The organism is Leifsonia sp. 22587 (genome assembly GCF_052044215.1).
Lineage (GTDB): Bacteria > Actinomycetota > Actinomycetes > Actinomycetales > Microbacteriaceae > Leifsonia > Leifsonia shinshuensis_C.
In genome coordinates, this window is record NZ_JBQENB010000001.1 from 1,161,039 (window position 1) to 1,386,870 (window position 225,832).

Annotated in this window: 216 protein-coding genes, 5 tRNA genes and 1 other RNA gene (2 of these 222 only partly in view); 145 read left to right on the forward strand and 77 right to left on the reverse strand. The window is 70.7% G+C overall.

Annotated features, from left to right (window positions below; genetic code table 11):
- From ftsZ to dnaE, 8 genes are all read left to right on the forward strand, one after another.
- Positions 1 to 157: the 3' portion of a cell division protein FtsZ gene (gene ftsZ, locus ACTJI1_RS05600; RefSeq protein ID WP_310129849.1), read on the forward strand. Its footprint begins 1,022 nt before the window's first position; 157 of the gene's 1,179 nt are visible here — the last part of the coding sequence; its start codon lies beyond the left edge, outside the window; its stop codon occupies positions 155 to 157.
- Entirely contained in the window at positions 123 to 824 is a 702-nt protein-coding gene (locus ACTJI1_RS05605; RefSeq protein WP_440741854.1) for a YggS family pyridoxal phosphate-dependent enzyme, read from the forward strand. Before ftsZ ends, ACTJI1_RS05605 begins: the two co-directional genes overlap by 35 nt.
- 64 nt (positions 825 to 888) lie before the next feature.
- Complete coding sequence (locus tag ACTJI1_RS05610; RefSeq protein WP_310129846.1) at positions 889 to 1,416, forward strand: cell division protein SepF; 528 nt, start codon at positions 889 to 891, stop codon at positions 1,414 to 1,416.
- A 74-nt stretch (positions 1,417 to 1,490) separates the two neighbouring features.
- Positions 1,491 to 1,787: a YggT family protein gene (locus ACTJI1_RS05615; protein ID WP_310129844.1), complete on the forward strand. Its 297-nt coding sequence runs from the start codon at positions 1,491 to 1,493 to the stop codon at positions 1,785 to 1,787.
- A gap of 146 nt (positions 1,788 to 1,933) precedes the next feature.
- Positions 1,934 to 2,749, forward strand: coding sequence for a DivIVA domain-containing protein (locus ACTJI1_RS05620; RefSeq protein ID WP_310129842.1), 816 nt, complete (start codon positions 1,934 to 1,936; stop codon positions 2,747 to 2,749).
- Positions 2,750 to 2,780: 31 nt separating this feature from the next.
- Positions 2,781 to 3,389 (forward strand): signal peptidase II, encoded by a 609-nt coding sequence (gene lspA, locus ACTJI1_RS05625; protein ID WP_440741855.1) that lies wholly within the window; start codon positions 2,781 to 2,783, stop codon positions 3,387 to 3,389.
- Positions 3,389 to 4,309 (forward strand): RluA family pseudouridine synthase, encoded by a 921-nt coding sequence (locus ACTJI1_RS05630; protein ID WP_440741856.1) that lies wholly within the window; start codon positions 3,389 to 3,391, stop codon positions 4,307 to 4,309. The genes lspA and ACTJI1_RS05630 overlap by 1 nt, the downstream gene beginning before the upstream one ends.
- Before the next feature lie 24 nt (positions 4,310 to 4,333).
- The gene (gene dnaE, locus ACTJI1_RS05635; RefSeq protein ID WP_310129838.1) at positions 4,334 to 7,849 is read left to right on the forward strand and encodes a DNA polymerase III subunit alpha; all 3,516 of its coding nucleotides are present in this window, start codon (positions 4,334 to 4,336) and stop codon (positions 7,847 to 7,849) included.
- A gap of 66 nt (positions 7,850 to 7,915) precedes the next feature.
- On the opposite strand, the gene ACTJI1_RS05640 is transcribed toward dnaE, so the two are convergent.
- Complete coding sequence (locus ACTJI1_RS05640; RefSeq protein WP_310129834.1) at positions 7,916 to 8,446, reverse strand: flavin reductase family protein; 531 nt, start codon at positions 8,444 to 8,446, stop codon at positions 7,916 to 7,918.
- A 60-nt stretch (positions 8,447 to 8,506) separates the two neighbouring features.
- Between ACTJI1_RS05640 and hisD the strand changes: the two genes are divergently transcribed.
- From hisD to ACTJI1_RS05655, 3 genes are read left to right on the forward strand one after another with little or no spacing between them, the layout of a single operon-like run.
- Positions 8,507 to 9,817: a histidinol dehydrogenase gene (gene hisD / locus ACTJI1_RS05645; protein ID WP_440741857.1), complete on the forward strand. Its 1,311-nt coding sequence runs from the start codon at positions 8,507 to 8,509 to the stop codon at positions 9,815 to 9,817.
- 16 nt (positions 9,818 to 9,833) lie between these two features.
- Complete coding sequence (gene nrdR, locus ACTJI1_RS05650; RefSeq protein WP_310129832.1) at positions 9,834 to 10,304, forward strand: transcriptional regulator NrdR; 471 nt, start codon at positions 9,834 to 9,836, stop codon at positions 10,302 to 10,304.
- Positions 10,305 to 10,331: 27 nt separating this feature from the next.
- Positions 10,332 to 11,375: a quinone-dependent dihydroorotate dehydrogenase gene (locus ACTJI1_RS05655; protein WP_440741858.1), complete on the forward strand. Its 1,044-nt coding sequence runs from the start codon at positions 10,332 to 10,334 to the stop codon at positions 11,373 to 11,375.
- Here the strand turns inward: ACTJI1_RS05655 and ACTJI1_RS05660 are convergent.
- Both ACTJI1_RS05660 and ACTJI1_RS05665 read right to left on the reverse strand, forming a co-directional pair.
- Entirely contained in the window at positions 11,343 to 12,320 is a 978-nt protein-coding gene (locus ACTJI1_RS05660; RefSeq protein ID WP_440741859.1) for an RNase H family protein, read from the reverse strand. The genes ACTJI1_RS05655 and ACTJI1_RS05660 overlap by 33 nt on opposite strands.
- 1 nt (position 12,321) lies before the next feature.
- Complete coding sequence (locus tag ACTJI1_RS05665) at positions 12,322 to 12,915, reverse strand: DUF3043 domain-containing protein (protein WP_310129826.1); 594 nt, start codon at positions 12,913 to 12,915, stop codon at positions 12,322 to 12,324.
- A gap of 41 nt (positions 12,916 to 12,956) precedes the next feature.
- Here ACTJI1_RS05665 and ACTJI1_RS05670 point away from each other — a divergent pair, with 41 nt between their 5' ends.
- From ACTJI1_RS05670 to ACTJI1_RS05690, 5 genes are all read left to right on the forward strand, one after another.
- Positions 12,957 to 14,423, forward strand: coding sequence for a dipeptidase (locus ACTJI1_RS05670; RefSeq protein WP_440741860.1), 1,467 nt, complete (start codon positions 12,957 to 12,959; stop codon positions 14,421 to 14,423).
- 77 nt (positions 14,424 to 14,500) lie between these two features.
- Entirely contained in the window at positions 14,501 to 14,857 is a 357-nt protein-coding gene (erpA, locus tag ACTJI1_RS05675; protein ID WP_064109297.1) for an iron-sulfur cluster insertion protein ErpA, read from the forward strand.
- Positions 14,858 to 15,026: 169 nt separating this feature from the next.
- A complete protein-coding gene (gene ctaC / locus ACTJI1_RS05680) occupies positions 15,027 to 15,926 on the forward strand; it encodes an aa3-type cytochrome oxidase subunit II (RefSeq protein WP_310129821.1) in 900 nt (299 codons plus the stop codon).
- 9 nt (positions 15,927 to 15,935) lie between these two features.
- Positions 15,936 to 17,684, forward strand: coding sequence for an aa3-type cytochrome oxidase subunit I (gene ctaD, locus ACTJI1_RS05685; RefSeq protein ID WP_310129820.1), 1,749 nt, complete (start codon positions 15,936 to 15,938; stop codon positions 17,682 to 17,684).
- 2 nt (positions 17,685 to 17,686) lie between these two features.
- Complete coding sequence (locus tag ACTJI1_RS05690; protein ID WP_310129818.1) at positions 17,687 to 18,109, forward strand: cytochrome c oxidase subunit 4; 423 nt, start codon at positions 17,687 to 17,689, stop codon at positions 18,107 to 18,109.
- Between the two features lie 332 nt (positions 18,110 to 18,441).
- On the opposite strand, the gene ACTJI1_RS05695 is transcribed toward ACTJI1_RS05690, so the two are convergent.
- The 5 genes from ACTJI1_RS05695 to ctaE all read right to left on the reverse strand — a co-directional run bounded on the left by ACTJI1_RS05695 (position 18,442) and on the right by ctaE (position 23,601).
- Positions 18,442 to 19,257, reverse strand: a complete 816-nt coding sequence (locus tag ACTJI1_RS05695) for a putative RNA methyltransferase (RefSeq protein WP_440741861.1) — start codon at positions 19,255 to 19,257, stop codon at positions 18,442 to 18,444.
- Between the two features lie 113 nt (positions 19,258 to 19,370).
- Complete coding sequence (gene qcrB / locus ACTJI1_RS05700) at positions 19,371 to 20,987, reverse strand: cytochrome bc1 complex cytochrome b subunit (RefSeq protein ID WP_310129816.1); 1,617 nt, start codon at positions 20,985 to 20,987, stop codon at positions 19,371 to 19,373.
- Positions 20,984 to 22,051: a cytochrome bc1 complex Rieske iron-sulfur subunit gene (qcrA, locus tag ACTJI1_RS05705; RefSeq protein ID WP_310129814.1), complete on the reverse strand. Its 1,068-nt coding sequence runs from the start codon at positions 22,049 to 22,051 to the stop codon at positions 20,984 to 20,986. The genes qcrB and qcrA overlap by 4 nt, the downstream gene beginning before the upstream one ends.
- A gap of 42 nt (positions 22,052 to 22,093) precedes the next feature.
- Positions 22,094 to 22,933 carry a cytochrome bc1 complex diheme cytochrome c subunit gene (gene qcrC, locus ACTJI1_RS05710; RefSeq protein ID WP_310129812.1) on the reverse strand — a complete coding sequence of 280 codons (840 nt, stop codon included), beginning with the start codon at positions 22,931 to 22,933 and terminating at the stop codon, positions 22,094 to 22,096.
- A 23-nt stretch (positions 22,934 to 22,956) separates the two neighbouring features.
- On the reverse strand, positions 22,957 to 23,601 hold the full coding sequence (gene ctaE, locus ACTJI1_RS05715; protein ID WP_310129810.1) for an aa3-type cytochrome oxidase subunit III: 645 nt from the start codon (positions 23,599 to 23,601) through the stop codon (positions 22,957 to 22,959).
- Positions 23,602 to 23,733: 132 nt separating this feature from the next.
- On the opposite strand from ctaE, the gene trpD reads away from it, so the two are divergent.
- Genes trpD through dhaM form a run of 4 tightly spaced genes read left to right on the forward strand, consistent with a single transcriptional unit; the run spans position 23,734 to position 27,204 of the window.
- A complete protein-coding gene (gene trpD, locus ACTJI1_RS05720) occupies positions 23,734 to 24,783 on the forward strand; it encodes an anthranilate phosphoribosyltransferase (RefSeq protein WP_440741862.1) in 1,050 nt (349 codons plus the stop codon).
- 23 nt (positions 24,784 to 24,806) lie between these two features.
- On the forward strand, positions 24,807 to 25,805 hold the full coding sequence (gene dhaK / locus ACTJI1_RS05725) for a dihydroxyacetone kinase subunit DhaK (RefSeq protein WP_310129807.1): 999 nt from the start codon (positions 24,807 to 24,809) through the stop codon (positions 25,803 to 25,805).
- Between the two features lie 53 nt (positions 25,806 to 25,858).
- A complete protein-coding gene (gene dhaL / locus ACTJI1_RS05730) occupies positions 25,859 to 26,491 on the forward strand; it encodes a dihydroxyacetone kinase subunit DhaL (protein WP_310129805.1) in 633 nt (210 codons plus the stop codon).
- On the forward strand, positions 26,488 to 27,204 hold the full coding sequence (gene dhaM / locus ACTJI1_RS05735) for a dihydroxyacetone kinase phosphoryl donor subunit DhaM (protein ID WP_440741863.1): 717 nt from the start codon (positions 26,488 to 26,490) through the stop codon (positions 27,202 to 27,204). The genes dhaL and dhaM overlap by 4 nt, the downstream gene beginning before the upstream one ends.
- 32 nt (positions 27,205 to 27,236) lie before the next feature.
- On the opposite strand, the gene ACTJI1_RS05740 is transcribed toward dhaM, so the two are convergent.
- Together ACTJI1_RS05740 and ACTJI1_RS05745 are read right to left on the reverse strand one after the other, a co-directional pair.
- On the reverse strand, positions 27,237 to 27,740 hold the full coding sequence (locus tag ACTJI1_RS05740; RefSeq protein WP_310129801.1) for a GNAT family N-acetyltransferase: 504 nt from the start codon (positions 27,738 to 27,740) through the stop codon (positions 27,237 to 27,239).
- A 2-nt stretch (positions 27,741 to 27,742) separates the two neighbouring features.
- On the reverse strand, positions 27,743 to 29,041 hold the full coding sequence (locus ACTJI1_RS05745; RefSeq protein WP_440741864.1) for an aminotransferase class I/II-fold pyridoxal phosphate-dependent enzyme: 1,299 nt from the start codon (positions 29,039 to 29,041) through the stop codon (positions 27,743 to 27,745).
- A gap of 63 nt (positions 29,042 to 29,104) precedes the next feature.
- Between ACTJI1_RS05745 and ACTJI1_RS05750 the strand changes: the two genes are divergently transcribed.
- On the forward strand, positions 29,105 to 29,749 hold the full coding sequence (locus ACTJI1_RS05750; RefSeq protein ID WP_440741865.1) for a DUF1345 domain-containing protein: 645 nt from the start codon (positions 29,105 to 29,107) through the stop codon (positions 29,747 to 29,749).
- A 3-nt stretch (positions 29,750 to 29,752) separates the two neighbouring features.
- On the opposite strand, the gene ACTJI1_RS05755 is transcribed toward ACTJI1_RS05750, so the two are convergent.
- Entirely contained in the window at positions 29,753 to 30,235 is a 483-nt protein-coding gene (locus ACTJI1_RS05755; protein WP_440741866.1) for a dihydrofolate reductase, read from the reverse strand.
- Positions 30,232 to 31,038, reverse strand: a complete 807-nt coding sequence (locus tag ACTJI1_RS05760; RefSeq protein WP_440741867.1) for a thymidylate synthase — start codon at positions 31,036 to 31,038, stop codon at positions 30,232 to 30,234. Before ACTJI1_RS05760 ends, ACTJI1_RS05755 begins: the two co-directional genes overlap by 4 nt.
- A 59-nt stretch (positions 31,039 to 31,097) precedes the next feature.
- On the opposite strand from ACTJI1_RS05760, the gene ACTJI1_RS05765 reads away from it, so the two are divergent.
- The 5 genes from ACTJI1_RS05765 to rnpB all read left to right on the forward strand — a co-directional run bounded on the left by ACTJI1_RS05765 (position 31,098) and on the right by rnpB (position 35,472).
- Complete coding sequence (locus tag ACTJI1_RS05765) at positions 31,098 to 33,254, forward strand: purine-cytosine permease family protein (protein WP_440741868.1); 2,157 nt, start codon at positions 31,098 to 31,100, stop codon at positions 33,252 to 33,254.
- Between the two features lie 94 nt (positions 33,255 to 33,348).
- A complete protein-coding gene (locus ACTJI1_RS05770) occupies positions 33,349 to 34,167 on the forward strand; it encodes a Nif3-like dinuclear metal center hexameric protein (RefSeq protein ID WP_440741869.1) in 819 nt (272 codons plus the stop codon).
- Entirely contained in the window at positions 34,164 to 34,304 is a 141-nt protein-coding gene (locus ACTJI1_RS05775; protein ID WP_440741870.1) for a hypothetical protein, read from the forward strand. Before ACTJI1_RS05770 ends, ACTJI1_RS05775 begins: the two co-directional genes overlap by 4 nt.
- Positions 34,301 to 35,035, forward strand: coding sequence for a zinc ribbon domain-containing protein (locus tag ACTJI1_RS05780; RefSeq protein WP_440741871.1), 735 nt, complete (start codon positions 34,301 to 34,303; stop codon positions 35,033 to 35,035). Before ACTJI1_RS05775 ends, ACTJI1_RS05780 begins: the two co-directional genes overlap by 4 nt.
- 67 nt (positions 35,036 to 35,102) lie before the next feature.
- An RNA gene (gene rnpB / locus ACTJI1_RS05785) (RNase P RNA component class A) lies at positions 35,103 to 35,472 on the forward strand.
- 4 nt (positions 35,473 to 35,476) lie between these two features.
- Here rnpB and ACTJI1_RS05790 read toward each other — a convergent pair.
- The 4 genes from ACTJI1_RS05790 to map are packed head-to-tail and all read right to left on the reverse strand — an operon-like array spanning position 35,477 to position 40,471.
- On the reverse strand, positions 35,477 to 36,196 hold the full coding sequence (locus ACTJI1_RS05790; protein WP_440741872.1) for a response regulator: 720 nt from the start codon (positions 36,194 to 36,196) through the stop codon (positions 35,477 to 35,479).
- Positions 36,193 to 38,736, reverse strand: a complete 2,544-nt coding sequence (locus ACTJI1_RS05795) for an ATP-binding protein (RefSeq protein ID WP_440741873.1) — start codon at positions 38,734 to 38,736, stop codon at positions 36,193 to 36,195. Before ACTJI1_RS05795 ends, ACTJI1_RS05790 begins: the two co-directional genes overlap by 4 nt.
- 5 nt (positions 38,737 to 38,741) lie before the next feature.
- Positions 38,742 to 39,575: a polyphosphate--glucose phosphotransferase gene (ppgK, locus tag ACTJI1_RS05800; RefSeq protein WP_440741874.1), complete on the reverse strand. Its 834-nt coding sequence runs from the start codon at positions 39,573 to 39,575 to the stop codon at positions 38,742 to 38,744.
- A 29-nt stretch (positions 39,576 to 39,604) separates the two neighbouring features.
- Entirely contained in the window at positions 39,605 to 40,471 is an 867-nt protein-coding gene (map, locus tag ACTJI1_RS05805; protein ID WP_310129781.1) for a type I methionyl aminopeptidase, read from the reverse strand.
- A gap of 12 nt (positions 40,472 to 40,483) precedes the next feature.
- On the opposite strand from map, the gene ACTJI1_RS05810 reads away from it, so the two are divergent.
- A complete protein-coding gene (locus ACTJI1_RS05810) occupies positions 40,484 to 40,693 on the forward strand; it encodes an SPOR domain-containing protein (protein WP_285116406.1) in 210 nt (69 codons plus the stop codon).
- Here ACTJI1_RS05810 and panB read toward each other — a convergent pair.
- From panB to ACTJI1_RS05825, 3 genes are read right to left on the reverse strand one after another with little or no spacing between them, the layout of a single operon-like run.
- Positions 40,690 to 41,541 carry a 3-methyl-2-oxobutanoate hydroxymethyltransferase gene (panB, locus tag ACTJI1_RS05815; RefSeq protein WP_440741875.1) on the reverse strand — a complete coding sequence of 284 codons (852 nt, stop codon included), beginning with the start codon at positions 41,539 to 41,541 and terminating at the stop codon, positions 40,690 to 40,692. The genes ACTJI1_RS05810 and panB overlap by 4 nt on opposite strands.
- 46 nt (positions 41,542 to 41,587) lie before the next feature.
- Positions 41,588 to 41,974, reverse strand: a complete 387-nt coding sequence (locus ACTJI1_RS05820) for a type II toxin-antitoxin system VapC family toxin (protein ID WP_440741876.1) — start codon at positions 41,972 to 41,974, stop codon at positions 41,588 to 41,590.
- The gene (locus ACTJI1_RS05825; RefSeq protein ID WP_440741877.1) at positions 41,971 to 42,231 is read right to left on the reverse strand and encodes a hypothetical protein; all 261 of its coding nucleotides are present in this window, start codon (positions 42,229 to 42,231) and stop codon (positions 41,971 to 41,973) included. The genes ACTJI1_RS05820 and ACTJI1_RS05825 overlap by 4 nt, the downstream gene beginning before the upstream one ends.
- A gap of 102 nt (positions 42,232 to 42,333) precedes the next feature.
- On the opposite strand from ACTJI1_RS05825, the gene glnA (ACTJI1_RS05830) reads away from it, so the two are divergent.
- Positions 42,334 to 43,671: a type I glutamate--ammonia ligase gene (gene glnA / locus ACTJI1_RS05830; RefSeq protein WP_440741878.1), complete on the forward strand. Its 1,338-nt coding sequence runs from the start codon at positions 42,334 to 42,336 to the stop codon at positions 43,669 to 43,671.
- Between the two features lie 10 nt (positions 43,672 to 43,681).
- Entirely contained in the window at positions 43,682 to 46,708 is a 3,027-nt protein-coding gene (locus ACTJI1_RS05835; protein ID WP_440741879.1) for a bifunctional [glutamine synthetase] adenylyltransferase/[glutamine synthetase]-adenylyl-L-tyrosine phosphorylase, read from the forward strand.
- A gap of 77 nt (positions 46,709 to 46,785) precedes the next feature.
- Here ACTJI1_RS05835 and ACTJI1_RS05840 read toward each other — a convergent pair whose 3' ends face one another.
- Positions 46,786 to 48,021, reverse strand: a complete 1,236-nt coding sequence (locus tag ACTJI1_RS05840) for an RNA polymerase sigma factor (protein ID WP_440741880.1) — start codon at positions 48,019 to 48,021, stop codon at positions 46,786 to 46,788.
- Between the two features lie 37 nt (positions 48,022 to 48,058).
- Positions 48,059 to 48,487, reverse strand: coding sequence for a YciI family protein (locus ACTJI1_RS05845; RefSeq protein WP_440741881.1), 429 nt, complete (start codon positions 48,485 to 48,487; stop codon positions 48,059 to 48,061).
- 149 nt (positions 48,488 to 48,636) lie between these two features.
- Here ACTJI1_RS05845 and ACTJI1_RS05850 point away from each other — a divergent pair, with 149 nt between their 5' ends.
- Together ACTJI1_RS05850 and ACTJI1_RS05855 are read left to right on the forward strand one after the other, a co-directional pair.
- Positions 48,637 to 48,918 (forward strand): type II toxin-antitoxin system RelE/ParE family toxin, encoded by a 282-nt coding sequence (locus tag ACTJI1_RS05850; RefSeq protein WP_440741882.1) that lies wholly within the window; start codon positions 48,637 to 48,639, stop codon positions 48,916 to 48,918.
- Positions 48,919 to 48,923: 5 nt separating this feature from the next.
- The gene (locus tag ACTJI1_RS05855) at positions 48,924 to 49,238 is read left to right on the forward strand and encodes a HigA family addiction module antitoxin (protein ID WP_440741883.1); all 315 of its coding nucleotides are present in this window, start codon (positions 48,924 to 48,926) and stop codon (positions 49,236 to 49,238) included.
- 235 nt (positions 49,239 to 49,473) lie between these two features.
- Here ACTJI1_RS05855 and ACTJI1_RS05860 read toward each other — a convergent pair whose 3' ends face one another.
- The 3 genes from ACTJI1_RS05860 to glnA (ACTJI1_RS05870) form a co-directional block, all read right to left on the reverse strand.
- The gene (locus ACTJI1_RS05860) at positions 49,474 to 50,010 is read right to left on the reverse strand and encodes a hypothetical protein (protein WP_440741884.1); all 537 of its coding nucleotides are present in this window, start codon (positions 50,008 to 50,010) and stop codon (positions 49,474 to 49,476) included.
- Between the two features lie 9 nt (positions 50,011 to 50,019).
- A complete protein-coding gene (locus ACTJI1_RS05865) occupies positions 50,020 to 50,463 on the reverse strand; it encodes a WhiB family transcriptional regulator (RefSeq protein ID WP_440741885.1) in 444 nt (147 codons plus the stop codon).
- Between the two features lie 547 nt (positions 50,464 to 51,010).
- Positions 51,011 to 52,435, reverse strand: coding sequence for a type I glutamate--ammonia ligase (gene glnA, locus ACTJI1_RS05870; RefSeq protein ID WP_089910204.1), 1,425 nt, complete (start codon positions 52,433 to 52,435; stop codon positions 51,011 to 51,013).
- Between the two features lie 172 nt (positions 52,436 to 52,607).
- On the opposite strand from glnA (ACTJI1_RS05870), the gene ACTJI1_RS05875 reads away from it, so the two are divergent.
- Complete coding sequence (locus tag ACTJI1_RS05875) at positions 52,608 to 53,030, forward strand: RDD family protein (protein ID WP_440741886.1); 423 nt, start codon at positions 52,608 to 52,610, stop codon at positions 53,028 to 53,030.
- A 118-nt stretch (positions 53,031 to 53,148) separates the two neighbouring features.
- Here the strand turns inward: ACTJI1_RS05875 and ACTJI1_RS05880 are convergent, their stop codons facing one another.
- The 4 genes from ACTJI1_RS05880 to ACTJI1_RS05895 form a co-directional block, all read right to left on the reverse strand.
- Entirely contained in the window at positions 53,149 to 53,844 is a 696-nt protein-coding gene (locus ACTJI1_RS05880) for a DUF4191 domain-containing protein (RefSeq protein ID WP_310129740.1), read from the reverse strand.
- Between the two features lie 62 nt (positions 53,845 to 53,906).
- The gene (lipA, locus tag ACTJI1_RS05885; protein ID WP_440741887.1) at positions 53,907 to 54,896 is read right to left on the reverse strand and encodes a lipoyl synthase; all 990 of its coding nucleotides are present in this window, start codon (positions 54,894 to 54,896) and stop codon (positions 53,907 to 53,909) included.
- Positions 54,893 to 55,552, reverse strand: a complete 660-nt coding sequence (gene lipB / locus ACTJI1_RS05890; protein ID WP_310129737.1) for a lipoyl(octanoyl) transferase LipB — start codon at positions 55,550 to 55,552, stop codon at positions 54,893 to 54,895. Before lipB ends, lipA begins: the two co-directional genes overlap by 4 nt.
- 226 nt (positions 55,553 to 55,778) lie before the next feature.
- Entirely contained in the window at positions 55,779 to 55,952 is a 174-nt protein-coding gene (locus tag ACTJI1_RS05895; protein WP_440741888.1) for a hypothetical protein, read from the reverse strand.
- Between the two features lie 27 nt (positions 55,953 to 55,979).
- On the opposite strand from ACTJI1_RS05895, the gene ACTJI1_RS05900 reads away from it, so the two are divergent.
- Positions 55,980 to 57,287, forward strand: a complete 1,308-nt coding sequence (locus tag ACTJI1_RS05900) for a hypothetical protein (RefSeq protein ID WP_440741889.1) — start codon at positions 55,980 to 55,982, stop codon at positions 57,285 to 57,287.
- A gap of 4 nt (positions 57,288 to 57,291) precedes the next feature.
- Here the strand turns inward: ACTJI1_RS05900 and sucB are convergent, their stop codons facing one another.
- From sucB to ACTJI1_RS05915, 3 genes are all read right to left on the reverse strand, one after another.
- Positions 57,292 to 58,854, reverse strand: a complete 1,563-nt coding sequence (gene sucB / locus ACTJI1_RS05905) for a 2-oxoglutarate dehydrogenase, E2 component, dihydrolipoamide succinyltransferase (RefSeq protein ID WP_440741890.1) — start codon at positions 58,852 to 58,854, stop codon at positions 57,292 to 57,294.
- Positions 58,855 to 58,932: 78 nt separating this feature from the next.
- Complete coding sequence (lpdA, locus tag ACTJI1_RS05910; protein ID WP_310129731.1) at positions 58,933 to 60,306, reverse strand: dihydrolipoyl dehydrogenase; 1,374 nt, start codon at positions 60,304 to 60,306, stop codon at positions 58,933 to 58,935.
- 105 nt (positions 60,307 to 60,411) lie between these two features.
- Positions 60,412 to 61,902: a leucyl aminopeptidase gene (locus ACTJI1_RS05915; RefSeq protein ID WP_440741891.1), complete on the reverse strand. Its 1,491-nt coding sequence runs from the start codon at positions 61,900 to 61,902 to the stop codon at positions 60,412 to 60,414.
- Positions 61,903 to 61,993: 91 nt separating this feature from the next.
- On the opposite strand from ACTJI1_RS05915, the gene ACTJI1_RS05920 reads away from it, so the two are divergent.
- From ACTJI1_RS05920 to ACTJI1_RS05940, 5 genes are all read left to right on the forward strand, one after another.
- Positions 61,994 to 62,923 carry a proteasome assembly chaperone family protein gene (locus ACTJI1_RS05920; protein WP_310129727.1) on the forward strand — a complete coding sequence of 310 codons (930 nt, stop codon included), beginning with the start codon at positions 61,994 to 61,996 and terminating at the stop codon, positions 62,921 to 62,923.
- A gap of 73 nt (positions 62,924 to 62,996) precedes the next feature.
- Positions 62,997 to 64,328: an MFS transporter gene (locus tag ACTJI1_RS05925; protein WP_440741892.1), complete on the forward strand. Its 1,332-nt coding sequence runs from the start codon at positions 62,997 to 62,999 to the stop codon at positions 64,326 to 64,328.
- A 242-nt stretch (positions 64,329 to 64,570) separates the two neighbouring features.
- On the forward strand, positions 64,571 to 65,935 hold the full coding sequence (locus ACTJI1_RS05930) for an RNA polymerase sigma factor (protein WP_310129723.1): 1,365 nt from the start codon (positions 64,571 to 64,573) through the stop codon (positions 65,933 to 65,935).
- A gap of 4 nt (positions 65,936 to 65,939) precedes the next feature.
- Positions 65,940 to 67,214 carry a MurT ligase domain-containing protein gene (locus ACTJI1_RS05935; protein WP_310129721.1) on the forward strand — a complete coding sequence of 425 codons (1,275 nt, stop codon included), beginning with the start codon at positions 65,940 to 65,942 and terminating at the stop codon, positions 67,212 to 67,214.
- Positions 67,211 to 67,927 carry a type 1 glutamine amidotransferase gene (locus ACTJI1_RS05940; RefSeq protein WP_440741893.1) on the forward strand — a complete coding sequence of 239 codons (717 nt, stop codon included), beginning with the start codon at positions 67,211 to 67,213 and terminating at the stop codon, positions 67,925 to 67,927. The genes ACTJI1_RS05935 and ACTJI1_RS05940 overlap by 4 nt, the downstream gene beginning before the upstream one ends.
- A gap of 111 nt (positions 67,928 to 68,038) precedes the next feature.
- Here ACTJI1_RS05940 and ACTJI1_RS05945 read toward each other — a convergent pair whose 3' ends face one another.
- From ACTJI1_RS05945 to ACTJI1_RS05955, 3 genes are read right to left on the reverse strand one after another with little or no spacing between them, the layout of a single operon-like run.
- On the reverse strand, positions 68,039 to 69,115 hold the full coding sequence (locus ACTJI1_RS05945; protein ID WP_440741894.1) for an alanine racemase: 1,077 nt from the start codon (positions 69,113 to 69,115) through the stop codon (positions 68,039 to 68,041).
- Between the two features lie 10 nt (positions 69,116 to 69,125).
- Positions 69,126 to 69,812 carry an alanine racemase gene (locus tag ACTJI1_RS05950; protein WP_440741895.1) on the reverse strand — a complete coding sequence of 229 codons (687 nt, stop codon included), beginning with the start codon at positions 69,810 to 69,812 and terminating at the stop codon, positions 69,126 to 69,128.
- Positions 69,813 to 69,866: 54 nt separating this feature from the next.
- Entirely contained in the window at positions 69,867 to 70,103 is a 237-nt protein-coding gene (locus tag ACTJI1_RS05955) for a DUF7455 domain-containing protein (protein WP_121261337.1), read from the reverse strand.
- A gap of 211 nt (positions 70,104 to 70,314) precedes the next feature.
- On the opposite strand from ACTJI1_RS05955, the gene ACTJI1_RS05960 reads away from it, so the two are divergent.
- Positions 70,315 to 72,414 (forward strand): DNA gyrase/topoisomerase IV subunit B, encoded by a 2,100-nt coding sequence (locus tag ACTJI1_RS05960; RefSeq protein ID WP_440741896.1) that lies wholly within the window; start codon positions 70,315 to 70,317, stop codon positions 72,412 to 72,414.
- A gap of 120 nt (positions 72,415 to 72,534) precedes the next feature.
- Here ACTJI1_RS05960 and ACTJI1_RS05965 read toward each other — a convergent pair whose 3' ends face one another.
- Positions 72,535 to 75,015: a DNA gyrase/topoisomerase IV subunit A gene (locus ACTJI1_RS05965; RefSeq protein ID WP_440741897.1), complete on the reverse strand. Its 2,481-nt coding sequence runs from the start codon at positions 75,013 to 75,015 to the stop codon at positions 72,535 to 72,537.
- A 122-nt stretch (positions 75,016 to 75,137) separates the two neighbouring features.
- Between ACTJI1_RS05965 and ACTJI1_RS05970 the strand changes: the two genes are divergently transcribed.
- Positions 75,138 to 76,262 carry an alkaline phosphatase family protein gene (locus tag ACTJI1_RS05970; protein WP_440742181.1) on the forward strand — a complete coding sequence of 375 codons (1,125 nt, stop codon included), beginning with the start codon at positions 75,138 to 75,140 and terminating at the stop codon, positions 76,260 to 76,262.
- A 96-nt stretch (positions 76,263 to 76,358) separates the two neighbouring features.
- Here ACTJI1_RS05970 and sepH read toward each other — a convergent pair whose 3' ends face one another.
- Positions 76,359 to 77,495: a septation protein SepH gene (gene sepH, locus ACTJI1_RS05975; protein ID WP_440741898.1), complete on the reverse strand. Its 1,137-nt coding sequence runs from the start codon at positions 77,493 to 77,495 to the stop codon at positions 76,359 to 76,361.
- A 205-nt stretch (positions 77,496 to 77,700) separates the two neighbouring features.
- Between sepH and ACTJI1_RS05980 the strand changes: the two genes are divergently transcribed.
- On the forward strand, positions 77,701 to 77,994 hold the full coding sequence (locus tag ACTJI1_RS05980; RefSeq protein WP_026307201.1) for a DUF4193 domain-containing protein: 294 nt from the start codon (positions 77,701 to 77,703) through the stop codon (positions 77,992 to 77,994).
- A 26-nt stretch (positions 77,995 to 78,020) separates the two neighbouring features.
- On the opposite strand, the gene ACTJI1_RS05985 is transcribed toward ACTJI1_RS05980, so the two are convergent.
- Positions 78,021 to 78,467 (reverse strand): DUF3093 domain-containing protein, encoded by a 447-nt coding sequence (locus ACTJI1_RS05985; protein ID WP_440741899.1) that lies wholly within the window; start codon positions 78,465 to 78,467, stop codon positions 78,021 to 78,023.
- Between the two features lie 39 nt (positions 78,468 to 78,506).
- Between ACTJI1_RS05985 and dut the strand changes: the two genes are divergently transcribed.
- From dut to acnA, 5 genes are all read left to right on the forward strand, one after another.
- Positions 78,507 to 78,965 carry a dUTP diphosphatase gene (gene dut / locus ACTJI1_RS05990; protein WP_310129703.1) on the forward strand — a complete coding sequence of 153 codons (459 nt, stop codon included), beginning with the start codon at positions 78,507 to 78,509 and terminating at the stop codon, positions 78,963 to 78,965.
- A 65-nt stretch (positions 78,966 to 79,030) separates the two neighbouring features.
- Positions 79,031 to 79,633, forward strand: coding sequence for a DUF3710 domain-containing protein (locus tag ACTJI1_RS05995; protein WP_440742182.1), 603 nt, complete (start codon positions 79,031 to 79,033; stop codon positions 79,631 to 79,633).
- A 10-nt stretch (positions 79,634 to 79,643) separates the two neighbouring features.
- On the forward strand, positions 79,644 to 80,486 hold the full coding sequence (locus tag ACTJI1_RS06000; RefSeq protein ID WP_440741900.1) for a DUF3159 domain-containing protein: 843 nt from the start codon (positions 79,644 to 79,646) through the stop codon (positions 80,484 to 80,486).
- A gap of 37 nt (positions 80,487 to 80,523) precedes the next feature.
- On the forward strand, positions 80,524 to 82,899 hold the full coding sequence (locus tag ACTJI1_RS06005; RefSeq protein WP_440741901.1) for an HAD-IC family P-type ATPase: 2,376 nt from the start codon (positions 80,524 to 80,526) through the stop codon (positions 82,897 to 82,899).
- Between the two features lie 139 nt (positions 82,900 to 83,038).
- Positions 83,039 to 85,867, forward strand: coding sequence for an aconitate hydratase AcnA (gene acnA / locus ACTJI1_RS06010; protein WP_440741902.1), 2,829 nt, complete (start codon positions 83,039 to 83,041; stop codon positions 85,865 to 85,867).
- A 59-nt stretch (positions 85,868 to 85,926) separates the two neighbouring features.
- Here the strand turns inward: acnA and ACTJI1_RS06015 are convergent, their stop codons facing one another.
- The gene (locus ACTJI1_RS06015; protein WP_440741903.1) at positions 85,927 to 86,361 is read right to left on the reverse strand and encodes a hypothetical protein; all 435 of its coding nucleotides are present in this window, start codon (positions 86,359 to 86,361) and stop codon (positions 85,927 to 85,929) included.
- Between the two features lie 308 nt (positions 86,362 to 86,669).
- On the opposite strand from ACTJI1_RS06015, the gene dxs reads away from it, so the two are divergent.
- The 3 genes from dxs (at position 86,670) to ACTJI1_RS06030 (ending at position 90,133) form a co-directional block, all read left to right on the forward strand.
- Complete coding sequence (gene dxs / locus ACTJI1_RS06020) at positions 86,670 to 88,625, forward strand: 1-deoxy-D-xylulose-5-phosphate synthase (protein ID WP_440741904.1); 1,956 nt, start codon at positions 86,670 to 86,672, stop codon at positions 88,623 to 88,625.
- Positions 88,626 to 88,754: 129 nt separating this feature from the next.
- Positions 88,755 to 89,156 carry a MerR family transcriptional regulator gene (locus ACTJI1_RS06025; protein ID WP_440741905.1) on the forward strand — a complete coding sequence of 134 codons (402 nt, stop codon included), beginning with the start codon at positions 88,755 to 88,757 and terminating at the stop codon, positions 89,154 to 89,156.
- Entirely contained in the window at positions 89,153 to 90,133 is a 981-nt protein-coding gene (locus ACTJI1_RS06030; protein ID WP_310129693.1) for an aldo/keto reductase, read from the forward strand. Before ACTJI1_RS06025 ends, ACTJI1_RS06030 begins: the two co-directional genes overlap by 4 nt.
- Before the next feature lie 75 nt (positions 90,134 to 90,208).
- On the opposite strand, the gene ACTJI1_RS06035 is transcribed toward ACTJI1_RS06030, so the two are convergent.
- The 4 genes from ACTJI1_RS06035 to ACTJI1_RS06050 all read right to left on the reverse strand — a co-directional run bounded on the left by ACTJI1_RS06035 (position 90,209) and on the right by ACTJI1_RS06050 (position 95,436).
- Entirely contained in the window at positions 90,209 to 92,347 is a 2,139-nt protein-coding gene (locus tag ACTJI1_RS06035) for a 3-hydroxyacyl-CoA dehydrogenase NAD-binding domain-containing protein (RefSeq protein WP_440741906.1), read from the reverse strand.
- A 7-nt stretch (positions 92,348 to 92,354) separates the two neighbouring features.
- Positions 92,355 to 93,542 (reverse strand): thiolase family protein, encoded by a 1,188-nt coding sequence (locus ACTJI1_RS06040; protein WP_396427066.1) that lies wholly within the window; start codon positions 93,540 to 93,542, stop codon positions 92,355 to 92,357.
- A gap of 93 nt (positions 93,543 to 93,635) precedes the next feature.
- Positions 93,636 to 94,832, reverse strand: coding sequence for an HRDC domain-containing protein (locus tag ACTJI1_RS06045; RefSeq protein WP_310129687.1), 1,197 nt, complete (start codon positions 94,830 to 94,832; stop codon positions 93,636 to 93,638).
- Positions 94,825 to 95,436: a DUF3000 domain-containing protein gene (locus ACTJI1_RS06050; protein WP_310129685.1), complete on the reverse strand. Its 612-nt coding sequence runs from the start codon at positions 95,434 to 95,436 to the stop codon at positions 94,825 to 94,827. The genes ACTJI1_RS06045 and ACTJI1_RS06050 overlap by 8 nt, the downstream gene beginning before the upstream one ends.
- Positions 95,437 to 95,536: 100 nt before the next feature.
- Between ACTJI1_RS06050 and ACTJI1_RS06055 the strand changes: the two genes are divergently transcribed.
- Positions 95,537 to 96,766: an alpha/beta hydrolase family protein gene (locus ACTJI1_RS06055; protein WP_440741907.1), complete on the forward strand. Its 1,230-nt coding sequence runs from the start codon at positions 95,537 to 95,539 to the stop codon at positions 96,764 to 96,766.
- 73 nt (positions 96,767 to 96,839) lie between these two features.
- On the opposite strand, the gene zapE is transcribed toward ACTJI1_RS06055, so the two are convergent.
- The gene (gene zapE, locus ACTJI1_RS06060) at positions 96,840 to 97,895 is read right to left on the reverse strand and encodes a cell division protein ZapE (RefSeq protein WP_440741908.1); all 1,056 of its coding nucleotides are present in this window, start codon (positions 97,893 to 97,895) and stop codon (positions 96,840 to 96,842) included.
- 146 nt (positions 97,896 to 98,041) lie between these two features.
- Between zapE and ACTJI1_RS06065 the strand changes: the two genes are divergently transcribed.
- The 7 genes from ACTJI1_RS06065 (at position 98,042) to ACTJI1_RS06095 (ending at position 103,569) form a co-directional block, all read left to right on the forward strand.
- Complete coding sequence (locus tag ACTJI1_RS06065) at positions 98,042 to 98,944, forward strand: sulfurtransferase (RefSeq protein ID WP_440741909.1); 903 nt, start codon at positions 98,042 to 98,044, stop codon at positions 98,942 to 98,944.
- A gap of 34 nt (positions 98,945 to 98,978) precedes the next feature.
- Positions 98,979 to 99,413 (forward strand): SufE family protein, encoded by a 435-nt coding sequence (locus ACTJI1_RS06070; RefSeq protein ID WP_440741910.1) that lies wholly within the window; start codon positions 98,979 to 98,981, stop codon positions 99,411 to 99,413.
- Between the two features lie 201 nt (positions 99,414 to 99,614).
- Entirely contained in the window at positions 99,615 to 100,898 is a 1,284-nt protein-coding gene (locus tag ACTJI1_RS06075; RefSeq protein ID WP_310129676.1) for an ammonium transporter, read from the forward strand.
- A gap of 103 nt (positions 100,899 to 101,001) precedes the next feature.
- Positions 101,002 to 102,246 (forward strand): ammonium transporter, encoded by a 1,245-nt coding sequence (locus ACTJI1_RS06080; protein ID WP_440741911.1) that lies wholly within the window; start codon positions 101,002 to 101,004, stop codon positions 102,244 to 102,246.
- 28 nt (positions 102,247 to 102,274) lie between these two features.
- Positions 102,275 to 102,667 carry a type II toxin-antitoxin system PemK/MazF family toxin gene (locus ACTJI1_RS06085; RefSeq protein WP_440741912.1) on the forward strand — a complete coding sequence of 131 codons (393 nt, stop codon included), beginning with the start codon at positions 102,275 to 102,277 and terminating at the stop codon, positions 102,665 to 102,667.
- A 56-nt stretch (positions 102,668 to 102,723) separates the two neighbouring features.
- Entirely contained in the window at positions 102,724 to 103,341 is a 618-nt protein-coding gene (locus ACTJI1_RS06090; RefSeq protein WP_440741913.1) for a GNAT family N-acetyltransferase, read from the forward strand.
- Between the two features lie 51 nt (positions 103,342 to 103,392).
- Positions 103,393 to 103,569 carry a hypothetical protein gene (locus tag ACTJI1_RS06095; protein ID WP_440741914.1) on the forward strand — a complete coding sequence of 59 codons (177 nt, stop codon included), beginning with the start codon at positions 103,393 to 103,395 and terminating at the stop codon, positions 103,567 to 103,569.
- Between the two features lie 131 nt (positions 103,570 to 103,700).
- On the opposite strand, the gene ACTJI1_RS06100 is transcribed toward ACTJI1_RS06095, so the two are convergent.
- Complete coding sequence (locus tag ACTJI1_RS06100) at positions 103,701 to 104,036, reverse strand: antibiotic biosynthesis monooxygenase family protein (RefSeq protein ID WP_440741915.1); 336 nt, start codon at positions 104,034 to 104,036, stop codon at positions 103,701 to 103,703.
- A gap of 174 nt (positions 104,037 to 104,210) precedes the next feature.
- On the opposite strand from ACTJI1_RS06100, the gene ACTJI1_RS06105 reads away from it, so the two are divergent.
- The gene (locus tag ACTJI1_RS06105; protein WP_310129668.1) at positions 104,211 to 104,357 is read left to right on the forward strand and encodes a hypothetical protein; all 147 of its coding nucleotides are present in this window, start codon (positions 104,211 to 104,213) and stop codon (positions 104,355 to 104,357) included.
- A 31-nt stretch (positions 104,358 to 104,388) separates the two neighbouring features.
- Here ACTJI1_RS06105 and ACTJI1_RS06110 read toward each other — a convergent pair whose 3' ends face one another.
- The 3 genes from ACTJI1_RS06110 to ACTJI1_RS06120 are packed head-to-tail and all read right to left on the reverse strand — an operon-like array spanning position 104,389 to position 106,939.
- The gene (locus ACTJI1_RS06110; RefSeq protein WP_440741916.1) at positions 104,389 to 105,126 is read right to left on the reverse strand and encodes an SDR family NAD(P)-dependent oxidoreductase; all 738 of its coding nucleotides are present in this window, start codon (positions 105,124 to 105,126) and stop codon (positions 104,389 to 104,391) included.
- Between the two features lie 59 nt (positions 105,127 to 105,185).
- Entirely contained in the window at positions 105,186 to 105,908 is a 723-nt protein-coding gene (locus ACTJI1_RS06115) for an SDR family oxidoreductase (protein ID WP_440741917.1), read from the reverse strand.
- Positions 105,905 to 106,939, reverse strand: a complete 1,035-nt coding sequence (locus tag ACTJI1_RS06120) for a LacI family DNA-binding transcriptional regulator (protein ID WP_440741918.1) — start codon at positions 106,937 to 106,939, stop codon at positions 105,905 to 105,907. The genes ACTJI1_RS06115 and ACTJI1_RS06120 overlap by 4 nt, the downstream gene beginning before the upstream one ends.
- An 80-nt stretch (positions 106,940 to 107,019) precedes the next feature.
- Here ACTJI1_RS06120 and ACTJI1_RS06125 point away from each other — a divergent pair, with 80 nt between their 5' ends.
- From ACTJI1_RS06125 to ACTJI1_RS06160, 8 genes are all read left to right on the forward strand, one after another.
- The gene (locus tag ACTJI1_RS06125; protein WP_440741919.1) at positions 107,020 to 107,853 is read left to right on the forward strand and encodes a sugar phosphate isomerase/epimerase family protein; all 834 of its coding nucleotides are present in this window, start codon (positions 107,020 to 107,022) and stop codon (positions 107,851 to 107,853) included.
- Positions 107,850 to 108,824, forward strand: coding sequence for a Gfo/Idh/MocA family protein (locus tag ACTJI1_RS06130; RefSeq protein WP_440741920.1), 975 nt, complete (start codon positions 107,850 to 107,852; stop codon positions 108,822 to 108,824). The genes ACTJI1_RS06125 and ACTJI1_RS06130 overlap by 4 nt, the downstream gene beginning before the upstream one ends.
- Before the next feature lie 245 nt (positions 108,825 to 109,069).
- Positions 109,070 to 110,200: an ABC transporter substrate-binding protein gene (locus ACTJI1_RS06135; RefSeq protein ID WP_440741921.1), complete on the forward strand. Its 1,131-nt coding sequence runs from the start codon at positions 109,070 to 109,072 to the stop codon at positions 110,198 to 110,200.
- A complete protein-coding gene (locus ACTJI1_RS06140) occupies positions 110,197 to 111,156 on the forward strand; it encodes a carbohydrate ABC transporter permease (protein WP_440741922.1) in 960 nt (319 codons plus the stop codon). The genes ACTJI1_RS06135 and ACTJI1_RS06140 overlap by 4 nt, the downstream gene beginning before the upstream one ends.
- Positions 111,149 to 112,018, forward strand: a complete 870-nt coding sequence (locus ACTJI1_RS06145) for a carbohydrate ABC transporter permease (protein WP_440741923.1) — start codon at positions 111,149 to 111,151, stop codon at positions 112,016 to 112,018. Before ACTJI1_RS06140 ends, ACTJI1_RS06145 begins: the two co-directional genes overlap by 8 nt.
- A 20-nt stretch (positions 112,019 to 112,038) precedes the next feature.
- A complete protein-coding gene (locus ACTJI1_RS06150) occupies positions 112,039 to 113,589 on the forward strand; it encodes an alpha-L-fucosidase (RefSeq protein ID WP_440741924.1) in 1,551 nt (516 codons plus the stop codon).
- A 49-nt stretch (positions 113,590 to 113,638) separates the two neighbouring features.
- Positions 113,639 to 114,685 carry an aldo/keto reductase gene (locus tag ACTJI1_RS06155; protein ID WP_440741925.1) on the forward strand — a complete coding sequence of 349 codons (1,047 nt, stop codon included), beginning with the start codon at positions 113,639 to 113,641 and terminating at the stop codon, positions 114,683 to 114,685.
- The gene (locus ACTJI1_RS06160) at positions 114,682 to 115,095 is read left to right on the forward strand and encodes an RbsD/FucU family protein (RefSeq protein ID WP_440741926.1); all 414 of its coding nucleotides are present in this window, start codon (positions 114,682 to 114,684) and stop codon (positions 115,093 to 115,095) included. Before ACTJI1_RS06155 ends, ACTJI1_RS06160 begins: the two co-directional genes overlap by 4 nt.
- A gap of 9 nt (positions 115,096 to 115,104) precedes the next feature.
- Here the strand turns inward: ACTJI1_RS06160 and ACTJI1_RS06165 are convergent, their stop codons facing one another.
- Positions 115,105 to 116,100: a LacI family DNA-binding transcriptional regulator gene (locus tag ACTJI1_RS06165; protein WP_440741927.1), complete on the reverse strand. Its 996-nt coding sequence runs from the start codon at positions 116,098 to 116,100 to the stop codon at positions 115,105 to 115,107.
- A 195-nt stretch (positions 116,101 to 116,295) separates the two neighbouring features.
- Positions 116,296 to 116,368: transfer RNA gene (locus ACTJI1_RS06170), tRNA-Val, on the reverse strand.
- A 157-nt stretch (positions 116,369 to 116,525) separates the two neighbouring features.
- Between ACTJI1_RS06170 and ACTJI1_RS06175 the strand changes: the two genes are divergently transcribed.
- The 4 genes from ACTJI1_RS06175 to ACTJI1_RS06190 all read left to right on the forward strand — a co-directional run bounded on the left by ACTJI1_RS06175 (position 116,526) and on the right by ACTJI1_RS06190 (position 118,062).
- A tRNA-Gly gene (locus ACTJI1_RS06175) sits at positions 116,526 to 116,598 on the forward strand.
- 66 nt (positions 116,599 to 116,664) lie between these two features.
- Positions 116,665 to 116,735 (forward strand) — tRNA-Cys (locus ACTJI1_RS06180).
- Between the two features lie 25 nt (positions 116,736 to 116,760).
- A tRNA-Val gene (locus ACTJI1_RS06185) sits at positions 116,761 to 116,832 on the forward strand.
- A 246-nt stretch (positions 116,833 to 117,078) separates the two neighbouring features.
- The gene (locus ACTJI1_RS06190) at positions 117,079 to 118,062 is read left to right on the forward strand and encodes a DUF389 domain-containing protein (RefSeq protein WP_440741928.1); all 984 of its coding nucleotides are present in this window, start codon (positions 117,079 to 117,081) and stop codon (positions 118,060 to 118,062) included.
- 43 nt (positions 118,063 to 118,105) lie between these two features.
- Here the strand turns inward: ACTJI1_RS06190 and ACTJI1_RS06195 are convergent, their stop codons facing one another.
- Positions 118,106 to 118,957: a lipase family alpha/beta hydrolase gene (locus ACTJI1_RS06195; protein WP_440741929.1), complete on the reverse strand. Its 852-nt coding sequence runs from the start codon at positions 118,955 to 118,957 to the stop codon at positions 118,106 to 118,108.
- Between the two features lie 180 nt (positions 118,958 to 119,137).
- Complete coding sequence (locus ACTJI1_RS06200; RefSeq protein ID WP_310129651.1) at positions 119,138 to 119,482, reverse strand: MerR family transcriptional regulator; 345 nt, start codon at positions 119,480 to 119,482, stop codon at positions 119,138 to 119,140.
- Positions 119,483 to 119,530: 48 nt separating this feature from the next.
- On the opposite strand from ACTJI1_RS06200, the gene ACTJI1_RS06205 reads away from it, so the two are divergent.
- A complete protein-coding gene (locus ACTJI1_RS06205; RefSeq protein WP_440741930.1) occupies positions 119,531 to 120,463 on the forward strand; it encodes an SDR family NAD(P)-dependent oxidoreductase in 933 nt (310 codons plus the stop codon).
- Between the two features lie 39 nt (positions 120,464 to 120,502).
- On the opposite strand, the gene ACTJI1_RS06210 is transcribed toward ACTJI1_RS06205, so the two are convergent.
- Positions 120,503 to 120,862, reverse strand: a complete 360-nt coding sequence (locus ACTJI1_RS06210) for a hypothetical protein (protein WP_440741931.1) — start codon at positions 120,860 to 120,862, stop codon at positions 120,503 to 120,505.
- 116 nt (positions 120,863 to 120,978) lie between these two features.
- Between ACTJI1_RS06210 and ACTJI1_RS06215 the strand changes: the two genes are divergently transcribed.
- The gene (locus tag ACTJI1_RS06215; RefSeq protein ID WP_440741932.1) at positions 120,979 to 121,842 is read left to right on the forward strand and encodes a PHP domain-containing protein; all 864 of its coding nucleotides are present in this window, start codon (positions 120,979 to 120,981) and stop codon (positions 121,840 to 121,842) included.
- 12 nt (positions 121,843 to 121,854) lie between these two features.
- Here the strand turns inward: ACTJI1_RS06215 and ACTJI1_RS06220 are convergent, their stop codons facing one another.
- The 5 genes from ACTJI1_RS06220 to ACTJI1_RS06240 all read right to left on the reverse strand — a co-directional run bounded on the left by ACTJI1_RS06220 (position 121,855) and on the right by ACTJI1_RS06240 (position 126,700).
- Positions 121,855 to 122,226 carry a hypothetical protein gene (locus tag ACTJI1_RS06220; RefSeq protein ID WP_310129647.1) on the reverse strand — a complete coding sequence of 124 codons (372 nt, stop codon included), beginning with the start codon at positions 122,224 to 122,226 and terminating at the stop codon, positions 121,855 to 121,857.
- A gap of 359 nt (positions 122,227 to 122,585) precedes the next feature.
- Positions 122,586 to 123,710, reverse strand: a complete 1,125-nt coding sequence (locus ACTJI1_RS06225) for an epoxide hydrolase family protein (RefSeq protein ID WP_440741933.1) — start codon at positions 123,708 to 123,710, stop codon at positions 122,586 to 122,588.
- Positions 123,711 to 123,765: 55 nt separating this feature from the next.
- A complete protein-coding gene (locus ACTJI1_RS06230; protein WP_440741934.1) occupies positions 123,766 to 124,248 on the reverse strand; it encodes a hypothetical protein in 483 nt (160 codons plus the stop codon).
- A gap of 65 nt (positions 124,249 to 124,313) precedes the next feature.
- A complete protein-coding gene (locus ACTJI1_RS06235) occupies positions 124,314 to 125,018 on the reverse strand; it encodes a class I SAM-dependent methyltransferase (protein ID WP_440741935.1) in 705 nt (234 codons plus the stop codon).
- A gap of 428 nt (positions 125,019 to 125,446) precedes the next feature.
- Positions 125,447 to 126,700, reverse strand: coding sequence for an NAD(P)/FAD-dependent oxidoreductase (locus ACTJI1_RS06240; RefSeq protein ID WP_440741936.1), 1,254 nt, complete (start codon positions 126,698 to 126,700; stop codon positions 125,447 to 125,449).
- Positions 126,701 to 126,777: 77 nt separating this feature from the next.
- Between ACTJI1_RS06240 and ACTJI1_RS06245 the strand changes: the two genes are divergently transcribed.
- Positions 126,778 to 127,050, forward strand: a complete 273-nt coding sequence (locus ACTJI1_RS06245) for a DUF4242 domain-containing protein (protein ID WP_440741937.1) — start codon at positions 126,778 to 126,780, stop codon at positions 127,048 to 127,050.
- On the opposite strand, the gene ACTJI1_RS06250 is transcribed toward ACTJI1_RS06245, so the two are convergent.
- Positions 127,051 to 129,909 (reverse strand): helix-turn-helix transcriptional regulator, encoded by a 2,859-nt coding sequence (locus ACTJI1_RS06250; RefSeq protein WP_440741938.1) that lies wholly within the window; start codon positions 129,907 to 129,909, stop codon positions 127,051 to 127,053.
- Positions 129,910 to 130,069: 160 nt separating this feature from the next.
- Between ACTJI1_RS06250 and ACTJI1_RS06255 the strand changes: the two genes are divergently transcribed.
- Positions 130,070 to 131,167 carry a hypothetical protein gene (locus ACTJI1_RS06255; RefSeq protein ID WP_440741939.1) on the forward strand — a complete coding sequence of 366 codons (1,098 nt, stop codon included), beginning with the start codon at positions 130,070 to 130,072 and terminating at the stop codon, positions 131,165 to 131,167.
- Between the two features lie 70 nt (positions 131,168 to 131,237).
- Positions 131,238 to 132,665, forward strand: a complete 1,428-nt coding sequence (locus tag ACTJI1_RS06260; RefSeq protein WP_440741940.1) for an FAD-binding oxidoreductase — start codon at positions 131,238 to 131,240, stop codon at positions 132,663 to 132,665.
- Here the strand turns inward: ACTJI1_RS06260 and ACTJI1_RS06265 are convergent.
- Positions 132,616 to 133,299: a Type 1 glutamine amidotransferase-like domain-containing protein gene (locus tag ACTJI1_RS06265; RefSeq protein ID WP_440741941.1), complete on the reverse strand. Its 684-nt coding sequence runs from the start codon at positions 133,297 to 133,299 to the stop codon at positions 132,616 to 132,618. The two genes, ACTJI1_RS06260 and ACTJI1_RS06265, sit on opposite strands and share 50 nt — an antisense overlap.
- A 60-nt stretch (positions 133,300 to 133,359) precedes the next feature.
- Positions 133,360 to 133,878, reverse strand: a complete 519-nt coding sequence (locus tag ACTJI1_RS06270) for a DUF2127 domain-containing protein (RefSeq protein ID WP_440741942.1) — start codon at positions 133,876 to 133,878, stop codon at positions 133,360 to 133,362.
- A gap of 98 nt (positions 133,879 to 133,976) precedes the next feature.
- On the opposite strand from ACTJI1_RS06270, the gene ACTJI1_RS06275 reads away from it, so the two are divergent.
- Entirely contained in the window at positions 133,977 to 134,840 is an 864-nt protein-coding gene (locus ACTJI1_RS06275; protein WP_440741943.1) for a universal stress protein, read from the forward strand.
- A 53-nt stretch (positions 134,841 to 134,893) separates the two neighbouring features.
- Here ACTJI1_RS06275 and ACTJI1_RS06280 read toward each other — a convergent pair whose 3' ends face one another.
- From ACTJI1_RS06280 to ACTJI1_RS06290, 3 genes are all read right to left on the reverse strand, one after another.
- Complete coding sequence (locus ACTJI1_RS06280) at positions 134,894 to 135,199, reverse strand: DUF5652 family protein (RefSeq protein WP_440741944.1); 306 nt, start codon at positions 135,197 to 135,199, stop codon at positions 134,894 to 134,896.
- Positions 135,200 to 135,257: 58 nt separating this feature from the next.
- On the reverse strand, positions 135,258 to 136,412 hold the full coding sequence (locus ACTJI1_RS06285; RefSeq protein ID WP_440741945.1) for a cation:proton antiporter: 1,155 nt from the start codon (positions 136,410 to 136,412) through the stop codon (positions 135,258 to 135,260).
- Between the two features lie 156 nt (positions 136,413 to 136,568).
- The gene (locus ACTJI1_RS06290; protein WP_440741946.1) at positions 136,569 to 138,821 is read right to left on the reverse strand and encodes a GH25 family lysozyme; all 2,253 of its coding nucleotides are present in this window, start codon (positions 138,819 to 138,821) and stop codon (positions 136,569 to 136,571) included.
- Positions 138,822 to 139,053: 232 nt separating this feature from the next.
- On the opposite strand from ACTJI1_RS06290, the gene thrS reads away from it, so the two are divergent.
- On the forward strand, positions 139,054 to 141,036 hold the full coding sequence (gene thrS / locus ACTJI1_RS06295) for a threonine--tRNA ligase (protein ID WP_440741947.1): 1,983 nt from the start codon (positions 139,054 to 139,056) through the stop codon (positions 141,034 to 141,036).
- Positions 141,024 to 141,617, forward strand: a complete 594-nt coding sequence (locus ACTJI1_RS06300) for an HIT family protein (protein ID WP_310129631.1) — start codon at positions 141,024 to 141,026, stop codon at positions 141,615 to 141,617. The genes thrS and ACTJI1_RS06300 overlap by 13 nt, the downstream gene beginning before the upstream one ends.
- A gap of 170 nt (positions 141,618 to 141,787) precedes the next feature.
- Here ACTJI1_RS06300 and pdxY read toward each other — a convergent pair whose 3' ends face one another.
- Together pdxY and ACTJI1_RS06310 are read right to left on the reverse strand one after the other, a co-directional pair.
- Positions 141,788 to 142,639 carry a pyridoxal kinase PdxY gene (pdxY, locus tag ACTJI1_RS06305; protein ID WP_440741948.1) on the reverse strand — a complete coding sequence of 284 codons (852 nt, stop codon included), beginning with the start codon at positions 142,637 to 142,639 and terminating at the stop codon, positions 141,788 to 141,790.
- A gap of 44 nt (positions 142,640 to 142,683) precedes the next feature.
- Entirely contained in the window at positions 142,684 to 143,994 is a 1,311-nt protein-coding gene (locus ACTJI1_RS06310; protein WP_440741949.1) for an aminotransferase class I/II-fold pyridoxal phosphate-dependent enzyme, read from the reverse strand.
- Positions 143,995 to 144,082: 88 nt separating this feature from the next.
- On the opposite strand from ACTJI1_RS06310, the gene pdxS reads away from it, so the two are divergent.
- From pdxS to ACTJI1_RS06375, 13 genes are all read left to right on the forward strand, one after another.
- On the forward strand, positions 144,083 to 144,985 hold the full coding sequence (gene pdxS / locus ACTJI1_RS06315) for a pyridoxal 5'-phosphate synthase lyase subunit PdxS (RefSeq protein ID WP_440741950.1): 903 nt from the start codon (positions 144,083 to 144,085) through the stop codon (positions 144,983 to 144,985).
- A complete protein-coding gene (gene pdxT / locus ACTJI1_RS06320; RefSeq protein ID WP_440741951.1) occupies positions 144,975 to 145,586 on the forward strand; it encodes a pyridoxal 5'-phosphate synthase glutaminase subunit PdxT in 612 nt (203 codons plus the stop codon). The genes pdxS and pdxT overlap by 11 nt, the downstream gene beginning before the upstream one ends.
- 9 nt (positions 145,587 to 145,595) lie before the next feature.
- The gene (locus tag ACTJI1_RS06325) at positions 145,596 to 146,111 is read left to right on the forward strand and encodes an AAA family ATPase (protein ID WP_440741952.1); all 516 of its coding nucleotides are present in this window, start codon (positions 145,596 to 145,598) and stop codon (positions 146,109 to 146,111) included.
- Positions 146,112 to 146,205: 94 nt separating this feature from the next.
- Complete coding sequence (locus ACTJI1_RS06330) at positions 146,206 to 147,855, forward strand: FAD-dependent oxidoreductase (RefSeq protein ID WP_440741953.1); 1,650 nt, start codon at positions 146,206 to 146,208, stop codon at positions 147,853 to 147,855.
- Between the two features lie 78 nt (positions 147,856 to 147,933).
- Positions 147,934 to 148,698: a YebC/PmpR family DNA-binding transcriptional regulator gene (locus tag ACTJI1_RS06335; RefSeq protein ID WP_310129621.1), complete on the forward strand. Its 765-nt coding sequence runs from the start codon at positions 147,934 to 147,936 to the stop codon at positions 148,696 to 148,698.
- Positions 148,699 to 148,713: 15 nt separating this feature from the next.
- Positions 148,714 to 149,301, forward strand: coding sequence for a crossover junction endodeoxyribonuclease RuvC (gene ruvC / locus ACTJI1_RS06340; RefSeq protein ID WP_310134926.1), 588 nt, complete (start codon positions 148,714 to 148,716; stop codon positions 149,299 to 149,301).
- Positions 149,298 to 149,921, forward strand: a complete 624-nt coding sequence (gene ruvA, locus ACTJI1_RS06345) for a Holliday junction branch migration protein RuvA (RefSeq protein WP_440741954.1) — start codon at positions 149,298 to 149,300, stop codon at positions 149,919 to 149,921. Before ruvC ends, ruvA begins: the two co-directional genes overlap by 4 nt.
- Complete coding sequence (gene ruvB, locus ACTJI1_RS06350) at positions 149,918 to 150,955, forward strand: Holliday junction branch migration DNA helicase RuvB (RefSeq protein ID WP_440741955.1); 1,038 nt, start codon at positions 149,918 to 149,920, stop codon at positions 150,953 to 150,955. The genes ruvA and ruvB overlap by 4 nt, the downstream gene beginning before the upstream one ends.
- A 58-nt stretch (positions 150,956 to 151,013) precedes the next feature.
- Positions 151,014 to 151,436: a preprotein translocase subunit YajC gene (gene yajC, locus ACTJI1_RS06355; protein WP_440741956.1), complete on the forward strand. Its 423-nt coding sequence runs from the start codon at positions 151,014 to 151,016 to the stop codon at positions 151,434 to 151,436.
- A 62-nt stretch (positions 151,437 to 151,498) separates the two neighbouring features.
- The gene (gene secD / locus ACTJI1_RS06360; protein ID WP_440741957.1) at positions 151,499 to 153,229 is read left to right on the forward strand and encodes a protein translocase subunit SecD; all 1,731 of its coding nucleotides are present in this window, start codon (positions 151,499 to 151,501) and stop codon (positions 153,227 to 153,229) included.
- Entirely contained in the window at positions 153,229 to 154,248 is a 1,020-nt protein-coding gene (secF, locus tag ACTJI1_RS06365) for a protein translocase subunit SecF (protein ID WP_310129613.1), read from the forward strand. The genes secD and secF overlap by 1 nt, the downstream gene beginning before the upstream one ends.
- 9 nt (positions 154,249 to 154,257) lie before the next feature.
- Positions 154,258 to 154,626, forward strand: a complete 369-nt coding sequence (locus tag ACTJI1_RS06370) for a rhodanese-like domain-containing protein (protein ID WP_440741958.1) — start codon at positions 154,258 to 154,260, stop codon at positions 154,624 to 154,626.
- A 69-nt stretch (positions 154,627 to 154,695) separates the two neighbouring features.
- The gene (locus ACTJI1_RS06375) at positions 154,696 to 156,942 is read left to right on the forward strand and encodes a RelA/SpoT family protein (RefSeq protein WP_310129609.1); all 2,247 of its coding nucleotides are present in this window, start codon (positions 154,696 to 154,698) and stop codon (positions 156,940 to 156,942) included.
- Between the two features lie 9 nt (positions 156,943 to 156,951).
- On the opposite strand, the gene ACTJI1_RS06380 is transcribed toward ACTJI1_RS06375, so the two are convergent.
- The 3 genes from ACTJI1_RS06380 to ACTJI1_RS06390 all read right to left on the reverse strand — a co-directional run bounded on the left by ACTJI1_RS06380 (position 156,952) and on the right by ACTJI1_RS06390 (position 159,716).
- Positions 156,952 to 157,530 carry a type IV toxin-antitoxin system AbiEi family antitoxin gene (locus ACTJI1_RS06380; RefSeq protein WP_440741959.1) on the reverse strand — a complete coding sequence of 193 codons (579 nt, stop codon included), beginning with the start codon at positions 157,528 to 157,530 and terminating at the stop codon, positions 156,952 to 156,954.
- A 98-nt stretch (positions 157,531 to 157,628) separates the two neighbouring features.
- Positions 157,629 to 158,807 carry a DUF349 domain-containing protein gene (locus ACTJI1_RS06385; protein ID WP_440742183.1) on the reverse strand — a complete coding sequence of 393 codons (1,179 nt, stop codon included), beginning with the start codon at positions 158,805 to 158,807 and terminating at the stop codon, positions 157,629 to 157,631.
- Between the two features lie 129 nt (positions 158,808 to 158,936).
- Positions 158,937 to 159,716 (reverse strand): peptidylprolyl isomerase, encoded by a 780-nt coding sequence (locus ACTJI1_RS06390; RefSeq protein WP_440741960.1) that lies wholly within the window; start codon positions 159,714 to 159,716, stop codon positions 158,937 to 158,939.
- A 158-nt stretch (positions 159,717 to 159,874) separates the two neighbouring features.
- Between ACTJI1_RS06390 and ACTJI1_RS06395 the strand changes: the two genes are divergently transcribed.
- The 48 genes from ACTJI1_RS06395 (at position 159,875) to ACTJI1_RS06630 (ending at position 212,253) form a co-directional block, all read left to right on the forward strand.
- A complete protein-coding gene (locus ACTJI1_RS06395) occupies positions 159,875 to 161,215 on the forward strand; it encodes a replication-associated recombination protein A (protein WP_440741961.1) in 1,341 nt (446 codons plus the stop codon).
- Between the two features lie 190 nt (positions 161,216 to 161,405).
- Positions 161,406 to 162,029, forward strand: coding sequence for a 30S ribosomal protein S4 (rpsD, locus tag ACTJI1_RS06400; RefSeq protein ID WP_064109207.1), 624 nt, complete (start codon positions 161,406 to 161,408; stop codon positions 162,027 to 162,029).
- A gap of 141 nt (positions 162,030 to 162,170) precedes the next feature.
- A complete protein-coding gene (locus tag ACTJI1_RS06405) occupies positions 162,171 to 162,602 on the forward strand; it encodes a DUF948 domain-containing protein (RefSeq protein ID WP_310129599.1) in 432 nt (143 codons plus the stop codon).
- Positions 162,603 to 162,661: 59 nt separating this feature from the next.
- Positions 162,662 to 162,853: a hypothetical protein gene (locus tag ACTJI1_RS06410; protein ID WP_310129598.1), complete on the forward strand. Its 192-nt coding sequence runs from the start codon at positions 162,662 to 162,664 to the stop codon at positions 162,851 to 162,853.
- Positions 162,854 to 162,894: 41 nt separating this feature from the next.
- Positions 162,895 to 165,552 (forward strand): alanine--tRNA ligase, encoded by a 2,658-nt coding sequence (gene alaS, locus ACTJI1_RS06415; RefSeq protein WP_440741962.1) that lies wholly within the window; start codon positions 162,895 to 162,897, stop codon positions 165,550 to 165,552.
- 4 nt (positions 165,553 to 165,556) lie between these two features.
- Complete coding sequence (gene ruvX, locus ACTJI1_RS06420; protein WP_440741963.1) at positions 165,557 to 166,024, forward strand: Holliday junction resolvase RuvX; 468 nt, start codon at positions 165,557 to 165,559, stop codon at positions 166,022 to 166,024.
- Between the two features lies 1 nt (position 166,025).
- The gene (gene mltG / locus ACTJI1_RS06425) at positions 166,026 to 167,579 is read left to right on the forward strand and encodes an endolytic transglycosylase MltG (protein ID WP_440741964.1); all 1,554 of its coding nucleotides are present in this window, start codon (positions 166,026 to 166,028) and stop codon (positions 167,577 to 167,579) included.
- Positions 167,572 to 168,813 carry a shikimate dehydrogenase gene (locus ACTJI1_RS06430; RefSeq protein WP_440741965.1) on the forward strand — a complete coding sequence of 414 codons (1,242 nt, stop codon included), beginning with the start codon at positions 167,572 to 167,574 and terminating at the stop codon, positions 168,811 to 168,813. Before mltG ends, ACTJI1_RS06430 begins: the two co-directional genes overlap by 8 nt.
- A gap of 30 nt (positions 168,814 to 168,843) precedes the next feature.
- Entirely contained in the window at positions 168,844 to 170,052 is a 1,209-nt protein-coding gene (aroC, locus tag ACTJI1_RS06435) for a chorismate synthase (protein ID WP_310129591.1), read from the forward strand.
- A gap of 76 nt (positions 170,053 to 170,128) precedes the next feature.
- On the forward strand, positions 170,129 to 170,617 hold the full coding sequence (locus tag ACTJI1_RS06440) for a shikimate kinase (protein ID WP_440742184.1): 489 nt from the start codon (positions 170,129 to 170,131) through the stop codon (positions 170,615 to 170,617).
- Positions 170,614 to 171,693 (forward strand): 3-dehydroquinate synthase, encoded by a 1,080-nt coding sequence (gene aroB / locus ACTJI1_RS06445; RefSeq protein WP_440741966.1) that lies wholly within the window; start codon positions 170,614 to 170,616, stop codon positions 171,691 to 171,693. The genes ACTJI1_RS06440 and aroB overlap by 4 nt, the downstream gene beginning before the upstream one ends.
- Positions 171,690 to 172,073 carry a hypothetical protein gene (locus ACTJI1_RS06450; RefSeq protein ID WP_440741967.1) on the forward strand — a complete coding sequence of 128 codons (384 nt, stop codon included), beginning with the start codon at positions 171,690 to 171,692 and terminating at the stop codon, positions 172,071 to 172,073. Before aroB ends, ACTJI1_RS06450 begins: the two co-directional genes overlap by 4 nt.
- On the forward strand, positions 172,073 to 172,510 hold the full coding sequence (locus ACTJI1_RS06455; RefSeq protein ID WP_440741968.1) for a type II 3-dehydroquinate dehydratase: 438 nt from the start codon (positions 172,073 to 172,075) through the stop codon (positions 172,508 to 172,510). Before ACTJI1_RS06450 ends, ACTJI1_RS06455 begins: the two co-directional genes overlap by 1 nt.
- A 120-nt stretch (positions 172,511 to 172,630) precedes the next feature.
- Entirely contained in the window at positions 172,631 to 173,194 is a 564-nt protein-coding gene (gene efp, locus ACTJI1_RS06460) for an elongation factor P (protein WP_310129585.1), read from the forward strand.
- Complete coding sequence (gene nusB, locus ACTJI1_RS06465) at positions 173,195 to 173,611, forward strand: transcription antitermination factor NusB (protein WP_310129583.1); 417 nt, start codon at positions 173,195 to 173,197, stop codon at positions 173,609 to 173,611.
- Positions 173,608 to 174,336: a DsbA family protein gene (locus ACTJI1_RS06470; RefSeq protein ID WP_440741969.1), complete on the forward strand. Its 729-nt coding sequence runs from the start codon at positions 173,608 to 173,610 to the stop codon at positions 174,334 to 174,336. The genes nusB and ACTJI1_RS06470 overlap by 4 nt, the downstream gene beginning before the upstream one ends.
- A gap of 159 nt (positions 174,337 to 174,495) precedes the next feature.
- Positions 174,496 to 175,053, forward strand: a complete 558-nt coding sequence (gene pyrR / locus ACTJI1_RS06475) for a bifunctional pyr operon transcriptional regulator/uracil phosphoribosyltransferase PyrR (protein ID WP_440741970.1) — start codon at positions 174,496 to 174,498, stop codon at positions 175,051 to 175,053.
- Positions 175,050 to 176,021, forward strand: coding sequence for an aspartate carbamoyltransferase catalytic subunit (locus ACTJI1_RS06480; protein ID WP_440741971.1), 972 nt, complete (start codon positions 175,050 to 175,052; stop codon positions 176,019 to 176,021). The genes pyrR and ACTJI1_RS06480 overlap by 4 nt, the downstream gene beginning before the upstream one ends.
- Before the next feature lie 2 nt (positions 176,022 to 176,023).
- Entirely contained in the window at positions 176,024 to 177,340 is a 1,317-nt protein-coding gene (locus ACTJI1_RS06485) for a dihydroorotase (RefSeq protein WP_440741972.1), read from the forward strand.
- Positions 177,333 to 177,875 (forward strand): PH-like domain-containing protein, encoded by a 543-nt coding sequence (locus ACTJI1_RS06490; protein ID WP_440741973.1) that lies wholly within the window; start codon positions 177,333 to 177,335, stop codon positions 177,873 to 177,875. The genes ACTJI1_RS06485 and ACTJI1_RS06490 overlap by 8 nt, the downstream gene beginning before the upstream one ends.
- Entirely contained in the window at positions 177,835 to 179,052 is a 1,218-nt protein-coding gene (gene carA / locus ACTJI1_RS06495; protein WP_440741974.1) for a glutamine-hydrolyzing carbamoyl-phosphate synthase small subunit, read from the forward strand. The genes ACTJI1_RS06490 and carA overlap by 41 nt, the downstream gene beginning before the upstream one ends.
- Positions 179,052 to 182,354 (forward strand): carbamoyl-phosphate synthase large subunit, encoded by a 3,303-nt coding sequence (gene carB, locus ACTJI1_RS06500; RefSeq protein ID WP_440741975.1) that lies wholly within the window; start codon positions 179,052 to 179,054, stop codon positions 182,352 to 182,354. The genes carA and carB overlap by 1 nt, the downstream gene beginning before the upstream one ends.
- Positions 182,351 to 183,220 carry an orotidine-5'-phosphate decarboxylase gene (gene pyrF / locus ACTJI1_RS06505; protein WP_440741976.1) on the forward strand — a complete coding sequence of 290 codons (870 nt, stop codon included), beginning with the start codon at positions 182,351 to 182,353 and terminating at the stop codon, positions 183,218 to 183,220. Before carB ends, pyrF begins: the two co-directional genes overlap by 4 nt.
- Positions 183,213 to 184,136 carry a guanylate kinase gene (gene gmk, locus ACTJI1_RS06510; protein WP_440741977.1) on the forward strand — a complete coding sequence of 308 codons (924 nt, stop codon included), beginning with the start codon at positions 183,213 to 183,215 and terminating at the stop codon, positions 184,134 to 184,136. Before pyrF ends, gmk begins: the two co-directional genes overlap by 8 nt.
- 105 nt (positions 184,137 to 184,241) lie before the next feature.
- Positions 184,242 to 184,505, forward strand: a complete 264-nt coding sequence (gene rpoZ / locus ACTJI1_RS06515) for a DNA-directed RNA polymerase subunit omega (protein WP_089910506.1) — start codon at positions 184,242 to 184,244, stop codon at positions 184,503 to 184,505.
- 91 nt (positions 184,506 to 184,596) lie between these two features.
- Positions 184,597 to 185,901 (forward strand): bifunctional phosphopantothenoylcysteine decarboxylase/phosphopantothenate synthase, encoded by a 1,305-nt coding sequence (locus tag ACTJI1_RS06520; RefSeq protein ID WP_440742185.1) that lies wholly within the window; start codon positions 184,597 to 184,599, stop codon positions 185,899 to 185,901.
- A 60-nt stretch (positions 185,902 to 185,961) separates the two neighbouring features.
- Positions 185,962 to 187,155 (forward strand): methionine adenosyltransferase, encoded by a 1,194-nt coding sequence (metK, locus tag ACTJI1_RS06525; protein WP_310129573.1) that lies wholly within the window; start codon positions 185,962 to 185,964, stop codon positions 187,153 to 187,155.
- Between the two features lie 2 nt (positions 187,156 to 187,157).
- On the forward strand, positions 187,158 to 189,314 hold the full coding sequence (locus ACTJI1_RS06530) for a primosomal protein N' (RefSeq protein WP_440741978.1): 2,157 nt from the start codon (positions 187,158 to 187,160) through the stop codon (positions 189,312 to 189,314).
- Positions 189,315 to 189,393: 79 nt separating this feature from the next.
- On the forward strand, positions 189,394 to 190,317 hold the full coding sequence (gene fmt / locus ACTJI1_RS06535) for a methionyl-tRNA formyltransferase (RefSeq protein ID WP_440741979.1): 924 nt from the start codon (positions 189,394 to 189,396) through the stop codon (positions 190,315 to 190,317).
- Positions 190,314 to 191,720 (forward strand): RsmB/NOP family class I SAM-dependent RNA methyltransferase, encoded by a 1,407-nt coding sequence (locus tag ACTJI1_RS06540; RefSeq protein ID WP_440741980.1) that lies wholly within the window; start codon positions 190,314 to 190,316, stop codon positions 191,718 to 191,720. Before fmt ends, ACTJI1_RS06540 begins: the two co-directional genes overlap by 4 nt.
- Positions 191,721 to 191,740: 20 nt before the next feature.
- Positions 191,741 to 192,403 (forward strand): ribulose-phosphate 3-epimerase, encoded by a 663-nt coding sequence (gene rpe, locus ACTJI1_RS06545; RefSeq protein ID WP_440741981.1) that lies wholly within the window; start codon positions 191,741 to 191,743, stop codon positions 192,401 to 192,403.
- Between the two features lie 256 nt (positions 192,404 to 192,659).
- Positions 192,660 to 192,923 (forward strand): phosphoribosyl-ATP diphosphatase, encoded by a 264-nt coding sequence (locus tag ACTJI1_RS06550; protein ID WP_310129564.1) that lies wholly within the window; start codon positions 192,660 to 192,662, stop codon positions 192,921 to 192,923.
- Between the two features lie 48 nt (positions 192,924 to 192,971).
- A complete protein-coding gene (gene hisG / locus ACTJI1_RS06555; protein ID WP_310129562.1) occupies positions 192,972 to 193,811 on the forward strand; it encodes an ATP phosphoribosyltransferase in 840 nt (279 codons plus the stop codon).
- A complete protein-coding gene (gene hisF / locus ACTJI1_RS06560; RefSeq protein WP_310129561.1) occupies positions 193,811 to 194,575 on the forward strand; it encodes an imidazole glycerol phosphate synthase subunit HisF in 765 nt (254 codons plus the stop codon). Before hisG ends, hisF begins: the two co-directional genes overlap by 1 nt.
- The gene (gene hisI, locus ACTJI1_RS06565; protein WP_440741982.1) at positions 194,572 to 194,997 is read left to right on the forward strand and encodes a phosphoribosyl-AMP cyclohydrolase; all 426 of its coding nucleotides are present in this window, start codon (positions 194,572 to 194,574) and stop codon (positions 194,995 to 194,997) included. Before hisF ends, hisI begins: the two co-directional genes overlap by 4 nt.
- The gene (locus tag ACTJI1_RS06570) at positions 194,994 to 196,568 is read left to right on the forward strand and encodes an anthranilate synthase component I (RefSeq protein ID WP_440741983.1); all 1,575 of its coding nucleotides are present in this window, start codon (positions 194,994 to 194,996) and stop codon (positions 196,566 to 196,568) included. Before hisI ends, ACTJI1_RS06570 begins: the two co-directional genes overlap by 4 nt.
- Entirely contained in the window at positions 196,565 to 197,308 is a 744-nt protein-coding gene (locus tag ACTJI1_RS06575; RefSeq protein WP_440741984.1) for a Trp biosynthesis-associated membrane protein, read from the forward strand. Before ACTJI1_RS06570 ends, ACTJI1_RS06575 begins: the two co-directional genes overlap by 4 nt.
- Positions 197,309 to 197,390: 82 nt before the next feature.
- Positions 197,391 to 197,621: a DUF6704 family protein gene (locus ACTJI1_RS06580; protein WP_310129554.1), complete on the forward strand. Its 231-nt coding sequence runs from the start codon at positions 197,391 to 197,393 to the stop codon at positions 197,619 to 197,621.
- A gap of 3 nt (positions 197,622 to 197,624) precedes the next feature.
- Positions 197,625 to 198,395 (forward strand): indole-3-glycerol phosphate synthase TrpC, encoded by a 771-nt coding sequence (gene trpC, locus ACTJI1_RS06585; protein ID WP_440741985.1) that lies wholly within the window; start codon positions 197,625 to 197,627, stop codon positions 198,393 to 198,395.
- The gene (gene trpB / locus ACTJI1_RS06590; RefSeq protein WP_310129551.1) at positions 198,395 to 199,606 is read left to right on the forward strand and encodes a tryptophan synthase subunit beta; all 1,212 of its coding nucleotides are present in this window, start codon (positions 198,395 to 198,397) and stop codon (positions 199,604 to 199,606) included. The genes trpC and trpB overlap by 1 nt, the downstream gene beginning before the upstream one ends.
- Positions 199,603 to 200,403: a tryptophan synthase subunit alpha gene (gene trpA, locus ACTJI1_RS06595; RefSeq protein ID WP_440741986.1), complete on the forward strand. Its 801-nt coding sequence runs from the start codon at positions 199,603 to 199,605 to the stop codon at positions 200,401 to 200,403. Before trpB ends, trpA begins: the two co-directional genes overlap by 4 nt.
- 84 nt (positions 200,404 to 200,487) lie before the next feature.
- Positions 200,488 to 201,477, forward strand: a complete 990-nt coding sequence (lgt, locus tag ACTJI1_RS06600) for a prolipoprotein diacylglyceryl transferase (protein WP_440742186.1) — start codon at positions 200,488 to 200,490, stop codon at positions 201,475 to 201,477.
- Positions 201,478 to 201,643: 166 nt separating this feature from the next.
- The gene (gltB, locus tag ACTJI1_RS06605; RefSeq protein ID WP_440741987.1) at positions 201,644 to 206,221 is read left to right on the forward strand and encodes a glutamate synthase large subunit; all 4,578 of its coding nucleotides are present in this window, start codon (positions 201,644 to 201,646) and stop codon (positions 206,219 to 206,221) included.
- A 42-nt stretch (positions 206,222 to 206,263) separates the two neighbouring features.
- Positions 206,264 to 207,721, forward strand: a complete 1,458-nt coding sequence (locus ACTJI1_RS06610; protein WP_310129547.1) for a glutamate synthase subunit beta — start codon at positions 206,264 to 206,266, stop codon at positions 207,719 to 207,721.
- 80 nt (positions 207,722 to 207,801) lie between these two features.
- Positions 207,802 to 209,217 carry a pyruvate kinase gene (gene pyk / locus ACTJI1_RS06615; protein ID WP_440741988.1) on the forward strand — a complete coding sequence of 472 codons (1,416 nt, stop codon included), beginning with the start codon at positions 207,802 to 207,804 and terminating at the stop codon, positions 209,215 to 209,217.
- Positions 209,218 to 209,361: 144 nt separating this feature from the next.
- On the forward strand, positions 209,362 to 210,426 hold the full coding sequence (locus tag ACTJI1_RS06620; protein WP_440741989.1) for a LolA family protein: 1,065 nt from the start codon (positions 209,362 to 209,364) through the stop codon (positions 210,424 to 210,426).
- On the forward strand, positions 210,423 to 211,358 hold the full coding sequence (locus ACTJI1_RS06625; protein WP_310129542.1) for an ABC transporter ATP-binding protein: 936 nt from the start codon (positions 210,423 to 210,425) through the stop codon (positions 211,356 to 211,358). Before ACTJI1_RS06620 ends, ACTJI1_RS06625 begins: the two co-directional genes overlap by 4 nt.
- On the forward strand, positions 211,345 to 212,253 hold the full coding sequence (locus ACTJI1_RS06630; protein WP_310129539.1) for an ABC transporter permease: 909 nt from the start codon (positions 211,345 to 211,347) through the stop codon (positions 212,251 to 212,253). The genes ACTJI1_RS06625 and ACTJI1_RS06630 overlap by 14 nt, the downstream gene beginning before the upstream one ends.
- Positions 212,254 to 212,354: 101 nt before the next feature.
- Here ACTJI1_RS06630 and ACTJI1_RS06635 read toward each other — a convergent pair whose 3' ends face one another.
- The 3 genes from ACTJI1_RS06635 to ACTJI1_RS06645 all read right to left on the reverse strand — a co-directional run bounded on the left by ACTJI1_RS06635 (position 212,355) and on the right by ACTJI1_RS06645 (position 214,907).
- Complete coding sequence (locus ACTJI1_RS06635; protein WP_440741990.1) at positions 212,355 to 213,242, reverse strand: EamA family transporter; 888 nt, start codon at positions 213,240 to 213,242, stop codon at positions 212,355 to 212,357.
- Between the two features lie 196 nt (positions 213,243 to 213,438).
- Positions 213,439 to 214,008, reverse strand: coding sequence for an N-acetyltransferase family protein (locus ACTJI1_RS06640; protein WP_440741991.1), 570 nt, complete (start codon positions 214,006 to 214,008; stop codon positions 213,439 to 213,441).
- Positions 214,005 to 214,907, reverse strand: coding sequence for an alpha/beta fold hydrolase (locus tag ACTJI1_RS06645; RefSeq protein WP_440741992.1), 903 nt, complete (start codon positions 214,905 to 214,907; stop codon positions 214,005 to 214,007). The genes ACTJI1_RS06640 and ACTJI1_RS06645 overlap by 4 nt, the downstream gene beginning before the upstream one ends.
- Before the next feature lie 95 nt (positions 214,908 to 215,002).
- Between ACTJI1_RS06645 and ACTJI1_RS06650 the strand changes: the two genes are divergently transcribed.
- Positions 215,003 to 217,447 (forward strand): phosphoketolase family protein, encoded by a 2,445-nt coding sequence (locus tag ACTJI1_RS06650; protein WP_440741993.1) that lies wholly within the window; start codon positions 215,003 to 215,005, stop codon positions 217,445 to 217,447.
- 33 nt (positions 217,448 to 217,480) lie between these two features.
- Here the strand turns inward: ACTJI1_RS06650 and ACTJI1_RS06655 are convergent, their stop codons facing one another.
- Positions 217,481 to 218,272 (reverse strand): SGNH/GDSL hydrolase family protein, encoded by a 792-nt coding sequence (locus ACTJI1_RS06655; RefSeq protein ID WP_440741994.1) that lies wholly within the window; start codon positions 218,270 to 218,272, stop codon positions 217,481 to 217,483.
- Positions 218,273 to 218,338: 66 nt separating this feature from the next.
- Between ACTJI1_RS06655 and ACTJI1_RS06660 the strand changes: the two genes are divergently transcribed.
- The gene (locus ACTJI1_RS06660; protein WP_310129527.1) at positions 218,339 to 218,806 is read left to right on the forward strand and encodes a VOC family protein; all 468 of its coding nucleotides are present in this window, start codon (positions 218,339 to 218,341) and stop codon (positions 218,804 to 218,806) included.
- Positions 218,807 to 218,846: 40 nt separating this feature from the next.
- Here the strand turns inward: ACTJI1_RS06660 and ACTJI1_RS06665 are convergent, their stop codons facing one another.
- A complete protein-coding gene (locus tag ACTJI1_RS06665) occupies positions 218,847 to 219,785 on the reverse strand; it encodes a hypothetical protein (protein WP_440741995.1) in 939 nt (312 codons plus the stop codon).
- A gap of 133 nt (positions 219,786 to 219,918) precedes the next feature.
- Positions 219,919 to 220,950 carry an LLM class flavin-dependent oxidoreductase gene (locus ACTJI1_RS06670; protein WP_440742187.1) on the reverse strand — a complete coding sequence of 344 codons (1,032 nt, stop codon included), beginning with the start codon at positions 220,948 to 220,950 and terminating at the stop codon, positions 219,919 to 219,921.
- A gap of 47 nt (positions 220,951 to 220,997) precedes the next feature.
- Between ACTJI1_RS06670 and ACTJI1_RS06675 the strand changes: the two genes are divergently transcribed.
- Positions 220,998 to 221,807, forward strand: coding sequence for a hydrolase (locus ACTJI1_RS06675; protein ID WP_440741996.1), 810 nt, complete (start codon positions 220,998 to 221,000; stop codon positions 221,805 to 221,807).
- 22 nt (positions 221,808 to 221,829) lie between these two features.
- Here ACTJI1_RS06675 and ACTJI1_RS06680 read toward each other — a convergent pair whose 3' ends face one another.
- Entirely contained in the window at positions 221,830 to 222,153 is a 324-nt protein-coding gene (locus ACTJI1_RS06680) for a thioredoxin family protein (protein WP_310129520.1), read from the reverse strand.
- A gap of 100 nt (positions 222,154 to 222,253) precedes the next feature.
- Here ACTJI1_RS06680 and ACTJI1_RS06685 point away from each other — a divergent pair, with 100 nt between their 5' ends.
- On the forward strand, positions 222,254 to 222,754 hold the full coding sequence (locus tag ACTJI1_RS06685; protein WP_310129519.1) for an FBP domain-containing protein: 501 nt from the start codon (positions 222,254 to 222,256) through the stop codon (positions 222,752 to 222,754).
- 35 nt (positions 222,755 to 222,789) lie between these two features.
- Here ACTJI1_RS06685 and ACTJI1_RS06690 read toward each other — a convergent pair.
- A tRNA-Leu gene (locus ACTJI1_RS06690) sits at positions 222,790 to 222,872 on the reverse strand.
- 38 nt (positions 222,873 to 222,910) lie between these two features.
- Here ACTJI1_RS06690 and ACTJI1_RS06695 point away from each other — a divergent pair.
- Positions 222,911 to 223,516, forward strand: coding sequence for an ANTAR domain-containing response regulator (locus tag ACTJI1_RS06695; protein ID WP_310129517.1), 606 nt, complete (start codon positions 222,911 to 222,913; stop codon positions 223,514 to 223,516).
- Positions 223,517 to 223,637: 121 nt separating this feature from the next.
- Here the strand turns inward: ACTJI1_RS06695 and ACTJI1_RS06700 are convergent, their stop codons facing one another.
- Complete coding sequence (locus ACTJI1_RS06700; protein WP_440741997.1) at positions 223,638 to 224,042, reverse strand: hotdog fold thioesterase; 405 nt, start codon at positions 224,040 to 224,042, stop codon at positions 223,638 to 223,640.
- Between the two features lie 57 nt (positions 224,043 to 224,099).
- On the opposite strand from ACTJI1_RS06700, the gene polA reads away from it, so the two are divergent.
- On the forward strand, positions 224,100 to 225,832 hold the 5' portion of the coding sequence (gene polA, locus ACTJI1_RS06705) for a DNA polymerase I (protein ID WP_440741998.1). It continues 940 nt past the right edge of the window; only the first 1,733 of its 2,673 coding nucleotides appear in the window; its start codon is at positions 224,100 to 224,102; its stop codon lies beyond the right edge, outside the window.

The window sequence follows — 225,832 nt, forward strand, 5'->3', positions numbered from 1 at the left end:
GCAGTCCTCCGCCGAGGTCGAGGCGGGCGAGATCCCGGCCCCGGCGACCGAGACCTGGCAGACCGGCGAGAACCCGGTCGCCGAGACCGCACCGCAGAAGGACCCGGCGTTCGACGACGAGAATGACGACCTCGACATCCCCGACTTCCTCAAGTAACGGTCTGGCCGAGCGGCTCGCCGCGGTCCGGGAGGGCGTCGCCGACGCCGCCCGGGCCGCGGGCCGTCGCCCGGAGGAGCTCACCACCATCGTCGTGATGAAGTTCCACCCGGCGTCGCTGGTGCGCGAGCTGGCCTCGCTCGGCGTCCGCGACGTGGGGGAGAACCGCCACCAGGAGGCGCAGGAGAAGGCGGCCGAGCTGGCCGACCTCGACCTGACCTGGCACTTCGTCGGCCAGCTGCAGAGCAAGAAGGCCCGGCAGGCGCGCCGGTACGCCTCCGTCATCCACTCCGTCGACCGCACGTCGCTGGTAGATGCGCTGGCCTCCGACGAGTCCGACGTCGACGCGTTCGTCCAGCTCAACCTCACCGACGACCCCGGGCGCGGGGGAGTCGCCGACCGCGACCTCGAAGCACTGGTCGAGCACGTCCTGGAGACGCCCGGCCTGCGCCTCCTCGGCGTCATGGCCGTCGCCCCGCTGGGCGAGGAGCCCGCGCGCGCCTTCGAGCGCGTGCGCGCGGCGTCCGACCGCGTCCGTGCGCTCGCGCCCGGCGCGACGGCGATCTCGGCCGGGATGTCGCAGGACTACCGCGAGGCGATCGCGGCGGGCGCGACACACCTTCGCATCGGGACCGCCATTACCGGGAATCGGCCGGAGCTTCGTTAATCTCGAAGCAAGAGTTCGAAACGCGTGGCGAGGCGTCGGCGCGCAGGTCTGTACGGAGGAAGCGATGGCCAACCCGCTGAAGAAGACGATGGTCTACCTGGGCCTCGCCGACGAGGAGCTGGAGTACGAGGAGCAGCCGCAGGAGCAGGCGCACAGCCAGCCCCGCCGCGAGACCCCGGTGCACACCCCGGCCGCGTCGCCGGTCCAGGCCGTCCCCCATCCCGCTCCGGTCGCCCCCGCGGCCGGCCGCGCTCCGGTCACGCCGCTGCGCAAGTCGTCCACCGCACGGAATGCATCGGTACAGGAAATGAACGAGATCCTCACGGTCCACCCCCGCCAGTACCGCGACGCGCAGGCGATCGCCGAGTCCTTCCGCGAGGGGATCCCGGTGATCATCAACCTCTCGCAGATGAGCGAGGGCGACGCGCGCCGGCTCATCGACTTCGCGAGCGGCCTCTCACAGGGCCTCTACGGCAAGATCGAGCGGGTCACCCCCAAGGTGTTCCTGCTCTCCCCGAGCCACGTCGTCGTCTCCGGCGAGCACGGCGGACAGGACGCCGAGGTCGACGCGTCCTTCTTCGCGCAGGCCTGACCGCAGCATCCGACGCTCGAAGCGCATCGGCACCCTCACAGGGGAGCCGGTGCGCTTTCGTCCATACTGGGTAGGTGTTCGTCGTCTCCCTTGTCGCGACTGTCCTCTATTACGCGCTGCTCATCTACTTCTTCGTCCTCTGGGCGCGCTTCGTGCTCGACCTGGTGCGGGTCTTCGCGCGTCAGTGGCGCCCCCGCGGCTTCGGGCTGGTGCTCGCCGAGTCGACCTACGTCGTGACGGACCCGCCCATCCGCTTCTTCCGCCGGATCATCCCGAGGCTCTCGATGGGGCCGGTCGCGATCGACTTCGGCTGGAGCCTGACGATGCTGGTCGTGATCATCGGCTTGTACGTCACCCTGAATTTCCGCTGAGCGTCGCTCCAGGTCCGGCCGCGGCGCCCGTTGTATCGTTGACGAGCCGGCGCGACCGTGCGGCGGAGTGCGCGACCGCCGTCCGCTTTGCTAGCGTTGGCTGCACGCGTTCCAGTTCCAATTTCACGATCTAAGGGTGGCTTGCCATGGCGCTGACTCCGGAAGATGTAGTCAACAAGCGGTTCCAGCCGACGAAGTTCCGCGAGGGCTACGACCAGGACGAGGTCGACGACTTCCTCGACGAGGTCGTCGTCGAGCTGCGTCGCCTGAACCAGGAGAACGACGAGCTCAAGCAGCGCCTCGTCGCCGCCGACTCGCGCATCGCAGAGCTGCAGCGCAGTGGCGGACAGGGTGCCCCGGCCGCAGCGGCCGCTCCCGCGGCGCAGGCGGACAACGCCGAGACCGAGCGCCTGCAGCGCGAGAACGAGGAGCTCAAGCAGCGCCTCGCCCAGGCGCAGCAGGAGGCCGCTCAGGCCAAGCAGCAGGCGCAGGCCGCGCCCGCGTACCAGGCCCCGGCCGACGACGCGAACGACCCGAACGCCACCAACAACCTGCTCCAGCTCGCGCGCCGTCTCCACGAGGAGCACGTGCGCGAGGGCGTCGAGAAGCGCGACCAGCTCATCGCCGAGGGTCACGCCACCGCCGCGCGCATCGTGGCCGAGGCGGAGTCGAAGCAGCGTGCGCAGATCAGCGCGCTCGACCAGGAGCGCACCGGCCTGGAGCGTCGCATCGACGAGCTGCGCACGTTCGAGCGCGACTACCGCAAGGGCCTCAAGAGCTACATCGAGGGCCAGCTCCGCGACCTCGACGCGCCCGTGCAGGGCGGCGGCCAGAACGCGGGCGCTCGCTCGGCCGCTCCCGTGAGCGCTGGAAACGCCGTCCCGGCCCCGGTCCCCGCCGGCGGATCCGACGACTCGAGCAACCAGGGCCAGCCCCCGGTCTTCCCCGGCTTTGGAGGCTGAACCCTCCCGGCCCAAGGTCAGCATCAGGGCCTTGGCGGTCCTGGCGGTGGTCGCGCTGTGCGTGTACCTCATCGATCAGATCGCCAAGGTCCTGGTCGTGTCGAACCTCTATGAGGGCCAGCAGCTCGAGGTCCTGGGCCAGCTGCTCCAGTTCCACTTCGTCAAGAACGCCGGCGCCGCCTTCTCGATCGGCAGCGGCTCCACCTGGATCTTTTCCATCGTCGGGATCGGCGTGCTGGGCTTCGTCATCTGGTACGCGCCGCGCATCCGGTCGACCGCCTGGGCGGTGCTGTTCGGCCTGCTGCTCGGCGGCCTGCTCGGCAACCTGACGGACCGCCTGTTCCGCGAGCCCGGGTTCGGGGTCGGCCATGTCGTCGACTTCCTGCAGATCCCGCTGCTCCCGGCCATCTTCAACCTGGCCGACGTGGCGATCGTGTCGAGCATGGTGCTGTTCCTCATCCTCACCCTGCGCGGTGTGGGGCTGGACGGCAAGCGCACGGACGACGAGGACGAGGACGACGACGCGGCGGACGCGGATGCAGAGCCGGCAGCCGCCGACGCCGACGCGGCCGCCCCGGCGGCACCGGCCGCCCCCGCCGCTCCGGCCGCCGACCCGCGCGACGACAAGCCGCAGAGCTAGTGGAGTCGCGCAGCTTCCCCATCCCGGACGGGCTCGAGGGCTCGCGCGTCGACGCCGGCCTCGCGAAGCTGCTCGGCTTCTCGCGCAGCTTCGCCGCCGAGATCGCCGAGGCGGGCGGGGTGACCGTGGACGGCCGCGAGGCCGGCAAGTCCGACCGGCTGAGCGCCGGCTCGTGGCTCGAGGTGACCTGGCAGCCGAAGTCCGACGTCGAGATCGTGCCGATCGCCGTGCCGGAACTCACGATCGTGCACGACGACGACGACATCGTGGTCATCGACAAGCCGGTCGGCGTGGCCGCGCATCCCTCGGTCGGCTGGGAGGGACCCACCGTCCTCGGTGCGCTGGCCGCGGCCGGCTTCCGCATCTCGACCTCCGGCGCCGCCGAGCGTGCGGGGATCGTGCACCGGCTGGATGCGGGCACCAGCGGCCTCATGGTGGTCGCCAAGTCGGAGCGTGCGTACTCCGCGCTCAAGCGCGCCTTCCACGACCGCACGGTCGAGAAGATCTACCACGCTGTGGTCCAGGGCCATCCCGATCCGCTCACCGGGACGATCGACGCGCCGATCGGCCGGCACCCCCGGTCCGACTGGAAGTTCGCCGTCGTCGCCGGCGGCAAGCCCTCGGTGACGCACTACGAGACCATCGAGGCGTTCCCGTCCGCCAGCCTGCTCGAGATCCACCTGGAGACCGGGCGCACGCACCAGATCCGGGTGCACATGGCGGCGCAGCGGCACCCGTGCGCGGGCGACGCGATGTACGGCGCCGACCCCGTCCTGAGCGCGAAGCTCGGTCTCACCCGGCAGTGGCTGCACGCCGTCCAGCTCACGTTCGAGCACCCGGCGTCGGGGGAGTGGGTCACGTTCACGACGACCTATCCGGCCGACCTGCAACACGCGCTGGACGTGCTCCGAGAGTCGTAGGTCCGACGTAGGCTGGTGTCACTCATGAGCGACTCCTTCGTCCACCTCCACGTCCACAGCGAGTACTCGATGCTCGACGGCGCGGCGCGCGTCAAACCCCTCATCGAGGCAGCGGCCGCGCAGGGTATGCCGGGCGTCGCGGTCACCGACCACGGCAACATGTTCGGCGCGTTCGACTTCTGGCGCACGGCCACCGACGCGGGGATCAAGCCCATCATCGGCACGGAGGCGTACCTGACCCCGGGCACGCACCGCACCGACAAGACCCGCATCCGATGGGGCGACGGCGGCGGCGACGACGTGTCGGGCTCCGGCGCGTACACCCACATGACGATGCTCGCGGCCACCACCGAGGGCATGCACAACCTGTTCCGGCTGTCGTCCTACGCGTCGATGGAGGGCTACTACTTCAAGCCGCGCATGGACCGGGAGCTGCTCAGCCGGTACTCGAAGGGGATCATCGCCACCACCGGCTGCCCGTCCGGCGAGGTGCAGACCCGGCTGCGGCTCGGGCAGTACGAGGCGGCGCGCGACGCGGCCGCCGAGTTCCGCGACATCTTCGGCCGCGAGAACTTCTTCGCCGAGATCATGGACCACGGCCTCGGCATCGAGCGCCGCATCATGTCCGACCTGATCCGGCTGGCGAAAGACCTGGGCCTGCCGCTCGTCGCGACCAACGACCTCCACTACACACACGCGGCCGACGCGAAGAGCCACGCGGCCCTGCTGTGCGTGCAGTCCGGCTCGACGCTCGACGACCCCAACCGCTTCAAGTTCGACGCCGACGAGTTCTACCTGAAGACGCCGGAGCAGATGCGCCAGCTCTTCCGCGACTACCCCGAGGCGTGCGACAACACGCTCGCGATCGCCGAGCGCTGCGACGTGCGCTTCGACACCGCGGCGAACTACATGCCGCGCTTCCCGGTGCCCGAGGGCGAGACCGAGCAGACCTGGTTCGTCAAGGAGGTCGAGAAGGGCCTGGAGCAGCGCTACCCGAACGGAATCACGCCCGAGGTGCGCAAGCAGGCCGACTACGAGATCGGCGTGATCTCGCAGATGGGCTTCCCGGGCTACTTCCTCGTCGTCGCCGACTTCATCAACTGGTCGAAGCGCAACGGCATCCGCGTCGGCCCGGGCCGCGGCTCCGGCGCCGGCTCGATGGCCGCGTACGCGATGCGGATCACCGACCTCGACCCGCTGCAGCACGGACTCATCTTCGAGCGCTTCCTCAACCCGGACCGCGTCTCCATGCCCGACTTCGACGTCGACTTCGACGACCGCCGCCGTGGCGAGGTCATCAAGTACGTGACCGAGAAGTACGGCTCGGAGCGCGTGGCTCAGATCGTCACCTACGGCACGATCAAGGCCAAGCAGGCCCTCAAAGACTCGGGCCGCGTGCTCGGCTTCCCCTTCTCGATGGGCGAGAAGCTCACCAAGGCGATGCCGCCGCCCGTGATGGGCAAGGACATCCCGCTGACGGGCATCTTCGACAAGGACCACCCGCGGTACAAGGAGGCCGTCGACATCCGGGCGGTCGTCGAGACCGACCCCGAGGCGAAGACCGTCTTCGACACCGCGCTCGGCCTCGAGAACCTGAAGCGCCAGTGGGGCGTGCACGCCGCGGGCGTCATCATGTCGTCCGACCCGCTGATCGACATCATCCCGATCATGAAGCGGGAGCAGGACGGCCAGATCGTCACCCAGTTCGACTATCCGGCCTGCGAGTCGCTCGGCCTGATCAAGATGGACTTCCTGGGGCTCCGCAACCTCACGATCATCAACGACGCCCTGGACAACATCCGCGACAACCGCGGAGAAGAGCTCGTGCTCGAAGACCTGGAGCTCGACGACCGGCCCGCCTACGAGCTCCTGTCGCGCGGCGACACGCTGGGCGTGTTCCAGCTCGACGGCGGCCCGATGCGGTCCCTCCTGCGCCTGATGAAGCCGGACAACTTCGAGGACATCTCGGCGCTCATCGCTCTGTACCGGCCGGGCCCGATGGGCGCGAACTCGCACACCAACTACGCGCTGCGCAAGAACGGGCAGCAGGCGATCACGCCCATCCACCCGGAGCTCGCCGAACCGCTCGCCGACATCCTCTCCACCAGCTACGGCCTCATCATCTACCAGGAGCAGGTGATGGCGATCGCGCAGAAGGTCGCCGGCTTCTCGCTCGGTCAAGCAGACATCCTGCGCCGCGCGATGGGCAAGAAGAAGAAGTCGGAGCTGGACAAGCAGTTCGAGGGCTTCTCGCAGGGCATGCAGGCCAACGGCTACTCGATGGATGCGGTCAACAAGCTGTGGGAGATCCTGCTCCCGTTCTCCGACTACGCGTTCAACAAAGCGCACTCGGCCGCGTACGGCGTCATCTCGTACTGGACCGCGTACCTCAAGGCGCACTATCCCGCGGAGTACATGGCCGCGCTGCTCACCAGCGTGGGCGACTCCAAGGACAAGATGGCGCTCTACCTCAACGAGTGCCGCCGGATGGGCATCAAGGTGCTGCCGCCGGACGTCAACGAGTCCAACCTGTACTTCGCCGCCGTCGGCGAGGACATCCGCTTCGGCATGGGCGCCGTCCGCAACGTCGGCGCGAACGTGGTCGAGGGCGTCCGGGAGGCGCGCGAGAGCAAGGGGCGCTTCGAGTCGTTCCACGACTTCCTGAACAAGGTCCCCATCCACGCGGCCAACAAGCGCACGGTGGAGTCGCTGATCAAGGCGGGCGCGTTCGACTCGCTCGGCCACACCCGGCGTGCGCTCGTCGAGGTGCACGAGGATGCGGTGGAGTCCGCGGTCAAGATCAAGCGCAACGAGGCCAACGGCGACGTCGGCTTCGACTTCGACAGCCTGTGGGGCGAAGACGAAGTGTCGCAGACGCAGCACCACATCCCGCAGCGCCCGGAGTGGGCCAAACGCGACAAGCTGGCCTTCGAGCGCGAGATGCTCGGGCTCTACGTGTCCGACCACCCGCTCGCCGGGCTCGAGCTGCAGCTGGCGAAGCTGGCGAGCACGGGCATCGCCGAGCTGGTCGCGTCGGAGAACATCCAGGACGGCGAGACGGTCACCATCGCCGGCCTCGTGACGAGTGTGCAGCACCGCGTCGCCAAGGCCTCGGGCAACCAGTACGGGATGATCCAGGTCGAGGACTTCGGCGGCGAGCTCACGGTCATGTTCATGGGCAAGGCGTACCAGGAGTACTCGCACGCCCTGCAGGGCGACGCGATCGTCGTGGTGCGCGGCCGGGTGAGCCTGCGCGACGACGGCATGAACCTGCACGCCTTCTCGCTCATGACGCCCGACCTCGGCCAGGCGAACGACACCGGTCCGTTGACGATCACGATGCCCGACCAGCGCGCCACCACCGACACGGTGATGTCGCTGAGCGAGGTGCTGTCGCGGCACCCGGGCGAGAGCGAGGTGCGCCTGCGCCTGGTCAAGGGCCAGGTCGCGCGCGTGTTCGAGGTGCCGAAGCCGGTCACGGTGAGCGCCGACCTCTACGGAGAGCTGAAGGGACTGCTCGGGCCGAACTGCCTGGTCTGATCCGGCGTCGGCGTCGGATGGTCAGCGACGGATGGTCAGCGACGGTTGGTCAGCGGCGGGAGGTCGTCAGACCGCCGTGCCGGGGCGCCAGTACGTGCGCTCGTGGTAGACGAGCGGAGCGTCGTCCTCACCGAGTTCGCCCTGTTCGATCTGCACGATGACGACCGCACTGTTGTGCACCTGCACCCGCTCGAGGATGCGGCCGACCATCCACGCGGTGGTGTCCTTGATCACCGGCAGCCCATGCGGTCCGCGGAACCAGTGGTCGCCGAGGAAACGCTGCTGGTTGTCGCCGGAGAGGATCTGCGCCACCCCGCGGTTCCGCACACCCAGGGTGTGGATGACGACGCGGTCCGTCTCGGCGATCGCGGGCCAGCTCGACGCCGACAGCGCCATGTTGAAGGTCGCCAGCGGGGGGACCGCCGCGAGCGACGCCAGCGAGGTCGCGGTGAAGCCGACCGGAGTGCCGTCCGGGGTCTGCGCGGTGACGATCGCCACCCCGGCCGCATGGCGGCGGAACGTCTGCCGGAAGGCCGCGAGATCGGGGGTCGCGTCGGTGACCGTGCCGTCGGTGGGGTCGGGGGATGCGCTGTTCATACTGTGTGTTACAAGCTCCAGTCGGGCTGGAAGATTCCGTATCGGTAGGCTGGTGTGGCCATGATCCAGACCATCGACCTCCGCGGCGTCCAGCCTACCCGTGCCGCCTTCCAGCGCCTGGTGCCCCGTCCCGTCGTAGACGTGCAGGCGGCCGTCGCCGTCGCGTCCGACCTGATCGCCGACGTCCGGGAGCGCGGCGTGACCGCCCTCCGCGAGCAGGCCGAGCGGTTCGACGGCGGCGCCCCCGCGTCGCTGCGCGTGTCGCAGCAGGAGATCGACGCAGCGGTCGCCGCCCTGCCGGAGACGGTGCGAGCGGCGCTGGAGGAGGCCATCGCGCGCGTCCGCGAGGCCACGGCCGCGCAGGTCCCGCCGCCCGCCGAGACGGTCATCCGCCCGGGCGCGACCATCGTGCAGCGCTGGGAGCCGGTCGAGCGGGCCGGCCTGTACGTGCCGGGCGGCAAGGCCGTCTACCCGTCGAGCGTCGTCATGAACGCCGTGCCGGCGCAGGTCGCGGGTGTGCGATCCGTCGCCCTGGTGAGCCCGCCGCAGCGCGAGTTCGGGGGAGCGGTCCACCCGGTCATCCTGGGCGCCGCGGGTCTGCTCGGCATCGACGAGGTGTACGCCATGGGCGGCGCGGGCGCGATCGGCGCCCTGGCCTTCGGCGTCGAGGAGCTGGGTCTCGACCCGGTGCAGGTCATCACCGGTCCCGGCAACATCTACGTCGCCGCCGCCAAGCGCGTGGTCCGGGGACAGGCGGGCATCGACTCCGAAGCGGGGACCACCGAGATCCTGGTCATCGCGGACGACACGGCCGACGCCGGGTACGTCGCGGCGGACCTGGTGAGCCAGGCCGAGCACGACGAGGCCGCCGCCTCCCTGCTGGTCACCGACAGCCCGGCCTTCGCGGACCGCGTCGTCGCGGAGCTCGACCGCCTCGCTGCCGCCACCAAGCACGCCGAGCGCGTGCGGACCGCCCTCGGCGGCCCCCAGTCGGCCGTCGTGCTGGTCGACGACCTCGCCGCCGCCGCCGCGTTCAGCAACGCCTACGGTCCCGAGCACCTCGAGCTGCAGACGGCGGACCCGGATGCGCTGCTCGCCGACATCCACAACGCCGGGGCGATCTTCCTCGGGCCGACCTCGCCGGTGAGTCTGGGGGACTACCTCGCCGGCTCGAACCACGTGCTGCCGACCGGCGGGCAGGCCCGCTTCTCGCCGGGACTCGGCGCCTACTCGTTCCTGCGGCCGCAACAGGTCGTCCGCTACGACCGCGAAGCGCTCAGCGAGGTGGCCGACCGGATCGTCGCCCTCTCCACGGCCGAGGACCTCCCCGCCCACGGGGAAGCGGTCACCCAGCGGTTCCTCACCCGCTGAGCGATAGAATCCCTCCATGTTCTGCCCCTTCTGCCGCCACCCCGATTCGCGCGTGATCGACTCGCGGACGAGCGACGACGGGCTCTCGATCCGCCGCCGCCGGCAGTGCCCGGAGTGCGGACGCCGCTTCTCCACGACCGAGACGGCCAGCCTCAGCGTGATCAAGCGCAGCGGGGTCGCGGAGCCGTTCAGCCGCGAGAAGATCGTGCTGGGTGTGCGCAAGGCGTGCCAGGGCCGCCCGGTCACCGACTCCGACCTTGCCGTGCTGGCGCAGAAGGTCGAGGAGACCATCCGCTCGACGGGCGCGTCGCAGATCGAGGCGAACGACATCGGGCTCGCCATCCTGCCCGAGCTCCGCGAGCTCGACGAGGTGGCGTACCTCCGCTTCGCGAGCGTCTACCAGGGCTTCGACTCCCTCGACGACTTCGAGGAGGCCATCCGCTCGCTGCGGCTGGCGCACCAGCCGGAACCGGTGGACGCGCCGTAACCGGTCGGCCTGTATTCTCAGACCGGCATGTATCGCGCACTCTTCGACCTCGTCCTGTCCCGGCTCGACCCCGAGCGGGCCCATCACCTCGCCTTCGTGGTGATCCGCGCCCTCCCGGCGCTGGGTCTCGGCGGGCTCGCTCGCCGGTTCACCGCGCCCGACCCGTCGCTCGCCGTGGAGGCGCTCGGCCTGCGGTTCGACTCGCCGTTCGGCGTCGCCGCGGGCTTCGACAAGGACGGTGAGGGGGTTCTCGGCCTCGGCGCCCTCGGCTTCGGCCACGTCGAGGTGGGCACCATCACCGCCCGGCCGCAGCCGGGCAACGACAAGCCGCGGCTGTTCCGCCTGATCCCGGACCGCGCGGTCATCAACCGGATGGGCTTCAACAACCACGGCGCCGGCGCGGCCGCGAACCGGCTGCTGCACGTCCGCCGCGCCCGGCAGCGTCCCGTGCTCGGCGTCAACATCGGCAAGTCGCGCGTGGTCGCCGTCGAGGACGCCACGGCCGACTACCTGACCAGCGCCCGCGCCCTCGCGCCGGTCGCCGACTACCTCGTCGTCAACGTCAGCTCCCCGAACACCCCCGGGCTGCGCGGACTGCAGGAGCTCGACCTCCTCGCGCCGCTGCTCCGGGCGGTCGCCGAGGTCGCGGGGGAGACCCCGCTGCTGGTCAAGATCGCCCCCGACCTCACCGACGAGCAGGTCGAGCGGATCGCGCGGCTGACGGTCGAGCTCGGGCTCGCCGGCATCATCGCGACGAACACGACGATCTCCCGCGACGGGCTCGCCACCGACCCCGCCGTCGTGGAGGCCGCGGGCGCCGGGGGACTCAGCGGCGCCCCGCTCGCGGCGCGCTCGCTCGAGGTGCTGCGCCTCATCCGCGCCGTGGTGCCGCCGGAGCTGTGCGTCATCTCGGTGGGCGGCGTCGAGACCGCCGAGCATGTGCAGGAGCGGCTGGATGCCGGAGCGACCCTGGTGCAGGGCTACACGGCATTCCTGTACCGCGGACCGCTGTGGGCCCGCGAGATCAACCGCGGCCTGCTACGCCTCCGGCGTCCCCTGGTGGAAGCGTAGGCGCCAGCGGCCCGAGGAGCGCACCCAGAGGGAGCTGCGCAGGGTCGCGCCGCGCGCATCCGTCGTCCGGGCGGTGAGGAGCAGCGCATCCTGAGCCACGCGGTCAACACCGAGCACCTCGATGCCCGCGGCCGGCGCGTCGTCGACCGCCAGCTCGGAGATGATCGCGTCACGCGCCCAGAGCCGGCCGGAGCGTCCGATCTCCTCGAAGGAGGGGTGCAGCAGTTCGGCCAGCCGCGAGGCGTCGGAGCGGACGGACGGCTCGACGAGTTCGCGCTCCAGCCGGGCGACGAGCTCCTCGTCGGTCTCCTCCGCGGTGAGGGTGTCGAAGAGGTCGAGTTCGAGGGCCTCGTCGGCCAGTGCTGCGGGTGCGGTCGGCGCGGGCGCCGCGGATGCGGTGAACGACGGCTCGCCGCTCGGGCCGCCGGTCGCCTGCTCGGCGATGGTCGCCTGCTCGGCGATGGTCGCCTGCTTCGCGCCCGGGTCGGGCCAGCCCGGACCGATCGGGATCGGGTCGCCCTTCTGGTAGGCCACCGCCACGGCGCGCGCACGGTCGTCGGCTGCCTCGTTGAGCTCGTGGCCGGCGTGGCCCTTCACCCATTCGAAGCGGTACGTGCGCCCCTGCAGGCCGCGATCGAGCCGCTCGAGCAGCTCGCGGTTGAGCACGGGAGCGCCGTCGGCCTTGCGCCAGCCCTTCCGCTTCCAGCCCGGCATCCACTTGGTCACCGCGTTGATGACGTACTGGCTGTCGCAGAAGATGTGCAGGTCCTCGCCGAGGTGCGCCGTCGCCTCCAGGAGGTCGATGACGGCCATCAGCTCGCCCTGATTGTTCGTGCCGTGCGGCCATCCACCCGCCGACCAGTGGTCGTCGTCCACGTACCAGGCCCAGCCGGCCGGCCCCGGGTTGCCCAGGGCGGAGCCGTCCGCCGCCGCGACGATCGTCACGTCAGCTCGGGAACTGGCCGCGCTTGACCTGCGGCTTCGGCAGGCGCATCACCCGCAGCTGCAGGGCGCGCATCGCGCCGTACCAGCGCAGGCCGCGCTCGACCTTCGTCGCGCCGAACTTCTCGCCGACGCGGCGCCGGATCAGGAAGCCGAGCACCACGCAGTCGATGACCGCGACCGCGAAGAACCCCCAGAGGGCGAACAGTCCGTAGACCTGCATCGCCGGCCACGGGAGGAAGGTCAGCACGATCACGATCAGCATCACGGGGATGAGGAACTCGCCGATCGAGAACCGGGCGTCGACGTAGTCGCGCACGTAGCGACGCTGCGGGCCGCGGTCGCGAGCGGTCAGATAGCGGTCGTCGCCGGCGGCCATCCCGAGCCGTGCCTTCTCGCGCGCCTCCGCCTGCTTCTGGCGGGCGACGCGGGCGGCCTCCTTGCGGTCCGTGGGCACGAGCGGGCGCTTGCGCGCGGCCTCCTGCTCACGGCGCGAGGGCGTCGGAGCGCCCTTGCCCTGCTTCAGACGGGCGGCCGTCTCTTCGGGGGTCTCGGCGACGGGCGTCTCCGCCTCGGCCGGGTTCTGTCGCTTTGCCAACTTCGAGCCTTCGCTTGTGGGGTCCGCTTAAGATTACCCGCATGACAGACAGCCAGCAGACCCCAGTTCCGCCCACCGACGCGCCGACCGAGGGCCCTGCGGCGACCGTGACCTCCGCTGCCGACGAGCAGGCGGTCCGCGCTGCGGTCGAAGCGGGCATCCCCTCGGCCGTCGCCGACCTCTCCCAGCTCGTCCGCATCCCCTCGGTGTCGTGGTCCGCCTTCGACCCGGAGAACGTCCGCCGCAGCGCCGACGCCGTTGCCGCCCTGCTGACGGAGACCGGCGTCTTCGACCGCGTCGAGGTCAAGCAGGCGCCGATCGGGGACAGCGGCACGCTCGGCCAGCCAGCCGTGCTCGCCACCCGCGCCGCCCGGAACGGCCGGCCCACCGTCCTCCTCTACGCGCACCACGACGTGCAGCCCGAGGGCGACGAGGCGAACTGGGACACCCCGCCGTTCGAGCCGACCGTGCGCGGCGACCGCCTCTACGGCCGCGGGGCCGCCGACGACAAGGCCGGCGTGATGACGCACGTCGCCTCCGTCCGGGCGCTGAAGGAGACCTTCGGCGACGATCTCGAGGTCGGGCTCGCCGTCTTCATCGAGGGGGAGGAGGAGTTCGGCTCCCGCTCGTTCTCCTCGTTCCTCGCAGAGAACCAGGACGCCCTGCGCGCCGACGCGATCGTGGTCGCCGACTCGGACAACGTCGACGTCGACACCCCGGCGCTCACCGTGTCCCTCCGCGGAAACGTCACGTTCCGCCTGACGGTGTCGACGCTCGAGCACGCGTCGCACTCCGGCATGTACGGCGGGGCGGCGCCGGATGCGATGCTCGCGATGGTCACCCTGCTCGCCACCCTGCACGACGAGAAGGGGTCGGTCGCCGTCGAGGGCATGACCTCGTACACGGACGCCGCGGAGCCGCCCGCGTTCAGCGAGGCGCAGCTGGCCGAGGACGCCGCGTTCCTCGACGGCGTCACCAGCATCGGCGCGGGGCCGGTGCTCTCGCGGATGTGGTCGCAGCCGACCATCACCGTCACCGGGATCGACGCACCGAGCGTGGCGAACGCCTCCAACACCCTCCTGCCGAGCGTCGCCGTGCGGATCAGCTCGCGCGTCGCGCCCGGGCAGCCCGCCCGGGAGGCGTACGAGGCGCTCGAGCGCCACCTGCGGGCGCACGCGCCGTTCGGCGCCCACATCGCGATCGACGACGTCGACCTGGGCGACCCGTTCCTCGTCGACACGGCCGGATGGGCGGCGACCGAGGCCAAGCGCGCGATGACGGACGCGTGGGGCGCGGAGGCGGTCGAGACCGGGATCGGCGGCTCAATCCCCTTCATCGCCGACCTTGTGCGCGACTTCCCGGAGGCTCAGATCCTCGTCACGGGAGTGGAGGACCCGGACACGCGGGCGCACAGCCCGAACGAGTCGCTGCACCTCGGCGTGTTCAAGCGGGCGATCCTCACCGAGGCGCTGCTGCTGGCCCGGTTGAACGGCCGCAGCGGATCCTGAGCGGATTTCCGGCTGGGCGACGTACAATCGACGCAGATTTCCTTCCGGAGTCCGAACCATCCTTTGTGAGGAGCCCCATGACCGACACAACGCTGACCGCGACCAAGGCCCACGGAGTCGGCCTGACCGACACCGCGGCATCCAAGGTCAAGAGCCTGCTCGAGCAGGAAGGCCGCGACGACCTGCGTCTGCGCGTCGCCGTCCAGCCCGGTGGATGCTCGGGTCTGATCTACCAGCTGTACTTCGACGAGCGCATGCTCGACGGGGACGCGACCGTCGACTTCGACGGGGTGGAGGTCATCGTCGACAAGATGAGCGTTCCGTACCTCGACGGGGCCACGATCGACTTCGAGGACACGATCCAGAAGCAGGGTTTCACCATCGACAACCCCAACGCGACCGGCTCCTGCGCCTGCGGCGACTCGTTCCACTGAGCCTCCGCGGAGGGCCCTTCGGGGCCGTCATATAACACAGGAATCCACATCGGGCCGCCCCTCTCGGGGCGGCCCTTTTGTTCGGATCAGGGTGTCAGTCGGAGTAGGGTAGACACAGCCACATACAGTTGCATGTGAACTGTCCCAGTAGTCACTCGAAAGGTCACCGGTGCGTCACAATCGCCGTCTCCGATGGGCTGCCATCCCGATCGCCGCGACGCTCGTCGTGGCGCTCGCGGGCTGCACTCAGGCCCAGCTGCACGGATTCCTCCCGGGCTTCGTCGCGGGCGAGCCGCCCGTCACGAACCACACCGAGCGCATCAGCGGCCTGTGGGTGACGAGCTGGATCGTCCTCCTGATCGTCGGCATCGTCGTCTGGGGGCTCATCCTCTGGGCGGTCATCGTCTACCGCCGCCGCAAGGGCCAGACCGGCCTCCCGGTGCAGCTGCGCTACAACATGCCGATCGAGATCTTCTACACGATCGTGCCGCTCATCCTGGTGCTCGGCTTCTTCGCCTTCACCGCCCGTGACCAGGCGGCGATCGAGAAGCCCTACGCGGACCCGGACCTCAAGATCCAGGTCTATGCCAAGCAGTGGGCGTGGGACTTCAACTACGTGACCGACAACGTCTACGACCCGGGCATCCAGGTGCAGCCGGACGACAACAGCGCGACCCCCGGCTCCGTGCAGGAGGGCGAGGTCCCGACCCTGTACCTGCCCGAGAACAAGAAGATCACGATCCAGCTCGACTCGCGCGACGTGATCCACTCCTTCTGGGTCCCCGCGATGCTCTACAAGAAGGACGTCATCCCGGGCAAGACCAACTACATGTACTTCGAGACGACCGGCCGCACCGGCACCTTCGTGGGCAAGTGCGCCGAGCTCTGCGGCGAGTACCACTCCGCGATGCTCTTCAACGTGAAGATCGTGTCGCAGGCGCAGTACGACGCGCACATCCAGAGCCTGAAGGACCAGGGCTACACCGGTCAGCTGGGCTCCGAGTACGACCGCAACCAGAACCTGCCGGGAAGGGGAGCCCCGTCGGGCCCCCAGGGCGGCAACGAGTAGGACGCACTGATGACGACGACAGCACCGGCACCGGGAGCCACCACCGCCCCGCGGCCCGCGCCTACGTTCCTCACCGCGAACGGTGTGGAGCGCAAGGGCAACATCCTCGTGAACTACATCACGTCGACGGACCACAAGACGATCGGGTACATGTACCTGATCTCGTCGTTCGTGTACTTCCTCATCGGCGGCGTGATGGCGCTCATCATCCGCGCCCAGCTGTTCGAGCCGGGTCTGCAGGTCGTGCAGACCAAGGAGCAGTACAACCAGCTCTTCACCATGCACGGCACGATCATGCTGCTGATGTTCGCGACGCCGCTGTTCGCGGGCTTCGCCAACGTGCTCATGCCCCTGCAGATCGGCGCCCCCGACGTCGCCTTCCCGCGACTCAACGCGCTGGCCTACTGGTTCTACTCGTTCGGCTCGCTGATCGCGGTCGCCGGCTTCCTCACCCCGCAGGGTGCCGCCTCGTTCGGATGGTTCGCCTACGCGCCGCTGTCGAGCACGACGTTCTCACCAGGGCTCGGCGGAAACCTCTGGGTACTGGGCCTCGGCCTCTCGGGCTTCGGCACCATCCTCGGTGCGGTGAACTTCATCACCACGATCATCACGATGCGCGCGCCGGGCATGACCATGTTCCGGATGCCGATCTTCACCTGGAACACCCTGGTGACCTCGATCCTCGTGCTGATGGCGTTCCCGGTGCTGGCCGCGGCGCTCTTCGCCCTCGCCGCCGACCGCGTGTTCGACGCCCACATCTACGACGCCGCCAACGGCGGGGCCCTGCTGTGGCAGCACCTGTTCTGGTTCTTCGGCCACCCCGAGGTGTACATCATCGCGCTGCCGTTCTTCGGCATCGTGTCCGAGATCTTCCCGGTTTTCAGCCGCAAGCCGATCTTCGGGTACAAGACGCTGATCTACGCGACGATCTCGATCGCCGCGCTGTCGGTCACCGTGTGGGCGCACCACATGTACGTCACCGGCTCGGTGCTGCTGCCGTGGTTCTCGCTGATGACGATGCTCATCGCGGTCCCGACCGGCGTGAAGATCTTCAACTGGGTCGGCACGATGTGGCGCGGCTCGCTGACGTTCGAGTCGCCGATGCTGTGGTCGATCGGCTTCCTGATCACCTTCACCTTCGGTGGTCTGACCGGTGTCATCCTGGCGTCCCCGCCGCTCGACTTCCACGTGTCGGACACCTACTTCGTGGTGGCGCACTTCCACTACGTCGTCTTCGGAACGGTCGTCTTCGCGATGTTCGCCGGCTTCTACTTCTGGTGGCCGAAGTGGACGGGCAAGATGCTCAACGACCGGCTGGGCAAGTGGCACTTCTGGCTTCTGTTCATCGGCTTCCACACGACGTTCCTCATCCAGCACTGGCTGGGCGTGGTCGGCATGCCGCGACGCTACGCGACGTACCTGCCGTCCGACGGCTTCACCTGGATGAACCAGGTCTCGTCGATCGGCGCGGGCATCCTCGCGATCTCGATGATCCCGTTCTTCGTGAACGTGTACCTGACGGCGCGCAACGCCCCGAAGGTCACCGTGAACGACCCGTGGGGCTACGGCCGCTCGCTCGAGTGGGCGACCAGCTGCCCGCCGCCGCGGCACAACTTCACGTCGATCCCGCGCATCCGTTCGGAGTCGCCGGCGTTCGACCTGAACCACCCCGAGGCGGGCATCCCGATCGGTGTGGGTCCCGCGAAGGACGCCCCCGACGCCCCCGTGCACGACGTCGCGAATGACGAGGTGAAGTAACAATGCGCGCCAATGCCATCCTGTTCTGGATCCTCTCGGCATTCTTCGTCCTGTCCGCGGTGGTCTACACGCTGTGGAACCTGCTCGACGAGTTCCACCGCAACGTGGAGTGGGTCGGTACGGTCGGCATGCTCCTCGCCGCCGTCCTGTCCGCGTTCATCGCGTTCTACGTCGGCCGTTCGCACGCCTCCCAGGGCGGCGAGCTGCCGGAGGACCGCCTCGACGCGAACATCGACGACGGTGACCCGGAGCTCGGGCACTTCAGCCCGTGGAGCTGGTGGCCGATCGCCCTCGCCTTCGGCGCCGGCCTGGTCATCCTCGGCCTCGCTGTCGGCTTCTGGATCTGCTACATCGGCGTCGCCTTCAGCCTCATCTGCATCGTCGGCTGGGTCTACGAGTACTACCGCGGCTACTTCGCCCGGTAACCCGCACCCCCCACGACCCGCGCACACGAGGGCCGCCTCCCCCGGGAGGCGGCCCTCGCTGCGTCTGCGGGCCCGCTGCGTCTGCGTGCCCGCTGCGCGGGCGGCCGCTGGCAGCGGGCGCTCCGGCATGCCGGAGCCGCACGCCACGACGATGACTGCTGCTGTTCGTCACGTGTGCGCGTGCGCGCGCGGGCGCAGCCGTTCCGAACCGCAGCAGTCACGGCACGTGACGCCGCGCGCAGGCGACGAAGGGGCGCAACACGCCGTTATGGCGCGGCGACAACGGCGTGTTGCGACCCCTTGTTCGGGCGGGGAGGCCGGCGGAGGCGGCGTCAGCGGCGCGTGAGGCGCAAGACGTCGACGGACACGCGGGTGGCGTCGACCGGGGTGGATGCGGCGGTCGCGCTGGCGGCGTGGCGCGCGGACGGGCCCATGCCCACGAGAGATCGGCGGAGGGCGTCCGTGAGCGCGAGGTCGTACGCGACCGATTCGCGGCTCAGGAGGGCGTACAGGGGCTCTGCGGCACGGACCACGTCGTCCGCCTTGTCGCCGGGGATGTCGAGCATGGTTCCCGCGGCGCGGAGGGAGCCCAGGTGGTCGGCGCGGGGCACGACGACGACCAGGACGCCGTCCGGGGCGAGCACGCGGTGGAACTCGGGCAGGTTGCGCGGGGCGAAGACGTCCAGCACGGTGTCCGCGACCGCCGAGCGCACGGGGAGCGGGCTCCACGTGTCAGCCACCAGGCCGTCTGTCCGGTCGGAGGCGCGCACGGCGCGGGCGACGGCCTGGGGGGAGAGGTCCATGGCGAGGCCCGAGCGTGCCGGGTCGGCGCCGAGCGCCGCGCGCTGGTAGTAGCCGGTGCCCGCGCCGGCGTCCAGGATGCGCACGCCCGTCGTCGCTGCCGCGACGGCGTCGGCGATGGGGGAGTAGGCGCCGCCCTCCAGCACCACGTCGCGCGCGTCGAGCATCTCGGCGGTGTCGCCGAGATGCTTCGAACCGGGCCCGAGGAGCGACACGAAGCCCCGTTTGTTGACGTCGTGCCGGTGACCGTTCGCGCACCCGAGCGTGAGCCGGTCGACGGGCACCAGGTCGGCCGCGCACACGGGGCAGCGGAGCCAGGCGGCGAGTCGCGGCAGGTCCAGGGCCATGGAGGGTTCTCCGGAAGTTACGCGAGCGTGAAGAGCTCAGCGGGCGGAAGTGCGAGAGAAACGACGAACGCCGGCGCGATGGTTCGCGCCGGCGTTCGTCGGAGGGATGGCCGTCAGTGGCTGTCGTGGCTCGACTCGAGCTCGCCGCGGGTCGGCGGCACGAGACGGTCCTCGAAGAACCAGCGGGACAGTCCTGCGCGCACCCGGTTCGCGGCGGTGATCTTGCCGCGGCGGTTCGGGCGGAGCATCAGCGGCTCGTAGGTCTCGAAGGAGACGAGACGCCAGCGCTCGTAGTCGCTCAGCTGCTCGTGCACCTCGATGAACTCGCCGCCGGGCAGCTTCACGATGCGGCCGCTCTCGTACCCGTGGAGGGCGATCGAGCGGTCCTTCTTCTGCAGGGCCAGGCAGACGCGCTTCGTCACCACGTAGGCGATCAGCGGGCCGAGGAACAGCAGCGCCTGCAGGGTGTGGATCACGCCCTCCATCGTCAGCTTGAAGTGCGTCGCGATGAGGTCCGAGCTCGCCGCCGCCCAGAAGACGGCGTAGAACGTGACACCCGCCGCGCCGACCGCGGTGCGGGCGGCCGCGTTGCGCGGACGGTCCAGGATGTGGTGCTCGCGCTTGTCGCCGGTGATCCAGGCCTCGAGGAACGGGTAGAACATGACCGTCACGATGAACAGACCGAGGATCGCCACCGGGATGATGATGTTGAACGACCAGGTGCGGTCGAGCCACACGAACTCCCAGCCCGGCGGGACGAGACGCAGCGCGCCGTCTGCGAAGCCGATGTACCAGTCCGGCTGGGTACCCGCCGACACCGGGGAGGGGTCGTACGGGCCGTAGGTCCAGATCGGGTTGATGGTGAACAGCGACGCGAGGAGCACCACGACACCGAACACGATGAAGAAGAACCCGCCGGCCTTGGCGGCGTACACCGGGAGGACCGGGTAGCCGACGACGTTGCCCTGCGTGCGACCGGGAGCCGCGTACTGCGTGTGCTTGTGGATGACCACGAACATGAGGTGCAGCGCGATGAACGCGACCACGAGCGCGGGGAGCAGCAGGATGTGCAGCGTGTACAGACGGCCGACGATAGCGGTTCCCGGGAACTCGCCGCCGAAGAGGAGGAACGAGATCCAGGTGCCGACCACCGGGAGGCCCTTGATCAGCCCGTCGATGATGCGGAGGCCGTTGCCCGAGAGCAGGTCGTCCGGGAGCGAGTAGCCGGTGAAGCCCTCGGCCATCGCGAGGATGAACAGCACGAAGCCGATGACCCAGTTGAGCTCACGCGGCTTGCGGAACGCCCCCGTGAAGAAGATGCGGAGCATGTGCAGGCCGATGGCCGCCACGAACAGCAGCGCCGCCCAGTGGTGGATCTGGCGCACGAGCAGGCCGCCGCGCACCTCGAACGAGATGTTCAGCGTGGACTGCATGGCGGAGGACATCTCGATGCCCTTCAGCGGCACGTACGAGCCGTTGTAGGTCACCTCCGCCATGGAGGCCTGGAAGAAGAACGTCAGGAAGGTGCCCGACAGCAGGATCACGATGAAGCTGTAGAGCGCGACCTCGCCGAGGAGGAAGGACCAGTGGTCGGGGAAGATCTTGCGACCGAACTCCTTGACGGCGCCTGAGATGCTGGTGCGGTCTTCGAGGTAGTTCGCGGCTGCTGCCGTGAACCCGCCCTTCTTGACCGTCGTCGTTGCCGCGGGTGCGGCGGTCGTGGTGCTCAATGGCGCTCCCAGAAGCTCGGGCCGACGGGCTCGTGGAAGTCACTACGGGCGACCAGGTAGCCATCGGCGTCGACGGTGATCGGCAGCTGCGGCAGCGGCCGCTTCGCCGGTCCGAAGATGACCTGCGCTTCGTGCGTGATGTCGAACTGCGACTGGTGGCACGGGCAGAGCAGGTGGTGGGTCTGCTGCTCGTAGAGCGCCACCGGGCACCCGACGTGCGTGCAGATCTTGGAGTAGGCGACGATGCCGTCGTAGTTCCAGTTCTCACGGCCCTTGGAGACGTGCAGGTCCTCGGGCTTGAGGCGCATCAGGAGCACGGCGGCCTTGGCCTTCTGCTCCAGCATGTCCGGGGCCTCGTTCAGACCCTCGGGGATGACGTGGAAGGCGCTGCCGAGCGTGACGTCGGAGGCCTTGATCGGGGTGCCGGTTGGGTCGCGCGTGAGGCGCACGCCCTTGGCCCACATGGTCTGGGAGAGCTCCTCGACCGGGTCGATGTTCTCGGGCGCGAGGCCGCGGAACAGGACGACGGCGGGGAGCGGGAACGCGATCAGCGCACCGATGAGGCTGTTGCGCACTAGGGTGCGGCGGCTGAAGCCGGACTCCTCGTCGGCCTGGCGGAAGATCTCCGCCGCGCGCTCGGTGGTCGCCTCGCTGCCCCGGACGGGGTGACGGAGGTCGACGCCCTCCTTCTCGTGCATGAGCGCCTTGCCCCAGTGGACGGCGCCGATTCCGATGGCGAGGAGGGCGAGTGCGCCGCCGATGCCGATGAACAGGTTGTTCAGGCGCACCGAGCCCGGGTCGCCGTCGACGATCGGGAAGGCCATGTAGGCGGCGACCGCCCAGATCGAACCCGCGATCGACAGGTAGAAGAGCGTGTAGACGGTGCGCTCGGCGCGCCGCTCCTTGCGCGGGTCGAGGTCGGTGACGCGCGGTCGGTGCGGCGGGAATCCCGGGTTCTCGACCGCGTCGCGGATGATCACCGCGGTGCCGGGGTCGCCGGTCCGGCGCTCCTCAGACGAACGCGCGGGCGTCAGCTCGTGACCGCCGTTGTCGTCCTGTGCCATTGCTCTCCTTCTTACGCTGTGTCGTGCCTGATGCGGTGCCGGCTAGTTGCTCTTGGCCGTGATCCACACGGTGAGGGCGACGATCGCGCCCAGACCGAAGATCCAGAGGAACAGGCCCTCGGCGACGGGGCCGAGGTTGCCCAGCTCGAAGCCGCCCGGGGAGGGGTTGTTCTGGATGTACTTCAGGTACGTGATGATGTCGGCCTTGCCCTGCGGCGTGATGTTGAGGTCGTTGAACACGGGCATGTTCTGCGGACCGGTCACCATGGCCTCGTAGATGTGCTCGGCGCTGACGCCGGTGAGCGGCGGGGCGTACTTGCCCTCGGTGAGCGCACCGCCGGCGCCGGCGACGTTGTGGCACATCGCGCAGTTGATGCGGAACAGCTCGGCGCCGTGGGCGGCGTCGCCCTTGCCGTCGAGGTACTTCTGCTCCGGGATGGACGGCCCCGGCGCGAGCGAGGCGACGTAGTCGGCCAGCGCCTTGACCTGGTCGTCGGTGAACTGGACCGGCTTCTCCTGCGCCTGCGGGCCCTGCATCTGCATGGGCATGCGGCCGGTGCCGACCTGGAAGTCGACGGCAGCGGCGCCGACGCCGATGAGGCTCGGCGCGACGGAGGTGCCCTGGGCGTCGAGCCCGTGGCAGGTGGCGCAGTTGGCCTGGAACAGCTTCTTGCCCTCGTCCACCGAGCTCTGGCTCGCGGCGGCGACCTGAGGCTCGTCGGCGGATGCCGTGGTGGTGGTGAACGCGGCGTAGGCGCCGCCGGTCAGGCCCAGGCCGATGGCGAGGAGCGCGACGGTGGCCAGCGGGTGACGACGGCCGGCCTTGCGCGCGGGCTTCGCCTTCCGGGCCGGCTTGGCGGTGCTGGGGGTGTGCGGACGCATGGGGTGAAGAACGCTCCTGTTTCCTATCGGATGATGTAGATGACCGCGAACAGCCCGATCCACACGACGTCGACGAAGTGCCAGTAGTAGGAGACCACGATGGCGCTGGTCGCCTCCTTGTGGCCGAAGATCTTGACCGCGAACGCGCGGCCGATCACGAGCAGGAAGGCGATGAGGCCGCCCGTGACGTGGAGGGCGTGGAAGCCCGTCGTCAGGTAGAACGCCGAACCGTAGGCGTTCGAGCTGAGCGAGATGCCCTCGGAGACCAGGGTGGCGTACTCGAGCACCTGGCCGGAGACGAAGACGGCGCCCATGAGGTAGGTGAGGGTGAACCACTCGACCATTCCCCAGCGCCAGAACTGCAGCAGGCCGCCCGTGCGGCGCGGCTGCATGCGCTCGGCGGCGAACACGCCGAACTGGCAGGTGACCGAGCTCAGCACCAGGATCAGAGTGTTGGTCGCCGCGTACGGGATGTTGAGGTGCTGCGTCTCAGCGGCCCACAGATCCGGCGACGTCGACTTGAGGGTGAAGTAGATCGCGAACAGGCCCGCGAAGAACATCACCTCCGAGCCGAGCCAGACGATCGTGCCGACGGCCACGACATTGGGCCGGTTGATCGCCGGCGCACTCGCTGAGGGAGAAAGGGAGGTGCTCGTCACGTAACCCATTATGGCTGAAAAGAACCCATGGTTTTCCCACCCAGGGGGCTTGAATCGACCGGATTTCCGGTTAGGACAGCCTCAGTGGGCGCCCGGCGGCCGGTATCGCCGTGGCGTGTCGCCCGCCGATAGGATCGCAGCATGGTCCACACGCAGTCCTGGTCGTCCGTGCTGACGTCTCTCCTGGCCGGGGAGCACCTGAGCGTGGCGGACGCGGCGTGGGCCATGGACCAGGTCATGACCGGCGAGGCGACGGACGCCCAGTTGGCCGCGTTCCTCATCGCCCTGCGGGCCAAGGGGGAGACCGTCGACGAGATCGTCGGGTTCCGCGACGCCATCCTGGATCACGCCGTCCCGCTGGATGTGGACCCGATGGCCCTCGACATCGTGGGCACCGGCGGCGACCGGTTCGGCACCGTGAACGTCTCGACCACCGCGTCCATCGTCGCCGCGGCCGCCGGCGTCCCCGTCATCAAGCACGGCAACCGCGCCGCGAGCTCCTCGTCCGGATCGTCGGATGTGCTGGCCGCACTCGGCATCGACCTCACTCTGTCCGCCGATCGGGTGGCGGAGGTGCTGCGCGTCGCCGGGATCACCTTCGCCTTCGCGAGCGCCTTCCACCCCGGATTCGCCCACGCCGGCCCGGTGCGGGCGCAGCTCGGCGTCCCCACCGTCTTCAACTACCTCGGCCCGCTGTGCAACCCGGCGCGGCCCGAGGCGTCCGCGGTCGGCGTCGCGACGCTCGACCGCATCCCGCTCATCGTCGGCGTGTTCCAGACCCGCGGGGCGACCGCGCTGGTCTTCCGCGGCGACGACGGGCTCGACGAGCTGTCGACCACCGGTCACAGCCACGTCTGGGAGGTCTCCCGGGGCCTCGTCACCGAGCACGACATCGATCCGCGCGACCTGGGCATCCCCCGGGCGCGGATCGACGACCTGCTCGGGAAGGACGCCGCGTACAACGCGGCGGTCGTGCGTGCCGTGCTCGCGGGCGAAGAAGGCCCCGTGCGCGACATCGTCCTGCTCAACGCGGCGGCCGGGCTCGTTTCCTACGAGCTCGCGTCCGACCCGTCGAGGGTCCAGGTGTCCATCCTGGATCGATTCCGTTCGCAAATGGCGGTCGCGGCTCAGGCGATCGACTCCGGGGCTGCGGCCGCGAAGCTCGACGAGTGGGTGGCGGCGACGCACTGACAGCAGTGGAAGGAAGGGTTTCGATGAAGAAGCTCATCAACGACGTACCCGACGTCGTGACCGAGTCCCTCGCGGGGTTCGGCCGGGCTCACGCCGACATCGTGAAGGTGTCGCAGGATCCGAAGTTCGTCTCCCGGGCCGACGGCCCCGTACAGGGCAAGGTCGGTCTGGTCAGCGGAGGCGGCAGCGGTCACGAGCCCCTCCACGCCGGCTTCGTCGGCAAGGGGATGCTGGATGCCGCCGTGCCGGGCGAGGTCTTCACCTCGCCGACGCCGATGCCGATCGTCGAGGCCACCAAGGCCGCGGACGGCGGAGCGGGCGTGCTCCACATCGTGAAGAACTACACCGGCGACGTTCTGAACTTCGAGACGGCCGCCGACCTGGTCGGCGCCGAGGGCATCACCGTGCGGTCCGTCGTCACGAATGACGACGTCGCCGTGCAGGACTCCCTCTATACCGCGGGCCGGCGCGGCGTCGCGGGCACGGTGCTCGTCGAGAAGATCGCGGGGGCCTCGGCCGACCGCGGCGACGACCTCGACGCCGTGACCGCCATGGCGGAGCGCGTGAACGCGAACGTCCGCTCGATCGGCCTCGCGCTGACCGACGGCACGGTCCCGCACGCCGGCGAGCCGGGCTTCGTGCTCCCCGAGGACGAGATCGAGTTCGGCGTGGGCATCCATGGCGAGCCGGGCCGCGAGCGGATCAAGCTGGAGCCCGCCGACCGCCTGGTGGACCGGATGATGGACGCGATCCTCGCCGACCTGTCCTTCGACGGCTCCCCGGTGCTGCTGTTCGTGAACGGGATGGGCGGCACCCCGCTGTCCGAGCTCTACATCCTGTTCCGGCGCGCCGCCGAGGTGCTCGACGAGCGCGGCATCACCCTCAGCCGGTCGCTCGTGGGCAACTACGTGACCTCGCTGGAGATGCAGGGCGCATCCATCTCGCTGCTGAAGCTGGACGACGAGCTGACCGAGCTGTGGGACGCGCCGGTCCACACGGCCGCTCTGCGCTGGGGCCTGTAACCGCCCCGCGAGGGACCGGCGAAGCTGCACACGACAACGACAAGGAGGCGTCGATGACGCTGGACACGAACTGGGTGAAGGCGTGGATCTCCGCTGCGGCGGACTCCATCGGCGAGCACAAGCAGGAGCTGAACACGCTCGATCGCGAGATCGGCGACGGCGACCACGGCGAGAACATGGACCGTGGACTGCGCGCGTCGGTGGCGGCGCTGGAGAAGCTGCCGGACGACGCGACGCCGAACGCGGCGCTGCGCTCGGTGGCCATGACCCTGATCTCGACGGTCGGCGGCGCGTCCGGCCCGCTGTACGGCACCGCGTTCCTGAAGGCGGCGGAGCCGCTGGGGGACGCGGCGACGGTCGACGGGGCGGCCCTCGTGGCCGCCCTGGCGGCGGCGCGGGACGGGATCGTGTCCCGCGGCAAGGCCGAGCCCGGCGACAAGACGATGATCGACGCCTGGACGCCCGCAGTGGATGCGGCGCGCGCGGCTCAGGAGTCCGGGGCGTCCGCTCCGGACATCCTGACCGAGGCGGCCGACGCGGCGGAGGAGGGCGCGGTCGCGACCGAGCCGCTCGTCGCGCGCAAGGGCCGTGCCAGCTACCTGGGCGAGCGCTCGGCCGGGCACCGGGATCCGGGCGCCCAGTCGACCGCTCTGCTGCTGCGCGCGGCCGCCGGGGCGGCGGAATGAGCGAGCGGGTCGGCATCGTCTTCGTCTCGCACAGCGAGCAGATCGCGGCGGGGATGGTGCAGCTCGCCGGTCAGATGGCCGGCTCGGTGCGCCTCGTCGCCGCGGGAGGGACGGACGACGGCGGGATCGGCACCAGCTTCACGAAGGTGATGTCTGGTGTCGCGGAGGCCGACGGCGGCTCCGGGGTCGTGGTCGTCAGCGACCTGGGCTCCGCGCTCCTGACGGCCGAGACCGTGCTGGACATGCTCGACGACGACCAGCGCGCCCGGGTGCGGGTGGTCGACGTGCCGTTCGTGGAGGGCGGCGTCGCCGCGGCGGTCGCCGCGGAGTCGGGCGCCGACCTCGACGCGGTCGCGGCCGCGGCCCGGGGCGCCGTGGACGCCTGGGCCGGGGATGCGACCGGCGGCGCTGCCGCCGAGGCCGCGCCCGCGCCGGAGGAGGGTAGCGCCGCCTCCGGGCCGTATGAGCGCGAGGTCGTCGTCCGCAACCCCGAGGGCCTGCACGCCCGGCCGGCCGCGGAGTTCGTGAAGCTCGCGAACACGTTCCCTGTGAAGGTGACGGTCAACGGCAAGGACGCGAAGAGCCTCCTCGGCATCATGTCCCTCGGCCTGACCGCCGGGTCCACCGCGCGCATCGCGACCGAGGACGCCGACGGCCGCGCCGCGGTGGACGCGCTCGCCGACCTGGTCGACACCGGCTTCGGCGAGGTCTGACCCGGGCCCGGCGCCGGGGACGCAGAAACGGCTCAGACGAGCGGGAGAGCCATCTCCCGCTCGTTCGCCGTGCGGTCGAGCGGGTACGGCTGCGTCCGCCCGGTGAACACGAAGCCGCGGCGCAGGTAGGAGCGGATGGCCGGCCCGTTGTCCTCGTGCACCTCCAGCAGCAGCCGCTCGCCGCGTCCCCGCGCCCAGTCGATGACGGCGTCGAGGAGGGCGTCCGTGATGCCGTGCTCGCGGCCGCGCCACTCCGGGCTCACGTACACGCCCACCAGGTACGGGTCGTGCGACGCGGCCGACTGGTAGCCGCCCATGCTTCCGAGCCAGCGTCCGTCCTCGGCGACCGCCGCGAAGAGGCGCGAGGTGGCCGAGGTGTTGGACGCGCGGCGCCGCCAGTGCTCGTCGGGATGCGTCCTGGCGTGCTCCAGCGTCTCCAGGAACGCGATCGGCGTGTCCTCGAGCATCTCGAAGCGCAGGGCGCGGTACGCCTGCCAGTCGTCCTCGGTGCTCGCGCGGACGACCCAGCCCGTCATCGTCAGTCCCGGTCGGCGAGGAGAGTCTCGGCCTCGGCGAGCAGGATGGCCGTGCACAGGCCGTCGAGGGCGGCGGTCAGCTCGTCGAGCGACGGGAAGGTCGGGGCGATGCGGATGTTGGCGTCGCGCGGGTCCTCGCCGTAGGGGAAGGTGGAGCCCGCGGGCGTGACCGCGATCCCGGCCTCTTTCGCCAGCTGCACCGCCCGCTTGGCGGAGCCGTCGGCGACGTCGAGGCTGACGAAGTACCCGCCCTTGGGCGCGTTCCAGCTGCCGGCGCCCCAGGGGGCGAGGCGCTCGCGGAAGACCTCGTCCACGGCGGCGAACTTCGGCTCCAGGATGGCGCGGTGCTTCTCCATGTGCGCCGTCAGGCCGTCCGCGTCCTTCAGGAACAGGGCGTGGCGAAGCTGGTTCAGCTTGTCCGGTCCGATGCTCTGCGCGGCCGAGTTGTGCTGGAACCAGGCGATGTTCGCCGGGGACGCCCCGAAGAAGGCGACGCCGGATCCGGGGAAGGTGACCTTGGACGTGGAGGCGAAGATGAGCGGACGGTCGGGGTTTCCCGCCTCGGCGGCGAGCGTGAGCACGTCGATCGGCTCCGGACGGTCGTCGGTGAGGTGGTGCACCGCGTACGCGTTGTCCCAGAACAGGCGGAAGTCAGGGGCCGCGTCGAGCGACACCAGCGCGCGGACGACCTTCTCGCTGTAGACGGCGCCGGTCGGGTTCGAGTACACCGGCACGCACCACATCCCCTTGATGCTGTCGTCGGCGGCGAGCAGCGAGGCGACCGCCTCGATGTCGGGGCCGTCGTCGTTCATCGGGACGGGGATCATCCGGATGCCGAAGCGCTCCAGGATGGTGAAGTGGCGGTCGTACCCGGGCACGGGCGCGAGGAAGCTGATCGACTGGTTGGCCCACGGCAGGTCGCCGCCGGGGACGCCGTGGATCAGCGCCTGTGCGATCGTGTCGTGCATCACGGTCAGGCTGGCGTTGCCGAGCGCGAGCAGCTGCGCGACGGGGACGCGCAGCGCGCCGGAGAAGATCTCGCGCAGCTCCGTGAGCCCGTTCGGGCCGCCGTAGTTGCGGAGGTCGGTGCCCGCCGCATCCCGGTAGGCGCCGTCGGGCAGGTGCAGCAGGTCGTTCGACAGGTCGAGCTGGTCGGCGGACGGCTTCCCGCGCGTGATGTCGAGCGAGAGGCCCGCGGCCTTCAGCTCGTCGTAGGCGCGCGCGAAGGAAGAGTGCGCCTCGCGGAGCGCTGCGGTGTCGAGGTCGGCCAGGGGAGAGGGCGAGAGAGCTGCGGTGGTCACGTGATCGATCGTACCGGCGGTGCGTGCCCGTCTGCTCGGCCGACGTGTGCGAGCATCCGGTGTGTGACCGACGAACTGCACAGCGGCCGTGGACGCACGGCGGCGAAGATGACGACCGCTTTCGCCGCCGGGGTGGTCGTCGGCGTCACCGTCGGCCTGCTCAACGGGTGGCACTACGCGATCATCGCGGGGTGGGCGGCCGCGTGCCTCGTCTACATCAGCTGGGTGTGGATCGCGGTGTGGCGCCTGGACTCCGCGGCGACGAAGAGCCACGCCACGCTCGAGGACCCGGGACGCCGGACGGCGGATTTCGTGCTGCTGCTCGCGGCGGCGGCCAGCATCCTCGCGGTGGTGTACATCCTGGTCGACGCCAAGCACCTGAGCGGCGGCAAGCAGCTCGGGGTCGCGCTGCTCGCGGTCGTGAGCGTCGCGCTGTCGTGGACGCTCGTCCACACCCTGTACGCGCTGCGCTACGCCCGCATGTACTACCGGAAGGGCGGCGGGATCGACTTCAACCAGAAGGAGCCGCCGCGCTACAGCGACTTCGCGTACCTGGCGTTCACGCTCGGGATGACGTTCCAGGTGTCGGACACGGACATCAGCAGTTCGTACATCCGCCGCGCGATCCTGCGGCACACCCTGCTGTCGTACGTCTTCGGAACGGTGATCGTGGCGGCGACCGTGAATCTGGTGGCCGGGCTCGGCTGAGGCCTACCGCGTGTAGGTGAGGAAGCGGTACCGGGTGCCGTTCGCGGCGGTCGCCCATTCGCCCGCGTGCACCGTCCATCCCTCGCCGGGCTCGGGGGCGCGGGTGTCGCCCGGCACCTCGAGGTCGATCTCCGTGACCTCCAGCCGATCCGCGAGCGGAAGGGTCTGCCGGTAGAGCTCGGCGCCGCCGATCACCCAGACGGTGGAGGCGTCACCGGCCGCGGCGAGGCCCTGCTCGACCGTGTGCGCGACCTGCGCGCCGTCCGCGTTCCAGTCCGGCTGCCGGGTGACGACGACGTTCGCGCGCCCGGGCAGCGGGCGGAAGCGCTCGGGAAGCGACTCCCAGGTGCGCCGGCCCATCACGACCGGGTCGGTGCCGGTCAGATCGCGGAAGTGCTTCAGATCCTCCGGGAGGTGCCACGGCATCCCGCCGTCGGCGCCGATCACGCGGTCGCGGGCCTGCGCCCAGATCAGCGCGAGCGTCATACGGCGACCGCTGCGCGGATGGCCGGGTGGTGCTGGTAGTCCTCGACCACGAAGTCCTCGAAGCGGTAGTCGAAGATGCTCTCTGGCTTCCGGGCGAACCGCAGCCGCGGTGCGGGATACGGGTCGCGCGTGAGCTGCTCCTCCACCTGCTCGAGGTGGTTGTCGTAGATGTGGACGTCGCCGCCCGTCCAGACGAACTCCCCGGGCTCCAGGCCGACCTGCTGGGCGACCATCATCGTCAGGAGCGCGTAGCTCGCGATGTTGAAGGGGACGCCGAGGAACATGTCGGCGCTGCGCTGGTACAGCTGGCAGGAGAGGCGACCGTCGGCGACGTAGAACTGGAAGAAGGCGTGGCACGGGGCGAGCGCCATGTCCGGGATGTCGGCGACGTTCCAAGCGGAGACGATGATGCGGCGCGAGTCGGGGTCCGTGCGCAGGGTGTCGATCACCTGCTGGATCTGGTCGATGTGGCGTCCGTCCGGCGCGGGCCACGACCGCCACTGCACGCCGTACACCGGGCCGAGCTCGCCGCGCTCGTCGGCCCACTCGTCCCAGATCGTCACGCCGTTCTCGCGCAGCCACCCGACGTTGCTGTCGCCGCGCAGGAACCAGAGCAGCTCGTACGCGATCGACTTGAAGTGGACGCGCTTGGTCGTGATGAGCGGGAAGCCCTCGGCAAGGTCGAACCGCAGCTGGCGGCCGAACACGCTGCGCGTGCCGGTGCCGGTGCGGTCCGATTTATGCGCGCCGTTCGCCAGCACGTCGCGGAGCAGGTCTTCGTACGGGGTGGGGATCGCGCTCACGCTCCGATGCTACTTGCCGGGGCTCTCGAACGGGGCGCGCCGCGTCGTAGTCTGGCGTCATGGACGGCACAGCGCGCGGCGAGCGGCACAGCGACGACGAGCTCGCCGGTGTGCTGGAGGAGGAGGTCGCGCGCATCACGTCGGCCATCCCGATCGTCGTGCCGCGGGCGACGGCCGCGCCCGGCACGCAGGCGGCCCGCGACGGGGGATCGGAGGAGGGCGCTGAGGGCGACGCGGATGCGCTTGCCCACGGCGACGCCGATGCTGATGCCGACGTCGATGACGAGGCTGCGGCGGATGGATGGGCCGGGCCGCCGACCGAGCGGATCAGCTTCGACGACCTCCCGGTGCGACGCGCCCCGACCGGGCCGGAGCCGACGTTCAGCGAGTGGGTGGCCACGGCGGCCATCCCGATCCAGCGTCCGGAGCGGCAGCGCCAGCCCGAGCCCGAGCCCGCCGAGCCCGAGACGGCCGCGGAGGCGGTCAGCCCGCCGACCTTCCGTCCCGTCGCCCGTGCCGAGCCGCTCGACCTCGTGCCGCCCGAGGCGGCGCCGCGGGACTCCGAGCCGGTGCCCGTGCTGCCCGTCGCGCCATCGGTCGCGCTGATGGCGCCCGTCGTGCCAAATGAGGCGCCCGCCCCGGAGGCTGCGGCCCCGTCCGACGCGACCGTCGCCCCGGATGCCGCGCCACCACTCGAGGACGACGCCGCGCATCCGGTCGCAGACCCGGACGAGCACGACGTCCCTCGCGGCCGCCACACCCGGATCAGCCTCCTCACCCCCGAGGAGGCGGACCTCGAACCGACGCCGCTCGACCAGCGGGTGGGGCGCGCATCCCGGATGTTCTGGCTCTGGTTCGCCGGCACCTCCTCGCTCATCAGCGTCGGCGTCGGCGCGACCCTGTTCGTGCTCGGCCTCAGCCTCCGTCAGCTCCTCGTCGCGACACTCGTCGGCGTCGCCCTCTCCTTCCTCCCGCTCGGGCTCGGCACGCTGGCCGGGAAGTGGAGCGGGCAGCCGACGATGGTGGTGTCGCGGGCGTCGTTCGGAATGCGCGGCAACCTCATCCCGACCGTGCTCGCCCTGCTCGTGAAACTGTTCTGGGGCTCGGTGCTGCTGTGGCTGGCGGGTTCTGCCGCCGGATCGCTGACGGCCGCCGAGGGGTGGACGGGGGACGCGGCCGGCGCGACGGTGACCGCGCTGATCGTCACCATCGCGCTCGCCGTGCTGATCGCGTACACCGGCTACCGCCTGGTGGCCCGGGTACAGCTGGTGCTCACCATCGCGTCGGCGGTGCTGATCGGCCTGATGATCATGGCGACCTGGCGGCACGTGGATGTGACGCGCGCGCTCGCGGTGCCCGACGCGTTCTGGACGCACGTCGTCACCGGGGCCGTGCTGGTCTTCAGCTACGTCGGGCTCGCGTGGGCCATGAGCAGCGCGGAGGTGGCCCGGTACCAGCGGCCGCTGTCGTCCGGCGGCGCCGCGATGCTCTGGGCGACGTTCGGCGCGGGCGTGCCTCCGTTCATCCTCGTCTCCTACGGCGGCCTGCTCGCCGCCTCGCAGCCCGGCATGGCCGGGGCGCTCGCGAGCGACCCGGTCGCAGCGCTGACCATGCTCGGGCTGCCGGCCTGGTACCCGGTGCCGCTGCTGCTCGCCGTCGGGCTCTCGCTGATCTCCGCGCTGGTGCTGACCGTGTACTCGGCCGGGTTCACGCTCGACGCCGCGGGCGTTCGCCTCGGCCGCCGCTGGAGCACCGTCGTCGCGGGGGCGGCGATCGCGATCGTCGGCGCGGTGCTGGCGGCCACGGTCACGGACCTCGCGTCGGTCGTGCGCGGGGTGCCGACCGCGCTCTCGGTGCCGGTCGCCGCCTGGGTGGGCATCTTCTCGGGCGAGATGATGCTGCGGACGCGGCGGTTCCATCAGCAGTCGCTGCTCACCCGGGGCGGCGTCTACCCGGACTGGCGCTGGACCAACGTCACGCTGCTCGTCGTGGCGACCGTGGTCGGGCTCGGTGCGATCAGCTCGCCGCTGCCGTGGCTCGCCTGGGAGGGCTACCTGTTCCGGCTGGTCGGGATCGACCCGGGCGCGGGGATCGGGACGAGCAACATCGGGGTGGTGGCCGCCCTGGCGATCGGGCTGTTCGGCGCGCTTGTCTCCGCGGCGCCGGCCATCCGGGAGCAGGAGCGGGCGGAAGAGGCGGGGCGTCTGATCGCCTGATCGGCGGCCGGCGGATTCCTCCACAGCCGGCGCGTTCTCCACAGAACCGATCCGGCAGGGTCGGCGCGAATCGGCATCCCGTAGGCTGATCGACGTGCCTCACACCCTCGCCTCCGTCCGCGACACCGTCGAGCAGCTCTGGCCGCTCGCCGGTGCCGAGAGCTGGGATGCGTCCGGCCTGGTGGCCGGAGATCCCGAGGCCACGATCGAGCGCATCCTGCTCGCCGTCGATGCCGTCGCGGCGACCGTCGACGAGGCCGTGGACACGGGTGCCGACCTGCTGATCGCGCACCACCCGCTGCTGCTCCGCGGGGTCACCACGGTGGCGGAGGACCGCTACAAGGGTGCGCTGCTCGCCCGCCTCATCCGGGAGGACGTGGCGCTCTACGCCGCCCACACGACGGCGGACGTCGTGGCCGACGGCACCAGCGACGTGCTCGCCGCGCGCCTCGGACTGCGCGACGCGCGTCCCATCGCCCCGGCGACCGACGGCGTCACCGGCATCGGCCGGGTGGGCGAGCTGGCGCAGCCCACCACCTTGGGCCAGCTCGCACGGGCGGTCGCCGACCTGCTCCCGCCGACCGCCGGGGGAGTGCGCGCCGCCGGCGACTACCACCAGCCGGTGACCCGGGTCGCCGTCTGCGGCGGCGCGGGCGACTCCCTGCTCGGTACGCCCGCCGTGCGCGGGGCGGACGTCTACATCACGGCCGACCTGCGGCACCATCCCGCCTCGGAAGCGCGGGAGCAGGCCGTGCTCGGTGGGGGCCCGGCGCTGCTCGACGTCTCGCACTGGGCAAGCGAGTGGCTCTGGCTCGACACGGCCGCCGAGAAGCTCCGGGAGGCGCTGCCCGGCGTCGAGGTCGCCGTCAGCGAACTGCGCACCGATCCGTGGGACTTCGCGATCCTGCAATGAGCGCCATCCACCCGATCACGCCGCGGGCGACGGGCCGGTACTCCGGCATCCCGCATCCCGGCACCCCGCATCCCGACACCCCGCACGCCGTCACCCCGCATCCCGACACCTCGCACGAAAGAAGCACCGCATCGTGAAAGCCAGCCCCGCCGATCAGAACGAGCTCCTGCGCCTGCAGTCCGCGGACACGCGCCTGGCGCAGCTCGCGCACGCCACCAAGAACCTGCCGCAGGCCGTCGAGCTGACGAAGCTGCAGCCCGAGATCGAGGCCCTGCGTGCCCGGTGGATCGCCGCGACCGGCGAGCTGGAGGACGCCCGGGCCGAGCTGAAGCGCGTCGAGTCGGATGTCGAGATCGTCGAGGCGCGCGTCAAGCGCGACAGCGACCGCGTGCAGCAGACCTCCTCGGTGAAGGACGTGCAGGCGCTCGAGGCGGAGCTGGCCTCCCTCGCCAAGCGCAAGGACGACCTCGAGGAGATCGAGCTCACCGTCATGGAGCGCGTCGAGGCGCTGGAGGAGGCGCTCGCCGCCGTCGAGGCGGAACGCGCGGAGCTCGACGGCCGGGTCGCCGCGCTCGAGGCGCAGCGCGACGAGGAGGCGGGCAAGCTCGAGGCGCAGCGCAAGGCCGCCGCGGCCGACCGGGCCACGATCGCCGAGGCGCTCCCGGCCGACCTCATCGAGCTGTACGAGCGGCAGCGCGCGCGGTACGGCATCGGGGCGGCCGCGCTCGTCCGCGGCGTCTCGCTCGGGTCGAACGTGAAGCTCACCGAGTCCGACCTCTCCGAGATCCGCCGCGCGGCGGCCGACGACGTGGTGCTCTGCCCGGACAGCGGCGCCATCCTCGTGCGCGGGGAGGACTCCGGGCTCTGACCGGCCCCGGGCGTCCGACGTCCGGCGACCGGCTCCGGAGGCGCCTGCGCTAGGGTTGAGGCCGGAATGGGTCGGCAAGACGGTCGCGTCGGTCCGCGTCAGCGGGCCGCCGAGGAACGTCCGGGCTCCGCAGAGCAGGGCGGTGGGTAACACCCACCCGGGGCAACCCGCGAGAAAGTGCAACAGAAAGCAGACCGCCGGGGACGCGAGTCCCCGGTAAGGGTGAAACGGTGGTGTAAGAGACCACCAGCGGCCGGGGTGACCCGGCCGGCTGGGTAAACCTCGCCCGGAGCAAGGTCGGACAGGGGACCATGAGGCTGCTCGTCTCGTCCCCGGGTAGACCGCTGGAGGGCGGCGGTGACGTCGTCCCGAGATAGATGGCCGTCCGCGGTGCTTCGGCACCGTGACAGAACCCGGCGTATCAGCCGGCCCATTCCCTTCTCACTGCGCGGGCGCGGCGGCCTCCGCGTCGCCGTCGGGCGTGAACCGGTAGCCCATCCCGGGCTCGGTCAGCAGGTAGCGCGGGCGTGACGGCTCCGGCTCCAGCTTCTTCCGCAGCTGCGCCAGGTACAGCCGCAAGTAGCCGGTGTCCTTGGTGTACTGCGGTCCCCACACCTGGGTCAGCAGCGACTGCCGCGTGACCAACCGCCGCGGGTTGCGCAGCAGCACCTCGAGGATCTGCCACTCGGTCGGCGTCAGCCGCACCGGGTGCACCGCGCCGTCGTCCCCACGGCGGGTGACCTGGCGGGCGGCCAGGTCGACCGTCACGTCCCCGAAGGCGACGACCGGCTCGTCCGTGGCGGACGTCTGCCGGCGGGTGAGGGCGCGGATGCGGGCTAGCAGCTCGTCGGCGGCGAAGGGCTTCGTGACGTAGTCGTCCGCTCCCGCGTCGAGCGCATCCACCTTGTCGCCGGAGCCGGTGCGTCCCGAGACGACGAGGATGGGGACGCTGCTCCAGCCGCGCAGTCCCTCGATCACCTCGATGCCGTTCAGCTGCGGCATCCCCAGGTCGAGCATCACCAGGTCCGGATGCTCGTCCACGGCGACAGACAGGGCCTCCGCGCCGGTGCGCGCGGTGAGCACGTCGTAGCCGCGGGCGGCGAGAAGGATGCGCAGGGCGCGCAGGATCTGCGGGTCGTCGTCCGCGATCAGGATCTTCACTCGTCCCCCTCCGCCGCCGGCAGCGACACGACCATGGTGAGGCCGCCGCCGGGAGTGTCCTCGACGTCGAGCGTGCCGCCCATCCCCTCGACGAACCCCTTCGACAGCGCGAGGCCGAGCCCGATGCCCGAATCGTTGTCGGTGTCCGACAGGCGCTGGAACGGCGCGAACACCGCCTCCCGGCGCTCGGCCGGGATGCCGGGTCCGCGGTCGACGACGCGCAGCTGCACCGTGCCGGCGAACTCGCTCGCAGCGAGCACCGGGCGGGCGCCCTCGGGGCTGTAGCGGAGGGCGTTGCCGAGCAGGTTCACGAGCACCCGCTGCAGCAGCACGCCGTCCGCCAGCAGTGGCGGCACGTCGGGGGAGAGGTCGAGCTCCACGTCGCCCGGCCCGACGCCCAGTTCGTCGAGGGCGGGCAGGATCACGTCGTCGAGCTCCGTCGGGGCGAGGGACACCGCGAGCACGCCCGCCTGCACCCGGCTGGCGTCGAGCAGGTCGGTGACGAGCCCGGCGAGTCCCTGGAGGCTGTCCTCCGCCGTCTCGAGCAGCGCCTCCCGGTCCTCGTCGCTCAACGTCAGATCCGACTGGCGGAGCGTGGTGACCGCGGCGGTCGCGGCGGCGAGCGGACGCCGCAGGTCGTGCCCGACAGCGGCGAGCAGGGCCGTGCGGACCCGGTCGGCTTCCGCCAGCGGGGCGAGCTCCGCGGCCGCCGCGGTGAGCTCGCGGTGCTCCAATGCCGCCTCCAGCTGCGCGACGATCGCCGACAGGAGCCGTCGGTCCCCGGCCTCGAGGTCGCGGCCGCGCAGTTCGAGGAAGACCCGGCCCTCCTGGCCGCCGCGCGCGTCGACCGCGCGCGACTCCGGGCCGGTCCGCACCGGCAGCCGCTGAGCGGGTTCCGACAGCGGTGCGTCTCCGTCGCTCGCGAGCACCTCATCCGCGCCGTCCGCCCCGTGCAGCACCAGCCGCACCCCACCGAGCCCGAAGGCCTCGCGGGTGCGGGTGACCAGCGCTTGCACCGCATCCTCGCCGCGTATCACGCCGCCGGCGACGGTCGCCAGCAGCTCCGCCTCGGCCGCCGCCCGCAGCGCCGCCCGCGACCGCCGCGCGGCCTGGTCGACCACCAGGCTGACCAGCGCCGCGATGATGACGAACAGGATGAGCGCCAGCAGGTGCAGGGGCTCCCCGACGGTGATCGTGTACAGCGGGTCGACGAAGAAGAAGTCGAGGGTGAGCCCCGACAGGAGCGCGGCGAACAGCGCGGGCCAGATGCCGCCGACGAGCGCGACCACGACGACGAGCAGCTGGTAGCTGAGCACGTCCGCCGTCATCGACTCCCCGGAGCGGACGCTCGTCAGCAGCAGCGTCAGCAGCGGGCCCCCGATGAGGGCGAGCAGGAAACCGTAGACCCGGCGCCGCACGGTGAGCCCTCCGCGCGGCCGGGGGAGGGAGAACCGGCCGCCGGCGCGCGCGTGCGACACGATGTGCACGTCGATGTCGCCGGATTCGCGGATCACGGTCGCGCCGATCCCCGGCCCCGTCAGAAGCGCCGACAGCCGGCTCCGCCGCGAGACGCCGATCACCAGCTGCGTGGCGCTCTCGCCGCGTGCGAACTCGACCAGGGCGCGCGGGATGTCGTCGCCGACCACCTGGTGGTAGCTCCCGCCCAGCTGCTCCACGAGCGCGCGCTGATTCGCCAGCACCCCGGGCGCCGCCTCGCGGAGGCCGTCCTGGCTGCTCACGTGCACCGCCAGCAGCTCGCCGCCGGAGCTGCGGGCCGCGATGCGCGCGCCGCGGCGCAGCAGCGTCTCGCCCTCCGGTCCGCCGGTCAGCGCGACGACGACGCGCTCCCGGGCCTCCCAGGTGCCCGCGATGCCGTGCTCGGCTCGGTACTGCTGCAGGGCGCTGTCCACCTCGTCGGCGAGCCACAGCAGCGCGAGCTCACGCAGCGCGGTCAGGTTGCCGAGCCGGAAGTAGTTCGAGAGGGCCGCATCCACTCGGGCCGCGGGGTAGACGACACCCTCGGCGAGCCGGTCGCGCAGCGCCTGCGGCGCCAGGTCCACCAGCTCGATCCGGTCCGCCCGGCGCAGCACCGCATCCGGGATGGTCTCCCGCTGCGGCACGCCCGTGATCTGCTCGACCACGTCGTTCAGCGACTCGATGTGCTGGATGTTGACCGTCGAGATGACGTCGATCCCCGCATCCAGCAGCGTCTCCACGTCCTGCCAGCGCTTGTCGTGGTCGGAGCCGGGCGCGTTCGTGTGCGCCAGCTCGTCCACCAGCGCGACCTGCGGATGCCGGGCGAGCACCGCATCCAGGTCCAGCTCGCTGAGGGTCACGCCGCGGTGCTCCACCAGCCGGCGCGGCACCACCTCCTGCCCCTCAAGGAGCGCCGCCGTCGCCGCGCGGCCGTGCGTCTCCACGACCGCGACCACCACGTCGGTGCCCAGCCCGCGCAGCCGCTCGCCCTCTTCGAGCATGGCGAACGTCTTGCCCACGCCGGGCGCCGCGCCGAGCATCACCCGCAGGCGGCCCCGAGGCATCCTCGTCAGGCCGGAGTGGGCGCGGGCACGTCGTCGGGCGTGCCGACCTCGCCGCTGCGGCCGCGCTCGCCGCGCTCCCGGCGCTCGCCGCGGACCGCGAGGGCCGCAGCGCCCAGGATGCCCGCGTTGTTGCGGTGCACGGCCGGCACGATCGGGGTCTTGAGCTTCAGCAGCGGCAGGAACTCCTGATAGTTCTTCGACACTCCGCCGCCGACGATGAAGAGGTCCGGCGTGAAGAGGAACTCGACGGTGGAGTAGTACTTCTGCAGGCGCTTGGCCCACTTCTCCCAGCTGAGGTCCTCGCGCTCCTTGGCGGAGTAGGCCGCGCGCGACTCCGCGTCGTGGCCGTCGATCTCCAGGTGGCCGAGCTCCGCGTTCGGGATGAGGATGCCGTCGTAGATGAGCGCGGACCCGATGCCCGTACCGAGCGTGGTCATGATGACGAGGCCGTCCTTGCCCTTGGCCGCGCCGAAGCGCGTCTCGGCGTACCCGGCGGCGTCGGCGTCGTTGACGAAGTGGATGTCGCGCCCGAGAGCCTTCTCGAACAGGTTCTCCGCGTGGAGGCCGATCCAGTCCTTGGCGACGTTGGCGGCCGAGAGGGTGACGCCGTGGCTGACGATGGCGGGGAAGCAGACGCCGACCGGCGCGTCCGGCTCCTCGGCCGCCAGCTGTGCGACGATCTCCTTCGTCGTCTCCACGATGTCGTCGGGCTTGCCGCCGGCCGGGGTGGGCAGCTTGACCCGGTCGCTGAGGAGCTCGCCGGTCGACAGATCGACCAGAGCCCCCTTGATCCCCGTGCCGCCGATGTCGATGCCGATCGCGTGCTTCTGCGAAGTCATGCTCCGAATCTACCGCGCCCGGCGGTCCGTCAGGCGAGGGTGAGGATCTCGGCCCCGCGCTCGGTGACGACGAGCGTGTGCTCGAACTGCGCGGTGATGCTGCGGTCGCGGGTGACGACGGTCCAGTCGTCGGCCCACATCTCCCACTCGTGCGTGCCCAGCGTCAGCATCGGCTCGATGGTGAACACCATCCCGGGCTCCATCACGTCGTCGTAGGCGGGGGCCGCGTCGTAGTGGGGGATGATGAGGCCCGAGTGGAAGGACGCCCCCACGCCGTGGCCGGTGAAGTCGCGCACCACGCCGTAGCCGAACCGCTTCGCGTACGACTCGATGGCGCGCCCGATCACGTTGACCTGCCGACCGGGCGCGACCGCCTTGATGCCGCGGTTGAGCGCCTCGCGCGTGCGCTCGACGAGCTGCGCGACCTCCTCGGACGCGGTCCCGGCGATGAAGGTCTGGTTGCTGTCCCCGTGGAAGCCGTTCTTGAAGGCGGTGATGTCGATGTTGACGATGTCGCCGTCCTCCAGCACCGTGTCGTCGGGGATGCCGTGGCACACGACCTCGTTGACGGAGCTGCAGATCGACTTGGGGTAGCCGCGGTAGCCGAGGGTGGAGGGGTAGGCGTCGTGGGCGAGCAGGAACTCGTGCCCGATCGCATCCAGCTCCTCCGTGGTCACACCCGGGCGCACCGCCGCGCCGACCGCCTCGATCGCCTGCGCGGCGATCCGTCCGGACTCGCGGATCAGCTCCACCTCGTCGGGCGTGTACACGTCGCCGCGGGTCGCCGGCGCCGGTCCCGGACGGCCGACGTACTCCGGCCGCGGGATGCGGCTCGGCACCGGGCGCATCGCGGTGACGCGGCCGGGGATGAGGTGACCGGCGGAATCCTTGGGCATACGATCAACTCTATGACGAGCGACGAGTACGGCATCAAGCAGGACGCCGAGCACAAGTACTGGTACAACATGAAGACCGGCGAAGTCGAGCAGGGCTTCCTGTCGCCCGCGCCGAACCGCGTGGGCCCGTTCGACACCCGCGAAGAGGCCGAGCACGCGCTCGAGAAGCTCCGCGAGAACTCCGCCAAGTGGGCCGAGGAGGACGCCGCGGACAACCGCTAGAAGCTGTGCTCCTGGGTGGGGAACGCCCCGCCCTGCACGTCCGCCTTGTACGCGCGGGCCGCATCCGCGAGCACGGTCTTCAGGTCGGCGTACTGCTTGACGAACCGTGGGACGCGACCGGTCGTGAACCCGGCCCAGTCCGTCCACACCAGCAGCTGACCGTCGACGTGGGGGCCGGCGCCGACACCGACGGTCGGGATGCGCAGCTCCTCGGTGACGCGCTTCGCGACGTCGGCGGGGACCATCTCGAGCACGACCGCGAACGCGCCCGCGTCCTCGACCGCGTGCGCGTCGGCGAGCAGGTCCTCCGCGGCCTGGCCGCGCCCCTGCACGAGGTGGCCGCCGAGGCCGTGCTCGCTCTGCGGGGTGAAGCCGATGTGCGCCATGACCGGGATGCCCGCATCCACGATGCGGCGGATCTGCTCCGCGCTGCGGCGGCCGCCCTCCAGCTTGACGGCGTGCGCGCCGGTCTCCTTCATGAAGCGGACCGCTGTGTGCAGCGCCTCCAGGGGGCCGGTCTCGTACGAGCCGAACGGCATGTCCGCGACCACGAACGCCCGCTTGACCGCTCCGGCGACCGCGCGCGTGAGCGGGATCAGGTCGTCGACCGTCACCGGGAGGGTGGTGTCGTAGCCGAGCACGTTGTTGCCGGCCGAGTCGCCGACCAGCAGGAAGTCGATCCCGGCCTCGTCGAAGATCTGCGCCGTCAGCATGTCGTAGCTGGTCAGCCCGGTGAACGGCGCGCCCTCCTCCTTCGCCGCCTGGAAGTGGCGGGTGCGCACCCGCTTCAGCGCCTGCATCGATGATGTCGTGGGATGGATGGAGGGCACCGGTGACTGCTCACTCATGCGGCCAGTCTAGTGACGGCGCGGGTGCCGGCGGCGGGTGCCCGGCTCAGACGGGCACGGGCTCGTACAGACCCCGCGTGGATGCGGCGGACGCCAGCTGCTTGTCGAAGGTGATGAGCCGGATGTCGTTGCCGACAGCCAGGGCGAGGGCGCAGGCGTCGGGCATGCGCAGTCGGTGCTTGGCCCTGATACGCGCCAGCAGGAGTGGTCCGTTCGGACCGAGGGACGTCGGTATCACCCCGAAGCGCTGAAGGTCTTCGAACGCCTCGACGCCGACGCCCGCCCGCTCGGGATTGACGAGCGCCTCCGCCAGGTTGACCGGATGGACGAGGTACCGGGTTCCGACGGCGAACGCCTCCACGGCCGCAGGGTGGTGGGCGTCGTCCGGGTCGAGCAGGGCGATCAGCACTCCCGCATCCACGGCGATGGTCACTCGGGCCAGCCCTCGCGGATCGAGTCGAGGCTCTCGGTGAAGACGCCCCGGTACCTGGCGCTCATCCGCTCCAGCTCCGCGCGGCGTTGCTCGGTCTCCGTCCTGCGGTCGTCGCGGACGCTCCTCTCGCCTTCCTCGATGAGGTGGAGGAGGAGCTTGCCGTCCGAGTCGTCGGACCACCGCTCCCGCGCCACGTCGATGGCGCGCTGAACCTGCGGGGTGTGCGTGATCTGGGTGCGGGCGAGCTGCGTCGGCATCCGGGAAGTGTACCACCGCCCGTCTCGGTGTTGCACCGCCGGATTGCGCGGTCCCTGCACCCCGCAGCCAGTAGTCTGGGAGCGGCCGAGGAAAGGGGCAGGATGGACAAGCAGCGCGACTTCGTTCTTCGCACGATCGAGGAGCGTGGCGTCAAGTTCGTGAGGCTGTGGTTCACCGATGTCGTGGGCACCCTCAAGTCCGTCGCCATCGCGCCGGCCGAGGTCGAGGGAGCGTTCAGCGAGGGCCTCGGTTTCGACGGGTCCGCCATCGAGGGCCTGACTCGCGCCTACGAGTCCGACCTGCTCGCCCTGCCGGATGCGACGACGTTCCAGATCCTGCCGTGGCGCGGAGAGGTCGACCCGACCGCGCGCATGTTCTGCGACATCACCACGCCCGACGGCCAGCCCGCCGTCTCCGACCCGCGCAATGTGCTCAAGCGGACGCTCGAGAAGGCGGCCGACCGCGGCTTCACCTTCTACACGCATCCCGAGATCGAGTTCTACCTGCTCAAGTCGTCGGCGTTCGGCGAGGAGGGCCCCGAGCCCGTCGACTCCGCCGGGTACTTCGACAACGTCCCGGGCGGCACCGCGCACGACTTCCGCCGCCGGTCGGTGCGGATGCTCGAAGACCTCGGCATCTCGGTCGAGTTCAGCCACCACGAGGCGGGACCGGGCCAGAACGAGATCGACCTGCGCTACGCCGACGCGCTCACCACCGCGGACAACATCATGACGTTCCGCACGGTGATCAAGGAGGTGGCGATCGAGCAGGGCGTGTACGCGACCTTCATGCCGAAGCCGCTGCAGGGCCAACCGGGATCCGGCATGCACACCCACATGTCGCTGTTCGAGGGCGACACCAACGCCTTCTTCGAGCCGGGCGCGCAGTACCAGCTCTCCAAGATCGGCCGCCACTTCATCGCAGGTCTCCTGCGGCACGCGCCGGAGATCACCGCCGTCACGAACCAGTTCGTCAACTCCTACAAGCGGCTGTGGGGCGGCGACGAGGCGCCCAGCTTCGTCAGTTGGGGCCACAACAACCGGTCCGCGCTGGTGCGCGTCCCGCTGTACAAGCCGAACAAGGGGCAGAGCTCGCGCGTCGAGTACCGCGCCATGGACTCCGCGGCCAACCCGTACCTCGCGTTCTCGCTGCTGCTCGCGGCGGGCCTCAAGGGCATCGAGGGCCAGTACGATCTCCCGCCCGAGGCCGAGGACAACGTGTGGGCGCTCTCCGACGGCGAGCGGCGCGCACTCGGCTACAGCCAGCTGCCGGCCAGCCTCGACCACGCCATCTCCCTGATGGAGGAGTCCGAGCTGGTCGCCGAGACGCTGGGGGAGCAGGCGTTCAACTACGTACTGCTCAACAAGCGCCGCGAATGGTCGGAGTACCGCGCTCAGGTCACCCCCTACGAGCTGCGGACCAACCTCGAGATCCTCTGACCCGCACGTCGTGACGCGGCAGCAGCAGCTCTCCCTCACCTCCCTGGCGCGCGCCGGGTTCGTGGGGTTGAGCTCGGTCCGCGACGAGCTGGACCAGCTCGCGGAGCAGACCGGCCTCGACGGGGAGTCGCTGCTCGCGGCGATCTCGGTCGCCGCCGACCCGGATACCGCGCTCGCCGCCGCCCTGCGGCTGCTGCGCCAGGCCCCCGAGCAGGCGGCCGCTGTGCTGCGCTCGGAGGTGGATGCACGCCGGCTGTTCCGGGTCATCGGCGCGTCGGAGGGCGTCGCGGAGTTCTTCCTGCGGCAGCCGGCGGAGCTGACCGCGCTCGCGCATCCCATCGACGCCCTTCCGACCGCGGACGAGGTCCGCGACGACCTCCTCGACGCGGTCGGTGCGGTGGACGGCGTCGCGGCCACCGACGACGAGAGCGCGTGGACGGCCCTCCGCATCCGCTACCGCCGCCGGCTCGTGCAGCTGGCGAGCTTCGATCTCGCGCAGGACGACCCGGTGGCGGGCTTCGACCAGGTCGCCGCGGCGCTCAGCGACCTGGCGGCCGCGGCGCTGGAGGCGTCGCTCGCCGTCGCCCGCCGGATGGCCTCCGGCACCGGACCCGGCCGCTTCCTGGAAGACCAGGTGCGCGCCACCCCGCTCGCCGTCATCGGGATGGGCAAAGCGGGAGCGCGGGAGCTCAACTACCTCAGCGACGTCGACGTCATCTTCGTCACCGAGGGCGTCGAGGACGCCGGGCTGGAGCCGGGCCGGGCCGTCGACATCGCGACGCGGCTCGCGATGCTCACCATGCGCGGCATCCACGAGCCGGCCATCGAGCCGGGGCTGTGGGAGGTCGATCCGAACTTGCGGCCCGAAGGCAAGGACGGCGCGCTCGTCCGCACCCTCGACTCCCACATCGCCTACTACGACCGCTGGGCGAAGGGCTGGGAGTTCCAGGCTCTGCTGAAGGCGCGGCCGCTCGCCGGCGACCGGTCCCTCGGCGACCGCTACGTCGAGGCGTTGGCGCCGAAGGTGTGGAGCAGCGCCTCCCGCGAGAACTTCGTCGAGTCGGTGCAGCGGATGCGCGAGCGCGTCACCGACCACATCCCCGACGACGAGGTGCACTACCAGCTGAAGCTCGGGCCGGGCGGCCTGCGCGACGTCGAGTTCACCGTCCAGCTGCTGCAGCTCGTCCACGGCCAGACCGACGACCAGGTGCGGCAGCGCGACACGCTCTCCGCGCTCGACGCGCTGGCGGCCCAGGGCTACATCGGGCGCGAGGAGTCGGCGATGTTCTCGCAGGACTATCGCGCGCTGCGCCTCATGGAGCACCGGCTCCAGCTGCGGAGGCTGACCCGCACGCACCTCATGCCGCGCGACGAGGCGGATGTGCGCATCCTGGCCCGTGCGACGGGTCTCGCCCCCAACGCCGACCAGCTGCTCGTCACCTGGAACGCGATCAAGCACCGCGTGCGCGGGCTGCACGAGCGACTGTTCTACCGGCCGCTGCTCAGCGCCGTCGCGGCCACGCCGGCCGACGACGCGCGCCTGGCCGGGGGAGCAGGCCTCACGAGCGCCCAGGCGGAGGCCCGGCTCGCGGCCATCGGCTTCCGCGACCCGCGCGGCGCACTCGCGCACATCGCCGCGCTCACGTCCGGCGTGTCGCGGCGGGCGACCATCCAGCGGCATCTGCTCCCGGTGATGCTGCAGTGGTTCGCCGCCGGTCCGGACCCCGACTACGGACTCCTCACCTTCCGCCGGCTCAGCGAAGAACTCGGCAGCACGCACTGGTACCTCCGGATGCTGCGCGACTCCACCGGCGCGGCCGAGCGACTCACGCGCATCCTGGCGGGATCACGGTTCGCCGGGGAACTGCTCGGCAGCATCCCCGAGTCGGTCGCCTGGCTGGAGTCCGAGGACGAGCTGCGCCCACGGCCCGCGGCGCTGCTCCGCGAGGAGACGGCCGCGATCCTGGCGCGGCACGAGTCGGTCGACACCGCCGCGGTCGCCCTGCGCGCCATGCGCCGACGCGAGATCCTGCGGCTGGCCGTCTCCGGCATCCTCGGCTTCGCCACCATCGAGGAGCTCGCCCACGGCCTCAGCGACGTCACCGAGAACACGATCGCCGGCGTGCTCCAGGCGATCCGCGCCTCCCGCGACGACGCCGATCAGCTGGAGTTCGCCGTCATCGGGATGGGCCGGTTCGGTGGACGCGAGCTCGGCTTCGGCTCCGACGCCGACGTCATGTACGTGTTCCGTCCACTCGCCGCGGAGCAGGAGGCCGCGAACCGGAGCGCGCTCGCCATCGTCTCCGAGCTGAACCGGCTCACGGAGGACAACCGCCTCCCGCTCGACCTCGACATCGGCCTGCGGCCGGAGGGCAAGAACGGTCCGCCCGTCCGCTCGCTCGAGTCGTACCGCGCCTACTACCGCCGCTGGTCGCTGACCTGGGAGGCGCAGGCGCTGCTGCGCGCGCGGGGCGTCGCCGGGGATGCCGCGCTGCTCGCGGACTTCGAGCAGCTCGCGGACGAGGTGCGCTATCCGTCCGCCATCGGCGAGCAGGAGGTGCGCGAGGTGAAGCGCATCAAGGCGCGCGTCGAGAACGAGCGGCTGCCGCAGGGCGCCGACCCGTCGCGGCACTTGAAGCTGGGCCGCGGCTCGCTGAGCGACGTGGAGTGGTTCGTCCAGCTCATCCAGCTGCAGCACGCCGCCGCCGTCCCCGACCTGCGGACACCGTCGACGCTGGATGCGCTGGCCGCGGCGACCGCGCACGGTTTCGTGTCCGAGGAGGACGCCGCACGGCTCCGGGACGCCTGGGTCTTCGCCTCCCGCACCCGCTCGGCCATGACCCTCTGGACGAACAAGACCGCCGACGTGCTGCCGGCCGACCGCGTCGCGCTCGACGGGGTCGCGCGGCTGCTGGAGTACCCGCCGGGGTCGGCCAGCCGGCTGGAGGAGGACTACCTGGCGGTGACGCGGCGTGCGCGCGCGGTGTTCGAGCGCGCGTTCTACGGGCTGCCTCAGCGGCCGGCGACCACTGCGTAGCGGGGCCGGCTAGCCCGGCCGGCTAGCGCGGCCGGCTAGCGCGGTCCTCGGTCGCGCCGTGCCGAACCCCGGCCGCGTCAACCGTGGCGGAGCCGGTCGGCCTTGTCGAGCAGCACCTGTCGTTCGCGCTCGTTCCCGGCGAGGCGGGCGGCCGTGGTGAGCTCGGCCACCGCCTCCTCTGTGCGTCCGAGCTGGGCGAGCAGCTCACCGCGGACGCTCGGCAGCAGGTGCGAGCCGCTGAGCGCACCGCGTGCGGCGAGCTCGTCGGCGATGAGCAGGGCGTTCGCGGGCCCCGTCGCCATGGAGACCGCCGCCGCGCGGTTGAGTTCGACGACGGGGCTCGGCGCGATGCGTCCGAGCGCTTCGTAGAGCAGCACGATCCGGTCCCAGTCCGTGCGCTCCGCGCTCGGCGCGAGCGCGTGTACTTCGGCGATCGCCGCCTGCAGCGCGTACGGCCCGCGCCCCCGACCGAGCGCGTCGGCCTGCGCGAGCGCCGCCCGTCCGCGCTGGATCTGCGAGCGGTCCCAGCGCGTGCGGTCCTGCTCGGTGAGCAGCACCGGCGACCCGTCCGGCCGGGTGCGCGCGGGGAACCGCGCGGCCTGGAACTCCATCAGCGCGACCAGTGCGTGCGCCTCGGGCTCGCGGGGGAGCAGCGCGGCGACCATCCGGCCGAGCCGGAGCGCTTCGTTCGCGAGGTCCGCGCGCATCCACTCGCGCCCAGACGTCGCGGCGTACCCCTCGGTGAAGACGAGGTACACGACGCTGAGCACCCCGGCGAGCCGCTCCTTCCACTCGGCCGGCTCGGGAGCGGCGAACGGGATGCGCGCCGCCTGGATGGTCTTCTTGGCCCGCACGATGCGCTGCTGCACCGTCGCGACCGGGACGAAGTACATCCGCGCGATCTCCGCCGTGCTGAGGCCCGCGACGATTCGCAGGGTCAGCGCGACCTGCCCCTCCCGGGAGAGTGCAGGATGGCAGGCCGTGAAGACCAGCCGCAGCACGTCGTCGTCGATCGGCTCCCAGGCATCCTCGACGGTCTCCTCCAGCGCGGACGCCATCGCCCGGTACCGGTCGTCGAGCCGTTCGCGGCGGCGCCAGTGGTCGATCGCCCGGCGCTTCGCGACCGCGGTCAGCCAGCCGCCCGGGTTCGCGGGCACGCCGTCCCTCGGCCACTGCTTCAGCGCCTCCACCAGCGCCTCCTGGGCGAGATCCTCGGCGAGGCCGACGTCGCCGGTCGCCTTCGCCAGGGTCGCGACGACGCGCGCCCCGTCGATGCGCCAGACGGCGTCGACCCTCGCCGGGATGTCGTTCATGGTCCGCTGAATCCGTCCTGCCCTCCGCGCCGACGGCTCACGCCTTCTTGGCGGCCTCCCGCCATTCGGCCTCCTTCTGCAGGTACTCGTTGTCGGCGTAGGCGGCGAAGTCGCTCTCGTCGGTCACGCGCCGCACCTCCAGCTTCGACCCCGGGCCCAGCGGGCACCGGCTCGCCCACTCGGCGGCCTCCTCCTTCGAGCTGACTTCGAGGATCCAGAAGCCGTTGAACAGCTCGTGCGTCTCCCCGTAGGGGCCGTCGGTGATGGCGGGAGGATTCGACGAGAAGTCGACCACGAACCCGGTCTCGGCGACGTCGTCCGCGAGCCCGTCGCCCGCCAGCAGCACGCCGGCCGCGATCAGCTGCTCGTTGTACTGACCCATCCGGGTGATGACCTCGTTGAAGTCCATCTCCTGGTAGGCCTCCTTGGCGGCGTCGTTCGAGCGCATGATCAGCATGTACTTCATGGGAGTCTCCCTCACGTCCGGGGTGCTTCGGACGCACCCTCCTACCATCGTGTCGAACGGGGGAGGGAAAGGTCGACAGGGGTGCGAAAACTTTCGCGAGTAATCGACATCACGCTTGACGTTATTAACGCCCCGCGTTACTATCGAGCATGCTCCACTCCTTCGCCGATCGTTTCACGGAGGAGGTGTGGTTCGGTCTTCCGGTGAAACGGTTCGGCCCGGATGTCCGCCGAATCGCCCGCCGCAAGCTCGCCATGCTGAACGCGGCGGCCGATCTCAACGACTGTCGGGTCCCGCCGGGAAACCGGCTCGAGAAGCTGAGCGGCGACCGCGCCGGCCAGTACAGCATCCGCATCAACGACCAATACCGCATCTGCTTCCGGTGGACGAGCGGCGGCCCTGAGGCCGTCGAGATCGTCGACTACCACTGAGAGCGATGGACGAACGAGCAGGGGAGGATCCGATGGCCGACTTCATCACACCGGGCGAAGTGCTGTACGAGGAGTTCATGGTGCCCCTCGGCCTGACCAAGTACGCGCTGGCGAAGGCGCTCCATGTCCCGGCCCAGCGGATCGGCGACATCGTCGCAGGCAAGAGGGCCATCTCGCCCGACACCGCGTTGCGGCTGGCACGCGCCTTCGGCACCACCGCGGAGTTCTGGCTCAACCTGCAGGCGCACTACGACCTGGAGCGCGCACTGGCGGCCCACGCCGCCGAGTTCGACGAGATCCGCCCGCTCGTCGCCGTGTGATCACTCGGTACGACCAAACGGCGAGAGGGCCGCACCCCGTGCGGAATGCGGCCCTCTCGTGCTTCGTGAGCGCTCGGCTCAGACGCCGTAGTACAGCTCGTACTCTCCGATGGTGTTTGCGCGACCTTGTCTCACATTGACTTCCCGCGAGACTCCGCGGATCTGGCCGTTGCGCGTCATAGGGGAGAGGTGCCCTGAATCGGCACTCCTGCGGACTGGCTGCGGACTCAGGTAGTCAGCTGAACGCAGCAACCAGCGTTCCCACGAAGGTCGCGCCCAGACCCACTACGGCGAGCGGTAGACCACCGAGGGCCAGCCTGCGAACGCTCTCCTGTGCGTCGGCGGCCACCTTCTGCACGTCCTTCACGACTTGTTCCAGAGCGACCGCAACTTTGCGTCGCTCCGTTTCAAGGTCGACGAGCGCTGCTCGGTGCTCCTGAGCCAACTCAGTAAGAGCTCGCACTTGCTCCGCGACTTCGAGATTCGGATCGACGTTAATCTCATCTTCCAATGGGTCGCGCAGCGTGACGGAGACCGACCCGATCTCCGAGTCGGTGTACCGCGGCTTCGGTGGCTTCTCACCGCGAACCAGAGCATCACGGACCCGCTCAACGCTTTCAGTCACGGTGCGTGTGATCTTCGCCGCGAATGAATCCGGGTTGTGCCTTCGGAACTCGCGATACGTGTTCGACAGGCCGACGCCGGTCAGCACCAGACCCAACAGCTGCAACCCCGTGCCGATGATTCGCGCCCACACCTGACAGTCGGTCATGACCGGAGCCTAGCTTGCGAGCGGCTGATGGGTCGCGCTCCACGTGTGCTCGCGCTTCGCCTGGATGTGCTCGCGCTTCGCCATCAGCAGTTCGTCCTCGAACACGAACCGCTTGTAGCCGTCCCACGTCACGCTCAACCCGTGACGTATCCACCGCTCGATCGTGCGCCGGCTAACCCTCGCGCGCGCGGCCGCGTCGTCAATCGACAACAGCCGGTGCTCGACGCCGTAGTCGTTGCCAGCGTTCTGCCGCTTCCGACGTTGCAACTCCGTCTGCGCGAGTCCACCCCACACGCCATGCTCGATCCCTGACGAGAGGGCGAACTCGAGGCACTGTTCGCGCACCGGACACGACTTACATATCCAACGCACGTCCCTGGTCGTCTCTAGCCCTTCAGGGAAGAACACGTCGGGGTCTGTGTCGGTGCACGCAGCTACGCTCATCCACTCCATCGGGCCACAGCGTAGGGCGGAACAGGGACAATGCCATTCGACACGGCGTGAACCCCGAAGTGTGTACGGCCCCAGGGGATGACGAAAGAGTTTCGGGGAATTGCGCCCTGCCGGTACGCGTCGACCAGCGCGTCGAACGCGACCTTCCCGAGCTTTGACGGGTTCTCGAGCACTGCACCATTCACGTCCACAGTGAGATTCACGGTCGTCCCGCCACCACCACCCGTGCCTCCTGCCGCGGCGCAGATTGCGGAAAGGTTCGCGTCCGTCAGCGGCAGCACCGCCTCATCGACGCCCGCCTCACCTATCTGCCCAGGCCACCCGGTCGTTCCTTCACATGCCGCCAGGCCTTGACATCAAGACGGTTCAGGCGCGCCTCAGGCACGCGTCCGCGAAGACCACGCTCGACACCTGCGGCATCTGTGGCCGGACGAAGACGAGTCCGCACGAGCTGCGGTTTCAGCCGCTTTCGCGGACCGTCCTACAACTCGTGCGGACTCGTTGCGGACTAACGAGGCGTCAGCCCAATGAACTACTGGGATTCAGGTCAGACGCCGTAGTACAGCTCGTACTCGAACGGGTGCGGGCGCTGCGCGAGCGGCTTGATCTCCTTCTCGCGCTTGTACTCGATCCACGTCTCGATGAGCTCCGGGGTGAACACGCCGCCCGCGGTGAGGAAGTCGTGGTCGGCCTCGAGCGCGTCGAGGGCCTCGCCCAGCGACGCCGGCACCTGCGGGATGTTGCGCGCCTCCTCCGGCGGGAGCTCGTAGAGGTCCTTGTCGACCGGCTCGTGCGGCTCGATGCGGTTCTTGATGCCGTCGAGGCCCGCCATCAGCTGCGCGGCGAAGGCGAGGTACGGGTTGCCGGAGGCGTCGGGCGCGCGGAACTCGATGCGCTTCGCCTTCGGGTTGGAGCCCGTGATCGGGATGCGGATCGACGCCGAGCGGTTGCCGGCCGAGTAGACCAAGTTGACCGGGGCCTCGAAGCCGGGGACCAGGCGGTGGAACGAGTTCACCGTCGGGTTGGTGAAGGCGAGGACGGCCGGGGCGTGCTTGAGCAGGCCGCCGATGTACCAGCGTGCGATGTCCGACAGGCCGCCGTAGCCGGCCTCGTCGTAGAACAGCGGCTTGCCGTCGTTCCACAGCGACTGGTGCGTGTGCATGCCCGAGCCGTTGTCGCCGAACAGCGGCTTCGGCATGAACGTGGCCGTCTTGCCCCACTCGTTCGCCGTGTTCTTCACGATGTACTTGAACTTGAGGATGTCATCCGCCGCGTGCACCATCGTGTCGAAGCGGTAGTTGATCTCGGCCTGGCCGCCGGTGCCCACCTCGTGGTGCGCGCGCTCGAGGATGAGTCCGGCCTCGATCAGCTTCAGCGAGATGTCGTCGCGCAGGTCGGCCTGCTTGTCGACCGGGCTGACCGGGAAGTAGCCGCCCTTGTACGGGGTCTTGTTGCCCAGGTTGCCGCCCTCTTCGACGCGGCCGGAGTTCCAGGCGCCCTCCTCCGAGTCCACGGAGTAGAAGCTCGAGTTCTGCTTCACCTCGTAGCGGACGTCGTCGAAGATGTAGAACTCGGCCTCCGGCGCGAAGTACGCGGTGTCGGCGATGCCGGTGGAGGCGAGGTACTTCTCCGCCTTCTTGGCGACCTGGCGCGGGTCCTTCGCGTAGATCTCGCCGTTGCGCGGGTTGTAGATGTCGAACACCATGATCAGCGTGCGCTCGGCACGGAACGGATCGATGTAGGCGGTGGAGACGTCCGGGATGAGCTGCATGTCGGACTCGTGGATCGACGCGAAGCCTCGGATCGAGGAGCCGTCGAAGAGCTGGCCGACGGAGAAGAACTCCTCGTCGACGGTAGCGGCGGGGATGTTGAAGTGCTGCTGCACACCGGGAAGGTCGGTGAAGCGGATATCAAGGAACTTGACGTCGGTGTCCTTGATGAACTTGAGCACCTCGGAAGAATCACGGAACATGCAGACGACTCCCAATGGCTTTGCGGGTGACCGGACTGCGCGTGCAGCCCACTCGTCCACGCTAGGGGGAGGCCGTTTCCCCGGGGTGACGCAAATGTTTCGGGCATGTTACGGGTACCCCGGGCCTGTATCTGCTCAGGATGCGCTCCGCGCGGCTCGATAGACTCAGCCGGTGCCGCAGAACTCCGCCAGCCGCCCCGGCGACGTCGCCCCCAGCCGTTACCCGGGGGAGCGGCTCGGCCTCCCCGAGTCGGGCCCGCGGTCGGTCGGCCGCGTCGGCCGTCGCATCGGCGCGATCGCGGTCGACTGGGCCATCGCATCGTTCCTGTCGTTCGCCTTCTTCCGCTACGACTCGTGGGCGACGATCGGCCTGTTCGCCCTACTGCAGGTCATCTTCATCCCGACGATCGGCGGCAGCATCGGCCACCGGGTGTTCGGGATGCGGGTCGTCGCCCTCCGCGGAGGCTGGGTCGGCGTGTGGCGGCCGGTGGTGCGCACGATCCTGCTCTGTCTGGCGATCCCCGCCCTCGTCTGGGACTCCGACCAGCGTGGCTTCCACGACAAGGTCGCCGGAACTGTCCTCATCCGCGCGTAGCCGCGTAGCCGCGGAGCCGCCCCCGCACTGAGTGGCCCCCATCGAGTACACGAAAAGTGCACGGATACGCGAGGAATCCGTGCACTTTTCGTGTACTCGACGGTGGGGGCCGACCGGGTCAGCGGGCGCGCTGCGCGCGGACCTTCATCGGGTCGATGCCCTTCGGGATCGGCATCTGGTTCTCCATCGACTGGAGCCGGTTGCTGATCGCCAGGACCTCGGCCTTGGTGAGGGTCGGCTTGATCTTCGCCAGGGTGCGCGGCACCTTGTGCAGCGGCACCGAGTCGGCGTCCGGTCCGACGGTGATGATCGTGACCGGGACGTTGGGGAGGACGCGGTTCACCTTGCGGCGCTCCTCGTCGACCATGCGCTTGGTGCGGGTGGCCGGTCCCTCGCTGATGAGCACGACGCCGCCGCGGCCGGTCGCCCGGTACACCGCATCCTGCGTCTTCCCGTTGACCGCGACCGGCATCTCGGATCCGCGCCAGCTGCGCTTCAGCGAGGAGCGCAGCACGGCGCCCACGGCGCCCGGCTGGCCCTCGATCTGCGAGTACGCCGCCCGCTCGGCACGGCGACCCAGGATGATGAGCGCGATCAGGACGCCGGCGAGCACGCCCGCGACGATCCACAGGATCATCGTGAAGACGTTGCCGCCGGAGAGGAACACCGCCAGGAGCACGCCCGCGATGATCGGCAGGACAGCCCCGAGGAGGATGTAGAGGACCGCGCGGTCGTCGTACCGGCGGGTCATCTGGAACACCTGCCACATCTGCTTCAGACGGCCGGGCTCCTTGGTGGACTTGTCCTTTGCCATAGCTCCAAGGATACCGGCTCGGCGGCGTTCCAGATGACCCGTTCGCTGCGAGGAGAGGGCTCTCAGGAGACCGCCTGCGCGAAGCCGAGCGTGGCGTCCGCGAGGTGCCGCAGCTCGTCCGGCACCGGCCGTCCCTTCGCCTGCATGGACTGGGCCCACAGCCGTCCCGCCCGGTACGACGACCGCACCAGCGGGCCGGCCAGCACGCCGAGGAAGCCGATCTCCTCCGCCTCCTGCTTGAGCTCCACGAACTCGTCCGGGTGCACCCAGCGTGCCACCGGGAGGTGACGGGGACTGGGTCGCAGGTACTGCGTGATCGTGATGATGTCGGTCCCCGCGTCGTGGAGGTCGCGCAGCGCGGTGCTGATCTCGTGCCGCTCCTCGCCCATCCCGAGGATGAGGTTCGACTTCGTGATCAGCCCGGCCGCACGCCCCTGCGTGAGCACGTCCAGCGAGCGCTCGTAGCGGAAGGCGGGACGGATGCGCTTGAAGATGCGCGGGACGGTCTCCACGTTGTGCGCGAACACCTCCGGGCGCGCCGAGAACACCTCGCCGAGGTGCTGCGGGTTGCCGGAGAAGTCGGGCACCAGGATCTCGACACCGGTTCCGGGGGACTGGCGGTGGATCTCGCGGATCGTCTCCGCGTACAGCCACGAGCCCTCGTCCTCCAGGTCGTCGCGGGCGACACCGGTGACGGTGGCGTACCGCAGACCCATCCGCTGCACGGACTCGCCGACGCGGCGCGGCTCGTCCCGGTCGAACTCGGCGGGCTTGCCGGTGTCGATCTGGCAGAAGTCGCATCGGCGCGTGCACTGCGAACCGCCGATGAGGAACGTCGCCTCCCGGTCCTCCCAGCACTCGTAGATGTTGGGACAGCCCGCCTCCTGGCAGACGGTGTGCAGCTCCTCGGACTTCACCAGGTTCTGCAGTTGGCGGTACTCCGGCCCCATCTTCGCCTTGGTCTTGATCCACTCGGGCTTGCGCTCGATCGGCGTCTGGGCGTTGCGGACCTCGAGGCGCAGCATCCGGCGCCCCTCGGGGAGGGCGCTCACGCGACGGCCTCCGCTGCGGTGAACTCCAGGTCGAAGGCGTCCATGACGAGCGGCGCGACGTCCTGCGGCGTGACGGTGCGACCGAGCACGCGCGAGATCGTGGTTACTCCCGCGTCGCGGATGCCGCAGGCGACGATCCGGTCGTAGGCGTCCAGGCTGTTCGAGCAGTTGAGCGCGAAGCCGTGCATCGTAACGCCTTCGGCGACGCGGATGCCGATGGCGGCGATCTTCTCCTCGCGGGTGGCCCCGGGATTGTGCTCCGGGAGCATCCAGACGCCGGAGCGGCCCTCGACCTGAACACCGGTGACGTCGAGGCGGGCGAGCACGTCGATGAGGACGCGCTCGAGCGCCCGGACGTAGCCGACGACGTCGATGGGGTCGTGGAGGCGGAGGATCGGGTACCCCACGAGCTGTCCCGGCCCGTGCCAGGTGATCTTGCCGCCGCGGTCGACGTCGACGACGGGGGTCCCGTCGGTCGGGCGTTCGTCCGGAGCGGTCCGCTTGCCCGCGGTGTACACGGGGGCGTGCTCGAGGAGGATGACGGTATCGGGCGCCCGGCCTGCGACGACAGCCGCGTGCAGGGCACGCTGCTGCTGAAGGGCCTCGAGATACGGCACGGAGTTGGCGCTTAGCCCCGTGACGTCATACGTGGTCACGTCGTCAGTCTATGCGCGCGCGGTCCGCCCGTTCGCAACGTCAGGTTCGTACACAGGCTGGCGTTGCGGCGAGTTGTCCACCGATCCGCACCGGGCCGGGACTCGGGGGTCACGGATCCGTTGGGATGGTCTCGTGACACCGATCGCCCCGTCCTCCCGTTCCCTGCCCGCCTCCGCGGACGAGCTCCGCGCCATCGCGGTCGCCCTCGCGCGCCGAGAGGGATGGTCAGTCGAGCCGCCCGACGCCGACCCGCCGCCCCGCGAAGGACCCCCGCCGGAAGCGCGTGTCGTCGTGTCCGGAGGCGGACTGCCGGGCCGGTGCCTGCTCCGTGTGCGGGAGCGCCGGCCGGGCGTCGCTGGTCGCGATGTGGACGTCCGCCGGGCCGTCGCGAGCGAGCATGTCCTCGGTGTGGTCACAGAAGTCCCCGTGCTCCGCATACGCGGCCGAGAGGTGGATGCGGTGCTCCTCGAGCACGCCGGAGGCGGGGGAGTCGACGTGGTTCTGGCGCGGGCGACCAGTGTGCGATCGGGGGAGGCGGCGACCGTGATCCTCGGCGCGGCGGCCGGCGTCGAAGCGCTCCATCGCGCGGGATGGGCGGCGCCGCAGCTCGACGACGCGTCCGTCGTCCTCGCGGACGACGGACGCCCGGCGCTCGACGGGCTGGACCGCGTCCGCCCGCTGGAGGCCGAGGCGGCCGTCGCGGATGCGGGGGCGTTCCATAACTGGGCGCGTCGGCTGTGCCTGCGGGTGACCGACGGGTCCGGGATGCGGCTGCTCGCGGCGGTCGAGGCCGGGTTGCGTCAGGGGCGGTGGTCGGCCGTCGAGGCGGCCGTTCTGGCGGTGGCGTCGCCGGAGCCGGTGCGGCGCAGCAGCCGCGGAGTCGCAGGGACGGAGGTGGCGGTGACGGCGGGGACGGGGTCCGGCGCGCCGAGCGGTGTGGTCGGCGCACTCCCGGCCGGACGCCAGATACCGCGCCGTGAGCGCGGCCGCGGGCTGGCGAAGACAGCCGCGGCCGCGATGGCGGCGCTCGACGGGGAACCGGTCCGCGTTCTGACGCGCTGGCTCGGCTCGTGGGCCCGCAGGCGACCGGCCCTCGTGGCGAGTGCGCTCGTCCCGGTCGCTCTCGCCGTCGCTGTCATCGTCCTGGTGCCGTCGACGTCAGCAGGGAGCGCATCGGCCGCCGGGTCGCCGGCATCCGTGCACTCGACAGCGTCCGCGTCGGCATCCCGATGGCCGGCCACGTCGTCGCCGACGGCGCGGCCGTCGACGACAGCCGTATCGTCGCCCGAGCCGACGGCGCGACCGTCGGCGACCGCCGTGTCGTCGCCCGAGCCGACGGCGCGGCCGTCGGCGACAGCCGTGTCGCCCGAGCCGACGGCTGCCGTGACCACGGCACGTCTGGATGCAGAGGACCCGGTCGTCGCCGCGCAGGCGATCCTCGACCGGCGGCATGCGTGCTTCGCCGGCGGCACCGGTCGTGATTGCCTCGCGGCCGTGGTCGAGGCCGGTGCGGCGCTGCTGGAGCACGAACTCACGGCGCTCGAAGCCGGCCGGACGGCTGCCGCCTCAGCCCGCGACTACGCCGGGGCCCGCGTGGAACTGGTGGAGCGCTGGGGGGATGCCGCTCTCGTCGGCGTGGCGCCGGATCGCGCGCGGACGCCGAAAAGCGAACCGGCCTCGCTCCTGCTGGTGAGGGGCGAGGCCGGTTGGCGGCTACGGGCGGTGTTCCCGTGACGGGTCAGATCCCGAGGTTGCCCTCGAAGTTGCCGTCCTCGAGGCGGTTCTTGACGGCGACCAGGAAGCGGGCGGCGTCCGCGCCGTCGACGATGCGGTGGTCGTACGACAGGGCGAGGTACACCGTGGAGCGGATCGCGATCGAGTCCGTGCCGTCGGCCGAGATGACGACCGGCTTCTTGGTGACGATGCCGGTGCCCAGGATGGCGACCTGCGGGAGGAACACCAGCGGGGTGTCGAACAGGGCGCCGCGCGAACCGGTGTTGGTCAGCGTGAAGGTGCCGCCCGCGAGCTCGTCTGGCTTCAGACGGTTGTCGCGGGTGCGCTGGGCTAGGTCGGCGATCTCCTTGGCGAGGCTCGCGATGTCGAGGTCCGAGGCGTTCCGCACCACCGGGGTGAGGAGGCCGCGCTCGGTGTCGACCGCGATGGAGATGTTCTCGTGGTCCGGGTAGACGATGTTCTCGCCGTCGACGGTGGCGTTGATGACGGGGTACGTCTTCAGCGCCTCGGCGGCGGCCAGTGCGAAGAACGGCAGGAAGGAGAGCTTTACGCCGGTCTTCGCGAGGAAGTCGCCCTTCACGCGGTCGCGGAACGCCGCGACCTTGGTCACGTCGACCTCGACGACGCTGGTGAGCTGAGCGCTCGACTGCATCGAGACCACGGCGCGCTCCGCGACGACCTTGCGGAGTCGCGACATCGGCTGGGTGGTGCCGCGCAGCGGCGAGACCTCGGGGGCCGGCGCGGCCGCGGGCGCCTCGGAAGAGGACGCCGCGGGAGCCGCCGCCTGGAGGATGTCCTCCTTGCGGATGCGACCGCCGACACCGGTGCCGGTGACGGTCGAGAGGTCGACGCCCTGCTCGTTCGCGAGCTTGCGCACGATCGGGGTCACGTAGCCCGCGTTGCCCGCGTGAGCACCGGACGACGCCGGCGCGGCGGGAGCGGACTCCTGGGCGGGAGCCTGCTGGGCCGGAGCGGCAGCGGGAGCCGGGGCAGCGGGTGCAGCCTGCTGAGCCGGTACGGCCTCCTGAGCGGGTGCGGCGGGGGCCGCCGGCGCCGGAGCGGCGGGAGCGGCGGGAGCGGCCTGCTGCGGCTGTGCGGGTGCGGCCTCCTGGGCGGGGGTCGGAGCCGGAGCAGCGGGAGCCGCCTCCTGGGCCGGAGCAGCGGGTGCGGCCGCGGCCGGCGCAGCCTCAGCGGGCGCGGGAGCGGCCTCCTGGGCCGGCGCAGCCTGCTCGGCCGGAGCGGCCTCGGCGGGCGCAGCCTCGGCCGGAGCGGCCTCAGCCGGCGCCGCCTCAGCGGCAGGCGCGGCCGGAGCCTCGGCACCGGCGCCGGAACCGTCGCCGATCGTCACGAGCGCAGTGCCCACCTCGACCGTCTCGTCCTCCTGCACCAGGATCGCCTCGATGACGCCGGCGACCGGCGACGGGATCTCGGTGTCGACCTTGTCGGTCGAGACTTCGAGCAGAGGCTCGTCCACCTCGACACGGTCGCCAACGTTCTTCAGCCAGCGGGTGACCGTGCCTTCCGTGACGCTCTCGCCGAGCGCCGGGAGGCTGACGGATTCGCTCATGAGCTTCTCTCCTTCAAACCTGATCGTTCAGTAGCTTATTGCAGGCGGGTCCGCGCACGGCGGACCCGCCCGATGGTCCTACAGCGTGTGCAGCGGCTTGCCCGCGAGGTACAGGAAGGCCTCGCCGAGCGACTCGTTCTGCGTGGGGTGGGCGTGGATCAGCGGAGCGATGTCCTCCGGGTACGCCTCCCAGTTCACGGCCAGCTGCGCCTCGCCGATGAGCTCGCCGACGCGGGCGCCGATCATGTGCACGCCGAGCACGGGGCCGTCGTTCAGACGGACGACCTTCACGCTTCCGTTGGTGCCGATGATCTCGCTGCGGGCGTTGCCGGCCAGGCTGTAGTCGTAGCTGCTGATGCTGTCCGCGCCGTACTTCTCGGCCGCCTTCGCCTCGGTCAGACCGATGGACGCGACCTCCGGGTCGCAGTAGGTGACCTTGGGGATGTTGACGTCCGGGACGACGATCGGGTTGAGGCCCGCGATCTCCTCGGCGACGAAGATGCCCTGCTGGAAGCCGCGGTGCGCGAGCTGCAGGCCGGGGACGATGTCGCCGACGGCGTAGACGCCGGGGATGTTCGTGTGCAGGCGCTCGTCGGTGATGACGAAGCCGCGGTCCATGGTGACGCCGACCTCGTCGAACCCGAGGCCCTGGGTCAGCGGGCCGCGGCCCACGGCGACGAGCAGGAGGTCGGCCTCGACGGTGTCGCCGTTCTCGAGGGTGACGACCACGCCGTTCTCGTCCTGGGTGACGCCCTGGAAGCGGATGCCCAGACGGTAGTCGATGCCGCGGCGGCGGAACGCCCGCTCGAGCGACTTGCTGATCGACTCGTCCTCGTTGGGGACCAGGTGGGGGAGCGCCTCGATGATGGTGACGTCGGAGCCGAACGACTTCCAGACGCTGGCGAACTCGACGCCGATGACGCCACCGCCGAGCACCGCGACCTTGCGCGGCACGAAGTCGAGCTCGAGCGCCTGCTCGCTCGTGATGACGCGGCCGCCGATCTCGAGACCGGGGAGCGAGCGCGAGTAGGAGCCCGTGGCGAGGACGATGTTCTTGCCGACGATGGTGTCGTCGCCGACCTGGACGGTCGTCGGGGAGGTGAGGCGGCCCTCGCCCTCGATGACGGTGATGCCGCGAGCCTTCACCAGACCCTGCAGCCCCTTGTACTTCTTGGCGACGATCCCCTGGCGGTACTCGGTCACGCCGTTGATGTCGACGCCCTGCAGCTGGGTGACGATTCCGTACTTCGACGACTCACGGGAGTAGTCGGCGATCTCGGCCGCGTGGAGCAGCGCCTTCGTCGGGACGCAGCCGCGGTGCAGGCAGGTGCCGCCGACCTTGTCCTTCTCGATCATGCCGACGGTGAAACCGAGCTCGGCCGCACGCAGCGCTGCTGCGTAGCCTCCACTCCCACCGCCGAGCACCACAATGTCAAAGTTCTGCTCGGACACCCAGTAACTCCCTCGCGCATCAGGATCATGTGACACGAAGCCGCCCAGAGAGGATGGCTCCGGGGGGCGTGTTGATGGGCAGGTTTTCCCGCCCATACGACCCTACTACTTCCCGGAAAAGCTCTCGGCCAGGCGGATGAGCGCCCTTACGCTGACGGCGGACGGTCCCTTGCCGGTGAAGCCGTACGGGGCGGCCGGGCTCTTCGCCGGGCCGGCGATGTCCAGGTGCGCCCAGGGGATGCGCGGGGCGTCGTCGCCGTCGTCGGTGCGGCCGACGAACTCCTGCAGGAACACGCCGGCCAGCAGCGCGCCGCCCGCGGTGTTGCCCGGGTTCGCGTTGGCGATGTCGGCGACGTCGGAGTTGATGGTGGCTCGCAGCTCCCCGGGCAGCGGCATCGGCCAGAACAGCTCGCCGCTCTGCTTCGCCGCCCCGAGCACCTGGTCCACCAGGTCGTCGGAGCCCATCAGTGCGGCGTAGCGGGTGCCGAGCGCGACCATGGCGGCGCCGGTCAGAGTGGCGACGTCGACGATCGCGTCGGGCTGCTCCTCGCTGGCGGCGACCAGGCCGTCGGCGAGCACCAGGCGGCCCTCCGCATCCGTGTTCAGCACCTCCACCGTGCGGCCGCCGCGGATGCCCAGCACGTCGTTCGGGCGGATGGCCGAGCCGGACGGCATGTTCTCGGCGAGGCAGAGCCATGCCGTCACCTTCACCGGCAGCGCGAGCCGCGCGGCGGCGAGCGCGACCGCGAGCACCGTGGCGGCGCCCGTCATGTCGTACTTCATGCCGACCATCCCGGTCGCCGGCTTGAGAGAGAGGCCGCCGGAGTCGAACGTGATGCCCTTGCCGACGAGGGCGAGGTGACGGGATGCGCCCTCCGGCGCGTACACGACCTTCACCAGTCGCGGGCCGCGCGTCGACCCCTGCCCGACGCCGAGGATGCCGCCGAAGCCGTCGGCAGCGAGCCGCTCCTCATCCCAGACCGTGACCTCGACGGGAAGTCCGGACGCCGCTGCCGAGGCGCGCTCGGCGAAGGTCTCGGGGTAGAGGTCGAGCGGCGGAGTGTTGACCAGATCCTTGACGAGCGCGGCGGCCTCCGCCACCGCGGTCGCCCGCGCGACGAGCGCGTCCGCATCCACGTCGGATCCCGCGACCAGCAGCTCGATCGCGGCCACCGGGTCCTTCGCCCCGCCGCGGCTCTTCTCGCGGTACTCGGTGAAGGCGTACGCGCCGAGCGCCGCGCCCTCCAGGGCAGCGCCGGCTTCGGCCGCCGACTCGGCCGGGAGGTCGAGCGCGACCGCGGAGGTGCCCGCCAGCTGGCGGACCGCGGTGCCCGCGGCGTAGCGCAGCGCGTCCTCGCCGCCCTCCGGCAGGCCGACGACCGCGACGGAGGGTCCGTCGCCCGTCCCGGGCAGGCGCACGAGCTCGTCCTTGCCGCCGGAGAACCCGATCTCCTTCAGCTGCCGCCCGAGCTCGTCGCGGCGCTCGCCGGAGAGGACGGTGATGCTGTCGCGCCCGGCACGGGCGGCGACGACCACGACATCGGCGGACGTGGCGGGGGTGGAGGAGAGGGTCACGGTCAGGGCGGGAACGGTCATGACTCGACCCTAACCCGGGTGTTCGCTGTGGGCGTTCCCCCACGGGCCGTCATCCGGGGTCGTGCGCCGGGCTCCGTCCTAGAGTTGGAGTATGCGCGACCCCGGCGAACTGTACGAGCTCGACCCGGCACTCGGTGTGCCGGAGGGATTGCCGCTGGTCGCGGGCCTCACGGGCTTCGCCGACGCCGGCTCCGGCGTCAGCCAGCTCGGCACCTATCTGCTCGGGACCCTCGACAACGACGTGGTGGCGACCTTCGACGCGGACATCCTGCTCGACTATCGCGCCCGCCGCCCCATCATCTACTTCGACCAGGACCACCTGACCGACTACCAGCCGGCGACGCTGAAGCTCTACCTCGCCTACGACGAGCTGCGCCAGCCGTTCCTCCTGCTGTCGGGCTTCGAGCCGGACTTCCGCTGGGAGGCGTTCACGGAGGCGGTGCTCGGCTTGATCGAGCGTTTCAAGGTGAAGAGCATCACCTGGGTCCACTCCATCCCGATGCCCGTTCCGCACACGCGTCCGATCGGCGTGACGGTGAGCGGCAACCGCTCCGAGCTCATCGACTCCATGTCGATCTGGAAGCCGCACACGCAGGTGCCCGCCAACGCGCTGCACCTGCTCGAGTACCGGCTCCAGCAGCTCTCGTACCCGATCGCCGGATTCATCCTGCTGATCCCGCACTACCTCGCCGACACCGAGTACCCGGCTGCCGCGGTCGCGGCCCTCGACTCGATCAGCGCGGCCACCGGCCTGATCTTCCCGACCGACCGGCTCCGCCAGGAGGACCGCGAGTTCGTCGCCAACATCGACGAGCAGGTCGCGGGCAATCCCGAGCTGGGACGCCTGGTGGGTACGCTGGAGGAGCGGCACGACTCCTACATGGAGGACACGCAGCTGCGCTCCCCGCTGACCGACAGCGACGGCGAGCTGCCGACCGCCGACGAGATCGCCGCCGAGCTCGAGAACTTCCTCGCCTTCCGCCGCCACGGCGACGAGGAGAACGGGCGCGGCGAGCGCTGATCGGCGAGCGCTGAGCGCACGGGCGACGGCCACGCCGAACGGGCGGCCGCTGCGCCGGGCGTAGGATCGTCCGGTGAATTCGCGTCGCTCCTGGGTCGTCTACGGGATCGGCGTCTTCGCCTACCTCATCGCCGTCATGCAGCGCACCACGATCGGTGTCGCGGGCGTCGCGGCGACCGAGCGGTTCCACGTCTCCGCTTCCGTCCTCTCCACGCTCGCCGTGGTGCAGCTGATCGTGTACGCGGGCATGCAGGTCCCGGTCGGGGTCCTCATCGATCGGATCGGTTCGCGCGTCCTCATGCTGACGGGCACGGCCCTGATGGTCGTCGGGCAGGTCGCCGTCGCGCTGGCGCCGAGCATCGCGATCGCCATCGTGGGCCGCATCCTCGTGGGGGCGGGGGATGCGACGGTGTTCACCTCGCTGATGCGCCTGGTGAACTCCTGGTTCCGCGGCAGGATCGTGCCGCAGCTGTCGCAGTGGATCGGCAACGTCGGCCAGCTCGGCCAGGTGCTGTCCGCCGTGCCGTTCGCCCTGCTGCTGCACCTCTCGGGCTGGACGGTCGCCTTCCTCAGCGCCGCCTCGCTGTCCGTCGTCGCCCTGATCGGCATCGCCGTCGCGGTGGCCGACAGGCCGGTCGGGGCGAGCGAGGGGCCGCGTCCGGCGACGTGGTCCGACTCGCTACGGCAACTGAGGATCAGCCTGGCCCGCCCCGGAACGCAGCTCGGCTTCTGGTCCCACTTCGTCACGCAGTCCTCGGGCACCGTGTTCAGCCTGATGTGGGGTATCCCGTTCCTGGTGTTCGCCCTGGGCATCGAGCCGGCGGAGGCGTCGGCCCTGCTGACCGTGCTGGTGGGAGCCGGTCTCATCTCGGGACCGATCCTCGGCATCCTGACCGCCCGCTTCCCGATGCGGCGCAGCAACCTCGTGCTCGGGATCGTGGCGCTCATGGCCGCCGCCTGGACGCTCGTGCTCCTGTGGCCGGGCGAGCCGCCGCTGTGGACCGTCATCGTGCTGATCGCGGCGATCGGGATCGGCGGCCCCGGCTCCCTGATCGGCTTCGACTTCGCGCGCACCTTCAACCCGCTGCACAGCCTCGGGTCGGCGAACGGAATCGTCAACGTCGGCGGGTTCCTCGCCAGCTTCGTCATGATGTTCCTCATCGGCGTCTCCCTGGACGTGCAGGCGCACGGGGCGGAGGGGGATGCGCAGCTCTACCAGCTGGACCACTTCCGCTGGGCGTTCGCCATCCAGTACGTCATCGTCGGGATCGGCGTCGGCTTCCTGGTGCACGCCCGCCGCCGCACACGGCGCCGGCTGCAGGAGGACGAGGGAATAGAAGTGGCCCCTCTCTGGGTTGCACTTGTCGGAGCGTGGAGAAGGCGCGGCGGTCACGAAGCGTTGTAGGGGCGTGGGGGACGCCCGATCGATCCCGATCCGAGAGCTGGCCGCGAATGGTCGGGGGAGCGCGTGGAACGTGCAATAATTGACGTCTGGACCCGTTCATGTCCCGGGGCCGGAGCATTAGACGATGCCCGGCGCCTCATCCCGGACTTGACATGGGTCTTAGTAGTGTCCGCACGCAAACCCTGAGCCAGGCTCGGCCGTCAGGATCCCGGCCCTCTCCGCTTGGTATGAAAGGTGTTCACATGGCAACCCGTGCAGCAACGAAGACCCGCGACGCGGAGGTCGAGGTCGACGAGACCACGACCGTCGTCGCGGACGAGACGGCGAAGCCCGCAGCCAAGAAGGCGGGCGCGAAGAAGACGACGACGAAGGCCCCCGCGAAGGCGACCGCTGCGAAGAAGCAGGCTGCGCCCAAGGGCAAGGCCGGCGCTGCGGACGACGACGACCTGGATGACGACGCCGAGGTCGAGATCGACGACGAGGAGGTCGTGGTCGAGGCGACCGACGACACCGAGACCGACGACACGGAGACCGAGGCGGACGCCGACTCCGACGACGCGGACGACAGCGACACCGAGGGTGCGACGCCCACGGCCGCCGTCCCGGTGGTCGAGATCCCGCTGCCGACCGACGCGCTCGTGCTGCGCGCGGTCGACGAGGACGACGACATCCCGGTCTACTCCTCGACCATCACCGGCGCGACCGCCGACCCGGTCAAGGACTACCTGAAGCAGATCGGCAAGGTCCCGCTGCTGAACGCGGCCGAAGAGGTCGAGCTCGCCATGCGCATCGAGGCCGGTCTGTTCGCCGAGGACAAGCTCGCGAACACCCCGAACCTCAGCAAGGAGCTGGAGCGCGAGCTGAAGTGGGTCGCCCGCGACGGCCAGCGCGCCAAGAGCCACCTGCTGGGCGCGAACCTGCGCCTCGTGGTGAGCCTCGCCAAGCGCTACACCGGGCGCGGCATGCAGTTCCTGGATCTGATTCAGGAGGGCAACCTGGGCCTCATCCGTGCGGTCGAGAAGTTCGACTACACCAAGGGCTTCAAGTTCTCGACGTACGCCACCTGGTGGATCCGTCAGGCGATCACCCGCGCGATGGCCGACCAGGCCCGCACCATCCGCATCCCGGTGCACATGGTCGAGGTCATCAACAAGCTGGCCCGCGTGCAGCGCCAGATGCTGCAGGACCTGGGCCGCGAGCCCACCCCCGAGGAGCTGTCGAAGGAACTCGACATGACCCCGGAGAAGGTCATCGAGGTCCAGAAGTACGGTCGCGAGCCCATCTCGCTGCACACTCCTCTGGGTGAGGACGGCGACAGCGAGTTCGGGGACCTGATCGAGGACACCGAGGCGGTCGTCCCGGCCGACGCGGTGGGCTTCACCATGCTGCAGAAGCAGCTGGAGAGCCTGCTCGACTCGCTGTCCGAGCGTGAGGCGGGCGTGATCCGCATGCGCTTCGGCCTCGGCGACGGCATGCCGAAGACGCTCGACCAGATCGGCGACACGTTCGGCGTGACGCGTGAGCGCATCCGCCAGATCGAGTCGAAGACGATGGCGAAGCTGCGTCACCCGTCGCGTTCGCAGTCGCTGCGCGACTACCTCGAGTAAACCGGTGCGTTACCGACTGGCGGTCCTCGCCGGCCGCCTCGCCCGCTGGCTTCTTCGCCTGCGGGGAGGCGGCTCCGCGGTCCCCGGCCGTGTCGCCCTGGCCATCGCCCCGAAGTTCCTGGAGCGCGCGGTCAGCCGGCTTCCCCTGGGCGTCGTGTTCGTGTCCGGCTCGAACGGCAAGTCCACGACGACCAACATGCTCACCGCGATCCTGCGCGAGCACGGTCTCGAGGTCTTCACCAACCCCTCCGGCGGCAACCTGCCGCAGGGCATCGCCTCCGCGCTGCTCGCCGACGTGCCGCTGGACGGCTACGTGCGCGGCGATGTCGGCGTGATCGAGGTGGACGAGGCCTACGGCGTCGACCTCGCGCGCGTGCTGAAGCCGCGCGGCTCGCTGCTGCTCAACGTGCAGATCGACCAGCTCAACCGCTTCTTCGAGCCCACCCGCGTGATCGGGATGCTGCGCTCGATCGCCGAGGGCTCGTCCGAGTTCGTCGTGGTGAACGCGGACGACGACAGCCTGTCGCGGGTCGGCGCCGAACTCGTCGCGCAGGGCCGTGACGTCTCCACGTTCGCCGTGGCGCCGTCCATCATCGAGTCGTCCCCGAACGGTCTCGCGAACGTGAAGGACCTGACCGGCGCCTCGGCGGGCTCCCTGCCCATCCCGTCGGTGTTCGTCAGCAAGCTGGAGGTGCAGAGCGCCCAGCTCACCATCGGCGGCGAGCACGTCCGGATCGGCCTGCCGGCGCGCGGGCTGCACTACGCGGTGGATGCGGCGGGCGCCACGGCGATGGCGCGCCGGCTGCTGGGGGAGAAGTTCCAGCCGCAGTCGGTCGTGGCGGCCATGGCAGCGCTGCGCACCGTCTACGGTCGCGGCGAGACGCTGAAGGTCGGCGACGAGGACGTCGAGATCATCATGATGAAGAACCCGCCGAGCCTCCAGCTCAACCTCGACTACCTGGCCGAGTCGCCGGAACAGGTGTTCGTCGCGGTCGACGAGGGCACCCCCGACCCGTCGTGGGTGTACGACATCGACCTGTCGAAGCTCACGCACGTGGATGTGGTGTCCGGCACCAAGGCGTGGCAGTTCGCCACGCGGTTCGCCTACGCCGGCATCGACGTCGACCAGGTCCTGCCCGAGCTGAAGCCGGCGCTGCAGGCGTTCCTCGCCCTGCCGAAGCCGTCGCGCGGCACGAAGACGATGATCGTGAACTACGAGCAGATGATGCTGATCCGGAAGCAGCTCGGCTTCCTCGACCTGGAGGGCCGCGAGCGATGACCGTGCTGCGCATCCTGCACCTCTATCCGGCCGAGCTCGGCATCAACGGCGACGCCGGCAACGTGCTGGCGCTCGCCGAGCGCGCGCAGTGGCGCGGCATCGACGTCGAGGTGGTCCGCCACAGCGTCGGCGCGGAGCTTCCGACCAGCGCGGACATCGTCCACATCGGCTCCGGCCCGCTCTCCGGTCAGCGCGCCGTCCACGCCGACGTCCTGCGCATCGCCGCCCGGCTACGCGACTGGCGGGATGCGGGCGTGCCGTTCCTCGCCATCGCCGGCGGCTGGCAGCTGCTCGGCAGCGAACTGGAGACCCCCGAGGGCGAGGTGCTCGCCGGCGCGGCGGTCTTCCCGACCCGCGCTGCGCTCGGCGCCAAGCGGCACGTGGGCGAGATCGTCGTCACGCTCGCGGACGGCAGCACCATCGCCGGATTCGAGAACCACTCCGCCCGCACCGTGCTCGACGGGGCGGAGCCGCTCGGCCGCGTCGTCAGCGGCACGGGCAACGGCGACCAGACGGAGGGCGTCGTCGTCGGCGCGTCGATCGGCACGCACCTGCACGGTCCGCTGCTGCCGATGAACCCGGCCCTCGCGGACCGCTTCCTGAGCACCGCCCTGCGCGGCGAGGTCGCGCCGGTTCCGCAGACGGAGCGGGTCGACCGCTACGCCACCAACGCGCGCCGCGCGATCGCGGACCGCCTCGGCGTCTCCCTCTGAGCGCGCGTCCGCTCGCCCTGTCCCTGTTCGCCGAAGTGCACGTTGTTGCGCACCTGTTCGGCGTGTCGAGCGCAACAAGGTGCACCTCGACGAAAGAACGTGCGCCCGGGCTCAGTTGACGTAGACGCGGGGGACGCGGGCGGCGACGCCCGTCACCATCTCGTCGGCGATCGTCTCCGCCCAGTCGGCGTACTTCTCCGCGGTCGGCTCGCCGTCGGTGCCCGGGCCGAACAGGATGGCGGTGTCGCCCACCTCCACGCGGTGCGGACCCGCATCCACGAGCATGCTGTCGGCGTCCACCTCGATCACGGGGCAACGGCGGCCGTTCAGCTGGATGGACGTCTTGGCGATGCCGAGGGTCGGCACGCCGTCCGCGTAGCCGATCCCGAGCCGGGCGTGCGTGGTGCCGCCGACGTGCACCTCGGTGACCGGAGCCTCCAACCGCATCACCGGGGTGAGGCCGAGCTCGGCGCCGGTGGAGTCGTCGAACGGCGAGAAGCCGTAGGCGGCGATCCCGAAGCGCACGAACGAGAAGCGGGCCTCGGGCATCCGGATGCCTGCCGAGCTGGCGGCCAGGTGCAGGGCCTCGAACCGGGCGCCCAGCTTCTCGGCCTCGAGCACTGCGTCCCGGAACTCGGCGAGGGCCGCCTCGTCGTCGGCGATGGACGCGTCCGCGAGGTGCGACCAGGCGGCGCGGATGCGCACGATGCCGCGCTGCTCGAGGTCGACGGCGGCGCGGATGAGCCCGGGCCACTCCTCACGGGTGGCGCCGTTGCGGCTGAGGCCGGTGTCGACCTTGAGGTGGATGACCGCCGGGCGGTCCGCGCCGGCGGCGGCGATCGCGTCCAGCTGCCAGCGGGCGGAGATGCCCAGCTGGATGTCCGCCTCGATGCCGGCGCGCCAGTCCGTGTCGCGGCCGTGCAGCCACGCGAGCAGCGGGACGGTGATCCCCGCGTGGCGGAGCACCAGCCCCGCCGGGATCTCGAGCACGGCGAGCGAGGTGGCTCCCGCCTCCAGGCCGGCTTCGGCGATGGGCAGCAGCCCGTGGCCGTACGCGTCCGCCTTGACCGCGAGCATCGTCTCGGCGGGGGCGATCAGCGCGGTGAGGTGCGCGACGTTGTGCCGCAGAGCGGCCAGGTCGATGACCGCGCGGGGGAGCGGTTCGGCGACGGCGTCCACGATCGTCATGCGGGCGTCCTCATCGGGTGTACGTCCTCTCGATGCGCCGGCCGAGCCTGCTGGTGATGACCGGGGCGGCCACGCCCAGGGCATCCGCCCAGTCGAGCACCGTCGGCTCGCCGAGCTCCGGGTCGCCGAACAGGATGACCGGGTCGCCGGGCGCCGGGCCGTCACCGCCGACGTCGACGACGAACTGGTCCATGGCGATCCGGCCGGTGATGCGGCCGGTCGTGTCGCCGACTTTGACGGGCGCCTTGTTGGACGCCACGCGCAGGATGCCGTCGGCATAGCCCAGCGCGACGAGCACGAGCGTCGTGGGGTGCGACGTGCGGTAGGTGTAGCCGTACGAGACGCCGCGGTCGGCCGGCACGCGCTTCACGGCGATCACCTCGCCCTCCAGCCGCATGGCGGGGGGCGATGGATGTGCGGGATCGAGCCCGAACAGCTCCGGCCCGCGAACGGTGCGGCCGGACACCGGGGTGCCGATCTCGACCGGGACGGGGAGGCCTTCGTCCGCGAGAGCGGCGGCGTCCTCCACCCGGGAGACGAGAAAACCGCCGACCCCCGCATCCGTCAGCGCACGAGCCACGGGCAGGAGCCCGTGTCCGTACGCGTCGGCGCGGAGATCGGCGGTGCAGTCGGGGAGTGACGAGGAGGCTGCCGTCTGGCGGATGGTGTCGAGGTCGATGTGGGCGCGTCTGCGCACACCCGTCCGTGTCACCATCCTCCGGTCAGCCCCGCGTCTCGCGATGCGGTCGCGTTACGCGCGCTGCTCTTCGAACAGGCGAGCGGTCTCGTCGTGCCAGCTGTGGGCGATCTGAGAGAGCTTCTCCTGGTGCTTCTTGCCGTGGTGCGCGCAGAACAGCAGCTCGCCGTTGTTCACGACGACCCTGATGTACGCCTGCGCTCCGCAGCTGTCGCAACGGTCCGCGGCCGTCAGTTGCGGCCCTGATGCGAGCTCGTCAACGGCCCCGTTCTCCGAGGTTACTGTCGACATGTGATGCTCCTTCCGTCGCAACCGGTGAACTCGGTACGTCTATAGAACCACGGATACCCGGTAACTCTGCGCGTATCGCCTGCCATTTCGCTCAACGCGTAGCCACAGCGTCCCGACGGGTGTCGTGACGTAGGGTTCGGCGTCCGGCACGTACGCTGGAGAAGCACGCGCGCCCGCGGAAACGGGCGCACACCATCCACAAGGAGCGCACGTGGCGAGTTCGGACTATTCGGCCAGGCACCTCTCGGTGCTCGAGGGGCTCGAGGCCGTCCGCAAACGACCCGGCATGTACATCGGCTCCACCGACTCACGCGGTCTCATGCACTGCCTGTGGGAGATCATCGACAACTCCGTCGACGAGGCCCTCGCCGGGCACGGCACGAGCATCGACGTCGTGCTGCACGCCGACGACAGCGTCGAGGTGCGCGACAGCGCCCGCGGCATCCCCGTCGACATCGAGCCGAAGACCGGCCTGTCGGGCGTGGAGGTCGTGTTCACCAAGCTGCACGCCGGCGGCAAGTTCGGCAGCGGCTCGTACGCCGCATCCGGCGGATTGCACGGCGTCGGCGCCTCGGTGGTCAACGCGCTCTCCGAGCGGCTCGACGTGGAGGTCGACCGCGACGGCAAGACCTGGGCGATGTCGTTCCACCGCGGCGAGCCCGGCGTCTTCGACGACAAGAAGGGCGCGCCGAGCCCCGACAGCCCCTTCACCCCGTTCGTCAGCGGCAGTGAGCTGCGCGTGGTCGGCAAGGTGCCCAAGGGCCGGACGGGCACGCGCATCCGCTACTGGGCCGACCGGCAGATCTTCACCAAGGGCGCCGAGTTCAGCACGGACGACCTCGTCGGCCGTGCACGGCAGACGGCGTTCCTGGTCCCCGGGCTGTCGATCTCGATCGACGACAAGCGCGCCGGGAAGGACGGTGCCGAGCCGACCGGGCTGACCACGTTCCGCTATGAGGGCGGCATCTCGGAGTTCGTCGACTTCCTCGCTCCGGACAGCCCGATCACCGAGACCTGGCGGCTCACCGGCGAGGGACACTTCACCGAGACCGTCCCCGTGCTGTCGGACTCCGGCGCGATGGTGCCGACCGAGCTGCAGCGCGACTGCCAGGTCGACATTGCCCTGCGCTGGGGCACCGGCTACGACACCGTCATGCGCAGCTTCGTCAACATCATCGCGACGCCGAAGGGCGGCAGCCACCAGGCCGGGTTCGACCAGGGCCTGCTCAAGTTCCTCCGCCAGCAGGTGGAGCTGAACGCGCGGCGCCTCAAGGCCGGAACGGACAAGCTCGAGAAGGACGACGTGATGGCCGGGCTCACCGCCGTGCTCACGGTGCGCCTGCCCGAGCCGCAGTTCGAGGGCCAGACGAAGGAGATCCTCGGCACGCCCGCCGTGCGCGCGATCGTCGCCAACGTCGTCCAGAAGGCCATGGCTGAGCGGTTCGGCTCGTCGAAGCGCGACGACAAGGCGCAGTCGGCGCTCGTGCTCGACAAGGTCGTCGCCGAGATGAAGTCGCGTATCTCCGCACGCGCTCACAAGGAGACGCAGCGCCGCAAGAACGCGCTGGAGACGTCGTCGCTCCCGGCGAAGCTCGTCGACTGCCGCTCCAACGACGTCGCCAACAGCGAGCTGTTCATCGTCGAGGGCGACTCGGCGCTGGGCACGGCCCGCCGGGCACGCGACAGCGAGTTCCAGGCGCTGCTGCCCATCCGGGGCAAGATCCTCAACGTGCAGAAGGCGTCCATCTCGGACATGCTCTCCAACGCCGAGTGCGCGGCGATCATCCAGGTCATCGGCGCCGGCTCCGGCCGCAGCTTCGACCTGTCGGTCGCCCGCTACGGCAAGGTCATCATCATGTCGGACGCCGACGTCGACGGGGCGCACATCCGCACCCTGCTGCTCACGCTGTTCTTCCGCTACATGCGGCCGATGATCGAGGAGGGGCGCGTCTTCGCGGCCGTGCCTCCGCTGCACCGTGTCGTGGTCGTGAACCCGGGGTCGAAGCCGAACGAGACGATCTACACGTACTCGGAGGCCGAGCTGCAGGCGGTGCTCGCGGACCTGAAGAAGCGCGGCAAGCGCTACCAGGAGCCGATCCAGCGCTACAAGGGCCTCGGCGAGATGGATGCGGACCAGCTCGCGACCACCACGATGGACCGCGCCCACCGCACGCTGCGCCGGGTGCGCGTCCCCGACGCGGAGGCCGCGAACCGCGTCTTCGAGCTGCTGATGGGCAACGACGTCGCGCCACGCAAGGAGTTCATCATCGCGGGCGCCGACGACCTGAGCCGCGCCCGCATCGACGCCTGACCCGGCCTCGTCCGCTCGGCCCTCTCGACGCCTGACCGCCCTCCGTCGAGTACACGATTTCTACACGCCTGAACGGCGTTTCGCGTGCACTTTTGGTGTACTCGACGGTGGGGCGCGAGGTCAGGAGATGCGGCGGCCGATCGAGCCGACGACGGTGTCGAGGGGGGTGCCGGAGGCGTCGCGGCGGGCGCCGCCCTCGGGGAGGGTGCGCGCAGCGCCGTCGGGGGCGACGGCCAGCGCCGGGCCGCGGCCGGCCCACGCCATGACCAGCTCGCTCTCGCCCTTCAGGAACCGCTGGGCGCGGACGCCGCCGGTGGCGCGTCCCTTCGCGGGGAACTCGGAGAAGTCGCTCACCTTCGCGGTGCCCGGGTCTGCGCCGGGCAGCGTCGCGTCGCTCGCCGCGATCGTGGCGACGACGGCCTCGTCGGTGTCGCCCGATGCGACCGCGCCGAAGTAGATCGCGCGCGCGCCCGATCCCAGGTTGATGCCGGCCATACCGCCCGCGGCGCGTCCCTGCGGACGGACGCTGGAGGCGGCGAACCGCAGCAGTTGTGCGTCGCTGGCGACGAACACCAGCTCGTCCTCGTCCGTCACCGTCGTCGCACCGACGACCTCGTCGCCGGCTTTGAGGCTGATGACCTCGAACTCGGGCTTGTTCGCCCAGTCGCCCGGCGCGACCCGCTTGACCACGCCCTGCTTCGTCCCGAGGGCGATGGTGCGCTCCGAGTCGAGGGAGACGATCGCGAGGATGCGCTCCTTCTTGTCCGCGAGCGCCAGGTAGTCGCCGATCTTGACGCCGGCGCCCAGCTGGATGGAGTTGGCGGGCACCCCGGGCAGGTCGACGGGGGAGAAGCGGATGAGCCGCCCTCGGTTCGTCACCGCGCCGATCTCGCTCCGGCTGGTCGTGTCCAGCTGGGACAGGATCGCGTCGTGCTTGCTGCGCCGGGCCGGCGGCTGGATGCGGTCGAGCCCGCCCTCGCCGTCGGCGCCGGCCACCGCATCCACTCGCAGGATGCGCCCGGTGGTGGAGAGGTACACGCGCGTGGGCACGTCCGCCACCTCGAGCTGCACCGTCGCCGCCTTGCTGCGCGAGGCGCCGGCGATCGACGGCTTCGCCTCGGTGAGGAGGGTGCGCCGCGGCGTCCCGAACCGGGTGGCGACCTGCTCCAGCTCGTCCGACACCAGGTCGTCGATGCGCTGACGCGAGGCGAGCAGGGCCTGCAGCTCCTCGATCTCCGCGCGCAGCTGGTCGCGCTCGGTCTCGAGCTCGATGCGGCTGAACTTGGTGAGCCGGCGCAGCCGCAGCTCGAGGATGTAGTCGGCCTGCAGGGTGCTGAGGTCGAACACCTGCATCAGCCGTCCGCGCGCCTGCTCGGTGTCGTCCGAGGTGCGGATGACCTGGATCACCTCGTCGATGTCGAGGATGGCGATGAGGAGGCCCTCGACGAGGTGCAGCCGCTCCTGCCGGCGCGCGAGGCGGAACTGCGACCGCCGGGTGACCACGCTGACGCGGTGGTCGAGGTACACCTGCAGCAGGTCGCGCAGGCCGAGGGTCTGCGGTCCGCCGGCGACGAGCGCGACGTTGTTGATCGCGAAGCCCTCTTCGAGCGGCGTGTGCCGGTAGAGCTGCTCGAGCACGGCCTCCGGGCTGAAGCCGGTCTTGATGCCGATGACGAGACGCAGGCCGTGCTGGCGGTCGGAGAGGTCGGTGACGTCGGAGATGCCGTTGAGCTTCTTGGCGTTGACGCCGTCCTTGATCTTCTCGATGACCTTCTCGGGGCCTACGAGGTAGGGGAGCTCGGTGACGACGAGGCCGCTCTTGCGCGCGGTGATGGATTCGACGGTCACCTTGGCGCGCATCCGGAAGCTGCCGCGGCCGGTCGCGTACGCGTCGCGCACACCCGCCAGCCCGGCGATGGTGCCGCCGCCGGGGAGGTCGGGCCCGGGGACGTACGCCATCAGGTCGTCGAGGGTCGCATCCGGGTTCGCGAGGAGGTGGCGGGCCGCGCCGACGACCTCGATCAGGTTGTGCGGCGCCATGTTCGTGGCCATGCCGACCGCGATGCCGCTCGCGCCGTTGACCAGGAGGTTCGGGAAGGCGGCGGGCAGCACATCCGGCTGCATCAGCTGGTTGTCGTAGTTGGGGACGAAGTCGACGACGTCCTCGTCGAGGTCCTCCGTCATCGCGAGCGCCGCTGCGGCGAGACGCGCCTCGGTGTACCGGGCGGCGGCCGGCCCGTCGTCGAGGGAGCCGAAGTTGCCGTGCCCGTCGACCAGCGGCACGCGCAGGGTGAAGTCCTGCGCCATGCGCACCAGGGCGTCGTAGATCGCGCTGTCGCCGTGGGGGTGCAGCTTTCCCATCACCTCGCCGGTGACGCGGGCGGACTTCACGTGACCGCGGTCCGGGCGCAGGCCCATCTCGGTCATCATGTAGAGGATGCGGCGCTGCACCGGCTTGAGGCCGTCGCGGGCGTCCGGGAGGGCGCGGGAGTAGATCACCGAGTAGGCGTACTCGAGGAAGGAGCCCTGCATCTCGGTCGTGACGTCGACGTCCTCGATGCGTTCGGTCGTTCCGGCGGGCTGATCGTCTGCGGGTGTCATTCGTGCATTCTGTGCAGGTCGGGGCTCAGGGGGAGCACGGGCTCGGGAAGCGCGTGCCCGGGGAGCGGGGGTGGCTCGGCCGGCGCCGTGATGCCTGTGCCAGACTGGGCCGGATGCCCCCCATGCTACCGGCCGCCTTCACCACGCGAGCGAGCCTCGCCACGGTTCTGCCGAGTTCGCTCGCGGCGCTGCGCGGCGAACGGAATGACCTCGACCTGCCGCGGCTGGATCACGTGGTCGTCATCCTGGTCGACGGCCTGGGCGCCGCGGCCTTGCGGGCACGATCCGGTCACGCGCGGACGCTGGCGCCGATGCTCGGGAAGGCGACGACGATCGACGCCGGTTTCCCGACCACCACCGCCGCTGCGCTGGCGACACTGACAACGGGCACGGCACCTGGCGAACACGGCCTGGTCGGCTACCGGGTCCGCGACGGCGCCGGCCGCCTGACCAACCAGCTCTCCGGCTGGGACGCGCAGATGGATCCGTCCACCTGGCAGCGGTCGCGGACCGTCTTCGAGCGCGCGGCCGACGAGGGCGTGCGCGCGCGGGCTATTGGCCTGCCGAAGTTCGCCGGCTCGGGCTTCACCGAGGCGGTGCTGCGGGGCGCGGAGTTCATCGGCGTGCAGTCGCTGGCCGAACGGTTCGACACTGCTGCCGACATCGTCGCGACCCCGGGCCCGGGGCTGACCTATCTCTACGTCGCCGAGCTCGACCAGCTGGCGCACGCGCGCGGCTGGGAGTCGAGCGACTGGACGGCCGCCCTCGAGACGCTGGACGCGCTGGTCGCGTCCTTCGCCCGGCGGCTCGGCCCCGGGCGCGCTGCTCTGCTCACCGCGGACCACGGCGTGGTCGACGTCCCCGAGAGCGGTCACATCCTCTACGACACCGCCCCCGAGCTCCTGGACGGTGTGGCCGACGTGGCGGGCGAGCCGCGCGTCCTGCACCTCTACACGGCACCCGGCATCTCGGCGACGGACGTTGCCGAGCGCTGGCGCGCCGCCGAGGGCGACCGCTCCTGGGTGGCGACGCGCGCCGAAGCGGTCGAGGCCGGCTGGTTCGGAGCGGAGGTCGCCGCCGAGGTGGCCCCGCGCATCGGGGATGTTCTGGTCGCCGCGCGCAAGCGCATCGCCTACTACGACGGCCGCGACCCGCTGCGCACCGGCCGCAACATGGTCGGCCAGCACGGCTCGATCACGCCCGAGGAGACGCGGGTGCCCCTCCTGCGCTTCGGCGCCGCCGGGTAACCCGCGCTCCCGCATCCCGACACGGCTGAGGTGCACGTCGTTGCGTGCGACACGCCGCACGGGTGCACAAGAAGGTGCACTTCGGCGAGAAGAAGATCAGGCCAGGTCGTCGTCCGTGCGCGCGCCGAAGACGATCTCGTCCCAGCTCGGCATCGCGGTGCGGCCCTTCTTGCGGCCGGACGGCTGCGGACCCGAGTCGTTGCTGTTCGCGGGCGGCGGCACGTCGAGGGGGAGCGGCGGCTGCTCCGCGATCGGCGGCCGCTCGGCGATCCGCTCATCCACCACACGGAACGGCGAGGGAGTGGGCGTCGGCGTGGGCACGGGCGCCGGGTCGGACGCCAGCGGGCGCTCCGGAGCCGGGGTGCGGTCCTCGTAGGTCGCGGCCTCGCGCTCGCCCCGGCGGCGGCGCAGCGCCTCCAGCAGGTCGGCGGTCTGGTGCAGGTCGCGCGGGGCGCCCTCGTCGGCGCGCTTGATCGCGGACACCTGGATGGAGTTGTTGGCCCCCGGCGCGCGGCCCGGCGTCAGCGGCTCGATGGGCGCGGTAATCTCCGGCCCGAGCAGGTCGGCGGACGGCGCGGGGAACGTGAAGGCTCCGCTGTCGAAGCGCGAGTTGTCGGGCTCGCCCTCGTGCGGCAGCACGGCGCGGAGCCGGGGGATGAGCGCTCCGCCGCGCAGCTCGCCCGCCTGCGACAGGGTGGTCGCCTCCGAGTTGAGCGGCGCCAGGGCGTGCTTGCGCGCGTCGTAGGACCAGCGCGCGTCGTGGTCGATCGTGTCGGCCGTGAACTCGAGCTTCACGATCCAGCCGGTCTCGCTGTCCTTCCAGCTCGCCCAGCGCTCTCCGGACACGCCGAGGGAGGCGAGGCGGTCGCGGATGACCGACCCGAACGTCTCGGCCTCGCCCAGCGGGTCGACGGCGTCCGTCGTGTGCACCGGGACGCTGAGGGCGCTGGCGACGATGTGCTCGCGCTCGGCGATGATCGGTCCTTCGAAGCGCTGCACGTACTCCAGGGGCGCGCCGGTGACCGCCGCGACGTCCTCCGCGGACATGCCGGAGCGGATGTGGGCCTGCACCTCGCGGGGCGACAGTTTGGGGGCGTCGGCGGGCGTCTCCTGGCGCACCTGCCGCACTTTCGACTGCAATGCTTCGTCGACGGCGATGCGGAAACGCTCACCGTCGTCACCGACGGCGACGAGCGCGCCGTTCTCGACCCCGATGACCTTCAGATCCTGCATGTGGACTGCCTTCCGAGCTCGTTCGTACGGCCTCAGGATCGCACGCGACGGAAGGCATTCCGGGGAATACCGCGGGCGTGCCGGAAGTTGCACACCGAGCAATCGCTGAGAGGCCCCTGGAGTGGTTTTGCTATTCAGGGGTGATTGATGCAAACTATGGCCGCCGATTGCGAGAATCGGCCGTTATGACGAGAAGTGGATGGGCATGGCAACGGATTACGACGCACCGCGGAAGACCGAGGACGACTCCGAGTCGATCGAGGCCCTCAAGGAGCGTGTCCCGGACAAGATGTCGGGTGTCGTGGACGTCGAGGACGCCGACAACCCGGGTGGGTACGAGCTGCCCGGCGCCGACCTCTCCGACCTCGACCTGGACGTCGTCGTGCTGCCTCCCCAGGCGGACGAGTTCACCTGCGTGAACTGCTTCCTGGTGAAGCACCGCTCGCAGATCGACCACGAGACGAAGCTCGGACCGATCTGCGTGGAGTGCGCCGCCTGACGCGCACGCACCCCCGACGACGCCGCCTACGAGACGGGTCGAGCCTCACCGAGAACCCGGACCAGCTGGTCCGGGTTTCTTGTTGAGAGCAGCCAGTAGGGCGCCGGGTCGTCCGCATCCAGCACGGGCACCTTCACGACCGGCTTGATCCAGCCGCGGATCAGCAGCCACGCGCGCGCGTCCAGCCGGCGCCCGCGCTCCTGCGTCGCCTCCTCGCCGCGGTACGCCGTCGGGGCGCCGACGAGGGCGAGCGGGATTCGCGCGGAGCCGGCGACGAGCTCGTCCTCCGTGACCCGGATGGTCGGGGCCGTCACGACGAGGAAGACCGCGAACGCGACGTAGACGACGATCGCCAGGACGACGCCCACCGAGAAGTTGATCGGTGCGAAGACGAGCATGATCGCGGGGATGACGAGCAGGGTGGAGATGAACAGCCAGGGCGTCGCCCAGAGCCGCTCTCGGTACAGGTCCATGGCCTCTATTCGATCAGACTTCTGCACTACCCTCGACACGTGACCGATACCGTCGACGTCCCGATCATCGCCTCGTTCCCTCCCGCCTACGCCCACCCGGGCGACGCGGGCGCCGACCTGTGCGCCGCCGAGGCCGTCGTGCTGGGCCCGGGGGAGCGCTTCACGATGCCGACCGGCGTGTCCATCGCCCTGCCCGACGGGTACGCCGCGTTCGTCGTCCCGCGCAGCGGACTGGCCATGCGGCACGGCCTCACGATCGTCAACGCGCCGGGCACGGTGGATGCGGGATACCGCGGCGAGATCAAGGTCACCCTGCTGAACACGGACAGATCGATGCCGTACGATATCGCCGTCGGCGACCGGATCGCCCAGCTGATCGTCATGCCGGTCACGCGAGCCCGGTTCATCCCCGTCGACACCCTCCCGGACAGCCAGCGCGGCACAGCGGGCTTCGGCTCGTCCGGGTACACCGTGACCGAGGCAGGAGAACACGCGTGAGCGACATCAGCGACACCCCGCGCGGGTCCGACGAGGGCGCAGAGCTCGAACAGCAGGGCGAGGCCCTGGAGTTCGAGAAGTCCGCCCCCGAGGACCGCGCGACCGAGGGGCCGCTCGACGAGAGCGAGGCGAACCCGGTCCGCCCGTACGTCGACCTGGGCGGGGTGAAGATCCTTCCTCGCGAGGGGCTGCACCTACGCCTCGAGGTGGAGGAGGAGACGCAGCGCGTCGTCGCCGTCGGCCTCGACTACGCGAACTCGACCCTGCAGGTCCAGCCGTTCGCCGCGCCGCGCTCCACCGGCCTCTGGCACGAGATCCGCGAGCAGATCACCGACCAGATCCAGCGGCAGGGCGGCCGCGTGACCGAGCGCGACGGCGCGTTCGGCCCGGAGCTCGTCGCCGAGATCCCCGTGGCGGCGGCCCAGGGCGGGGCCGTCGAGACGCGCGTCGCCCGCTTCGTCGGCGTGGACGGCCCGCGCTGGTTCCTGCGCGGGGTCATCGCCGGAGACGCCGCGGTGCAGCCGGAGGCCGCCGCGCTCGTCGAAGACCTCTTCCGCAGCATCGTCGTCGTGCGCGGCACCGTGCCCATGCCGCCGCGCGACCTCATCCCGCTCCGGATGCCCGCCGCCCCCACGACCGGCACCGAGAACGACTACTCCTCTCTTTAAAGGCATCGCCATGACCGATCACGACCGTCCAGCACCCGAAGCGGACGGACCAGCGGACGACGCGCAGCCGGCGACGCCCGCGTCGGCGCCCGCGTCCGCGCCGTCGTCGGCACCCTCGCCGGCGCCCTCGCCGGCCCCCTCGCCTGCCCTGAGCGAGAGCATCGCCGCGGCGGCGCGCCGCTCCGGTCTGGGGCAGCTGGCCGAGACGGACACCTCGACGAGTGCGGCCCTGCTCGGCGCTCTCGGCGGCGTCCGCGGGCTCTGCGAGACCATCCTCCCGGGACTGGTCTTCCTCATCCTCTTCACGTTCACGCAGAACGTGCCGGTGTCGATCGTGTCGTCGGTGGCCGTCGCCGTCGTCTTCACCGTCGCCCGCGTGATCGGCAAGACCCCGGTCACGCAGGCGATGGCCGGGCTGATCGGTGTCGGCATCTCCGCGATCCTCGCGCTCATCACCGGCCGCGGCGAGGACAACTTCCTGCTCGGGATCTGGACCAACGCCGCGTACGCCGCCGGCATCCTGATCTCGATGCTCGTCCGCTGGCCCGTCATCGGGCTGGCCGCCGGCTACCTGATGGGCGACGGCGTGGCCTGGCGCCGCGACAAGCGGAAGTTCCGGGTCATGCAGGCGCTGACCTTCCTCTGGTTCCTGCTCTTCGCCGCGCGCCTGCTCGTGCAGGTGCCGCTGTACCTCGCGCACACCGACGCGGCGACGAGCGCCCTGGCGCTGACGAAGCTGCTGATGGGCGTCCCGCTCTACGCACCGCTGCTCCTGGTCACCTGGTTCGTCGTGAAGGGGCAGTTCCCGCAGAAGCCGTCACGAACGACCGCCGACGTGCGTCCTACCAAGTAGAACGATCGACTGAGTTCACGGCGACGGAGGGGGACGGATGCTGGAGGCGGGCACGCAGGAGGGGCTGACTGCCGCCCAGGTCGCCCAGCGCGTCGCCGACGGCCGGGTCAACACGCAGACGCAGCCCAGCTCGCGCTCGGTGGGCGACATCCTGCGCGAGAACATCTTCACGCTGTTCAACGGCATCCTCACCGCCTGCTTCGTGGCCGTCGTGCTCCTGGGAGACCTGCGCGACGGCTTCTTCTTCGGGATCGTCGTCGTCAACGCCCTGATCGGGATCGTTCAGGAGTACCGCGCCAAGCGCGTGCTCGATCGCGCCGCCCTGCTCGCCGCCCCGCACAGCCGGGTGCGGCGTGACGGCGAGGTCGTGACGGTTCCGCTCGAAGATGTGGTGCTCGACGACCTCCTGGTGCTGCGACCCGGCGATCAGGTGCCGGCGGACGCGGTCGTCGTCGAGAGCACCGGGCTGTCGCTCGACGAGTCCATGCTCACCGGCGAGTCCGACCCGATGTTCAAGGACGCGGAGGCCCCGCTGCTGTCCGGTTCGCACGTGGTCACGGGCACCGGGCTCGCGGTGGTGACCGCCGTGGGCGCCGACTCCTACGCCAGCCGCCTGACGAGCGAGATCCGCAAGCACTCGCTGGTGCGGTCGGAGCTGCGGGAGGCGACCAACCGTATCCTGGTCTACCTCTCGTGGATCCTCGGCCCGCTCATCCTCATCACCCTGATCGGCCGCGTGCTGACGTACGGCGGCTTCGCGAACCTCTTCACGGACGACCACTGGCGCCGGGCGCTCGTGGACGCGGTGGCGGCCGTCGTCGGCATGATCCCCGAGGGTCTGGTGCTGCTGACCAGCCTCGCTTTCGGGGTGGCGGCCATCCAGCTGGCGACGCGCAAGGTGCTCGTCCAGGAGCTCGCCGCCGTGGAGGTGCTGGCGCGCGTCGACGTGCTCTGCCTCGACAAGACGGGGACGCTGACGACGGGCGAGCTGTCGCTGCACGGCACCGAGGCGCTCGGCGACACCGTCGACGTCGGGCTCGCCGAGACCGCGCTCGCCGCCTTCGGGTCGGACGAGGCCGGGAACGCGACGTCCGGCATCCTGGGGTCGCGGTTCCGCAGCGACCGGTTCCGGGTGAACCGCCGCATCCCGTTCAGCTCGGCGACCAAGTACAGCGCCCTGGTCATGACTGTGGACGGCGCGGAGACGTCGTGGGTGCTGGGAGCGCCGGAGCGCGTGCTCGACGGGCACCCGGAGGAGCTGGCCCGGGCGACGGCGCTCGCCGCGACCGGGCTGCGGACGCTCGCGCTGGCCCGGGCGGTGGACCCGCTGCCGAGCGAGCTGCATGTTCCGCTCGCGGGCACCCGCGTCGAGCCCGCCCTGCTGGTGCTGCTCGCGGAGACGCTGCGGCCCGAGGCGCGGGACACCCTCGGCTACTTCCGCGAGCAGGCCGTCCGCGTGGTGGTCATGTCCGGCGACAACCCGGTCACCGTCGCCGCGATCGCGAAGGAGCTGCAACTCGACGGCGACACGATCGACGCGTCCACGCTGACGACCGACGAGGCCCTCGGCGACGCGTTGGAGCGCGCCGCTGTGCTGGGGCGCGTGAGCCCGGACCAGAAGCGCACCGCCGTCCGGCTGCTCCAGGAGCGCGGGCGCACCGTGGCCATGACGGGCGACGGCGTCAACGACGCGATGGCCGTCAAGGACTCCGATCTGGGCATCGCGATGGGCACCGGCACGGCCGCGACCAAGGCGGTCTCCAAGGTGGTCCTCCTCGACGACCGGTTCGACCGCCTGCCGGACGTGCTCTCCTCGGGCCGGCGCGTGATCGCCAACGTCGAGCGCGTGTCCAACATCTTCCTGGCGAAGACGACCTACGGCATCCTGCTCGCGCTGCTCAGCGCCGTGCTGCTCTGGCCGTTCCCGTTCCTGCCGCGCCAGCTGACACTCGTGTCCTCCCTCGCCATCGGCATCCCCTCCTTCTTCCTCGCGCTCGCGCCGAACAAGCGCATCTACACGCCGGGCGTGCTCGGCCGTGTGCTGCGATATTCCGTTCCGACGGGCCTCATCGCCGGACTGACCGCGGTCGTCGCGTACGCGCCGCTGTACCGCAGCATCCCGCTGCACGAGGCGCGCAGCGTGACCACCGTGGCGCTGTTCTGCGTGTCGCTCTGGATCCTGTGCGTGCTCACGCGGCCGCTGACCGGCATCCGCTGGCTGCTGCTCGCGGCGGTCGCCGCCGCCTTCGTGCTGGTGTGCGTCATCCCCTTCACCTCGGCGTTCTTCGAGATGCACCTGCAGCTGGATGCGGCCCTCGCCTGGGGTGTCGCGGTGGGCGCCGTGGGCGCGGCCGGCGTCGAGCTGTTCTATCGCTTCGCCAAGCGGCGCTCCCTGGTCTTCGACCGGCTCTGAGCGTGGTAGATTTATCTCGACGTCAAGATACTTTCCGTCAGCCGGGTTTAGGCTTACCTTGCTGGAAAGGCGCTTCGACGGACGACGAAGATGGACGAGGCGTGCGTGAACATCGCCTGCCGACGAAGGAGAGGGCATTGTGACGGCAACCGAGAACTCAGGACACGGCAGCTTCGGTGCGAAGAGGACGCTGACGGTCGGATCGAGGGATTACACGATCTTCGGGATCGACACCGTCGAGGGCTACGAGCGGCTCCCGTTCAGCCTCAAGGTGCTCCTCGAGAACCTGCTCCGCACGGAGGACGGCGCGAACATCACCGCCGACCACATCCGCGCCCTCGGCGGCTGGGACCCGACCGCTGAGCCGGACACGGAGATCCAGTACACGCCGGCCCGCGTCATCATGCAGGACTTCACCGGCGTCCCCTGCATCGTCGACCTCGCCACCATGCGTGAGGCGGTCTCCGCCCTCGGTGGCGACCCCAAGAAGATCAACCCGCTCGCGCCCGCGGAGATGGTCATCGACCACTCCGTCATCGCCGACCTGTTCGGCCAGCCCGACGCGCTAGAGCGCAACACCGACCTCGAGTACGAGCGCAACGGCGAGCGGTACCAGTTCCTCCGCTGGGGCCAGACCGCGTTCGACGACTTCAAGGTCGTCCCGCCGGGAACCGGCATCGTCCACCAGGTCAACATCGAGTACCTGGCGCGCGTCACCATGACCCGCGAGGTGAACGGCGAGCTGCACGCCTACCCGGACACCTGCGTCGGCACCGACTCGCACACCACCATGGTGAACGGCCTCGGCGTGCTCGGCTGGGGCGTCGGCGGCATCGAGGCCGAGGCGGCCATGCTCGGCCAGCCCGTCTCCATGCTCATCCCCAAGGTCGTCGGCTTCAAGCTGAGCGGCGCCATCCCCACCGGTGTGACGGCGACGGATGTCGTGCTCACCATCACGCAGATGCTGCGCAAGCACGGCGTGGTCGGCAAGTTCGTCGAGTTCTACGGCGCCGGCGTCGCCGAGGTCCCGCTCGCGAACCGCGCCACCATCGGCAACATGAGCCCCGAGTTCGGCTCGACGGCCGCCATGTTCCCGATCGACGACGTCACCCTCGACTACCTGCGCCTCACCGGCCGCAGCGAGGAGCAGGTGCAGCTCGTCGAGGAGTACTCGAAGGCGCAGAGCCTGTGGCACGACCCGTCGGTCGAGCCGGTCTACAGCGAGTACCTCGAGCTCGACCTCTCCACGGTCGTCCCGTCGATCGCCGGGCCGAAGCGCCCGCAGGACCGCATCGAGCTGAGCCACGCGAAGGACCAGTTCGAGAAGGACCTCGTGGACTACGCGGACGTCTCGCACGACCTGGTCGACCTGACCATCTCGGAGTCGTTCCCGGCCTCCGACCCCGGTGAGCTCCAGCCGGAGGATGCGCGCAGCACCCACCAGCACAGCCACCACAGCCACGCCCCGAAGGTCGTGTCCAACCCGACGCCGGTCACCCTGACCGAGAAGGGCGAGGACTTCGTCCTCGACCACGGAGCGGTCGCCATCGCGGCGATCACGTCGTGCACCAACACGTCCAACCCGTCGGTCATGCTCGCCGCCGGCCTGCTCGCCCGCAACGCGGCGAAGAAGGGCCTCAAGGCCAAGCCGTGGGTGAAGACCACGCTGGCGCCGGGCTCCAAGGTCGTCACCGACTACTACGAGAAGGCGGGCCTGACGAAGGACCTGGAGGCGCTCGGCTTCTACACGGTCGGTTACGGCTGCACCACCTGCATCGGCAACTCGGGCCCGCTGCCCGAGGAGATCTCGCAGGCGGTCAACGACAACGACCTCGCCGTCACCGCGGTGCTCTCGGGCAACCGCAACTTCGAGGGCCGCATCAACCCGGACGTCAAGATGAACTACCTGGCGAGCCCGCCGCTGGTCATCGCGTACGCTCTCGCCGGGTCGATGAACTTCGACTTCGAGGTGGACGCGCTGGGCACCGACGCCGACGGCAACGACGTGTTCCTGAAGGACATCTGGCCCGACGCCGCCGAGGTGCAGCAGACGATCGACTCCTCCATCAACGAGGGGATGTTCGTCCACCAGTACGCGTCGGTCTTCGAGGGCGACGAGCGCTGGAAGTCGCTGCCGACCCCGACGGGTTCGATCTTCGAGTGGGACGAGAAGTCGACCTACGTGCGGAAGCCCCCGTACTTCGAGGGCATGACCCTCGACACGACGCCGGTCACCGACATCGTCGACGCCCGCGTGCTCGCCAAGCTGGGCGACTCGGTCACGACCGACCACATCTCGCCCGCCGGCTCCATCAAGGCGGACAGCCCGGCCGGCCAGTACCTGACCGAGCACGGCATCGACCGCAAGGACTTCAACTCCTACGGCTCGCGCCGCGGCAACCACGAGGTGATGATCCGCGGAACCTTCGCGAACATCCGCCTGCGGAACCAGCTCCTCGACGGCGTCGAGGGCGGCTACACCCGCGACTTCACGAAGCCGGACGCCCCGCAGTCGTTCATCTACGACGCGTCGCAGAACTACCAGGCGCAGGGCACCCCGCTCGTCATCCTCGGCGGCAAGGAGTACGGCTCCGGCTCGTCGCGCGACTGGGCGGCCAAGGGCACCAGCCTCCTCGGCGTCCGCGCGGTGATCACCGAGAGCTTCGAGCGCATCCACCGCTCGAACCTCATCGGCATGGGCGTCGTGCCGCTGCAGTTCCCGGCCGGCGAGTCCGCCGACTCGCTGGGCCTCGACGGCACCGAGGTCTTCTCGATCACGGGCCTCGAGCAGCTCAACGAGGGAACCACGCCGAAGACCGTGCACGTGGTGGCCGCGCCGAGCGAGCACTCCGCGGAGGGCAAGCAGCCGGTCGAGTTCGACGCGGTCGTCCGCATCGACACCCCCGGTGAGGCGGACTACTACCGCAACGGCGGCATCCTCCAGTACGTGCTGCGGAGCCTGGTGTAAGCACGCCGCTGTTTCCAGGACAAGCCCCTGCGGCCTCACCACGGTGAGGCCGCAGGGGCTCAGTTCGTGCGGGCGAGATCGGGCCATTCGGCATAGAAGTCATCGAGAGCGGCAGACAGCGGTTCGTGCTCGACTAACCAGCGGCGTGCCGTCGGACTCACGCTGTTGAGGATGTCGCGCATAGCTTTGCGCTTACCGCGGAGATCCAGGCCGAACACCGGCTCGTGGTGTGCGATCCGGTTCCGGAAGTCGCAGACGATCGATACGGATCGAGCGATCTGGTCGAGTCGAACTCCTTGCCGGTTGGCGAAGGCATACTGAAGGGCTTCCTCCCGCAGCGGCTGTTTCCAGCGATGCCGCTGCGACGGCAAGAGATTGCGCCAGACACCGAGAGTGAATTGTGCGACGACGTCGTCGTGGTTGACACGTCGCCGACCCCGCACCGCGCGGGCGGCATGGTCGCGGGCGGAGCGGAGGCGGTCGGCTGGGATCACCGACGCCAGGAGTGGTCCCGGATCGCGCGTCCACTCGGGCGTCCCCGCAGCGCGCGGTGTAGGTCGCGATCCGCGGTGCACTGAGATGGGTGAGGATATCGGCTGGCATTCCGCGAGCGTAGTAAGCTTCTTCGCAGGGCGTCGGCAGTACTAACGACGTCACGCTCTCAGCGGCCCGGGTTATCCCGGGCTGCTGTGTTTAACGGGCGCCCATAGCGGACGATAGCCGGACACGCCGCTGTCAAGGGGAGGCTCGGAACCGCCGGTTCCGAGCCTCTCTTGACGAAGGCGCGCCTAGACTCGAACGCATGGGCATCCTCGAGACCATTCAGGGTCCGCGCGACCTCGATCGGCTGACCGAGCGGGAGCTCGTCCAGCTCGCGGGCGAAGTGCGCGCGTTCCTGGTCGCCAATGTGGCGAAGACCGGCGGCCACCTCGGCCCGAACCTGGGCGTCGTCGAGACGACCATCGCCATCCACCGGGTGTTCGACTCGCCGCGGGATGCCATCGTCTTCGACACCGGCCACCAGTCGTACGTCCACAAGCTGCTCACCGGGCGGCAGGACTTCTCGCAGCTGCGCCAGCGCGGCGGCCTCGCCGGGTACCCGCAGCGCTCCGAGTCGGAGCACGACATCGTCGAGAGCTCCCACGCGTCGTCGTCGCTGTCGTGGGCCGACGGCATCTCCCGGGCGTTCGAGCTGACGGGCCAGCAGGACCGCCACGTGATCGCGGTGGTCGGCGACGGCGCCCTCACCGGCGGCATGACGTGGGAGGCGCTCAACAACATCTCCGACGACAACAACCGCAAGCTGATCATCGTCGTCAACGACAACGGCCGCTCCTACGCGCCGACGATCGGCGGCATGGCGCGCTTCCTCAACACGGTGCGAACCCGCCGCGGCTACCGCAACCTGTACCTCACGTCGCGCAAGGCGTTCGACAAGCTGGGCACGCCGGGGCGGTCGTTCTACCGCGGAGTGCGCGGCGGGCTGCACGGCTTCCTGAGCCGGTTCACGAACAACGAGGCGCTCTACTCGAACCTCGACATCAAGTACATCGGTCCGATCCACGGCCACGACGTGCAGGCGATGGAGGAGGCGCTCGAGCAGGCCAAGAACTACGGCGCGCCCGTCATCGTCCACGCCATCACGCAGAAGGGACGCGGCTACGAGCCGGCCCTGCGCGACGCTGCGGACCAGTTCCACTCCGTCGGGCAGATCGACCCGGAGACCGGTGAGTCGATGGGCGGATCGAGCAAGCCGTCCTGGACGGGCGTGTTCGCCGACGAGATCGTGCGGCTGGCCGAGAAGGACCCGAAGATCGTCGGAATCACCGCCGCCATGCTGCGGCCCACCGGCCTGCACAAGTTCGCGGAGCGTTTCCCCGACCGCGTGCACGACGTCGGCATCGCCGAGCAGCACGCGGCCACCAGCGCGGCCGGCCTCGCCTTCGGGGGGCTGCATCCCGTGGTCGCGATCTACGCCACCTTCATGAACCGCGCGTTCGACCAGGTGCTGATGGATGTGGGGCTCCACAAGGCGGGCGTGACGTTCGTCCTCGACCGGGCCGGGGTGACCGGGCCGGATGGTCCGAGCCACCACGGCATCTGGGACCTCGCCATCCTGCAGGTGGTCCCCAACATCCGCCTCGCCGCGCCGCGCGACGGCACCCGCTTCCGCGAGGAGCTGGGGGAGGCCGTGGCCGTCGACGACGCGCCGACCGTCCTCCGCTTCCCTAAGGGGTCCGTTCAGCCCGACATCGAGGCGGTGCGCCGGCTCGACGACGGAGTGGACGTGCTCCGCGAGGGCGACCGCAAGGATGTGCTGCTCGTGACGGTCGGCCCGATGGCCGACCTCGGGCTCAAGGTCGCCGACCGGCTGGCCGCCCAGGGCATCGGCGCCACCGTCGTGGACCCGCGGTGGGTCGTCCCGGTGCCGAAGAGCATCCTGTCGCTGGCGGCCGAGCACCGCATCGTGGTGACGATCGAGGACGGCATCCGCGTCGGCGGCATCGGCACGCGTGTCCGTCAGGATCTGCGCGAGGCCGGCATCGACACGGCGGTGGACGAGCTCGGGCTGCCCGACGCGTTCATCGACCACGCCTCGCGCGAGCAGATCCTCGAGGATGCGGGGCTCACCCCGCAGAAGATCGCGCGCGACCTCGTCGCGCAGGTGCTCGGCAGCCGCGTGCCGATCGCGCGCCCGCTGCCCGACGACGACTCCGCCGCCGACGAGGCCGCTCCCGCCAAGAAGCGCCGCGCCTGACTCATCCCTTCCCGATAGATTTGCGCCAATTCTCGGTTATGGCCCCCGTATAACGACGATTTGGCACAAATCTGCCGGGTAGCTGGGATCGGTTGACTTGGAGTGCGCTCGAAGTTCTACTGTGGCGATATGACCGACACACGGACGGCGATGTCGATCTCCGACGTCGCCGAGCGGACCGGACTCACCACGCACACCCTGCGCTACTACGAACGCGAGGGGCTGATGCTGACCCCGGTCGGGCGCGCATCCTCCACCCACCGGCGCTACACCGAGGCGGACGTCACCTGGGTGACGTTCCTCACGAAGCTGCGCTCGACGGCCATGCCGATCGCGACGATGCGCCAGTACGTGGTGCTCGCCCGTGACGGCGACGACACGCAGGCGGAACGGCTGGAGCTGCTGCTCCTGCACCGGATGGCCGTCGTGCGGCAACTGGAGGAGATGACAGCGAGCCTGGCGGCCATCGACTACAAGATCGACCTGTACCGGCAGAGCGTCGGCCAGGTCACGGAAGGGAACGACGCATGAAGACGATCGCATTGGGAACCGAGAAGCTGGAGGTCTCGCAGCTGGGGCTGGGCTGCATGGGGATGTCCGCGTTCTACACCGGGGCCGGTGCCGACGAGGCCGGCTCGATCCGCACCATCCACCGGGCCATGGACCTCGGGGTGACGTTCTTCGACACCGCCGAGATGTACGGCCCGTACAAGAACGAGGAGCTGCTCGCGAAGGCGTTCGCCGACGGGCGCCGCGACCGCGTCGTCATCGCCACGAAGTTCGGCACCATCAAGCACCGCCAGAACGACGAGCGCGGGATGGACGGCTCGGCCGAGAACGTGCGGCTGTCGGTCGAAGGCTCGCTGCGCCGGCTGCAGACCGACCACATCGACCTGTACTACCAGCACCGGATGGACCCGGACACGCCCATCGAGGAGACCGTCGGGGCGCTGAAGGAGCTGATCGAGGAGGGGAAGATCCGCCACTACGGGCTGTCGGAGGCGGCACCCGCGACGATCCGCCGCGCCAACGCCGTGCACCCGGTCACCGCCATCCAGACCGAGTACTCGCTGTGGACGCGCGACCCGGAGGCCGAGGTGCTGCCGACGGTCCGCGAGCTCGGGATCGGCTTCGTGCCGTACTCGCCGCTCGGCCGCGGCTTCCTCACCGGCACGATCCGGTCGCTCGACCAGCTGTCGGACGACGACTTCCGCCGGTTCAACCCGCGTTTCGAGGGCGACAACCTGGAGGCCAACATCCGGATCGTGGAGCAGGTCGACGAGGTCGCGCGCGAGCTGGGTGCCAAGCCGGGCCAGGTGGCCCTGGCGTGGCTGCTGTCGAAGGGCGACGACATCGCACCGATCCCGGGCACCACGAAGGTGGAGAACCTGGAGCAGAACGTGGCCGCGGCCGACCTGCACCTGACCCCCGAGCAGATCGCCCGCCTGGATGCGGTGGCCGCCCCGCTGGGCGACCGCTACCCCGACATGTCGACGGTCAACCGCTGACCCGTCCCGCTGCGTAACGCAACACGCCGTCCGCCACTTCAGGCGGACGGCGTGCTGCGTCAATAGGGCGGGCGCCTACGCGACGCCCTTGATCGGCGGGTGGTGGAACGTGTCGCCGAAGACCCGCTCGGACGCGCCGACCCGGTCGAGGTACGGCGTGATGCCGCCCATCTGGAACGGGAAGCCCGCACCGAGGATCATGCAGAGGTCGATGTCCTCCGGCGCCTCGACGACGTGGTCGTCGACCAGCATGCGGTGGATCTCGTCGGCCAGGCCGTCCTCCAGGGTGCGAAGGATCTGCTCCTTCGTCCACGGGTTCTTGCCGCCCGAGACGATCTTCGCGGCGCCCTTGTCGAGGCCCTTCACCTTGCCCTTGGCGTCCTTCTCCAGCAGCGTGCCGTACTCGGCCAGTTTGTGGAGGTTCTCGGAGCGGTAGAACCGGTCCGGGAACGCCGCGTGGTGGGTGTCGAGCACGTGCGCGCCGACCTTCAGCCCGACCAGGTCGAGCAGGGCGGACGGCGCCATCGGCAGGCCCAGCGGGGCGATAGCCTCGTCGACGACCTCGAACGGCGTCCCGTCGTCGACGGCGTGCATCGCGTCGCCGAGGATCTTGGCCAGTACGCGGTTGACCACGAAGCCGGGGGTGTCCGCCGTGATGACGGCGTTCTTCTTCAGCGCCGCGGCCGTGACCATGGCAGTGGAGAGAGTGGCCTCGTCGGTGTTCGGCGTCTTCACGACCTCGATCAGCGGCATGACCGCGACCGGCGTGAAGAAGTGGAAGCCGACCAGGCGCTCGGGGTGCTTCAGCTTCGCGCCGATCTGCTCGACGGAGAGCGAGGAGGTGTTGGTCGCGATCACCGCCTCGTCGGAGAGGAACGGCTCGACCTCGGCGAAGACGTCCTGCTTCACGGACAGCTCCTCGAACACGGCCTCGATGACCCAGTCGCAGTCGGCGAAGTCGGCCTTGTTGGTGGTGCCGGTGACCAGGGCGCGCAGCCGGTTGGCCTCATCCGGAGAGATGCGGCCCTTCTCCTGGAGCGTGCCGATCTCGTCGTGGATGTATGCAACGCCCTTGTCGACATGCGCCTGGTCGAGGTCGGTGATGACCACCGGCACCCGCAGGCGGCGGACGAACAGCAGCGCGAACTGGCTGGCCATGTAGCCGGCCCCGATCACACCGATCTTGGTGACCTTCTTGGCGAGCTTGCGGTCGGGCGCGCCGGCGGGCTTCTTGGCCCGCTTCTGCACCAGGTTGAAGGCGTAGATGCTGGCCTGGAACTGGTCGCCGGCGATCAGCTCCGCGAGAGCGTCGTCCTCCAGGGCGAAGCCGGCTTCACGATCGTTCGACTTGGCGGCCTTGAGCAGGTCGAGCGCCTTGTACGGCGACTTCGGCACGGTGCCGATGCGCGACTCGAGCATTTTGCGGGCGATGCCGATGGCGGCGTCCCACTTGACCATCCGCTCGATCTTGCCCGGCTCGTTCGGCCGCTTCACGACGGTCGCGCCGGTGAGCACGGAGTCGGCCCACTTCAGCGAGTCCTCGAGGAAGTTCGCCGAGTCGAAGATCGCGTCGGCGATCCCCAGGTCGAAGACCTCCTGCGGCTTGAGCATCCGGTTCTGCTTCAGCGGGTTCTCGACCACGACCTTCAGAGCGTTCTCGATGCCGATCAGGTTCGGGAGGATGGTCGCGCCGCCCCAGCCGGGGATCAGCCCGAGGAACACCTCGGGCAGCGCGAACGCGGCCGCGTTGCGGTCGATGGTGCGGTAGTCGGCGTTGAGGCCGATCTCCACGCCGCCGCCCAGCGCCAGGCCGTTCGTGAACACGAACGAGGGGACGCCGAACGTGGCCTGCTTGCCCAGGACGTAGTGGCCCAGCTGGGGGAGCAGCTTCGCCACCTCGACGCTCGGGATCTCGTTCACCCGGCTGAGGTCGGCTCCGGCGGCGAGGATGAACGGCTTGCCGGTGACGGCGACCGCGTCGATCTCACCGCGCTTCGCCCGCTCGGTCAGCTCGTCGAAGGTCTTCCCGAGCTGGAGGAGCGTCGCCGGGCCCATCGTGTTGGGCCGCGTGTGGTCGCGGCCGTTGTCGAGGGTGACCAGCGCGAGGTTCTTGCCGCTCGGCAGGCGCACATCCTTCACGAACGAGTGGGTGACGACCTCGTCGTCGGTGAGGTCGGCGAGGGGGGAGAAGTCGATCTTGCTGTAGTCGGTCACGTGCGTCTCAGCCCTTCCGCGCGGCGCGCTTGTCGTAGTTCGGGTTCTCCCAGATCACGGTGCCGCCCTGGCCGAGGCCCACGCACATCGCGGTGATGCCATAGCGCACCTCGGGGTGCTCCTCGAACTGGCGGGCCAGCTGGATCATCAGGCGCACGCCGCTCGCGGCGAGCGGGTGCCCGATCGCGATCGCGCCGCCCCACTGGTTGACCCGCGGGTCGTCGTCGGCGATCCCGAAGTGGTCGAGGAACGACAGCACCTGGATGGCGAAGGCCTCGTTGAGCTCGAACAGGCCGATGTCGTCGATGCTGAGGCCCGCCTTGCGGAGCGCCTTCTCGGTCGACGGGACCGGGCCCAGCCCCATGATCTCCGGCTCGACGCCGGCGAACGCGAAGCTGACCATCCGCATCTTCGGCGTCAGGCCGAGCTCCTTCACGGCGTCGTGCGACGCGAGGAGGGAGGCGGTGGCGCCGTCGGTCAGCGGGGACGAGTTGCCCGCCGTGACCCGGCCGTGGGGACGGAACGGCGTCTTGAGCGTGGCGAGGCCCTCCATCGTGGTCTGCGGGCGCATCCCCTCGTCCTCGGTGGCGAGGCCCCAGCCCGACTCCGAGCGGATGGCGACCGGCACCAGGTCCGGCTGGATCTTGCCGGCCTCGTAGGCGGCGGCGAGCTTGTGCTGGCTGCGCATGGCGAACCGGTCGGAGCGCTCCTTGGTGAGCGCGGGGAAGCGGTCGTGGATGCGCTCGGCGGTCATGCCCATGTTGAGCGCGTCCTCGGCGACCATCTTCTCGGAGAGGAAGCGCGGGTTGGGGTCGGCCCCGAAGCCCATCGGGTGGCGGCCCATGTGCTCGACACCGCCGGCGATGACGAGGTCGTAGGCGCCGAACGCGATGCCCGAGCCGAGGGTGGTGACGCTGGTCATGGCGCCCGCGCACATCCGGTCGATCGCGAATCCGGGGACCGACTTGGGCAGGCCGGCGAGGAGCGCCGCCGTGCGGCCGAGGGTGAGTCCCTGGTCGCCCTGCTGCGTGGTCGCGGCGATCGCCACGTCGTCGATCCGGTCCTTGGGCACCTCGGGGTTCCGCTCCAGCAGCCCGATCATCGCCTTCACGACGAGGTCGTCCGCCCGGGTGTTCCAGTACTGCCCTTTTTCGCCGGCCCGTCCGAACGGAGTACGGACTCCGTCGACGAACACGACATCGTTCCTATCGGCCACAGTGCCTCCCAAATCAAGGTCGGAAACGATCCTAGGTACACCGCTGTGCACGAAAGAATCGTTTGATCCTTCCTACGAAGCGGGTTCGGACCCCTCGTCGGCGCTTTGGGTACTTTCCACAAACGCCTGGGCGATCACCTGTGAGGTTGCGGCAACCTGCCAGGGGCGCGCGCCGTGCGCGGTGAGGGCCTCGGCGACGGTTTCGGGCGTCACCTCGGCGGGTGGCGTCCACGCGACGCGGCGCAGCGTGTCGGGGGTCAGCAGGTTCTCGAGGGGGATGGCGCGCTCCTCGGACACGGTGGTCAGCGCCGCGCGCGCGGCCTTCAGCCGCGCATCCGCCTCGGGGTTGCGGTCGGACCACGCGCGGGGCGGGGGCAGGCTGTCGCCGTTGCCGCGGAGCACCGGGAGGTCGTCCGTCGTGCGTCCCGCTTCGATCGCGGCCCACCAGCGGTCCAGCTCGGAGCGGCTGGCCCGCCCGGTGAACTCGCGCAGCGACGCGAGCGCGCGCTTGCTCTCCGGCATCGCCTTGGCGGCGGCGGTCAGCGACGCGTCCGGCACGAGGCGACCGGGCGCGGTGTCGAGCTCGCGCGCCAGCGCATCCCGGCTCAGCCACAGCTCGCGGGCGACCGCGAGGTTGCGCAATCCCCGGATGGAGTGGATGCCCGACAGCCGGCGCCAGGGCTCGTGCCGCACCGGTACGAGGTCGCGCACCAGCTCGTCCGCGAACTCCTGGCGGGCGATGTCCATCTTGCCCGCCTCATCCAGCAGCGCGGCGATCGCGTCACGGAGGTCGGGCAGCAGCTCAACGTCGAGGGCGGCGTAGTTCAGCCACGGCTCCGGTAGGGGCCGCGTCGACCAGTCGGCGGCGCTGTGCTCCTTGGCCAGGTGGATGCCGAGCAGCTCCTCGACGACGGTCCCGAGGCCGACGCGCGGCATCCCGAGCAGGCGGGCGGCGAGCTCCGTGTCGAACACGATCGACGGGTCGAGGCCCACCTCGCGCAGGCAGGTGAGGTCCTGCGTCGCCGCGTGCAGCACCCACTCGTCGTCGTGGATGGCGTCGTTCAGCTCGTCGAACCGGCCGACGGCGGGCGGATCGAACAGGAACGTGCCGGAGCCGCGGCGGAACACCTGGATGAGGTAGGCCCGCTGCGAGTACCGGAAGCCGCTGGCCCGCTCGGCGTCGACGGCGACGGGACCGGTGCCTGCGGCGATGCGCTCGACGGCCCGGAGGTATCCGTCGCGGGAGTCGATGACCGTGTGTTCAGCCACGCGGTGTCCTTCTCGGCGAGGTCGCCCGTGTGCTCAGCAGGCTGACCCCCTCGCCAGTCGGGGGCAGCCCGGCGAGCATGCACAGCAGCTCCCCCCAGCCCTCGACATGCGCCGAGACGTCGGACTCCAGCGGGCTCCAGGAGGCGCGCAGCTCGATCTGCGAGCCGTCGCCCTGGGCGGCGAGCTCGCCGAACCCGGTGGAGATGATCTTGGTCGCCGTGCCGCTCGCCGCGGTGTAGCGGGCGTGCCTCGCATCCAGCGCATCCACCAGCCACGACCAGGCGACGTCGGCCAGGAACGGGTCGAGCCCGATGTCGGTCTCCAGCGGCGCCTGGGCGAAGCAGACGATGCGGAACGGGCCGCCCCACGCCTCCGGCTCGTCCGGGTCGTAGAGCAGGATGAAGCGTCCGGTGCCCAGGTCGGAGTCGCTGCCGTGCCGCGCCGGCCGCACGTCGGCGGCGAGGGCGACGGAGTACGGTGCGAGCTGCGCGGGCGCAGGGATCTCCTCGACGACGAGCTCCGGTCGCGACACTGCGGCACGGATGGACTGCAGCGCCGTGGCGAACTCCGCCGGATGCTGCGGTGGGGATGTCGGTGTCGGCACGCTTCGAACACTAGAAGCCTTTACCGGGTCCTGTCAGTACGGCACGCCGCCTGGGGAAGTCCTGAGGGCGCCTCCCGCCGCCCGCCGGTACGCTCGCACTATGGCGGAGAGCGGCACTCGATCGGCGTTCGGCAAGGCACTCGGCACGGCGGCGTTCGTCGGCGCGGGACTGGTGCTCGCCACGGCCGCGCTGGGCGCCGTGGTCACCACGCGTGTCGCCCGCACCGTGATCACGCCGGTGCGCCGCCGCCCGCAGAACCAGACCATCCGCTCGTTCGACGAGGATGCCGGGACCGTGACCCTGCGCGCGACGCCGGACGCCTCCATGCCCGGCCGCTTCGGCCTGTGGTGGGGCGGCGACACCGCCTTCGCGAAGGTCGGCGGGCTCATCGAGCGCGGCGACGGCAGCGTCACCCGCGAACTCGAAGGCGTCGAGTTCGGGGAGCTGCGTGCCGGTCGTGCCCGGATCAGCGGCTACTACTACCTCCAGCCGGAGGCGCTGGGCCTCCCGGTGATGAGTGCGGAGATCCCCACCGACCTCGGACAGGCGCCGGCGTGGATCTTCCCGGCACCGGACGACGCGGACCCCGGACGCTGGGTCATCCAGGTGCACGGCTGGGGCGCCTCCCGCCAGGAGGGACTGCGCGCGGTGCGGGTGTTCCACGAGTCCGGCTTCACATGCCTGCTCGCCTCCTACCGCAACGACGGGGATGCGCCCGAGAGCGAGGACCGCCGCTACGGCCTGGGCGGCACGGAGTGGCGCGACATCGAGGCGGCCATCGGCTACGCCGTGGAGCACGGCGCGCGGTCGATCGTCCTGATGGGGTGGTCGATGGGCGGCGCCGTGGTGCTGCAGACCATCACGCGCGGGAAGGGCCTGGAGCACGTGACCGGCATCGTGCTCGAGTCGCCCGTCATCGACTGGATCGACACCCTCGAGTACCAGGGCAACATGCTGCGCATCCCGGACGTGATGACCCGCGCGGCGCTTCGTCTCATCGAGGCCGAGTGGAGCGGTCCGATCACCGGACAGGGCGCGCCGATCGACCTCCGCAGCATGGACTTCGTCGCCCGCGCGTCGGAGCTCAGCTTGCCCATGCTCATCCTGCACAGCGACGACGACGGCTTCGTCCCCTCAACCGGGTCACGGGCGCTCGCCGAGGCCCGCAGCGACATCGTCACCCTCGTCCCGTTCGACACGGCGCTCCACACGAAACTGTGGAACTACGACGAGGCGAAGTGGACGTCGGCGATCGCCGGCTGGCTCGCCGAGCACGTGCCGGCCGCGACTGCCCCCGCCGCGGCTGCGCCCGCGGCGACTCGTGAGTAGATGTCGCTTCGCGCGGCGAGTGGTGACATGATGTCGCAACTCGCCGGGAGCGAACTCGCGGGGAGCGGACGCCTCAGTCGTCGTGCGGCGGCAGCTCGCCCGCGGTGAGGGCGATCATGCGCGACATCGAGCGCAGGTACTTCTTGCGGTAGCCGCCGCCGAGCATGTCGTCGTCGAAGACGTCGCTCAGGGGCACGCCGGTCTGCACGACGGGGATCTCGGCGTCGTAGACGCGGTCGATGAATGCGACCAGGCGGAGCGCCGCCATCTGGTCGTGCAGCACCTCCACGCCCGTCAGGCCGATCACATCCACGCCGTCGATGATCTTGATGTAGCGGGAGGGGTGGACGGTCGCCAGGTGCGCGATGAGGTGCTGGAAGCCGTCGCTCGTCACCGTCTCACCGCGGGCGGCCATCGCGGCGACGACGCGCTCGTACTCCGCCTCGTCGACGGTGACGGCGTTGCCCGTGGTGTCGCGGCGGCGGTAGTCGAGGCCGTCGATGCGGAGGGTCTGGAAGTTCGACGACAGCGACTGGATCTCGCGCAGGAAGTCGCTCGCGGCGAAGCGCCCCTCGCCGAGGGCGTTCGGCGGCGTGTTGCTGGTCGCGGCGATGCGGGTGCCGGAGGCGACGAGCTCGCCGAGCATCCGGGTCATCATCATGGTGTCGCCCGGGTCGTCCAGCTCGAACTCGTCGATGCAGATCAGGGTGGATCCGCGCAGCAGGTCGACCGCGCCCGCATAGCCGAGCGCGCCCACCAGAGCGGTGTACTCGATGAACGTGCCGAAGTACTTCGGGCCCGGCGCCTCGTGCCACAGGGCCGCCAGGAGGTGGGTCTTGCCGACACCGAAGCCGCCGTCGAGGTAGACGCCCGGCTTCATCGCATCCACCTTCTTGCGGCTGCGGCTGAACAGGCCGGCCGGGCGCTGCGGCTCCCACGCCTTCGCGAACAGCTTGAGCGTCGCGACGGCCTCCGCCTGCGACGGGTAGTCGTGGTCAGGACGATACGACTCGAACGTCGCCCGCTCGAACTGCGACGGCGGCACCAGACTGGCGGCGATCTCGGCGCCCGTGATCTGGGGGGAACGGTCGGCGAGGCGGGGGAGGGCGCCGGTCTGCTCGATGGTCATGGCGGAGTGTGCACCTTTGTGTCGAAGTCGTACCGCTGTCGTTCGCCGCCGCCTACGCTGGAGTCAGGTCCGCGGCTGTCGCAGGCTTCCCAGCCTAGCCCGCGCGCCCGACCGGACCCTGGACCGAACCCTGGAGGACCCACCGCATGACCATCGAGACCGACCCGTCGCCCGAGTTCGCCGGCTACGCGCACCCCGAGCGCCTGGTCAGCACGGAATGGCTCGCCGAACACCTGGGACAGCCGGGTCTCGTGGTGGTCGAATCGGATGAGGACGTGCTGCTCTACGACACCGGCCACATCCCCGGCTCGGTCAAGATCGACTGGCACACCGACCTCAACGACCCCGTCGTGCGCGACTACGTCAGCTCCGAGCGCTTCGCCGAACTGCTCGGCTCGAAGGGCATCGCCCGCGACACCACCGTCGTCATCTACGGCGACAAGAACAACTGGTGGGCCGCCTACGCGCTGTGGGTGTTCACCCTGTTCGGCCACGAGGACGTCCGCCTGCTCGACGGCGGCCGCGACAAGTGGATCGCGGAGGGACGCGAGCTCACCCGCGAGGTCCCGCAGCCCGCACCCGTCGACTACCCGGTCGTGGAGCGCGACGACACGGTCGTCCGCGCCTTCAAGGAGGACGTGCTCGCGGCCCTCGGGACGCAGCCCCTCATCGACGTGCGCTCGCCGGAGGAGTACAGCGGCGAGCGGACCGAGATCCCCGGGTACCCGACCGAGGGCGCACTGCGCGCCGGGCACATCCCGTCGGCGAAGTCCGTGCCCTGGGCGAAGGCCGCCGCACCCGACGCGACGTTCAAGCGCCGCGCCGAGCTCGAGCAGGTCTACCTCGACGGGGCAGGGCTCGCTCCCGGCGACGACGTGATCGCCTACTGCCGGATCGGCGAGCGCTCCAGCCACACCTGGTTCGTGCTCACCCACCTCCTCGGCTTCGAGAACGTCAAGAACTACGACGGCTCATGGACGGAGTGGGGCTCGGCCGTGCGCGTCCCGATCGTCACGGGGACCGAGCCCGGCGAGGTCCCGGCCCGCTGACCGGATGCGTCGCAAACCGACGTAGCCTTGAAGGATGACCGAACTGACGGGCGCGCTCGCCGAGATCCGCGACGACTTCCAGGCGCTGGAGCAGAACGACCGGCTGCAGCTGCTGCTGGAGTTCTCCGACGAGCTCCCGGAGCTGCCCGAGCGCTACCGCGACCACCCCGACCTGCTGGAGCGGGTGGAGGAGTGCCAGGCGCCGGTGTTCATCTTCGTCGAGGTGGATGCGGACCGCATCGTGCACCTGTACGCCACGGCTCCGCGTGAGGCGCCCACCACGCGCGGCTTCGCGTCCATCCTGGTGCAGGGCCTCGCCGGCCTCACCGCCGACGAGGTCCTCGCCGTGCCCGACGAGTACCCGCAGACGCTGGGACTGACCCAGGCCGTCTCGCCGTTGCGCCTCCGCGGCATGTCGGCGCTGCTCGGCCGCGCCAAGCGCCAGGTGCGGGAGAAGCTCGCCGTCTGATCGGGAGCATCCGCCGAGCACTTCGGCAGCATCCCGAAACACAGTGTTTACACATCGGCCGGATGCGTAACACTCGCGAAACACGAGCATCCCTCTGACGAAACCTCTCGGCTCGAAACTGGCCACACCCCGAAAGCGCCCCCCACCCGGATCGGGATCGCGTCACCCCGCGGGGCTTGCACAGAGAGGCAGTTGATTCGCATGGTGCTCCACTCAGCAGCGGACTACGCGGAGGCAGGGACGGTCAACGCCCTGTGGCTCCTGGTCGCCGCGGCCCTCGTCCTCCTGATGACTCCCGGTGTCGCCTTCTTCTACGGCGGCATGGTCCGCGCCAAGAGCGTCATCAGCATGATGATGATGAGCTTCGGCGCGATGGCCCTCGTGGGCGTCCTCTGGGTCGTCTACGGATACGGTCTGTCGTTCGGCACCCCGTCCATCCCGCACTGGCTCGGCACGCCGGACTGGTTCCTGTCCAGCCTGATGGGCAAGGACGGCATCACCCCCGACCTCGGCGGCCTCGCCTTCGCCGGCTTCCAGGCGACCTTCGCGATCATCACCGTCGCGCTGATCTCCGGCGCCATCGCCGACCGCGCCAAGTTCGGCTCCTGGATGGTCTTCGCCGGCATCTGGGTCACCGTCGTGTACTTCCCGGTCGCGTACTGGGTGTTCAACCTGGCCGACGGATGGGCGCCCGCGGTCCTGCACGTGAACGACTTCGCCGGTGGCACCGCGGTGCACATCAACGCCGGTGCCGCGGGTCTCGCCCTGGCGCTGGTGCTCGGCAAGCGCGTCGGCTTCCAGAAGGGCATGTCCAAGCCGCACAACGTCCCGCTGACGCTGCTGGGCGCCGCGCTCCTGTGGTTCGGCTGGTTCGGCTTCAACGCCGGCTCGGAGGCCGCGGTCGACGGCGTCGCCGCGATCGCCTGGGTCAACACCCTGGCCGCCCCGGCCGCCGCGACCATCGGCTGGCTGATCGTCGAGAAGATCAAGGACGGCAAGCCGACGTCGATCGGCGCCGCATCGGGCGCCGTCGCGGGCCTCGTCGCGATCACCCCGGCCTGTAACATCCTGACCCCGGGCTTCGCGATCCTCCTGGGCCTCGTCGCCGGCGCCGTCTGCGCCCTGGCGATCGACCTGAAGTTCCGCCTCGGCTTCGACGACTCGCTCGACGTGGTCGGCATCCACCTCGTCGGCGGTCTGATCGGAACGCTCTGGATCGGCTTCTTCGGCTTCACCCACATGTACAACAGCAAGGGCGAGCCGACCGCGGAGTTCTCCAGCCTGCTGTACGGCGGCAGCTTCTACCAGCTGGGCGTGCAGGCCATCGGCGCCTTCTCGGTGCTGATCTACTCCTTCGTCCTGGCGTACGCCATCGGCTGGGTCATCCAGAAGACGATGGGCTTCCGCATCAAGAACGAGGACGAGCTGGCCGGCGTCGACACCGTGGTGCACGGCGAGGAGGGCTACTCGCTCGAGACGGTCTGATCCGACCGCAGACCGACAGCAGACGGGGCGTCGCCGGAAGGCGGCGCCCCGTCCGTCGTCGTCGCTAGGGTGTGGTGGGGCACGGATTCGAGCGAGGGAGCACATGGCACGGGCGACGCCGGACCAGGTGGATGCACTGCTGCTGTTCTTCTGCGGCGCGCTGGTGCTGCTCGCCGCCTTCGGTCTCGCCTTCTACGTCGGCGGCCTGGGCGGCCGCGCCCGGGCGGCCCGGGCGTTCCGGTTCGTGCTGCTCGGCACGGCGGTCACCGTGCTGCTGGCCGTGCTGGGCGGGTACGGGATGGTCGCCGGCGCTCCGCTCATCCCGCACCTGATCGGCGCCCCCGATCCGGGACTCTCGTCGGTCGCGGGGGTCCACCCCGCCTCGTCGTCGCCGTATCCGGCCGCGCGGGCGGGCTACCTGATCGCCGTGCTGGTGCTGTGCGCGGCTGTGGTCGCTGTCGCCGTGGCCTCGCGGCTGACGCTCCGCGCCTGGATCGTGTTCAGCGTCCTCTGGCTCCCGCTCGTGGTCGCGCCGGTCGCCTACGGCGTGTTCGCGCTGGACGACGGCTGGGCGGTCGCCGGCCTCCAGGTGGTCGACTTCGGGGGAGCGCTGCCGGTGGTGGCCGCCGGGGGCAGCGCCGTCGGCGTCCTGCTCGCCTGCGGCCGCGGCGAGCACCAGCCCGCGCGGCCCGCGCGTCCCGCCCTGGTCGCCTTCGGCGGCGCGGCGTTGTGGGTGGGCTGGCTCGGGCTCGTCGTCGGCTCGGAGGGCGCCCTCGACGCCTACGCGCCGCTGATCGCCGTCGGCGCGTTCGTCGCCTCGGCGACGGGTGTGCTGATGTGGATGCTCGTGGATGCGGTCCTGCTGCGGCGTCCGACCCTCCCCAGCGCCCTGTGGGGTGCGTTCGCCGGGCTGGTGTCGGTGACCGCGGCCTCCGGGGTGCTGACGCTCGGCTGGGCGATGCTCGTCGGCGCTCTCTCGGCCCTCGCCTGCGCCACGATGGTCGATCTGGCGGCGCGGGCACGGTTCGGGCCGTCGCTGACGCTCTGCGTCGTCACCGTCGTCGGCGGGCTGGTCGGCCTGTTCTTCCCCGGGCTGTTCGCGAACGGCGGCGGGATGGTCGACAGCGGCAACTTCGACCTGTTCATCGCGCAGGGCATCGCCGGGATGTCGGTGCTGCTGTACGCGACGACGGTGTCGCTGCTGCTCGCCCTCGCGCTGCGGTTCACGATCGGGCTCACGCGCATCCGCTATGGTGCCGACCGTGGCCTCCGTCAGAAGCGTCCTGTCCGCACTGAGCGGTCTGTTCCGTCCGTCGCGGACCCCGCCGGCCCCGGCTCCGCCCGCTGAGCGGGGCCGGTCCGGCGCCGCGGCCACCGTGCAGGTGGACCCGCGCGGCCTCGGCCGCATCCGCACCTCGTACAACCCGCGGCTGGACGGCGACGCGGACCCCGGCGAGATCGTCTGGACGTGGGTGCCGTACGAGGAGGCCGACGGCCGCGGCAAGGACCGGCCGGTGCTTGTGGTCGCGACCGAGCAGTCGGGCGCGGTGCTGGCGGTCGCGCTGACCAGCCAGGAGCATCCCGGGCGCCCGGAGTACCTGCCGATCGGCTCGGGGGACTGGGACGGGCGGCACCGCCCGAGCTTCGTGCGGCTCGACCGCGTCTTCCGGGTGCAGCAGGGCGGGATGCGCCGCGAGGGCGCGGCGCTCGACGCGCGCCGGTTCGACACGGTGCGCGCGGCGCTGGCGGCGCGGTACGGGTGGCGGTGAGCCGGGCTGTGTCGGCCGACGGTTCGCCGGCCGGGGCCGACCGCTACAGTGCGGGTATGGATGCGCGCATCGCCGGACCGAAGGACGTGGACGCGGTCGCCGAGACGATCGCCCTGGCCTTCCGGGACGACCCCGTCTGGGGACCGGCCCTCGAAGCCGCCGACGGGGGAACCGGCCACCTGCATCCGTTCTGGCGCTTCTTCGCCGAGGGCGGCATCCCGCACGGCCACGTCTGGCTCGTCGACGGCCCGCGCGGCGAGGCGGCGACGGTCGCGCTGTGGATCCCGCCCGGCGCCGACGAGCTGACGGAGGAGCAGGAGCAGGCGGCGGATGCGCTGATGCAGCGCATCCTCACCCCGGAGCGGTTCGACGCCTACCGGCGGCTGTGGACGCTGTTCGAGCAGTCGCACCCGCACGACACCCCGCACATGTACCTGAGCCTGCTGGCGACGCATCCCGAGCATCGCGGCCAGGGCATCGGGCAGCGCCTGCTCGCCGAGACGCTGGCACGCTTCGACGCGGAGGGGGTGCCGTCGTACCTCGAGTCGACGAACCCGGCCAACGACCACCGCTACGAGCGCGCGGGCTTCCGACCGGTCGGCGGCTTCAGCGCGGTGCTCGACGGCGCGGCGGTCACCTCGATGTGGCGGGATGCGCGGGGGCCGGTGGGGTAGCGGCTCGATGCTGCGGTGGGCGCGGCTGCTCGGCGGGCGTAAACTCGCCGCATGACCGTCATGGAGCGCCTGCGGGCGTGGATCGGACGCGAGCGCGACTACCGGCCGCCGGAGGGCCGCCTCACGGAGAGCCCGGCGCAGCGGCTGCCCAGCGGCGGAGCCGTACAGCACCTCCCGGGAGACGGCCTGGACCCGTCGAATCCCGCGGGGGAGACGCGCGGCCGCTGACGCGGGCGGCCGTCGCCCGAATGCGACTGCGGCGCCACGTCACGTGTGCGGCCGCTCGAGCACGGGCAGATGTGACGAACACCAGCAGTCACCAGGTGGCCCTGGCGCAACCCCTCAACCGGACCAGCGGGTCAGGCGCCGGGGACGGGGAGCGGTGCGTGCTCGATGGCCAGGCCTTTCTGGCCGTACTCGGAGAGGACCTGTCCGATCACCACGCGGTAGGGCCCCAGCCACTGCTCGTGGGCGCCCTTCGCGACGCGGTGCGTGTCCATGCCGATCAGCTCGTGCAGCGACTCCAGGGACTCCCAGTAGTAGACCTCCGAGTGGAGGCCGGTCTCCGGGTTCTCCCACGCCTCCTCGCCGAGGAAGCCGGGGATGCGGCGGGCGCGCTCGGCGATCTCGTCGTTCAGCCGGTGGAACTCGTCGTCGTACTGCTTGGTCGCGAAGATGAATGTGGAGGTGTACACGGTCGTGCTCCGTTCTGGCGTGCGTCCACCACCGAATGTAGCGCCGGCGACTCGGCCGCCCCAGTCTCAGCGGAATCACTGACATCGCTGGTTATCATCGGCGGGCGGTTCGCGACGCGCCCCCCTCGCAGATGGCGGACCGCAGCACCACAGCAGCCCACCCGAAGGACCCCCATGACCGACACCGAGACCCTCAACCCCGCCGATCCGCAGCAGCTGAGCTTCGCCGCGATGAAGCGGCACTTCGACGCGAGCGACCACGAGGCCGGACGGCAGTGCCTCACGGTCGGCTGCATCGACTGCGGCGGGCCGGGCGCCTGAGGTCCGTCGGCTCCGTGTCACCGCCGCGCGCTCAGTGGAACGCCGCGGCCCCGTTCACCGCGACCACGGTTCCCGAGGCGAATCCGCCTGCCTCTGACGCGAGGTAGAGAGCGGCCGCGGCGACGTCGGCGGGAGTGCCGGCGCGTCCGAGCGGAGTGGCCGCGACGGCAGCGCGCTGATCCGCCTCCGGTGTGAAGCGCTCGTGGAACGGAGTGTCGAGGATCAGGCCCGGCGCGATGGCCGAGACCGCGATCCCGCGCGGGCCGAGCTCCTTGGCCAGTGCGCGCGTGAGACCCTCCACGCCGGCTTTGGCGGCCGCATAGGCTCCCGCCCCCGACCCGCCGCCGTTGTGCGCCGCCAGGGACGAGATGTTCACGATGCGGCCGCCCTCGCCCATGAGCGGGAGTGCGGCCCGCACCGCGTAGAAGACGCTGGACAGGTTCAGCTCGACGACGCGATGCCAGTGCTCGTCGTCCGCCGCCTCCGTCGCGCGGCGGGCGACGAGTCCGCCCGCGTTGTTGACGAGCACGTCGATCCGGCCGCCGAGCGCTGCGGCGACCCTGCCGACGGTCGCCGTGACGTCGGCGCTGTCGGTGACATCCATCCGTTCGGCGATCACCCGGTCGGCGAGGTGCTCGGGCACCGGGGTGGAATGCGTGGTGATCGCCACGCGATCACCCGCCGCCAGGAACGCCTCGGCGATGCCGAGCCCGATGCCCGTGGCCCCTCCCGTGATCAGGACGGCTCGGTCGGTGGTGGATGCGGTCATCGGATCTCCATCTCGGTGGGCGAAGGGACGGCGGACAAGCGGACAGGGGGAGGCCGGCGTCACCCGGCGGTGGGTCGCAGCACGACCTCGCTCACGGTCGCGCGGGCCGGCAGCCGCATGATCGCGAGGCACACGTCGGCGACGTCCTCGGGGTGCAGCGCGCGCGCCAGCTCGCTCGGCGAGGGCGCCGTCGGGCGGTGGCGGACGAACGGCGTGTCGATGAGGCCGGGGGAGATGGTCGTCACCCGGACCCCGTCCGCGCCCGCTTCGAAGGCGGTGGCCCGGGCGAGTGCGGCGAGCCCCGCCTTGCTCGCCTGATAGGCGGCGCCCGAGCCGTCGGCGGCGAGGGCCGCGACCGACGAGATGTGGATCAGCAGCCCGCCGCCTTGGGAGCGCAAGACCGGCAGGATCACCCGCGTGAGCCGGAACGCCGACGTGAGGTTTCCGTCGATGACCGACTGCCAGCCGGTCTCGTCGAGTTCGTCGAGACGACGGGCCTTCAGGTTGGTGCCGACGGCGTTGATGACCACGTCGATCCTCTCCACCTCGTCCCGGAATCGCTCGACGGCGGCGGTCAGCTCGTCCGCGGAGGTCGCGTCCGCGACAGCGGCGTGAGCCGTCCCGCCCGCTTCCACCACGTCACGGCGCACGGCGTCGAGGCGGCTCGCGTCGCGCCCGAGCAGCAAGACCGTCGCCCCGTCCGCCGCGGCGTCGAGGGCGACGGCACGGCCGACCCCTCCGGCCGCACCCGCGACGAGCACTGCGGTTCCGGCAAGACTCATGAGATCCTCCTGGCGGTCGATTCCCGCTCCACGAGAGTCGGCGCGAAGAGCAGCGACGTTCGCGCATCCGTCCCGGCGGTCCCGTCGGCCGCCAGCGCGACGACGGCCTCGGCCATCTCACGCAGAGGCTGCCGGACCGTCGTGAGCGCGGGGGAGACGAGGGCGCTGAACGGGATGTCGTCGAAGCCGACCACGGCGATGTCCGCGGCATCCCGTCCGGCGTCCCGGAGCGCGGCGGAGGCGCTCAGTGCGAACATGTCGTTGACAGCGACGAGCGCGGTCGGCCGGTGGTCCAGGCCCAGGAGTGCGTGGACCGCCTGCCGCGCGAGCGGACCGCTGTCGGCATCCCCCAGCTCAGGGGAGAGCGGGACGAGGGCGTCGTCGAAGGGGATTCCGTTCTCGGCGAGGGCCCGCCGGTACCCCGCGAGTCGACGGCGGCGGCTGACCGTCCGGATCGCTCCGGAGACGAAGGCGATTCGTCGGTGACCGCGGTCGACGAGGTGCTGTGTGGCGGCGTGGGCGCCGGCTTCGTTGTCGACGCTGACGCTGAGCAGGCCCGGCGGATCCGTGTCCTGCGGCTCGCGGTCGAAGGCGATGATCCGCATGCCTGCGTCCATCGCGGGCCCGAGGTGATCGAGGGAGGGGAGTGAGGTGGAGAGCACGATCTGTTCGACGCCGTCGGCCCGGAGCTGCTCGACGTACGCGCGCTCGCGTTCGGGATCGCGGTCGCTGTTGCACAGGTAGACGTGCCGCCCGTGTGCGTGGAGCACCGTCTCGAGCTGGGCGGCCCAGGATCCCCAGAACGGGTTGGCCACGGACGGCACGATCAGTCCGAGTACCGGGTTGGGTGCGCCCCGCAGTTGTCGCGCGACGCGGCTGGGCCGATACGAGAGGGCCTCCATCGCCAGCAGCACGCGCTGACGCGTCTCCGGTTGCATCAGATGGTCGCGGGAGTTGAGCAGGTTGGACACGGTGGAGGGGGATACGCCGGCGGCCCGGGCGACGTCCTTGATGGTCGCGATCGCCCTCACCTCCTTCCGTGCTTGACCTGTTCTCGATTCACTGTATCGTTGCACAAGATTTTTACAACGTTATAGCAAAGGAGCTCGTGATGCCGCACGACCACCCGACGACGACGTGGAGCGTCTTCACCAAACCCTGGCGCGGGCCGACGACGAGCGCCCTGGGCGACCTCGTCGCGGGCATGGGATTCGACGCGGTGGAGCTGCCGGTGCGTCCGGGCTACCAGGTCACCCCGGACACGGTGACGATCGCGCTGCCGGCAGCGGTGCGCGAGCTCGCGCGGGCCGGTGTGACCGTCGCCAGCATCGCATCCGGCACCGATGAGGCCACCTTCGCCGCCTGCGCGGAGGCGGGCGTCCCGTTCATCCGGATCATGGTGCCGATCGGTGACGCGGGATATGCCGCGACGGGCGCGCAGATCCGCCAGACCCTTCCCGTGCTCGCCGAGCGCGCCGAGCGGTACGGCGTCCGGGTCGCGGTCCAGCCGCACTACGACGACTACATCGCCGACTCCTCCGAGCTGTACGCGCTGCTGCGCGACGTCAACTCCCCGGGCATCGCGGCGATCTGGGACGCGGCGCACGACGGTCTGGCCCGCAAGCGACCGGAGCACGGGCTCGAGCTGCTGTGGCCCTGGCTCGGGATCGTCAACCTCAAGAGCGCGTACTTCGCCCGTGTCGAGGACGGCGCCTCCGGGGAGGACGACCCGCGGTGGGAGCCGGTGTTCACCGACGCGCGGAACGGCATGGCGGAGTGGGGGCGGGCGATCCGCTACCTCACCGCCAGCGCGTTCGCCGGTCCGATCTGCCTGACGGCGGAGTACACGGACGAGAGCGACCTCGTCGCCAAGGTCACGCGTGATCTCGCCCATGCGAAACGTCTGCAGACGCAGGCTCGCGAGGTAGCGGGGGCACTGCGATGAGCGCCGCGGACGCACCGGTCCGGGTGGCGGTGATCGGCGCCGGCCAGATGGCCAACCTCGTCCACTACCCCTCTCTGGCCTCGCTCAGCGACGTGGAGATCGTCGGCATCTGCGACCTGTCGCCCGAACGCCTGCGGGCGACCGGCGAGCGGTGGGGCGTCTCCGCGCTGTTCGACGACTGGCCGGCCATGCTGGATGCGGTCCGTCCCGACGCCGTCTACGTCATCGGCCCGCCCGAGCTCATGTTCGGCATCTGGTGCGCCTGCCTCGAACGCGGTCTCGACCTCTTCGTCGAGAAGCCGCTGGGCCTGACCGTGCACCAGGCGCGCACGCTCGCGCGGCTGGCCGAGGAGAACGGCTGCATCACCCAGGTCGGCTTCCAGCGCCGGTCGTCGCCCCTGCTCGAGCGGATGCTCGGTCGCGTGCGCGAACAGGGCGACGTCGTTCACGCCGTGTGCCGGTTCTACAAGAACGACCCCAGCCCGATGGTGTCCGCCCGCGACCGGATGATGGACGACGGCGTGCACGTGATCGACACCCTGCGGCATCTGTGCGGCGGCGAGGTCGTCTCGATCTCGGATGTGACGCGGCGCGTGCTCGTCGACGACATCAACTTCATCACGGCGACCCTCGAGTTCGACACCGGCGCCGTCGGGGTCATGATCACGAGCTGGACGAGCGGGCGCAGGACGTTCGGGGTCGAGGTGCACGGACCCGGGGTCATGGCCGACGGCGACCTGGAGGTCGGGGCCGTGGTCTGGGGGCCGGACGGCCAGGAGGAGCTGGACGCCGCGGAGGTCGCCGGCTCGGCGGAGCTGTACGTGCGCGGAGGGTTCCAGGCGAAGAGCGCGGAGTTCATCGAGGCGGTCCGAACCCGTCGGCGGCCGTCCTCGCACTTCGGGGATGCGCTCAAGACCATGGTGGTCGCCGAGACGATCCTCGCCCACGACCTGCTGAGAGGAACCGCATGAACGAAACGTTTCGTTCTTTCACAAAACCATTGACGCGCTGGGCCAACATTTTCTAGCATTCACTGTAGTCGTAACGTTTCGCCCGATCACTCAAGGAGGAGTTCATGAAGGCACGGTCGATGAGCCGGAGGAGCCGTACCCGTATCGGCCTCTCGGTTCTGGCTGCGGGAGTCGTCGCATTCGCTCTCGCCGCATGCTCTGGAGGCGCGGACGCTTCGTCCGGTCTCTCGGGCAACACTCTCAAGATGTACACGTGGATCGGCGGCAAGCCCGACAAGCAGCAGTGGAGCGACTACATCGCCGGGGGCAAGCACGCCGACCCCAAGGTGTCCGTGTCGTTCTCGGGGCCGCCGATCAACGACTACTACACCAAGCTCCCGACGGTGATGAGGAGCAGCAGCGCTCCCTGCCTGGTCACCTTCCAGAACGGGCGCGTCAACCAGTATGTCCAGGGCCTGGAGCCGTTGGACGACCTGGCGAAGAAGAACAAGCTGGACCTGTCGGCCTACAGCTCGGCGATGCTCGAGCAGCTCAGCGTCAACGGCAAGCTGTACGCCATCCCGTTCAACGCCGGCCCGAACGTCATCTTCTACAACAAGAAGCTGTTCCAGGAGGCCGGGGTCGCGGAGCCCGGTCAGAACTGGTCGGTCGACGACTTCATCGCCGCCGCCAAGGCGACCACGAAGAACGGCGTCTACGGCTTCGCGATCGGGCAGGGCTCCACGCCGATCAGCACGCTGATGGCAGCTGACGGCCATCCCTACGCCGACAAGAACGGGCCGAAGCTGGACGACCCGAACTTCCGCAACGCGCTGCAGCTGCTCGTCGACCTGTCGAACAAGTACAAGGTGGCGAAGCCGCTCGAGGCCGCTGCGGGCGGTACCTTCCCGGACATCGACGCGTTCAGCACCGGCCAGGCGGCCATGGAGCTGGAAGGCCTGTGGGACCTGCAGCACGAGCAGCAGACGCTCGGCAAGGACAACGTCGGGATCGCCGTGATCCCCAGCACGAGCGGGACCTCGAAGGGGTTCATCAGCGGTTCGGGCTTCGGCATCACCAAGACGTGCGGTGACAAGCAGAAGGCGTTCGAGGCCGTCGCAGCCATGACGAGCAAGAGCGGACTCGAGTACGTGACGAAGTCGCAGGCGTCCGTCCCGGCTCGCCTGGACGCACTCGACGCCTGGTCGACCAACGTCGGATCGCCCGCGTTCACCGCGGTCATCAAGCAGATGACCGGTGACGCGACGCCCTCGCCGGTGCCGTCCAACCAGGCACAGCTGGACACGCTGCTCACCCAGTACGAGGTGAACGCGTTCTCGGGCAAGAACACGGTGGCCGAGGTCCTCCAGCAGGTGAAGGCCGGCCTCGGGCAATGACCTTCGTTCGGCTCGACCAAGCGGAAGAGGAGGTCGCCGAGGGCTCCGTCCCGCCGGTGGACCGCCCGAGGGGCCGGCTTCGTCGCCGGCCCCTCGGGGGCCCCCGCTGGGTGGGCTGGGTCTTCGTCCTCCCCGGGCTCATCGGACTGGCGATCTTCATCGTCATCCCGCAGGTCGCCTCCCTGATCCTCGGGTTCTCGGATTCGACGCTGCTCGGCGGGACCCAGTTCACGGGCACGGCCAACTACGTCCGGCTGCTGAGCGACCCGCAGTTCCTCAACAGCGTCCTGGTGACCGCGATCTTCGTGCTCATCTACGTCCCGGCCAACATCGCGATCTCGATGGCGATGGCGCTGTGGCTGAAGACACGCATCGCGGGCCGCAACTGGCTCCGTGTCGTCTTCCTGATCCCCGCCCTGTCCCCGATGGTGGCGAACGCCGCCGTCTTCCGGCTGCTCTTCCAGAAGGACGGCGCCGTGAACCAGGCCCTGGCGGGGATCGGACTGGGCCCCATCCCCTGGCTCAGCGACGGGAACTGGGCGCTGGCCGTCGTGATCGGCGTCTCGCTCTGGCAGTCGTTCGGCTACAACATGATCGTGCTGGGCGCGGGTCTCGACTCGATCAGCCCGGATGTCATCGCGGCGTCCAGGATCGACGGGGCCGGGCGGTTCCGCCGGCTCGTCTCGATCACGCTCCCGCTCGTCAGCCCGGCCCTGTTCTTCACGACCGTGCTGACCGTCATCGGCGCCTGGCAGACCTTCGCCCAGGCGTACGTCATCACGGGCGGCGGCCCGGGCAACAGCACGATGACGATCATGCTGTACCTCTACCAGACCGCCTTCACGAACAACGAGCTCGGGTATGCGTCGGCCATCGCGACCGTGCTGTTCGTGATCATCGCGGTCTTCACGCTGTTCCAGCTCTGGGGACAGAGGAAGTGGGTCCACTATGACTGAGAACCGGCTCCCGGCCCCCGGCTCGCGCTGGCGCCGTCGCGGGCGGACCATCGGGTTCGCGGCGAACACCACGATCGCGTGGCTCTTCGCGCTGGTGTTCTCGTTCCCGCTGATCTGGACGTTCTTCACCGCGCTGAAGCCGGCGAACGAGGTGTTCGCGGCGCAGATCAGCTTCATCGGATCGAAGGTGCTCTGGTCCAACTTCGTGGACGCCTGGACCGAGGTGGACTTCGGGCGGCTGATGATCAACAGCCTGGTCGTCGCGGCCATCTCGACGGTGCTCACGCTGATCGTGGCGACACTCACGGCGTTCGCGTTCGCGCGGCTGCGCTTCCCCGGACGCAGCGCGATCTTCCTCCTGTTTGTCATCACGCTGACGCTGCCGAGCGAGGTCGCCGTCGTCCCCCTGTTCCTCGGTTTCGACCAGGCCGGACTGGCCGACACCTGGGTGGCTCTCATCCTGCCGGGTCTGTTCGGGGCCTTCGGCGCGTTCCTGCTCCGGCAGTTCATGCTCCAGATCCCCGCGGAGCTGGAGGAGGCCGCCCGTCTCGACGGCGCATCCACCTGGCGCATCCTGATCAGCGTCATCGTGCCGCTCGTGCGGCCGGCGCTCTCGGTTCTGGCGATCTTCGCCTTCCTGGGCAGCTGGAACAGCTTCCTCTGGCCGTTGATCATCCTCAACAGCGCGGAGAAGTGGACCATCCCGATCGGGATCGCCGGATTCACGACCCAGACCGGCACGCAATGGCAGCTGCTCATGGCCGCGTGCGTGATGACGATCGCCCCCGTGGTGCTCGTCGTCGCGTTCGCACAGAGACAGCTGGTGGCCGCGATCGGCGCGGGCGCCTTCGGCGGCCGTTGAGCCGCGACGGACGGAGACACGTGAACCTCGAACCACTCGACCCCTCGACCCTGCCCGCGCCCGTCGACGTGTCGGACAACCGCGCCGCGCTCGCGCAGGTCGACGCCGTCATCGACACCGGCCCGTTCGACGCCACCTGGGAGTCGCTCTCGGGGTATCGCGTGCCGCAGTGGTACCGCGACGCGAAGTTCGGCATCTTCCTCCACTGGGGCGCCTTCTCCGTGCCGGCGTTCGGCAACGAGTGGTACCCGCGCACCATGTACCGGCGGGGGACACCCGCGTTCGAGCACCACGTGGCGACCTACGGGCCGCAGGATCGTTTCGGCTACAAGGACTTCCTCCCGCACTTTCGGATGGAACGCTACGACCCCGAGCAGTGGGTCGCCCTGTTCAAGCGGGCGGGCGCGCAGTTCGTGGTGCCGGTCGCGGAGCATCACGACGGCTACACGATGTACGACACCGCCCGTTCGCGCTGGAAGGTCACGGAGATCGGGCCCAAGCGCGACGTGATGGGCGACCTGCTGTCGGCCGTCGACCGGTCCTGGCTCGTCACCGGTGCCTCGACGCACCGGGCCGAGCACTGGTTCTTCATGAACGGGGGAGCGGAGTTCGACTCCGATGTCCGCGACCCTGCGTACGCCGACCTGTACGGCCCGGCCCTGCGCAAGGAGATGAACCCGACCGAACGTTTCCTCGAGGACTGGCTGCTGCGCACGGTCGAGATCATCGACTCGTATCGTCCGCAGATCCTGTACTTCGACACGGGCATCGAGGAGCCGTCGTTCGAGCCCTACATCCGCCGCCTCGCCGCGTACTACTACAACCGGGCCGCCGAATGGGGCCGCGAGGTGGTCATCAACTACAAGTGGGATGCGTTCGCCCCCGGATCCGCGGTGCTCGACATCGAGCGCGGCACGATGGGCGGCATCCGCGACGACGTCTGGCAGAACGACACCTCCGTGTCGCGGACATCGTGGAGCTGGGTCGAAGGGCACGAGTACAAGGACGCTTCTGAGCTCATCCAGGAGCTCGTCGACGTGGTCGCCAAGAACGGGAACCTGCTGCTGAACGTCGGCCCGCGCCCCGACGGGACCATCCCCGAGGAGGAGGTCGCGCTGCTGGAGGCCGTCGGCGACTGGCTGGCCGTTCACGGCGAGGCGATCTACGGTTCCAGCCCGTGGACCGTTTTCGGCGAGGGGCCGACCGCCCCCGCCGGCGGATCGTTCACCGACGCCGCCGCCCCGGTGTACACGGCGGAGGACCTCCGTTTCACCCGCATGACGGAGGTCGGCCACGACTACGTCTACGCGATCGGGATGGTGCGGCCGCAGGACGGCCGGATGCGCATCCGCACCTTCGGGTCGGGGAGCCGGTTCGTCGACCGGCCGATCGTGGACGTGCGCGTGCTGGGCTCGTCGGAGCGACCGGAGTGGACCCGCACGGCCGATCACCTGGAGGTCGTGCTCCCGTCCGCGGAGACCTCGGGACCCGGCGGCGCGGTGGTGCGCATCGAGCTGGAGCCGGCCGCTGCCGAGACGCGCATCGACTTCTTCCACGGCCTCAACATCTGACGCGGACGCGCCCACACATTCGCCGCTGACACTGAAAACGGAGAGATAGATGATCAAGATCGACAGCGTGCCGACCCGCCGCCTCGCGAGCGGAGCCGTGATGCCCGCGATCGGCGTGGGGACGTTCGGATCCGACCACTACAGTGCGGACGAGGTCGCCGCTGCCGTCACCGGTGCGATCCGGGCCGGGTACCGCCTGATCGACTGCGCGTCCGTGTACGGCAACGAGGAGCAGGTCGGCGCGGTCCTGCAGGACGCGATCGCCGGCGGTGTGCCGCGCGACGAGCTGTTCGTGATGTCGAAGGTGTGGAACGACGCGCACGAGCCCGACGCGGCGGTGGCCTCGGTGCGCCGCTCGTTGCGCGACCTGCGCCTGGACGTGCTCGACGCGGTGTTCGTGCACTGGCCGTTCCCGAACCACCACGCGCCCTTCGCGGATGTGGCGGACCGCGACCCGGACGCGCGCCCGTACATCCACGAGGAGTTCATGGCGCTGTGGCATGCGCTGGAGGGGCTCGTCGACGAGGGGATCGTGCGGCACCTCGGCACGTCGAACGTCACCATCCCGAAGCTCACGGCGATCCTCGCCGACGCGCGCATCGCGCCGGCGCTCAACGAGATGGAGCTGCACCCCTGCTTCCAGCAGCCTGAGCTGTTCCGGTTCTGCCTGGACCACGGCATCCAGCCGGTCGGCTACTCGCCGCTGGGGTCGCCGTCACGGCCGGAGCGCGACCGGGTCGACACGGACGCGTCCGACATGGAGCATCCGGTGGTCGTGGCGATCGCGGAGGCGCACGGCGTGCATCCCGCCCTCATCTGCCTGAAGTGGGCGGTGCAGCGGGGCCAGGTGCCGATCCCGTTCTCCGTGAAGGAGCCGCAGTACACCGCCAACCTGCGCGCCGTGGTCGAGGACCCGCTCACCCCCGCCGAGCTGGAGGCCCTGCGATCCGCGGAGCGGAACAACCGGCTCATCAAGGGCCAGGTGTTCCTCTGGCCCGGCGCCGGCAGCTGGCTCGACCTGTGGGATGTGGACGGCACGGTCCCGGGCTGGAACGGCTACACCGCCGACCGCGCCGCGCTGGAGGTGGGGGCATGATCACCGGCCCGCTGGTCCATCCGCCGCTGCTCGAGGCGCTCGCCTCGTCGGGGCACGGCTCGGGGGTGCTGATCGCCGACGGGAACTACCCGTACCTCACTGCGACGGGGCCCGGGGTGCGCCTCATCCACCTCAACCTGCGTCCCGGCCTGCTCGACGTCACGTCGGTGCTCGACGCCGTGCTCACCACGGTCAACGTCGAGTCGGCGACCGTCATGCAGACGCCGGCCGGGGTCGAGGCGCCGGCGCAGGAGGAGTACGCGCGCAGGCTGGGTGAGGACGTGCCGCTGGAGCAGGTCGACCGGTTCGCCTTCTACGACCGCGTCCGCTCGCCCGACGTGGGCGTGGTCATCGCCACCGGGGACGAGCGCCTGTACGGCAACCTCCTGCTCACCATCGGGCTGCGCTGACCGGCCCGGTCACTCATCGAGTCGCCGGACGGACGCGCCCGGGATGAGGTGCGCCTCCAGGTACTCGATCCGGGGCTCGGGCCGTTCGCCGGGGGACTCGATCTGCTCGGCGATCAGGCGGGCCGCGTGCGTGGCGATCTTCCGCGTCGGCTGAACGATGACCGTCAGCTTGGGCACCAGCGCCTGCGCGAGCTCCCGGCTGTCGAACCCGACGACGGAGATGTCGCGGCCGATGCGCAGACCGGAGTCGTTGACGGCCGTCACGGCGCCGAGGGTGAGTTCGTAGTTCGCGGTGAAGAGCGCGGTGGGCCGGGGCCGCAGCGCGAGCAGTTCCTGCGCCGCCCGGTAACCAGCCTCGATCGTCAGCGGCACGAGGCGTTCCAGCGCCGGGTCGACCGCGACGCCGTCGGAGGCGAGCGCGCGCTCGAAGCCCTCGGTGCGCAATCGCATCGAGGAGATGATCGGGTCGCCTCCCACGAAGCCGATACGACGGTGGCCGTGGTCCAGGAGGTGCCGGGCGCCGAGCGCGCCGGCCGCCGCGTTGTCGATGAAGACGCCGTCGGCGCGCAGGTCGTCGATGAACCAGTCGACCATCACCACGGGCATGCGGGACGCGGCGTCGCGCAGCGCGGGCACGTCGTGGGGGGAGGTGACGGCCACGATGCCGTCCACCATCCGGTCCATCAGGAGGTCGACGGTCTCATCGCGCGGGTCGGGACTGGCGGCCACGATCACGCTGATGCCACGCGGGCGGAGCGCCTCCTCGACGCCGGCGATGATCGTGAGGTGGAAGTCGTTGTCGAGGGCGGGCAGGAGCACGCCGACGGTGCGCGACCGGCGGGAACGGAGGGTGCGGGCGAACTGATTGGGCCGGAAGTCGAGCTCGCGCGCGGCGGACTCGATCGCCTCGCGGTTGGCCTCCAGGACGTTGCGTCCGTTGAAGTACTTGGAGATCGTCGCGAGCGAGAGCCCCGTCGCCCGCTGGATGTCCTTGTAGGTCGTCACAGCCTCGTCTTTCCTGATCTCGAGCCCCCGCTCCACGGCCGGCGATCGCTTCGCACCGGCGTGGGCCCAGCATAATCGAGCGCATCGGCTGGAGCGAAACGTTACGCGGGTGTCGGGCGGCCGCCTCGGCGACCCAGAGCAGGAACGCACCGGTGAAATGGAAAACCCCCGGCGTGACCGGGGGTTTCTTATTTGTGGGCGATACCAGACTCGAACTGATGACCTCTTCCGTGTGAAGGAAGCGCGCTACCAACTGCGCCAATCGCCCGGGGGCTGCGAGATTCGATACTAGCCGACTCGGGGGTCCCGATGCACATCGACACGGAGGCGCGGATCGACACACCCGGACGTCGTCATCGGTTTTGTCTTGGGCGCGCGGATCGGCTAGAGTCTTTCAAGTGCCGCAGGGAACTGCGGAACGAAATGCGGATGTAGCGCAGTTGGTAGCGCATCACCTTGCCAAGGTGAGGGTCGCGAGTTCGAGTCTCGTCATCCGCTCGAGTCGGCCCGGTCTACGGATCGGGCCTCTCGGGTACGGTACGGTTCTTCCGTGTTGTGGCGTTCGGTGGATTGGCCGAGAGGCGAGGCAGCGGCCTGCAAAGCCGTATACACGGGTTCGAATCCCGTATCCACCTCGATCCTGAGCTTCGGTTCGGGCTCGGGCGATTGGCGCAGCGGTAGCGCGCTTCCCTGACACGGAAGAGGTCACTGGTTCGATCCCAGTATCGCCCACAGAGAGAACAGACAGAGAAAAGCCCCCGGAATTCCGGGGGCTTTCTTCATTGGGGCGCTGTGATCCCGCAGGAGAGCCCATCCCGCCCCGAGCGACGCCTGCTTGTGCGGCCACGCGCGCCTGGCGATGCTTGCTCTGTGACGGGACGGGACGGCGACCGGAGGAGCTGACGAAGGAGTCGCTCGCGTCGTGCGCTGCGCGGACAGGGACGCCTTGTCCGCGATCGCGACCGGGAAGGGGAGCGGATGAACACGGTCGCGGACATGCGCGAAACGGTCTTCTTCGAGGGGGACCGGGCATCCTCCAAATTCAGCCGGTTCTGGCTGCTGCTGTGCCTGTCCTCGGTGATCGCCGCGTCGGGAGTCGTCGGCGACTCGTCGGCCACCGTGATCGGTGCGATGATCGTCGCCCCGCTGATGACGCCGATCCTCGGGGTCGTGCTGGCCACGGTCACGGGCGACCGTCGCAATCTCATGCTGAGCTGGGGCATGGTCGCTGCGGGAGCCGCTACGGCCGTCGCGATCGGCTACCTCGTCGGACTCCTGGTCGCTGCACCCGTGGTCGCCGCCACCAACAGCCAGGTGGCCGCACGGGTCTCGCCGAGCCTCATCGATCTTCTGGCCGCGCTGGCAACCGGTGCCGTCGGCACGGTCGCCCTGGTGCGCAAGGACATCTCGGACACGCTCCCGGGAGTCGCGATCGCGATCTCGCTGGTGCCACCGCTCTCGGTGGTGGGTCTGACGCTCGAATCGCAGGCGTGGAGTCAGGCCGGCGGCGCGCTGCTCCTGTTCGTCGCGAACGTCGCGGCGATTCTCGCGACGGGGGTGATCATCCTCACGGGCTACCGGATCGGGGCGGTCTCCGGTGCCGCCGCCGAGACCCATGCGCGGCGGGGCTGGGGGAGGCGGCACCGGGCGATCATCTCGATCGTCGTGACCCTGCTGATCATCGGCGTGCCTCTGACGCTCACGTCGACGCGCTTCGCCGACCAGGAGCTGCTGGAGAACTCCATCCGACAGGCCGCCCAGCCCTGGGCGCAGCAGAACGGCTGGGAGATCAGCGAACTCCAGGCGACCAGCAGTCAGGCCACTCTGACGCTCACCGGTGAGCCTCCCGTGCCCGAGACCGGCTCGCTGGAGGCGGCGCTGAAGGCCCAGGGCGTCGATCCGGCCCAGGTGACCGTGCAGTTCGTGCCCGCGTACACCGTCCACCTGGGCGGGGGCGGCTGACACAAATCACTCGCTCGACCCGCAGGGCGTCCGGGGCCGCAACTCACACGCAGTTCGGCTGGTAGGCCGGATCGGCCGGCCCGTTCGGGACGCTCAGCGCCTCCAGCACCAGCTGCTGCACGACGGGATCGTTCGGTGTCTGGTCGTGCTCGATCGGGTCGGCGGGGCACTTGTCCTGGATGACCAGATTCGTGACCTGTGAGGCCGATCCGCTCAAGGCCTGGCTCTGGTACGGCGTCACGACCTCGTCGTGTGTGGTCGAGATGACCGTGTAGAACGGACCCTTCACCGTGTCGCCGATGGAGTTCAGCTTCTGCAGGAAGGCGGACCCCGCGGTCTGGTCCGCGCACGCCGGGCACGCGGTGGGGGAGGCGCTGGTCAGAGCAGGCAGCCCGTCCGGCCCGGGAACGATGACGCCCCGGGTGCCGTGGTTCGACGGGGCGATGCCGATCAGCTGGTGCACCTTCTTCGCGCCCCCGAGGAAGCCCAGGTAGTAGCGGGGCATCATGCCACCCTGGCTGTGCCCGACGAGGTCGACCTGCGACGCCTTGGTGGAGGCGAGCACCGCGTCCACGAACGGGGCGAGCTGCTTCGCGGAGCCGACGATCGGGCCGGACGCATCGACACCGTTGTACTGGCCGTAGTCGAGGGCGAAGACGCAGTAACCGGCCTGCTTGAGGGTCGGGGACATCGTCGCCCAGTTCTTCGCCATGCTCTCGAAGGTCCCCGGCACGAGGATCACCGGATACGGGTGCGCGGCGGACGGCACGCAGGACCAGTCGTTCGCGCCCGGGGGAGAGACGGACACGGTGTCCGCCTGCGCCGGCACGGCGAGCGCGATCGACCCGAGGGCCGCCGTAGTGGCGGCGATGAGCAGCTTCTTCAGTAACGACATCGGTACCTCTTCCGTCTGCGCCCTCCGGGGGACGGACGGGGATATCCGTGGCGGGCGCGGCTTCGGCCAGAAACGGTAGACGCGTGAGCCGAGGGATCAACCGGCTTTGAGGAGCTTCGGAGGTCGGGCGGAGGCTGTGCTCATCCACGCGCGCCGTGTCCGACCAACCGGCGCCCCGGGTTACGCGTTGGCGCGCAGATATGTCGTCAGCGAAGCCTCGATGGTCGTCAGCCGTTCGGCGCGCAACCGGACGTCGTCCCGCAACGCCGCGATCTGCTCGAGGAGCCCCGGGCATGCCGACTCGGACCGCTCCCCGACGGTGCACGGGAGTACGTCCTTGACCAGCGCCGTCGGAAGTCCGATGTCCAGCAGGGACCTGATGGTTTCGACCATTGCGACCGCGTTCGGTGCGTACTCCCGGTAGCCGTTCGGCTGCCGCTCCGACGTCAGCAGTCCCTGCTGTTCGTAGTACCGCAGCGACCTCGGGCTCGCACCCGTCCGCGCACTCAGCTCACCGATCCGCATGAGACTCCTCTTGACCTTGACACCGATGTCAGAGTTTACGCTTCCGGCATGGACCACCCCGCACCCACACGACTGACGAGCCCGCTCCTCACCTTGCCCGATCTCACAGGACGACGCGCCGTCGTGACCGGCGGCGCGAGCGGGCTCGGCCTCGTCACGACCCGCACCTTCGCGCTCCAGGGCGCCGACGTGATCATCGGCGCTCGGGACGTCACGAAAGCCGAGGCCGCCCGCGCGCACCTGCTGGCCGAGCACGACCTTCCCGCAGGCAGGATCAGCGTCGCAGGGCTGGATCTCATCGACCCCGACTCCATCGAGCGGTTCGCGGGCATGGCCGCAGGCGCACCGATGGACCTGCTCGTCCTGAACGCCGGCATCAGCAGCGTCCCACTCCGGCACGATCGCAACGGCATCGAGAGCCAATTCGCCACCAACCACCTAGGGCACTTCGCTCTCGCCGCCCGTCTGTTGCCCTCCCTCGAGCAGGGGACCGACCCGCGAGTCGTCACCGTGTCGTCGGCCCTGTACACCGCAGGGAAGCTGGATCTCGAGGACCTCGCCAGCACGTCCGGCTACTCGCCGGGTCGCGCCTACAACCGCTCCAAGCTCGCCAATGTCATGTTCGCGCTGGAGCTCGGTCGTCGTCTCGCGGAGTCGGGGAGCTCAGTTCGAAGCTTCGCCGCACATCCTGGTATGGCGCGCACACCCCTGCACACGACGTATCCCTCGGTGGCGACCCGGGTGATGACCCGGATCATCGCCGGAGCCATCGGTCGCGAACCCGGGCCGGCCGACGTCGGCGTCCTGACGGCAGCCCTGCACCGGGACGCTTCACCCCAGTTGTTCTGGGGCCCGACCGGTTCCAAGACGCACCCGGATGCTCTCGGCGACCGGTTCAAGCCGGTTGCGACCGATCTCGAGACGGCTGCGGCACTCTGGGAGGTGTCGGAGGGGCTGACCGGCACCCGCATCGCGAGCTGAAGGACGGACAGAGGCGGGTTCGCCGTCAGCGCGCTCGCCTCAGCCGCCGAGGACCGGATCGGGCGCGTGCAGGAAGAGCATCGCGGTGACCCACAACACGACGCTGCTGCAGATGCCGACGATCGGCACGACCCAGACGCGGCGCGGGGACAAGAGTCCGATCAATCCGGTCAGCAGTAGAGCGAAGGCGAACAGCACCAGCGCGCCCGCGACAGCCAATTGCAGACCCGGTCCCATGCGTCCGAGCTCGTCCCTCCCGATGGTGGGACCTCCGATCGTGAGGGCGATCGAAAGACCGAGCATGACCGCGACGAAGACGATGACGCCGTGCAGCAGGAGCACCAGCGCGGCGGTCAGGACCGGGCGACGATGCCGCAGCGGCACGAGAGTCGTGGACATGGGCCCAAGCTACTGGGCGACGAGGGTCGTCTCGTCCCTCTCAGGGATGACGCGTAGAGAGTGGCCATGAATCTCGTTGGAGGTCGGAGTCGGAACCGACGGACTACGATCCGGCTATGGTGTTGCCCGCTGACAGCCACGTCCACAGCGAATGGTCCTGGGACACCGGCGGACCGCACTCCGCCGCCGTCGGTCGCATGCGGGAGACCTGCGAACAAGCGATCCGAATCGGTTTACCCGCGCTTTTCTTCACCGAGCACTTGGACATTCCGGGCACCTGGCGCGCGGAGCCGGGCGACCTGATGCCGCACCAGCGGCACTATGTGCAGCCGGACGGCCTCATGGAGTTCGAGCCCTTCGACGTCGACGGCTACTTCGACGACATCGACCGTATGCGTCGCGAGTTCCCCGAGCTCGGCATCTTCACGGGCGTCGAGTTCGGGCAGCCGCACCTGTTCGAGGCGGAGGCCCGCGCCCTGGTGGACCTGGACCGGTTCGATCGGATCAACGGATCGCTGCACACCCTGGACATGGGCGGCGGTCGCGCGGAACCGAGCAGGCTGCTGCAGGAACACCCTGCAGCAGACGTGATGACCGCATACCTCGCTGAGATCCCGGTCATGGTGGCGGGCTCGGACGCGTTCGACGTGTTCACCCACATCGACTACGCCCTCCGTCACTGGCCGGCGGAAGAAGCCGGTCCATTCGACCCGCGGCGGTTCGAGGGCCTCTTCCGCCACGCGATGCGCGCGATCGCCGACAGCGGCCGGGCGCTCGAACTGAACACGCGACGGCTCTGGTCGTGGGTGCCGCAGTGGTGGGCCGAGGAAGGGGGTCGGGCGATCAGTTTCGCAAGCGACGCTCACACACCGGACGCGCTCGCCGCCAACTTCCCGGAGGCCGTCATCCTCGCGGAGACGTTCGGATTCCGCGCGGGAGCCACACCCGCCGACCTGTGGAGACGGCCACGACTCCGTTGAGACGGGCCGCCGCTACTGCGGCGATGTGGTCGAGAACCGACCGCTGGCGTCCATCCGCAGCCACAAGCCTTCCTGCCCGCACTGGTTGTGAACGAGTCGCGCGGTCGTACGGAACGACTGGACCGCGTCCGTACCTTGCACTGCCTCGGCGGTGAGCGCCATGCTGTCGCCGTCGTGTGGCAGGGTCGACGGCTCGTCCATGGTGAATGCGACGACGTTGTACCCGGTGAGGCAGCTCCCCTCGGCGCACACGCGCACGTTGGTCTCCGGATGCGCCGTGACCCACGAGTGCACATCGACCGTGATGCGTGGCGCCGGCGTGATCTCCTCTCCGCACATCCTCGCCTGGGTGCACCCGGTCAGCGTCAGCGCATACAGAGCCATCGCAGCGACGGCGATTCGCTGCGTGCTCGATGGCCGACGCATGGCCGGCACTCAGTCCTGCCGCTCGACGACGGGCGGAGCGTACGCCCCGCCGACGTGGCGACGGTCGCGGACGGCGACAGCCAGCACCACTCCACCCCAGCACCGCCCAGAGCGCGGCGAGAAGATATCGCCACGGTTGGCCGCCGTCCACGATCGCGACGGCGAACCAGCACGCGGCGAGCGCGAGCCAGACCACGCCGTTCCAGATCCGGGGCTTCCCGAAGGCCACACGGAACCAGCGCGGTTCTCCCTGACGTTCCCCCATGACGCCGACTCTAGCGAGGCGGGTCTCCGGATGCCGCAAAAGCCCGCGACCGTCAGGCCAGCCCCGCGAAGAAGCCGCGGATGCGGTCGGCCGCCAGGTCCGGCTGCTCGAGGCCGAGGAAGTGGCCGCCGCGCGGGGCGCGCTCGAACGAGCGCACATCCGTCGCGGCGCGCTCGGCGAAGGAGCGGGGGTAGCCGTCCATCACCGGCTCGCGGCTGAGCAGCACGCCCAGCGCTGCGGTGATCGGCGGCCGGGGCGGGTTGGAGTCGTAGTCGTAGTACTGGCGGAAGGAGGAGCCGATGGTCCCCGTCGCCCAGTAGAGCGTCGCGATCGTCAGCAGGGCATCCCGGGGGATGACCGCATCCAGGTCGCCGTCGACCCAGGCCTGCCACTTGTCGGCGATCCAGGCGATCAGGCCGGCGGGGGAGTCGGCGAGGGCCGCGGCGAACGTGTCGGGCCGGGTGGCCATGATCTCGCTGTAGCCGCCGTCGGCGGAGTCGTAGGCGGCGACGGCGTCCAGGTAGGCGCGCTCCTCGTCGCTCTGCGGTTCGTCGTCCGTGGGGAAGGGTCCGTGGATCAACTGCACGCCGATCACCTGATCGGCATGGTCGGCACCGAGCCAGGTCGCCGCACCGCCGCCGATATCGCCTCCGAAGGCCGCATAGCGGTCGTAGCCCAGCACAGAGGTCATCAGTTCGTGCAGGTCGCGCGCGATGGCCTGCCGGGTGAGCGGAGGCTCGGGGAGCTCCGAGAACACGAAACCGGGCAGCGACGGCACCACGACGTCGAAGGCGATCCGGGCGTCGGAGCCGAAACCGGCAGGATGGGCGAGCCGCTCGGCCAGCGGCAGGTACTCCGTGTACGCGCTGGGCCAGCCGTGCAGCAGCAGGAGCGGCACGCGCGTCTCCGCCGAGCCGGCCGCCGGGATGCGGACGAAGTGGATGCGGTGGCCGCCGACATCGGCGAGGTGCTGGTCGTAGGAGTTCAGCCGCTCCTCCTGCGCCCGCCAGTCGAACGCGAGCCACGCATCCACCAGCCCCTTCAGCGCAGTGCCGCCTGCGCCGGCCTCCCAGGCGCCGGCACCGAGCGGGGCGACGTACCGGGTGGCCGCGAGCCGGGCGCGCAGATCGTCGAGCAGGTCATCGGACAGGTGGATGCTGAAGTCGTCGAAGCTCATCACGGCTACGGTACTGGGGCGCGGATCCCGCGTGGAAGTGGCGCCGGCTACACGATCAGCCGTTGCCCGGTATGAGCACGCCCATCGGCGTGCCGTTCTGGCTGCAGGACGAGACGGCGTGGAGCATGTCGCCGCGGAACGGCTCGCCCCACGGATCGAAGGTCTCGCCGGAGACGGCCGGGGGCGTGATCGTGGTGTCCGCCAGGAGCGCCCCGACATCACTCTCCAGCCCGTGGCTCACAAGCATCTTCAGCATCTGCAGCGTCGTCGGCGCCGTATTCACGATCGCGACGAACTGCGCGTCCGAAAGTGCGCCCTTCGCGTGCTGCAGGGTTGCGTTCTGGAGCTCCGTGTCCACTGCCGCGAGAACCGCACAACTCTCGCCGATGCGGTCGCGCGGGTCCGAGAACACCGGCGCCGTCGTTGTTGTCGGTGTCGGCTTCGGCGCGTCAGAATGCGGTCTCGCAACCGGCGGCGTCGTGCATCCCGTCACGGCGAGTGCGCAGCATACGGCCATTGCGCTGAGCGCGATGCGCACCGTCATTCTGTGCGGTCTGAGCGTCATCGTTCCTCCCCGAGGGTGATCGTAGCGGCCCAGCGGGCTCAGCGCGCTTCGAGCACGAACAGGATGAACGCGAGGAAGCGCCCGCTCTCGTGTTTGCGAATCTCCGGGAAGCGGTCGAACGCCTCCGGCGCGAGAGCCGGTTCGGAGATCGCCGAGATGAGGAAGCCTGCGGCCGCGAACGCGTCGGTCATCGCGTGCAACGGTCGGTCCCAGAACCTGAGCGTGGCCGTCTGGTCGCCCAGCGTCCACTCCTCGGTGCGCTCGTGGATCCCGAAGTACTCGCGGTCGCCGCCGGAGAGCCGGTCCGAGAAGAAGATCGCGGACGGGTGCTCCTCGGAGACGATGAGGCGCCCGCCGGGCTTCAGGATGCGATGGATCTCCGCGAGGCTCGGCCCCCAGTCCTTCAGATAGTGGAGCACCTGTGACGCGATCACGTCGTCGAAGGTGTCGTCCTCGAACGGCAGCGGCTCGGCGAGGTCGGCGACCCGCAGATCGATGTCGCTGCCGAGGCGCGCCCGTGCCTGGTCGAGCATCCCCGCGCTCGAGTCGACACCCGTCACGATGGCGCCGCGATCGCGAAGATCGGCCAATATCGGACCCGAACCGCATCCGACGTCGAGGACCCTGCGGCCGGCCACGTCGCCGGCGAGCTCCGCGAGAGCCGGCCGGTTGTAGTACTCGTTGAGGAGGCTCGTCGCGTTGAGTGCTGCGTAGCCCTCGGCGATCGTGTCGTAGGCGGTCATACGGCTCATCATGGCAGCGCATCCCGCTGGCCCGCTCATGTCGGAGTGGATAGCTCACTAGGGTGGGTGGAGCATCGCGAGCCACCTGGGGGAGATGTGTCCTACGATCCGGACGATGACTTCGGCCCGCGCTTCAGTGGCCGTCCGCCCGCTCGCAGCGGTAGCGGAGACCTGTCGGCGACCATCGCGCTGCTCGCTATCGCCCTGATGGTCGGAGCTGCGTTCTGCTTCACTGTGCTGCTCACGCAGATGAACGTTGCAGCGTGCTCGGCAGACCCGAGTGCGTGCGACTTCGCGCTCGTCGGACTCAGCACCTGGGTCGTGCCGGCGGCGACGATCATCGCTGGAGGTCATCGCGTTCATCATCGCCATTGCTCTGATCGACGTCGCGATTCCTCGCTGATTCTCCAAGCCCTCGACCCGGCACTTCAATCCGCCGGCACCCCGGCCAGCACCGACCTCGCCGCCCGCACCCCCGAGTACAGCGCCCCCTGGATCGACGGCGTCTCGCGGTGGTCGCCCGCGAGGTGCAGGCCGGGGCCGATGCGAGCGGGGGACGACCGCCGCATCGGCGGGGGCAGTGCGGGAAGCGCGTGCGGGATGTCGTCCCGGCGCAGGAGCCGCCACGACGCCGCGGCCCGGCCGTACAACCGCAGCAGCTGGGCGCGCACGTCGCTCTCGCTCCCCTCGCGCCCGGGAGCCCACAGGCAGGTCGCCTGCACCAGGTGGTGGCCGGGAGGCGCCGCCTCGGGGATCGTGGCGGAGATCGCCAGCGCGTTGACGATCGGACCCTCGCGAGCGGCGTCGACCGTCAGATAAGCGGACGCCGGGGGTTCTTCGGTCGCGAACCACCACGTCTGCAATCCTCGAGTGGATGGGGCGGGCGCGTCCACGAGTCCGTCGAGCGCCTCCGCGCCGACAGCCACGACCACGTCGCGTGCGAACAGGGTCCCCTCGCCGGCCGCGTCCACCTCCCAGAGCCCATCCCGTCGCTGCATTCGGCTCACGGCGCGGCCGACCCGGATGTCGGCTCCCGCCGCGCGGGCGCGCGAGGCGAGCGCCGTTGGGAGCGCGGCGATGCCGTCCCGGGGCAGTCCCGCCGCCGCAGGGAGGAACGATCGGGCGAGGAGGCGCACGTACGTGTCGGACGTCGATTCCGACGAGTCCGCGAGAACTCCCGAGAAGAACGGGGAGAGCACCTCGGTGCGCAGCGGTCCGGTGAGGCCCGTGGCATCCCAGGCCTCCCCGATGGTGCGGTCGGGTCGAGCCACCGCAGCACGCGGCCGGAGGAGCATCGGCCCGAGCCAGCGGACCAGCCCGACGAGCTCGCCCGGTGTCACGAGACCACTGGCGAGCGTCGCCGGAATCAGGTTCGGATGCCGAAGCGGATGCGCGAGGGTCGCCATGGCCCCATCCATGCGGCGCACCCGGACCGCAGTCGGGAACGCCTCGACGGAGAGGCTGTCCACATCGACCGCCGCCCGGACGGCCGGATACGCGGTGTTCAGGACATGGAACCCGCGGTCGAGGGTGAAACCGTCGACGTGGTCGGTCCGTTGGCGCCCGCCGACGCGATCCGACGCCTCGAGCACGACCACGTCGCGGCCGCGGGCCGCCAGTTCGGCGGCACACCGCAGACCCGCCAGCCCGGCACCGATCACGACCACGTCATGCGTCTGCATGAGCCGAGTGTAGGAGCAGATCACCATCGAAGCCGTGACCGGGGCTATCTTTGGCCCAAGGCAGAGGGGGCACAATCATGCCGTTCTTCGTGATCGAACGAAACTATGTGGAGCGGGTCGGCGTTCCTCTCGAGGCCGCTCCCGGGATCAACGTGATCAATGACGAGGAGGACGTCCGCTGGCTGTACTCCTTCCTCTCGATCGACCATCGCAAGAGCTACTGCCTGTACGAGGCCCCATCCATCGAGGCGATCCGATCGGCGGCCGCACGGGCAGGGCTGCCGGTGGACTCGGTGGTCGAAGTGGAGGGCAGGATCCTGCCGAGCGGGGAGCTGAGTCCGCTGACGTGATCACCGCGCTGGGCGGAGCAGCCCTTCCTCGCGGGCGAGCATGGCGGCGGCCGTCCGGTTGCTCGACCCCGTCTTGGACAGGATGCTCCGGATGTGGTTGGCCGCGGTGTTCTCCGTGATGAAGAGCCGTGCCGCGATCTCCCGGTTGCTGCGCCCCTCCGCCACCAGCCGCAGCACCTCGATTTCGCGCGCCGTCAGTCCGTGAGCACGAGAGGAGCGCTCCGTGGCCACCGCGGGCAGCCACCGCAGCACGCGACTCAGCCCGGACGCGTCGGCGATCGACCGGGCGCGCGCCACCAGCGCGGCCGCCTCCGCCGAGGACGGATCGTCCCCCTGAAGCCAAGCGGCCTCCGCGGCGAGCGTGTAGGCGACGTGGAGCGGCGCGTCCATCCGCTCGTTCATCTCCAGCGCCGAGGCGAACCGGTCGCCGGGCGCGCCGAACCCGCACAGGGACTCGATCTGCCCCAGATAGCAGTCCGTGCTCCCGAACACGGCGACGAAGTAGCCGGCCATGAGATTGAGGCCCTGGAACTCGAGCAGCCAGGGATGGACGACGGCGGCGAGCTCCGGATCCTCGAGCCACACGGCCGCCTCGGTCATGAACGCCAGGGAGGCGGGCCAATCGGAGGAGCCGTGCGCCGCCGGGTGGTCGTGCGTGACCATCCAGTTCAAGACCCGGCGGGTCGGCTCGGCCAGGCCGAGCTCGGTGTAGAGCGCGAGAAGGCCGGGGGCCCACCGCGCCTCCGGCGACTCGTCGCCGGTCACGAAGGGGCGGATCGTCTCGAGGGCACCGCTTTCGCGCCGGAGCATGAAGCCCTGCAGAGCGCCGACGCCCGAGGTGACGTCCGAGCGGAACTCGTGCTCCGCGCGGTGGATGGCGTGGATCGCCGCGCGGGTGTCGTCCAGTGCGCCGCGCGCGAGCGAGCGACCGAAGCGGGCGCAACAGGCGAAGTAGGCCCAGTACGACCCCCAGTGCCGGGCGGTCTCGGCGAGATCGAGTTCGCTCTGATGCAGTTCGTCCGGGTCGCCGGCCACGTACGCGGTTGCGCTGCGGACGTACGCTGCGGCGCCGAACGCTTCATCGTCCGCTCCGCCGGCCAGGCGCGACAGCTCCTTGCTCCGGATGAGCCTGGCGACGATGTCGCGCGGGAGGAATGTCTGCGTGACGGTCACGCGCAGTGCTTCGGCCAGGACTGCTCTGTCGCCCAGCCGGCGCGCTCCGGCTATCGCGCGGTCGCCGAGCCGGGCCGCTTCGTCGAAATCTCCGGTGAACGCCGTGGCGCGCCCCAGGGCTGCCAGCCCTCGGATGTGCAGCGGATCCTCCTCGGGAACCGGCATCCCGGAAAGCGCCGCGGAAAGAAGCTCGCGCGCCGCGTCGCCGGGCAGTCCCGGCCGCCAGGAGGCCTCTTCGAACTCGATCGCGGCACGGAGCCGTGAGTGCGGATCGCCGTCTTCGATGACCTGGAGCGAGGCCGACCGGGCTCGCGCGAAGTCCGATGCGAGGATCCAGCTGTGGACCGCTCGCAGCCGGAGACCGTCGCGGGTGGGCGTGTCCAGCGTCAGCTCCGCAGCTCGCGTGAACGCCCGGGCGGCGTCCTCGTGTGCGAGCCGCGCGTCGGCCGCCTCCGCTGCCTGCGTCAGGTAGGCGGCGGCCCTGCCGCCGTATCCCAGGGCACGCGCCTCGGAGTAGTGGTGCGCCAGCCTCTGCACGAGACGGGGCGCCGCAGGAAATCGGGCCTCGAGGGTGCACGCGACCAGGGCGTTCATCGCCATCAGGTCGGCGCGAGAACAGTGCTCGATGAACGCCTGACGGGCGATGGCGTGCGGGAAGCGCAGCGGTTCGGTCGGCGCTCGCGGTGCTTCGAGCAGCCCGGACGCCGCGGCGGCGTCGATGGCCGACAGCGTCACCTGGAGCGGCGAGAGGCTCACCGCGATCAGCTCGGCGAGGTCGAACTCCTGTCCGAGCACAGCGGCCAGCGCGAGGACATCGCGCTGTGGTCCGGTCAGGGCCGCGATCCGCGACCGCAGGAGGTCCGGAGTCGCGGCGGGAAGCTCGAGGACCACCGTGCGGTCCCGGGCGCCCGACCCCCAGGAGGCGACGATGTGCGGCCAGGTCGCGCGCACCAGGAACGGGTTGCCACCGGTCAGCGCACGGAGGATATCGGCGGAGCTGTCGGCGGCGTCCGGAGGCACGTCGCCGGTCAGCCGGACGAACTGCTTGATCTCGTCGATCGAGAATGGTGCCAGCTCGCATCGCCGGACGCCCTCGAGTCTGCCGAGGCCGGCGAGCGTGTCGTCAAGTTGGTCCGACTGGTCGGGGCGGGTGGAACGCAGGGTGCCGATGACGAGGAGGCGCGCATCCACCGTGTTCTCGACGATCCGCGAGAGCAGGCGCAGGGCGGTCGGCTCCGCCCAGTGGAGGTCCTCGGCCACCAGGATGATCGGATGCGCCTCGGTGGCGGCCAGCAGCACGTCGACGACCGCCTGGAAGAGCCGCGCCTGGCCGGCCTCCATGCCGTCGATCGCGGGCGGGCGCCCGAACGCCCGCTCGAGGAGTTCGACCGATCGAGCGAGCTCCGGGTCGTCGTCCGCGACGCGCACCATGGTGAGGAGCTCTCGGATCGGGACGTCGAACGGCTCGAACGGGGTGGCGAGATCCTGCACGCACGCACCGGCGAGCACGACGGCGCCGGCCTCGTGGAGCCTCGTGCAGACGGTGCTGACCAGGCGCGATTTGCCGATGCCGGGAGCGCCCTCGACGAACACCGCGCGGCCTGCGCCATGCTGCACAGCTGACCACGCGGTCTCGAGCTCCGCGACCTCTTCGCGCCGGGCGACGAACGGCGGTTGACCGGGCATTCCCCATCGAGGCGGAAGGGTCGTGGCGGACCGGTCCCGCATGGTCACAGGCTAGCGCGGGCGATGCGCCGGTGCATGACCGGAAATATCGGGACACCTCGCGTGAAGATGATCATTTCTGGTCAGGTGCGCGCTGCTCGGCGTCCCTAGCGTTTTCCGCATGAGGGGCCGGACGTGCGACCGGCCGGTCAGCGAGGAGGGCATGATGACCGTGACGACGAGCCAACCGTCGGCGTCGAACGAGGGATACCGCTCCGGACAGAGCGCCTTCGAGCGGTTCGTGCTGGACGGCGAGCGTCACTTCGGCCCCACGGGATCGCGCGATCGCGCGTTCGCGACGTTCTTCGAAGCCCTCGCCGGTGATCTCCGGCCTGCCGTCGAGGCGTATTTCCGCGGGGCCATCCCGCGCACGCCGCTGCCTCTCCGAAATGTGGTGGAGACCGAGGAGTACGCACCGGGTGCGCCGGTGACGACGACAGCAGGAGCAGGCGCCCTCGTGCGGGAGCCGGGGCGCCTACCGGTGGGGCGCGTGGGCCGCGTCGAGCTCCTCCTCGAGGAGCTGACGCTCGACCCCTGCCCGACGGGACGGGCCGGGCGACGTGCGTCTGTCTTCCTCGATATCACGGCCGTCGATGCGATGGGTGGCCTCGCGACGACCAGCACGCGCATCTGCCGGCGGGGAGCCTGTCTGCCTGCCGCTTTCTGCGACCGGATGCTGGCGGCGGTGGAGCTCGGCGTGCCCGATGCCGCAGCGCCCCGGACGGTGTCGTTCGAGGTGGCCGCCGCAGAAGGCGCGGAGGACCGCTTCCCCGAGCTGGTGGAAGCGACTCGGGATTACGTGCGCCGAGACCTCGACACGTTTCCGGGGCTCGCGCGCGAAGGCGCGGTTCTGCGGCCGGATACCGCCGAGGTCGTCGACGCCCACGTGCGCGCGTGGCTCGACTGCCTCCTGATCTGGTCGGCCGACATCCTTCCGACGACCGGCAAGAAGGCGGAAGCCCGCCTCGGCGGAGAGGCGCAGTTCACGGCGACCCTCGACGGTCCGGAGCTCGACTACGTTTACCGGAACGCGTCCACTGGACGCCTCGTCGAGATCGTCGGCAGCAGCCACGTCCGCGGAAGGCCGATGGTCCACACCTTCTCGTCGGCCGATGAGGAGCTGCGAGCCCGGTTCCGGATGGGCTTCCGGGCCTCGACCGCGGCGCCGGTGCCGGTGGCGCGGAGCCGCCCGCGCGTGCTGCAGGAAGTCGGCACCTAGCGCCTTCGTCGGCGCTGCGATAGTGGGCCTCAGGCCCTGACAGGAACGTCCGAGTCGAGGGAGAACGACAATGCTGAAGAACACAACCGGGGCCGTGGACGCGGCCTTCGAAGAACTCGCCGCCCAGATGAGCGGCACCGTGACCACCCCACACGATGCGGCCTACGACACGGCCCGGTCCGTGTACAACGCCATGATCGACAAGCGTCCCGCAGCGATCGCTTTCTGCCGCGACGCCGCGGACGTGGCCGCGTGCATCCGATTCGGCCGCGAGAAGGGCCTGGAGATCGCGGTGCGCGGCGGTGGACACAACGCCGGCGGCCTCGGCGTCTGGGACGACGCACTCGTCATCGACCTGTCACCGCTCCGCGAGATCACCGTCGACGCCGAGGCGCACACCGTGCGTGTCGGCGGCGGATGCACCTGGTCGGAGGTCGACCGGGCGACGGTGGCCGCAGGCATGGCCACGCCCGCCGGCATCGTCTCGTCGACGGGTGTCGGGGGACTGGCCCTCGGGGGCGGGATCGGCTACCTCGCCCGCCGCTTCGGGCTCACCGTCGACAACCTCGTGTCCGCGGACGTCGTCCTGGCCGACGGCACGTCGGTGACGGCCGACGAGACCGATCACCCCGACCTGTTCTGGGCGCTGCGTGGCGGAGGAGGGAACTTCGGCGTGGTCACATCCTTCACGTTCCGCTGCCACGATATCGGCGACCACGGCACCATCTTCGGTGGCCCGGTGCTGTACGACTTCGCGGACACCGCCGCGGTCATGCGGTGGTACCGGGAGACGTTGCCGAGCCTTCCCGAGGAGCTGAACGGCTGGCTCGGGATCCTGTTCATCCCGGCCGGGCCGCCGTTCCCCGAGGAGCTCTGGGGGCGGAGGGCGTGCGGGATCGTCTGGTGCTACACCGGGGAACCGGAACGGGCGGACGAGGTGCTCGAATCGGTGACCACGTTCGGATCGCCGCTGCTCGTCGGCATCCAACCCATGCCGTACTCCGCATTGCAGGCCGCGTTCGACGCCATCTACCCCACCGGATTGCAGTGGTACTGGCGGGCAGACTTCTTCACCGAGCTCTCCGATGCGGCGATCGACGCCCACCTCGAGTACGGGGCCGAGTTGCCCACTGCGCAGTCGACGATGCATCTGTACCCGATCGACGGCGCCGTGAGCCGCGTGGCACCGGACGCGACCGCCTTCTCCTACCGCGACGGCGGCTGGGCGGGAGTCATCGTCGGAGTGGATCCCGACCCTGCGAACGCCGATCGCATCTCGGAGTGGACGCGGGACTACTGGCAGGCTCTGCACCCGAGTGCGGCGGGAGGAGGCTACGTGAACTTCCTCATGGACGAAGGGGCGGATCGTGTCCAGGCGTCCTACCGCGGGAACTTCGCACGGCTGGCCGCGGTCAAGGCGCAGTACGACCCCGACAACGTCTTCCACATCAACCAGAATGTCCCGCCCGCGGGTACTGCTCCCAGTGCCCCTCGCTGATCACCTCCACCCGCCCGTCCACCACCGCGATCGCGGTCTGATCGTCGATGGCGTACGCGCGCCCGGGGATGCGTTCGGCCCAGCGCCGGGCGGCCTCGAGCGTGTTCTGTGACCAGCCGGGGTAGTCGAGGTGCGGGAAGATCGAGAAGTCGACGAGGCCGAGAGTGTCGTCGGGGCCGTCCGGCTGCCAGTCGAGGAACTCCGTGCCGACGCGCGGAGTCATCACCATGCTGCCGGCGCTCACGCCCACCCAGACGGTGTCGGCGAGTTCGGGCAGCATCGCCGCCAGGCCGGACTGCCGCATCCAGGTCCAGAGGTATCTCGCCTCGCCGCCGTCGACCAGCAGCACGTCCGCCGCGCGCACCCACGGCTTCCAGCGCTCCTCGGCGAGACTGGGCAGCGCGGTCAGCTCCAGCACGCCGACCGACTTCCAGCCCAGGCCGACCAGGCGGTCGTCGTCGTCCCTCGCCGCGGTCGACCGCCAGACGGTCTGCGGGCTGCATGCCGGCTGGCCCCACTGCGCGGTGGGGATGAACAGAGCGTCGCTGTCGGCGATCGGTTTGCCGAGCATCCCGATCAGCGCCTCGCGGATGCTGTCGTTCGTGACCCCGCCCGACGTGAGCAGCAGCTTCATCCTCGACCTCCCCCGAGCCTGTAGAACCGAGGATCACACTAGACCCCACGCAGCGACCCGCTACCCGACGGCGCCCTGCGCCCCGGTCTCGGCCACCCGCGCTCGGTCCAGCCGCCGCATCCGGTACTCACGCACCGTCAGGGCCACGATCAGGATGTCGAACGCGGTGAGCGCGACGAGACCCCACGAGAAGTGCACCACCAGTTCGTAGCCCTGCCAGCCGATGAAGGCGACCAGGACGCCGATCAGCCACGGGTAGGCCCACAGCTTGTCGCGTAGCACGGCCACGACCAGGACCACCTTCACCACCCCGTGCACCAACAGGTAGACGGCACCGAACAGGGTCGTCGACACGCTGAGGCCGGAGGCGTAGCCGACCAGGGAGTTCGCGATCGGGTCGTGAGGATGCTCGTGCAGCTCCGGCCGCGCGAGGGCGCGCGTGACCGCTTCGATCTGGGCGGGGGACACGAGCAGGAGCGCGACCCCCGCGACCAGCTCGACCACGCCATCCACCCCCTTCAGCACCAGTGCGACGACGAAGGTGCGATCGAGCAGGGAGCGTCTGCGAGTGCCGGACACGCAAGACACGGTACCCGCCCGCGTCTGAGACACCGCGAGGCACTTCCGGGCGGCGCCCCCGGGCGAGGAGGATGACCGGGAAGACGACGGGAGGACGGATGGCAGAGACGATCGTGGTCGCCGTGGACGGCGAGCCGGCACACCGGGCGGCACTGGACTGGGCGGCGGCGCGGGCCGAGCGCACAGGAAGGCGCCTGCACCTCATCCACGTCGTCGAGCCGTCGTGGGGCGACCGCGGCGGAGAGCCCGACCCGTCGCTCCTCCGGGTGTCCGGCGAGCTGCTGGCGGCGGAGAAGGACTACGCGCTCGCCGGAGCCGGAGCGCTCGCCAGAGCCGCCGCCGCGACGCCGCTCGAGATCGGCACCGAGTCGCGCTACGGGCACCTCGCAGCGGAACTCGCCGCGGCCTCCGCCGACGCCGCCATGCTGGTGATCGGTACGCCACCGGAAGCCGAGCGCCGTCACGCGTTCGCCAGCAGCTCGGCCGCCCGCGTCGCGGCCGCGGCCCGGTGCAGCGTCGCCGCCGTCCCGCACGGCTGGGGCACCGAGGGACGGGGCGTCGTCGTCGGTGTGGATGGCGAGCTCACGGAGGATCCCGCGGTCGAGTTCGCCGCGGTGGAGGCGGAAGCCCTGGGGGAGCCGCTGACCATCGCGTGTGCCGGATTCCTCTACCACCCGCTCCTCGACGAACGGGTGGTGGACGGGACGGAGGACGACCCGCGGGAGCAGGTGGTCGAGGACGCCGCCGACACCGTCCTCGCCGGGCATCCGGCCGTCACCGTGTTCACCGAGGTGCTCGAGACTTCGCCGGCCCGCGGGCTGGTCGCGGAGGCGGACGGATCCAGGATGCTGGTGCTCGGCTCCAACGACTGGCAGGGGGTCGAGCGGGCCGTCCTCGGCTCGGTCGCGCACGACGTGCTCGTCAACCTCCGGACGCCGGTGGTCGTGGTCCGGGCCGGGTAGTGCCGGCGGTCTCCGTCGTCCGGCGTCAGTCGTCCGGCCTCGGTCCCGCGACCTCAGTCCTCCGGCGGGTGGGTCCGCTGCTCCGGCTCGCCTGTGGTGGCGAGGATCCACTCCTCGTCCCGTGCCCGGGCGCGGCGCGGGCGGTCGACGAGGAAGAGGTAGATCGCGTCGAGGACGCCGAGCGTGTTGCTGAGCAGCAGCGCGACGAACCACGGTTTGCTGTCGTTGCGCGCGGCGCGCCACAGCGAGACGCCCTTCCACGCGAGACTCCAGGCGACGACGGCGGCGACCATCGTGCCGCTCTTGGCGGAGACGTCGTGGTCCCGCATCCAGGACATGCTCGACTGATTGGCTTTCATGCACTGAGTCAAGCGCGGGCGCGGCACCGCCGAAAGTCAGCTCCCCGCCGCGCCTGCGTCAGCGCTGCTGGAGCTCGGATCGCCTCTCCGATCGCCCCGGTATCCGGCCGACGAGCAGTGCCGCGGCCGCCACGGTGAGCAGCGCGCCCAGCAGGATCGCCGATCCCTCGCCCGGCCGCAGCCCGCCCACCTGCAGCCCGAGCGCCACCGCCGCGACCGGGACCCCGAGCTGGCCGCCCGACACGATCGCCTGCGACCACGGAAGGCCGGCGATCCGGGAGGCGGCATGGGCGATCAGCGCCGAGACCCCCAGTGCGAGGCCGAGCACGATCATCGATGGATGCGCGACGAGCTCGCGCAGGTCGATCGAGGCGCCGAGCCAGACGAAGAACAGCGGGCCGAAGAAGCCCTCGGTCATCCCGAACAGCTGGCGCGCCAGCCGGTGCGGTTCGCCGACCGCCGAGAGCACCAGCCCGAGGGCGAAGCCGGCCAGCATGATCGACAGCTGGGCGAACTGTGCGATCGCGGCGAACGTGAACAGCACCAGCAGGCTGAGGCGCAGTTCGAGCGCGAACCGGCGGCGCTCCGAGTAGGCGTGGGCTCTGCGCCGGAGTCCGCTCCGGCCGACGCGGCGCAGGACGAGCACGAGGCCGACCGAGACCGCCGCGATGATCAGCGCGCCGACCGCGGCGCTTCCCGCCCGCCACGGCGCGACGGCGAACGGGAGGGCGACGACGCAGACGATGTCGGCGACGGCGATCTGCGTCACGAGCTGGCCCAGCATCCCGAGGTCGTAGCCGAGCGACGTCAGCATGGGCAGGATGATCGCCGCCGACGACGAGGCGAGCACGATCCCGTAGACCAGAGCGTGACCGGTGCCGAACAGCGTGGCCAGGCCGGTCCCGAGCGCCGCGGCGACGACACCGGCGATCGCCGCACCGGCGAGACCCAGCAGTCCCGTACGGGTGCGGAACCGGTGGTCGCGCACGGGGATCTGCGAGCCGACCACCACCATCGTGAGCCCGAAGCCGATGTCGGCGAGCAGCCGCAGGCCGTCCGCCTGCGGATCGATCAGCCGGAAGCCGGTCTGGCCGATCAGGATGCCGCCCACGATCTCGCCGACGACCACCGGCACGCGCCAGATGCTGCGCGCCGACAGCAGCGGCCCCAGAAGGCCGACGGCGACGACGAGCGCCAGAGCGGACGGGCTCATGCCGCCGGCCCGGGGCGGGCGCCCGTTGGGCGACGTGTTCGCATGCCCTCAGTGTGGTGCACGACCGGCGTCCGGGCACGACGGGCGCGCTCCGGAACGACGATGCGGCACCCGGCGAAGGCCGGGTGCCGCATCGTCAGCGCACGGAGAGCGAGATCAGTAGCAGACCTGCAGGCTGTCCACATCGGAGGTGAGCACCGCGGTGCCGCCCGTGATGTTCATCGCGGTCGTGCCCAGGCGGACCATCTGGTCGCCGATCAGGCGCGGCACGCATCCCGGAAGTGCGAGAAGCAGGGGGCGGGAGGCCGAACCAGCCGCCGCCGCGGAGACCAGCGCGTCCTGCCAGGCAATGCCTGAGGCGACGTAGACGGTGGACGCGCTGTTGGCCGAGAACGCGGAGGCCGCCAAGAGGGAGCTGGTGCTGAAGCGGTCGGCTCCGCCGATCCGGCTCACGACCGTGCCGGTGCTCTGCGGCTGAGTGACCCAGACGTCGCCGAGCACCGCGGAGCCGCCGATTAGGATTAGGTTGTGGATAGACTTGGCCGTCAGGTACGCCTGAGTGGCTGGGTCGATTGCGCTCCCGTCGACGAGAAGCAATGGGCTCTTCTTTTTGGCGGCGACCGGTGCGGCGGAGAGGGCATCCGCGAAACTGCTCGCGGACGCGACATACGCGGAAGTAGCGGTGGGGAATGCGTAGGCTGCGACCAGCCGCGACGTCTCGAACCGGTCGGCTCCGCCAATGCGGGTGACCGGGGCGACTGCTTTGAGCTGATTCAGCGCCGAATCCGCGACGGCCGCCGTGCCGCCGACCACGACGATCTTCGCCGGCTTGAGGCGCTGCACTTCGCCGAGGACTGCCGCCGGCACAGAGCCCTGCATCGTCAGCAGCACAGGGCCGTGCTGCGCACCCGCGGCGGGCGCGGCGGAGAGCGCATCCGGGAAGTCCAGACCGGAGGCGACGTACACGACAGGCACGCCCGGCGTAGGGAATGCGGCCTGTGAAACCTGGACGCTGGTTGCGAAACGGTCGGAGCCGGCCAGTCGCGTCGGTGTCGGGGAGGATGCGGAGGCGGGGGAGACGAACGCGGTCTTGCATCCGAGGCTTCCGTCGCCGGTGCGTGTGCCGGGCAGCGCGACGGCCGTGATGCACGCTCCGTACTGGCCGTAACCGCTCCATGGCGCCTGTGCGATGAAGCCATGGGCGGATCCGGCCGATGGGTACGAGCTCGCGACGTCGGGTCGACTGGCGTTGGCTGTGACCGTCGACGTGCTGATGCCCGCCGGGGTGTTCCAGGAGATCCGAACCTGACTGGACGCGGCCAGATTCGTCAGATCGATCGCCCATCCCGACACGGAGAAGGGTGCGCTGGTGCTGACCTTCGCCGAGTCGAACGAGCCGATCGGCGGGTGGCTCGAGGCGCCATAGGCGAACGACTGCAGCTGGGCGTACGTGCCGTTGTAGATGTCCTGGTCACCGGCGAAGACGCCGGAGCTGGCGTACTGCCACATGGTCCAGTTCAGCCAGCTCGCGGGGAGGGCGCCCGGCGTCGAGGTGCCGTAGCGGGCGACGAAGAGCGGGTAGGCGCCGAAGGTGTTGTTGGAGCCGGTGCACTGGTTCCACCAGTTGGCGGTGGAGTAGATGGCCGGCTCGATCCCGGTGAGGGCCTTCATCGTGTGCACGAAGTCCGCGATCCACACCGACATCGCCGTCGTCGACAGGCCCCAGCACGTGCCACTGCCGTCGGTGGCGTACTCGATGTCGAGCAGCGGAGGAAGCGTGCGCCCGTCCGGGGCCCAGTTGCCGCCGTGGGCGACGAAGTAGCGGGCCTGCGTGGCGCCGTCCGTCGTGTTCGGCGTCGCGAAGTGGTACGCGCCGCGGATCATTCCGACGCTCGTCGCACCGGCCCACTGCGACGGGAAGTGCGAGCTGACGTAGTCGGTGCTCTCCGTCGACTTGATGTAGACGAAGCGCGCGCCGTTCGCCCACATGGCGTTCCAGTCGACAGTGGGCTGCCAGCCGCTGACGTCCATGCCGAGGATGCCGCCGACGCCGAGCGACGCCTTCGGCGCGACGGTGCGGGCGCCGGCCGCGGGGCCTTCGACCGCCTCGATCGTCGAACCCATCGCGTGGTCGCCCGCGGCGTCCTGCACGGCCAGGGACGGATCGGCGGCCGGCGTGGAGCCGGAGGGTGCGGGCGCTGTGGGAGCGGGCGTCTCCGTCGGAGCCGGGGTCGCCGTGGGAGCGGGCGTCGCCGTGCCGGCGGGCGTCCCCGCGTCGTCGGAGGTCGCCGCCGGGGAGGACGTGCTCGTCGCGGCCGGCGTCTGCACCGGCTCGGGCGCCGCCATTGCGGGCGAGGCGCCGATGAGGGACAGGAGCAGCGCTCCGGTCGCGAGGATACCGATTCTCATGGGGTGGACATCCGCTCTTCTTCTCGGAGGTGTGGTGTCCAGTCGGTCGGGTCCGTCCGGAGGCTGTGGGGCAGGGCAGGCCGGTCCAGTGTACGACGAGGGTCGATGCGAGCGCATGCACCCGTATGGGCTACAAGTGCCATGTCGCTGCGGACGAGGGCGCGGACGGCCCCGCCCGCACCCGGCTAGAGTTGGAGGGTTCTGAATACGACCCCGATCAAGGAGTGGACAGGTGGCCGACGGCTTCGAGCTCTTCACCGACCGTTCCGTTGTCGCGATGCGCGTCAACGGCGAGCTGAAAGACCTCGCGACGACCGTCACGACCACGGACACCGTGGAGCCGGTCACCATCGATTCGCCGGACGGGCTCAGCATCCTGCGCCACTCCACCGCGCACGTCCTCGCGCAGGCGGTGCAAGCGGTCAATCCTGAGGCCAAGCTCGGTATCGGACCGCCCATCACGGACGGCTTCTACTACGACTTCGACGTCGCCGAGGCGTTCACCCCGGAGGACCTGAAGGCGCTCGAGAAGGAGATGTCGCGCATCGTCCGAGCGGGCCAGCGCTTCGTGCGCCGCGTCGTGACCGACGACGAGGCGCGCGCCGAGCTCGCCGGCGAGCCCTACAAGCTGGAGCTCATCGGCCTGAAGGGCGGGGCGCAGCACGGCGACACGGCCGCCTTCGACGAGAGCGAGAGCGTGGAGGTCGGCTCGGGCGAGCTGACGATCTACGACAACGTCGACCCCCGGTCGGGCGAGACGGTCTGGAAGGACCTCTGCCGCGGCCCGCACCTCCCGAACACCCGGCTGATCGGCAACGGCTGGGCGCTCACCCGCGTCGCCGCCGCCTACTGGCGCGGCAACGAGAAGAACAAGCAGCTGCAGCGCATCTACGGCACCGCCTGGGCGAGCAAGGACGAGCTGCGGGCGTACCAGACCCGCATGGAGGAGGCCGCCAAGCGCGACCACCGCAAGCTCGGCGCCGAGATGGACCTGTTCAGCTTCCCGGACGAGATCGGCTCGGGCCTCGCGGTCTTCCACCCCAAGGGCGGGATCATCCGCAAGGAGATCGAGGACTACATGCGCGACCGGCTCATCGCCAACGGCTATGAGCTCGTGAACACGCCGCACATCACCAAGGCGCACCTCTTCGAGACCAGTCAGCACCTCAACTGGTACAAGGAGGGCATGTTCCCGCCGATGCACCTCGACGAGGAGCGCGACGCGGACGGCAACATCACGCGGCAGGGGCAGGACTACTACCTCAAGCCGATGAACTGCCCGATGCACAACCTGATCTACCGGGCGCGCGGCCGGTCGTACCGCGAGCTGCCCCTGCGGCTCAGCGAGTTCGGCACGGTCTACCGCTACGAGAAGTCGGGAACGCTCTCCGGCCTGACCCGCGTCCGCGGCCTCACTCAGGACGACGCGCACATCTACGTGACCGAGGAGCAGATCAAGGACGAGGTCGCGCGCCAGCTCGAGTTCGTGCTCGAGACCCTGCGCGGCTACGGCCTGACCGACTTCTACCTGGAGCTCTCGACGAAGGACCCGGACAAGTACGTCGGAAGCGACGAGAGCTGGGAGACGGCGACCGAGACCCTCCGCGAGGTCGCGATCGAGTCCGGCCTCGAGCTCGTGGACGACCCGGGCGGGGCCGCGTTCTACGGCCCGAAGATCTCGGTGCAGGCGCGCGACGCCATCGGCCGCACCTGGCAGCTCTCCACCGTCCAGCTCGACTTCAACCAGCCGGAGCTGTTCGAGCTGGAGTACAACGCGGCGGACGGCACGCGCAAGCAGCCGGCGATGATCCACCGTGCGCTGCTCGGGTCGATCGAGCGGTTCTTCGCGATCCTGCTGGAGCACTACGCCGGGGCGTTCCCGGTGTGGCTGTCCCCGGTGCAGGTCGTGGGCATCCCGGTCGCGGACCAGTACGCGCCCTTCCTCGACGACGTGATCTCGCGCCTGAAGGCACGCGGCGTCCGCGCCGAGGTCGACCACTCGGACGACCGCATGCAGAAGAAGATCCGCACCCACACCAAGGCGAAGGTCCCCTTCCAGCTGATCGTCGGCGAGGAGGACGCGTCGGCCGGCACGGTCAGCTTCCGCTTCCGTGACGGCACGCAGCGCAACGGTGTGACGGTGGACGAGGCGATCGAGCGGATCGTCGAGAGCATCCGCTCGCACGAGCTGGTCGACACGGCATGGCCCGCCTGAACCTCGGCTCGTACGACGAGGGCGCCGGCACGGGCGGGGACGACGGTCCCGTCCGCGTCGACGACCCGTCGTACCTCGTCGGTGTGCCGGACGAGTTCCAGCGGTTGTGGACCCCGCACCGCATGGTCTACATCCAGCAGGGCGACCCCGGTCACGACGACTGTCCGTTCTGCGTCGCCCCGAGCATGAGCGACGAGGATGCGCTGATCGTCGCCCGCGGCAAGTACGCGTACGCGCTGCTGAACCTGTTCCCGTACAACAGCGGCCACCTGCTGGTGTGCCCGTACCGGCACATCGCGATGTACGACGAGGCGACCCCGGAGGAGGTCGCCGAGATCGGCAGCATCACCCAGACCGCGATGCGCGTCATCCGCGAGGTGTCGCACAACGACGGCTTCAACATCGGCATGAACCAGGGCGCCGTCGCCGGCGCCGGCATCTCGGCCCACCTCCACCAGCACATCGTGCCGCGGTGGGCGCAGGATGCGAACTTCTTCCCGATCATCGCCCGCACGAAGGCCCTGCCCCAGCTTCTCGGCGAGGTCCGCGCGTCCCTGGCGAACGCCTGGCCCCACCCCTGACAGAGGCGACATTCGTGCCGAATGTCGCCTCCAACTCTGCGTTTCGCCGCATTCGGCACGAATGTCCACGCACCACTGCGCGCCCCTAAGCGCGGCATTCGTGACGAATGTGTCGAAACGGGAGGCGGAAGGGCGCATTCGGCACGAATGTGCCCCGGGAGGGGAGCGGGTCAGCGCACCCGGGTGACGGGGAACTGCTCGCGGGGGTTGGCGTAGGAGTCCTGCGACTCGACGAGCTGGAGTTCGCGCTCGCCCGACTCCAGGGTGCGCGTCAGCAGGTCGAAGACGCTCGAGACCGTCTTCCGCAGCGCCAGCTCGGCGTCGCCGGTGCGCACGTAGTGCGCCGTAAACAGCGCGGCCGTGACGTCGCCCGAGCCGTTGGCCTTCATCGGGAGGCGCGGCGTCTGCACGATCCACGCGCCCGCGTCGTCGACGGCCAGCATCTCGATCGTGTCGGCCGGCGCATCCGGGCGCTCGACGCTGGTCACGAGGACCGTGCGCGGGCCCATCGCGCGGGCCGCATCCACCGACTCCAGGGTCGACTCGAGCGTGTCCGGCGACGTCTCGGTGAGGAACCCGAGCTCGAACTGGTTCGGCGTGATGATGTCGGCGACGGGGACGACACGCTCGCGGAGCAGCACCGGGATGGCCGGGGCGACGAAGCAGCCGGACTTCGCGTTGCCCATGACCGGGTCGCAGGCGTACACGGCGTCCGGGTTGGCCGCCTTCACGCGCGCCACCGCGTCGACGATGACGTCGCCGATGCCCTCGCTGCCCTGGTAGCCGGAGAGCACCGCGTCGATCTCGCCGAGCACGCCGCGCTCCTCGATGCCGGTGATCACGTCGCGGACGTCGTCCGGCGAGATCAGCGGGCCGCGCCACGCGCCGTAGCCGGTGTGGTTGGAGAAGTTGACGGTGTAGACCGGCAGCACCTCGACGCCGATGCGCTGGAGCGGGAACACGGCGGCGGAGTTGCCGACGTGACCGTAGGCGACCGCGGACTGGATCGAGAGGATCTTCATCCTTCGATCCTCTCACCTCGCACGAGCGGGTCCCGCCGCGACCGTCAGCGGGCGGCGTCCACCAGGTCGTCGATCAGGCGCGCGGCGTCGTCGTCTTCGAGGTCGTGCACCGTGAGACGGAGGTGGTGCGAGGGAGAGGGACGCTCGCCCAGCACGAACTCGTCGCCGGTGCGCGCCAGCCAGCCGCGGCGCATCAGCCGGTCGGCGACGACCTTCGCCTCGACCGGCAGGCGGACCCAGAGGTTGAGCCCGTCGCGGGCCTCGGTGGGCAGGCCGCGCTCGGTGAGCCGGGCGGCGAAGGCGGCGTTCCGTTCCGCGTAGTGCCGGCCGGCGGCGGCGACCTCCGCCAGCACCGCCTCGTCGGTCAGCTGGGCGAGCACCAGTCGCTGCAGGATGTGGCTGACCCACGTCGTGCCGGGGCTCAGGCGCATCGCGAGGCGGTCCGCCGTCTCCGGGTCGGTCGCCGCGACGGCGAGGCACATGTCGGGTCCGAGCGACTTCGAGACCGAGCGGACCAGGGCGTACCGCCGGTGCTCGGGCCCGATCAGCGTCTCGTAGGGCCGCTGGGACAGCATCGAGAAGTGGTCGTCCTCGATCACCAGGACGTACGGATGCTCGGCCAGCACGGCCCGCAGGGCCGCGGCGCGAGCGGGGGAGAGCGTCGCGCCGGTGGGGTTCTGCGCCCGCGGCGTGCAGATGACGGCGCGCACGCCGGACTCGAGCGCGGCACGCAGACCGTCGACGGTCATGCCCTCCGCATCGACGGGCACCGGCACCGCTCGGTAGCCGCCCAGCCGGACGGTGTGGATGCTCGCCAGGAAGCACGGGTCCTCGAGCGCGACGGCGTCGTCGCGGAGCAGGGCCTGCGCGAGCAGCCGCTCCACCGCATCCACCGCGCCGTTCGTGACGGTGATGCGCACGGGGCGGCCGGGAAGGTCGGCGCTGACCCAGGCGAGGGCGCGCTCCTCCAGGGCCGGGTCGATGACGGGCTCGCCGTAGAGCACGGGGCGCCCGACGGCGGTCGCGAGGGCGCCGGAGAGGTCCGGGATGCGTCGCGGGTCCGGGTTCCCCGTCCCGATGTCGCGGAGCACACTGTCGGGCGCGTAGCCCTCCTGGGCGACGGCGGTCACCCCGGCGACGACGGTCCCGGCCCGGCCGCGGGCGGTCACGACGCCGGCCTGCGCGAGCAGGCGGTACGCGGCGACGGCGGTGTTGCGGTTCACGCCGAGCTGGGCGGCGAGCTCGCGGACGGGCGGGAGCGCATCCCCGGTCCGCAGGGCGCCCCGCTCGTGCAGAGCGCGCACGCTCGCCGCGATCTCGGACGCGGTGCTGCCCGTGATGGTCTGCTCGTCCATGTCCCTCCGGTTTGCGAGTCTAGCGAGCCGCGGCGAGGATGCTATCGTTCGGCATAGGCCAAAACCGTTTTTGTACCACGAGAGGGCGATGATGACAGACAGCGAGCAGGGCACGTTCGGATCGAGCCGGGTCAAGCGCGGCCTCGCCGAGATGCTGAAGGGCGGCGTCATCATGGACGTCGTCACCCCCGAGCAGGCCCGGATCGCCGAGGACGCCGGCGCGGTCGCCGTCATGGCGCTGGAGCGCGTGCCCGCAGACATCCGCGCCCAGGGCGGCGTGGCCCGGATGAGCGACCCGGACCTCATCGAGGCCATCATCGCCGAGGTGTCGATTCCCGTCATGGCGAAGGCCCGCATCGGCCACTTCGTCGAGGCGCAGGTGCTGCAGGCGCTCGACGTGGACTACATCGACGAGTCCGAGGTGCTGTCGCCCGCCGACTACGTGAACCACATCGACAAGTGGCGCTTCACCGTCCCGTTCGTGTGCGGCGCCACCAACCTCGGTGAGGCGCTGCGCCGCATCAACGAGGGCGCGGCGATGATCCGCTCGAAGGGCGAGGCCGGCACCGGCGACGTCTCCGAGGCGACCAAGCACATCCGCACGATCACGTCGGAGATCAACGCCCTGAAGTCGATGACCAAGGACGAGCTGTACGTCGCCGCCAAGGAGCTGCAGGCGCCGTACGAGCTCGTGCGCGAGATCGCCGAGACGGGCAAGCTCCCGGTCGTGCTCTTCACCGCCGGCGGTGTCGCCACCCCGGCCGACGCGGCGATGATGATGCAGCTGGGCGCGGACGGCGTGTTCGTCGGCTCCGGCATCTTCAAGTCGGGCAACCCGGAGCAGCGCGCCGCCGCGATCGTGAAGGCCACCACCTTCTACGACGACCCGAGCGTCATCGCCGAGGTCTCCCGCGGACTCGGGGAGGCCATGGTGGGCATCAACGTCGCCGACCTGCCCACCCCGCACCGCCTCGCCGAGCGTGGCTGGTAACGGCCCGCGGGTCGGCGTCCTCGCGCTGCAGGGCGACTTCCGCGAGCACCTCGCCGTGCTGCGCGGTCTGGGCGCCGACGCCGTCCCCGTCCGCCGGCCCGCCGAGCTGGATGAGATCGGCGGCCTGGTCATCCCGGGCGGCGAGTCGAGCGTGATGGACAAGCTCTCGCGCTCGTTCGGTCTCGCCGGGCCGCTGCGCGAGGCGATCGCGGGCGGTCTGCCGGTGTACGGCACGTGCGCCGGGCTGATCATGCTCGCCGACCGCGTGCTCGACGGCATCGCCGGTCAGCAGACGCTGGGCGGCCTGGATGTGGCGGTGCGGCGCAACGCGTTCGGCTCTCAGGTGGACTCGTTCGAGACCGACCTCGACATCCCGGCGGTGGGGGAGGCGCCCATGCACGCGGTGTTCATCCGCGCCCCGATCGTGGAGAGCGTCGGCGAGAAGGCGACGGCCCTGGCCCGCGTCGGCGACGGCCGGGTGGTGGCGGTCGAGCAGGGCAACCTGCTCGGAACGTCCTTCCACCCCGAGATCACCGGCGACACGCGCTTCCACGAGTACTTCCTGTCGAAGGTGCGCGACGCGGCGCTGAGCGCGGCGTAGGGACGCTGCGTGAAGCTGATCGTCCTCCGTGGCGCCTCCGGTTCGGGCAAATCGACCGTCGCGACCCTGCTCCGGCAACGGCTCGGCACCGGCATCGCGCTGGTGGAGCAGGACTACCTGGGTCGCGTCGTCCTCGGGCTCCGGGCCACGGACGACGGCACCAGCGCGGATGCGTTGGATGCGCTCGCCCGCGCGGCGCTGCGGACCGCTCCCGCCGTGCTCGTCGAGGGCATCCTCTCGTCCGAGCGCTACGGCGCCGTGATCGAGGGGCTCCGCGGCATCCCCGGTGTGTCGTCGTGGCTGTACCGATTCCGCCTCCCCTTCGAGGAGACGGTGGCCCGCCACGCGACCCGGGAGAAGGCGGGTTCGTTCGGCGAGGACGAGCTGCGGCGCTGGTGGCCCGGCGACGACCTGCTCCGCGATCACGACGGCCGGCCGGTCGAGCAGCTGATCGGGCCCGGGGCCACGGCTGAGCAGGTCGCCGAGCGGATCATCGCCGACGCGGGCCTGGTCGCCGGCGACTAGCGGCCGCCCGCTGAGACGCGAGGCATGGCGCGCCGGGCCGCCGCGACCCTAGGATCGCGGCGAGTCCCTAGTCACCCGAGCCTGCGAGGACCGCATGACCGAGCGTCCGCCCTTCCGTGTCCCGGTCGGGAGCGCCGCCAACCCGGTGCTCGACCGGGAGTCCCTCGACCGCCTGCGTTCTCTCGGGACGACCGAGGAGGTCGCCGCGGGGGACACGCTGTTCCGCGCCGGAGACGAGAACCTCGACTTCTTCGTGATGGAGGCCGGCCGGGTGGACATCATCCGGGAGGCGACGATCGGGTCGCGCGCGCGGACGGTCGCGCAGTGGCAGGCGGGGGAGTTCCTCGGCGAACTGAGCATGCTCACCGGTCAGGCGTCGCTGCTCACGGCGCTGATCACCGAGCCGGGGAGGGTGCTGCGCATCCCGAACGCGCTGTTCAAGCAGATCATGGCGACGGATGCGGGGCTCTCGGAGACCCTGCTTGAAGCGTTCCGGGCCCGCCGGAGGCTGCTGATGGCCGCGGCGGACCGCACCCTCGAGCTCTTCGGCCGGGAAGGCAGCGCGGGAGCGCTCGCCCTGCGCCGCTACGCCGCGCGCATGGAGCTGCCGCACCGCTGGATCGACGTGGGGACGGACGTGGGCCGCGCGGCGCTGGCCGAGGCCGGCCACACTGAGGCCGACCTTCCGCTCGTCCTGACCCGGGGCACCGCGCTGCCGAACGCGACGCCACGCCAGCTCGCCGAGACCGTGGGGCTCGCCTTCCGCTACCGGGACGGCGACTCGTTCGACCTGGTCGTGGTCGGGGCCGGGCCGGCCGGCCTCGCTGCGGGCATCTACGGCGCCTCCGAGGGTCTCAGCACCCTCGTGCTCGACGCGCTCGCCCCGGGCGGCCAGGCCGCCGCCAGCTCCCGCATCGAGAACTACCTGGGCTTCCCCTCGGGCCTCTCCGGCGCCGAGCTGACCGAACTGGGGCTCATCCAGGCGCTCAAGTTCGGGGTCCGCCTGTCCGCACCCGCCGACGTCGTCGAGCTGCGCCACGAGGAGGACGGGATCGTGCTCGAACTCGGCGACGGCGACCGCCTCCGCGCCCGCTCGGTCGTCGTCGCGACGGGCGCCCGCTACCGGCGGCTGCCGCTGGAGAACTGGGCGGAGTTCGAGGGCGGCAGCATCTTCTTCGCCACGACGGAGCTGGAGGCGCGGACGGTCGCGCGGCGCCCGTCGGTCGTCGTCGGCGGCGCGAACTCGGCCGGCCAGGCCGCCCTGTACCTCGCCGGGCTCGGCGGCGACGTCGCGCTCGTCGTGCGCGGCGCGTCCATCGAGGCGAAGATGTCCACCTACCTGGTCGACCGGGTGGTCGCGCACGAGCGGATCCGGGTGCACGTCTCCTCCGACGTCACCGGACTTCACGGCGGCGAGCAGCTGGAGGAGGTCACCATCACCTCCTCGGCGACCGGCGAGACGGAGCGCGTCACCGCCGCGGCGCTCTTCTGCTTCGTCGGTGCGGAACCCGGTGCGTCCTGGCTCTCCGGGGCGGCCGTCGACGCGAGCGGATTCCTCCTCACCGACGTCGATCTGCCCGCTCCCGCGGACGGCAGCCGCGGCCCGTTGCCGTTCGAGACGAGCCTGCCCCGGGTCTTCGCCGCGGGCGACGTGCGTCACGGTTCGATGAAGCGGATCGCGGCCGCCGTGGGCGAGGGCGCGAGCGCCGTGGCGTCGGTGCACCGGGCGCTGGCGGTGCGCTGAGCCGCCGCGTCGTCCCGGGCCGAGCGCTGGCGAGGGCCTATTATGGACGGGTTCAGAAAGTGATCCGAGGGAGCAGCAGTGTCCGGGCATTCCAAGTGGGCAACGACCAAGCACAAGAAGGCGGTGATCGACGCCCGCCGCGCGAAGTCCTTCGCCAAGCTCATCAAGAACATCGAGGTGGCGGCGAAGACCGGCGGCGCCGACCTGTCCGGCAACCCGACGCTCGTGGATGCGGTGCAGAAGGCCAAGAAGACCTCGGTCCCCAACGACAACATCGACCGCGCGATCAAGCGCGGCGCCGGGCTCACCGGTGAGTCGATCGACTACACGACGATCATGTACGAGGGCTACGGTCCCGGCGGTGTCGCCCTGCTCATCGAGTGCCTCACCGAGAACAAGAACCGCGCCGCGGCCGAGGTGCGCACCGCGATGACCCGCAACGGCGGCACCATGGCCGACCCGGGCAGCGTGGCGTACAACTTCCACCGCAAGGGCGTCATCGTCGTCCCGCACGCCGACGGCGTCGACGAGGACACGGTGCTCGCGGCGGTCCTCGACGCCGGCGCCGAGGAGGTCACCGACCGCGGTGAGAGCTTCGAGGTGCTGACCGAGGCGTCCGACCTGGTCGCCGCGCGCACGGCACTGCAGGACGCGGGCATCGACTACGACTCCGCCGACGCCGAGTTCGTCGCGACGGTGAACGTCGAGGCCGACGCCGAGGTCGCCCGCAAGGTCTTCCGCCTCATCGACGCCCTCGAGGACTCCGACGACGTGCAGAACGTCTACACCAACCTCGACATCAGCCCTGAGGTGCAGGCGCAGCTCGACGAAGACGACGAGTAGGCCGCGACCGTGACGATCCGGGTGCTCGGCATCGACCCGGGTCTCACGCGCTGCGGCGTCGGCATCGTGGACGTGCGTCCCGACCGCCGCGCGGCGCTCGTCGAGGTCGCCGTCATCCGCACGCCTCCCGGCATGCCCCTGGAGGAGCGGCTGCTCGCCGTCGGGACGGGCATCGAGCGCCTGATCGACGAGCACGGCCCGGCCGTGGTCGCGATCGAGCGCGTGTTCGCCCAGCACAACCTCCGCACGGTGATGGGGACCGCCCAGGTCAGCGGCGTAGCCCTGCATGCGGCGGCGAAGCGCGGCCTCCCCGTGGGGCTCCACACTCCGAGCGAGGTGAAGGCCGCGGTCACCGGGTACGGGTCCGCCGACAAGAAGCAGGTGCAGGCGATGGTCGCGCGCATTCTGGGACTCGACGAGGCGCCCAAGCCGGCGGATGCCGCGGATGCGCTGGCCATCGCGATCTGCCACGCCTGGCGCGGCGGACCGGTCGCCGCGGATGCCGGGGGAGCGGCAGGCGGGCTGACCCCGGCGCAGGCCGCGTGGCGCGCCGCGGAGCGCTCCACCCGGGCGTCGGCGGCTCCCCGTAGGCTGGCACGGTGATCTCCTCCCTCCGCGGTACCGTGCTCTCGGCGAGCGGCGGAACCGCTGTCATCGAGGTGGGCGGCGTCGGCTTCGCCGTGCAGCTCACCCCCGACCATGTGCTCTCCCTGCGGGTGGGCGAGGAGGCGTTCCTCCACACCTCCCTGATCGTGCGGGAGGATGCGCTGCAGCTCTTCGGCTTCGCCGACCGCGAGCAGCTGGAGGTCTTCGAGCTCCTCAACGGCGTCTCGGGAGTCGGCCCCAAGTCCGCGATCGGCGTGCTCTCGGTGCTCTCACCGGACGACATCGCCGCCGCCGTGACGGCGGACGACGACGCTCCCTTCCGCAAGGTGTCCGGAATCGGGCCCAAGACGGCCAAGCTGATCGTCGTCTCCCTCACCGGCAAGCTGGCGGCGGTGCGCCGCCCGGCACCGGTCGCGAAGGCCACGCGGGCGCCGTCGTCCGTCTCCGACAGCGTGCTCGTCGCGCTGGTCGGCCTGGGCTGGCCGGAGCGCGTCGCGGCGGAGGCGGTGGCGGATGTCGTCGCCGACACCGACGAGGCTCAGCGTGACAGCGTCCAGACCCTCCTCCGCCTGACCCTGGCCCGCCTCGGTCCCGCGGCTCCGCAGGGAGCGCGATGAGCGACGACCTGACCGCGCCCGAACTCGAGTCGGAGTCGGAGCTCGCGTTCGAGGGCGCGCTGCGCCCGCGCTCGCTCGCGGAGTTCGTCGGGCAGGCGAAGGTGCGCGGCCAGCTGCAGCTGCTGCTCACCGCCGCACGCATGCAGGAGCGGACCGCCGACCACATCCTGCTGGCCGGGCCGCCCGGGCTCGGCAAGACCACCCTGGCGATGATCGTCGCGCACGAGAGCGAGCGGCCGTTGCGGCTGTCCAGCGGTCCGGCGATCCAGCACGCGGGCGACCTCGCGGCCCTGCTGTCGTCGCTCACGCCGGGAGAAGTGCTGTTCATCGACGAGATCCACCGCATGGCGCGCTCGGCGGAGGAGATGCTGTACCTCGCGATGGAGGACTTCCGCATCGACATCATGGTCGGCAAGGGGGCGGGCGCCACGTCCATCCCGCTCGACCTCGCGCCGTTCACGCTGGTCGGCGCGACCACGCGGTCCGGTCTGCTGCCGAACCCGCTGCGCGACCGCTTCGGCTTCACCGCTCACCTCGAGTTCTACGACGACGGGGAGCTGACCCAGGTGCTCAGCCGCGCCGCCTCGATGCTCGAGTTCGACATCGACCGGGAGGCGCTGGCCGAGATCGCGGGCCGCTGCCGCGGCACCCCGCGCATCGCCAACCGCCTGCTGCGCCGCGTGCGGGACTACGCGCTCGTGCACGGCGGCCGCGGCGATGTGGATGCGGTGCGCGCCGCCCTCGAGCTGTACGACGTCGACCCGCTCGGGCTCGACCGGCTCGATCGCGCCGTGCTCCATGTCCTCCTGGAGCGCTTCGACGGGGGACCGGTGGGTCTGAACACCCTGGCGGTCTCGGTCGGCGAGGAGGCGGAGACCATCGAGTCCGTCGTCGAGCCCTTCCTGGTGCGGATCGGACTGCTCTCGCGGACGCCCCGGGGGCGGATGGCGACCGCCGCGGCGTGGAGGCACCTGGGCATCCCCAGCCCGGCGAGGGATTCCTCCCAGCCTCCGTCGCTGATCGATGACATATAATCCAAGCTGGCCGTTCGGCCAACCCCCTTGCCCCCGATGAAAGGTTCGGCAACTCCCCATGGTCTTTGACCCGTTGACCATCGTGATGATCGTCATCCTGGCGGCACTCGTCTTCTTCATGTTCCGCAACAGCCGCAAGCGGCGCCGCGAGCAGGACGAGACCCGCTCGAAGATGGTGCCCGGCGCCGAGGTCATGACCAACTTCGGCCTCTACGGCACGCTCCTGTCCGTCGACGAGGACGACAACACCGCGCTTATCGAGACCAGCCCCGGCCACGTCGTGAAGGTGCACCGCCAGGTCCTCGCCCGCGTGGTCGAGCCGAAGGTGGCCGAGCCGGCCGCCGCGACCGAGGGCGACGTCGCCGCCGCCCCGGGTGTCGAGCTCAACCAGGACCACGCGATCGCCGCCGACGCCGACGCCACCACGCCGGAGTACGGCGAGCGGGTCGACGAGGCCAAGAAGCGCAAGAGCGACGACTGACACATTCCCTGTGACCCGGCGCTCTCGCTGAGCCGGTCACTCGTAGAAAGCTGAGTACCTAGGTGGCAAAGTCGACCCCGGTCAAGAAAGCCTGGCGTTCGCTGACATGGCTCGGCGTCATCGTGGTGGTGCTCCTGGGCACCCTCACGGCCGGCGTCCTGTTCAGCAACGCGACCTGGCTGCCCAAGCTCGCGCTCGACCTCGAGGGCGGCACGCAGATCATCCTCGCGCCGCAGGTCGAGAACGGTCAGTCCGTGCAGCAGGAGCAGCTCGACCAGGCGGTCTCGATCATCCGCCAGCGCATCGACGCGTCCGGCGTGTCCGAGGCGCAGATCTCCACCGAGGGCTCGCGCAACATCGTGGTGTCGCTGCCCGGCAAGCCGGACCAGGCGACGCTCGACCGCGTGAAGTCCAGCGCCCGCCTCGACTTCCGCCCGGTGCTCGTCGCCGGCGGCCCGACCAACGAGGTCGTCGGAGCCGACGGCAAGTCGACCCCGGCGCCGTCGCCGGCTCCGGGGCTCCAGTCCACGCCGTCCACCAAGCCGACCAACGGCAGCGACCTCGCGTGGGTGACGCCGAAGCTCCAGGCGGAGTTCGACGCGTACGACTGCAAGGCCAACGCGAGCAAGACGTCGAGCTCCGCGCCGACCGATGAGCCGCTGATCACCTGCGACGACCAGAACCAGGTCAAGTACCTGCTCGGTCCGGTCGAGGTGAAGGGCCAGGACATCAAGGACGCCAGCGCCGGGCTCGTGCAGAGCTCGCAGGGCGTGACCACGGGTCAGTGGGCGGTCAACATCGTCTTCAACGACGCCGGCACCAAGGCGTTCTCCGACGTGACGACCCGTCTCGTGGCCCTGCAAGGCGCGCAGAACCAGTTCGCCATCGTCCTCGACGGCAAGGTCATCTCCGCTCCGACCACGCAGGCGGCGATCACCGACGGCAAGCCGCAGATCACCGGCAACTTCACCGAGACCGCGTCGAAGGCACTCGCCGACCAGCTGAAGTTCGGCGCGCTGCCGTTCAGCTTCAAGGTGCAGAGCCAGGACACGATCTCGGCGACGCTGGGAACCTCGCAGCTGCTGAGCGGCCTGATCGCGGGCCTCATCGGTCTGATCCTGGTCGGCATCTACACCTTCTTCCAGTACCGACTGCTCGGCTTCGTGACGATCTTCTCGCTCGTGGTCGCCGGCGTGCTCACCTGGCTGACGATCTCGCTGCTGTCGTGGCACTACGACTACCGGCTGTCCCTGGCGGGTGTGGCGGGTCTGATCGTCGCGATCGGATTCACGGCCGACTCGTTCATCGTCTACTTCGAACGCATCCGAGACGAGTTGCGCGACGGGCGCGGACTCGAGTCCGCGGTCGAAGCGGGCTGGGGACGAGCGCGGCGCACCATCTACGCGTCGAAGGCCACCAACCTCCTCGCGGCCGTCGTGCTCTACGTGCTCGCCGCGGCGAACGTGCGCGGCTTCGCCTTCACGCTCGGCCTGACGACGATCATCGACGTCATCGTCGTGCTCCTGTTCACCCACCCGACCCTGCAGCTGCTCGCCCGCACGCGGTTCTTCAGCTCCGGTCACCCGATGTCGGGTCTCGACCCGGAGGCGCTGGGAGCCGTCTACCGCGGCGCCGCGAAGTTCCGCGCGCCGACGGTCCCGGTCCCGGTCGGCACCGCCGTCCGCAGCAGCAAGGAGGCGGCGCGCCGCCAGACCATCGCCGAGCGCAAGGCGGCGGAGCTCGCCGGCGCGACGACGTCCTCGGATCGCTCGACCGAGGGGAAGGACTCCTGATGGCCAGTCGTCTGGTGAAATTCGGCAACGACCTCTACACCGGGGCGCGGTCGGTCGACTTCGTCGGCCGCCGCAAGATCTGGTACTCCATCGCGGCCGTCATGGTCGTGCTGTCGATCCTCGTCCCCATCGTCAAGGGCGGCTTCAACTTCTCGATCGAGTTCCGCGGCGGATCGCAGTTCCAGATCAGCGACGTGTCGAGCACCGACACGTCGAAGGCGCAGAGCGCCGTCACGAGCGTTGTGCCGGATGCGGTCTCGCACGTCAGCGTGGTCGGCGACAACGCCGTCCGGGTGCAGACGGACCAGCTGTCCGAGACGCAGACGCGCGACGTGTCGGAGGCGCTGGCGAAGGCCTACGACGTCGACGCGTCGGAGGTGTCCGCGACGTTCATCGGCCCCTCGTGGGGTGCGGACGTGACGCAGCAGTCCATCCAGGGCCTCGTCGTGTTCCTGCTGCTCGCGTTCATCGCGATGGCGCTGTACTTCCGCACCTGGAAGATGTCGGCGGCCGCGATCATCTCGCTGTTCCACGACCTCATCATCACGGCCGGCGTCTACGCGCTGGTCGGGTTCGAGGTCTCGCCTGCGACGATGATCGGCTTCCTGACCATCCTCGGCTACTCGCTCTACGACACCGTCGTGGTGTTCGACAAGATCCGCGAGAACACCAAGGAGGAGCTGGAGCTCACCCGGCGGACGTTCCCGGAGGCGGTGAACCTCGCCGTCAACCAGACGCTCGTCCGGTCGATCAACACCGCCGTCGTCGCCGTGCTGCCGGTCGCGTCCATCCTGTTCATCGGCGCCTACGCGTTCGGTGCGGCGACCCTGCGCGACATCTCGCTCGCGCTGCTGATCGGCATCATCGTCGGCACGTACTCGACGATCTTCCTGGCCGCACCGATGTACTCGCAGTTCCGCGAGGGCGAGGCCGCGATCAAGAAGCACGACCAGAAGGTGCGCTCGATCCGGCCGAAGGCCGCGGTCAAGGCCGACGTCGTCGCGACCGCTGCGGAGTAACCCCGACGCATGACCGACGCCTCCGCACCTTCCGGCTTCCTGGCCGAGGACGAGGTCTCCGCTGCGCGCGCTCGCGAGCTGACCGAGCAGGACGCGGCCTGGCTGCTCGACGTTCGCGAGGGCTACGAGTGGGAGGCCGGGCACGCGCCCGGCGCCCACCACATCCCTCTCGGTGAGCTGAGCGAGCGCCAGCACGAACTGCCGGAGGACCGGCAGATCCTGGTGATCTGCCGCAGCGGCGCTCGGTCGCGGATGGTGACCGACGCCCTGAACGAGGCGAACTATCCGGCGGCCAACGTCGACGGCGGCATGGGAGCCTGGCAGGCCGGCGGCGGTCCCGTTCAGCGCGACGACGGTACGCCAGGAGCGATCGTCTAGTCCCGGCGACGTTCACCGTGACAGAACGGTGTTCCGGAACCGTCATAATGGACGACAGGAGGCGCGCGAATGGTTGATACGACGACATCGCAGAGCGCCTCTCTGCGCCGTCTGGTGCCGCGCATCTTCTCGCGCGCTCAGCCGACCGGCGCCATGGAGACCCTCATCCGCACAGTGCGCATGCACCACCCCAAGGCGGACCTCTCGCTCATCGAGCGCGCGTACGCCGTCGCCGAGCGGGCGCACCGGGGTCAGAAGCGACGCTCGGGGGAGCCGTACATCACGCATCCCGTGGCCGTGGCGCAGATCATCGCGGACCTCGGCATCGGCGCGAAGACGATCGCCGCCGCCCTGCTGCACGACACTGTCGAGGACACCGAGTACACGCTCGACGAGCTGCGCGACCAGTTCGGCGACGAGATCGCCATGCTCGTCGACGGCGTCACCAAGCTCGACAAGGTCAAGTACGGCGACAGCGCCCAGGCGGAGACCGTCCGCAAGATGATCGTCGCGATGTCGAAGGACATCCGGGTGCTGATCATCAAGCTCGCCGACCGGCTGCACAACGCGCGCACGTGGGGCTTCGTCCCGGCCGCGTCCGCGACCCGGAAGGCCACCGAGACCCTCGAGATCTACGCGCCGCTCGCCCACCGCCTCGGAATCCAGGCGATCAAGTGGGAGCTGGAAGATCTCTCGTTCGCGGTGCTGTACCCGAAGCTGTACGCCGAGATCGAGAGCCTCGTGAAGCAGCGCACGCCGGAGCGCGAGCGCCTGGTGCAGCAGGTGATCGACACCATCAACGACGACCTCAAGTCGGCGAAGATCCGCGGCAAGGTCGTCGGCCGCCCGAAGCAGTACTACTCGATCTACCAGAAGATGGTGGTGCGCGGGCGCGAGTTCGACGACATCTACGACCTGGTCGGCATCCGGGTGCTGGTGAACACCGTGCGCGACTGCTACGCCGTGCTCGGCCAGATCCACGCGCGCTGGACGCCGATGCCCGGCCGGTTCAAGGACTACATCGCCACCCCGAAGTTCAACCTGTACCAGTCGCTGCACACCACCGTCATCGGCCCGCAGGGCCGTCCGGTGGAGATCCAGATCCGCACCGAGGAGATGCACCAGCGGGCGGAGTTCGGTGTCGCGGCGCACTGGAAGTACAAGGAGCAGACGACCGGCAAGAGCTCCGGCGGTCCGGCCAAGGTCGACACGGACCTGGCCTGGCTCGCCCACATCTCGGACTGGCAGGCCGAGACGGCCGACCCGAGCGAGTTCCTGGACTCGCTCCGCTTCGAGATCGGCGCCAAAGAGGTCTACGTCTTCACGCCGAAGGGCCGCGTGATCGGACTGCCCGCCGGCGCCACCCCGGTCGACTTCGCGTATGCGGTGCACACCGAGGTCGGCCACCGCACCATGGGCGCCAAGGTCAACGGTCGGCTCGTGCCGCTGGAGAGCACGCTGAACACCGGCGACGTCGTCGAGATCTTCACGTCGAAGAACCCGGACTCCGGCCCCAGCCAGGACTGGCTGAACTTCGTCAAGAGCCCGCGTGCGCGCAACAAGATCCGCCAGTGGTTCACCAAGGAGCGCCGCGACGAGGCGATCGAGCAGGGCAAGGATGCGATCGCGCGCGCGATGCGCAAGCAGAACCTGCCGCTGCAGAAGCTGATGACGCAGGATGCGCTGGTCGAGGTGGCCTCGTCGCTCAAGCACCCGGACGTCTCCGCGCTCTACGCGGCCGTCGGCGAGGGCCACATCTCGACCCAGTCCGTGATCGAGAAGATCGTGGCGTCGTTGCAGACCGAGGCGGAGTCGGACGGGGAGCTCGAGATCCCGGTCAAGGGCCGCCGGCAGCTGCGCAACAGCGACTCGGGCGTGCTCGTGCGGGGTGCGCCGGACATCCTGGTCAAGCTGGCCAAGTGCTGCACGCCCGTGCCCGGTGACCCGATCGTCGGCTTCATCACGCGCGGCCAGGGCGTCTCCGTGCACCAGGCCAGCTGCCACAACGTGCAGTCGCTGCTGCAGGAGCCGGACCGCATGATCGAGGTCGAGTGGGCGCCCAGCTCGAAGAGCGTCTTCCTGGTGCAGATCCAGGTCGAGGCGCTCGACCGCTCGGGGCTCCTCAGCGACGTGACGCGCGTGCTCTCCGAGCACCATGTGAACATCCTCTCCGCGACGGTCACCACGTCGAGCGACCGCCTGGCACTGAGCCGGTTCGTCTTCGAGATGGGCGACACGACACACCTCGACCGTGTGCTGAACGCCGTGCGCCGCATCGACGGCGTCTACGACGTGTACCGCGTCACCGGCGGCTGACCGACGCACTCAGGCCGCCCGGACGGCATCGGGTGCCGGCAGCCGCGTACGCGCCACCGCGGGCAGGCGGCTGCGCGCCAGTGCGCATCCCTTGCGCCGTCGGGACCGCAGGGCCGCATCGAGCTGCGCCGGCGTCAGCTCGGCCAGCGCCAGCAGGTGACGGATCTCGAGCGCGGCGGCGTCACCGAAACCGCTGGGATCGCTCAGCAGATCGATCGCGGTGCGGAGCGGCGTGGTGACGCTGATCGGCCCGACCGTCATGACCTCGTCCGGCAGCAGCGAGCGGTGCCAGGCGTCGAGGCCGGCCGCGCCGAGCCCGCCGCGATGGTGGGGCGGGATGCAGACCTGCGGGAGCGGCGGCATCATCGCCCGGGTGCCGTGCACCCAGGCGGCGGACCCTCGGTCGGCGATCGCCCATCCGGGCAGTGTCGAGCTCAGAGAGTGCGCGCGCAGCTCCGGCACATCGGGCTCACCAGGAGGCGCGAACGCGTCGCCCACCCGGTAGAGCTGGCCGTCCAGGCACAGGGAGAGGAGTTCGGGCAGAGGAAGGACGCTCGAATCGAGCAGGGGCGCCGTGATCGTGGTCATGCCTCCAGCCTCGCCGAGGCGTGGGCGCGGCCGGGTCCCTCCCCGGGATCGGGGGAGAAGTCGTCAGAGTCTGGCGTTGTGGACGATTCCCAGGCGGGTCAGCCCAGCGCGTCCAGCCAGATCTTGCGTGCGTCGAGCGCCTCCTGGGCCGCCTTCACCTTCGCGCTGTCCCCGGACGCCTGCGCGTCCGCGAGCTCCTGCTCCAGCTTGGCGATGGCCGCATTGAGCTGGCTCGCCAGACCCTCCGAGCGGGCCTTCTTCTCCGGGTTGTTCTTCTCCCAGTGCTCCTCGTCGAGCCGGCGCACGGCCGCCTCCACGCGGCGCAGGCGGTCCTCGATGGGCCGGACCTGCTCGCGGGGCACGCGGCCGATCTGGTCCCACCGCTCCTGGATCGAGAGCAGCGCCGCACGCGCCGACTCGCGGTCGGTCGCCTTCAGCAGCGGCTCCGCCTCGCCGAGGAGGGCCAGCTTGGCCTGGAGATTGGCCTCGTACTCCTCGCTGTCGCGCGCATCCACCTCGGCCTTGGCGGAGTAGATGGCGTCGCCGGCCGCCTTGAAGCGGGCCCACAGCGCGTCGTCGTTCTTCTTTCCCGCGCGGCCGGCCGCCTTCCACTGGTCGAGGAGGCGGCGGTACTCGGGCACCCCGTCGGCGCCGAGCGGGATGAGCTTCTCGGCCTGCTCGATCAGGGCGGTCTTGCGGTTGCGCACGTCGCGGTGCTGCGTGTCGAGCTCGGCGAAGAACGCCTTGCGGTTGTGCTCGATGGTGGAGCGCGCGGCACGGAACCGCTTCCACAGCTCGTTCGCCTCGTTCTTCGGGAGGCGCGGACCGTCGTGCTGGTGCGCCTGCCACCGCTGGAAGAGGGCGTCGAGCGCCGTGCTGGTGGACTTCCACTGCGTCCGGGCCGGGTCCTGCGCGGCCAGCGCCTCGGCCTCCTCGACGATGGCGGTGCGCTCGGCGATCGCCCCCTCGAGGGCGGCCTTCGCCTCGGCGCTCTGCTGCTCGGTGAGCTCTTCGACCGTGCCGCCCAGCGCATCCAGCCGCTTCTGCAGCGAGGCGAGGTCGCCCACCGCGTTCGCGCCCTCGACCGCGGAGCGGAGGTTGGCGACCGACTTCGCCACGTCGGCGGCCGGTGCGCCGCGCCGGGCGCGCTGCTCCAGCAGGCCGACCTGGCCGGCGAGATCGTTGTACTTGCGCTCGAAGTACGCGAGCGCCTCCTCGGCGGAACCGTCCGGGTACTCGCCGACGACACGCTCGCCATCGCCCTCGCGGACGTACACGGTGCCGGTCTCGTCGACACGTCCCCAGGGGTGCTGTTCAGAAGTAGCCAAGAGCCTCACCTTGCTGCTGCGCGTTATGGGCGGGATGCCGCCCCACGTTTGGGAATCAGCCTATTGCACGTGCTGGGATCACTGCAGGCTGAAGCTGTCGATGGTGGTCGCGACCGCGGGCTTGCCGTCGGTCCCGCCGCCCTGCACGCCCTTGTCGGTCACCTGCGTCTTCAGCTGGTCGAGCCCCGAGGTGACCTCGCCGATCACGGTGTAGCCGCCCGCCTGGTCGGCCGGGATGGGCGTGTCCTCGTAGACGATGAAGAACTGGCTGCCCTGGCTCGAGGCGTTGTTGCTCTGGCGTGCCATGGCGATCGTGCCGGCCTTGTAGATGTTGTCGGACGGCGCGTTCTCGATCGGGCCGTAGGAGTACCCGGGGCCGCCGCTGCCGTCGCCCTTCGGGTCGCCGCACTGCAGCACGTAGAAGCCGCCGTTCGTGAGGCGGTGGCAGGTCAGGCCGTCGTAGAACTTCTTCTGCACGAGCGACACGGTCGAGGACACCGCCTGCGGTGCGGCCTTGCCGTCGAGGGAGACGCCGAGGGGGATGCCGTTGATCGTCATCGTCCCGGTCCAGGTGCGGTCCTCGGCGAGCGTCTTGGGCGGCACGGCGGCTGCCGACGCCGACGCGGAGGGGGACGCCGACGACGAGGCCGAGGCCTTCGCCGCGCCGGGGCCCGCGGAGAAGTACAGCACCTGGGTGCCGACCGCGAGGGCCACGATCACCACGGCGGCGATTCCGGCCACCCAGTTGTCACGCTTGCGGCGCTTGACCTTGTGCTCGTGGACGGTCTGGCGCGCCTGGTACGCGCGGAGCCGTTCCCGCGCCTGTCGCGCTTCGCGGTCGTTCTGCTTCGGTGCCACGTGTGTCCTCCGGCGGTCCGTACGGGGGATGTCCGCGAGGCGTCGCCCGCTGGATCATGGAGAACCCTATCCGTCGCCGCTATGCACGACCAACTCGCCGTTCCCAGCATTCCGCCCCTCCCAGCCGGAGTGTCGGTGGCCGCGACTACGCTTGTCAGGTGGTCGACGTGCAACCTGGGCTCCGGACGGGAGCGACTCCGCTCGCGGTGCGGATGCGCCCCAAGTCGCTCGACGAGGTCGCCGGCCAGCGCCACCTGCTGAAGCCCGGCTCGCCGCTCGTCGCCCTGGCCTCCGACAAGGAGGGGCAGTCGGGATCGGTCTCCGTCATCCTCTGGGGCCCTCCAGGCACCGGCAAGACCACGCTCGCGCAGGCCATCGCGCACTCGTCTGGGCGGCGCTTCGTCGAGCTCTCCGCCGTGACGGCCGGGGTGAAGGATGTGCGGCTCGTGATGGACGAGGCCCTCTCGACCCGCGATCTGTACGGCGTCTCCACGGTGCTGTTCCTCGACGAGATCCACCGCTTCACCAAGGCGCAGCAGGATGCGCTGCTCCCGGGCGTGGAGAACGGCTGGGTCATCCTCGTGGCGGCCACGACCGAGAACCCGTCGTTCTCCGTCATCTCGCCGCTGCTCTCGCGCAGCCTGCTCCTGACGCTGGAGACGCTGAGCGACGACGACCTGGGCGTGGTGATCGACCGCGCGGTCGCCGACGAGCGCGGGCTCGGCGGGCAGTACACCCTCGACCCGGAGGCGCGCGCGGCGCTGATCCGGCTGGCGTCGGGCGATGCCCGGCGTGCGCTGACGGCGCTCGAGGCGGCATCCGTGACCGCGGCGTCGTCCACGCCCGCCACCTCGAAGAAGAAGCCGGTCATCACGGCCGAGCTGGTCGCCCAGGCCGTGGACCGCGCGCTCCTGCGCTACGACCGCAACGGCGACGAGCACTACGACGTCATCAGCGCGTTCATCAAGTCGGTCCGCGGCTCCGACGTGGATGCGTCGCTCCACTACCTCGCCCGCATGATCGAGGCGGGGGAGGACCCGCGGTTCATCGCCCGGCGCATCATCGTGCTGGCCTCCGAAGACATCGGGATGGCCGACCCCCAGGCGCTCGGCGTCGCCATCGCCGCGGCGGACGCCGTGCAGTACATCGGGATGCCGGAAGGACGCATCCCACTGGCCCAGGCGGTCGTGCACCTGGCGACCGCGCCCAAGTCGAACGCGGCCTACATGGCGCTCGACGCCGCGATCGCCGACGTGCGCGCCGGGAAGATCGGCCGCGTGCCGAAACACCTGCGCGACGCGCACTACCCGGGGGCCAAGCGCCTCGGCCATGGGAAGGGCTACAAGTACCCGCACGACGACGCCCTCGGCGTGCTCGAGCAGCAGTACCTGCCCGACGAGCTGCAGGGCACGACCTACTACACGCCGACCGAGCACGGCAACGAGCGCGACGTCTCCGCACGCCTCGCCAAGCTCCGCCGCATCGTGCGCGGGCGCTGACCGCGATCTGTTAGACTTTCTGCGCCTAGAAGCGTGTCCGAGGTGCGGCTGCCGCGGACACGACTCGACGGGAACGGCCCTGTAGCCGGGCTTCCCTGGCGACAATCCCTCTCTCTGCGGCGCACTGTGCCTATGAACAGCGCGTGTGCGCCCGCATCCATCACTTCAGAGAGAAAACCGAAAGGAAACCGTGTCTTCACGTTCCCGCAGCAAGACCCGCGAGTCGCGGGCCCTGGGCATCCCGCTCACCCCGAAGGCGGCGCGCTACATGGAGAAGCGCCCCTACGCTCCGGGTGAGCACGGCCGCACCAAGCGCAAGGCCGACTCCGACTACGCGGTGCGTCTTCGCGAGAAGCAGCGCCTGCGCGCCCAGTACGGCATCCGCGAGAAGCAGCTCCGCATCGCCTTCGAGGAGGCCCGTCGCACCCAGGGCCTGACCGGTGAGAACCTGGTCGAGCTCCTCGAGATGCGTCTCGACGCCCTCGTGCTGCGCGCCGGCTTCGCCCGCACCATCACGCAGGCCCGCCAGTTCGTCGTGCACCGCCACATCCTCGTCGACGGCAAGATCGTCGACCGTCCGTCCTTCCGCGTGAAGCCGGGCCAGCTCATCCACGTCAAGGCCCGCTCCGAGGGCACCGAGCCCTTCCAGGTCGCGGCCGCCGGCGGTCACCTGGACGTGCTGCCGAAGACCCCGGGCTACCTGGACGTCGAGATCGACAAGCTCCAGGCCCGCCTGGTGCGTCGCCCGAAGCGCGCCGAGGTCCCCGTGACCTGTGAGGTCCAGCTGGTCGTCGAGTACTACGCGGCTCGCTGACACTCGCAGCACCGGCGCTCAGCGTCAACGCTCCCGGAACGGGGTCGCGGCATCACGCCGCGGCCCCGTTCCGCGTTCCCGGCGGCGCCTCTTCCGGCTACGCTTGAGCGGTATGCCCGTGGCGGAATGGAAGGAGTCACCGTGTCCGGTGGAGACATCGCAGGCCTGATCGCGGCCGTCGTGTTCGCGGTCCTGGTCGGTTTCATCGCCATCCCGCTGATCAAGCTCGGCCGCGTGCTGGACTCGACGCGGGACGCCATCAAGGAGGCGAGCGACGGCATCACGCCGATCCTCGACGAGACGGCGACCACCCTGCAGGAGACCAACAAGCAGCTGGCGCGGGTGGATGTGATCACCAAGAACGTCGCGGATGTCACCGGAAACGTGTCGGCGCTCGTCGCGCTGTTCGCCGCGACGGTCGGCGGTCCGCTCATCAAACTGGCCGGATTCAGCGCCGCAGCGCGGGCCGCGTTCATGGCGGCCGGGGGCTTCGCCTCGCGCACGTCCTCCACAGGCGGCGGGTCGTCCACCGGTTCGTCCCGCTCCCGGAGACGTCGCACCGACTCCCACTAGACTTGGGTACCGTGCGCCGGGGCTCGCCCGCGGCGGCATCCAGAGAGGGAGGATCAAGCATGAAGAGTTTCCTGTGGCTGCTCGTCGGGGTCGCCATCGGCTTCGCCGTCGCCCACAAGGTCAACGAGACCGCCAAGGGTCGCGAATTCTTCAGCAACATCGACCAGAAGGCGCGTGACTTCGGCGAGGCCGTCTCGGACGGCTACCGCCAGCGCGAGGCCGAGATCCGCTCGGCCATCCAGGGCGACTGACGCCCTTCTCCCACCTCGCAGACCTCGATCGACCGGAACCCATGCAGACCGCTGAAATCCACCGCCGCTGGCTCGACTTCTTCGCGCAGCGCGGCCACACCGTCGTCCCCTCCGCCTCCCTGGTCAGCGACGACCCGTCGCTGCTGTTCACGGTGGCCGGGATGGTGCCCTTCGTGCCCTACCTGACCGGTGTCGTGCCGGCGCCGTTCCCGCGCGCCACCAGCGTGCAGAAGTGCATCCGCACGCTCGACATCGACGAGGTCGGCAAGACGCCGCGTCACGGCACGTTCTTCCAGATGGCCGGCAACTTCTCGTTCGGCGACTACTTCAAGGAGCAGGCCATCACGTTCGCGTGGGAGCTGCTCACCACCTCCGAGGACGAGGGCGGCCTCGGCTTCGACCCGAAGGACCTCTGGGTCACGGTGTACGAGGAGGACGACGAGGCGCGCGAGATCTGGACCCGCGTGTCAACCCTCCCGCCCGAGCGCATCCAGGACCTCGGCAAGGACACGAACTACTGGTCGACCGGACAGCCCGGTCCCGCGGGTCCGTGCTCCGAGATCTTCTTCGACCGCGGCCCGGCCTACGGCGCCGACGGGGGACCGGCGACCGACGACGACCGCTACGTCGAGATCTGGAACCTCGTCTTCATGCAGTACCTGCGTGGTGAGGGCGACGGCAAGAAGGACTTCGAGATCCTCGGCGACCTGCCGAAGAAGAACATCGACACCGGCCTGGGGCTCGAGCGCGTCGCGTTCATCAAGCAGGGCGTCGACAACATGTACGAGATCGACCAGGTGCGTCCGGTCCTCGACCGCGCGGCCGAGCTCGCGAAGAAGCCGTACGGCAACCAGGCGCACGAGGACGACGTGCGGCTGCGTGTCGTCGCCGACCACGTCCGCAGCGCGCTCATGCTGATGGCCGACGGCGTGACCCCGTCGAACGAGGGCCGCGGCTACGTGCTGCGGCGCCTGCTGCGCCGCACGGTGCGCGCGATGCGCCTGCTGGGCGTCGAGACCGCGACCTTCCCGGAGCTCTTCCCGGCGTCGCGCGACGCCATGAAGGCGGCGTACCCGGAGGTCGAGACCGAATTCGACCGCATCTCCCAGCTGGCGTACGCCGAAGAGGAGACGTTCCTGCGCACGCTCGCTGCGGGCACGACCATCCTCGACACGGCGGTCGCCACCACGCAGAAGGAGGGGCGCAAGCAGCTCGCGGGCGACACCGCCTTCCTGCTCCACGACACCTACGGCTTCCCGATCGACCTCACGCTCGAGATGGCGGAGGAGGCCGGCCTCAGCGTCGACCGCACCGCATTCGACACCCTGATGGCCGACCAGCGCGCCCGCGCGAAGGCGGACGCCAAGGCGAAGAAGACGGCGCTGGCCGACCTCTCCGTCTACAGCGCCTTCCGCTCGCTGGGCGAGACCGTGTTCACCGGCTACACCGAGCTCGAGACCGAGTCGAGCGTGCTCGGCCTGATCGTCGACGGCCGTTCGGTCGACCGCGCCCGCGAGGGTCAGGTCGCCGAGATCATCCTCGGCGCCACCGCTCTGTACGCGGAGTCCGGCGGTCAGGATGCGGACGCGGGCAGCATCGTCGGCCCGGGCTACGAGCTCGACGTGCTCGACGTGCAGAAGCCGGTCAAGGGCCTGATCAGCCACAAGGTGCTCGTGCGCAGCGGCGAGGTGGGCGTCGGCGCGCCCGCGACCAGCCTCGTGGATGCGGACTACCGCCGCGGGGCGCGACAGGCGCACTCCGGCACGCACATCATCCACGCGGCACTTCGCCAGGTGCTCGGCCCCAACGCGCACCAGTCCGGCTCCTACAACAAGGCCGGCTACCTGCGGCTCGACTTCTCGTGGAACCAGGCGCTCTCGGCGGAGACCCGCAGCGAGATCGAGGAGATCTCGAACAACGCGATCCGTCAGAACCTCGAGGTCACCACGCGCGAGCTGCCGCTCGCCGAGGCCAAGGCGCTCGGTGCGATGGCGCTGTTCGGCGAGAAGTACGGCGACGTCGTCCGCGTGGTCGACATCGGCGGCCCGTGGTCGCGCGAGCTGTGCGCCGGCACGCACGTGGCGACGAGCTCGGAGATCGGCATGATCAACCTGGTGAGCGAGTCGTCGGTCGGTTCGACCAACCGGCGCGTCGAATCCCTGGTCGGCCTCGAGGCCTTCAAAGACCTGGCGGTCGAGCGCACCATCGTGTCGCAGCTCTCCAGCTCGCTGAAGACGCCGCGCGAGCAGCTGCCCGAGAAGATCGCCGACCTCATGGCGAACCTCAAGGCGGCCGAGAAGCGCATCCAGGCGTTCGAAGCGCGCGGGTTGCTCGACAAGGTGCCCGGGCTGCTCGAGTCCGCGTCGCGTCGCGGTGCCGTGACGGTCGTGGCCGAGGACGCCGGGACGCTCAACACCCCCGACGACCTGCGGCTGCTCGCGACCACGGTCCGCGAACGGCTCGGCTCCGACCCGGCGGCGGTCGCCCTCGCGGCGCGCGCCGGCGGCAAGCCCGTCGTCATCGTGGCGACGAACCAGGCGGCGCGCGACGCGGGCGTCAACGCAGGTGCCCTCGCGAAGACCGCGGCCGGCGTGCTCGGCGGTGGTGGCGGCGGCAAGGCCGACCTCGCGCAGGGCGGCGGCACGGATGCCGAAGCGATCCCGGCGGCGCTGACTGCGGTCGTGTCGGCGATCGGATAGTCCCGTGCGCAGCGGGGTGCGGCTGGGCATCGATGTGGGCAAGGTGCGGATCGGCGTGAGCCGGTCCGACCTGCACGGGATGCTGGCCACACCGGTCGAGACGGTCGCGCGCTCCGAGGATGCTGCGGATCGCCGCCGCATCACGAAGATCGTGAGGGAACTCGGAGCGTTCGAGGTTATCGTCGGACTGCCGTTGGCGCTCTCGGGCGCGCACACCGCCTCCACGGCGGACGCGATCGGTTTCGCCGAGGCGCTGGCCGCCGAGGCCGGCGTCCCGGTCCGGCTGATCGACGAGCGCCTCACCACCGTGTCGGCGGCCTCGGCGCTCCGGGCGTCGGGCAGGAACGCGAAGAAGGCGCGTCCGGTCGTCGATCAGGTGGCCGCCACGATAATTTTGCAGCACGCCCTCGATGCGGAACGGGCCACAGGCCGTCCGCCGGGTGACCCCGTCGAAACGAGCATTGGACAGTAGCGTGTCTCAGAACCCCGAGCAGCGGCCCGAGCCGCCCGTGTTCCCGGCGGTGAACCGTCCGCCGGTGCCGCAGGAGCAGCGGCCGGCGGGCGACCAGCATGAGCCGGCGCCGCAGCAGGGCCAGCCGGCCACGGACCGTCCGCCGATGACCCGTCGCGAGGCGCGTGCCGCCCGGGAGGCGGCTGAGAAGGGCGGGCTGCGCGAACCCATCTCGTCGCCCACGCCGACCCAGGAGTCGCCCTCCGACCTCGCGGCCCTGGCGGGTCTGGACTTCGACGCGGTGATCACCGGCCCGATCGCGCAGGTGGAGGAGCCCGCCCCCGTCGGCGCGGCCGTGCGGCACGAGGCCGAGGAGCCGTCCTCGCATCACGATCATCCTGCGCGTACTGTGTTCGGAGTGCTGGAGGACACCGAAGACGAGTCCGTCGACGAGGGGCATCCCCTCGTCTGGCGACAGCAGAACTACCTGTCGCACGACGAGCCCCCGAAGAAGCGCCGCTGGGTCAAGCGCCTCATCGTCACCATCGTCGTGCTCGGCATCCTGGGCGGGATGGCCGGTGGCGCGTACGCCATCTTCCAGCCCCAGATCGCCAAGGTCCACGACGCTCTGTTCCCGCCCGCGAACGACTACAGCGGCAGCGGCACCGGCGAGGTGATGTTCACGATCAAGTCGGGCGACGACGGCTCGACCATCGCGAACAACCTGGCCAAGGCGGGCGTGGTGAAGACGTACGACGCCTTCTACTCGCTGCTGCTCCGGCAGAAGCCGGAGGCGCAGTTCCAGCCCGGTGTGTTCAAGCTCGCGAAGAAGATGAGCGCGGCCGCAGCGCTCGCCTCGCTGCAGGATCCGTCGTCGCGCGTGGAGAACACCGCCGTGATCCCGGAGGGGACGCCGGAGAAGGACATCCTCCAGACGGTGTCCGACGCGACGAAGATCCCGCTCGCCGACCTGCAGGCGGCGGCCGCCAACCCGGCCGCGTACGGTCTGCCGGCGCAGGCGAAGTCCCTGGAGGGCTTCCTGTTCCCGGCCACCTACACGTTCGCGCCGGGGACGACGGCGCAGGACGCGATCAAGACGATGGTCGACCGGATGTTCCAGGCGCTCGACGACGCCGGTGTCGCCCCGGAGAACCGGTGGAACACGGTCGTCCTGGCGTCGGTCGTGCAGCGCGAGGCCGGCCTCAAGGACGACTACCCGAAGGTGGCCCGCGTCTTCCTCAACCGCCTGGCGCAGGGCTGGGACCTCCAGTCCGACGCGACGGTCGCCTACGGCACCGGGCACACCGACCGGGTCGAGACGACGGACGCCGAGCGCGCCGACGCGAACAACCCGTACAACACCTACGTGCACCCCGGACTGCCGGTCGGACCGATCTCGAACCCGGGCGACCTGGCGATCAACGCGGTGCAGCATCCCGCCGACGGCACGTGGATGTACTTCGTCACCTGGAACCTCCAGACCGGCGAGACGATCTTCTCCACCACGCAGGCGGAGCACGACGCCGCGGTGGAGAAATGGCAGCAGTGGATGAAGGACAACCCCGGCTATGAGTGAATCCAGCGCGCGTCAGGGCGACGACGAGACGACCGACGCGGCCGTGGAGGACGGCGTCTCCGAGGCGTCGGCGGAGGCGTCGATCGCTGAGCTGGTGGAGCGGGAGCGCGAGCTCGAAGCCGAGGAGGCCGCGGTCGCCGAGGCCGAGGATGCGGCGGAGCGCGAGGAGCCGGAGGACGACGAGGAGCCGGCGGACGAGGAGCCGGCAGCGGTCGACGCCGCCGCGCCCGACGATTCGGCCACGCCCGACGATTCCGCCGAGGCCGGGGATCCGCTCGAGCCCGCGCCGTTGCAGGCGGAGAAGAAGCCGGCCAAGCCCGCCGCGAAGCCGGCCGCCAAGAAGGCGTCGCCCGCCAAGCCGACGGCGAAGAAGGCGCCCAGCCGGCGGCTGGCCGTCCTCGGCTCGCCCATCGGCCACTCCCGGTCGCCCGAGCTGCACCGTGCCGCGTACGACGCCCTCGGGCTCGACTGGGCGTACGAGGCCGTCGACGTGACCGAGGAGGCGCTGCCCGGTTTCATCGGCGGCCTCGGACCCGAGTGGCGCGGCCTGTCGCTCACCATGCCGCTCAAGAAGGCCGTGCTCCCGCTGCTGAGCGAGACGGACCGGATCAGCGACCAGGCCGGCGGCGCGAACACCGTGCTGCTCGACGGCGACGAGCTCCGCGGGTTCAACACGGACGTGCCCGGCATCGTCCGCGCCCTGCAGGCCGCCGGGCGCGAGCAGGCCCGTTACGTCCACATCCTGGGTGGGGGAGCGACCGCCGCCTCGGCCCTCGTGGCCGCCGCCGACCTCGGCGCCGAGCGCGTGGACGTGCACGTCCGCGACCTCGCTCGCAGCGCCTGGATCGAGCCGCTGGCCTCCGACCTGGGTCTGCGCGTGCGCATCCGCCCGTTCTCGCAGGCCGACCGCTCGCTCGACGTCCCGGATCTCGTCATCAGCACCCTCCCCGGAGGTACCACGACGGAGGCCGTGTACACGGACTCCACCCGTCGCCGTTCGATGCTCTTCGACGTCGCGTACGAGCCGTGGCCCACGCCGCTCGCGCGCCAGTGGGAGTCCGTCGGCGGCCGCGTGGTGTCGGGGCTGGCGATGCTCGCCCACCAGGCGCTCCTGCAGGTGCGCATCTTCGTCTCGGGCGACCCGCTGCAGCCGCTCCAGGACGAGGACGAGGTGCTCGCGGCGATGCTCGAGGCCGTCGGGATCGACGAGCAGGGCGCACCAGTGGAGGTCTGACGGCCGTTGCCGTTATGCCAGAATCGAAGAATGCTTCGTTGGCTCACGGCCGGGGAATCCCACGGCCCCGAACTCATCGCCGTCCTGGAGGGACTTCCCGCCGGGGTCCCGGTGTCGCTCGACGCCATCCGCGCCGATCTGGCGCGCCGCAAGCTCGGCTATGGCCGCGGAGCCCGCATGAAGTTCGAGCAGGACGCCCTCGACATCTCGGGCGGCGTCCGCCACGGGCTCAGCCTCGGCAGCCCGATCGCTCTGCGCATCGGCAACACCGAGTGGCCGAAATGGGTCGACGTGATGAGCCCCGAGCCCGTGGACCCCGAGGTGCTGAACTCGGGCCGCGGCGCGGCGCTGACGCGTCCGCGTCCCGGCCACGCCGACCTGGTGGGCATGCAGAAGTACGGCTTCGATGAGGCCCGTCCCGTGCTGGAGCGCGCGAGCGCCCGTGAGACCGCCGCGCGCGTCGCGCTCGGCGCCGTCGCCAAGTCGTTCCTCGACGAGCTCGGCATCACCCTCGTCAGCCACACGCTGTCGATCGGCCCGGTGCGCGTCCCCGAGGGCTCGCCGCTGCCGCGTCCCTCGGACGTCGACACCCTCGACGCCGACCCGCTGCGCTGCTTCGACCCGGCGACGTCCGAGCGGATGGTCGCCGAGGTGGACGCCGCGCACAAGGACGGCGACACGCTGGGCGGCGTCGTGGAGGTGCTCGCGTACGGCCTGCCGCCCGGGCTCGGCTCGCACGTGCACTGGGACCGCAAGCTCGACGCCCAGCTCGCCGCCGCCCTGATGGGCATCCAGGCGATCAAGGGCGTCGAGATCGGCGACGGCTTCCTCACCACCACCCGCCGCGGCTCCGAGGCGCACGACGAACTGGTCGCCGACGACGGCACCATCCTCCGCACCAGCGACAAGGCGGGCGGCACCGAGGGCGGCATGAGCACCGGCGGCGTGCTGCGCGTGCGCGCCGGCATGAAGCCCATCGCGACCGTCCCGCACGCCCTGCGGACGGTGGATGTGGCCACCAGCGAGGCCGCACCGGCCCACCACCAGCGCTCCGACGTCTGCGCGGTGCCCGCCGCCGGCGTGGTGGCGGAGGCGATGGTGGCGCTCGTGCTCGCGAACGCCGTCCTGGAGAAGTTCGGCGGCGACTCGATCGCCGAGACGTCGCGCAACCTGCAGGGCTACCTCGACGCCATCCCCGCGAACCTCACCACCGAACGCGCCAGTGCTCCCTACGCCTGAGCCCCGAGCGTCTGAGCCCCGAGCGTCTGAGGCCGGAGCGCCTGAGACCGGCGCAGCCGGCGGATCGCCCGCGACGATTGCTCTGATCGGGCCTCCTGCGGCGGGCAAGTCCCGTGTCGGAAAGCGGCTGGCGAAGCTGCTCGGGCTGCCGTTCGTGGACACGGACGCCGTGGTGGTCGCCGAGCACGGACCGATCTCCGAGATCTTCGCGACGCACGGCGAAGCCCACTTCCGGGTGCTGGAGCGCGCGGCCGTCGCCGAGGCGCTCCGCCGTCCGGGCATCGTCTCCCTCGGCGGAGGCGCGGTGCTCGACCCGGCGACGCAGTCCGACCTGGCCGGGGCGCGCGTCGTCCTGCTGACCGTCCGCCCGGAGGCGATCGCCAAGCGGATCACCAACGGCAAGCGGCCGCTGATCACCGACCTCGAGTCCTGGAAGCGGCTCGTCGCATCCCGAAGCGAGCTCTACCGGTCGCTCGCGGACTACACCGCCGACACGTCGTCCCGGCCGATCGAGACGATCGTCGAGGAGATCGCCCAGTGGGCGCAGAAGGAAGGACACGCATGACCGACGCCCCCACCGAGATCACCGTCTCCGGAGCGCACCCGTACCCGGTGGTGGTCGGTCGCGGCCTGCGGTTCCAGCTGGCGGACCACCTCGGCACCGGGGTGAACAAGGTCCTGCTCGTGCACCAGCCGAGCCTGGGCGCCGCGGCGGCGGAGCTGCGGGAGTCGCTGCTCGGCCGCTACGAGGTGCTCCTCGCCGAGGTACCGGATGCGGAGGCCGCCAAGCGCGTCGAGGTGGCGTCGTTCCTCTGGCAGATCATGGGGCAGGCCGACTTCACGCGCTCGGACGCGGTGATCGGCTTCGGCGGCGGCGCTGTCACCGATCTGGCCGGATTCGTGGCCGCGACGTGGCTGCGCGGTGTGCGGCTGGTGCAGGTGCCGACGACGCTGCTCGGGATGGTGGATGCGGCGGTCGGCGGCAAGACCGGCATCAACACCGCCGAGGGCAAGAACCTGGTCGGGGCGTTCTACGCGCCGGCGGCAGTGGTCTGCGACCTGGACACGCTCACCTCGCTGCCGCGCAACGAGCTGCTGGCCGGATTCGCCGAGGTCGTGAAGTACGGCTTCATCGCCGAGCCCGAGATCCTCGACACGATCGAGGCCGACGTCGACCGGGCGACCGACCCGGAGACGCCGGAGTTCCGGCGCCTGGTGGAGTTGTCCATCGGCATCAAGGCGCGCGTGGTGGGGGAGGACTTCACCGAGCAGGGCCTCCGCGAGATCCTCAACTACGGCCACACCCTCGGGCACGCGATCGAGCACGCCGAGCGGTACCAGTGGCGCCACGGCGCGGCGATCTCCGTGGGCATGGTGTTCGCGGCGGAGCTCGCCCGGCTGAGCGGACGGCTCAGCGACGAGGTCGCGGACCGGCACCGCCGCATCCTGGAGTCGCTGACGCTGCCCGTGAGCTACCCGCTCGGGCGCTGGCAGACGCTGCTCGCCACCATGCAGCGCGACAAGAAGGCGCGGGGCAGTATGCTGCGCTTCATCGTGCTCGACGACGTGGCGCGTCCGACGGTGCTCGCCGGCCCGGACCAGAGCCTGCTGTTCGCCGCATACCAGGAGGTGGGTTCGTGACCGACAAGACCGTGCTGCAACGGTTCCAGGCGAAGCCGGGCGACGGCGTCGCGGTGGTGGTCGCCCAGGACGGCGACCGCGACCTCCTCGGACCGCTCCCCGACGGCGCGACCGAAGCGGGCATCGCCGAGGCGGCTGTCATCGCCACCGTCGTGCGCTCGCGCGAGGAGCTGCTGGCGCGCTACGCCGAGCAGCTGCCGGTCGCGGAATCCGCCCGCGCGGTGTGGGTGGTCTACCCGAAGGGCGGACGCGCGGACGTGAACCGCGACGTCGTCGCGAGCGAGGCCCGCGCCTACGGGTGGCGCGGCATCAGCAACATCTCGGTCGACGACACGTGGTCCGCGGTCCGCGTGCGCCCGCTGAAGGACGGCGAGGAGTGATGGCGGACATCCTCGTCCTCAACGGACCGAACCTCGGCCGGCTGGGAACCCGCGAGCCCGACGTCTACGGGTCGGGGACGCTGGACGACCTGCGCGCACTCCTGCAGGACGACGCCGGCGACGACCGGATCGACCTCCGCCAGACCGACGACGAGGCGGAGCTGCTGCGCTGGCTGCACGAGGCGGCCGACTCGGGCGCCCCCGTCATCCTGAACGCCGGCGCGTGGACGCACTACTCGTACGCGCTGCGGGACGCGGTGTCGCTGGTCACGAAGGCCGGCGGCACGGTGGTCGAGGTGCACCTGTCGAACCCGCACGCCCGCGAGGAGTTCCGGCACACCAGCGTCATCACCGCGGTGGCGACCGGAGTGATCGCCGGGTTCGGGTTCGAGTCGTACCGGCTGGCGCTGGCGTTCATTCGCCGAAACGCCCGCTGACGTCTAGAATCTTCTGGGACCGCCGCGCGGTCCGCCGTGGGCCGCATCCGCTCCGTCTCCCCGAGACCGGCGCGTGCGGCGTCCACCCGCATCTTCTCATCGAACGAACGGAACATCCCCTTGGCTTCAACCGCTGACATCAAGAACGGCGTCGTCCTCTCGATCGACGGCCAGCTCTGGACCGTGATCGAGTTCCAGCACGTGAAGCCCGGCAAGGGCGGCGCGTTCGTCCGCACCAAGCTGAAGAACGTCACCACCGGCAAGACCGTCGACCGCACCTACAACGCGGGCGCGAAGATCGACATCACCAACGTCGACCGCCGCGACTACCAGTACCTGTACCAGGACGGCGCCGACTTCGTCTTCATGGACACGTCGGACTACGACCAGATCACCATCCCGGGCCCGATCGTCGGCGACTCCGCCAACTTCATGCTCGAGAACCAGAACGTCACCGTCGCACTGCACGAGGGCCTGCCGCTCTACGTCGAGCTCCCGGCCTCCGTCGTGCTCGAGATCACCTACACGGAGCCGGGCCTGCAGGGCGACCGCTCCACCGGCGGCACCAAGCCGGCGACCGTGGAGACCGGCTACCAGATCCAGGTCCCGCTGTTCCTCGAGACCGGCACGAAGGTCAAGGTCGACACCCGCACGGGCGACTACCTCGGCCGCGTCAACGACTAGATGAGCGCGCGGACCAAGGCACGCAAGCGCGCGCTCGACGTGCTCTACAGCGCCGACCTGCGCGGCATCCCGCTGCGCCAGGCGCTGGCGACCGAGGCCGAGCGCGCGGCGACCCAGCCGGCGCGCGAGGCGTCGTGGCTGTACGCCCGCGACATCCTCGACGGCGTGATCGAGCACCAGGACGAGATCGACGAGCAGATCGAGACGTACGCCCAGGGGTGGACGCTCGCCCGCATGCCCGCCGTCGACCGCGCCATCCTGCGCATCGGCGTCTGGGAGGTGCTGTTCAACGACGAGGTGCCCGACGGCGTCGCCATCTCGGAGGCCGTCGAGGCGGCGACCGTGCTGTCGACCGACGACTCTGCGGGCTTCGTGAACGGGCTCCTGGCGAAGATCGCGCAGACGAGGACCGCGTGACGGGCCGGCGCGGGACGGGCCGCATGCGGCGGATCGCCGCGGCGACGGCGCTCGCGCTCGGCGTGGTGTTCGCCGCAGCGGGATGCTCGCTGCTCGGCGGCGCCTCGAACGTCCCCGTGGCGACGGACGCGCCCCCGAAGGGCACCGACGGCGCCGTCGACTTCGACGGCGGCTTCATCACGGTCGGCGACGGGCAGAAGAAGGTCGACATCTGGTTCGACGCGATGTGCCCGGTGTGCGGCGCGTTCGAGAAGGCCAACGGCGCCACGCTGGCGAAGGCCGTCGACGACGGGGCGATCACGCTTCGGCTGCACCCGCTGACGTTCCTCGATGCGGTGTCGAACGGGACGGGCTACTCCACCCGGGCGGCCGCGGCGCTGACGTGCGTCGCCGTGTCCGACCGCACGGCCATCCTGCCGTTCTACCAGGCGCTCTTCACCGACCAGCCGGAGGAGAACTCCAACGGACTGACGGACAAGGAGCTGGCGTCCCGCGCGTCGAAGGCGGGCGCGAGCGACATCTCCGGCTGCCTGTCGGACAGCGGCCCGTACCAGGCGTGGGCGCAGGGCAACACCGCGAACTCGCAGAAGGGCCCGATCGAGGTCGACGGCAAGAAGGTCCTCGACACGATCAAAGGAACGCCGACCGTCCTCGTGAACGGCGAGCAGTACCCCGGCGGCGTGGACGACGCCAAGGCGTTCTCGCGCTTCCTCGCCGACCACTGAGCGCAACGAGGGGTCGCAACACGCCGTTATCGGCCCGCCATGACGGCGTGTTGCGACCCCTCGATGGCGTCTGCGGGGGCGCGGGCACGTGGCCTGGTAGGGTGAGAAGCGTTAGGCATCCTTTAATAGCCGTCCTGTGAGGCGGGGAAGGAGGTCGGCATGACGGCGCGTACCGTGCTGCAGCAGGCTGACATCGCCCGGGCGTTGACTCGGATCTCCCACGAGATCCTGGAGTCCAACCGGGGAACCGACGATCTGGTGATCCTGGGGATCCCGACCCGCGGCGTCGTGCTCGCGCGGCGGATCGCCGACACCATCCAGCGCATCGAGCCGGCCGCGGTCGGCTCGCCCGCCGACATCGTGGGCGCGCTCGACGTGACGATGTACCGCGACGACCTGTCACGGCATCCCACGCGCACCCCGCAGCCCACGTCGCTCCCGGGCCCGATCGACGGCAAGACCGTCGTGCTCGTCGACGATGTGCTGTTCTCGGGCCGCACGATCCGGGCCGCGCTCGACGCGGTCAGCGACATCGGCCGGCCGCGGGCCGTGCGCCTCGCGGTCCTGGTCGACCGCGGCCACCGCGAACTGCCGATCCGCGCGGACTTCGTGGGCAAGAACCTCCCGTCGGCGGCCTCTGAGCGCATCTTCGTGCGTCTCGCCGAGGTCGACGGCACTGAGGCCGTCACGATCGAGGAGCCGGGGGCCGACGCATGAGGCACCTGCTCTCGACCCGGGACCTCCCGCGTGAGGACGCCATCCAGCTGCTCGACGTCGCCGAGGACATGGCGGATGTGCAGGAGCGCGAGGTCAAGAAGCTCCCGACGCTGCGCGGCAAGACCGTCGTGAACCTCTTCTTCGAGGACTCCACGCGCACCCGCATCTCGTTCGAGGCGGCGGCGAAGCGGCTCTCCGCCGACGTCATCAACTTCTCCGCCAAGGGCTCGAGCGTCTCCAAGGGCGAGAGCCTGAAGGACACGGCCCAGACGCTGCAGGCGATGGGGGCGGATGCGGTGGTGATCCGCCACGGCTCGTCGGGCGCCCCGCAGACGCTCGCGGCGAGCGGCTGGATCGACGCGGGCATCCTGAACGCCGGCGACGGGACGCACGAGCACCCGACGCAGGCGCTGCTGGACGCGTTCACGATGCGCCGTCGCATCCACGGGACGGCCTCGCGCGGCCGCGACCTCGACGGGGTGAGCGTCGCGATCGTCGGCGACATCCTGCACTCGCGGGTCGCACGCTCCAACGTCTGGCTGCTGCGGACCCTCGGTGCGCACGTCACGCTGGTCGCGCCGCCGACGCTGCTGCCGGTGGACGTCTCCGGCTGGCCGGCCGAGGTGGGCTACGACCTGGACGCGGCGATCGCCGCCGGTCCGGACGTGGTGATGATGCTGCGCATCCAGGCCGAGCGGATGAACGCGGCGTTCTTCCCGACCACGCGCGAATACACGCGGCGGTGGGGGCTGGACGAGGAGCGGTTGGCCCGGTTGAAGCCCGATAGCATTGTGATGCACCCGGGACCGATGAACCGCGGGCTGGAGATCTCGGCCGCGGCCGCGGACTCCCCGCGCTCGACGGTCCGGGAGCAGGTCGCGAACGGCGTCTCCGTGCGGATGGCAGCCCTGTACCTGCTGCTGTCGGGTGCCGGTTCCGAGCAGGTACGGCCAGGCGGTGTGAGGTGAGTGTGGACGAGAAGTTCCTGATCCGCGGCGCGACGCTGGCCGACGGCTCGCGGACCGACCTGCTGGTCGACGGCGGCGTGATCGCCGCGACCGGCGCCGGGCTGAGCGCCGCGGGTGCGACGGCGATCGACGCGGACGGGCTGCTCGCGCTGCCCGGTCTGGTCGACCTCCACACGCACCTGCGCGAGCCCGGGTACGAGCAGAGCGAGACCGTCCTGACCGGCACGCGCGCCGCCGCGGCCGGTGGATTCACCGCGGTGTTCGCCATGGCGAACACGTCGCCGGTGGCGGACACGGCCGGTGTGGTCGAGCAGGTGCTGAGCCTCGGCGAGGCGGCCGGCTACGCGGCCGTGCGGCCGATCGGCGCCGTCACCGTCGGGCTGGCGGGGGAGCGGCTGGCCGAGCTGGGCGCGATGGCGCAGTCCCGCGCCCGCGTCCGGGTGTTCAGCGACGACGGCAAGTGCGTCTCCGACCCGCTGCTGATGCGCCGGGCGCTGGAGTACGTCAAGGCGTTCGACGGCGTCATCGCGCAGCACGCGCAGGAGCCGCGGCTCACCGAGGGCGCGCAGATGAACGAGGGCGCGCTGTCCGGCGAGCTGGGGCTGGCGGGCTGGCCGGCGGTCGCCGAGGAGTCGATCATCGCCCGGGATGTGCTGCTCGCCGAGCACGTCGGCTCGCGCCTCCACGTGTGCCACGTCTCCACCGCGGGCAGCGTCGACGTGATCCGCTGGGCGAAGGCCCGCGGCATCGCCGTGACCGCCGAGGTCACCCCGCACCACCTCGCCCTCACGGAGGAGCTGGCGACCGGATACGACGCCCGCTACAAGGTCAACCCGCCGCTGCGGAGCCGCGAGGACGTGGAGGCGCTGCGCGCCGGCCTCGCCGACGGAACGATCGACATCGTCGCGACCGACCACGCGCCGCACCCCATCGAGTCGAAGGACTGCGAGTGGGACGCCGCCGCGTTCGGCATGGTCGGGCTGGAGTCGGCGCTCTCGGTGGTGCAGGCCAGCGTGGTCGACAACGGGATGCTCGGCTGGGCCGACATCGCCCGCGTCCTCTCGGCCACCCCGGCCCGGATCGGCCGGCTGGACGGCCACGGCGGTGCGCTTGCGGAGGGCGCCCCGGCGAATCTCTTCCTCTACGACCCGACGGCCTCGCGGACGTTCTCGACCGCCGACCTCGCCGGCAAGGGCGTCAACTCGCCCTATCTCGGGCTCACGCTGCCCGGCCGGGTCGTCGCGACCTTCCACCAGGGCCGTGCGACGGTGCTCGACGGCGCGGTGCGCGACGCCGAGGAGGTGGGCGCCCGTGGATAAGGTGCTCCCCACGATCGGAATCCTGGCGGTCCTCGCCGTCGTCATCGGGCTCGCCGTGCTCGGCTGGCGCCGGCGCGTGCGCCGCGACAGCCCGGCCGGCGGCGGGTACTCGACCCCCGGCACGCTGAGCGCTCCGGTCGCCGAGGTGGAGGCGCTGTACGTCGCCACCACGCGCGGCGGCGAGCACCTCGAGCGGCTCGCCCTGCCGGGGCTGTCGTTCCGCGGCAACGCGACGGTCGCCGTCCGGCCGGAGGGCGTGTCCATCGCCGTCACCGGCGAGCCGGCGGTCTTCGTCCCGGCGTCCGTCCTCACCGGAGTCGGCGTCGCGAGCGTCGCGATCGACCGGGCGGTCGAGCGCGACGGCCTGGTCCGGCTCGGCTGGACCACCAGCGGCGGCACGGCCGCCGACAGCTACTTCCGGGTCGTCGACCCGGCCGGCCGCGCGCAGCTGATCGCGGCCGTCGAAGCAATCGTCCCGCGGGCGGATGCCCCGGATGCGGCGGGCCCGTCCCGCCCGAACGACAAGGAGGTGTGACGTGCTCGCAACAGAACCCGCGGTGCTCGTCCTCGAAGACGGAACCCGTTACGTCGGCCGGGCCTACGGCGCGCGAGGGCGCACCCTCGGCGAGGCGGTCTTCGCCACCGGCATGACCGGCTACCAGGAGACACTGACCGACCCGTCCTACGCCGGCCAGATCGTGCTGCAGACGGCGCCGCACATCGGCAACACCGGCACGAACGACGAGGACATGGAGTCCCGGCAGATCTGGGTGGCGGGCTACGTCGTCCGCGAGCCCAGCCGAGTCGTGTCGAACTTCCGCGCGCAGCGCAGCCTCGACGACGACCTCGTCGCGCAGGGCGTCGTCGGCATCAGCGGGATCGACACCCGGGCGGTAACCCGCCACATCCGCTCGGCGGGCGCCATGCGCTCGGGCATCTTCTCCGGTGAGGATTTCGGGCTGAGCGACAGCGAGCAGCTCGACCTGGTGCTCGCCGGCGCGCCGATGAAGGGCCGCAACCTGTCCGCCGAGGTCTCCACCGTCGAGCCGTACACGGTTCCCGCGGTCGGCGAGAAGGTCGGCTCCGTCGCGGTGCTCGACCTGGGCGTGAAGAAGTCCACCCTCGAGAACCTGGCGGCGCGCGGGCTCGACGTGCACGTGCTCCCGCAGCAGGTCAGCGCTCAGGATGTGCTCGGGCTCGGCGTCGACGCGCTGTTCTTCTCGAACGGGCCCGGCGACCCGCAGGCCTCCGGCAAGCACGTCGCCCTGCTGCAGGAGACGCTGCGTGCAGGTCTCCCGTACTTCGGCATCTGCTTCGGCAACCAGCTGCTCGGCCGCGCGCTCGGGCTCGACACCTACAAGCTGCCGTTCGGCCACCGCGGGATCAACCAGCCGGTGCTCGACAAGCGCACCGGCCGGGTGGAGATCACCGCGCAGAACCACGGCTTCGCCGTCAAGGCGCCGATCGACGCCTCCTTCGACTCCCCGGCCGGCTTCGGCCGTGTGGAGGTCAGCCACTTCTCGCTCAACGACCAGGTCGTCGAGGGGCTCAACTGCCTCGACCTGAACGCCTTCAGCGTGCAGTACCACCCGGAGGCGGCGGCCGGCCCGCACGACGCCAACTACCTCTTCGACCGCTTCCTCGACATGATCCGCGCGCAGCACGGCGCCGCCGATCCGTCCAACTCGAACAACAGCCAGGAGAACGTCTGATGCCCAAACGCGACGACATCCAGTCCGTCCTCGTCATCGGCTCCGGACCCATCGTCATCGGCCAGGCGGTCGAGTTCGACTACTCGGGCACGCAGGCCTGCCGGGTGCTGAAGGCGGAGGGCGTGCGCGTCATCCTCGTCAACTCCAACCCGGCGACGATCATGACCGACCCCGACTTCGCCGACGCCACCTACGTCGAGCCGATCACCTGGCAGGTCATCGAGACGATCATCGCCAAGGAGCGCCCCGACGCCATCCTGCCGACCCTGGGCGGCCAGACCGCGCTCAACGCGGCCATGCAGCTGCACGAGCACGGCATCCTCGAGAAGTACGACGTCGAGCTGATCGGCGCGAAGTTCGAGGCCATCCAGAAGGGCGAGGACCGCCAGATCTTCAAGGAGCTCGTCGTGGAGGCGGGCGCCGAGGTCGCGCGGTCGCACATCGCGCACACCGTCGAGGAGGCGCTGGAGTTCGCGGAGGACCTGGGCTACCCGCTCGTCGTCCGTCCGTCGTTCACGATGGGCGGCCTGGGCTCCGGCTTCGCGTACACGCCGGAGGAGCTGCGCCGGATCGCCGGGGACGGCATCCACCAGAGCCCCACCAGCGAGGTGCTGCTGGAGGAGTCCATCCTGGGCTGGAAGGAGTACGAGCTCGAGCTGATGCGCGACACCGCCGACAACACGGTGGTCGTCTGCTCGATCGAGAACGTCGACCCGGTCGGCGTGCACACCGGCGACTCCATCACCGTCGCGCCCGCGCTGACGCTGACCGACCGCGAGTACCAGAAGCTGCGCGACATCGGCATCGACATCATCCGCGCGGTAGGCGTCGACACCGGCGGCTGCAACATCCAGTTCGCGGTGAACCCGGAGAACGGCCGGATCATCGTCATCGAGATGAACCCGCGCGTCTCCCGCTCCTCGGCCCTCGCGTCGAAGGCGACCGGCTTCCCGATCGCGAAGATCGCGGCGAAGCTGGCCATCGGCTACCGGCTGGACGAGATCCCGAACGACATCACGAAGGTGACGCCGGCGAGCTTCGAGCCGACACTTGATTACATCGTCGTCAAGGTGCCGCGGTTCGCGTTCGAGAAGTTCCCGGCCGCCGACCCGACGCTGACCACCACCATGAAGTCGGTCGGCGAGGCGATGGCGATCGGCCGCAGCTTCAGCTCGGCGCTGCAGAAGGCGCTCCGCTCGCTGGAGAAGCGCGGCTCGTCGTTCCACTGGGGCCCGCCCAGTGCCGACGGGTCCGGGCGCACGGTGGATGAGCTGCTCGCCTCCATCGCGACCCCCACCGACGGCCGCATCGTCGACGTGCAGCAGGCGCTCCGCCTGGGCGCGACGCCGGAGCAGGTCTTCGAGGCGACCAAGATCGACCCGTGGTTCATCGACCAGATCGCGCTGATCAACGAGGTGGCCGATCAGATCCGGGATGCGCCGACCCTCGACACCGAGACGCTGCGGTTCGCGAAGGACCACGGCTTCTCCGACGCCCAGATCGGCGAGCTGCGCGGCTTCGGCGAGGCCGACGTGCGCGAGGTGCGCCACATCCTCGGCGTGCGTCCGGTCTACAAGACGGTCGACACCTGCGCGGGCGAGTTCCCCGCCCTCACGCCGTACCACTACTCCAGCTACGACCTGGAGACCGAGGTCGAGCCGAGCGACAAGCGCAAGGTCGTCATCCTCGGCTCGGGCCCGAACCGCATCGGCCAGGGCGTCGAGTTCGACTACTCGTGCGTGCACGCGTCGTTCGCGCTGCACGACGCGGGCTTCGAGACGATCATGATCAACTGCAACCCGGAGACGGTGTCGACCGACTACGACACCAGCGACCGGCTCTACTTCGAGCCGCTCACGCTGGAGGACGTGCTCGAGGTCATCCACGCCGAGTCGCAGACCGGCGAGCTGGTCGGCGTCGTCGTCCAGCTGGGCGGCCAGACCGCGCTCGGGCTCGCAAAGGGCCTGGAGGCGGCCGGGGTTCCCATCCTCGGCACGACGCCGGAGGCGATCGACCTCGCCGAGGAGCGCGGACTGTTCTCCGGCATCCTCGACGAGGCGGGTCTCGTGGCGCCGCGCAACGGCACCGCCGTCGACTACCCGAGCGCCGCCCACGTCGCCGAGCAGATCGGCTACCCGGTGCTCGTGCGCCCCAGCTTCGTGCTCGGCGGCCGCGGCATGGAGATCGTCTACGACAACGCCTCCCTCGCCGACTACTTCGAGCGGGTCGCCGGGCAGGGCATCGTCGGCCCGTCGCATCCGCTTCTCGTGGACCGCTTCCTCGACGACGCCATCGAGATCGACGTCGACGCGCTCTACGACGGCGAGCGGCTCTACATCGGCGGCGTCATGGAGCACATCGAGGAGGCCGGCGTCCACTCCGGCGACTCGTCGTGCACCCTGCCGCCGATCACGCTCGGCCGCCGCGAGATCGACCGGGTGCGCGAGGCGACCCTGAAGATCGCCGAGGGGATCGGCGTGCGCGGCCTGCTCAACGTGCAGTTCGCGATCGGCGCGGGCGTGCTCTACGTGCTGGAGGCCAACCCGCGCGCCTCCCGCACCGTGCCGTTCGTGTCGAAGGCGCTCGGCATCCCGCTCGCCAAGGCCGCATCGCGGATCATGGTCGGCGAGACGATCGAGGGCCTGATCGCCGAGGGTCTGCTGCCCGCGCAGGACGGCTCGCGCATCCCGATGGACTCGCCGGTCGCCGTGAAGGAGGCCGTGCTGCCCTTCAAGCGGTTCCGCACCAAGGAGGGCACGGTCGTCGACTCGGTGCTCGGCCCGGAGATGCGCTCCACCGGCGAGGTGATGGGCATCGACAAGGACTTCCCGACCGCGTTCGCGAAGAGCCAGTCGGCCGCGTACGGCGGGATGCCGCTGGGCGGCACCGCGTTCGTCTCTGTCTCCGACCGCGACAAGCGCGCCGTCGTCCTCCCGGTCCTCCGCCTGCACCAGCTCGGCTTCGAGATCGTCGCGACAGAGGGCACCGCCGAGGTGCTCAACCGCAACGGCATCGCGGCCCGCATCGTGCGCAAGCACAGCGAAGCGCAGGAGAGCGGCGGCGACTCGATCGTCGACATCATCAACCGCGCCGAGGTGGATGTGGTGATCAACACCCCGAGCGGACGGTCGGCGCGTGCCGACGGCTACGAGATCCGCGCGGCAGCCGTCGCCGCGGACAAGCCTCTGTTCACGACCATCGCGGAGCTGAGCGCGGCCGTGGCGTCGCTGGACGCCATCCGCGAGGGCTTCGACGTCAAGTCGCTGCAGGTGTACGCGCAGGAGAGGGCCGCCCGCGTATGACGCCGGCGTTCGGCGACCGGCTCGCGCGCGCGTTCGCCGAGCGCGGGCGGCTGTGCGTCGGCATCGACCCGCACGCGCACCTGCTCGAGGAGTGGGGACTGCCGGCTTCGGCCGACGGCCTCCGCTCGTTCGGCCTGACTGTGGTCGAGGCCGCCGCCGGCCGGGCGGGCATCGTCAAGCCGCAGGTGGCGTTCTTCGAGCGCTTCGGCGCGGCGGGATACGCCGCCCTGGAGGAGGTGCTCGCCGCCGCGCGTGCGGCCGGGCTGCTGGTGATCGCGGACGTCAAGAGGGGCGACATCGGCACCAGTGTCACCGCGTACGCCGAGGCCTGGCTGACGCCCGGCTCGCCGCTGGAATCGGACGCCATGACGGTCGCCGCCTACCAGGGCGTCGGCTCGCTGGCGGAGGCGATGGCGCTCGGTGCGGCCGCGGGGAAGGGCCTGTTCGTGCTCGCCGCGACCTCGAATCCCGAGGCGGCGGCGGTGCAGCAGGCCATCGTGCAGAGCGGGCCGCGGACGGGCCTGTCCGTCGCTCGTGCGATCATCGAAGACGTGCATTCGTTCAATCAGGAGCAGGACGCGCGTGCCGCGTACGGATCGGTCGGGCTGGTGCTCGGCGCGACCGTCGAGCTCGCCGACTACGGGATCGATGTGGCGACGGCGGGGGAGCGCACCCCCGCACTGCCCGTGCTCGCGCCGGGCTTCGGCCACCAGGGCGCCCGGGTCGAGGACGTGTCGCGGCTGTTCGGCTCGCTCGCGTCCGGCGTGATCGTCAGCGAGTCCCGCGGGCTGCTCTCCGCCGGTCCCTCCGGCCTCGCGGACGCGATCGGCCGCCGCGCCGAGGAGGTGCGCGCCAGCCATGGCTGAGACCTCGAGCCGCCCCGCACCGCCCGAGGTCGACCGCCAGGCCGCGTCGCAGGCCGCCGTCGCCGCGCGCCGTGCCCGTGCCGCCGTGAAGGCATCCATCGCCTCCCGCGAGGTGTCGCCGCTGACAGTGCTCGACCGCGCCACCGCCGATCCGGAGGGGATCGAGGGCCGGCTGCGGGTGACGGAGTTCCTGCTCAGCGTGCCCGCCATCGGCACCACCAAGATGCAGGAGGCGCTCGACCGGCTGGCCATCTCGCCCGCCAAGCGGCTGGGCGGTCTCGGCCGCCACCAGCGACTGCGCCTCCGCCAGTTCCTGATCGAGCGGGAGAACCGCACCGGCCGCCAGCGCAACCGCCTGGTCGTGCTCGCCGGTCCCACGGCCGTGGGCAAGGGCACGGTGTCGTCGTACATCCGCGAGCACTACCCGGACGTGCTGCTCTCCGTCTCCGCGACGACGCGCAAGCCGCGCCCCGGCGAGGTCGACGGCGTCAACTACTACTTCGTCGACGACGCCGAGTTCGACCGGATGATCGTCGAGGGCGAGCTGCTCGAGCACGCGACCGTGCACAACGCGTACCGCTACGGCACGCCCCGCGCCCCGATCGAGAAGGCGCTGGCCGCGGGCCGGAGCGTGCTGCTCGAGATCGACCTGCAGGGCGCCCGCCAGGTGCGCGCGTCCATGCCGGAGGCGCGGCTGATCTTCCTGCTCCCGCCGACGTGGGAGGAGCTGGTGCGGCGACTGATCGGCCGCGGCACCGAGGACACCGCGGAGCAGCAGCGCCGGCTGGAGACCGCCAAGGTCGAGCTGGCCGCCCAGGACGAGTTCGACTACAAGGTGGTCAACCACGACGTCGCCGAGGCGGCCCGCGAGGTCGTAGACTTGATGAAGGTCCGCGCGGCGCCGTCGCGTCCGTGAGCCGTCTCTCCGCGCCGTCACCGGCGCGCCCACTGTCCCCGGCCGCCTGACGCGGCCGTCGATCGGGCCACCGCGCCCGGTCGCCCAGAACAAGGAGCACCCCGCATGGCAACCAGCAACAACGGCATCATCGACCCGCCCATCGACGACCTCCTGTCGCGCGTCGAGTCGAAGTACGCCCTCGTGATCTTCGCGTCCAAGCGGGCGCGTCAGATCAACGACTACTACGCCGACCTGCACGAGGGCAGCCTGTTCGACAACGTGGGCCCGCTGGTCGACTCCTCCGTCGACGACAAGCCGCTCTCGGTCGCCCTGCACGAGATCAACGAGGACAAGCTCGTCCTGAAGCCGATCGCCGCCGCCGAGTAGGCAGCAACCGCCGCACGCAGCAGTAGAGCCGCAGACGACCGCAGCCGGGCAGCGCCCCGGCCGAGGAGAGGTGCCGCCGTTGAGCCCACGATTGACCATCGTCGTCGGAGTGACCGGCGGCATCGCCGCGTACAAGGCCGTCGGAGTCATCCGGGCCCTGGTCCTCGAAGGCCACTCCGTGCACGTGGTCGCGACCGAGGCGGCGCTGCGGTTCGTCGGGCGTCCGACGCTGGAGGCGATCAGCCGCAACCCCGTCGCGACCGACCTCTACGAGGGCGTCGCCGAAGTGCGGCACGTGGCGATCGGGCAGTCGGCCGACCTCATCGTCATCGCCCCGGCCACCGCCAACACGATCGCCAAGCTCGCGGCGGGAATCGCCGACGACCTCCTCGGCAACACGGTGCTCGCGTCCACCGCGCCGCTCGTGATCGCCCCGGCGATGCACACCGAGATGTGGCGCAATCCGGCCACCGTCGCGAACATCGCCACCCTGCGCAGCCGGGGCGTCACGGTGGTAGGCCCCGCCAGCGGCCAGCTCACCGGCACCGACTCCGGCCCCGGCCGGATGGAGGAGCCGGAGGTCATCGTCCGGTCCGCGCTGCGCGCCGCCGGGATCGTCCCGCGCGCTGTGGAGCCGCCCGCGCCTGCGGCGCTGACCGCATCCGACGCCGCCGTGAACGACGTCGTGGTGCTCTCCGAGCGCCGCCGCGCGAACGAGGCGGCCAAGCGGCCCCGGGGCGGCGTCGACCTGGCGGGCAAGCGCGTCGTGGTCACCGCCGGGGGCACCCGCGAACCGCTCGACCCGGTGCGCTTCCTCGGCAACCGCTCCAGCGGGCGTCAGGGCGTCGCGATCGCCGCCGCCGCGCAGGCCCGCGGCGCCGACGTCGTGCTCATCGCGGCACATCTGGAGGTGGAACCGCCCGAGGGCGTGGAGCTCATCCCGGTGCAGACCGCGCTCGAGCTGCAGGAGGCGGTGCAGGAGGCCGCCCGCGCGGCCGACATCGTCGTCATGACGGCCGCCGTCGCGGACTACCGCCCCGCGGAGACGCGCGACGCGAAGATCAAGAAGTCCGAGCACGGGGACACGCTCACCCTCGAGCTCGTCGCCAACCCGGACATCCTCGCCGGGCTCTCCGCCAACCGGCGGGACGGCCAGGTTGTCGTGGGCTTCGCCGCCGAGACCGAGCCGGACCCGCAGGCGCTCATCCACCTCGGGCGCACGAAGCTCGAAGCCAAGGGTAGCGACTTCCTCGTGCTCAACCAGGTGGGCTGGTCGCAGGGCTTCGCAACGGAGAGCAACGAGGTCGTCGTCCTGCGAAAGGGCGGCGATATAGTGATGGAGGCCTCGGGCAGCAAGCTGTCGGTGGCCGACCGTATCCTCGACGTCATCGCCTAGCCGGCGCGTCCGAGACGATCCGGCCGCGACTCTTACGCCCGTCGTCGACCAGGGAGAACCATGGCAGATCTGCGTCTCTTCACGTCCGAGTCCGTCACCGAGGGCCACCCGGACAAGATCTGCGACCAGATCTCCGACAGCATCCTGGATGCCCTGCTCACCGTCGACCCGCACAGCCGCGCCGCCGTCGAGACCCTGGTGACGACGGGACTCGTCCACGTCGCCGGCGAGGTCACCTCCAGCGGCTACGTCGAGATCCCCGCGCTGGTGCGCAACAAGCTCGTCGAGATCGGGTACGACTCGTCCGACGTCAGCTTCGACGGCACGCAGTGCGGCGTGTCCGTCTCGATCGGAGCCCAGTCGCCCGACATCGCGCAGGGCGTGGACAACGCGCTGGAGACCCGCGCCGAGCAGAGCCACGACGACCTCGACCGCCAGGGCGCGGGCGACCAGGGCATCATGTTCGGCTACGCCACCACGGAGACGCCGCAGTACATGCCGCTGCCCATCTGGCTGGCCCACCGTCTCGCCGAGCGCCTGGCGTCCGTGCGCAAGGACGGCACGCTCGACTACCTGCGGCCCGACGGCAAGACCCAGGTCACGATCGGCTACGAGGGATCCGTTCCCAAGTCGGTGCAGACCGTCGTGCTGTCGACGCAGCACGCCCCGCAGGTGTCGAACGAGCAGCTGCAGGCCGAGATCGTCGAGGAGGTCATCAACCCGGTGCTCCACACGGCCGGGCTCGAGACCTCGCACATCCGCACCCTCATCAACCCGACCGGGCGCTTCGAGATCGGCGGCCCCAAGGGCGACGCCGGGCTGACCGGCCGCAAGATCATCGTCGACACCTACGGCGGCGCGTCCCGCCACGGCGGCGGCGCCTTCTCGGGCAAGGACCCGTCGAAGGTCGACCGCTCCGCCGCGTACGCGATGCGCTGGGTGGCGAAGAACGCGGTCGCCGCCGGCTTCGCCGACCGGCTCGAGGTGCAGATCGCGTACGCGATCGGCAAGGCCGCTCCGGTCGGGCTGTACGTCGAGACGTTCGGCACCGCGAAGGTGCCCGAGGAGCGCATCATCGCCGCCATCCGCGACGTGTTCGACCTGCGGCCGGCCGCGATCATCCGCGACCTCGACCTGCTGCGCCCGATCTACGCGCGCACCGCGACCTACGGCCACTTCGGCCGCGAGCTGCCCGAGTTCACCTGGGAGCGGCTCGACCGCGTCGACGACCTGCGCTCGGCCGCGGGGATCTAGCGGTGGCGGCGGCCGCACGGGTCGCCCGGGTGGTCATCGACTCGCCGCTCCCGCAGCTCGACCACCTCTTCGACTACGCCATCCCGGAGGAGCTCGCCGCCGACGCGGTGCCCGGTGTGCGCGTGCGTGTGCCGCTGCGCTCCGCGGGTCGCGTGGCCGACGGGTATCTCGTCGAGGTGGGCGACCCGGACGACGGGTTCGAGGGGACGCTGAGCCCGCTGGAGGCGGTCGTCTCGCCCGCGCGCGTGCTCACGCCGGGCGTCTGGCGGCTGGCGCGGCGCCTGGCGGACCGCAGCGCGGGGACGGCGAGCGACATCCTGCGCCTCGCGGTGCCCGGCCGCATGGTGCGGGTCGAGAAGGCGTGGCTGGCCGCGCGCGCCGCCGCGCCCGCGGCGCCTCCCGGAGCGTCGAGTCGTGAGTCGTTGTCGGAATCGGGCGCGAGTCGTGAGTCGATGTCGCCACTCGGCGCAGCGGCGCAGGATGCGGCGGCGGCGCCCGCGGCGGCGGCGCCCGCGGCGGCGGCGCCCGCGTCGGCGGCGCATCCCGCGCCCGTCGCGGTGCGCGGGTACGGCGAGCGGGTGCTGGAGGATGCGGTCGCGCGCGACGAGCGGATCGCGCTGCGCGCCATCCCGCGCCTGGTCCCGCTGCCCGACGGCACGTGGGTCGGGGAGTGGGCGGTCACCCTCGCGACCCTGGCCGCCGACTGCTGGCGCGGCGGCCGCACGGCGATCGTCGCGGTGCCCGACCATCGCGACCTGGAGCAGCTGGCCGCCGCCCTTGCCGTCATCGCCCCGCCGGCCGCGGTGGTGCGCGCGGACGCCGGGCAGGCGAACACCGAGCGGTACCGCGGGTTCCTGGAGGCGCTGTCCGGCCCGCGCATCGTGATCGGCAACCGCTCCGTCGTCTACGCGCCCGCCGAGCGGCTGGGGCTGCTGGTGGTCTGGGAGGACAGCGACCCCCTCCACGCCGAACCCCTCAGCCCGTACGTGCACACCCGCGACGCCGCCCTCGTGCGCCAGGAGCTCGAGGGATGCGCGCTCGTGCTGAGCGGCAACATCCGCAGCGTCGAGACCCAGCGGCTGGTGGAGCTCGGCTGGCTGCGGGATGTCGGGCCCGAGCGCGTCACCTCGCCGAAGGTCGTACTGACCGCGAACCAGCAGGCACCGGAGCCGATGGCGCGGGCCGCGCGCATCCCGTCGCCCGCCTGGCGCGCCGCGCGTGAGGCGCTGAACGGCGACAGCGGCCGGCCGCGCGGCCCGGTGCTCGTCCAGGTGGCGCGTCCCGGCTACGCGCCCGTGATCGCGTGCGCGAATTGCGGCCAGGCCGCCCGGTGCATGAACTGCAAGGGGCCGCTGCACCAGACGCGCGCCGGCTCCCCGCCGTCGTGCACCGTGTGCGGGCGGATCGGGACCGACTGGCAGTGCGAGCACTGCGAGCACCGCCGGTTCCGGATGGTGACGGTCGGCTCAGGCCGGACGGCCGAGGAGCTCGGGCGCGCGTTCCCGGGCACGCGGGTCATCCTCGCCGACGGCGACCACCCCGTCCAGCGCATCGGATCGGCGCCCGCCCTGGTCGTAGCCACCCGCGGGGCCGAGCCGATCGCGGAGGGCGGGTATCAGGCGGTGCTGCTGCTCGACGGCGAACGGATGCTCGCCCGCGAGAGCCTGCACGTCGCCGAGGACTGCCTGCGCTGGTGGCAGAGCGCCGCCGGTCTTGCCGCTCCCGGAGCGCCGACGGTGCTGGTCGGAGTGTCCGGGCCGCTCGCGCGGGATTTCGCCACCGGCCGCCTGGTCGAGTTCGCCCACGAGGAGCTGGTCGACCGGCGGGAGCTGCGGTTCCCGCCCGCCGTGCGCCTGGCATCCGTCACCGGCACGGAGGCGACGGTGAACGAGGTGGTCGCCGCCGTCGATCCTGCGCTGCTCGTGGATGTGCTGGGTCCGGCCCCGGTCGAGCCCGCCTCGCGCACGGCCCGCTCCGGACCCGACCTGGTGCGCGCCGTCCTCCGGTTCGAGTACGCCCACGGCGTCGACGTGGCGGCGGCCGTCCGGGCCGCCGTCGTGAAGAACGCGACCCGGCGGCGCCGCGCGCCCGCAGGCAAGCCGGGCTACCGGCCGGCGCCGACGCTGCGGGTGCGCTTCGACGACCCCGAGATCCTCTGACCTCCGGTCGACCTCAGCGGTGGATGGACGCGCGGGCGGAGTAGGCTGGATCGCCGTCCCGACCGAAAGAACCTTCCCCATGCGCATCGTCTTCGCCGGCACCCCCGCCGTGGCCGTCCCGTCGCTCGAGGCCGTCGCGGCCCGACACGAGGTGGTCGCCGTCATCACCCGCGAGGATGCGCCGCTCGGCCGTAAGCGCGTGCTCACGCCGTCGCCGGTCGCCGAGGCGGCCGAGCGTCTCGGCCTGCCGGTGCTGAAGGCGAACCGGCTGCGCGAGGAGGTCACCGAGCGCATCGCCGCGCTCGAACCGGACCTCGGCGTCGTCGTCGCCTACGGGGGACTGGTGCGCGAGCCGCTGCTGTCGCTCCCGCGCCTCGGCTGGGTGAACCTCCACTTCTCGCTGCTGCCGCGCTGGCGGGGCGCCGCGCCGGTGCAGCACGCCGTGATCGCGGGCGACACGGAGACGGGCGCCGCGGTGTTCCACCTGGTGCCCGAACTGGACGCGGGCGACGTGTACGCCGAGCTGCGGCGTCCCATCGGTCCGGAGGAGACCGCGGGGCACCTGCTCGACGCGCTGGCCGTCGACGGCGCTGCCCTCCTGGCCGACACGACGGATGCGCTCGCGGCGGGCACGGCGCGGGCGACGCCCCAGGCCGGGGAGGTCACCCTCGCGCCCAAGCTGACGATCGAGGATGCGCGGCTCGACCTGACCCAGCCCGCCGACCGGGTGCACGCGCGCCTTCGCGGCGTCACGCCCGAGCCGGGCGCGTTCGTGCTGCTCGGGATCGAGCGGTTCAAGATCCACGAGGCGCATGGCACGACAGGGGAGCCGCCGCTGCCGCCCGGAGCGGTCGAGGCGCGTGACCGCCGCGTCCTCGTCGGGACCGGCACGGACCCGCTGGAACTGATCACGGTGCAGCCCGCCGGCAAGCGCGCGATGCCCGCGGCCGACTGGCTGCGCGGCGCGGCCGGCGCCTCGGGCGCTGCGGTGGTGCTCTCGTGAGCGCGCAGCAGCGGCGCGGACCATCCCGGCCGCAGCACACCGCGGTGCAGCCCGCCCGTCGGGTCGCCCTGGATGTGCTCACCGCCGTCCGCGAGTCCGACGCCTACGCCAACCTGCTGCTGCCGACACGGATCGCCCGGGCGGCGCTGTCGACCGCCGACGCGGCGCTCGCGACCGAGCTCACCTACGGCACCCTGCGCATGCAGGGCTACTACGACCGCGTGATCGCCATCGCCGCGGGCCGTCCGGTCGACCGCATCGACCCTCCGCTGCTCGACGTGCTGCGGCTCGGCGCGCACCAGCTGCTGTCGACCCGCGTCGCGGCCCACGCCGCGGTGAACGAGTCCGTCGGGCTGGCGCGCGAGGTGGGGAGCCGCTCCGGCACCGGCTTCGTCAACGGCGTGCTGCGCGAGATCGGCCGGCACACGCCCGAGGAGTGGCGCGACCAGGTCGCGAGCCGGGCGAAGAACGAGGACGACCGCATCGCGGCGCTGGCGTCGCATCCCGTCTGGGTCGTGCGCGCACTGCGGCGGTCCCTCGAGGCGGAGGGACGCGTCGAGGAGCTCGAGGAGCTGCTGGAGGCCGACAACACGGCTCCGCGGGTCAACCTGATCGCACTGCCCGGGCTCGCGTCCGAGCCGGACGATGCGCGCCCGGACCGGTTCTCGCCGCCCGGGTTCACCGTCGGCGGCGGCGACCCGCAGGGGCTGGTCGAGGAGTCCGGTGGCCGCATCCGCGTGCAGGACGAGGGGTCGCAGCTCGCGGCGCTCGCGTTGACGCGGGCGCAGCCGGTGCTCGAGGGGGAACGGTGGCTCGACCTGTGCGCCGGTCCCGGCGGCAAGGCCGCCCTGCTCGCCGCGGAGGCGCTGGCCGGCGGTGCGACCCTCGTCGCCAACGAGCTCGTCCCGGCGCGGGCGGAGCTGGTGCGCCGGGCGCTCGCGCCCGTGCCGCTCGATGTGCCGGTGTGGGAGCTCGACGGCGTCGTAGTAGGTACCGAGCATCCCGAAGCCTTCGACCGCATCCTGCTCGACGCGCCCTGCACCGGCCTCGGCGCGCTGCGCCGGCGCCCGGAGGCGCGCTGGCGCAAGACGCCGCGCGACGTCGCCGAGCTGACCACGTTGCAGACCGCGCTGCTCGACTCCGCGATCGCGGCGCTCAAGCCGGGTGGACTGCTCGCCTACGTCACCTGCTCCCCGCACCTCGGCGAGACCCGCGGCATCGTCGCGTCCGCGCTGGAACGGCACGGCGACGTGCTCGAGCAGGAGGCCACGGCCGAGACAGTGCAGGCGCTCGCGAACGAGCGGCTCGACTTGGCGGGCGACCCGGCGACGGTCCAGTTGTGGCCGCACCGCCACACGACGGACGCCATGTTCATCGCGCTGCTCCGCAAACGCGCCGCGTAGCCGCCGCCTAGGCTGGGGGCATGGGACACGTCCGCATCAATCCGAGCATCCTGGCCGCAGACTTCGTCAACATGCAGAGCGAGGTGGAGCGCATCCGCACCGCCGATCTGGTGCACGTGGATGTGATGGACAACCACTTCGTCCCCAACCTGACCTTCGGCCCGCAGATGGTGGGCCGCATCCAGGACGTCAGCCCCATCCCGCTGGATGTGCACCTCATGATCGACGACCCCGACCGCTGGGCGCCCGGCTACGCGGAGCTCGGGGCGTACTCGGTGACGTTCCACGCGGAGGCGGCGCACGATCCAGTGGCCCTCGCCCGCAAACTGCGGGCGATCGGCGCCCGCGCCGGCATCGCGGTGAAGCCCGGCACGGGCGTCGAGCGCTACCTCGACCTCCTGGAGGAGTTCGACCAGGTGCTCGTGATGACCGTCGAGCCCGGGTTCGGCGGCCAGTCGTTCATGCCCGAGACGATGCCGAAGCTGCAGGCGCTGCGCGCCGCCGTCGAGGCGCGCGGGCTCGACGTCTGGCTGCAGGTGGACGGCGGGATCACCGAGGAGACGATCGTCACAGCCGCCGCCGCGGGCGCCGACACGTTCGTCGCGGGCTCCAGCGTCTTCCGCGGCGAGCCCGCGGAGCGCATCGCCGCGCTCCGCGACGCCGCCTCCGCCCACGCGCACTGACCCGCGCCGGCCCTCCAGCCCGTTCAGCCTCTCCCGCGCCTCCCCCCGGCGCACATTCGTGCTGAATGCACCGAAATCGCGCCCCGCATCCCACATTCGTGACGAATGGCGCTTCCGTGACGTGCGCACATTCGTCACGAATGTCGCGTCAGCGACGGCGGGAGGCGACATTCGTCACGAATGTCGCCTCAGCGACGGCACGCGCCCCGGGCCGCGCGGCGCGCGGCGCCGCGGGCGGGGACGGTAGGGTAGCAGGGTGAAAACCTTCGACGACCTCTTCGCCGAGCTCACCGAGAAGGCCCGCACGCGTCCGGAGGGCTCGGGCACCGTCCGCGAGCTCGACAGCGGTGTGCACGGCATCGGGAAGAAGATCGTGGAGGAGGCCGCCGAGGTCTGGATGGCCGCCGAGTACGAGTCCGACGAGGCCCTGGCGGAAGAGGCGTCGCAGCTGCTCTACCACCTGCAGGTCCTGCTGCTCGCCAAGGGACTCACCCCGGCCGACGTGTACCGACATCTGTGATGGCCTGACCCCATCCCGTCGTCCTCTCACGTCACGAAAGATCCCCCCATGCTGAAGATCGCCGTCCCCAACAAGGGCTCCCTCTCCGAGACCGCGGCGCAGATGCTGCACGAAGCCGGCTACGTCGGCCGCCGCGACCCCAAGGAGCTCATCGTCACCGACGCCCGCAACGGCGTCGAGTTCTTCTACCTGCGCCCGCGCGACATCGCCACCTACGTCGGCTCCGGCGCGCTCGACGTCGGCATCACCGGCCGCGACCTGCTGCTCGACTCCGGATCGTCGGCGGCGGAGATCAGCGCGCTCGACTTCGCCGCGTCCACGTTCCGCTTCGCCGGTCCGGCCGGCGTGTTCTCCGAGCTCGCCGACCTGGAGGGCAAGCGCGTCGCCACCAGCTACCCGGGACTCGTCGGCGCGTTCCTCGGCGAGCACGGCGTCTCCACCACCCTGATCAAGCTGGATGGCGCGGTCGAGTCCGCGGTCCGGCTGGGCGTCGCGGATGCGGTCGCCGACGTGGTGGAGACCGGCTCGACGCTCCGCAAGCAGGGCCTGGAGATCTTCGGCCCGGTGATCCTCGAGTCGGAGGCGGTGCTCATCTCGTCGCCCGCGCCGGCGTCGGGCGTCGACACGCTGGTCCGCCGCCTGCAGGGCGTCATGGTCGCCCGCCAGTACGTGCTGGTCGACTACAACCTCCCGGTGGCGCTGCTCGACCGGGCCGTCGCGCTCACGCCGGGCGTCGAGTCGCCGACCGTGTCGCCGCTGGGCGAGCCCGACTGGGTGGCCGTCCGCGTGATGATCAAGCGGGAGCAGACCAACCGCATCATGGACGACCTGTACGAGCTGGGCGCCCGGGCCATCCTGGTCACGTCCATCCACGCTGCGCGGATCTGATGAGCGTCTCGGTCCGGGTGATCCCCTGTCTCGACGTGGCCGCCGGCCGCGTGGTGAAGGGCGTCAACTTCCAGAACCTGCGCGACCAGGGCGACCCTGTCGAGCTGGCGCGCCGGTACTTCGAGCAGGGCGCCGACGAGCTGACCTTTCTGGATGTGACGGCCACCGTCGACGACCGTGCCACCACCTACGACGTGGTGCGCGCCACGGCCGAGCAGGTGTTCATCCCCCTGACCGTCGGCGGCGGCGTCCGCAGCCCCGAGGACGTGGCCAAGCTGCTCGGCCACGGCGCCGACAAGGTGGGCGTCAACTCGGCGGCCATCGCGCGTCCCGAGCTGATCGCCGAGATCGCCGACCGCTTCGGCGCCCAGGTGCTGGTGCTGTCGCTGGATGTGAAGCGCTCGGCGGCGACGCCGTCCGGTTTCGTCGTCACGACGCACGGCGGCCGCACCGAGACCGACCTCGACGCCCTGGAGTGGGCGGCTCGCGCGATCGAACTGGGGGCGGGGGAGCTGCTCGTCAACTCGATCGACGCCGACGGCACCAAGGAGGGCTTCGACCTGGAGCTCATCCGCGAGATGCGTGCGATCAGCAGCGTCCCGGTGATCGCCTCGGGCGGGGCCGGCCGCGTGCAGGACTTCGTGCCCGCGATCGAAGCGGGGGCGGATGCGGTGCTCGCCGCGAGCGTGTTCCACCAGGGCGAGCTGACCATCGAACAGGTGAAGGATGAACTGGCCGCGGCCGGGATGGAGGTCCGCCGATGAACGCCACGAACGGCGCGAACGCCAGCGGGACGAACGCCACGAACATCACCGACCCGGAGGCCGTGCTGGAGCGCATCCGCTTCACCGACGCCGGTCTGGTGCCCGCGATCATCCAGCAGTGGGACACCCGCGAGGTGCTCATGATGGGGTGGATGGACGCAGAGGCCTTCCGCCGCACGATGAGCGAGGGCCGCGTCACCTTCTGGTCGCGCTCCCGCAAGGAGTACTGGCGCAAGGGCGACACGTCCGGGCACGTGCAGTACGTGAAGGGCGTCGCGCTCGACTGCGACGGCGACACCCTCCTGGTGACCGTCGACCAGATCGGCGCCGCCTGCCACACCGGCACGCGGACGTGCTTCGACGCGGATGTGCTGGAGCCTGCGCTGGGCGCGAGTCCCGAGATCGAGGCGGCCGACCTGTGACCGGCGCCGCGATCGACACCGACGCCGCGACGACCACCCGGGCCGCGTTCGACGCCCTGGTCGCCGACCACCGCGTGGTCCCGGTCGTCCGCGAGCTCTTCGCCGACGGCGAGACCCCCGTCGGCATCTACCGCAAGCTCGCGGCCGGGCGTCCGGGCACGTTCCTGCTGGAGTCGGCCGAGCAGGGCGGCATCTGGTCCCGGTTCTCGTTCGTCGGCGCCGCCTCGTTCGGCGTGCTGACGCAGCAGGGGGACGACGTCCGCTGGCTCGACTACGGACTGCCCGCCGAGCGCGCGCTCGGGAGTGACGCCGTCGGGACCGATGGCGCGCTGCGGCCGCTGGACGCCCTCGCGGCGCTGCACGCGCGCTGGCAGACTCCGCGCATCCCGGGCCTGCCGCCGCTGACCGGCGGTCTCGTCGGCTTCATCGGCTGGGAGGCGATCCGGCAGATCGAGCGCCTGCCCGACGCCCCGCCGGCCGATATGGACGTCCCGGGTCAGGCGCTGGCGTTCGTCGCCGACCTCGTGGTGATCGACCACCGCACCGGCACCGTGAAGCTGATCGCCAACGCCCTCGCCGACGGTGCGGAGCAGACCGATGCCCTGTGGCGGGATGCGCAGGAACGGTTGGACCGCATGCAGCGCGAGCTCGCGCAGCCGTCCGAGGCCTGGCTGGCGCACGTCGACCTCGCCACGCCCGCGGACCCGGTGTCGCGCACCCGGCGGGAGGACTTCCTCGCGTCGGTCGTGACCGCCAAGCAGCGGATCGTGGACGGCGACATCTTCCAGGTCGTCATCTCGCAGCGGTTCGAGCTGGAGTGCACTGCTCCGGCCCTCGACGTGTACCGGGTTCTGCGGGCGCTGAACCCGAGCCCGTACATGTACCTGCTGTCGCTGGAGAAGCCGGACGGTGAGCGGTACGAGATCGTCGGGTCGTCACCCGAGGCGCTGGTGAAGGTGCAGGAGGGACGCGCGTTCACGCATCCCATCGCCGGCTCCCGGCCGCGCGGCGCCACCCCGGAGGAGGACCTCGACCTCGAGACGTCGCTCCTCGCCGACGACAAGGAGCGTGCGGAGCACCTCATGCTCGTCGACTTGGCCCGCAACGACCTGCTCAAGGTGTGCGAGGCCGGCACGGTCGAGGTCACCGAGTTCATGCGCATCGAGCGGTTCAGCCACATCATGCACATCGTGTCGTCCGTCGAGGGCGACCTGCGGCCGGACGCCACAGCCGTCGACGCCTTCCGGGCAACGTTCCCCGCCGGGACGCTGTCGGGTGCGCCGAAGCCCATGGCGCTGCGCATCATCGACGAGCTGGAGCCCGCCCAGCGCGGCGTCTACGGCGGCGTGATCGGGTACTTCGACTTCGCCGGCGACGCCGACCTGGCCATCGCCATCCGCACCGCCACGATCATGGGCGGCGTCGCGCGCGTCCAGGCGGGCGGGGGACTGGTCGCCGACTCGGTGCCGGAGAGCGAGTTCCAGGAGTCGCAGAACAAGGCGGCGGCGCCGTTGCGCGCGGTGGCGGTCGCCAACGCGATGCGCCCGGTGCCGCGGGACGGGGACCGGTGACCGGCCGCCGCGCCAAGTACTCGACGATGCTGCTCCTCGTCGTGGGGAGCGGTCTCGCCCTCCTCGCGGCGACGCAGCCGTGGTTCACCATCCGGCTCAGCGACACGGCCGAGCACTCGAGCACGGTCGCCGTGGCCGGGTCGACCGCCGCTCCGGCGCTGACGGCGCTGGCGCTGGCCGGTCTCGCGCTGACTGCCGCGCTGGCGATCGCGGGGCCGGTGTTCCGGATCGTGCTGGCGCTGCTGGGGGTCCTGCTCGGCGTCTCGGTGCTCATCTCGGCGATCACCGCGGTGTCGGATGCGGTGCGCGCGTCCGCGTCGGCGATCACGACGGCGACCGGGGTGGCGGGCGACGCGTCCATCCGCCGCCTGGTGCACTCCGTCGACACCCAGCTGTGGCCGTGGGTCGCCGTGGCCGGCGGGGTGCTCATCGTGCTCGCCTCGGCGGCCGTGGTCGTCTTCTCCCGGCTCTGGCCGGGCGCGTCGCGCAAGTACCAGACCCGGTTCGCCGGCGAGGACGGCCGCTCGGTCGAGGAGATCGTCGCCTCCAGCGGTGCCGGGGACGCCGACGAGACGGCGGATGCCGCCGGCCGCGATCGCGCCGCGCACCCCGCGGAGGCGCCCGCGCGCGGCGACGACGAGACGGACGCCGACACGCCCGACGAGCCCCGGACGCTCGACCGCGACACCGCGATCGACAGCTGGGACGAGCTCACCCGCGGCGACGACCCCACCAAGTGAGCCCCGCCGCGAACCACTAGACTGGACGCGTTCCATCCCCTCGTGCGTGCCGTCGGGCGCGCACCCGACATGCAGGAGTCCCATGAGCAGCGAGTCAGTCGAGCCCGGTCACGGTCACTCGCCGGCGGCATGGACGGCCGTGATCATCATGCTGGTCGCCTTCACCATCGGCGCCGTCGCGTTCTTCTTCGACGCGCCGATCATCGTGTGGGCGGCGGCCGGTCTCGCCATCATCGGTCTGATCGTCGGCTGGATCATGAAGCGCGCAGGCTACGGAGTGGGCGGCTCCAAGTACACCCCGAAGGGCCACTGATCCGTGCTCGCCGACCTCGTCGCCGGCGCGCTCGAAGACGCTGACCGGCGCCGCGCCGAGCGGCCGCTGGCCCAGGTGGAGGCCGAGGCGCTCGCGCGTCCCGCGGCCCTCGACGCCCTGGCGGCGCTCGCTCCGGCGGACCGCGTCAAGATCATCGCCGAGGTGAAGCGCGCGAGCCCGTCCCGCGGGTCGCTCGCCGACATCGCCGACCCGGCCGCACTGGCCGTCTCGTACGAGACCGGCGGGGCCAGCGCGATCAGCGTGCTGACCGAGGAGCGCCGCTTCCGCGGCTCCCTCGCCGATCTCGAGGCCGTCCGTGAGGCGGTCTCGATCCCGGTGCTCCGCAAGGAGTTCGTCGCCGATCCGTACCAGGTGTTCGAGGCCCGCGCCGCGGGCGCCGACCTGGTGCTGCTCATCGTCGCCGCACTCGACCAGCAGCGGCTCGTCGAGCTGCACGGGCTGATCACCGAGCTCGGCATGACCAGCCTGGTGGAGGCGCACACGGCCGACGAGCTCAGCCGTGCGCTCGACACAGGCGCCGGTCTCGTGGGCGTCAACGCCCGCGACCTCACAACGTTCGAGCTGGATCGGGACCTGTTCGGCCGCCTGGCCGACCGCATCCCGTCCGGCGTCATCCGCGTGGCGGAGTCTGCCGTGAAGACGGCCGGCGACGTCGCGCACTACCGGGCGGCGGGCGCCGATGTGGTGCTCGTCGGCGAGGCGCTCGTCACGAGCGACCCCGTCGCGACGCTCGGAGAGTTCCTGGGAGTCTGATGTCCCTCCGCACTGAGCAGGGTCCGTACTTCGGCGACTTCGGCGGGCGGTTCGTCCCCGAGTCGCTGGTCGCAGCGCTCGACGAGCTGTCGGCGGCGTGGGAGGAGGCGAAGGCCGACCCCGCGTTCCACGCCGAGCTGGACGAGCTGCACCGCAGCTACACCGGCCGCCCGTCGATCATCACGGAGGTGCCGCGCTTCGCCGAGCATGCGGGAGGTGCGCGCATCATCCTGAAGCGCGAGGACCTCAACCACACCGGGTCGCACAAGATCAACAACGTGCTGGGCCAGGCCATCCTCACCAAGCGCATCGGCAAGACCCGCGTGATCGCGGAGACCGGCGCCGGCCAGCACGGCGTCGCCACCGCGACCGCGGCCGCGCTGTTCGGCCTCGAGTGCACCATCTACATGGGCGAGGTCGACACCGAGCGCCAGGCCCTCAACGTCGCCAGGATGCGCCTGCTCGGCGCCGAGGTGGTGGCCGTCAAGACCGGCTCGCGCACCCTGAAGGACGCGATCAACGACGCGATGCGCGACTGGGTCACCAACGTCGAGCACACCAACTACATCTTCGGCACGGTCGCAGGTCCCCACCCGTTCCCGGCGATGGTCCGCGATCTGCAGAAGATCATCGGCGAGGAGGCGCGCGAGCAGGTTCTCGCTCTGACCGGCCGGCTCCCGGACGCGGTCGCCGCGTGCGTCGGCGGCGGCTCGAACGCGATGGGCATCTTCCACGCCTTCCTGGACGATGAGGATGTGCGCCTGCTCGGCTTCGAGGCGGGCGGCGAGGGCGCGGAGACCCCGCGCCACGCGGCCACGATCACCAAGGGGCGCCCGGGCGTGCTGCACGGCGCCCGCTCGATGCTGCTGCAGGACGAGGACGGCCAGACCATCGAGTCCCACTCGATCTCGGCGGGCCTCGACTACCCGGGCGTCGGTCCGGAGCACGCCTGGCTGGCCCAGATCGGCCGCGCGGAGTACCGCCCGGTCTCGGACGCCGACGCGATGGAGGCGCTCCGCCTGCTCAGCCGCACCGAGGGCATCATCCCCGCCATCGAGTCCTCGCACGCCCTGGCCGGCGCGCTGGCGCTCGGGCGCGAGCTCGGCCCGGACGGAATCGTCCTGGTGAACCTCAGCGGACGCGGCGACAAGGACATGGAGACCGCCGGCCGCTACTTCGACCTCCTCGACGCCGGCGCGGTGCAGTCGTGAGCGCGGTCGTCGGGAGCCGTGTCGCCGACGTCATCGCCCGGCGCAACGCCGAGGACGCCGGCGCCCTCGTGGGCTACCTGCCCGCGGGCTTCCCCGACCTGCGCACCAGCGTGGACGCGGCGGTCGCCCTGGCGGAGAACGGCGTCGACGTCATCGAGCTCGGCCTCCCGTACTCCGACCCGGTGATGGACGGCGCGGTCATCCAGGCCGCAACCCAGCAGGCGCTCGGCGCCGGCTTCCGCCTGCGCGACGGCTTCACCGCCGTGCGCGAGATCACGGCCCGCGTCGACATCCCCGTCCTCGTGATGACCTATTGGAACCCGGTGCTGCAGTACGGCGTCGACCGGTTCGCCGATGACCTCGTCGAGGCCGGGGGAGCCGGGCTGATCACGCCCGACCTCATCCCGGACGAGGGCGCCGACTGGCTCGCCGCCTCCGACCGCGCGGGGCTCGACCGCGTCTTCCTCGCGGCGCCCAGCTCGACCGACACGCGGCTCAAGCAGGCCGTCGACGCGAGCCGCGGCTTCGTCTACGCCGTCTCGACCATGGGCATCACGGGCGCCCGCACGGATGTGGATGCGGCGGCACGCACCCTCGTCGGCCGCCTCCGCGAGGCGGGCGCGACCAGCGCGTGCGTCGGGCTCGGTATCTCGTCCGCGGCGCAGGTCGCCGAGGTGCTCGAGTACGCCGACGGCGCGATCGTCGGATCGGCGCTGGTCAAGGCGCTCGGCGACGGCGGCGTCGCGGAGGCCGGCCGCGTGGCCGCGGCCCTGGCCGGTGGCACGAGCCGCTCCTGACCGCGTTCTAGACTGAACGGGCGACGCGCGACGTTCCGCGTCGCATCCCCATGATCGAAAGGTAGTCATCCGGTGGCCCTGACCATGAGCAGCTGGTTCGCCAGCATCCCCAGCCCCGGGCCGGAGTGGCAGCAGATCCCGATCGACATCTTCGGGCTGCACTGGCGCATCCAGACATACGCCATCATGATCCTGATCGGCATCGTCATCGCGGCGATGTGGACCTCCCGCCGCCTCACAAAGCGCGGCGCCGAGCCGGGTGTCATCCTCGACATCCTGATCCCGGTGGTCGTGCTCGGCATCGTCGGAGCCCGCCTCTACCACGTGGTCACGCACCCCGGCGACTACTTCTACCCGGGCGCCGACCTCTGGAAGGTCTTCGCGATCTGGGAGGGCGGCAACGCCATCTTCGGCTCGCTGCTCGGCGGCGCCGTCGGCGCCTGGATCGGCTGCCGCTGGACGGGCATCCGCTTCTGGACCTTCGCCGACGCCCTCGCCCCGGCGCTGCTGCTCGCGCAGGCGATCGGGCGCCTCGGCAACTGGTTCAACCAGGAGCTGTTCGGCCTCCCGACCGACCTGCCGTGGGGGCTGCAGATCGACTCCGGCAACAAGGCCATCCCGGTCGGGCTGCCCGACGGCACGCTGTTCCAGCCGCTCTTCCTGTACGAGATCATCTGGAACGTCATCGGCGTCGTGCTGCTCGTCCTGATCGAGCGGAAGTGGCACCTGCAGTGGGGCAAGCTGTTCGCTCTGTACCTGGTCTGGTACGGCGTCGGCCGGTCCTACCTCGAGTCGATCCGCATCGACCCGAGCGAGTTCTCGCTCCTCGGCATCCCGACCAACGTCTGGGCCGCCTTCGTCGCGGTCGTGCTGGGCCTTGTGATCTTCTACGTGCAGTCCAGCCGTCACCCCGGAATGGAGCCCAGCCCGTACCGGCCGGGTCGTGAATGGGTGCGGCCGGATGCTGAGGTAGACTCTGACGACACGGACCTGGACGAGAAGGACACCACCGACGACGACGGTGTGCCTGCCGGGTCCGCTTCGGCCAAGGCCACAAGCCCCACGAACGGATGAAACCCGACGGCTCGAAGTAACCACCGTCGAGGCGATCCCACGCACCTGACCGCACCGGACGGGGCCACACACGGCCCCCGGCGAGCGGCGGAATCCACAGCCCGGGCCGATGGCGTCCCCGCACCCAACATCCCCACATCCACGACACTGTGAGGACGGTCGACAGATGGCGCTCACGCCTCCCCATTCCCGCTTCGGGACCGTGCCAGGCCCGCAGGGCCTGTACGACCCTGCCCACGAGAAGGACGCCTGCGGTCTCGCCATGGTCGCGACCCTCCGCGGCACGGCCGGGCACGACATCATCGACGCCGCGCTCGAGGCGCTGCGTCACCTGGAGCACCGCGGCGCGGTCGGCTCCGACGCCGGCACCGGTGACGGTGCGGGCATCATCACCCAGGTCCCGGACGCGTTCCTGCGCGCCGTCGCCGGGTTCGAGCTGCCGGCCGCCGGTCGCTACGCCGTCGGCAACGCGTTCCTCCCGAACGACGACGCCGAGCGCGCCGAGGTCAAGGCGGCCATCGAGTCGATCGCCGGCGAGCACGAGCTGACGGTGCTGGGCTGGCGCGAGGTGCCGGTCCGTCCCGAGGAGCTCGGCACGCTCGCGCGCCAGGCCATGCCCGCCATCGAGCAGCTCTTCGTCGCCTCCACGCGGGTGGGGGACGACGGCGAGCCGGTCTCCGGCATCGCGATCGATCGGCAGACCTTCTTCCTGCGCAAGCGCGCCGAGCGCGAGCTCGACCTGTACTTCTCGTCGCTGTCGAGCCGCACCCTCGTCTACAAGGGCATGGTCACGACGCTCCAGCTGGAGCCGTTCTACCCCGACCTGTCGGACGAGCGCTTCGCCTCCAAGCTCGCGCTGGTGCACTCCCGCTATTCCACGAACACGTTCCCGTCGTGGCCGCTGGCGCAGCCGTTCCGGATGATCGCCCACAACGGCGAGATCAACACCGTGCAGGGCAACCGCAACTGGATGCGCGCGCGCCAGTCGCAGCTGGAGAGCGAGCTTCTCGGCGACCTGCGCCCGATCTTCCCGATCGTCACGCCGGGCGCGAGTGACTCGGCGTCGTTCGACGAGGTCGTGGAGCTCATCTCGCTGAGCGGCCGCCCGCTGCCGCACGCGGTCATGATGATGGTGCCGGAGGCGTGGGAGAACCAGACCGAGATCGACCCGGTCCGCCGCGCGTTCTACGAGTACCACTCGATGCTCATGGAGCCGTGGGACGGTCCCGCCGCGATCGTCTTCACCGACGGCTCCCTCGTCGGCGCGACCCTCGACCGCAACGGGCTGCGTCCCGGCCGGTACGTCGTGACGAACGACGGGCTCGTCGTGCTCGCCTCCGAGATCGGCGTGCTCGACATCGACCCGAGCCGCGTGGTCCGCAAGGGCCGCCTGCGGCCCGGTCGCATGTTCCTCGTCGACACGGTCGCCGGCCGGCTGATCGAGGACGAGGAGATCAAGTCGGAGCTCGCCGCCGGCGCGCCCTACGGGGAGTGGCTCGACGAGGGCCGGATCAACCTCAAGGACCTTCCGGAGCGCGAGCACATCGTCCACACCCCGGCGTCGATCGTGCGCCGCCAGCGGACGTTCGGCTACACCGAGGAGGAGGTCCGCATCCTCCTGAAGCCGATGGCGACCACCGGCGCGGAGCCGCTCGGCGCGATGGGCTCGGACACGCCGGTCGCGGTGCTCTCGGAGCGCCCGCGCCTGCTCTTCGACTACTTCACGCAGCAGTTCGCCCAGGTGACGAACCCGCCGCTCGACTCGATCCGCGAAGAGGTCGTCACCTCGCTCAAGCTGGGCCTCGGCCCCGAGCGGAACCTGCTGACCGCCGGTCCCGAGCACGCCAAGCAGGTCGTGCTCGACTTCCCGGTGATCGACAACGACGAGCTGGCGAAGATCCAGCACATCGACCCGCGCCCGGGCAGCCGCCTGACCACGACCGTCCGCGGCCTGTACCGGTCGGACGCCGGACCGGACGCGCTCGAGCGCCGGCTGGCCGAGATGTGCGACGAAGTCGACGAGGCGATCGCGGCCGGCGCGCAGTTCATCGTGCTGAGCGACCGCGACTCCACGAAAGACCTGGCGCCCATCCCGTCGCTGCTCATGCTCGCCGCGGTGCATCACCACCTGATCCGCTCCGAGACCCGCATGAAGGCCGGTCTCATCGTGGAGGCGGGTGACGTGCGCGAGGTGCACCACGTCGCGCTGCTGATCGGCTACGGCGCCTCGGCGATCAACCCGTACCTCGCGATGGAGACCTGCGAGGAGCTCGTCCGCAGCGGCATGATCACCGGCGTCACGCCCGAGAAGGCCGTCAAGAACGTGATCAAGGCGCTCGGCAAGGGCGTGCTCAAGATCATGTCCAAGATGGGCATCTCGACCGTCTCGTCGTACGCCGGCGCCCAGGCGTTCGAGGCCGTCGGCCTCAGCCAGGAGTTCGTCGACCAGTACTTCACCGGCACCACCAGCAAGCTCGGCGGCGTCGGGATCGACGTGATCGCGGCCGAGAACCTGGCACGCCACGAGAGCGCCTACCCGGCGGAGGGCGCCGCGCTGGCGCACGAGCGCCTGGCGACCGGCGGCGAGTACCAGTGGCGTCGCGACGGCTCGCCGCACCTCTTCAACCCGGAGACGGTGTTCCGCCTGCAGCACGCGACGCGCACCCGGCGCTACGACGTCTTCCGCGAGTACACCCGGCTGGTCGACGACCAGGCCGAGTCGCTGATGACGCTGCGCGGGATGTTCTCGCTCAAGACGGGCGAGCGGCCCCCGGTCCCGATCGACGAGGTCGAGTCGGTGGAGTCCATCGTCAAGCGGTTCTCCACGGGCGCCATGAGCTACGGCTCGATCTCGCAGGAGGCGCACGAGACGCTCGCGATCGCCATGAACCGGCTCGGCGCCAAGTCGAACACCGGTGAGGGCGGCGAGGACCTCGACCGCCTGCTCGACCCGGAGCGCCGCAGCGCGATCAAGCAGGTCGCGTCCGGCCGGTTCGGCGTGACGTCGATGTACCTGACGCACGCCGACGACATCCAGATCAAGCTCGCCCAGGGCGCGAAGCCGGGGGAGGGCGGCCAGCTGCCGCCCACCAAGGTGTACCCGTGGGTCGCCCGCACCCGTCACGCGACCGCGGGCGTCGGCCTGATCTCGCCGCCCCCGCACCACGACATCTACTCGATCGAAGACCTCAAGCAGCTCATCTTCGACCTGAAGCGCGCCAACCCGGGCGCCCGCATCCACGTCAAGCTCGTCTCCGAGTCGGGCATCGGCGCGGTCGCGGCGGGCACCGCCAAGGCGCTGGCCGACGTCATCCTGGTCTCCGGGCACGACGGCGGCACGGGCGCTTCGCCGGTGAACTCGCTGAAGCACGCGGGCACGCCGTGGGAGCTGGGCCTCGCCGAGACCCAGCAGACGCTGATGCTGAACGGGATGCGCGAGCGCGTCGTCGTGCAGGTCGACGGCCAGCTGAAGACCGGCCGCGACGTCATCATCGGCGCGCTGCTCGGCGCGGAGGAGTTCGGCTTCGCGACCGCGCCGCTCATCGTCTCGGGCTGCATCATGATGCGCGTCTGCCACCTCGACACCTGCCCGGTCGGCGTCGCCACCCAGAACCCGGAGCTCCGTGCCCGGTTCTCGGGCAAGCCGGAGTTCGTGGTCAACTTCTTCGAGTTCATCGCGGAGGAGGTGCGCGAGTACCTCGCCACCCTCGGTTTCCGCTCGCTCGACGAGGCGATCGGCCACGCCGAGCTTCTCGACGTGGACCGCGCCATCGACCACTGGAAGGCGTCCGGCCTCGACCTGTCGCCCATCCTGCACGGTCCCGCGTTCGGCCCGGAGGCGCCGCGGCGCAACGGCCGCACGCAGGACCACGAGCTGGAGCGGCACTTCGACGTGCAGCTGATCGAGGCGGCCCACGACGTGCTGGAGCACGGCGGCCACCTGGAGCTGTCCCTCCCGATCCGCAACACCGAGCGCGCCGTCGGCACGATGCTCGGCCACGAGGTGACCCTGCGCCACGGCGAGAACGGGCTGCCGACGGGATCGATCGACATCACGCTGACCGGCTCGGCCGGCCAGTCGCTCGGTGCATTCCTCCCGGCGGGCATCACGCTGCGGCTGGAGGGCGACTCCAACGACTACGTCGGCAAGGGCCTGTCCGGCGGCCGCATCGTCGTCCGCCCGCCGCGGGACAGCGTCTTTCCGGCCGAGCGCAACGTCATCGCGGGCAACGTGATCGGCTACGGCGCGACGCAGGGCAGCATGTTCATCCGCGGCATCGTGGGCGAGCGGTTCCTGGTCCGCAACTCGGGCGCGACCGCGGTCGTCGAGGGCGTGGGCGACCACGCGCTCGAGTACATGACCGGCGGCCTCGCCGTGATCCTCGGCGGGACCGGCCGCAACCTGGGCGCCGGCATGTCCGGCGGCACGGCGTACGTCTACGACCTGAAGCCCGAGCGCGTGAACCGCGACGCGCTCGCGAGCGGCGAGCTGGAGCTCCTGCCGCTCGGCAGCGCCGACATCGAGATCGTGCGCGACCTGCTGGAGCAGCACGTCGCGGAGACCGGCTCGGCGCTGGCGACCGGGATGCTCGAGGACTTCGACGCGACCGTCGCGAAGTTCGTCAAGGTGCTGCCGCGCGACTACGCGGCCGTGCTGCAGATGCGTCAAGAAGCCGTCGACGAGGGACTCGACCCCGACGGCGACATCGTGTGGAACAGGATTCTGGAGGTGACCGGCGGATGATTCTGCCTGACCCCGAAGGTTTCGTGATGTTGGAGGTGACCGGTGGCTGACCCAAAGGGCTTTCTGAAGGTGACCGAGCGCGAGCTGCCGAAGCGCCGCCCGGTCTCGGTCCGTCTGATGGACTGGAAAGAGGTCTACGAGGCCCAGGACCCGGCGCAGCTGCGCCGGCAGGCGGGCCGCTGCATGGACTGCGGCGTCCCGTTCTGCCACTCGGGCTGCCCGCTGGGCAACCTCATCCCCGAGTGGAACGACCTCATGTGGCGCGGGGAGGGCCGTCAGGCCATCGACCGCCTGCACGCGACCAACAACTTCCCGGAGTTCACGGGCCGCCTGTGCCCGGCGCCGTGCGAGTCGTCGTGCGTGCTCGGCATCAACCAGCCGGCCGTCACGATCAAGCAGGTCGAGGTCTCGATCATCGACCAGGCGTGGCAGAACGGCTGGGTGCAGCCGCACCCGCCGGAGCGCCTGACCGGCAAGACCGTTGCCGTCGTCGGCTCGGGCCCCGCCGGCCTCGCCGCCGCCCAGCAGCTGACGCGTGCCGGCCACACGGTGGCCGTGTACGAGCGTGACGACCGCATCGGCGGCCTGCTGCGCTACGGCATCCCGGACTTCAAGATGGAGAAGAAGCACCTGGAGGCGCGGCTCAACCAGATGATGGCCGAGGGCACCCGCTTCCGTGCGGGCGTCGACATCGGCACCGACATCAGCTGGGACGACCTGCGCGCCCGGTACGACGCGGTCGTCGTCGCGACCGGCGCCATGGTGCCGCGCGACCTGCCGATCCCGGGGCGTGAGCTCTCGGGCGTCCACTTCGCCATGGAGTACCTGGTGCAGCAGAACAAGGTGGGCGCCGGCGACCAGATCGCCGACCAGATCACCGCCGACGGCAAGCACGTCGTCGTCCTCGGCGGCGGCGACACCGGCGCCGACTGCATCGGCACCGCGCACCGCCAGGGCGCCGCGAGCGTCACCAACCTGGCCATCGGCAAGCAGCCGCCGGCGGAGCGCCCCGAGCACCAGCCGTGGCCCACCACGCCGACGCTGTTCGAGGTCCAGTCGGCGCACGAGGAGGGCGGCAAGCGCGAGTACCTCGCGTCGACCGTCGAGTTCGTGGCGAACGAGTTCGGCGAGGTCCGCGCGCTGCGCGTGGCCGAGACCGAGTACCTCGACGGACGCCGCGTTCCGAAGGCCGGCACCGAGCGCGAGATCCCCGCCGACCTGGTGCTGCTGGCCCTCGGGTTCACCGGCCCGGAGCAGCAGGACCTCTCCTCGCAGCTGGGCCTGCCGTTCGACCAGCGCGGCAACGTCGCGCGCGACGGCCAGTACCAGACGGAGCAGGAGGGCGTCTTCGTGGCCGGTGACGCCGGGCGCGGTCAGTCCCTCATCGTGTGGGCAATCGCAGAGGGCCGGGCAGCGGCGGCCGCCGTGGACCGGTATCTTGAAGGGGAGACGCAGTTGCCGTCTCCGATCCGTCCCACCGACCGCGGCATCCTCGTCTGAGCGAGGCGATGCCCGCACGACCGGGCGCCACCACGAAATCACGCGCCGTCGGCGCAGAATCACGGAGCGAACAGAAAAGCATGAGAAGGGCCAAAATCGTCGCGACCCTCGGGCCGGCGACCTCCAGCTACGACAACATCCGCGCGATCATCGACGCGGGTGTGGACGTGGCCCGCATGAACCTGAGCCACGGCAGCTACGAAGTGCACGAGGCGGTCTACGCGAACGTGCGCAAGGCCGCCGATGACGCGGGCAAGCCGGTCGCTGTCCTCGTCGACCTCCAGGGCCCGAAGATCCGCCTCGGCAAGTTCGAGGCCGGCCCCTACGAGCTCGCCGAGGGCGACATCTTCAAGATCACCACCGAGGACATCATCGGCACGAAGGAGATCTCCTCGACCACGTTCAAGGGCCTGCCCGACGACGTGAAGCCGGGCGACTACCTGCTGATCGACGACGGCAAGGTCCGCGTCCGCGTGGTGGAGGTCGAAGGCCCGGTGGTCACCACCGAGGTGATCGTCGCCGGTCCCGTCTCGAACAACAAGGGCATCAACCTCCCGGGCGTCGCCGTGAACGTCCCGGCGCTGTCCGAGAAGGACGAGGCCGACCTGCGCTGGGGCCTCAAGCTCGGCGCCGACCTGATCGCCCTGTCGTTCGTGCGGAACGCCAAGGACATCGAGCGCGTGCACGAGATCATGGCGGAGGAGGGGCGCAAGATCCCCGTCGTCGCCAAGGTCGAGAAGCCGCAGGCGGTGGATGCGCTGGAGGAGATCATCGAGGCGTTCGACGCCATCATGGTCGCCCGTGGCGACCTCGGTGTGGAGCTCCCGCTCGAGGCGGTCCCGATCGTGCAGAAGCGCGCGGTCGAGCTGGCCCGCCGCGCCGCCAAGCCCGTCATCGTCGCGACGCAGATGCTCGAGTCCATGATCTCGAGCCCCGTGCCGACCCGTGCCGAGACCTCGGACGTCGCGAACGCGGTGCTCGACGGTGCGGACGCGGTCATGCTCTCCGGCGAGACCAGCGTCGGCGAGTACCCGACGGTCACCGTGCAGACCATGGCGCGCATCGTCATGTCCACCGAGGAGCACGGTCTGGAGCGCATCCAGCCGCTCGGCACCCGGCCGCGCACCCAGTCGGGCGCGATCACGCTGGCCGCTGTCGAGGTCGCGGACTTCGTCGAGGCCAAGTTCCTCTGCGTGTTCACCGAGTCGGGGGAGTCGGCCCGTCGCATGGCCCGCCTGCGCAACAAGATCCCGATCCTGGCGTTCACGCCCGAGGAGTCGGTCCGCCGCCGCATGTCGCTGTTCTGGGGCGTCGAGTCCTTCGTCGTCGGCCGCGTCACCCACACCGACCAGATGGTCGCGCAGGTGGACGAGGCGCTCAAGTCGACCGGCCGTGCCGTCGACGGCGACAAGGTGATCATCATCTCCGGTTCCCCTCCCGGGATCCCCGGAACCACCAACGACATCCGCGTGCACAAGGTCGGCGACGTCCTCTAGCACCGGTCGAAGAGGCCCCGCTCCGTGCGGGGCCTCTTGCGTGTCGTCCCCAGGTATGACGCGGCGTCCGACCAGGGGATGAACTCCCGTTCTCCCATGGAACCCGGAGGGTCGGCGGGGGTGCTTCGCGCGTATCCTCGGGCTATGGAACACCGTTGGATGCGCTGGGCGCCCGCCGTCGTCGTCCCCGTGGCGATCGCCGCGGCCGTGATCGTCGCGCCCCTCGCGGCGGGGGCGAGCGACCTCCCCGTGAAGTCGCCGGCGGACGTGCTCCGCCTCGTCGCCGCGAGCGACACCCGCTCCTTCTCCGGCACCGTCGAGCAGAGCTCCGAGCTGGGGCTGCCGAGCCTGCCGTCCACCTCGTCGTCCTCCACGTCCGACGACGCGAGCGCTGCGAACCTCCTCGAACTTGCCCTGGCGGACCACACCGCGAAGGTGTGGGTCGACGGTCCGACGCGCGTACACGTCCAGGTGCTCGACAAGCTGGCCGAGCGGGACGCGATCCGCAACGGCTCCGACGTGTGGCTGTACCAGTCGGCCAAGAAGCAGGTCGCGCACGCGACGCTGCCCTCCCGCTCCGCGGAGTCCGCCACCCCGGACGCCACAACGCTGACGCCCTCGGCCATGGCCCAGCGCTTCCTGGATGCGGTCGACCCCTCGACCTCGGTGACGCTCGGTGACCCGGTGCGGGTCGCCGACCGCGACGCCTACGACCTGGTGCTGACACCGAAGACGGACGCGACCCTCGTCGGATCGGTGTCGATCGCCGTCGACGGCAAGACCGGCATCCCGCTGAAGGTGTCGGTGCTCGCCCGCGGGGCGACCACTCCGGCGTTCGAGGCCGGCTTCACGGCGTTCAGCACCGACAAGCCCGACGCCTCCCTGTTCTCCTTCACGCCGCCGAAGGGCGCGACCGTCTCGGAGCACAAGCTCCCGACGCGCGATGGAGCCGCACATCCCTCGGTCGGGCACCCGAAGCCGACGGTGACGGGCAGTGGATGGTCGACGATCGTCGCCCTCCCGGCCGGCTCCGCGCCCGCCTCGCTGACGGACGACCCGCTGGTCGCCCAGCTGACCCAGCCGGTCGACCGAGGGGGTGCCCTCAGCTCGTCGCTGGTCTCGGTGCTGGTGACCCCGGACGGGCGCGTGCTCGCCGGCGCGGTCCCCGTGTCTGCCCTGCAGGCGGCGGCCGCCGCACCCGCGCGGTGACCGACGCGGCGATCGCGACCAGCGGCCTCACCAAGCGCTTCCGGTCGCGGGCGGTCGTCGACGGCCTCGACCTGAACGTGCCGCGGGGGTCCGTGTTCGGCTTCCTCGGCCCGAACGGCTCGGGCAAGACCACGACCATCCGGATGCTGCTGGGCCTGATCGCGCCGTCGGCGGGCGACATCCAGGTGCTCGGTGAGCGGATGCCCGACCGCGGCTCCCGCATCCTGCCCCGGGTCGGCGCACTGGTCGAGGGCCCGGCATTCGCGCCGTACCTCTCCGGCACCGCGAACCTGGTCCGCCGCGACACCGCCGACCGCTACGCCCCGCGCGCGACGCGCACCGCCCGGGTGACGGCCGCGCTCGACCGCGTCGGGCTCGCGCACGCGGCCGGCAAGCACGTCCGGGCGTACTCGCTCGGCATGAAGCAGCGGCTCGGCATCGCCGGCGCGCTGCTGACCGACCGCGACCTCCTGGTGCTCGACGAGCCGACCAACGGCCTCGACCCGCAGGGGACGCGCGAAGTGCGATCCCTGGTCCGCTCGCTGGCGGACGAGGGGACGACCGTGTTCGTCTCCAGCCACCTGCTCGCCGAGATCGAGCAGGTGTGCACGCACGCCGCGATCATGCGCGCCGGGCGGCTGGTCGCGCAGGGCTCGCTCGACGAGCTGCGGCGCGGCTCGGGCCCGCGCGTGGCCGTCGAGACGCCGGACACCTCCCTGGCGATCGGGGTGCTGAACCGTCTCGGACTGGACGCGGTGGCGACCGGCTCGGGCGTGGAGGCGTCGCTGTCCCATCCCGGGCCGGCGGCGGAGGACCTGTCGGCGGCGCTCGTCCGTGACGGCGTGCGGCTCCGCGGGTTCGCGGTGCGGTCGTCCAGCCTGGAGGAGCGGTTCGTCGAGCTCACGGGGGAGGGATTCGATGTCGAGCAGTGACGCGGTCGGAGGGTCCGGCGCGGCCGTGGCGGCGCCGTCCGCGGCTGTCGAGGCGCGGGTGGATGCGTCCCGCCGGGAGCGCCCGTCCGCCGGCTGGGCGCTGCTCGGCTCGGAGCTGTCGGTGATGTTCCGCCGCTGGCGCACCTACGCGATGCTCGCGGCCCTGGCGGCCGTGCCCATCCTGATCGCCGTCGCCGTGCGGCTCACGGGCGGCAGCTCGCGCGGGCCCGCGTTCCTGAACGAGATCAGCAGCAACGGGCTCTTCGTCGCTTTCACCGCGCTGGTCGTCTGCGTCCCGCTGTTCCTGCCGTTGACGATCGGCGTGGTCGCGGGCGACACGATCGCGGGGGAGGCGAGCCACGGCACCCTGCGCTATCTCGTGATCGCGCCGGCCGGACGGCTCCGGCTGCTCGCGGTCAAGTACGCGGGCAGCGCGGTGTTCTGCATCGCCGCGGCCCTGGTGGTCGGGGTGGCGGGGGCGCTGATCGGGACGCTGCTGTTCCCGATCGGCCCGGTGACCCTGCTGTCGGGGGTGCAGGTCAGTCTGGGGGATGCGTACCTCCGACTGGCGCTGATCGCGCTGTACATCGTGGTGTCGCTGCTGGGGCTGTGCGCGATCGGGCTGTTCCTGTCCACGCTGACCGACGTCCCGGTCGGGGCCATGGCCGCCACCGCCGTCCTCGCGGTGATGTCGCAGGTGCTCGACCAGCTGCCACAGCTCGACGCGCTGCACCCGTGGCTGTTCAGCCACTACTGGCTCGGCTTCGGCGACTTCCTGCGCCAGCCGCTCGCCTGGGACTCGTTCACGTCCAACGCCGTCCTCCAGCTCGGCTACATCGCCGTCTTCGGCGCCCTCGCCGTCGGCCGCTTCACCACCAAAGACATCCTCAGCTGACCCGCGGCCTCCCCCCTCCGTCGAGTACACGAAAAGTGCCCGCTCCGACCGCCTTTTGCGTGCACTTTTCGTGTACTCGACGGTGGGCGGGGAGCGCGGGGTCAGGGGACGGATTCGGCGGTCTGCTCGAGGGGGGAGCGGGGCTGCTCGCGCTGGGTCGCGATGGCGGTTCCCGCGGCGGCGCAGACGATCAGGATGCCGAACAGCTGCACGAGGGAGAACCGCTCGCCGAGCACGATCACCCCGAAGATCGTCGCGACCACGGGGCCGAAGCTCGTGATCACGGCGTAGAGGCGTGGGGTGAGCCGGCGCAGGATGAACGTGTCCAGGCTGTACGGCACCGCCGACGACAGCAGGCCGAGAGCCAGCAGCAGCAAGAGGACGCGCAGGTCGAGGGCGCTGTAGTCGACCACGAACAGGGCCAGCGGCACGGTGAGCACCGTCGACACGATGCTCGCGACGCTGAGCCCCTCGAGTCCGGGCAGCCGCGTGGCCACTTGGCGGGTGAGCAGGATGTACGCCGCCCAGGCCGCCGCGGCCGTCAGCGCCAGCACGACGCCGATGGGGTCGATGGCGCCCTCGGTCGCGGTCAGCAACAGGACACCCGCGGCCGCCGCGACCGCGCATCCGGCGTCGAGGAGCCGACGCGACCCCACGAGGGCGAGCGCGAACGGCCCGAGGAACTCGATCGTCGCCGCGATCCCGAGCCCGAGCCGTCCCACGGCCTCGTAGAAGCTCAGGTTCATCGCCGCGAGCACGACGCCGAGGGCGAGGGCCGGCCACAGCCGGCGCCAGGTCAGCTCGGCGCGGCGCGGCCGGTAGAACGGGAGCACCGCGACGGCGGTCACGATCTGGCGGGCCGCCACGACGACGATCGAGCCGACCACGGGGATGAGCAGCCCGGCGAGCGCCGAGCCGAAGTTGATGCTGACCTCCGTCGCCACCTGGGTGCTCGCACCGACGATGCGGTCGCGACGGGTGGAGCTCACCGTCCGAGTCTATCCGCGCATCCACCCCGTCCCCGCCGCCCGCGCGCATCCCCACGCCCCCTCCGTCGAGTACACGAAAAGTGCACGCGACACGCCGCGGGAGCGTGCACTTTTCGTGTACTCGACGGGGGGACGGAGGGCGCAGGCGCGCAGACGCGCGCAGCGCGCAGCGCGCGGCGCGCGGCGCGCAGCGCGCTCAGAGCGCGCGGCGCATGAGAGCGCGCGTCGCTCTCGGGCGCCGCACCACCTCGAAGCCGCCGTCGCGGAACAGCGAGACGGTCCCGTGGAAGCGCTCGGCGTTCGAGAGCGACGGCCGCACCTCCGGGTCGACCGGGTAGCCCTCGACCACCTCCGCGCCCTGCGCGCGGGCGTGGTCGACCGCGCCGCGCAGCAGCGCCCGCGCGACACCCCGTCGGCGGAAGTCGATCCGGACGACGAAGCACGTCACCGCCCACGGATCCGCGGGATCGCCCTCGAGCCGTTTGGTGATCGGCGAGCGCGCCAGGTTGGGATACGCCGAGTACGGCTCCACGGCCGCCCAGCCCGCGGGCTCGCCGTCCACCCAGGCGAGGACGCCCGGGGAGCCGGCCCGCACCTGGTCGTGCAGCCCGTCGCGGCGCTCGTCCACCGACAGTTCGCCGAAGCGCTTCCCCGGCATCCGGAACCACTGGCACCAGCATCCCGCCGGGTCGCCGCGCGTGCTGAACACCGTCTCGAGGTCGCCCCACAGGCCGTCGTCGACCGGCCGGACCACTGTGTCGCTCATGCCCCGACGCTAGCGCGCGCCTCCGACACCGGCCAAGGGCTGTCCGTGAGCGCCAGCCGGGCCACCAGCGACGGATGCTCGACGTGGGCGAAGTGCCCGGTCGCGGGCAGCGTCACCGACCGCAACCCCGGAACGATGCGCGCCAGCCGCCGGTGGTCGGCGGCCGGCACGAACACGTCCCGACGGCCGCGGATCGCCAGCACCGGGCAGTGGATGCGCCCCCAGCGCTCGCCCGCCGGGTACCGGCGGGCGCACGCCAGCGCCCGCGCGAACGCCGCCGGGCGCAGATCGCGCGCGAGCTCGTGCACGACACCCGGCACCCTCCGTGCGAACAACGGCGCGGCGAGCACCGCCAGCACCCCGGCGCGCTGCAGCCACCGGACCAACCGCGGACCCCGGGGACCGAGCGCCGCGAGCACCCGCATCCCGACGCCCAGGAGCAGCAGCGGCGCCGCGCCCGCGAACAGGCGCAGCGGCCCGAGCGCATCCGCCCTGCCGCCGAACGTCGTCCCCGAGACGAGCACGACCGACTCGGTCGCCGCGGGCTCCTGCGCCGCGAGCTCCAGGGCCACGAATCCGCCCAGCGAGTGCCCGACCACGCGCCAGCGCCGGTACCCCAGGGCGCGCATGACCTCGACCGACGCCCGTGCGAGCACTTCCGCGTCCAGCGTCGCGACCTCGGCGGGCGAGTCGCCCCAGCCGGGCAGGTCGGGCACGACGAGGTCGGGTACCGCGCCACCCCGCTCCGCCGAAGCGGCGGCGATCATCGGCAACCAGATCGTCCACGAGCCGGCCGCCCCGTGCAGCAGCAGCGTAGCGACCGCATCCGGCGCGGATTCACGTGCTGTTCGGCGCACGGCCACCGGCCCGGCACCCGTCTGGACGATCGTCTGTTCCACTCCTGTTGTTCGGAGCGGACCGGCCGTAGGATGCGCGACAAGCCACCCCGCGTCCGGAGGCACCCGCGCGCGACAGGCCGACCGGAGGGAGCACGATGACCGACACGACGACCACGCCCGCGCAGTACGGCCTCAGCGAGGAGATGCTCGACCGGCTGGACGCCTGGTGGCGCGCCGCCAACTACCTGTCGGTCGGCCAGATCTATCTGCTGGACAATCCGCTGCTCCGCCGGCCGCTCTCCCGCGACGACATCAAACCGCGTCTGCTCGGCCACTGGGGTACGACGCCGGGCCTGAACTTCATCTACGCGCACCTCAACCGTGCCATCCGGGAACGCGACCTCGACACCCTGTTCGTCGCGGGCCCGGGTCACGGCGGCCCCGGAGTCGTCGCGAGCGCCTACCTCGACGGCACCTACAGCGAGATCTACAGCGCCATCGACCAGAGCGAGGACGGACTGCGCCGGCTGTTCCGGCAGTTCTCGTTCCCCGGCGGCATCCCGAGCCACGCCGCGCCGCAGACGCCCGGCTCCATCCACGAGGGCGGCGAGCTGGGGTACGCGCTGTCGCACGCCTACGGCGCCGCCTTCGACAACCCGGACCTGCTCGTGGCGGCGGTCGTCGGCGACGGCGAGGCCGAGACCGGACCGCTCGCGACCGCCTGGCACTCGAACAAGTTCCTGAACCCGGCCCAGGACGGCGTGGTGCTGCCGATCCTGCACCTCAACGGCTACAAGATCGCGAACCCGACGGTGCTGGCGCGCATCCCCGAGTCGGAGCTGCTCGACCTGATGCGCGGCTACGGTCACGAGCCCTACATCGTCTCGGGCGGTTTCGACGGCGAGGACCCGCGCGAGGTGCACAAGCGGATGGCGGCGACGCTCGACGAGATCCTCGACCGCATCGCGGCGATCAAGGGGGCCGCCGCCACGGGCGAGCTCGACTCCCGCCCGGCGTGGCCCATGCTGATCCTCCGCACGCCGAAGGGATGGACGTGCCCGGCCGAGATCGACGGCCACCCTGCGGAGAACAACTGGCGGTCGCACCAGGTGCCACTGGCCGACGCGCGCGACACCGAGGCGCACACCCGGCTGCTGGAGAAGTGGCTGCTCTCGTACCGGCCCGAGGAGCTCTTCGACGAGCACGGCAGCCCGGTCGAACTGATCAGATCGCTTGCGCCGGAGGGGGAGCGGCGGATGAGCGCCAACCCGGTCGCGAACGGCGGCCTGCTGCGCCGCGACCTGCGGTTGCCCGACTTCCGCGACTACGCGGTCGACGTCGAGGTGCCTGGCGACACGGTCGCCGAGGCGACGCGCGTGCTGGGCGACTGGTTCCGGGATGTGATGATCGCGAACCCGACGGACTTCCGGCTGTTCGGCCCGGACGAGATCGCCTCCAACCGTCTGCAGGCGGTCTTCGAGACGACCTCGAAGCAGTGGAACGCCGAGTATCTGCCGATCGACGACGACAACCACCTGGCCCCGCAGGGTCGCGCGATGGAGGTGCTCAGCGAGCACCAGTGCCAGGGCTGGCTCGAGGGCTACCTGCTCACCGGCCGCCACGGCGTCTTCACGTCGTACGAGGCGTTCGTGCACATCGTCGACTCGATGTTCAACCAGCACGCCAAGTGGCTGAAGTCCGCGAGCGAGGTGCCGTGGCGGCGGCCGGTCGCCTCCCTCAACTACCTGCTCAGCTCGCACGTCTGGCGGCAGGACCACAACGGCGCCTCCCACCAGGACCCGGGCTTCATCGACCACGTCGTCAACAAGAAGGCCGACGTGGTCCGGGTCTACCTGCCGTTCGACGCGAACACGCTGCTGTCGACCTACGACCACTGCCTGAAGTCGGTCGACTACGTGAACGTGGTCGTCGCGGGCAAGCAGCCGTCACCGCAGTGGCTGAGCATGGAGGAGGCGATCGCGCACTGCACGCGCGGGATCGGCATCTTCCCGTGGGCGGGCACGGAGGTGGAGGGCGAGGAGCCGGATGTGGTGCTCGGCTGCGCGGGCGACATCCCGACCCTGGAGGTGCTGGCGGCCGCCGACATCCTGCGCCGCCGCCTGCCCGACCTGAAGGTGCGCGTGGTCAACGTCGTCGACCTGATGCGCCTGCAGAGCGAGGGCGAGCATCCGCACGGGCTCGACGACCGCGAGTACGACGCGCTGTTCACCGCCGACAAGCCGGTCATCTTCGCCTACCACGGCTATCCCTGGCTCATCCACCGCCTGACCTACCGCCGCAACGGCCACGCCAACCTGCACGTGCGCGGCTACAAGGAGGAGGGCACGACCACCACGCCGTTCGACATGGTGATGCTCAACGACCTCGACCGCTACCACCTGGTCATCGACGTGATCGACCGGGTGCCCGGGCTCGCCTCCCGCGAAGCGGGGCTGCGCCAGGAGATGCAGGATGCGCGGCTCCGGGCGCGCCAGTACACGCGCGAGCGCGGCGAGGACATCCCCGAGGTCGCGGAGTGGAAGTGGGGCGGCGGCGAGCGGACGACCCGCATCGACACCACCGGCGGGGACAACGACTGAGCGCCGGGGTGTCCGGGCTGCCGGCGCCGGCCGTCAGAGCGGGCGAGCGGTCTCCGGGTCGACGACCGTCAGCTCCGCGATCTTGGCGGCGCGTCCGTCGCCGGACGAGCGTCCGGTGAGCCGGCGTCCGATCCACGGCAGCACGTAGCGGCGGTAGTAGTCCGCGGTGCGGCGCGTGCGCTCACCGGCCGGCGCCGAGGCGACCTCCTCGACGCCCCACTCGGTGGGCACAGGGACGCCGAGAGCGGTCAGCACGTTGCTCGCGACGCGCGTGTGGCCGAGCGGTCCGAGGTGCAGCCGATCGGCGGACCAGTAGCGGATGTCCTCCAGGCCCTCGTCGGCCCAGTTGTCCACGAACGTGATGCCGTCGCGGGGGAGCATCTCGCGCACCGCGATGGCCAGCTCCTCGCCGCGCCGGCGGATCAGCCCGCCGAGGGGGAGGTGCGCGCTGGGGTTCGCGCCGCTCAGCAGCAGCATGTGACTGCCGGAGGCGACGACCCGGTCGGCCGCATCCATCAGGGTCTTCGCGACGCTCTCTATCGAGACGCGCGGCCGCATGATGTCGTTGCCGCCGCCGTTCAGGCTGACCAGGTCGGGATGCTGCGCGATCGCCGGCTTCACCTGCTCGGCCACGATCGGCCCGAGCTTCCTGCCGCGGATTGCGAGGTTCGCGTACCGGAACGGCCCGTCGGAGGCGGCGGCCATCCCGAGCGCGACGAAGTCGGCCCAGCCGCGCACGCGCCCGTCGGGGAGGTCGTCTCCGACGCCCTCGGTGAAACTGTCGCCGATGGCGATGTAGCTGGTGAATCCGGCGCTGCTCGACACAGGTGCAACGCTACCGCGCGCGGCTACCATGGGCGGCATCGGCGACGACGCCCGGAGGGGGATCCCATGCAGAAGGTCAGTCCGTTCCTGTGGTTCGAGCACGGCGTGGAGGAGGCGGCGGAGCTGTACACGTCGCTCATCCCGGATTCGCGCATCCTGGAGGTCCAGCGGTTCGGGGAGGGGATGCCCGACGGCCTCGTCGTGCTGCGCTTCACCCTCGCGGGCGTCGAGTACCAGGCGATGAACACGGGACCGGCGGACGGGTTCACGGAGGCGTTCTCGCTCTCGGTGCTGTGCGACGATCAGGCCGAGGTCGACCGGCTGTGGGAGGCGCTCACCGCCGACGGCGGCGAGGAGAGCATGTGCGGCTGGCTGAAGGACCGCTGGGGCGTCAGCTGGCAGATCGTGCCGCGCCGGCTGGTCGAGCTGCAGTCCGACCCGGATCCGGCACGTGCCGCGCGCGCGAATCAGGCGATGCTCGGGATGCGGAAGCTCGACATCGCCGCGCTGGAAGCGGCCGCGGACGGGCGCTGACGGCCGTCGACGGTCCCTGACCGTCGCTGAAGCGCGGGCGTCAGCGCGCGATCAGGTCCTGCCAGCTGAGCAGGTGCTCCACCGTCACCCCGCCGTAGCCGCGCAGCCCGCCGAGCGCCGTGCGCACCTTCGCGGTCTCGCTCTCGAGCAGGGCCGCGCTGTCGTCGCCGAACGTCGCCGCCGGGCCGCCCGCGACCTCCGGGGTGTCGGTTTCGACGCCGATGCTGAACGGGATGCGCTTCGCGGCCGCCGCGCTCGCGGCGGGCTTCGCCAGGGCGATGATCCCGTCGGTGCCCGCGGCGTGGTCGCTGAACGCGACGATCGCCACCGACTTCAGGTGGGGGAGCAGCGCGTCGAAAGCGGTCCCGCCGCCCGGCTGCGGCTTGGCCGCGAGCCACCAGGGCAGGTCGGCGCCGATGGGCACGGACCCGGCCGCGGTGCGGGCCGCGTCGTACATGGCCTGCAGCTGCGCCACCACGGCGGGAAGCTGGTCGTCGGAGGAGACCACCCAGGGCTCGACGTCGAACTGCACCGCGTCGAAGGGCGCGGCCCGCAGGGCGGCGGAGGTCCAGGTCGCGGCCAGCGACGGGTCGTCCGCCCAGGCGGGGTCGCCTCCGAGCGCCGCGACCTTCGTCACGCCCGCCGCGTGCAGCGCATCCACCGCGTCGGTCAGCCAGGTCGAGAACGGACCCTCGTCGGCCGCCCACGGGACCGACAGGAAGACGGTGCGCAGGTGGTGCGCCGCCGCGAAGTCGGCCAGCGCCTGCGGCTCGAACTGCGGCAGACCCTCGCCGCGCGCGTCCTCGGTCGGGTCGATGGGGTTGCCCCACGCCCACATCCCCGTGATCGCGGAGCTCGGCGTCGTGCTGTCCGTCCGCTGCGTCACCGCGCCCGCCGGCGCGGCGGCGACCAGGGACCCGCCGACCACGAGCGCGAGCGCGGCCGAGGTGATCGCTGAGCGGAGAGTCGGAGCTCGCATGGCACACCCTTAGAACGCGGAACGGAAACGGTCACCGCAGATTCGGGTGTGCGGTACGACCATCATCGCAGTCTCCGCGACGGCGTCTATGCCGCATTCGGGGTACAGGCGTTCGCTCAGCTACCCCCGGACGTCAGTCGCGCCAGCCGAGCTCGGGGGCGATCCGGGTGACGATCGTCTCCAGCAGATGCGCGTTGTACTCGACGCCCAGCTGGTTCGGCACGGTCACCAGGAGGGTGTCCGCGTCCGCGACCGCCGCATCGTGGCGCAGCTCCTCCACGATCCGCTCGGGCTCTCCCACGTAGCTCTTGCCGAAGCGCGCCAGGCCGCCGTCGAGGTGCCCGACCTGGTCGTGCCGCTCGGTGAGGGCGGAGGCGCCGAAGTAGCGGCGGTCGAGGTCGGTGGTGATCGGCAGGATGCTGCGGCTCACCGAGACGCGCGGCTCGCGCTCCCAACCGGCAGCGGCCCACGCGTCGCGGTACTGCTGCAGCTGCTCGGCCTGCAGGTCGGAGAACGGCACGCCGGTGTCCTCCGTCAGCAGCGTCGAGCTCATCAGGTTCATGCCCTGCTCGGCGGCCCACACCGCCGTGGCACGGGTGCCCGCTCCCCACCAGATCCGGTCGCCGAGGCCGGGGGACTGCGGCTCGATGGCGAGCGCGCCGCGCTGGCCGCCGGTCATCGCCGGGTTCGCCTCCGCGACTCCGGCGCCGGCGATCGCCGCGCGGAACAGCTCCGTGTGGCGCCGGGCCATGTCCGCATCCGTCTCGCCCTCGGCCGGCACGTAGCCGAACGACTCCGAGCCGCGCAGCGCGGTCTCGGGTGAGCCCCGGCTGACGCCCAGCTGCAGCCGGCCGCCGCTGATCAGGTCGGCCGCCGCGGCATCCTCGGCCATGTAGAGCGGGTTCTCGTAGCGCATGTCGATCACGGCCGTGCCGATCTCGATGCGCGACGTGCGGGCGCCGATGGCCGCGAGCAGCGGGAAAGGCGACGCCAGCTGCGGCGCGAAGTGGTGCACGCGGAAGAAGGCGCCGTCGGCGCCCAGCTCCTCGGCGGCCACGGCCAGGTCGATCGCCTGGTGCAGGGCGTCCGCCGCGGTGCGCGACACGGAGCCGGGGATGGGCTGGTAGTGCCCGAAGCTGAGGAACCCGATGCGTTTCACATCCAGTCCAAGCGACCCTGGGCGCGGCGTATTCCGCGCGCTAGAGTCCCGGTGTGGCGGAGTGGCTGTGCGCGACATGCGCGGTGGAGTTCGGTGCAGGGGAGCAACCGCCCGCGTCCTGTCCGATCTGCGAGGACGAGCGGCAGTACGTGCCGCCGACCGGGCAGGAGTGGACGACGCTGCAACGCCTGCAGCGCGACGGCGAGCGCGTCTCGATCACCGAGCTCGAGCCGGACCTGTACGGCCTCCGCAGCGAACCTCGGGTCGGCATCGGGCAGCAGGGGCTGCTGCTGCGGACCCCCGACGGCAACCTGCTCTGGGATCCGCCCGGCTACGTCGACGAGGCCGCGGCCGCCGCGGTGCAGGATCTGGGCGGCGTCGCGGTCATCGCGACGAGCCACCCGCACATGTTCGGCGCGCAGGTGACCTGGTCCCGGATGCTCGGCGACCCGCCGGTGCTCGTGAACGCCGCCGACCGGCACTGGGTGCAGCGGGAGGACCCGGCCATCCAGTCCTGGACCGGCGAGGTCGAGGTGCTGCCCGGCGTCACCCTGCGGACGGTCGGCGGCCACTTCCCGGGCAGTGCGGTCGTGCACTGGGATCGGGGCGTCGTGCTCAGCGGCGACACCGTCTTCCCGGGGCCGTCGCAGCGCTGGGTGACGTTCCAGCGCAGCTTCCCGAACGACATCCCGCTCTCCGCGGCGGTTGTCCGGCGGATCGCGGACGCGGTGTGCGACCGGCCGTTCGACCGGATGTACGGCAACCTCGGCAACGTCGTGCCGAGGGACGCGCGGGATGCGGTCCTCCGCTCGGCCGACCGCTACATCGGCTGGGTGAGCGGGGCGTTCGACCACCTCACCTGAGGCGGCTCAGCGGATGGACGCGTCAGAGGAACGGCGCGAGCTCCATCTCCATCGCCGGCTTCGGCTTCGCCCCGACGATGGTCTTCACGACCTCGCCGTCGCGGAATACCTTCATCACCGGCAGGGCCAGCGCCTTGTAGGCGACGGTCGTGTCCATGTTCTCGTCCGCGTTGATCTTCACGATGCGGATGCGGTCGCCGTGCTCGTCCTGCAACTGCTGCAGGATGGGCGACAGGGCCCGGCACGGACCGCACCACTCCGCCCAGAACTCGACGACGGTGGTGCCCGGGGCGGCGAGCACATCCTCCTGGAAGCTGGCGTCGGTGACGCTCTCGATCGTGGTCATGGCGGCACGCTAATCCCTGACCCTCGGGGCAGAGTCAAGGGGCGACACGCCGAAGCGGTGCCCCGCCCATCCTGTGCGAGCATGGATGCAGGAGGTGCGTATGGAGATCCTGAGCCCGCAGCAGATCCGCGAGTCGTTCGTCAACTGCTCCCGCAGCGAAGCCGAGGAGCTGCCCCTGCCTCCCGGCCTGCACGAAGTCGACTGGGCGAGGCGCGAGTACCTCGGCTGGCGCGACCCGCGGCTCCCGCAACGCGGCTACGTGGTCATCCCGACCGACGACGGCCCCGTCGGCATCGTGCTGCGCGCGTCCGAGGCGTCGATGCGGTCGCACGCGCCCTCGATGTGCGGCTGGTGCCAGGATGTGCACCTCACCAACGACGTCTGGTTCTGGTCCGCGCGCCGGGCGGGCGCGGCCGGCCGCAATGGCGACACCGTCGGCACGCTGGTCTGCGGCGCGTTCGAGTGCAGCGCCAACGTGCGGCGCACCCCGCCGCCGTCGTACGTCGGCTTCGACGCCGACCTGGTGGTGGAGGAGCGGATCGCCGGCCTGGCCCAGCGGGCCCGCCGTTTCGCCGCGACGGTGGTCGGCGCGCGCATTTGACGCGCGCGCATCTGACGCGCGCGCATCCGACGTCGTGCCGCCGGTGGGACTCGAACCCACACGCCCTTCCGGACAAAGCATTTTGAGTGCTCCGCGTCTGCCATTCCGCCACGGCGGCGCACAACAACACCTGAACAATACCGTAGGCTTTTGTGCGTGACTGACCAGGAGAACACCGCCACCGCACCCCGCCGCGTCGTCGTGGCGGAGGACGAATCGCTCATCCGCCTCGACATCGTCGAGATCCTGCGCGACAACGGTTTCGAGGTCGTGGGTGAGGCCGGCGACGGCGAGACCGCCGTGGCCCTGGCGACCGAGCTGCGTCCCGACCTGGTCATCATGGACGTCAAGATGCCGCAGCTCGACGGCATCTCCGCGGCGGAGCGCCTCTCGAAGGACCACATCGCCCCCGTCGTGCTGCTGACCGCATTCAGCCAGAAGGAGCTCGTCGAGCGGGCCACCGAGGCGGGCGCGCTCGCGTACGTCGTCAAGCCGTTCACGCCGAACGACCTGCTCCCGGCGATCGAGATCGCCCTCGCGCGCTACCAGCAGATCATCGCCCTCGAGGCCGAGGTCTCCGACATGGTGCAGCGCTTCGAGACCCGCAAGCTGGTCGACCGCGCCAAGGGCCTCCTCAACGAGAAGATGGGCCTCAGCGAGCCCGAGGCGTTCCGCTGGATCCAGAAGGCGTCGATGGACCGTCGCCTCACCATGCACGACGTCGCCCAGGCGATCATCGAGCAGCTCGCCCCCAAGAAGTAGCCGCCCGGCCCGCCCCGCCCCGCTCCTGGGGCGGCGTCCTGGGGCGAAGATTTGCGCCAAATCGCGGTTATCCGCGTGCCATAACCACTATTTGGCACAAATCGTCAGCGCGCCGGTCGCGTCACACGTCCTTGATCAGGTTCGTGATGCGGATGGTCGAGCAGCGGCGGCCGCGGTCGTCCGTCACCGCGATCTCGTGCGTCGTCAGCGTGCGGCCGAGGTGGATGGGCGTGCACACGCCCGTGACGTAGCCGCTCGTCGCCGAGCGGGTGTGCGACGCGTTGATCTCGATGCCGACCGCGAGGCGTCCCTCGCCCGCGTAGAGGTTGGCCGACATCGAGCCGAGGGACTCGCCGAGCACCACGTACGCACCGCCGTGCAGCAGGTCCGCCGGCTGCGTGTTGCCCTCGACGGGCATGCGGGCCACGGCCCGCTCGACGGTGAACTCGAGCATCTCGATGCCCATCTTCTCGGCCAGCCGGCCGAGCCCCCTCTGCTGCACATACGTGAGTGCGTCGTCGGTCATCCTCGGCCTCTCCTGACGGTCGTCTGCACTGTCACCGGCCCCTTGTAGGCTTGCCTGGTGTCAGACTCCGAAAAGCCTACCCTTCTCGTCATCGACGGCCATTCGCTGGCATTCCGGGCCTTCTACGCGCTTCCTGTCGACAGTTTCGTGAACCGCGAAGGGCAGCACACCAACGCGATCCACGGCTTCATCGCCATGTTCATCAACCTGCTGCAGCAGCAGAAGCCGACCCACCTCGCGGTGGCCTTCGACATCTCCCGCTACTCCTTCCGCACGCGCGAGTACCCGGAGTACAAGGGCACCCGCGGCGAGACGCCGTCCGAGTTCGCCGGCCAGGTGCCGCTGCTCGAGGAGGCGCTCCACGCGATGAACGTCACCACCATCGCGAAGGAGGACTACGAGGCCGACGACATCCTCGCCACCCTCGCCCGGCAGGGCGTGGAGCAGGGCTTCAAAGTCCTCCTCGTCTCGGGCGACCGCGACACCATCCAGCTCGTCAACGACGACGTCACGCTGCTCTACCCGAACGTCCGCGGTGTGTCCGAGCTCAAGGTGTACGACCCGGCGGCCGTGCGCGAGAAGTACGGCATCGAGCCGCACCAGTACCCCGAGATCGCGGCCCTCGTCGGCGAGACCAGCGACAACCTGATCGGTATCGACAAGGTCGGCGAGAAGACCGCCGTCAAGTGGGTGCAGCAGTACGGCACGGTCGAGAACATCGTGGCGCACGCCGACGAGATCAAGGGCGTCGTCGGGCAGAACCTGCGCGACCAGAAGGAGAACGCGCTCCGCAACCGGCGCCTCAACCAGCTCCTCGACGATGTCGAGCTGCCGATCGGTCCCAGGGACCTCGAGCGCAAGCCGCTCAACGAGAACGCGGTGCGCGACATCTTCGCGCGCCTCCAGTTCAAGACCCTGCTCGACCGGCTCATGAAGACGGCGGCCGAAGAGGGGATGCTCGACGGCGCCGTCTCCGTCGCCGAGGTGGGCGACGCGGGCGCGGTGAGCGCACCCGCCGTCCGCACCATGGTCGACGAGGAGCTCGCCAACTGGCTGTCGAAGGCGTCGGCCGACGGAGCCGCCATCGCCGTGCAGCTCGAGCGCGGCCCGGCCGGTGTCACCGGCTTCGGCCTCGCGACCGCCGACGACAGCGTCTACGTGCCGTGGGTGGCCGGCCGGCCCGACTACGCCGCACTGGAGGAGTGGCTCGCGAGCAGCGCGCCCAAGTACTTCTTCCACGCCAAGCCGCAGTTCAAGGCGCTCAGCCGCGCCGGTTTCGTGGTCGACGGACTCGCCTTCGACACGCGCATCGCCTCCTGGCTGGTGAAGCCGGGCGCCGCGGCGCAGTCTCTCGCGGAGCAGGTGTACGAGGTGCTCGGCGAGACCCTGCCGGTCTCCGACCCGAACCAGCTCGTCCCGATCAACGACGCCGTCAGCCCGGCGACCGAGGCGTGGTACATCCGCCGCGTCGCCGAGGGTCAGATGATCGCGCTCGACGACGGCACCCGGGGAGTGCTCGACGACATCGAGCTGCCGCTGGTCGCCGTGCTCGCCGAGATGGAGCTGAACGGCGTCACGATCGACTCCGAAGTGCTCGCGCGCCTCCGCGGACAGCTCACCGACAAGGCCAACGACTTCGCCGCGCAGGCGTACGCGCAGATCGGTCACGAGATCAACCTCGGCTCGCCGAAGCAGCTCCAGCAGGTGCTCTTCGAGGAGCTCGGGATGCCGAAGACCCGCGCCACGAAGACCGGCTACTCGACCGACGCCGGATCGCTGGCGGACCTGCA

Bases quoted from the DNA above. Each gene is read 5' to 3' on its own strand.
- ACTJI1_RS06380 (WP_440741959.1), bottom strand. From the start codon at position 157,530: ATGACCACGATCACGGCGCCCCTGCTCGATTCGAGCGTCCTTCCTCTG.
- rpoZ (WP_089910506.1), top strand. From the start codon at position 184,242: ATGGCAACCAGCAACAACGGCATCATCGACCCGCCCATCGACGACCTC.
- ACTJI1_RS06145 (WP_440741923.1), top strand. From the start codon at position 111,149: ATGACTGAGAACCGGCTCCCGGCCCCCGGCTCGCGCTGGCGCCGTCGC.
- dhaM (WP_440741863.1), top strand. From the start codon at position 26,488: ATGAGCGAGCGGGTCGGCATCGTCTTCGTCTCGCACAGCGAGCAGATC.
- ACTJI1_RS05695 (WP_440741861.1), bottom strand. From the start codon at position 19,257: ATGGCCCTGGACCTGCCGCGACTCGCCGCCTGGCTCCGCTGCCCCGTG.
- ACTJI1_RS06215 (WP_440741932.1), top strand. From the start codon at position 120,979: ATGGTGTTGCCCGCTGACAGCCACGTCCACAGCGAATGGTCCTGGGAC.
- ACTJI1_RS06140 (WP_440741922.1), top strand. From the start codon at position 110,197: ATGACCTTCGTTCGGCTCGACCAAGCGGAAGAGGAGGTCGCCGAGGGC.
- ACTJI1_RS05860 (WP_440741884.1), bottom strand. From the start codon at position 50,010: ATGACCGACTGTCAGGTGTGGGCGCGAATCATCGGCACGGGGTTGCAG.
- ACTJI1_RS05880 (WP_310129740.1), bottom strand. From the start codon at position 53,844: ATGGCAAAGGACAAGTCCACCAAGGAGCCCGGCCGTCTGAAGCAGATG.
- ACTJI1_RS05765 (WP_440741868.1), top strand. From the start codon at position 31,098: ATGGACGGCACAGCGCGCGGCGAGCGGCACAGCGACGACGAGCTCGCC.
- ACTJI1_RS05810 (WP_285116406.1), top strand. From the start codon at position 40,484: ATGACGAGCGACGAGTACGGCATCAAGCAGGACGCCGAGCACAAGTAC.
- ACTJI1_RS06200 (WP_310129651.1), bottom strand. From the start codon at position 119,482: ATGCGGATCGGTGAGCTGAGTGCGCGGACGGGTGCGAGCCCGAGGTCG.
- ACTJI1_RS06160 (WP_440741926.1), top strand. From the start codon at position 114,682: ATGATCACCGGCCCGCTGGTCCATCCGCCGCTGCTCGAGGCGCTCGCC.
- ACTJI1_RS06275 (WP_440741943.1), top strand. From the start codon at position 133,977: ATGGCAGAGACGATCGTGGTCGCCGTGGACGGCGAGCCGGCACACCGG.
- yajC (WP_440741956.1), top strand. From the start codon at position 151,014: ATGGTCTTTGACCCGTTGACCATCGTGATGATCGTCATCCTGGCGGCA.
- sepH (WP_440741898.1), bottom strand. From the start codon at position 77,495: ATGCAGGATCTGAAGGTCATCGGGGTCGAGAACGGCGCGCTCGTCGCC.
- ACTJI1_RS06650 (WP_440741993.1), top strand. From the start codon at position 215,003: ATGACCGACACGACGACCACGCCCGCGCAGTACGGCCTCAGCGAGGAG.
- dhaK (WP_310129807.1), top strand. From the start codon at position 24,807: ATGAAGAAGCTCATCAACGACGTACCCGACGTCGTGACCGAGTCCCTC.
- ACTJI1_RS06155 (WP_440741925.1), top strand. From the start codon at position 113,639: ATGATCAAGATCGACAGCGTGCCGACCCGCCGCCTCGCGAGCGGAGCC.
- ACTJI1_RS06480 (WP_440741971.1), top strand. From the start codon at position 175,050: ATGAGGCACCTGCTCTCGACCCGGGACCTCCCGCGTGAGGACGCCATC.
- ACTJI1_RS06300 (WP_310129631.1), top strand. From the start codon at position 141,024: ATGGCCCGCCTGAACCTCGGCTCGTACGACGAGGGCGCCGGCACGGGC.
- ACTJI1_RS06250 (WP_440741938.1), bottom strand. From the start codon at position 129,909: ATGCCCGGTCAACCGCCGTTCGTCGCCCGGCGCGAAGAGGTCGCGGAG.
- carB (WP_440741975.1), top strand. From the start codon at position 179,052: ATGCCCAAACGCGACGACATCCAGTCCGTCCTCGTCATCGGCTCCGGA.
- ACTJI1_RS06125 (WP_440741919.1), top strand. From the start codon at position 107,020: ATGCCGCACGACCACCCGACGACGACGTGGAGCGTCTTCACCAAACCC.
- ACTJI1_RS06260 (WP_440741940.1), top strand. From the start codon at position 131,238: ATGCTGAAGAACACAACCGGGGCCGTGGACGCGGCCTTCGAAGAACTC.
- aroB (WP_440741966.1), top strand. From the start codon at position 170,614: ATGACCGACGCCCCCACCGAGATCACCGTCTCCGGAGCGCACCCGTAC.
- ACTJI1_RS06580 (WP_310129554.1), top strand. From the start codon at position 197,391: ATGAGCAGCGAGTCAGTCGAGCCCGGTCACGGTCACTCGCCGGCGGCA.
- ACTJI1_RS06430 (WP_440741965.1), top strand. From the start codon at position 167,572: ATGAGTGAATCCAGCGCGCGTCAGGGCGACGACGAGACGACCGACGCG.
- ACTJI1_RS06190 (WP_440741928.1), top strand. From the start codon at position 117,079: ATGAACACGGTCGCGGACATGCGCGAAACGGTCTTCTTCGAGGGGGAC.
- ACTJI1_RS06245 (WP_440741937.1), top strand. From the start codon at position 126,778: ATGCCGTTCTTCGTGATCGAACGAAACTATGTGGAGCGGGTCGGCGTT.
- ACTJI1_RS05795 (WP_440741873.1), bottom strand. From the start codon at position 38,736: ATGCCTCGGGGCCGCCTGCGGGTGATGCTCGGCGCGGCGCCCGGCGTG.
- ACTJI1_RS06310 (WP_440741949.1), bottom strand. From the start codon at position 143,994: ATGGACGAGCAGACCATCACGGGCAGCACCGCGTCCGAGATCGCGGCG.
- aroC (WP_310129591.1), top strand. From the start codon at position 168,844: ATGCTTCGTTGGCTCACGGCCGGGGAATCCCACGGCCCCGAACTCATC.
- dhaL (WP_310129805.1), top strand. From the start codon at position 25,859: ATGACGCTGGACACGAACTGGGTGAAGGCGTGGATCTCCGCTGCGGCG.
- ACTJI1_RS05915 (WP_440741891.1), bottom strand. From the start codon at position 61,902: ATGACCGTTCCCGCCCTGACCGTGACCCTCTCCTCCACCCCCGCCACG.
- ACTJI1_RS06665 (WP_440741995.1), bottom strand. From the start codon at position 219,785: ATGCGAGCTCCGACTCTCCGCTCAGCGATCACCTCGGCCGCGCTCGCG.
- ACTJI1_RS05840 (WP_440741880.1), bottom strand. From the start codon at position 48,021: ATGAACGACATCCCGGCGAGGGTCGACGCCGTCTGGCGCATCGACGGG.
- nusB (WP_310129583.1), top strand. From the start codon at position 173,195: ATGAGCGCGCGGACCAAGGCACGCAAGCGCGCGCTCGACGTGCTCTAC.
- ACTJI1_RS06700 (WP_440741997.1), bottom strand. From the start codon at position 224,042: ATGACCGACGACGCACTCACGTATGTGCAGCAGAGGGGGCTCGGCCGG.
- ACTJI1_RS06205 (WP_440741930.1), top strand. From the start codon at position 119,531: ATGGACCACCCCGCACCCACACGACTGACGAGCCCGCTCCTCACCTTG.
- sucB (WP_440741890.1), bottom strand. From the start codon at position 58,854: ATGAGCGAATCCGTCAGCCTCCCGGCGCTCGGCGAGAGCGTCACGGAA.
- ACTJI1_RS05850 (WP_440741882.1), top strand. From the start codon at position 48,637: ATGCTCCACTCCTTCGCCGATCGTTTCACGGAGGAGGTGTGGTTCGGT.
- ACTJI1_RS05825 (WP_440741877.1), bottom strand. From the start codon at position 42,231: ATGCCGACGCAGCTCGCCCGCACCCAGATCACGCACACCCCGCAGGTT.
- ACTJI1_RS06660 (WP_310129527.1), top strand. From the start codon at position 218,339: ATGCAGAAGGTCAGTCCGTTCCTGTGGTTCGAGCACGGCGTGGAGGAG.
- ACTJI1_RS05945 (WP_440741894.1), bottom strand. From the start codon at position 69,115: ATGACGATCGTGGACGCCGTCGCCGAACCGCTCCCCCGCGCGGTCATC.
- ACTJI1_RS06065 (WP_440741909.1), top strand. From the start codon at position 98,042: ATGACCATCGAGACCGACCCGTCGCCCGAGTTCGCCGGCTACGCGCAC.
- ACTJI1_RS06225 (WP_440741933.1), bottom strand. From the start codon at position 123,710: ATGAGCTTCGACGACTTCAGCATCCACCTGTCCGATGACCTGCTCGAC.
- ACTJI1_RS05940 (WP_440741893.1), top strand. From the start codon at position 67,211: ATGACCGTGCTGCGCATCCTGCACCTCTATCCGGCCGAGCTCGGCATC.
- ACTJI1_RS05970 (WP_440742181.1), top strand. From the start codon at position 75,138: ATGCTACCGGCCGCCTTCACCACGCGAGCGAGCCTCGCCACGGTTCTG.
- glnA (WP_089910204.1), bottom strand. From the start codon at position 52,435: ATGTTCCGTGATTCTTCCGAGGTGCTCAAGTTCATCAAGGACACCGAC.
- ACTJI1_RS06080 (WP_440741911.1), top strand. From the start codon at position 101,002: ATGGCACGGGCGACGCCGGACCAGGTGGATGCACTGCTGCTGTTCTTC.
- erpA (WP_064109297.1), top strand. From the start codon at position 14,501: ATGACCGACACAACGCTGACCGCGACCAAGGCCCACGGAGTCGGCCTG.
- ACTJI1_RS06005 (WP_440741901.1), top strand. From the start codon at position 80,524: ATGCTGGAGGCGGGCACGCAGGAGGGGCTGACTGCCGCCCAGGTCGCC.
- ACTJI1_RS05965 (WP_440741897.1), bottom strand. From the start codon at position 75,015: ATGACACCCGCAGACGATCAGCCCGCCGGAACGACCGAACGCATCGAG.
- ACTJI1_RS06375 (WP_310129609.1), top strand. From the start codon at position 154,696: ATGGTTGATACGACGACATCGCAGAGCGCCTCTCTGCGCCGTCTGGTG.
- ACTJI1_RS05755 (WP_440741866.1), bottom strand. From the start codon at position 30,235: ATGACGCTCGCGCTGATCTGGGCGCAGGCCCGCGACCGCGTGATCGGC.
- ACTJI1_RS06105 (WP_310129668.1), top strand. From the start codon at position 104,211: ATGACCGACACCGAGACCCTCAACCCCGCCGATCCGCAGCAGCTGAGC.
- hisF (WP_310129561.1), top strand. From the start codon at position 193,811: ATGAGCGTCTCGGTCCGGGTGATCCCCTGTCTCGACGTGGCCGCCGGC.
- glnA (WP_440741878.1), top strand. From the start codon at position 42,334: ATGGACAAGCAGCGCGACTTCGTTCTTCGCACGATCGAGGAGCGTGGC.
- hisD (WP_440741857.1), top strand. From the start codon at position 8,507: ATGATCCAGACCATCGACCTCCGCGGCGTCCAGCCTACCCGTGCCGCC.
- ACTJI1_RS05920 (WP_310129727.1), top strand. From the start codon at position 61,994: ATGCGCGACCCCGGCGAACTGTACGAGCTCGACCCGGCACTCGGTGTG.
- fmt (WP_440741979.1), top strand. From the start codon at position 189,394: ATGCGCATCGTCTTCGCCGGCACCCCCGCCGTGGCCGTCCCGTCGCTC.
- dxs (WP_440741904.1), top strand. From the start codon at position 86,670: ATGGGCATCCTCGAGACCATTCAGGGTCCGCGCGACCTCGATCGGCTG.
- qcrA (WP_310129814.1), bottom strand. From the start codon at position 22,051: ATGGCACAGGACGACAACGGCGGTCACGAGCTGACGCCCGCGCGTTCG.
- ACTJI1_RS05855 (WP_440741883.1), top strand. From the start codon at position 48,924: ATGGACGAACGAGCAGGGGAGGATCCGATGGCCGACTTCATCACACCG.
- ACTJI1_RS05740 (WP_310129801.1), bottom strand. From the start codon at position 27,740: ATGACGGGCTGGGTCGTCCGCGCGAGCACCGAGGACGACTGGCAGGCG.
- ACTJI1_RS06290 (WP_440741946.1), bottom strand. From the start codon at position 138,821: ATGAGAATCGGTATCCTCGCGACCGGAGCGCTGCTCCTGTCCCTCATC.
- ACTJI1_RS06000 (WP_440741900.1), top strand. From the start codon at position 79,644: ATGACCGATCACGACCGTCCAGCACCCGAAGCGGACGGACCAGCGGAC.
- gltB (WP_440741987.1), top strand. From the start codon at position 201,644: ATGGCGCTCACGCCTCCCCATTCCCGCTTCGGGACCGTGCCAGGCCCG.
- ACTJI1_RS06075 (WP_310129676.1), top strand. From the start codon at position 99,615: ATGGTGCTCCACTCAGCAGCGGACTACGCGGAGGCAGGGACGGTCAAC.
- nrdR (WP_310129832.1), top strand. From the start codon at position 9,834: ATGTTCTGCCCCTTCTGCCGCCACCCCGATTCGCGCGTGATCGACTCG.
- ppgK (WP_440741874.1), bottom strand. From the start codon at position 39,575: ATGACTTCGCAGAAGCACGCGATCGGCATCGACATCGGCGGCACGGGG.
- ACTJI1_RS05955 (WP_121261337.1), bottom strand. From the start codon at position 70,103: ATGTCGACAGTAACCTCGGAGAACGGGGCCGTTGACGAGCTCGCATCA.
- ACTJI1_RS06410 (WP_310129598.1), top strand. From the start codon at position 162,662: ATGAAGAGTTTCCTGTGGCTGCTCGTCGGGGTCGCCATCGGCTTCGCC.
- lgt (WP_440742186.1), top strand. From the start codon at position 200,488: ATGAGCAGCTGGTTCGCCAGCATCCCCAGCCCCGGGCCGGAGTGGCAG.
- pdxY (WP_440741948.1), bottom strand. From the start codon at position 142,639: ATGAAGATCCTCTCGATCCAGTCCGCGGTCGCCTACGGTCACGTCGGC.
- ACTJI1_RS06095 (WP_440741914.1), top strand. From the start codon at position 103,393: ATGACCGTCATGGAGCGCCTGCGGGCGTGGATCGGACGCGAGCGCGAC.
- ACTJI1_RS06330 (WP_440741953.1), top strand. From the start codon at position 146,206: ATGACCGAGCGTCCGCCCTTCCGTGTCCCGGTCGGGAGCGCCGCCAAC.
- ACTJI1_RS06240 (WP_440741936.1), bottom strand. From the start codon at position 126,700: ATGCAGACGCATGACGTGGTCGTGATCGGTGCCGGGCTGGCGGGTCTG.
- ACTJI1_RS05865 (WP_440741885.1), bottom strand. From the start codon at position 50,463: ATGGAGTGGATGAGCGTAGCTGCGTGCACCGACACAGACCCCGACGTG.
- map (WP_310129781.1), bottom strand. From the start codon at position 40,471: ATGCCCAAGGATTCCGCCGGTCACCTCATCCCCGGCCGCGTCACCGCG.
- ACTJI1_RS05610 (WP_310129846.1), top strand. From the start codon at position 889: ATGGCCAACCCGCTGAAGAAGACGATGGTCTACCTGGGCCTCGCCGAC.
- ACTJI1_RS06195 (WP_440741929.1), bottom strand. From the start codon at position 118,957: ATGTCGTTACTGAAGAAGCTGCTCATCGCCGCCACTACGGCGGCCCTC.
- hisI (WP_440741982.1), top strand. From the start codon at position 194,572: ATGAACGCCACGAACGGCGCGAACGCCAGCGGGACGAACGCCACGAAC.
- ACTJI1_RS06130 (WP_440741920.1), top strand. From the start codon at position 107,850: ATGAGCGCCGCGGACGCACCGGTCCGGGTGGCGGTGATCGGCGCCGGC.
- trpB (WP_310129551.1), top strand. From the start codon at position 198,395: ATGTCCCTCCGCACTGAGCAGGGTCCGTACTTCGGCGACTTCGGCGGG.
- ACTJI1_RS06685 (WP_310129519.1), top strand. From the start codon at position 222,254: ATGGAGATCCTGAGCCCGCAGCAGATCCGCGAGTCGTTCGTCAACTGC.
- ACTJI1_RS06640 (WP_440741991.1), bottom strand. From the start codon at position 214,008: ATGAGCGACACAGTGGTCCGGCCGGTCGACGACGGCCTGTGGGGCGAC.
- ACTJI1_RS06210 (WP_440741931.1), bottom strand. From the start codon at position 120,862: ATGTCCACGACTCTCGTGCCGCTGCGGCATCGTCGCCCGGTCCTGACC.
- ACTJI1_RS06235 (WP_440741935.1), bottom strand. From the start codon at position 125,018: ATGACCGCCTACGACACGATCGCCGAGGGCTACGCAGCACTCAACGCG.
- ACTJI1_RS05895 (WP_440741888.1), bottom strand. From the start codon at position 55,952: ATGCTCGCTCGCGACGGCCCGGCGGACGTCCACATCGCGACCAGCGAC.
- ACTJI1_RS06455 (WP_440741968.1), top strand. From the start codon at position 172,073: ATGGCGGACATCCTCGTCCTCAACGGACCGAACCTCGGCCGGCTGGGA.
- ACTJI1_RS05655 (WP_440741858.1), top strand. From the start codon at position 10,332: ATGTATCGCGCACTCTTCGACCTCGTCCTGTCCCGGCTCGACCCCGAG.
- ACTJI1_RS06620 (WP_440741989.1), top strand. From the start codon at position 209,362: ATGGAACACCGTTGGATGCGCTGGGCGCCCGCCGTCGTCGTCCCCGTG.
- ACTJI1_RS06285 (WP_440741945.1), bottom strand. From the start codon at position 136,412: ATGAGCCCGTCCGCTCTGGCGCTCGTCGTCGCCGTCGGCCTTCTGGGG.
- ACTJI1_RS06255 (WP_440741939.1), top strand. From the start codon at position 130,070: ATGAGGGGCCGGACGTGCGACCGGCCGGTCAGCGAGGAGGGCATGATG.
- secF (WP_310129613.1), top strand. From the start codon at position 153,229: ATGGCCAGTCGTCTGGTGAAATTCGGCAACGACCTCTACACCGGGGCG.
- ACTJI1_RS06115 (WP_440741917.1), bottom strand. From the start codon at position 105,908: ATGAGTCTTGCCGGAACCGCAGTGCTCGTCGCGGGTGCGGCCGGAGGG.
- ACTJI1_RS06110 (WP_440741916.1), bottom strand. From the start codon at position 105,126: ATGACCGCATCCACCACCGACCGAGCCGTCCTGATCACGGGAGGGGCC.
- ACTJI1_RS06055 (WP_440741907.1), top strand. From the start codon at position 95,537: ATGGCGGAGAGCGGCACTCGATCGGCGTTCGGCAAGGCACTCGGCACG.
- gmk (WP_440741977.1), top strand. From the start codon at position 183,213: ATGGCTGAGACCTCGAGCCGCCCCGCACCGCCCGAGGTCGACCGCCAG.
- ACTJI1_RS06630 (WP_310129539.1), top strand. From the start codon at position 211,345: ATGTCGAGCAGTGACGCGGTCGGAGGGTCCGGCGCGGCCGTGGCGGCG.
- pdxS (WP_440741950.1), top strand. From the start codon at position 144,083: ATGATGACAGACAGCGAGCAGGGCACGTTCGGATCGAGCCGGGTCAAG.
- panB (WP_440741875.1), bottom strand. From the start codon at position 41,541: ATGAGTGAGCAGTCACCGGTGCCCTCCATCCATCCCACGACATCATCG.
- carA (WP_440741974.1), top strand. From the start codon at position 177,835: ATGCGGCGGGCCCGTCCCGCCCGAACGACAAGGAGGTGTGACGTGCTC.
- ACTJI1_RS05980 (WP_026307201.1), top strand. From the start codon at position 77,701: ATGGCAACGGATTACGACGCACCGCGGAAGACCGAGGACGACTCCGAG.
- ACTJI1_RS05620 (WP_310129842.1), top strand. From the start codon at position 1,934: ATGGCGCTGACTCCGGAAGATGTAGTCAACAAGCGGTTCCAGCCGACG.
- metK (WP_310129573.1), top strand. From the start codon at position 185,962: ATGGCAGATCTGCGTCTCTTCACGTCCGAGTCCGTCACCGAGGGCCAC.
- ACTJI1_RS05605 (WP_440741854.1), top strand. From the start codon at position 123: ATGACGACCTCGACATCCCCGACTTCCTCAAGTAACGGTCTGGCCGAG.
- ACTJI1_RS05845 (WP_440741881.1), bottom strand. From the start codon at position 48,487: ATGAAGTACATGCTGATCATGCGCTCGAACGACGCCGCCAAGGAGGCC.
- ACTJI1_RS05690 (WP_310129818.1), top strand. From the start codon at position 17,687: ATGCGCGCCAATGCCATCCTGTTCTGGATCCTCTCGGCATTCTTCGTC.
- pyrR (WP_440741970.1), top strand. From the start codon at position 174,496: ATGACGGCGCGTACCGTGCTGCAGCAGGCTGACATCGCCCGGGCGTTG.
- ACTJI1_RS06265 (WP_440741941.1), bottom strand. From the start codon at position 133,299: ATGAAGCTGCTGCTCACGTCGGGCGGGGTCACGAACGACAGCATCCGC.
- ACTJI1_RS05775 (WP_440741870.1), top strand. From the start codon at position 34,164: ATGAGCGCCATCCACCCGATCACGCCGCGGGCGACGGGCCGGTACTCC.
- ACTJI1_RS06680 (WP_310129520.1), bottom strand. From the start codon at position 222,153: ATGACCACGATCGAGAGCGTCACCGACGCCAGCTTCCAGGAGGATGTG.
- zapE (WP_440741908.1), bottom strand. From the start codon at position 97,895: ATGACCATCGAGCAGACCGGCGCCCTCCCCCGCCTCGCCGACCGTTCC.
- ACTJI1_RS06370 (WP_440741958.1), top strand. From the start codon at position 154,258: ATGACCGACGCCTCCGCACCTTCCGGCTTCCTGGCCGAGGACGAGGTC.
- ACTJI1_RS06220 (WP_310129647.1), bottom strand. From the start codon at position 122,226: ATGGCTCTGTATGCGCTGACGCTGACCGGGTGCACCCAGGCGAGGATG.
- ACTJI1_RS06280 (WP_440741944.1), bottom strand. From the start codon at position 135,199: ATGAAAGCCAATCAGTCGAGCATGTCCTGGATGCGGGACCACGACGTC.
- hisG (WP_310129562.1), top strand. From the start codon at position 192,972: ATGCTGAAGATCGCCGTCCCCAACAAGGGCTCCCTCTCCGAGACCGCG.
- ACTJI1_RS05985 (WP_440741899.1), bottom strand. From the start codon at position 78,467: ATGGACCTGTACCGAGAGCGGCTCTGGGCGACGCCCTGGCTGTTCATC.
- ACTJI1_RS06070 (WP_440741910.1), top strand. From the start codon at position 98,979: ATGACCGAACTGACGGGCGCGCTCGCCGAGATCCGCGACGACTTCCAG.
- ctaD (WP_310129820.1), top strand. From the start codon at position 15,936: ATGACGACGACAGCACCGGCACCGGGAGCCACCACCGCCCCGCGGCCC.
- ACTJI1_RS05670 (WP_440741860.1), top strand. From the start codon at position 12,957: ATGACAGACAGCCAGCAGACCCCAGTTCCGCCCACCGACGCGCCGACC.
- rpe (WP_440741981.1), top strand. From the start codon at position 191,741: ATGGGACACGTCCGCATCAATCCGAGCATCCTGGCCGCAGACTTCGTC.
- ACTJI1_RS06090 (WP_440741913.1), top strand. From the start codon at position 102,724: ATGGATGCGCGCATCGCCGGACCGAAGGACGTGGACGCGGTCGCCGAG.
- qcrC (WP_310129812.1), bottom strand. From the start codon at position 22,933: ATGCGTCCGCACACCCCCAGCACCGCCAAGCCGGCCCGGAAGGCGAAG.
- alaS (WP_440741962.1), top strand. From the start codon at position 162,895: ATGCAGACCGCTGAAATCCACCGCCGCTGGCTCGACTTCTTCGCGCAG.
- pyrF (WP_440741976.1), top strand. From the start codon at position 182,351: ATGACGCCGGCGTTCGGCGACCGGCTCGCGCGCGCGTTCGCCGAGCGC.
- ruvB (WP_440741955.1), top strand. From the start codon at position 149,918: ATGAGCGACGACCTGACCGCGCCCGAACTCGAGTCGGAGTCGGAGCTC.
- dnaE (WP_310129838.1), top strand. From the start codon at position 4,334: ATGAGCGACTCCTTCGTCCACCTCCACGTCCACAGCGAGTACTCGATG.
- ACTJI1_RS06030 (WP_310129693.1), top strand. From the start codon at position 89,153: ATGAAGACGATCGCATTGGGAACCGAGAAGCTGGAGGTCTCGCAGCTG.
- ACTJI1_RS05640 (WP_310129834.1), bottom strand. From the start codon at position 8,446: ATGAACAGCGCATCCCCCGACCCCACCGACGGCACGGTCACCGACGCG.
- ACTJI1_RS06025 (WP_440741905.1), top strand. From the start codon at position 88,755: ATGACCGACACACGGACGGCGATGTCGATCTCCGACGTCGCCGAGCGG.
- ACTJI1_RS06135 (WP_440741921.1), top strand. From the start codon at position 109,070: ATGTACACGTGGATCGGCGGCAAGCCCGACAAGCAGCAGTGGAGCGAC.
- trpD (WP_440741862.1), top strand. From the start codon at position 23,734: ATGGTCCACACGCAGTCCTGGTCGTCCGTGCTGACGTCTCTCCTGGCC.
- ACTJI1_RS05930 (WP_310129723.1), top strand. From the start codon at position 64,571: ATGGCAACCCGTGCAGCAACGAAGACCCGCGACGCGGAGGTCGAGGTC.
- pyk (WP_440741988.1), top strand. From the start codon at position 207,802: ATGAGAAGGGCCAAAATCGTCGCGACCCTCGGGCCGGCGACCTCCAGC.
- ctaE (WP_310129810.1), bottom strand. From the start codon at position 23,601: ATGGGTTACGTGACGAGCACCTCCCTTTCTCCCTCAGCGAGTGCGCCG.